The organism is Pseudomonas sp. Pso3 (assembly GCF_055393275.1).
Genome location: NZ_AP043687.1, coordinates 891,899 through 1,116,207 on the forward strand (window position 1 = coordinate 891,899; position 224,309 = coordinate 1,116,207).

Here is a 224,309-nt window from a genome sequence, read left to right on the forward strand (position 1 = left end):
CAGATGGGTATCCAGTCGCTGGGCGTCGGTACGTTCCACGTTGCCATCACCCAGGGCGATGGCCAGGGTGCCGTCGCCGAGCAAGGCCATCCGCGCCCCGAAGTGCTGGCCGAAGGCCTTGGCCGGCTGACTGGTGAACAACGGCTGGACGTCCTGCAGGCGTTCGCCCTCCAACCGCGCGCGTACCACCCTCAAGTGATTGGCCTGGCGCGTGCCTGTCGCATAGGAGAGATAGATCAGCTGGTTGCGCGCGAAGTCCGGATCCGGCAGCACCTCGAACAGACCGGCCTGGCCTTCGGAGTAGAGGTCCGGCAGTCCGGTGATGGCTTGCGCCTGCAGCCCGAGGCGACCTGCGCCGTCCGGGACCAGCAGCCGCAAGCGCCCGGCGCCCTCGGTCAGGAGCGCCCGGCCATCGGGCAGGAAGGCCAGCGACCAGGGCCGGTCCAGTCCGGTCGCCACCGTCTCGATCCGATAGGCTGGCGTCGCCAGCGCCAGCGGAACCGCCAGCAGGGCCAGCCAAGCCAGCCAGGCCCAGCGGCCGGAAGCTTTAGGTAACGCTTGAGGTCTACTCCGGGTACCCGCTTTCGCTAGCATCTGCCTCTCTCCAAGGGATCTTCCGACCATGCCTCAACCGCTCTGGCGCGCCCTGTTGCAAGCGCGCACCCTGCTGGCGTTCGCCGGGGCCCTGCTGCTGGCCACCGCCTGGGGCAGCCTGGTGCAGACCCAGTACAACCTGGCCGCCCTCCAGGGGCTCGGCCAGCCGATCGACCTGCCCACGCGCTGGCGGACCTCGCTGGAGGATCTGCTGGGCTTCGGACCCGTCTATGCCGCGATCGTGCTCGCCGCTTGGTTACCAGCCTTTGCCGCGGCCCTCTGGCTCGGTCGTCACGGCGGTGCCTATCGCGCCTGCCTGCTGCCGCTGGCCAGCAGCCTCAGCCTGGTCGCTGCCATCCGCCTGATCGACGCCTTCGCGCCCATGCCCGTGCTCATCTATGCGACGCGCACCCTGGAGGGGCTGCTGGCGATGGCCGTGGGTGGATTGCTTGGCGGGCTGCTGTTCATCTGGCTGGCGCGCTCGGTGGTCCCGCGCTAGGGGAGGGCGCTTAGGACGAGGTCAGCTTCATCAGCACCAGTCCGCTGACGATCAGCGCGGCGGCCAGGATGCGCAGCGGACTCGCCGCCTCGCCCAGCACCAGAATGCCCACCGTGAAGGCGCCGACCGCGCCAATGCCGGTCCAGATCGTATAGGCGGTGCCCAGCGGCAGGCTGCGCATGGAGATCGACAGCAGCGCCACGCTGGCCACCATGGCGACCCCGGTGATCAGCGTGGGCGTGAGACGGGTGAAGCCCGCGGACTGCTTCATATAGAACGCCCAGACCACCTCGAGCAGTCCCGCGCACAGCAGATAGAACCAAGCCAACGACGGCCTCCTGTAAAACCGGGCCGTCCCGGAACGCTGCCCACCGATCGCCGGGGTCGTCCCCGGGGGCCAAGAGAGAAGGGCGGCAGGCTGCTCCACCGCCTGATCGGCTCTACTATCCTAGCCGTTCATGGCCGCGCCGTTCGACCCGGCCTGGCAGTCGCTACCCATCACCCGCTAGCGCGGCTGGCAGATCTGCATGGCGATCCCGTCGAATTCCCGGTCGAAGTTGGCGCGTTCGGCCGCGCTGAGAAAGCCTTGCTGCCCGACCAGGGCATCGGTCTGGCTGCGCACCGCGGCAATGCGCTCGCTGAAGGCGGTCGCCTGTTCCTGACTGATCCGCTGCGCCTTGCGCGCCGTGCTCACATCCGCCAGCAGCACATTGGCGCGCATGGATACATGCGCCTGCCGCGGATCGGTGATGGCGCCGCCCAGCTCACCCGGGAGTTCACGCTGCTGCTGCAGATTGCAGCTGGGCAAGCCAAGATCGTCGCGCGGTCGTTGTTCCTTGGTACAGGCGCCCAGGGCGAGCGGCAGCAGCAACAGGGGAATCAGGGATTTCATCCAGGTCTCCTCGGAGTGGCCGTGGTGGAGACCTTGAGAGCCCGGGACGGGCGCTTCGTTCAAGAATGGCTCTGCGCCGGGCCTTGGCAAACGCCTTGAAGCCCTAGTCGTCCCGCCGCGCCTGCCGTTCCAGCGCCGCCAGCTGCAGCCGCGCGCCGTCGGCCACCGGCCCCCTGCCAACCGCGCTGCTCTGCAGCAGCGACAGGTTGAGGGCGTGCGCCGCTGCCTCTATCCCCGGACGCAGGGCATGGCCGGCCTGGGCCAGGGCGGTGTCTTCGGTCAGGAGCGGAGCGGCGAGAAAGAGGGTGACCGAGCTGGTCAGGAGGTATCTCATAAGGCGTCCTTGCAGGGTGATCACCAGGGTATCGGCATCCGGCCGGCCTGTTGGAGCGGGTCTAGAGGTCAGAGCTTAGAGCAGAATCGCGTTAGCACCAGGGATAATGGTCAGATAATTCACGCCGGTGATCTGGCGATCGCCTTTTACAGAACGTTTTGAGCGTCTCGGAACGGCTTGAGCGACAGCCATAAACAACAAAGCCCGCGCGATGGCGGGCTTTGCTGAGGTTCACGCGACGGTGAACGGGAGATGGCGCACTCGGCGGGATTCGAACCCACGACCCCTGCCTTCGGAGGGCAGTACTCTATCCAGCTGAGCTACGAGTGCAGCGATTCGGTGACGCTGAATCGGTCGCCATCATACTCACCTTGCCTCCGACCGTCCATGCCCGCATGCACGATGTTGTTGATTTTGAACGACTGTTTCGCGGGGCTTGGCAAGGGCTGCATAAACAAGGAGGAAGTCCGCGCGAAAACCGCTCCGGCGCTCTTGCGCGGGGGTTCAATATTCTCCTAGGATGCGTTCAATATTTCGAACGCCCAGGGTGGTTCGGACGTTGCTCGAGCGGGCACTGAACGGTGGCGATGCCAGCGTTTCCAGGCCTGACCCTATCGCAGGCGCAGGGGTGTCATGCCCTTGCTTCCGGCCCTTTCAGCCAAGGAGACCGTAATGCAGCTCAAAGACGCTTCCCTGTTTCGCCAGCAAGCCTATGTCGACGGCGCCTGGATCGACGCCGACAGCGGTGCCACCGTCAAGGTGGACAACCCGGCCACCGGCGAGACCCTGGGCACCATTCCCAAGCTCGGTCGCGCCGAGACCAAGCGTGCCATCGATGCCGCCAACCGCGCCCTGCCGGCCTGGCGGGCGCTGACCGCCAAGGAGCGTTCGGCCAAGCTGCGTCGCTGGTACGAGCTGATGATCGAGAACCAGGACGACCTGGGCCGGCTGATGACCCTGGAGCAGGGCAAGCCGCTGGCCGAGGCCAAGGGCGAGATCGCCTACGCCGCCTCCTTCATCGAGTGGTTCGCCGAAGAAGCCAAGCGCATCTATGGCGACACCATCCCCGGCCACCAGGCCGACAAGCGCATCCTGGTGATCAAGCAGCCCATCGGCGTCACCGCCGCCATCACGCCGTGGAACTTCCCCACCGCGATGATCACCCGCAAGGCCGGTCCGGCCCTGGCCGCCGGTTGCACCATGGTGATCAAGCCCGCCAGCCAGACCCCCTATTCGGCGCTGGCCCTGGTCGAGCTGGCCGAGCGCGCCGGCATTCCCAAGGGCGTGCTGAGCGTGGTCACCGGCTCCGCCGCCGAGATCGGCGCCGAGCTGACCGAAAGCCCCATCGTGCGCAAGATCTCCTTTACCGGCTCCACCGAGATCGGTGCCAAGCTGATGGAGCAGAGCGCGCCCACCATCAAGAAGCTGTCGCTGGAGCTGGGCGGCAACGCGCCCTTCATCGTCTTCGACGACGCCGACCTGGACAAGGCCGTGGAAGGCGCCATCGCCTCCAAGTACCGCAACGCCGGCCAGACCTGCGTCTGCGTCAACCGCCTCTACATCCAGGACGGCGTCTACGACGCCTTTGCTGAGAAGTTCAAGGCCGCCGTGGCCAAGCTCAAGGTCGGCAACGGCCTGGAAGAGGGCGTGACCATCGGCCCGCTGATCGACGCCAAGGCCGCGGCCAAGGTCAAGGAGCACATCGACGACGCCGTGAGCCAGGGCGCCAAGGTCATCGCCGGGGGCAAGGCCCACGCCAACGGTGGCAGCTATTTCGAACCGACCATCCTCGCCGACGTGCCCAAGAGCGCCAAGGTGTCCAAGGAAGAGACCTTCGGCCCGCTGGCGCCGCTGTTCCGCTTCAAGGACGAGGCCGAGGTCATCGAACTGGCCAACGACACCGAATTCGGCCTGGCCTCCTACTTCTATGCCCGCGACCTGTCCCGCGTGTTCCGCGTGGCCGAGGCGCTGGAGTACGGCATGGTCGGCATCAACACCGGCCTGATCTCCAACGAAGTCGCCCCCTTCGGCGGCGTTAAGGCCTCGGGCCTGGGCCGCGAAGGCTCCAAGTACGGCATCGAGGAATACCTGGAGATCAAGTACCTCTGCCTGGGCGTCTGATCGCCCTCGTTGGGCTTCGCTGCGCTCAACCCAACCCAACCTACCAGCACCCGTAGGTTGGACGAGACGGCGCCATGGTCGAAGCCCGACAGACCCTCAGCCTGACCCAAAGCTTTCCCCCGGCGCGGACGCCGGGCCGTTGGCAGTCGATCATCGTATGCTGCCCGGAATCCGGTCCGCGCCTTTCCCGTAGCCGGCCGCCACGATGAGCGGCCATCGAGGACTGCAATGAGCCACACCAATGATTCCCTGATGCACCGCCGCAGCGCCGCCGTCGCCCGTGGCGTCGGCCAGACCCACCCGATCTTCGTCGCCCGTGCGGAGAACGCCAAGGTCTGGGACGTCGAGGGCAACGAGTTCCTGGACTTCGCCGGCGGCATCGCCGTGCTCAACACCGGCCACCTGCATCCGCGCGTAGTGGCGGCCGTGCAGGAACAGCTGACCAAGGTCTCCCACACCTGCTTCCAGGTGCTGGCCTACGAGCCCTATGTCGAGGTCTGCGAAAAGCTCAACGAACTGGTGCCGGGCAACTTCCCGAAAAAGACCGCGCTGTTCAACTCCGGCTCCGAAGCCGTGGAGAACGCGGTCAAGATCGCCCGCGCCGCCACCCAGCGTGCCGGCGTCATCGCCTTCTCCAGCGCCTACCACGGTCGCACCATGATGACCCTGTCGCTGACCGGCAAGGTCGCGCCCTATTCGGCCGGCATGGGCCTGATGCCCGGCGGCGTCTATCGCGCGCTTTACCCCTGCGAACTGCATGGCATCAGCGTCGATGACGCCATCGCCAGCGTCGAGCGCATCTTCAAGAACGATGCCGCCCCCGGCGACATCGCCGCCATCATCCTCGAGCCGGTGCAGGGCGAGGGCGGCTTCTATGCCGCGCCCAAGGAATTCATGCAGCGCCTGCGCACCCTGTGCGACACCCACGGCATCCTGCTGATCGCCGATGAAGTCCAGTCCGGCGCTGGCCGGACCGGCACCTTCTTCGCCATGGAGCAGATGGGCGTCGACGCCGACCTGGTGACCTTCGCCAAGTCCATCGCCGGCGGCTTCCCGCTGTCGGGCGTGACCGGTCGCGCCACGGTGATGGATGCCGTCACCCCCGGCGGCCTGGGTGGCACCTACGCCGGCAGCCCCATCGCCTGCGCCGCAGCCCTGGCGGTGATCGAGACCTTCAAGGAAGAGAACCTGCTGGATCGCTCCAAGGCCGTGGGCGAGCGCCTCACCGCCGGTCTGCGCGAACTGGCCGCCCAGCACGCGCAGATCTGCGACGTCCGTGGCCTGGGCGCCATGATCGCCATGGAGCTGGGCAAGGGCGGCGACATTGAGCAGCCCGATGCCGAGCTGACCAGTCAGATCGTGGTCCGGGCGCGTCAGAAGGGCCTGATCCTGCTCAGCTGCGGCAGCTACGGCAACGTGCTGCGCATCCTGGTGCCCCTGACCGCCAGCGACGAAGAGCTGGATCGCGGCTTGGCCATTATCGGCGAGTGTTTTGCCGAATTGGCCTGAGTCCTGCCTAAACCGCCCTCCTGGAGGGCGGTTTTTTTGTGACACGCTTGGCACAAACCTCGCTTTGCCGCATCATCCGCCGCTTCGCTTTCCTCAAGCAGGAGTGGGTTGGGATGCCGCCCCTGATACTCATCGTAGACGCCAATCCCTGGACCCGTGACCTGCTCAAGTCGCTGGTGCTGGCCGTGCGTGCCGATGCCCTGGTGCATGAATACGGCCATGGCTATCAGGCCCTCGCCGAACTGGATCAGCGCAAGAGATGCGCCCTGATCATCGTCGAGCGACCGGCCGACTGCGACGGCCTCGACCTGTTGCGGCGCATTCGCCAGCGCGGCGCCCAGCCGCTGCAGCCGGTGATCCTGCTGTCCGACCATTCCGATGCCGCCTATGTGCGCGCCGCCCTGCGTCTGGCACCAACGGCCTATCTGGTCAAACCCTATGCGGCGGAAGAGGTGTTGCGCCGCCTGCACAGTCTGTTGCCGCCCGCGGGAGACGCCTCTCAAACAGCCAGTGCCCCGGCCCTGGGCTCCCTGGACGATCATCTGCAGCGCATGGCCGCCGAAATCGACGCCGTGCCGCTGTTCGCCGACCTGCCCGCCATCATCCAGCGCTGCCGCGAGAGCGAGAGCTGCAGCCTGGGCGAACTGGAAACCGAATTCGGCCAGGATCCGCTGGTCACGGCGACCCTGATCGCCGCGGCCAACAGTGCCTCCCAGCGCGTCGGCCAGTCCTGCCAGACACTCAGCCAGGCCCTGCCGCGGCTGGGCGTCGGCTTCACCCTCAATCTGGTCCTGGGCCTGAGCCTGCGGCGGGCAACCCGCCTGGCCGAGCCGCTGTTGGCCGGACGCGCCGAGGGCTATCTGCACCTCGCCCAGCGCGCCGCCGATTGCGCCCGGCTGCTGGCGCTGCGCTATGTGCGCGAAGATGCCGAACGCTGCTATACCGCCGGCCTGCTGCACCGCCTGGGTGAGCTGGCCGTGCTGCAGGGCGTGCAGCGCTGGTGCGACGGGGGTGGTGCCATCGACGAAGCCGCGCTGGAACGCGCGCTGCTGAGCTACAGCCTGGAATTCTCCGCGGAACTGCAGCGGCACTGGCGACTGCCCCTGGAGTTGCGCGAGCTGGTGGCCGCGGTGCACAGCCTGCAGGGCGTGTTGCCCAAGCCGTCGCTCATCCTGCACTTGGCGGCGCAGGCGGCGAATCCCGCCCCGGGCGAGTCCCTCGAAGCCCTGCTGGAGCACAAGGCCGGGCGCATGCTGGGGCTGGAGGCGGCGGTCTGGCAGCTGGCCGTCACCCAGCTCAAGCTAGGCTAGCGCGCGGTATCGGGGCGATAGCCCAGGCGCAGTCCACCCCAGTGGCGGCCATTCACCAGGATCGGCACCGAAAGGTCGTGCATCACCTCGCCGGTGTCTCTCATGTAGGTCTGCAACAGCAGGCGGCGCTGATGGCTGCCGCAGCGCTTGCCGGTGCGGTCGCTGAACAGGCGCTTGCTGCGACTGCGCGCGGTATCCACCGCCACGTCGCCGGTGGGCGCATGGGCGAAGGCGCGGTTGTGGGTGGGCACATAGCCTTCCGGGGTACAGGCGATGGCGAAGACCAGGCCGGGATGCTGGTCCAGCAGCGGCTCCTGGATCGCCGGTAGCACGCCATCGGTATAGCTGTCGAAACGGGTGCGGTACTTGGCCGGCTGACTGCCGGGCACCGGCTGGTACTGGCGGTCGAAGAGGGCGTCCTGGGTGATGCGCCCGGCGGCCAGGTCTTCCTCGAAGCGCCGGCCGATGGCATCCGCGCCCTGGCGCGCCAGTTCGAAGATGCGCTGGTGATAGCTGTCCAGGCCGACCTCGGCCAGACGTTCGCTGCTGGCTTCGGCCATGTCCACCAGTTCGTCGGCGGCGCTGCTGAGCCGGCTGGTCTGGCGCTCGCTGTCGGCCAGATCGCTGTGCACCTGCTCCACCGCCTGGGCCAGGCTTTCCAGCTGGGCGAGATTGGCCGAGGTGCCCTGGGCGATGTCCGCGGCCTGGCGCTCGGCGGTCTGCGCCAGCTCGGCGATCTCCTGCAGGCCTTCGCCGGTACGTTCGACCTGGCGCACGCCGTCTTCCAGCGCCTGGGCCAGTTGCTGGATCTGCGCCACCACGGCGTCGGTCTGCTGGCTGATGTCGGCGACGATCAGCCCCACCTCGCCGGTCGCGCTGGAGGTCCGCGCCGCCAGGCCCCGGACCTCGTCGGCGACCACGGCAAAGCCGCGCCCGTGCTCGCCGGCCCGGGCGGCCTCGATGGCGGCATTGAGCGCCAGCAGGTTGGTCTGGCTGGCGATGCCCTGGATGACCTCGGTGACCTGCTGGATCTTGTCGGTGCGGGCACTCAGGCCGGCGATCAGTTCGCGGCTCTGGCGGGCGTGCTCGCTGAGGGCACGGATGGCGGCGATCGCCGTACTCAGGGCGTCCTGACCGGCCTCGCTGCGCTGGTGCACCTGCTGCGCCACCGCCAGGGCCTGGCGGGCGCTGGCGGCGCTGTCGTGCTCGGTCTGGGTGAGGGCTGAGGCACTGCTGGAAATCTGCGCGGCCGTGCTGGCCTGGGACTGGACCCGAGCCGCTAGCTGCTGGGCGGCAAAGGCCACGCCGGCGATGGCCACGGCGTTGCGCGCCGTGCTGCGCGAGAGATCGCCGGTCAGTTCATCGAAAGACTGGGTGGAAGCGGGTGGTGCCTCGGGCTTGCGCAGCAGCAACCAGGGCCAGAGGGCGGCCATCAGGACCAGCCCCATGCCAGCAACGGTGGATAGCGCCAGCCCCTGCCAGAGCAGCAAGGCCGCCACGAGGCTGGCCAGGTGAAGCGACAACACGACGGGCCAGCGCCTGGGCATGCGACCTCCTTGTAATTTTGCTCGATCGAGGACGAAGTGTGACGGCTGTCAGCTTCGTCGATCATGGAGCCGGCTTTCCGGAGGTTGCAACCGCTGTCTGGTCCCGGCGGCTACGACTTTCGTCTTAGCCGCCTGCGGCGGGTCAGGGCGTACGCGGCAGGAAATGCAGCGGCGCACCCCGTTGCAGCCCGGCCAGCACCGGGTGGTCCTTGACCAGTTCCACCTCGATCACCTCGCTCTGCTCCGGCACCCTCAGGGTGACCCGGGTGGTGGCGCCCAGCGGCCGGATGTCGCGCACTTCGGCGGCGTGGTAACCCGGTCGCGGCTCACGCTCCAGCTCCACCTCGTGCGGACGGAACAGCACTTCCTGCTCGCCCAAGGCCAAGCGGTTGGAGTCGCCGAGGAAGTGATAGACGAAGTCGCTCGCCGGCTGCTCGTAGACCTCGCCGGGCGAGCCGACCTGTTCGATCTGGCCCTTGTTCATCACCACGATGCGGTCGGCCACCTCCATGGCTTCTTCCTGGTCGTGGGTGACGAACACGGAGGTCAGGTGGATCTCCTCATGCAGCCGTGCCAGCCAGCGCCGCAGCTCCTTGCGCACCTTGGCATCCAGGGCACCGAAGGGTTCGTCGAGCAGCAGGATCTTGGGCTCCACCGCCAGGGCGCGGGCCAGGGCGATGCGCTGGCGCTGACCGCCGGAAAGTTGCTCCGGGTAGCGATCGGCCAGCCAGTCGAGTTGCACCATGTTCAGCAGTTCATGCACCTTGCTAGCGATCTGCGCCTCGCTCGGCCGCTCGCGGCGCGGCTTCATGCGCAGCCCGAAGGCCACGTTGTCGAACACCGTCATGTGGCGGAACAGCGCGTAGTGCTGGAAGACGAAGCCGACGTTGCGATCGCGCACGTCACGCCCGGAGACGTCTTCGCCATGGAAGCCGATGTTGCCGGTGTCCGGCGCTTCCAGGCCGGCGATGATGCGCAGCAGGGTGGTCTTGCCGCAGCCAGAGGGGCCGAGCAGGGCGACCAGCTCGCCACTCTCGATGTGCAGGTTGATGTCCTTGAGCGCCTGGAAGGCGCCAAACCTCTTGTTGATGCCCTGGATCTCGATACTCATGGCGCCTTATTCCTCGTCACGGTGCTGCAGTTGGCGGCTCAGGCGACTCTCGCTCCACTGCCGCAGCAGCAGGATCACCAGGGCCATCATCAGCAGCAGGATCGCCACGCTGAAGGCGGCGACGATGTTGTATTCGTTGTAGAGAATCTCGATGTGCAACGGCAGGGTGTTGGTCAGGCCGCGGATATGGCCGGAGACCACCGACACCGCGCCGAACTCGCCCATGGCCCGGGCGGTACAGAGCACCACGCCATAGATCAGCGCCCATTTCACGTTGGGCAGGGTCACGTGCCAGAACAGTTGCCAGCCACTGGCGCCCAGCAGGCGCGCCGCCTCTTCCTCCTGGGTGCCCTGTTCCTGCATCAGCGGGATCAATTCGCGGGCCACATAGGGAAAGGTGACGAAGATGGTCGCCAGCACGATGCCCGGGACGGCAAAGACGATCTGCACATCGACGCTCTGCAGATAGGGGCCCAGCAGCCCCTGGGCGCCGAACAGCAGCACATAGATGAGACCGGCGATCACCGGCGAGACCGAGAAGGGCAGGTCGATCAGGGTGATCAGCAGACTCTTGCCGGTGAATTCGAACTTGGTGACGCACCAGGCCGCGGCCAGGCCGAAGGCCAGGTTCAGAGGTACCGAGATGGCGGTGGCGAACAGCGTCAGCTTGAGCGCCGAGATCGCATCCGGTTCGCTGATGGCGTCCCAGAAGGCACCGATGCCGTTGGCCAGGCCCTGGCTCAGCACCATGTACAGCGGCAGCACTAGGACCAGCAGGAAGATCAGCCAGGCGCTGGCGATCAGCGCGATGGCCACCGGGGTGCGCTGCTTGTTGGCGCGCGCATCGGCCTTGGTGGAAGTCATGAGGCTCATGCGGACGTCCTTAGATGTTGGGCTGGATGCGGCGCTGCAGGATGTTGATCAGCAGCAGCATGACAAAGGACACCAGCAGCATGAACACGCCGATGCCGGTGGCGCCGGTGTAGTCGTACTGGTCCAGCTTGGAGACGATGAGCAGCGGCAGGATCTCGGTCTTGAACGGGATGTTGCCGGCGATGAACACCACCGAACCGTACTCGCCCACGCCGCGGGCGAAGGCCAGGGCGAAGCCGGTCAGCCAGGCCGGCAGCAGGGTCGGCACCAGCACGTAGCGGAACACCTGCCAGGGGCGGGCGCCCAGGCAGGTGGCGGCTTCCTCGATCTCCTTGGGGATGTCCGCCAGCACCGGCTGCAGGGTGCGCACCACGAAGGGCAGGGTGACGAAGATCAGCGCCAGGGTGATGCCGATCGGGGTATAGGCGATCTTGAAGGGAAACAGCGAACCGATCAGGCCGTTGGGCGCATAGAGGGCCGTCAGGGCGATGCCGGCCACCGCGGTGGGCAGAGCGAAGGGCAGATCGACCATGGCATCGATCAACTTGCGCCCGGGAAACTCGTAGCGCACCAGCACCCAGGCCAGCAGGGTGCCGAGGATGCCATTGACGAAGGCGGCGAGCAGGGCCGTGCCAAAGGACAGCTGCAAGGCGGCCAGCACCTGGCGCCCGGTGATCAGCGACCAGAACTGCCCGAGGGTCAGCTGGCTGGCGTGGAGGAACATGGCGCCCAGCGGGATCAGCACGATCAGCGCGAGGTAGGTCAGGGAAAATCCCAGGGTCAACCCGAAGCCGGGTATGACCGGGGAGAGACGGCGAGACATGAGACGTCCTTCTGCAAGGCGCCCCGGCGATGCATTCGCCAGGGCGCAGAGGGGTGGAACGATACCTGTTCCGGGCCGGTCAGCGTGAGCCGTCCCGGCCGGGGCGCTATTTGTTGATGTCGGCGAAGATCTTGTCGAACACCCCGCCGTCGGCGAAGTACTTGGGCTGCGCCTCTTTCCAGCCGCCGAATTCCTGGTCGATGGTCACCAGCTTGACCGGCTTGAACTGATCCTTGAATTCCGCCGCCACCTTGGCATTGCGGGGACGATAGAAGTTCTGCGCGGCGATGCGCTGGCCCTCGGGGCTGTAGAGATACTGCAAATAGGCCTCGGCCTGCTTGCGGGTGCCCTTCTTGTCGACCACCTTGTCCACCACCGCCACCGGGGGCTCGGCCAGGATCGACAGCGACGGGGTGACGATCTCCAACTGGTCGCCGCCTTCTTCCTTGAGCGACAGATAGGCTTCGTTCTCCCAGGCGATCAGCACGTCGCCCAGCTGACGCTGCACGAAGCTGATGGTGGCGCCGCGTGCGCCGGTATCCAGCACCGGGGCGTGGCGATAGAGCTCGGTGACGAACTTGAGCGCCTCGGCATCGCTGCCGTACTTGGCCTTGGCATAGGCCCAGGCGGCGAGGAAGTTCCAGCGGGCGCCGCCGGAGGTCTTGGGATTGGGGGTGATGACCTGGACGTCCTTCTTCACCAGGTCGTCCCAGTCCTTGATGCCCTTGGGATTACCCTTGCGCACCAGGAAGACGATGGTCGAGGTGTAGGGGGTGCTGTTGTCCGCCAGCCGCTTCTGCCAGTTGGGGTCGACCAGCTGCTGGCGCAGGTTGAGGGCATCGATATCGCCGGATAGCGCCAGGGTCACCACATCCGCCTGCAGGCCATCGATCACCGAGCGCGCCTGCTTGCCGGAGCCGCCATGGGAATTCTTGATGGTCACGTCTTCGCCGGTCTCGGCCTTCCAGTGCTTGGCGAAGGCGGCGTTGTACTGCTGGTAGAGCTCGCGGGTCGGATCGTAGGACACGTTGAGCAATTCAACGGCGTGGACCTGGGTGGCGAACAGGGCACCGGCCAGCGCGGCCAGGGCGAAACGGCGAATCGACATGAAAAGGCTCCTTGACGTGAGAATGCCGGACACCGTCTGGCGGGCACCTTGCCCGCTCGTCCGCTGACCTCGAGAACTCAGTGCTTGTTGGTGTGGCCGCTCTGGGGCCGGAATTTTTCCTTGCGCTCGATCTGTACCACCTGCCCGTTGTGCACGGTGATCTCGATGGCGCCGAACCTGAGTCCGCGCAAAGCCTGCTGGATATCGCGGAGCAGTGCGGTTTCGTCCTGGTTTTCCAGGCTGCGGAACGGAACGGAGCTCATGGGATGGCGTCCTCGGAGGCAGAGATGGGCGAAGAGGTGGGCCATCTTAGAATGCCGATCTTTATTTCTTAAAATTGCTAATAATGCTTTGTTTATTCACTTTTAGAATTAGCAGTCTGTGAAGGACACGTTGTGTAGCAAAAGGGAGGGCTGGATTTATCGCCCGCCCCGGCAATAATGCGCGAACGCCTGTTCACTGAACTTTCCGTGACAGTTGCACTACACAACTCGCGCGAGGTCCTCTGCGTCCATGAGCTACAACGGCCTGCTCGACCTGTCGGTCTGGCAACTGGTGGTGGTCACCCTGCTGCTGACCCACCTGACCATTGTCAGTGTCACCGTCTACCTGCATCGCTACTCCGCCCACCGCTCGCTGGAGCTGCATCCCGCGCTCAAGCACGCCTTCCGCTTCTGGCTGTGGCTGACCACGGCAATGAACACCCGCGAGTGGACCGCCATCCACCGCAAGCACCACGCCAAGTGCGAAACCGAAGAGGACCCGCACAGTCCGGTGCACAAGGGCCTGGCCACCGTGGTCCGCCGCGGCGCCGAGCTGTACAAGGCCGAGGCCAACAACGCCGATACCCTGCGCATCTATGGCAAGAACTGTCCGGACGACTGGATCGAGCGCAAGCTCTATTCCAATCCGCGCACCCGCAATATGGGCGTGGTGCTGATGCTGCTGATCGACATCGCCCTGTTCGGCGCCCTGGGTCTCACCGTCTGGGCGGTGCAGATGGTCTGGATTCCCTTCTGGGCCGCGGGCGTGGTCAATGGCCTCGGCCATGCCGTGGGCTATCGCAACTTCGAATGCCGCGACGCTGCCACCAACCTCATCCCCTGGGGCATCGTGATCGGTGGCGAAGAGCTGCACAACAATCACCACACCTATCCCAACTCGGCCAAGCTGTCGGTCAAGCGCTGGGAATTCGACATGGGCTGGGCCTGGATCAAGCTGTTCACCTGGCTGCGCCTGGCCAAGGTCAATCGCGTCGCCCCCATCGCCCATCGCATCGAAGGCAAGGGGCAGCTGGACATGGACACCGCCATGGCCATCCTCAACAACCGCTTCCAGATCATGGCCCAGTATCGCAAGCAGGTGATCGGCCCGCTGCTGCGGCAGGAGCGGGTCAGCGCCACGCCCTCCCAGCGTCCGCTGTTCCGCCGTGCCAGGGGGCTGCTGGCCCGCGAGACCAGCCTGCTCAAGGCCCGCCATCAGGTGCGCATCGACGAGCTGCTCGAACACAGCCAGGCGCTGAAGCTGATCTACGAAAAGCGCCTGGCGCTGCAGCAGATCTGGGCCCGGACGAGTGCCAATGGCCATGACATGCTGGCGGCGACCCGGCAGTGGATCGGCGAGGCCGAAGCCAGCGGTATCCAGTCCCTGCGAGAATTCGCCGAACAGCTGAAAACCTATTCCCTGCGGCCGGCCGGAACCGCCTGAGAAAGGCTTCACAAAAGCCCACCGAAGCGGTGGGCTGCCCTATGCGGGGATTGAACCAGGCTGGTTTCAGCTGTCTCTAACTCCCTCAGGACCCCGCGTAGGCGCATTTGTATATGGATGAACAACCCCCACTGTCTGCTCTTCCCACCCCGGAAGAGAATCTTCTGGCTCTCCTGCACTCGCGGGCCGAGGCAGATCGCCTGCGTGATCGTGAGCAGCTCTTCAGCGCCCTGCTGGAAAGCGTCAACGCCGTACTCTGGGCGCTGGATTGGCGCAACCGCCAGATCATCTATGTCAGCCCCGCCTACGCACAGATCTTTGGTCGCTCCCAATCGCTGGTCCTGAGCGACTACAGCACCTGGCTCAACAACATCTATCCCGATGACCTGGAATACGCTCAGCGCACCCTGGAACAGGTGATCGAGCAGGGCGCCGTGGAGTCGCGCGAGTACCGCATCATCCGCGCCGACGGCGAGATCCGCTGGCTCAGCGACAAGTGCTTTGTCAGCCAGCGCAGCGAAGCCGGCATGCCCCTGCTGGTGGTGGGCATCGCCGAAGACATCACCGACAAGAAGCGCATGGAGGAAGAGCTGCAGCGGCTCGCCACTACCGATGTGCTGACGCGCAGCAGCAATCGCAGGCATTTCTTCGAAAGTGCCCAGCGCGCCTTCGAATTCGCCCAGAACGAAGGCGAGCCCCTGGCCTTCCTGCTGCTCGACATAGACGACTTCAAGAAGATCAACGATCGCTTCGGTCACCAGATGGGTGATCAAGTGTTACAGCGTGTTGCCGAATGCGGTGCCCAGACCACGCGCCGGGGCGATCTGTTCGGCCGTATCGGGGGCGAGGAATTCGCCCTGCTGCTGCCGGGTTGCGACAGCGACCTGGCACTGCAGATCGGCGGACGCCTGCAACGGGCCGTGCGGCAACTGGCGGTGCCCACTGCCGAGGGGCCGCTGAAGGTCACCATCAGTCAGGGCGTCACCGTCCTGCGCGAGGGCGATGAGTCCCTCGACACCCTTTATGTCCGGGCTGACGAAGCCATGTACCGGGCCAAGCGCCAGGGCAAGGATCAGATCGTCCAGGGCTGAAGTCCCTCTGCCAGGCGGCCCGGCGACATCCCGGATGGCCTGGCCGCCGATTCAGCCGGCTGCGCGCGTCGCGTCCCCGCTGTCCTACCAGCCGGGCGGCTGCCCGGCCTCTCCAAAGTTCACGCCATCGTCTCCTTCATTCGCCGATCTTTCGCTTCAGTGTGCCGCCATCGCCTGGCCTGCAGCCTGAAAAGGGTCACCGCGCCGATTGGAAAGACTTTTGTTGCAAGGCAGGTGGCGCCCAGTTAGCAACGAAAGCGCTCGACTGCTGCGGAAATCGGCTGGCAGGTCAGTCGCAAAAAATTACAAGTCCTTGAAGAAGAACGGAAATTCATTTGAATTCAGGGCTCGCGGGGCAAAAGTAGCTGGCTGGAAGGTTGCCGAATATCCCTCGAAACGCCCGCTCTAGAGCGTCACGGCGCTGGGTTGGGAGGGCTGGTTTCCCAGCAAAAGGCAAACCTTTCCCAGGGGGTGGGCAGCGCAGGTTCCCTCGGGTCATGACCGAACAGTCAGAGCGGAAGACCACAGGGCGGGTTTTCAACCAGGTATCGCTAGACGAAATGCTTTTTTGCAATTAGCTTTCGCAACGTGGAAGACGGTGGCAGGGACCCTGTGCTGGAGGTCGCAACTTAAAAGTCGACCAGGCCCGGGATAATTCTCCAAATTGAAACAAAAGCCCTCTAGCTTTCCCTTCCGCACGGCCCGTCGGGCATACCACCAGCAGGCGCTGACACCTCTGGTGGCCGCATAACAACGATTCACCCCTGGAGCACACATGGTCAAGAAGCCACTGGTGGTCGCGGTCTCCGCGGCCTGTCTGAACCTGTCCGTCATCGCCGCTGCCCACGCTGCCGGCTTCGTCGAAGACAGCAAAGCCACCCTCAGTCTGCGTAACTTCTACATCAACACAGACAACCGCAACGGTACTGCCAATCCTTCCCGCGTGATGGATTGGGGTCAGGGGTTCCTGCTTAACTATCAGTCCGGCTTCACCCAGGGCACCGTCGGTTTCGGTGTTGATGCAATCGGCATGCTGGGTCTGCGTCTGGACAGCGGTGGCAAGGCCAACGGCGCCAGCGGTGGCAGCGTGCAGAACGGCACCATGTTCCCGCGTGATACCGATAACAGCGCCGTTGACGAGTTCTCCAATGTCGGCGCTACTGCCAAGATGAAGATCTCCGAAACCGAGTTCCGCTACGGCACCCTGATGCCGAAGCTGCCGGTCGTGGTCTCCAACGACGGTCGCCTGCTGCCGCAGACCTTCCAAGGTGCTCAAGTCACGTCCAAGGACATCAAGAACGTGACCCTGACCGCCGGCCAGCTCGAGCGTGCCAAGAACCGTAACTCCACCGACGAAGACGATCTGTCCATCGCCGGTTCCAACGGTGCCGCGAATGCCGCCCTGCGTCGCAACAGCGATCATTTCCGCTTCGTCGGTGCCGACTACAAGGTCACCAAAGACCTGACCCTGCAGTACTACTTCGGTCAGCTGGAAGACTTCTACAACCAGCACTTCCTGGGTCTGGTGCACAGCGTCAAGCTGGGCGACGGTACCTTCAAGACCGACTTGCGCTATTTCGATAGCAACAGCCAGGGCGAAAACCGCAAGGCCGACAGCACCGGCCTCTACGTGTCCAGCGGCTACTACGGTGGTACCCGTACCACTGGCGAGATCGACAACCGCCTCTACAGCGGCCTGTTCACCTACTCGATCTACGGCCACACCTTTGGTCTGGGTTATCAGGGCAGCAACGGCAACAGCGCCTTCCCCTACCTGAACGAGAACGGTGGCGCTTCGACCTATGCCATCACCGATATTCAGATCAACAACTTCACCCGTTCCGGCGAAGACACCTGGCAGGCTCGCTACTCTTATGACTTCGCTCAGCTGGGCGTCAAGGGTCTGACCGCTGGCGTCATCTATCAGCGCGGTGACAACATCCGTACCCGTACTGGCGACGCCATGGAATGGGAACGCGACCTGACCGTCAGCTACGTCATCCCAGAAGGCCAGCTGAAAGGTCTGGGCTTCACCTGGCGTAACGCCATGCTGCGTTCCGACCTGCCGGCCGTTTCTCAAGCCGGTGTACCGGGCCAGCGTGACGTTGACGAAAACCGTCTGATCGTCAGCTACACCCTGCCGCTGCTCTAAGCCGCGCTCAGGTCAAGAAAAAGCCCGTCGCGAGACGGGCTTTTTCGTTTCCGCCGGAAATCAGCGACCGGTCGGCTGCTGCTGGGTGATGCAGTGGATGTTGCCACCGCCGAGCAGGATCTCGCGGCCGGGAACCTGCACCACCTCGTGCTCCGGGAAGCAGGCCTGCAGGGTGCGAAGGGCCTCGGCATCCTCGGGGACGCCAAAGGTCGGGGCGATGATGCCGCCGTTGACGATCAGGAAGTTGACGTAGGACGCGGCCAGCCGCTCGCCGGCCCGGCGTGGCTGGGTGCCAAGGCAGGCATCCACGTCCCGGCATTCCTCTTCGCTGGCGAACAGCGGGCCCGGGGTAACGATCCGATGCACCTTGAAGGTGCGGCCGCGGGCATCGGTTTCGCGTTCCAGTACGGCCAGGGCCTCGCGGCAGCGGCTGTAGTTGGGATCGGCCTGGTCGTCGCACCAGCTCAGCAGCACCTCGCCCGGGCGCACGTAGCAGCAGAAATTGTCCACGTGGCCGTTGGTCTCGTCGTTGTAGAGACCATGGGGCAGCCAGATGACCTTGTCCACCGCCAGGTAGTCGCTCAGGTAGCGCTCGATCGTCTCGCGATCCAGGTGCGGATTGCGATTGGCGTTGAGCAGGCATTCCTCGGTGGTGATCAGGGTGCCTTCGCCATCGACATGGATGGAGCCGCCTTCGAGGACGAAGTCCGGGGTGCGGTAGCCCGGTAGGTTCTCGATCGCCAGGATTTTGCCCGCCACCTGGTCATCGCGCTGCCAGGGGAAATAGAGGCCGCCATCCAGGCCACCCCAGGCGTTGAAGCTCCAGTCCACCCCGCGCACGCCGCCCTGGCCATCGCTGACGAAGGTCGGGCCGGTGTCACGACACCAGGCGTCGTCATTGCTGATTTCCACCACGCGGATATGCGGATGTTGCAGGCGAGCACGGGCATTCTCGTATTGCTGCGCCGAGGCGCCGACGGTGACCGGCTCGAAACGGGCGATGGCCTGGGCGACGGCAGTGAAGGCGGCCTGGGCGGGTTTGCCGCCCAGGCGCCAGTTGTCCGGGCGCTCGGGCCAGACCATCCAGATCTGGCGCTGGTCGGCCCATTCGGCGGGCATGTGGAAGCCGTCGGCACGCGGCGTGGTGAGGGTGGTCATGGCGAGGCTCTCCGTCCAGAGTCGTCGTGGGCTGATAAGGGAAAGGATCGAAAGGGCGCCGCGGGCGCGAACACGCGCAGGGCGCCAGAGGTCATGCAGAACAGCTGCCGACCGGTGCGGGACCGGTCGGCAGGCTGGCGCTTACACGGTGTGCAGGTACCAGTTGTACTCGAGGTCGGAGATGGAGTGCTCGAACTCCTCCAACTCGTGTTCCTTGCAGGCGACGAAGATGTCGATGTACTTCGGATCGATGTACTCCGCCATCACCGAGCTGTCGTCCAAGTAGCGCAGGGCATCGCGCAGGTTGTTCGGCAGGCTCTGCTCGTGCTGCTCGTAGGAGTTGCCCTCGGTGACCGGACCGGGCTCGATCTGCCGGGTCAGGCCATGGTGCACGCCAGCCAGGACGCCGGCCAGCAGCAGGTAGGGGTTGGCGTCGGCGCCGGCCACCCGATGCTCGATGCGGTGCGCCTCGGGCGTGCCGGTGGGGACGCGCAGGGCGGTGGTACGGTTGTCCAGGCCCCAGCTCGGCGCATTGGGCACGAAGAACTGCGAGCCGAAGCGGCGATAGCTGTTCACGTTGGGGCAGAGGAAGGCCATGCAGGCGGGTAGGGTCTCGAGCACACCGCCGATGGCATGACGCAATGCGGCGTTCTGCTCGGGATCCTCGCCGGCAAAGATGTTGCGGCCTTCCTTGTCCAGCAGGGAGATATGCACGTGCAGGCCGTTGCCCGCCTGGCCCGGGTAGGGCTTGGCCATGAAGGTGGTATCCATCTCATGGTCGTAGGCGACGTTCTTGATCAGGCGCTTGAGCAGCACGGCGTAGTCGCAGGCCTTGATCGGATCGGCGACGTGGTTGAGGTTGACCTCGAATTGCGCCGGAGCCGATTCGGCGACGATGGCGTCGGCCGGAATGCCCTGGGCGCGGGCGCCGTCGATGATGTCCTGCAGGCAGTCCGCGTATTCGTCCAGATCGTCCATGGAGTAGACCTGGACCGACTGGGGGCGCTTGCCGGAAATGGGCGAACGCGGCGGTTGCGGGCGGCCGTTGATGTTCTCCTGATCGATCAGATAGAACTCCAGCTCGAAGGCGGCGCAGACCGTGAGGCCGAGCTCGTCGAAACGCTGGACGACCTGGCGCAGGACCTCGCGGGGGTCGGCGAAGAAGGGCTCGCCTTCCATCTCGTGCATGGTCATCAGCAGCTGCGCGGTGGGGCGCTTCTGCCAGGGCTCCATGGAGAGGGTGTCGGTGATGGGGAAGCAGACGCGGTCGGCGTCGCCGATGTCGAGGCCGAGACCGGTGCTTTCGACGGTGGAGCCGGTGATGTCGAGGGCGAACAGCGAAGCGGGGAGGTTGATTCCTTTCTCGAAGACTTTGGGCAGATTGTTGCGCTCGATGCGTTTGCCACGCACCACGCCATTCATATCCGCAATCAGAAGATCGACGAACTGGACCTCAGGGTGCTCCCTGAGGAAGTCGGTCGCTTCATCCAAACGAACGGCACGCGGGGGTACCGACATGATGAAACACCTTTGCTTTTGGCTGCGCTCGACAAAACGGTTAGCGCCTGATGCGCCTGTTTGCCCAGTGGGCCAACCGCAGTGAGGGCACGAGTGCCCGCTGTCGATCCGACAGCGACCTGAGAGTACGGTCTCGCCTGCGCTCCGACGCTTTGTCAGCGCCCCTGTTAAAAATATCAATCAGCGGAGTTACCACCCTGGAGTCAATCCGAAAGGCGGACCAAAGTCAACTGGAGGCAACCCTGCTCGGAGGTGGTGCGCAGGCGCCTGTTTTTGGCGCATTTAGTCGGGCTGAAACGCCTCTGTTTAGCCGCTTCTGTGCAGAATCTCGAAACTTTTTGCCGGTGGTTGTGAAAAATAACGAACAAGACTAGGCTCGGATGATTCCTGTTCAACCCGGTGCCCCATGTCCGCGCTGCCCCTCATAGGTGTCACAGCCTGTACCAGGCAACTAGGCCTGCATCCCTTTCACATCGCTGGCGACAAGTATCTGCGCGCGGTGGTGGAGGGGGCCGCGGGCATGCCGCTGGTGATCCCGGCCCTGGCCGACCTCATCGCCACCGACGCCCTGCTCGAGCGCCTGGACGGTCTGCTGTTCACCGGTTCGCCCTCCAATGTCGAGCCCCATCACTACCAGGGTGCGCCCAGCGAGCCCGGCACCCCGCATGACGCGGCCCGCGATGCCGTGACCCTGCCGCTGTTGCGCGCCGCCGTGGCGGCAGGCGTGCCGGTGCTGGGCATCTGCCGTGGCTTCCAGGAAATGAACGTGGCCTTTGGCGGCAGCCTGCACCAGAAGGTGCACGAGGTCGGTTCCCTCATGGACCACCGCGAACGCGGCGAGACCCTGGAGGAGCACTATGGCCTGCACCATCCGGTCGAGGTCCAGCCGGGCGGCCTGTTCGAGGCCCTCGGCCTGCCGGCGCGCTTCGAGGTGAATTCCATCCATGGCCAGGGCATCGACCGCCTGGCGCCAGGATTGCGCGCCGAGGCGCTGGCCCCCGACGGCCTGATCGAAGCCGTCTCGGTCCGCGAGGCCCGCGCCTTCGCCTGCGGCGTGCAGTGGCACCCGGAATGGAAGGTGCGCAGTCACCCGGTCTATCTCGCCTTATTCGAGGCGTTCGGCAAGGCCTGCAAGGCGCGCGCTGCCGAGCGCTGATGCTGTTCACCCCGCTCGAACCTTCGAGGTCTTTATGAGCACCCCGCTTGACCGGCTCACCGCCTGGTTGAAAGAACGCAAGATCACCGAAGTGGAATGCCTGGTCGCCGACCTGACCGGCATCGCCCGCGGCAAGATTTCCCCCACTGCCAAGTTTCTCAACGAAAAGGGCATGCGCCTGCCGGAGAGCGTGCTCCTGCAGAGCGTGACCGGGGACTATGTCGACGACGACATCTACTACGAACTGCTCGACCCGGCCGACATCGATATGCACTGTCGCCCGGACGATCGCGCGGTGTTCCTGGTGCCCTGGGCACTGGAGCCCACCGCCCTGGTGATCCACGACACCTACGACAAGCGCGGCATCCCCATCGAGCTGTCGCCGCGCAACCTGCTCAAGAAGGTGCTCAAGCTCTATGCCGAGCATGGCTGGCAGCCCATCGTCGCACCGGAAATGGAGTTCTACCTGACCAAGCGCAGCGACGACCCCGACTATCCGCTGCAGCCGCCGGTAGGCCGCTCCGGGCGCCAGGAAACCGGGCGCCAGTCCTTTTCCATCGATGCCGCCAACGAATTCGATCCGCTGTTCGAAGACATGTACGACTGGTGCGAGGCCCAGGAACTGGATCTGGATACCCTGATCCACGAGGAAGGCACCGCACAGATGGAGATCAACTTCCGCCATGGCGATCCGCTGCACCTGGCCGACCAGATCTTCGTCTTCAAGCGCACCCTGCGCGAGGCGGCGCTCAAGCATAACGTCACCGCCACCTTCATGGCCAAGCCCATGACCGGCGAGCCCGGCAGTGCCATGCACCTGCACCAGAGCGTGGTGGATCTCAAGACCGGCAAGACGGTGTTTTCCAACCCCGATGGCAGCATGAGCGAACTCTTCCTGCACCACATCGGTGGTCTGCAGAAGTACATTCCCGAGGCGCTGCCGCTGTTCGCCCCAAACGTGAATTCCTTCCGCCGCTTCCTGCCCGACACCTCGGCGCCGGTCAACGTGGAGTGGGGCGAGGAGAACCGTACCGTGGGCCTGCGGGTGCCGGATTCCGATCCGCAGAATCGCCGGGTGGAGAATCGCCTGGCGGGCGCCGATGCCAACCCCTACCTGGCCCTGGCGGCCAGCCTGCTGTGCGGCTATCTGGGCATGATCGAGAACGTCTCGCCCAGCGCGCCGGTGCAGGGGCGTGGCTACGAACGTCGCAACCTGCGCCTGCCGCTGACCCTGGAAGCCGCCCTGGAGCGCATGGAGCAGTCGGCCACCCTGGAACGCTATCTGGGGAGTCGCTTCACCCGCGGCTATGTCGCGGTGAAGCGCGCCGAACACGAGAACTACAAGCGCGTGATCAGTTCCTGGGAGCGGGAGTTCCTGCTGCTCAGCGTCTGACCGCGATCCGAGGAGAGGCTTCGTGAACACCTTTACCACCGCCCATTGGCAGGACCTGAGTCGCCGGCATCTGCTGGCGCCCTTCACCGACTATCGCCAGCTCAACGAAAAGGGCGCGCGCATCATCACTCGCGCCGAGGGCGTGCACCTCTGGGACAGCGAGGGTCAGCGCATCCTCGACGGCATGGCCGGACTCTGGTGCGTCAACGTCGGCTACGGCCGGGAAGAGCTGGTCGAGGCGGCTAGCCGCCAGATGCGCGAACTGCCCTACTACAACCTGTTCTTCCAGACCGCCCACCCGCCGGCGCTGGAGCTGGCCAAGACCATCGCCGAGCTGGCGCCGGAGGGCATGAACCATGTGTTCTTCACCGGTTCCGGCTCGGAGGCCAACGACACCGTGCTGCGCCTGGTGCGCCATTACTGGGCGACCAAGGGCCAGCCGGAGAAGCGCGTGGTCATCGGGCGCTGGAACGGTTACCACGGCTCGACCCTGGCCGGGGCCAGCCTGGGCGGCATGGCGGCGATGCACGAGCAGGGCGGCCTGCTGCCCGACATCGTGCACATCCCGCAGCCCTACTGGTTCGGTGAAGGCGGCGAGATGAGCCCGGAGGAATTCGGCATCTGGGCGGCCGATCAGCTGGAGCGGAAGATCCTCGAGGTCGGGGAAGAGCGCGTCGCCGCCTTTATCGCCGAGCCCATCCAGGGCGCCGGCGGGGTGATCGTGCCGCCGGAAAGCTACTGGCCGCGGGTGCGCCAGATCCTCGCCAAGTACGACATCCTCTTCATCGCCGACGAGGTCATCTGCGGCTTCGGCCGTACCGGCGAATGGTTCGGCAGCCAGTACTACGGCAACGCTCCGGACCTCATGCCCATCGCCAAGGGGCTCACCTCCGGCTACGTGCCCATGGGCGGCGTGGTGGTGCGCGACGAGGTGGTCAGGGTGCTCGACGAGGGCGGCGAGTTCTATCACGGCTTCACCTATTCCGGGCATCCGGTGGCGGCCGCCGTGGCCCTGGAAAACATCCGCATCCTGCGCGACGAAGGCATCGTCGACCGGGTTCGCAGCACCACGGCACCCTATTTGCAGAAACGCTGGGCGGAGCTGGCCGACCACCCGCTGGTGGGTGAGACCCGTGGCGTTGGCATGGTGGCGGCGCTGGAGCTGGTGCGCGACAAGAAGACGCGGTCGCGGTACGAGGGTGGGGCGGGCATGCTCTGTCGCGAGCACTGCTTCCACAATGGCCTGGTGATGCGCGCGGTGGGCGATACCATGATCATCGCGCCGCCGCTGGTGATCACGCCCGAGTCCATCGACGAGCTGGTTACCCTGGCGCGCCTGAGCCTCGATCAGACCCATGAGCTGCTGCGCCAGCGTGGCTAATGGCCGGCAAGGCTTGAGCGCGGCGGCGGACCTTGCCAGACTGCGCGCGGGCGCTGGCCGCGCACCGAATCAAAAGACCAACGATGACTTGAGGAGCACCACCGCATGAATGTTTTTGGCAAGACTCTTCTAGCGCTGAGCCTGGCCGGCCTCTTTGCCGGTAACGCCTCGGCGGACCCCAAGGTCCTGCACGTCTACAACTGGAACGACTACATTGCCGAAGACACCATCGCCAACTTCGAGAAGGAGTCTGGGATCAAGGTGGTCTATGACGTTTACGACAGCAACGAGACCCTCGAGGCCAAGCTGCTGGCCGGCCGTTCCGGCTACGACGTGGTGGTGCCGTCCAACTCCTTCCTGGCCAAGCAGATCAAGGCCGGCGTCTACCAGCCGCTGGACAAGTCCAAGTTGCCCAACTACAGCAACCTGGACCCGCAGCTGATGAAGACCCTGGAAGTCAGCGATCCGGGCAACCAGTACGCCATCCCCTACCTGTGGGGCACCATCGGCATCGGCTACAACCCGGCCAAGGTCAAGGCTGCCCTGGGCGACAATGCCCCGGTGGATTCCTGGGACTTGATCTTCAAGCCCGAGAACCTCTCCAAGCTCAAGGGCTGTGGCGTGGCGGTGCTGGATTCGCCCACCGAGATCATTCCCGCCGGTCTGCACTACCTCGGCTACAAGCCGGATAGCCAGGATCCCAAGGAGATCAAGGCGGCCGAGGACCTGTTCCTCAAGGTGCGTCCCTACATCACCTATTTCCACAGCTCCAAGTACATCTCGGACCTGGCCAACGGCAACGTCTGCGTGGCGGTCGGCTATTCCGGCGACATCGCCCAGGCCAAGGCCCGCGCGGCCGATGCCAAGAACGGCGTGACCGTGGCCTACAACATTCCCAAGGAAGGCGCTGGCACCTTCTTCGACACCATGGCCATTCCCAAGGATGCCGAGAACCCCGAGGGGGCGCTCAAGTTCCTCAACTACATCATGGAGCCCAAGGTGATCGCGGCGGTCAGCGACTACGTGCAGTATCCCAACGGCAACAAGGCGGCGACCCCGCTGGTGGCCGAAGAGATCCGCACCAACCCGGGGATCTATCCGACCCAGGAAACCATGGCCAAGCTGTACGCCTTCCCGGATCTTCCGGCCAAGACCCAGCGTCTGATGACTCGTACCTGGACCACCATCAAGTCCGGCAAGTGAGTTCTGCCGCCGCGTGCGGCTGACAGGACGGCACGCCGGAGTCACTCCGGCGTGCCGTACGTCTGTATGGACCGCTGAAAGGGTGTCGTCGCCGATGCCCACCATGAAAGGAGCCGCCCGTGCTTTCGTTGCGTAAAACCCTGCTGGCCATGACCACCCTGACCGTCATGGGAACCGCCGTCGCCGAGCCGACGGTACGCGTCTACAACTGGAGCGATTACGTCGGCGAGACCACGCTCGAGGATTTCCAGGAGGCCACCGGCATCACCCCGGTCTATGACGTCTTCGATTCCAACGAAACCCTCGAAGGCAAGCTCCTGGCCGGCCACACCGGCTATGACGTGGTGGTGCCCTCGAGCAACTTCCTGGCCAAGCAGATCAAGGCGGGCGCCTTCCAGAAACTGGACAAGAGCCAGCTGCCGAACTGGCAGAATCTCGATCCGGCATTGCTCAAGCAGCTGGAAAAGAGCGATCCGGGTAACCAATACGGCGTTCCCTACCTGTGGGGCACCAATGGCATCGGGTACAATGTCGACAAGGTCAAGGCCGCGCTGGGCACCGACAAGCTCGATTCCTGGGCCATCCTGTTCGAACCCGAGAACCTCAAGAAGCTGAGCAAGTGCGGCGTCTCCTTCATGGATTCGCCCGATGAGGTCTATCCGGCAGTACTGCAATACCTGGGACTCGATCCCAACAGCACCAACCCCGACGACTACAAGAAGGCCGAGGCGCAGCTGCTCAAGGTGCGGCCGTACATCACCTATTTCCATTCCTCCAAGTACATCTCGGATCTGGCCAACGGCAACATCTGCGTGGCCTTCGGCTATTCCGGCGATGTCTTTCAGGCACGTTCGCGTGCCGAGGAAGCGAAGAAGGGCGTCAACATCGGCTACGCGATTCCCAAGGAGGGTGCGAACCTCTGGTTCGACCTCCTGGCCATCCCCAAGGATGCCAAGAACGTGAAGGAGGCCCATGCCTTCATCAACTATCTGCTGCAGCCCGAGGTCATCGCCAAGGTCAGTGACTATGTCGGCTACGCCAACCCCAATCCCAAGGCGGGCGAGCTGATGAATGCCGAGCTGCGGCAGGACGAGACCGTCTATCCGCCACAGGCGGTGATGGACAAGCTGTACGTCATGAAGGAGCTGCCCCCGCAACTCCTGCGCCTGGAAACCCGCAGCTGGACGCGGGTCAAGTCCGGCAAATAACCAACGCTAAGCGGACCGGCCCGGCCGGTCCCCGATTTTCCTGGGGAGATGTACATGGCGACCGCCACCAGTGCCTTCAAGAAAGCCGCCACCGGCGACAAGAAAGCCAAGGAAGTCCTGGTCAAGATCGACCGGGTCACCAAGAAGTTCGACGAAACCGTCGCTGTCGACGACGTCTCCCTGACCATCAACAAGGGCGAGATCTTTGCCCTGCTCGGCGGCTCGGGTTCGGGCAAGTCGACCCTGCTGCGCATGCTGGCCGGTTTCGAACGGCCGAGCGAAGGGCGCATCTTCCTCGATGGCGTGGACATCACCGACATGCCGCCCTACGAGCGGCCGATCAACATGATGTTCCAGTCCTATGCGCTGTTCCCGCACATGAGCGTGGAGCAGAACATCGCCTTCGGGCTCAAGCAGGACAAGCTGCCCAGGGCCGAGATCGAGGCCCGCGTGGCCGAGATGCTCAAGCTGGTGCACATGACCCAGTACGCCAAGCGCAAGCCGCACCAGCTCTCCGGTGGCCAGCGCCAGCGGGTGGCCCTGGCGCGCTCCCTGGCCAAGCGACCCAAGCTGCTGCTGCTCGACGAGCCCATGGGCGCGCTGGACAAGAAGCTGCGCTCGCAGATGCAGCTGGAGCTGGTGGAGATCATCGAGCGCGTGGGCGTGACCTGCGTGATGGTGACCCACGACCAGGAAGAGGCCATGACCATGGCCGAGCGCATCGCCATCATGCACCTGGGCTGGATCGCCCAGGTGGGCAGCCCGATGGACATCTACGAGACCCCGGCGAGCCGGCTGGTCTGCGAGTTCATCGGCAGCGTCAACGTCTTCGACGGCGAGCTGACCGACGACGGTGCCGACCACGCCATCATCCAGAGTCCGCAACTGGAGCGACCGATCTACATCGGTCACGGCATCAGTACCCGGGCTCAGGAAAAGCAGGTCACCTTCGCCCTGCGTCCCGAAAAGCTGCTGATGGGCACCAGCCTGCCGGCGGATCACGAGCATCCCGACTACAACTGGTGCAGCGGCACCGTGCAGGACATCGCCTACCTGGGCGGTCACTCGGTGTACTACGTGCGCCTGGCCTCCGGCCATCTGGTCCAGTGCTTCATCGCCAACGCCGAGCGCCTCGGCAAGCGACCCACCTGGGATGACGCCGTGGTGGTGTACTGGGAAGACGACAGCGGCGTGGTACTGCAAGCATGACCAGACCTCCCTTGCTCAAGCGCCTGCTCGATGGCCGCCGCCTGACCATTGGCGTGCCCTTCGTCTGGCTGTTCCTGTTCTTCCTGCTGCCGTTCCTGATCGTGCTCAAGATCAGCTTCTCGCTGGCGGACGTGGCCATCCCGCCCTACACCGAGCTGTTCAGCTACGCCGATCAGCAACTGGATATCGCGCTCAACTTCGGCAACTACCTGATGTTCGCCGACGATCCGCTGTATCTGGATGCCTATCTCGGTTCGCTGAAGATGGCCGGCATCAGCACCCTGATCTGCCTGCTGATCGGCTATCCCATGGCCTATGCCATCGCCCGGGCCAGTCGCGAGAAGCAGACGGTCCTGCTGCTGCTGATCATGATGCCGACCTGGACCGCCATTCTCATCCGTGTCTATGCCTGGATGGGGCTGCTGTCCACCAACGGCCTGATCAACAGCTTCCTGATGAATCTGGGGATCATCAGCAGTCCGCTGCAGATGCTCAACACCAACTTCGCGGTGTACCTGGGGATCGTCTATTCCTATCTGCCGTTCATGATCCTGCCGCTGTTCGCCAACCTGGTGAAGCATGACCTGACCCTGCTGGAAGCGGCTGGCGACCTGGGCGCCAGCCGCTTCACCAGCTTCTGGAAGATCACCGTGCCGCTGTCCAAGAACGGCATCATCGCCGGCTGCATGCTGGTGTTCATTCCGGCGGTGGGCGAGTTCGTCATTCCCGAGCTGCTGGGTGGCCCGGAGACCCTGATGATCGGCCGCGTGCTCTGGCAGGAATTCTTCAACAACCGTGACTGGCCGGTGGCGTCCGCCCTGGCGGTGGTGATGCTGCTGATCCTCATCGTGCCCATCGTGCTGTTCAACAGAAACCAAGCCAAGGAACTGGAGGGCAAGCTGTGAGCCAGAAAGCCGCTCTGTGCCCATCGTGCTGTTCAACCGGCTCTCCAATCTGGAGCCGAGCCAAGGAACTGGAGGGCAAGCTATGAGAGGCCTCAAGTTCACCAACCTGATGCTGGTGCTCGGACTGCTGTTCATCTACCTGCCGATGGTCATCCTGGTCATCTACTCCTTCAACGAGTCCCGCCTGGTGACCGTCTGGGGTGGCTGGTCGGTGAAGTGGTACGTCGGGCTGCTGGACAACAGCCAGCTGATGAGCGCGGTGTTTCGCTCCCTGGAGATCGCCTTCTACACGGCCATCTCCTCGGTGATCCTCGGAACGCTGGCGGCCTTCGTGCTGACCCGCATCCCGCGCTTCCGCGGCCGCACCGTCTTCGGCGGCATGGTCACGGCGCCGCTGGTGATGCCCGAGGTGATCACCGGTCTGTCATTGCTGCTGCTGTTCGTCTCCATGGCCCAGCTGATCGGCTGGCCGCAGGATCGCGGCGTGACCACCATCTGGATCGCCCACACCAGCTTCTGCTCGTCCTATGTGGCGGTAGTGGTATCGGCGCGGCTGCGCGAGCTGGACCTGTCCATCGAAGAGGCGGCCATGGACCTGGGCGCCCGGCCGTGGAAGGTGTTCCTGCTGATCACCATTCCCATGATCGCGCCGTCGCTGGCGGCGGGCGGCATGATGTCCTTCGCCCTGTCGCTGGACGACCTGGTGCTGGCGAGCTTCGTGTCGGGCCCCGGCTCGACCACCCTGCCGATGGAGGTGTTCTCCGCGGTGCGCCTGGGCGTGAAGCCGGAGATCAACGCCATCGCCAGCTTGATCCTGCTGGCGGTCTCGCTGTTCACCTTCTTCGCCTGGTACTTCACCCGCCGCGCCGAGAAGAAGCGTCTGCAGGGGCTGCAGGAAGCCATGGATGCCACGGCCTCGGAGATCACCCAGCGCGAGCGCGAAACGGCGACCCTCACGGCGCCGCCAGCCAGCAGCTGAGGACGGGAAGAAAAGGGCGGCCTCAGGGCCGCTTTTTTATGTCCGATGAGCAAGCCTGCGACAAGCGCGACCGCTGCAACAGGGCACGATTTGATACCATTTGCCTTTTGCCAGGTAGCGCTCCCGCCATGAAACAGTACCTCGACCTGATGCGCCACGTGCGCGAACACGGCACCTTCAAGAGCGACCGCACCGGCACCGGGACCTACAGCGTCTTCGGCTACCAGATGAGATTCGACCTGGCCGCGGGCTTTCCCCTGGTCACCACCAAGAAGTGCCATCTGAGATCCATCATCCATGAACTGCTGTGGTTCCTGCAGGGCGAGACCAATATCCGCTACCTGAAGGACAATGGCGTGTCCATCTGGGACGAATGGGCCGACGAGAACGGTGAGCTGGGACCGGTCTACGGCTACCAGTGGCGCAGCTGGCCGGCACCCGATGGTCGCCATATCGACCAGATCGCCGGGGTGGTGGACATGATCCGCGCCAAGCCCGACTCGCGCCGCCTGATCGTCTCGGCCTGGAATCCGGCCCTGGTGGACGAGATGGCGCTACCGCCGTGCCATGCACTGTTCCAGTTCTATGTCGCCGATGGCCGCCTGAGCTGCCAGCTGTATCAGCGCTCCGCCGACATCTTCCTCGGCGTGCCCTTCAACATCGCCAGCTATGCGCTGCTGACCCTGATGGTGGCCCAGGTCACCGGGCTGCAGCCGGGCGAATTCATCTGGACCGGCGGTGATTGCCATCTCTATGCCAATCACCTGGAGCAGACCGATCTGCAGCTGACCCGCGAGCCACTGCCGCTGCCGACCATGAGGCTCAATCCGGCGGTCACCGACCTGTTCGCCTTCCGCTTCGAGGATTTCGAGCTGGAAGGCTACCAGGCCCACCCGCACATCAAGGCGCCCGTCGCGGTCTGAAGCGCTGGCCGCAGCGCTCAGGCGCCGTGGCCAGACGCCAGCACCTCGTCCACCAGCTGCTCCGGCGACTTGCGCACGTCCAGCACCTGGGCTTCCAGGTGATCGGGCGCCTCCAGGGTATCGAGCTGGCTCTGCAGGAGCTTGGGATCGAAGAAGTGTCCGCGGCGACTGCCGATGCGCTCGGCCAGGAGCTCCGGCGAGCCCTTGAGAAACAGCAGGCGGACCCCTTCGAGGCCGCTCAGCAGGCGGTCGCGATAGATCTTTTTCAGCGCCGAGCAGGCGAACACCCGGGTGGTGCCCTCGGCCTGCGCCTGCTGCATGGCATCGTGGATGGCGTCCAGCCAGGGCCAGCGATCCTCGTCGGTGAGGGCGATACCCTTGGCCATCTTGTCCTTGTTGGCCTGGCTGTGAAAGGTGTCGGCATCGTCGAAACGACAGCCAAGCCGGCTGGCCAGGAGTTCGCCCAGGGTGGTCTTGCCACTGCCCGAGACGCCCATTATCAGATAGATCATCGTCGGTACTCCGCGTGAGGATTCGCCTCGCTATAGAGTGCCTAGAGCGGCGTTTGCTCCGGGGTCAGGCGGCTGCTCCAGGTGGCGCCGATGGACGCGACGATGATGCAGGCGAGGGCGAACCACTGGGCGATGCCCAGGATTTCGCCGAGGAACACCCAGCCGGAGAGGGCGCCCAGCGCGGGCTCCAGACTCATCAGGGTGCCGAAGGTGGACGCCGGCAGGCGGGTCAGCACCACCATCTCCAGGGCGTAGGGAATGGCCGTGGACATCAGCGCCAGGGCCAGTGCCAGCGGCCAGATTTCCGGTTGCAAGAGATTGCTGCCGCTGTGGGCGATGCCGATGGGCAGGATCACCAGGGCGCCGATGGTCGCGCCAAAGGCTACGGTGCCGGTGCCGTGCACCGCCCCCGCGCGCTTGCCCAGCACGATGTACAGCGCCCAGCAGGCACCGGCGCCCAGGGCCAGGGCGGTGCCCAGTGGATCCAGCGCCGAGGCGTTGTGGCCGAACGGCAGGAGTACCGCCAGGCCGGCCACCACCAGCACGATCCACAGCAGGTCCAGCCAGCGGCGCAGGGCGCATAGTGCCACCACCAGGGGGCCGACGAATTCCAGGCCGACGGCGATGCCGATCGGGAGCCGCTGCATGGCCAGGTAGATGGTCAGGTTCATCACGCCCATGGCGATGCCATAGCCCAGCAGACTGCCCAGCGCCTCGCGGCGAAAGTTGCGCCAGGGGCGCAGCACGAGCAGCAGGACCAGCGCGGCGAAGATCAATCGCAGGGTGGTGACGCCCACCGGGTCGAGACGCAGGAACAGGGTCTTGGCCAGGCTGGCGCTGGTCTGGATCGAGGTCATGGCGACCAGCAGCAGGGCAACGGCGAACAGCGGCGAACGGGCAGACATCGGCAGGGCTCGACAAGCGGGCCCGCCAGCATAGGTCATCCTATCCGCGCCGCAAGGTTGGCTACGACCTCAACGTGTTTTGGAACGCAGGTGCAGTTGTTCGGCGCCTTCGCGATTTTCCCGGACCTGGTCCAGGAACCGCTGCTGCTCCTCGCGCTGGGCCACCTGCACGCATTGCGCATAGCCCGCGTCCCAGCCCTGCTGATAGGGCTTTTCCGCGGCGAAGCGACGGACGTCCTTGTGCTCGTAACCTATGCCGTTGACCGCCTGCTTGCCGGTCTGGCAGCCGTCGCTGAAGCCGTCGGCATAGGCCGGCGGATAGCCCTTGGCGATCAACTGGTCGTGATAGCTGGTGCAGGCCGCAAGCGCGGACAGCAGGAACAACAGCGGAATGAAACGACGAGAGCCAGCCATGGGGCCTCCTCACGGGATCCTACGCCTGATCCCCATGTAGAGAGCTTAGTAGGCGTCTGGTGAGAATTTCGTCAAAAAACGCGGGCGCCGGAAAATACCGACAGACGTTGCGCTAACCCCGCGCACCGCTGCGCTTAAATGCGCAGGGGTGCGCCGCTTGCCTTGCTTCGGCTGTCATCCCGGTCGCAGAATGCGGACACTGCTTGCATGCCTGACAAGGACTTACGATGCACGATCCCGTCGCGGCCGGTCTCCGGCTCGCTCCCGATGAGCTGACCCGCCCCTTCGCTCCCGAACAATTCTCCTTTGCCGATACCGATCAGCTCGAACCCTTCCGCGGCATCCTCGGTCAGGAACGCGCGGTGGAAGCCCTGCAGTTCGGGGTGGCCATGCCGCGGCCCGGCTACAACGTCTTTGTCATGGGCGAGCCGGGCACCGGTCGTTTCTCCTTCGTCCAGCGCTATCTCAAGGCCGAGGCCAAGCGCCAACCGACGCCCAACGACTGGGTCTACCTGAATCATTTCGAAGAACCCCGCGCCCCGGGCGCCCTGGAGTTGCCGCCTGGTGAAGGCGAGGCCTTCGTGGCCGACATGGCGCATTTCATCGACAACCTGCTGGCGACCTTTCCGGCGGTGTTCGAGCACCCGGCCTTCCAGCAGAAGAAGAGCGCCATCGAGCGCGCCTTCAACCAGCGCTACGACCAGGCGCTGGACGTGGTGGAAAAGCTCGCCTTGGAAAAGGAGATCGCCCTCTATCGCGATGCCAACAATGTCGCCTTCACCCCGATGAAGGAGGGCAAGGCGCTGGACGAGGCCGACTTCGCCCAGCTGCCCGAGGCCGAGCGCGAGCGTTTCCACGCCGACATCTCCAGCCTGGAAGAGCGCCTCAACGAAGAGCTGGCCAGCCTGCCGCAGTGGCGGCGCGAATCGAGCAACCAGCTACGTGCCCTGAATGAAGACACCATCATCCAGGCCCTGCAGCCGCTGCTGGCGCCGCTGTCGGAGAAGTACAACGACAATCCCGGGGTCTGCGCCTACCTGCAGGCCATGCAGGTGGATCTGCTCAAGACGGTGGTCGAGCAGCTGGCCGACGACGCCAAGCCCGACATGCAGCGGCGCAAGGAATTGCGCGAGCAGTACGAACCCAATCTGATCATCGGTCACCACGTCACCGGCGGTGCACCGGTGGTGTTCGAGTCCCACCCGACCTACGACAACCTCTTCGGGCGCATCGAGTACCAGTCCGATCAGGGCGCGCTCTACACCAACTATCGCCAGCTGCGCCCGGGGGCGCTGCACCGCGCCAATGGCGGCTTCCTCATCGTCGAGGCGGACAAGCTGCTGACCGAGCCCTTCGTCTGGGACGCGCTCAAGCGCGCCCTGCATTCGCGTCAGCTGAAGATGGAATCGCCACTGGCCGAGCTGGGGCGGCTCACCGCCATGAGCCTGGCGCCGCAGCAGATCCCGCTGCAGCTCAAGGTCATCATCATCGGCTCGCGCAACATCTACTACACCCTGCAGGAGCTGGATTCGGACTTCCAGGAGATGTTCCGGGTGCTGGTGGACTTCGACGAAGAACTGCCGCTGCGCGACGAGAGCCTGGAGCAGTTCGCCCAGCTGCTCAAGACGCGTACCTCGGAGGAGGGCATGGCGCCCCTGACCTCGGCGGCCGTAGCCCGCCTGGCCACCTACAGCGCCCGCCTGGCCGAACACCAGGGGCGGCTGTCGGCGCGTATCGGCGATCTGTTCCAGCTGGTCAGCGAAGCCGACTTCATCCGCCACCTGGCGGGCGACGAGCGGACCGACAAGGGCCATGTGGAGCGTGCGCTCAAGGCCAAGGAGACCCGCACCGGTCGAGTCTGCGCCCGGGTGCTGGACGACATGCTCACCGGCCTCATCCTCATCGACACCCAGGGCGCGGCGGTGGGCAAGTGCAACGGCCTCACCGTACTGGAGGTCGCCGATTCTGCCTTTGGCATGCCGGCGCGCATCTCCGCCACCGTCTACCCGGGCGCCAGCGGCATCCTCGACATCGAGCGCGAAGTCAGCCTGGGTCAGCCGATCCACTCCAAGGGGGTGATGATCCTGACCGGCTACCTGGGCAGTCGCTATGCCCAGGAATTCCCACTGTCGATCTCGGCCAGCATCGCCCTGGAGCAGTCCTATGGCTATGTCGATGGCGACAGCGCCTCCCTCGGCGAGGCCTGCACCCTGATCTCGGCGCTGTCGCGCACCCCGCTCAAGCAGTGCTTCGCCATCACCGGCTCCATCAACCAGTTCGGCGAGGTGCAGCCGGTCGGGGGCGTGAACGAGAAGATCGAAGGCTTCTTCCGCCTCTGCCAGGCCCGCGGCCTGACCGGCGAGCAGGGGGTGATCATTCCGCGCGCCAACGTCACCAACCTGATGCTCGACGAGACCGTGCTGGAAGCGGTCCGCGCGGGGCTGTTCCATGTCTATGCCGTACGTCAGGCGGACGAGGCCCTGTCGCTGCTGGTGGGCGAGCCCGCCGGGGCGCCGGATGCCAAGGGTCGCTTCCCCGACGGCAGCGTCAATGCGCGCGTGGTACAGCGTCTCAAGGAAATCGCCGAGCTCGAGCTGGAAGATGAACTGGCCGACAAACTCAGTGATAACTCCAAGGCAAAAGGGAAAAACAACCAAGCGGCGGAGAACTGAGGTCCAGGGGGCAGGTCGGATTTTGTACAAGGTGCCGCAGCCCAAGTAGCACGGCGCCCAGACCCGCTTGCCCCCTGTTGACCAACAGGGTTGTCCACAGCCTTTGTGGATACCTCTGGCCTAGGACCGGCGAGCATTGAGCGCTTCGAGAGGATGACGCCATGTCCCGCACCATTACCCTGATCCGTCCCTGCCTGGGCCTCGTCACCCGTATCGAATGCGAAATCAAGCCGCTCGGTCAGGAGCAGGGCCTCTGGACCCTGTTGTGCGCCGCCGGCCTGAACGGTCAGCAGCCCACCGCCATCAAGGCCCAGGGACCTTTCCATGGTCCCAAGGCGGCCGAAGGCGTCATGACCGCCATCGCCGAGAACCTGGTCGAGCAGGGCTATATCCAGGTCGAAGAGACCCAGATCTGGCGCCTGCACATGCAGAGCGAACTGCGCAAGATGAATGGCGAGCGTGCCCATCAGCAGGTGCGTTTCCAAGTCGGCCCCGACGCCTGAGTCAGGTACAACCTGCCGCATTGGTCCGCCTGCACCGCCCCGGTATACTCGCCCGGCCCTGGTAATCCGAGCGAGTCTGCATGGAACGTCTGATCGAAAAAGCCCTTTACGCCTCCCGCTGGCTGCTGGCACCCATCTATCTGGGTCTGGCCCTGGCCCTGGTCCTGCTGGCGCTCAAGTTCTTTCAGGAAGTCTTCCACGTCCTGCCGCACATCTTCGAATCCACCGAGGCCGAGCTGATCCTCCTGGTGCTGTCGCTGATCGACATGGCGCTGGTGGGTGGCCTGCTGGTGATGGTGATGATTTCCGGCTACGAGAATTTCGTCTCCCAGCTGGACATCGACGAGGGCTCGGAAAAGCTCAGCTGGCTGGGCAAGATGGATTCGGGCTCGCTGAAGAACAAGGTGGCCGCGTCCATCGTCGCCATTTCTTCGATTCACCTCTTGCGCATCTTCATGGATGCCCAGAACACCAATCCCGAGTACCTCAAGTGGTACGTGATCATCCATCTGGTGTTCGTGGTCTCGGCCTTTGCCATGGGCTATCTGGATCGCCTGACCAAGCACTGATGGGCCGGGCGGCCACTCGTCTGCCGCCGGCAGCTTTCGCTTACGCTTTGTGGATTGCACCGCTGCGCTTGCTTGTCCTAGGTTGTCGAAGGCTCACAGCTGCCTATCGACGCCATCCCCGGCGTCGATCTCGACCCGGAGGTTTCCATGCAATTGCCGGAATTGACCCAGCGCGCCCAGGCCGGTGAGGTTCGTGAACTCAATCTGCTTTCCATCGAGGGTGGTTTCTATGTGCTCGAGGTGCTCACCCAGAACGGTCGCACGCGCCTGACCGGACGGGACGGACACTTCTACCGCCTGGGCTCGGCCGCCCAGGCCCGCCGCCTGCTGGCCGATCTGCCGGCACTGCCGTGCTTTCTCATCCAGCACAGTGCCTACGACGAGATGGTCGGCATGGCGCCACGCTCGGCCGAACCCCTGAAGATCCCGCTGAACTACCGGAACGCCTCTTGAGCGAGGGCGCCGTTCGGCGCCTGCTGCCGGTCTTCGGCGATCAGCTTTCGCCTCGCCTGGCCTCCCTGCGCGACGCCGATCCCGCGCAGGACGTGCTGCTGCTCGCCGAAGTGATGAGCGAAGCCAGCTATGTCCCTCATCATCCGCGCAAGATCGCCCTGATCTTCAGCGCCATGCGCCACTTCGCCAGCGAGATGCGCGCGCGCGGCTTCCGGGTTCTCTATCGCACCCTGGACGACCCCGACAACCAGGGCTCGCTGCCGGCCGAGATCACGTTCTGGGCAAAGACGACGGGCGCGCGTGAGATTCGGCTGACCGAGACCGGCGAGTGGCGACTGGAGCAGGCGCTGCGGGCGCTGGACCTGGCGATACCGGTACGCTGGCATGGCGATGACAGATTCCTCTGCAGTCGCGCTGCCTTTGCCCGCTGGGCCGGGTCGCGCACCGAGCTGCGCATGGAGCCCTTCTACCGCGGCATGCGCAGACGACACGGCTGGCTGATGAAGGGGCCAGACGAGCCGTGCGGTGGCGTCTGGAATCTGGACAAGGACAATCGCAAGGCGCTGCCTAAAGACCATCCTGTTCCCGAGCCCTTCAGCTGTCCGCCCGATGCCTGTACCCGGGACGTGCTCGAGCTGGTCGGGCAGCGCTTCGCCCATCACTATGGCCGGCTGGAGGGCTTCGACTATCCGGTGACCCGGGCGGATGCCGAGCGCCTCTGGCAGCACTTCCTGGGCACGGGCTTGCGCGACTTCGGCAGCTATCAGGACGCCATGGCCCGTGGCGAGCCCTATCTGCATCACGCCCGGATCAGTGCGGCGCTCAATATCGGGCTGCTGGACCTGCGTCAGCTCTGCGCCGACGTGGATGCCGCCTATCGCGAGGGCAGGGTGCCGCTCAACAGTGCCGAGGGCTTCCTGCGTCAGCTGATCGGCTGGCGAGAGTACGTGCATGGCGTCTATTGGCTGCGCATGCCCGAATACCGTGAGCTCAATGCGCTGGGCAATACCCGGGCGCTACCGGAGTTCTACTGGACCGGGTCGACCCGCATGGCTTGTATGCGCGAGGCCATCGGCCAGACCCTGGCGCTGGGCTATGCGCACCATATCCAGCGGCTGATGGTCACCGGCAACTTCGCCCTGCTGGCCGGCATCGCGCCCCAGGCCATCGGCGAGTGGTATCTGGCGGTCTACCTGGATGCCTTCGAGTGGGTCGAGCTGCCCAATACCCAGGCCATGGTGATGCATGCCGACGGCGGCTATCTGGCGAGCAAGCCCTATTGCGCCAGCGGCCAGTACATCCGTCGCCAGTCCGACTACTGCAAGGGCTGCCACTATCAGGTAACGGAAGCGCTGGGCGACAGGGCCTGTCCCTTCAATGCCCTCTACTGGCACTTCCTGATCCGCCATCGCGAGCGTTTCGCCCACTATCCGCGCATGCTCAATCTCTATCGCAATCTCGATCGCCAGGCCCCGGAGCGCCAGCAGGCCCTCTGGCAGCGTGGCGAAGCCCTGCTGGCGCGTCTCGACGCAGGAGAATCCCTATGAAGAAGGGCGATCTGCCCACCAAGGTCTGTCCGGTCTGCCAGCGGCCCTTCGCCTGGCGCAAGAAGTGGGAGCGCAACTGGGACGAGGTGCGCTACTGCTCCGAGCGCTGTCGCCGGCAGCGCGGCAGCCTCGGCGGCGAGTCGAGTCCCTGATGTGCTAGGCTCGGCTCCTTTTTTCACGATGGAAAGGCTGCTATGAACGACATCCTGCTCGACACCGACGAAGCCCGCGTCAGCTACGGCATCGGCCGCCAGCTGGGCGATCAGCTGCGCCAGAATCCGGTCCCCGGCATGCAGCTGGCGGCCGTGCTCGCCGGCCTGACCGAGGCCTTCGACGGCCAGGATTCCCGGGTGGACGTCGAGTCGCTGAACGCCAGCTTCCGCGTCATCCGCGAGCGCATGCAGGCGGAGGCCCAGGCCAAGGCCGCTGCGGCGGCCCAGGAAGGCGTCGACTACCTCAAGGCCAATGCCGAGCGCCCTGGCGTCGTGGTGCTGCCGTCCGGTCTGCAATACGAGGTGCTCACCCAGGGGGAGGGCGCCACGCCGACCCGTGAAGACCAGGTGCGCACCCACTACCACGGCACCCTCATCGACGGCAGCGTGTTCGACAGCTCCTACCAGCGCGGCCAGCCGGCCGAGTTTCCGGTGGGCGGCGTGATCGCCGGCTGGACCGAAGCCCTGCAACTGATGCCTGCCGGCAGCAAGTGGCGCTTGCACGTGCCCAGCGAACTGGCCTATGGCGCCCAGGGCGTCGGTGGCATCCCGCCGCACAGCGTGCTGGTGTTCGACGTCGAGCTCCTCGACGTCCTCTAACGCTAGCAGTCCAGGCGCAGCGCCTCGTTGTCCGGGCGCAGCGCCAGGGCGTAGCTGAACAGGAAGACCTGGCGGATCTGCTCCTTCACCACCCGCGGCTCGCTGGAGGTGAGGCTGTGCAGATCCAGCTCGCCCAGGTCCTTGAGCTCTTCCAGGGCCGTCTCGTCCAGCTCCGCGCAGACCTTGCCGGTTTCCCGGTTGAGGATGCGCAGATAGGGGTGCGGCCGGTCCAGCCAGGCGTCGATCAGATAAGTCATGGCAAGGGCTCCTGCTGTGCTATTTATGAGAATAATTCTTATTCAATAAATAGCAAGGGATTACCTGACTTTTTTGGTCGGACATGAAAAAGCCCGCGGTCTGGCGACGGCGGGCTTGATCAGGCGGCGCAGGCGTTAGTGGGTACGGGCCACCGAGAAGCGACCCAGGTCGGCCAGGGCGTCGCGATATTCGCTGGCGGGCAGGGCGTCCAGGCAGGCGATCGCCCGCTCGGCGAATTCCTGGGCCTTGCGTGCGGTGTAGTCGAGGGCGCCAGCGGCTTCGACGGCGGCGCGCACGCCTTCCAGGTCCTGGCTGCCGCCCTGGCGGATCGCCTGGCGTACCAGGGCGGCCTGTTCGGCAGTGCCTTCGCGCATGGTCACGATCAGCGGCAGAGTCGGCTTGCCCTCGGCCAGATCGTCACCGACGTTCTTGCCCAACGCGACGGCGTCGCCCTGGTAGTCGAGCAGGTCGTCGACCAGCTGGAAGGCCACGCCCAGATGATCGCCATAGCGGCGCAGGGCGTCGGCCTGTTCGGCGCTGGCGCCGGCCAGGATCGCCGCGCTGTGGGTGGAGGCTTCGAAGAGCATGGCGGTCTTGCCGCGGATGACTTCCATGTAGATCTCTTCGGTGGTGCTGGCGTCGCGGATCTTCGACAGCTGCAGCACCTCGCCCTCGGCGATGACGCGGGTGGCCTGGGAGATGATGCGCATCACTTCCATGGAGCCGAGCGCCACCATCATCTCGAAGGAGCGGGCATAGAGGAAATCGCCCACCAGGACGCTGGGGGCGTTGCCCCAGAGGGCGTTGGCGGTGGAGCGGCCACGGCGCATTCCCGAGGCATCGACGACATCGTCGTGCAGCAGGGTAGAGGTGTGCAGGAATTCGATGGTCGCCGCCAGCAGCTGCAGATCGTGATCGGCGCGCCCGAGCGCCTTGCCGGCCAGCAGGACCAGCAGCGGACGCAGGCGCTTGCCACCCGCGGAGACGATGTAGTCGCCAATCTTCTCGACCAGCGGCACGCGCGAGGTCAGCTGCTGGCGGATGATGCCGTCTACGGCGGCGAAATCGTCCGTCACCACGCGATAGAAGGACTGGGATTGCTGCGTCATTGAGAGGTGTCCACTGGAGGTCCGGGCAATATTCAAGCGGCCGGATGGCGCATGACCGCCAGACTATGCCCTAGGGACCGGCACAAGTGCCATGCCCAGGGATTGCCATCGCGCTCCCGCGGCTCGCCGCTCATGCCGATTCGGCTGGGCACCGGCCCGGCATGGCCGCTGAACGAGGTTGCGCGGCATGCTAGGGGTGGGGTGGGGGGCTGTCAAGGCGCGGGCGGGCGGCTCTTGCCTCCCGGCCCCGGCTTGCGTAGAATCGCGGGCCCTGAACATTCCTAGGGTTAACCCCCTGTCTTACGCAATTGCGCGGTGGTCCTTCCGGTCCCGTGCAGCCATGCCGGTCGACGATTCTTCCTATAAAGCACCGGGTGAGCAGGTTTAACGGAGATTTACCATGTCCTACGCAGTTATCGTTACCGGTGGCAAGCAATACAAGGTCGCCGAAGGCGAATACCTGAAGGTCGAGAAGCTCGACATCGCCACCGGTGAAACCGTCACCTTCGACCAGGTTCTGCTGGTTGGCAACGGTGACGACGTCAAGATCGGTCTGCCGGTCGTTGATGGTGCCAAAGTGACCGCCGAAGTGACCGCCCAGGGCCGTCACGACAAGGTCACCATCATCAAATTCCGTCGTCGTAAGCATCACATGAAGCGTCAGGGCCACCGTCAGTGGTTCACCGAAATCAAGATCACTGGCATCCAGGCCTGATCTCGCCTCTAACGGAGAATTGACTCATGGCACACAAAAAAGCGGGTGGTTCTACTCGTAACGGTCGCGATTCCGAAAGCAAACGCCTTGGCGTGAAGCTGTACGGCGGCCAGGTCGTCAAGGCCGGCAACATCATCGTGCGTCAGCGCGGCACCCAGTACCATGCCGGTTACGGCGTGGGCCTCGGCAAGGATCACACCCTGTTCGCGAAAGTGGACGGCGTGATCAAGTTCGACGTGAAGGGCGCCTTCGGCCGTCGTTACGTGAGCATCGTCGCCGCCGCCTAAGGCCCGTGACGAAAGAAAAGCCCTGTCTACCCGACGGGGCTTTTTCGTTTGTAGTTAAGCTATTTCCTTGTTTGCAGCGGCCCGCGAGCGCGGGAGGTCCAGATGAAATTCGTCGATGAAGTATCCATACACGTAAAAGCGGGTGACGGCGGCAACGGCATGATGAGTTTCCGCCGGGAGAAATTCATCGAGAAGGGTGGCCCCAATGGCGGTGACGGCGGCGATGGCGGGTCGATCTGGCTCGAAGCCGACATCAACCTGAACACCCTGGTCGATTACCGTTACACCCGACGTTTCACCGCGCAGAACGGTGAGAAGGGCGGGAGCACCGAGTGCACCGGCGCCAAGGGTGAAGACCTGGTGCTGCCGGTCCCCGTGGGCACCACGGTGATCGATGCGGCGACCCAGGAGATCATCGGTGACCTGACCCAGCCCGGTCAGCGTATCCGCGTTGTCCAGGGCGGCTGGCACGGCCTGGGCAACACCCGGTTCAAGTCCAGCACCAACCGCGCACCGCGGCAGACCACCCCGGGCAAGCCCGGCGAAGAGCGCGATCTCAAGCTGGAGCTCAAGGTGCTGGCGGACATCGGTCTGCTCGGCCTGCCCAATGCCGGCAAGAGCACCTTCATCCGCGCGGTCTCGGCTGCCAAGCCCAAGGTTGCGGACTATCCCTTCACCACCCTGGTGCCCAACCTGGGCGTGGTCAGCGTGGGGCGCTTCAAGAGCTTCGTGGTTGCCGATATCCCGGGGCTGATCGAAGGGGCGTCCGAAGGCGCCGGCCTGGGAATCCGCTTCCTCAAGCACCTGGCGCGGACCCGCCTGCTGCTGCACCTCGTCGACATGGCGCCCCTGGATGAAAGCGATCCGGCCGAGGCTGCCGAGACCATCATCAACGAGCTGACCAAGTTCAGCCCGGCGCTGGGCGAGCGTGACCGCTGGCTGGTGCTGAACAAGGCCGACCAGTTGCTCGATGACGAGCGCGAAGAGCGCCTCAAGGCGGTGGTCGAGCGTCTGGACTGGCAGGGTCCGGTCTTCGTCATCTCCGCCCTGGAGCGGGAAGGCACCGAGCAGCTCTGTCAGGCCATCATGCAGTATCTCGACGAGCGGACCCTGCGTCTCGCCGAGGACCCGGCCTATGCCGAGGCGCTGGAAGAACTCGATCAGCGCATCGAGGACGAGGCGCGGGCGCGTCTGCAGGCGCTGGACGACCAGCGGGCCCTGCGCCGTTCGGGCGTCAAGGCGGTGGACGAAGACGGCGACTTCGATGATGACGAAGACGACGGCGACGGTCCGGAAATCTTCTACGTACGGTAAGAAAGGAGCTTGCCCATGCGTGATCAGGTGTCTGGCGCCCAGCGCTGGGTGGTGAAGATCGGTAGTGCCCTGCTGACCGACGACGGGCGTTGTCTGGATGGCGGGGCCATGGCTGGCTGGGTCGAGCAGATGGTGGCCCTGCACCAGGCGGGCATCGAGCTGGTGCTGGTGTCCTCGGGTGCGGTGGCGGCCGGTATGAGTCGGCTCGGCTGGGCGCAGCGTCCGACCGCCATCAACGAGTTGCAGGCGGCAGCGGCGGTAGGGCAGATGGGGCTGGTGCAGGCCTGGGAATCCAGTTTCGCCGAGCATCAGGTGCAGACCGCGCAGATCCTGCTCACCCATGACGACCTGTCCGATCGCAAGCGCTACCTCAATGCCCGCAGCACCCTGCGCACCCTGGTGAGCTTGGGTGTGGTGCCGGTGATCAACGAGAACGATACCGTCGTCACCGACGAGATCCGCTTCGGCGACAACGACACCCTGGCTGCCCTGGTGGCCAACCTGGTCGAAGCCGATCTGCTGGTCATCCTCACCGATCGCGATGGCATGTTCGATGCCGATCCGCGCAACAATCCCGACGCCAGCCTCATCAGCGAGGCGCGCGCCGACGATCCGGCCCTGGATCTGGTCGCCGGTGGTACTGGCGGTGCCCTGGGGCGTGGCGGCATGCAGACCAAGCTGCGTGCTGCGCGTCTGGCGGCGCGCTCCGGTGCCTATACCGTCATCGTCGGCGGGCGGATCCAGCAGGTGCTCAGTCGCCTGCAGCAGGGCGAACAGCTGGGTACCCTGCTGTCACCCGAGCGTGGCCTGGTGGCGGCGCGCAAGCAGTGGCTGGCGGGGCATCTGCAGGTGCGTGGCACCCTGCGCCTGGATGCCGGTGCGGTGGAGGCCCTGGTGGGCGGTCATCGCAGTCTGCTGCCGGTGGGCGTGCGAGCGCTGGAAGGCAGCTTCCGGCGCGGCGAGATGGTTGCCTGCGTCGGTCCGGACGGGCGCGAGGTGGCGCGTGGCCTGGTCAACTACAGTGCGACCGAGGCGCAGCGCATCCTGGGGCGGCCTTCGGATGCCATCGTGGTTGAGCTGGGCTATGTCTACGAGCCCGAGCTGATTCACCGGGACAACCTCGTCCTGGTCTGACGATCGTCGATCCTGGCGCCTCTCCGGAGGCGTTGGATTCCCGAATCCCAGGCAATAAAAAACCGGCCGAAGCCGGTTTTTTACTTGAACGCTTATCAGGCAGCGGCGGGGGTAGCCAGGGCCTTGATGTGCGCGTTCAGGCGGCTCTTGTGACGAGCGGCCTTGTTCTTGTCGATGATGCCCTTGTCGGCCATGCGGTCGATGACCGGAACGGCAGCAACATAAGCGGACTTGGCTTTTTCCAGGTCCTTGGCTTCGATCGCCTTGACGACGTTCTTGATGTAGGTACGCACCATGGAGCGCAGGCTCGCATTGTGGCTGCGACGCTTCTCAGCCTGTTTGGCGCGTTTTTTGGCGGAGGGGGAGTTAGCCACCGTGGAGCTCCTTCGAAAAAGACTGTATTGGGTACAGAGCGAACTCTGTAGCAAGTACAGAGCTAAATTAAGGTCGCGAATCTTGACGTCCCTGGCGGCGCCTGTCAAGGCTGTCTGGATGGATATCCGGCTGGTCGCCGATGAAGGGCCTCGTTACACTCGATCGCTTGTGCCCATCGCGCGACTGCGCTCACGCGCATCCTCTGTCACGTCCCGCTGCGTTCACCGAGTCCTCTCCCTGCCATGAATCTGCTCAAGTCCCTGGCCGCCGTCAGCTCCATGACCATGCTGTCCCGCGTGCTGGGTTTCGTGCGCGACACCATCGTCGCCCGCACCTTTGGCGCCGGCATGGCCACCGACGCCTTTTTCGTCGCCTTCAAGCTGCCCAACCTGCTGCGCCGCATCTTCGCCGAAGGGGCCTTTTCCCAGGCGTTCGTCCCCATCCTCGCCGAATACAAGGCCCAGCAAGGCGAGGAGGCCACCCGCACTTTCCTGGCCTACGTCAGTGGCCTGCTGACCCTGGTGCTGGCGGTGGTCACGCTGCTGGGCATGCTGGCTGCGCCCCTGGTGATCTGGATCACCGCGCCGGGTTTCGCCGATACCCCGGAGAAATTCGCCCTCACCTCCAGCCTGCTGCGGGTGACCTTTCCCTACATCCTGCTGATCTCCCTGGCGTCCCTGGCCGGGGCCGTGCTCAACACCTGGAACAGGTTCAGCGTGCCGGCCTTCGTGCCGACCCTGCTCAACGTCAGCATGATCGTCTTCGCGCTGTTCCTGACCCCCTATTTCGATCCGCCGATCATGGCCATGGCCTGGGCGACCCTGGTGGGTGGCCTGGCGCAATTCCTCTATCAGCTGCCGCATCTCAAGCGCATCGGCATGCTGGTGCTGCCGCGGCTGAATCTGCGTGACAGCGGCGTCTGGCGGGTCATGAAGCAGATGGGGCCGGCGATCCTCGGGGTCTCGGTCAGCCAGATTTCGCTGATCATCAACACCATCTTCGCCTCCTTCCTGGCGGCCGGCTCGGTGTCCTGGATGTACTACGCCGATCGCCTGATGGAGCTGCCCTCGGGGGTGCTCGGCGTGGCGCTGGGGACCATCCTGCTGCCGGCGCTGTCGCGCACCTACGCCAAGGCCGATCGCCAGGAGTATTCGCGGCTGCTCGACTGGGGCCTGCGACTGTGCTTCCTGCTGGTGCTGCCCTGCTCGGCGGCCCTGGCGCTGCTATCCGAGCCCCTGACCGTCTCGCTGTTCCAGTACGGCCGTTTCGATGCCCATGACGCCCTGATGACCCAGCGGGCACTGGTCGCCTATGCCGTGGGGCTGCTCGGCATCATCCTGGTCAAGGTGCTGGCACCGGGCTTCTATGCCCAGCAGAACATCAAGACCCCGGTGAAGATCGCGCTCTTCACCCTGGCGGTGACCCAGGTGCTCAACCTGATCCTGATCGGTCCGCTGCAGCATGTGGGCCTGGCCCTGGCCATAGGCGTCGCGGCCTGTCTCAACGCCGGCCTTTTATTCTGGCAACTGCGCCGCCATAACCTGTTCATCCCCCAGGCGGGCTGGACAAGCTTTCTGCTGCGACTGCTGATCGCCGTGGCGGTGATGACCGCTGTCCTGTTCGGCCTGATGCAGCTGTTGCCCAGCTGGAGCGAAGGACTGATGTGGCAGCGCCTCTTGCGTCTGGGCGGGCTGGTCGCGGCGGGGGTGCTGGCCTATTTCGCCAGTCTCTTCCTGCTCGGCTTCCGCGTGCGCGACTTCAATCGGCGCGCGGTGCTGTGATTGCACAAGGCCGGGTGTGCGCCTGTCCTCGCGGCGGGCATCCGGATATAATCGATTAATTTCTGAGCAATACCTACCCATGCAGCTGTTTCGTGGTCTCCATCATCTCGACGCCTTTCCCAAGGGCTGCGTTGCCACCATTGGCAACTTCGACGGGGTTCACCTGGGGCACCAGGCCATCCTCGCGCGGCTGCGTGAGCGGGCGGCGGAGCTCGGGGTGCCCAGTTGCGTGGTGATCTTCGAGCCGCAGCCGCGGGAATTCTTCCTGCCCGATATCGCGCCGGTACGTCTGACCCGCCTGCGCGAGAAGCTGGAATGCTTCGCACGCCTGGGCGTCGACAACGTGCTCTGCCTGAACTTCAATCGGCGACTGCGCGAGTTGTCCGCCGAGGCCTTCGTCCAGCAGGTGCTGGTGGAAGGCCTGGGGGTGAAGCACCTGGAGATCGGTGACGACTTCCGTTTCGGCTGCGACCGCGCCGGCGACTTCACCTACCTGAACCTGGCTGCCCGCGACCACGGCTTCACCCTGGAAGCCGCCACCACCGTCGAGCTGGACGGCCTGCGGGTGAGCAGTACCCTGATCCGCCAGGCCCTGGCCGACGGCGATCTGGCCCTGGCCGCGCGCATGCTGGGCCGGCCCTACAGCCTCTCGGGACGGGTCTTGCACGGCCAGAAGCTGGCGCGTCAGCTGGGCTGGCCCACGGCCAACGTCCAGCTCAAGCGGCGTCGACCGCCGCTGCGCGGCGTCTATCTGGTCAGCAGCCTGATCGATGGGCGGGTGGTGCCGGGCGTGGCCAATATCGGCCAGCGGCCGACGGTGCAGGGCGATGGTCGTCCGCATCTGGAGATCCATCTGCTGGACTTTGCCGGCGACCTCTATGGCCGCCACCTCAGCGTGACCTTCGTGCAGAAGGTCCGCGACGAACAGAAATTCGCCTCTCTGGAGGCCCTCAAGGCGGCGATCGAAGCGGACGTCGCCACGGCCCGCGCCTACTGGCAGGGGCAACCGTCAACGAGCCTGGACTGACATGACCGATTACAAAGCGACGCTCAACCTGCCGGAAACGGCATTCCCGATGAAAGCCGGCCTGCCGCAGCGCGAGCCGGAAGCGCTCAAGCGCTGGCAGGACATCGACCTGTACGGGAAGCTGCGCGCCATCGGCAAGGGCCGTCCGACCTTCATCCTGCATGACGGTCCGCCCTATGCCAACGGCAGCATCCACATCGGTCATGCGCTGAACAAGATCCTCAAGGACATCATCACCCGGTCCAAGACCCTGGCCGGCTTCGATGCCCCCTATGTGCCGGGTTGGGACTGCCATGGCCTGCCCATCGAGCACAAGGTGGAGACCACCTTCGGCAAGAATCAGCCGGCGGACCTGACCCGCGAGCGCTGCCGCGCCTATGCCAGCGAGCAGATCGAAGAGCAGAAGGCCGGCTTCGTCCGCCTGGGCGTGCTGGGTGACTGGAGCAACCCCTACCTGACCATGAACTTCGCCAACGAGGCCGGCGAGATCCGCGCCCTGGGCGAACTGGTCAAGAAGGGCTTCGTCTTCAAGGGCCTCAAGCCGGTCAACTTCTGCTTCGACTGCGGCTCGGCCCTGGCCGAGGCCGAGGTGGAGTACCAGGACAAGCGTTCCGACGCCATCGACGTGGCCTTCCCGGTCGCCGATGCCGACAAGCTGGCAGCCGCCTTCGGCCTCGAAGCGCTGGCCAAGCCCACCGCCATCGTCATCTGGACTACCACCCCCTGGACCATCCCGGCCAACCAGGCGCTCAACGTGCATCCCGAGTTCACCTATGCGCTGGTGGACGTCGGTGATCGCCTGCTGCTGCTGGCCGAAGAGCTGGTGGAAAGCTGCCTGGCGCGCTACGGCCTGCAGGGCGAGGTGATCGCCACTGCCCCGGGAACCGCCCTGGAGCTGATCAACTTCCGTCATCCATTGTACGAGCGCCTGTCGCCCATCTATCTGGCCGAATACGTCGAGCTGGGCGCCGGTACGGGTATCGTGCACTGCTCGCCTGCCTACGGTGAGGACGACTTCCGCATCTGCAAGCAATACGGCCTGAGCAACGACGACATCCTCAATCCGGTGCAGAGCAACGGTGTCTACGCCGAGTCGCTGCCGCTGTTTGGCGGCCAGTTCATCTGGAAGGCCAACCCGGTCATCGTCGGCGCCCTGGAAGAGGCGGGCGCCCTGCTCAAGCACGAGGCGATCAACCACAGCTACATGCACTGCTGGCGCCACAAGACCCCGCTGATCTATCGCGCCACCGCCCAGTGGTTCGTCGGCATGGACAAGCAGCCCAACGAGGGCGCCACCCTGCGCGAGCGTTCCCTGGCCGCCATCGAGCAGACCCAGTTCGTCCCGGCCTGGGGCCAGGCTCGGCTGCACGGCATGATCGCTGGCCGTCCCGACTGGTGCATCTCGCGCCAGCGCAACTGGGGCGTACCGATTCCCTTCTTCACCCACAAGGAAAGCGGCGAGCTGCATCCGCGTACTGTCGAGCTGATGGAAGCCGTCGCCCAGCGCGTCGAGCGCGAGGGCATCGAAGCCTGGTTCAAGCTCGATCCCGCTGAACTGCTCGGCGAAGAAGCCGATCAGTACGACAAGAGTCGCGACACCCTCGACGTCTGGTTCGATTCCGGCACCACCCACTGGCACGTGCTGCGCGGCTCCCATGCCGAGCTGGCCCATGACCAGGGCCCGGCGGCCGATCTCTACCTGGAAGGCTCCGACCAGCACCGTGGCTGGTTCCACTCCTCGCTGCTGACCGGTTGCGCCATCGACGGCCATGCGCCCTACAAGGAACTGCTGACCCACGGCTTCACCGTGGACGAGCAGGGCCGCAAGCAATCCAAGTCGCTGGGCAACGTGGTCGCCCCACAAAAGGTCATCGACAGCCTGGGCGCCGACATCCTGCGCCTCTGGGTCGCCTCCACCGACTACACCGGCGAGATGGCGGTTTCCGACCAGATCCTGCAGCGCAGCGCCGACTCCTATCGGCGCATCCGCAATACCGCGCGCTTCCTGCTCTCCAACCTCTCCGGCTTCGATCCGGCGGTCAACCGGGTCGCTCCCGAGGATATGATCGACCTGGATCGCTGGGCTGTGGATCGTGCGCTGCTGCTGCAACAGGAAATCGAGCAGGCCTACGCTGAGTACCGCTTCCTCAACGTCTACCAGAAGGTGCACAACTTCTGCGTGCAGGAGCTGGGCGGCTTCTACCTCGATATCATCAAGGACCGCCAGTACACCACTGGCGCCGACAGCCTGCCACGGCGTTCCTGCCAGACCGCGCTGTATCTGATCGCCGAGGCCCTGGTGCGCTGGATCGCGCCTATCCTGTCCTTTACCGCCGACGAGATCTGGCAGTACCTGCCGGGCGAGCGGGAAGAGTCGGTGATGCTGACCACCTGGTACGACGGCCTTTTCGCCCTGCCCGAGGGCGCGACCCTGGATCGTGCCTACTGGGATCAGGTGATGGCGGTCAAGGCCGCGGTCAACAAGGAGCTGGAGAACCAGCGCGCCGCCAAGACCCTGGGTGGCAGCCTGCAGGCAGAGATCACCCTCTACGCCGACAGCGCCCTGCAGACCGTGCTGGAAGCCCTGGGCAACGAACTCAGATTCGTGCTGATCTCGTCCCAGGCCGCTGTCCAGCCGCTGGAAAAGGCTCCGGAAGGCGCCGTGGCCAGCGAACTGAGCGGCCTCAAGCTGGTGGTCCGCAAGTCCGAGGCACCCAAGTGCGCCCGCTGCTGGCACCACAGCCACAGCGTCGGCCAGGATGCCGCGCATCCGGAGATCTGCGAGCGCTGCGTCACCAACGTCTACGGTGCCGGCGAGGTGCGCGAGCATGCGTGACGCCTCGCGTTTCGGTGCCTTGCCCTGGTTGGCCCTGAGTGTGCTGGTGATCCTGCTGGATCAGCTGACCAAGCTCTACTTCCAGGCCAACCTGTCGCTCTACCAGAAGGTGCCGGTGATTCCGGACATCCTCAGCTGGACCCTGGCCTACAACCCGGGCGCCGCCTTCAGCTTCCTGGCCGATCACTCCGGTTGGCAGCGTTGGTTCTTCGCCGGCATCGCCGCCGTAGTGAGCGTGGTCCTGGTGGTCTGGCTCAAGCGCCTGCGCAACGACACCTGGACCGCCATCGCCCTGGCGCTGATCCTCGGTGGTGCGCTGGGCAATCTCTATGACCGCCTGGTCCTGGGCCACGTCATCGACTTCATCCTGGTGCACTGGCGCCAGGAGTGGTACTACCCGGCCTTCAACCTGGCCGACAGCGCCATCACCGTCGGTGCCGTGATGCTGGCCCTGGACATGTTCCGCAAGAAGAAGCCCGAGGAAGCTCATGGCTGAGATCACCATCGGCCCGGATACCCGGGTCACCCTGCATTTCGCCATCAAGCTGCAGAATGGCGACGTGGTGGACAGTACCTTCGACAAGGCGCCGGCCACCTTCACTGTTGGCGACGGCAATCTGCTGCCCGGCTTCGAGCAGGCGCTGTTCGGCCTCGAAGCCGGTACCAAGACCAGCCTGACCATTCCGCCGGAACGCGGCTTCGGTCAGCCCAACGACGGCAACCTGCAAACCATGGCGCGGGACGACTTCAGTGACATGGAGCTGTCGCCCGGCCTGCTGATCATCTTCAGCGACGCCGCCGGTGGCGAGATGCCTGGCGTGGTCAAGAGCTACGACGACGAGCAGGTGATCATCGACTTCAACCACCCGCTGGCCGGTCGTGTACTGACCTTCGACGTGGAAATCCTGGCCATCGAGCCTGCCGTCTCCCATTGATCCAACGCCGCCCGTGAAGCGGGCAGAGGAGCCTATGCAGATCAAGCTCGCCAATCCCCGCGGCTTCTGCGCCGGCGTGGACCGCGCCATCGACATCGTCGACCGGGCGCTGGACGTTTTCGGTCCGCCAATCTATGTGCGTCACGAAGTGGTGCACAACAAGTTCGTGGTCGACAACCTGCGCGCCCGTGGCGCCGTCTTCGTCGAAGACGTGGCCGACGTACCGGACGACGTCATCCTCATCTTCAGCGCCCATGGCGTCTCCCAGGCGGTGCGCCGCGAGGCCGCCGAGCGTGGTCTGAAGGTGTTCGACGCCACCTGTCCGCTGGTGACCAAGGTGCACATGGAGGTCGCGCGCTACAGCCGCGATGGCCAGGAGTGCATCCTCATCGGCCACGCCGGGCATCCGGAGGTGGAGGGCACCATGGGCCAGTACGATGATCGTGCCGGCGGTGCCATCTACCTGGTGGAAGACGAGGAAGACGTGGAAAAGCTCGAGGTGCGCAACCCCGAAGCCCTGTTCTATGTCTCCCAGACCACCCTGTCGATGGATGACACCCGCAAGGTGATCGATGCCCTGCGCGCCAAGTTTCCCCGCATCAATGGCCCGCGCAAGAACGACATCTGCTACGCCACCACCAACCGCCAGGACGCCGTGAAGACCCTGGCGCTGGAAAGCGACGTGGTGCTGGTGGTGGGCAGCCCCAGCAGTTCCAACTCCAACCGCTTGCGCGAACTCGCCGAACGCCTGGGCACCCCGGCCTATCTCATCGACGGCGCCGAAGACCTGCAGCAGAGCTGGTTCGAAGGCGTGCAGCGCATCGGCGTCACCGCCGGCGCCTCGGCCCCCGAGGTCCTGGTACGCGGCGTCATCGACCAGCTGCAGAGCTGGGGCGCCACTGGCGAGGTCGAGCTGGAAGGCGAGCCGGAACACATCACCTTCACCCTGCCGCGAGAGTTGAGGGTGAAGGCGGTATAGGGCGTCGCTGGCGCCCTAGCGGCGCCAGCAGTCGGCGGTGGTGACGTTTTGGCCGGTTTGGCCCTTCAAGCCGGTGTTGGTGAGTGTCAGATTCCCGCACCTGTCGCCGGCCATGGGGCCGCCTGCACGAGGAGTCGCCTGAAGGGTGTAGTCAGTAGCCGTCACCGCACTCAGGCTCAAATCATAGACGGGCCGCCCTCCATCCTTAGGAGCGGTAGTGAACGGCAGGGCGGGTGCCGTACCAGCCGCATCCGTGGTGTAGCGTCCCAGACGGGTGTAGCTTCGCTCCATGAACTGTGCCAACTCCATGAGCGAAGCCTGGGCATCGGCTCTGTTAGCCCTGCGTATGTGCTCCTGATACGACGGATACGCGATGGCGGCCAGGATGCCCACGATCGCCACCACGGTCATCAGTTCAATGAGCGTGAAGCCAGTCTGTCTGGGTCGATGTGGCCACTTGTTGGATGAAGGCATGATCAATTCCTAATTTCTCGCCAGGAGACTCGCCCTGATGTCCTCGTTCCCTTGGGAATGACAAGGCGATTGCCCTGGCTGTCATAAAGCACGTCCGTAGGCGAAGGACTACCATCGGCCAGGGTATCCCTATTCAATATGGTAGGTGTTTTGAGAATACCGCCATTGATATCTATCATGCCGGAGTCCGGTATGTTTCCGCCGAGCAAGGTGTCGTTGTCGCTATCGTTCAGTTGATTGTCTTGATTCAGGTCGAAATAGGTGTATTTCAGCGAACCACCATTCAACGGATTGATCGCCATGGTCCAGCTGGTACCGCCGCCGGTGCAGGGGTCGCTCGAAGGCGTCAGGGTCGTGAATACCAGTGCACCACCGTTCAGCCTGCTTGACGAAACCACTCTTTCTCCCGTCAGGGTGCCCGGACCGCCATTTGCGCTCTTCCAGACCAGGTCTAGGAACCAGCCGGCTTGGGTTGAGGTAAGGTCGATGGTGCTAACACGACGTCCTTTTCTTGTGCCAACCGTCCGCTCATTGAGGATTTTCTGCTCGAGCAGCTGGCTTCTAGTAACCGTCTGACCGCGATCAATGATTCCGTAGAAGGTTTCCATGCGGGGCGTGCCCGTCAGGTTGTTGTCGCCTACTTGAAAGTAGCTACCTGTTCCAAACAGGATGATGGCTTTGCCATCGGTATTCAGGGCGGCGCTGAGTGGCGCGGTGATGGGTTGTCTAACAGCGTTGCTGGCGTTGCCGGCAGTCGCGATGAACATGGGCGCAGTAGGCGTTTGCCAGGCCGAGCTATCAGAGCCGGAAACATCGAAACGCCATAGGTTCCCCGCCGTGTCTCCCACATAAAAATAATCGGTGACGCGATCATTGTTCAGATCTATCGCCAGGGGCTCGCCTAGGCCGCCCGTGGTGGTCAGGGTAAAGGTCTTGAGTACCTCGCCATTGCTGGCATCAAGAATCCAGACCTTGCCTGAAGTCACAGCGTTATCGCTAAAGCCGCTGGTGACGATGACGCCGAATTTGCCATTGGGTAGAGCGACGATGGCGGGCTTCTGGATGGGATAGCGCATGTCTGGAGAGGAAAACTCCCAGAGTGCTGCCTGATTCGTCATGGCTCCGGGATTCGTGACATCCAGGGCGAAGACTCCATTGCCACCGGCCCCCGTGGTGCCTACGACCAGGGTATGCCAGCTATCGCCGAAGTAGACGTCAGACGTCGCCGGAGAGCCATCCACGAAGTATCTATGACTGTAGTTGCTTTGGGTTAGCCGGTAGAGATTGCCCATCACGGCCTGAGGCACATAGGCAAAGAGTTCGGTTCCGCCCGTGGCGGTAAGGCTGGCATCAAAACCATGCAGCATGCCATCGTTGGCGCCGACGACGATCAAGGGTGTGCGGCTCTTGTAGGCCGTGCTCTGGCGGAAAGCGAGATACTGGTCGCCGCCCAGGGCGCTAGGCAGCAGGTTATAGCCGTAGTCTGGCTGACCCACGAACAGTGGGTCGGAATTGACGATATCACCCAGGCGGCTGGCACGCTTACGCAAGGGACTGGAGGCGGCGGTTTCCTCACTGCGGTTGCCCTGCAGATAGGCCAATCGCCGTCTACCCTCGTTCTCACTGGCTTGACTGCCATCGGTATTACGACGCAGCGCAGCCTGCCCTTGCGCTTTGATGCCGTCCCAGTCGAAGTTCTGGCGGTCCGTCGACACCAGGTTGGTACCCGTGAAAGGCCCCATGGTGAATATCTTGCGCGTGGACCAGGATTGGGCATCCAGCTTGGCCGCAGCGCTCCAGAAACTGGTGGCGGATAGGGTGCCGTCGGTATTGAAGGTCTTTGCAATCAGATCCCCGCTCCAGTAACGAGCACTGAAGTTCGCTTGGTAGAACGCGGTGCCGGTTTCCAAAGAGCCACTGTTGGCGCCCAGAGAGGTAGTGGTGCTACTGGTTTCGCTGACGATCTTGGCGAAGGCGTTCTTCAGACTGGTGGTCATGGCTTGAGCGTCGCTGGCCACGAAAAAGTTGTCCGGACGTTTGTCTCCCGTAGACAAGGTTTCGCCGTTGGTGGTCCAAAGGTTTTCGGTGATGCTGGCCTGGGTGGTCGTGGTTGCATAGGGATCGAAGTTGCTGGGTACTACGAAGCCACCATATTTGGCTGCAAGCCAGTATTGGTTCTGGCGTTTCCCCGCGAGCGTTTGGTTTTCCCGAACGTCCATCCAATAGGTGGATATCGTTTGGTTCCCGCCAAGATCCGGCCGTTGATCTCGGGTATGGGCATCGTAGGCAAGGCCGGCGATATAGGCCGAGTTCCCACGCCCGGTAAAGGGGGTGTTGATGTTGATGCTTTCCAGCGAGGCAACTTTCTGGGTGGCGGTTTGTACATTCACCGTGGTGTCCGCTGTCACCTCGGCGGGCTTCGCGGGTTCGCCACCTGAGGAGGTGTCGCCTCCTGGGAGATTCTTGTCTTGCCAGGTATTGGTATCGCCGATACCCAAAATCACGTTCTTCTGGCAGGAATAGGTGATGGGGTCTCGCCAGCTGGTAACAACTGGAAAGCCATCGGCCTGGGCATATCGATTGGTCGCGTCCCCGGTGAGATTGCTATAGGAGGCCACGTTGCCCTGATTCTTGAAGTAGCGGATGGCTGTGTAATAGAGCTCGCTGACCGGGTCTATACTCTTCAAATTTCGATAGTTTTTCTGGGCGTCATAGGGCATTGAGCCGAATTTGTTCAGGTAATTGATAACGCCACTGTTGGTGATGCCGGTGGTACCCAGTGTATCGCTGGCTTCTGTAGGTGAAGGATTAATACTTTGAACGCCAGTGGTCGCGTCCCACTCCGCCCTGGAGTTGCTGCTCTGGTCGGGATTTACCGGGCCGATGAATGCTTGGTTGGCCCTAAGTACGCCGCCATCGCGAAGCTGATCGGAATCGTTGAGATAGCTGAATACCGAGTAGCGCAGTCGATCCGAATACTGTTGTAGCAAGCCTTCGGGCTTGTAGTTGGTATTTGAATAACGCTTGCAGTTGGCTTCAATGCCCACCGCCGGATTGCAAACCCGTACCTGAACGCGTACGCGATAGACGCTGTTGGTATAGGCAGCTCTGCCTCCAGGATCGTAGTCTCTGCGAAGATTGTTGCCATCCCATTGACGCGTATTGCTGGGATCCAGATCGACCCAGACCTCAGGCCAGTTGTTGCCAAAGCCATAGTTCGCGGAGCCGCCGCCACCAATGCGGTCGTTCCAATTGGAAAACAGCAGGTCGAAACCCTGACCTTCCAGCCGGACATAGAGATTGTCCCAGGTGGCTGCGAAAGGCGTTGCGCCGGCGATTTCGGCGAAGGGAATGATCCCCTGGTTGGTGTTCAGGCGATTGCCTGCACTGTTCTGCCCATCGTGCCGGGCTTTTTGAAGCACCGTAAGGGTTGCGGTATCCCTGACGCGAGCGCCTCCCGTCAGGGCACTGCGAAACGGATCGATGGTAGGTGTCGCGGCCCAATTGAGAAAGTTACCACTCCACTGCCTGGCCCCAGTGCACTTATGGCCGTTGGCCGCGCTTTGGGGCTCAAACCAGCTGTTATCCAAGTTGGTGCCGCCTTGACTGGACGCATTGGCGTAACTGTAGACATAGCACTTGTCAGAGTCGAAATAGCCACTGTAGGTACTGGCAGAGCTATAGCTGCCAAGGTTGGCTACTGAAAGGACCGTAGGCCACTCTACCGAAGGGACCAGTGCCAGGCTACCGGGTATGTCACCACCGGTTACCAGAGGCGATTGCGAGACGATCGCCTGGGCCAGTGGCGCTATGGCAAGACAGGCCAACAGGCCGGAAATGCGAAGGCGGCTGAAAGATGCAGTAGATCGGCGCATGGAAATCTCCGGGCCTAACGCCTGATGTAAAGAGTGCTGATTTCTACGCTGGAACTGGCTGCAGTGCTGGCGGACTGACCGTTGCCAGAGGAGGACAAGTCTTGAGCTGCACCCTGACCCTTGCTGAGGATACGGACGACGCTGGTAGTAATGGGCTTGCTGCTACCTACATCTCCTCCCGCGCTTCGCAGCGTGACCCCGGGCAGCGGCACGATGCTGTAGGTGGTCGACTGCAGCTCTGGCGGAGTGATGGTTACGGATCGAGGCGCCGTCATGTTCTGCAGTGCCGCGATACTGGTGTTCGTTACCCATGCCTCGGCGACTCGTTGGCCCATCTCCGCGGCCTGGAAGGCTTGGCTTTCGTCACGCAGATTGCCGGCCATGCGCTCCTCCAGAGTGGTGCCGCGCATGCTGCCAAGGGCTAGCAGGGTCAAGAGCAGTAACATCACCAGGGTGACGATCAGGACCGCGCCGCGTTGTGTCGCAGGAAGCTGATTCATGGCAGATGATTTCGGATGCTGACGGTAAGGGTGAAGACCTGACCAATGCGGCCATCGGCGATGGTTAGCGGGTCGACACCCTGGACCGGAGGATCATTGAAGACCAGTTGCTGATTAGGCGAGACGGCATTGCGCTCGCGACTCACCGCCAATAGACGGATGCGGGCCGAGACGACGCTTTGCCAATCGGTGATATCGCTGGCGTCTTTATAGATACCGGTACCCGAGGTGCTAAGGCTGCCACTAGTGGTCGCCGTGGCATAACGGATCTGGAGCCGCTGGATACCAGTGACCAATTCTTCGGCTGGTTGATTGCGGCCGTCGTAGACCCTGCGCCACAGTGAGGGAACACCGGTATCGGCATTGTCCTGCAGGTAATACACCACGCTTTGATAGAGCAACAGCTGCGCCATGTCCCTGCTGGTACTGGGGTTGGTGCTGCTGCTGGTGTTCTTGGCTATGGTGGTGCCGTAATCGTGTGGGGCGAAGGTCTTGCCATTGGGCAGGGATACGCGATTGTCGTTGGCGGTGCTCTGATTGGCGAACAGATGGCAGCTCAATGGATCACTGATGACCAACAGACGATTCTGGGGCAGGCCGGCGGAGGTCGAGATCCGATCTGCCGTGGCGCCAGTCAGCAAGACCCCGGCAGGGGTCACCGCATGGGCAAGAAAGACCACATCCGAGTCAGGCGTGCGCGCATCGAAGGTCGGCTTGAACCAAGGGGGCGTCTTGTTCGGGGCCTGGTTATTGGTATCACTCGTGGTGCTCCAGCCCTGAATACCTGTAGTCAGGACATAGCGGATATCGTCTGTGCCGTCTGCTTGTTGGGTGAGGGTGTTCGGCAGCAGACTGGTGAGAGCTGTCAGGCATCCCCCACGATAACCGGCGTTACGCAGATCGAAGGAGAGAAACTCCAGAGCGAACCGTCCCGACTCCTGCACCTGTGACAATGCCGAATTGGTCTGGTAGGTACGTTTGGAGGATAGGAACAACTGCAGTACGCCGCCCATCAAGAGTAACCCGAGTAGCAGGGCTATCATCAGTTCGATGATGGAAAGGCCGCCTTGCCGCTTGGCTAAGATGGGCCTCATAGCTGCGTCCTGTAGGTAAAGAGCTCGAAACTGCTGTTGCTGCTGGCGGGGCTGCTGCAACTGTCGCTTGTCGGTGCCACCGCTTGAGCTGATTTGATCGCGGCCCGGCGATCATTCCAGCAGATGGTGACGACGACTGCGTTGCTGTTGTCCAGGCTCAGACTGCCTGTGCCTTGGGGGAGACTCAAAGCCAGGGCGTTCAGCCAGCCATTGACGTCTTGCTGGGCGGCTGAGCCCGAAAGCGCGTTATCGCTTTTTGAGGTCGGAAAGCTCACTGAATAGCTACTCCGATTGGCCAGCGCTGCAACTCGGTTCGCGCGCATGCGATCAACGATGTCATTGGCCAGAATAGTGGCCTGGGAGCGATAGTAGGCGCCCTGGTTGCTCTGTACGCTCACTGTCTGCAAGCCGGCCAGACCCAGTAAGCCGATCGCCAGGATGAGCATGGCGACCAGTACCTCAATCAGGGTGGCACCCTTTTGCCGTTCGCGCCCGCTCATGGGCAGCCACCCGCGTTGACCGTGGCATTGCCGGTTGCGCTGACCTGGATGGTACGGCTGCATGTGGATGCCGTGGTGATCGTGAACGTTGCTTGAGCACCGCTGAGACCATTGCTTTGATAGGTCATGCCCGTACTCGGGCCCGTGAGAGTGCCACCACTGATAGGTTCCCAGGTTCGTAACACGATGGTGCCTTGCATCAGGCGCCAGCCAGATGACCAGTCCGCGCCGTCCACGCAAACGCTGCTACCTGCAGTGCTGCGACAAAGCACTACATTGGTCCGCCGCTTGAGCGCTTCGGACCGAGCGAGTTGCAGGGTGCCCAGCAACTCATTACTCAAAACAGCTGCACGATTACTTTGCAGCATGCGGGTAAAGGACGGCGCAGCAATGCTGATCACGATCGCCAGAATGGCGATCGCTACCAGGGTTTCGATCAGGGTAAAGCCGTACTGGGTCCGCATCGTCGGTTTCGCCGGGCTGGAAGGCCAAGCATGGGGGATCATGCCTGGCTGGACCAGCGTACGGCGGATATCCGGTCGAAACGGGAAGGTGTTTGGTCAGGGCGTTCAGGCGCAGCGATCGCTGGTGCGAAGATTCGCTACCTCGATCCGCCCTGCCTTGTTCAGGACCAGTCGTGCGCGCGGCTCGGCGCCTTGGCAGAGGATGAAGCTGCCGTTCAGGGCGTCGGTCACGCCGCTGTTTAAAAATGTCAGATGAGGTAGCGTACGGAAATTGTTCCACCGCCAGTGCAGTCCCTCGGGGAGCTGACTGATCAGCAGGGTGGGCTCTTCGACTGATTGAAGGCCATCGCGATCCCAGTCGCGGAAGACGCGGGTGGTAGCCGACCAGAGGTTCGAGCTGTCGCACTCGCCGGTCGGTGCATGACAGATGGACACAGTGCCGTGGCCACTGATCGCAGCCGCCCGTGCGAAGTTGACTGTCTCCCTGAGTTGCTGAATGGCCAGCTGCTGGCGATTGCGCTGCAGCATTCCCCCAAACGCGGGGACGGCCAGGGAGGCCACGATACTCAGTATGCTGAGGCAGATCAGGGATTCGAAAAGGCTGAAGCCTCGCGCGATGCGATAGGTCATGTTGACGTCCTTGTGGGTAGGCGGCCTTCCTGGCCGAACTAGCCGTTTTGCGCCAGGACGGCGGAACAGTCAATTCCAGGATGTAGAGGTGTGACGTGATCTTTGATGTAGCAGTGGTCGGGGCAGGTGCGATCGGGCTGATGTCGGCCTATTGCCTGTCCTTGAGCGGTCGGCGGGTGGTGGTGGTCGAGCGCGGTGAGCCGGGGCGAGAGGCGTCCTGGGCCGGCGGCGGGATCGTGTCGCCGCTGTATCCGTGGCGCTATCAGCCTGCGGTGACGGCGCTGGCGCACTGGTCGCAGGATTTCTATCCGGTGCTGGGGGAGCGGCTCCGGCAGGAGACGGGGGTGGACCCCGAGGTGGAAGTGACTGGGCTGTACTGGCTCGATCTGGAGGACGAAGCCGCGGCGCTGGACTGGGCGCGGCGCAATGTGCGGCCGCTGGCGTCGGTGTCGGTCGCGGCGGTGCGGCAGCGGGTACCGGTGCTGGGGCCGGGCTATGAGCGGGCGGTCTTCATGGCAGGGGTGGCCAATGTGCGTAATCCCCGGCTGGTGCGCTCCCTGCGCGAAGCCCTGCTAGGCATGCCGAATGTGACGCTGGTGAGCGAGTCGCCGGTGACCGGTTTCCTGCGCCAGGGCGAGCGGGTAGTGGGGGTGCAGACCGCGCGCGAGGCCATCCATGCCGAGTCCGTGGTGGTCTGTGCCGGGGCCTGGAGTGGTGATTTGCTGCAGAGCCTGGGGCTGGCCGTGCCGGTGCGGCCGGTGAAGGGGCAGATGCTGCTGTATCGCCAGCCGGTGGGTTATCTGACCAGTATCGTGCTGGCCAAGGGGCGCTACGCCATTCCGCGCCGCGATGGGCATATCCTCATCGGCAGTACCCTGGAGCACGCCGAATTCGACAAGACGCCGACCGCCGAGGCGCTGGCCAGCCTGCAGGCCTCCGCCGCCGAGTTGCTGCCGGCGCTGGCCGGCCAGGCGCCGGTGGCACACTGGGCGGGACTGCGGCCGGGCTCGCCGGATGGCGTGCCCTTCATCGGGCCGGTACCGGAGCTGCCCGGGCTGTGGCTCAACTGCGGGCACTATCGCAACGGCCTGGTGCTGGCGCCGGCGTCCTGCCAGTTGCTGACCGATCTGCTGACCGAACGCACGCCGATCATCGATCCGGCGCCCTATGCGCCAGGCGCGCGGTTGGCGGCCGGCTGATCAGTCGATGCCGAGCTTCTTCAGTCGGTAGCGCATCGAGCGGAAGGAGAGACCCAGGCGTTCCGCGGCGGCGGTGCGATTCCAGCGGGTCTCTTCGAGCGCCTGCATGATCAGCTGGCGTTCGATGGACTCCAGGTGGTCTTCCAGATTGGCGATGTTGGCCAGGCTGGCTTCGCCGGTGGCGGTGACTGCCGGGGCATCGGCCAGGCGCAGATCGGCCGGGCGGATGACGTCGCCCTCGCAGAGGGTGTAGGCCCGCTCCAGCATGTTTTCCAGTTCCCGCACGTTGCCGGGGAAACGGTAGCTTTTGAGCTTGGCCAGGGCATCCTCGCCCAGCGTGGCCGCGGCCAGGCCGGAGTCGCGTGCCAGGCGTTCGAGCATATGGTTGGCCAGGATGCCGATGTCTTCGCGGCGCTCGCGCAGGGCCGGCACCTGCAATTCGATGACATTGAGGCGATAGTAGAGGTCCTGGCGGAAGGTCCCGGCGGCGACCTCAGCGGCCAGATCCCGGTGGGTGGCGCTGAGGATGCGTACGTCCAGGCTGATCTCCTGCTGGCTGCCTACCGGGCGCACGGCCTTTTCCTGGATGGCGCGCAAGAGCTTGACCTGCATCGGCAGCGGCAGATCGGCCACCTCGTCGAGAAACAGGGTGCCGCCCTGGGCGGCCTGGAACAGGCCCTGCTTGTCCTCGATGGCGCCGGTGAAGCTGCCCTTGCGGTGGCCGAAGAATTCGCTTTCCACCAACTCCGAGGGGATGGCGCCGCAGTTGACCGGCACGAAGGGCCGACCGGCCCGCGGACCCTGCTCATGGATCAGTCGTGCCACCCGCTCCTTGCCGCTGCCCGATTCGCCGCTGATGTAGACCGGCGCCTGGCTGCGCGCCAGTTTGGCGATCTGGTTGCGCAGGGCGCGCATGGGCGGCGATTCGCCGAGAAGTTGGGTTTCGCTGTCGCCGGCCGCTGCCGGGGCAGGCCCGGACAGCCGCAGGGCCGTGCCTACCAGTTCACGCAGGCGCGGCAGGTCCACCGGCTTGGTGAGGTAGTCGAACGCACCGGCCTTGAGGGCCTGGACCGCGGTTTCCAGACTGCCGAAGGCGGTGATCATGGCCACCGGCAATTGCGGAAAGCGTTGCTGGATGAACTGGATCAGGTCCAGTCCCGAGCCGTCGGGCAGACGCATGTCGGTCAGGCAGAGGTCGAAGCTTTCCCGTTCGAGGATGGCCCGGGCATCGGCGATGTTCTTGGCGCTAGCGGTGTCGAGCTTCATCCGCCCCAAGGTGATCTCCAGGAGTTCGCGGATATCGGGTTCATCGTCGACGATCAGGACTTTCTGTCGGGCCATGCTCAGCTCATTGTGCGGGGATGGGCGAAGGTGATGCGAAAACAGCTGCCGTTCGCCAAGGGATGATAGCCAAGTCTGGCCTGGTTGCCCTCGCAAAGCTCACGGGAGATGTACAGGCCCAGCCCGGTCCCCTTGTTCTCGGTGGTGAAGAAGGGCTCGAACAGGTGGTCGAGTTGCTCGGCGGCGACGCCCGGTCCGTCATCGACCACTTCGAGGATGGGCAGGTCGCTTTCCGGATCGCGGTAGGTGCTGAGCCAGACCTGGCCGATGCCGTGCTTCTGGCAGCTGTAGCGCAGGCCGTTCTGCACCAGGTTGGTCAGGATCTGGCCCAGTTGGTGGGGATCCATGTGCGTCTGCAGGGTGCCCGGCTCGGTCTTGACGTGCAGCGTCTGGCCGGCGGGCAGGGTAGGGCGCAACTCCCCGGCGAAGCGGTGCGCCCAGTAGCGCAGGTCGATCAGCTGAGGGGCGGCCTGCTGGCGGCGAGACAGCTGCAGTACGTTTTCCACCACCCGGTTCATCCGCCGCGACTGGTCCTGGATGATCTGCGCCAGGCGCCGGTCCGGCGTGGCCAACTCTTCGGATTCCTGCAGCAATTGCGCAGCGTGACTGATGGCGCCCAGCGGATTGCGGATCTCGTGGGCGATGCCAGCGGTGAGACGGCCCAGGGAAGCGAGCTTGAGTTGCTGGGCCTGCTGGGCGATGCGCGAGACGTCTTCGAGAAAGGTCAGCACCCGCTCGCCTTCGCCCTGTTGCAGGCGGGCGAAGCTGGGTTGCAGCAGCGGGCCGTTGGCATAGGCGCGCCAGGGCGCCGGCCGGATACTGGGATTGCGCTCCCACTCTTCGAGGCGTTGGGCGAGACCCAGGGCCAGGGGGGCGATGGTGTCCTCGTCGTCCACCCCCAGCAGGCGCCGGGCTGCCGGATTCACCAGCAGCACCTGGTATTCGGCGTCGAACACCAGGATGCCGGTCCGCATGCGTTCGAGGATCAGGGCGTTGAGGGCCTCCAGTTCGGCCACGGCCGTGGCGCGGGTTTCGGCCAGGGCCTGGCTGTCCAGCAGCCGCCGGACTAGGCCCTGCACCAGCAGCGCCGTGGCGAAGCAGAGGGTGCCCAGGCCCGCTGCCTGCACATAGCCACTGCCGCTGTCGCCGCGGCGCAGGTCGAGATAGCCGGTCGCCAGCAACAGGGCGATGGCCGCCAGGGCGGCGATCAGCAGGCCGCGGCGGCCACGGATCAGGACGTTGGATACCCCGACGGTCACCACCAGCAGACTGCCCATGCCGCTGGCGATGCCGCCGGCCAGGAAGAACAGGCCGCCCAGGGCGAGGATGTCGATCAGCGCCAGGGTGAAGGCGCGACCGCGCAACAGGCGTTGGCCGACCGCCAGCACGGCGTTGATGGCGAGATAGGCCCAACTGGCCTGGCGGAACAGCTGGCCGTCGACTGTGCGCAGCCAGTGCTGGTCCAGGTCGCTGGAAATCAGCACCACCAGCGCCAGGCCGATGACGATGCGATAGAGGTGATAGAGCCGCAGGACCGCGTCGGCTCTCAGGGTGCCTGGATCAGTCGCGCTGCTCATGCTGCAACCGGCGATGTTCGGCGCTGCAGTACCAGCGCTGGCCTTCGCCATCGGCCAGGGCTCTCTCCTGGGGCACGTGCACGCCGCAATGGGCGCAGCGCACCATGGGGTTGGGCGGCAGTGGACGGGCCTTGCCGGACGGCGTCTGCGTCTTGCCGCGCCACCAGCGTCTGATCATCCAGAACAGCGCGCCCAGGAGGACGAGCCACAACAGCAGGCGAAGCAGACCCATGGCGATCTCGCAGCGTGAAGGAGGGTGGAGTTTAGCAGGGCCGCTGCAGGCGGTGAGCCCCGCATGGCATCGATTGTCCCGCTTCGCTGCATGCGGGAAAATGGGCCGATCAATCGGGCAAGGAAGAGTGCATGAGTCAGTTGCTGAACGTCGTGATGGCGCAGGTGAACCTTAAGGTCGGCGACATCCATGGCAATGTGGAGCGCATCATCGCCGCCGCCCGGCAGGCCCGGGATGAGCTGCAGGGCGATCTCATCGTCTTTCCGGAGCTGTCGCTGTGCGGCTATCCCCCGGAGGACCTGCTGCTGCGCTCGAGCATGCAGCGCCGGATCGAGCAGGGGCTGCAGCGGATCCGCCAGGAGATCGCCGGCATCCATGTGCTGGTGGGCTTTCCTTGGCTGGAGGAGGGGCGACGCTACAACGCCTGCGCGGTCTATCGCGATGGCGCCGAGCTGGCCTTCTATCGCAAGCAGCAATTGCCCAACTACCGGGTGTTCGACGAGAAGCGCTATTTCGAGCCGGGCGACAGCGCGGCCGTGTTCGACTACCAGGGCGTGTCCATCGGCGTGACCATCTGCGAGGACATCTGGTTCGCCGAGCCCATGGCCAGGGCGCGAGCGGCCGGGGCACGACTGATGCTCAACCTCAATGCCTCGCCCTTCCACGGCGGCAAGCAGCCGGAGCGCGAGGCCGTGGTGGGCGAGCGTGCCCGCGAGGGCGGCATGCCGGTGGTCTACGTCAACCAGGTGGGTGGCCAGGACGAGCTGGTGTTCGACGGTCATTCCTTCGTGGTCGATGCCCGGGGGCAGGTCAGTCAGCGCGCGCCGGCCTTCGTCGAAGGCCTCTATCCGGTGATCATCGATGAGGCCCTGCAACCGCAGCCGGCCGAACTCGCCCCCGTCGCCTCGCTGGAGGCCAGCGTCTATGACGCCCTGGTGCTCGGGGTGCGCGACTATGTGCGCAAGAACGGCTTCAAGGGCGTGGTGCTGGGCCTGTCCGGTGGCATCGATTCGGCCCTGGTGCTGGCGGTCGCCGTGGATGCGCTGGGTGCGGAGCAGGTGGAGGCGGTGATGATGCCCTACCACTACACCGCCCAGATCAGCCTGGACGACGCCGAAGCCGAGGCGCGGACGCTGGGAGTGCGCTACAGCGTCTTGCCCATCGCACCCATGGTCGAGGCCTTCCAGGCGACCCTGGCCAGCGAATTCGCCGGACTCGGGCGGGATACCACCGAGGAGAATCTGCAGGCGCGTTGCCGCGGGACCCTGCTGATGGCCATCTCCAACAAGAAGGGCTATCTGGTGCTCACCACCGGCAACAAGAGCGAGATGGCCGTCGGTTACGCCACCCTCTATGGCGACATGGCCGGCGGCTTCGACGTGCTCAAGGATGTGCCCAAGACCCTGGTGTTCCGCCTCTGCGAATACCGCAATCGCGCGGGCGAGGTGATTCCCCAGCGCGTGATCGACCGCCCGCCATCGGCCGAACTGTCGCCGGACCAGAAGGACGAGGACTCACTGCCGCCCTATCCGGTGCTCGACGAGATCCTGCGGCTGTATGTCGAGCAGGATCTTTCGGCCGTGGACATCGTCGCCGCCGGCTTCGACGAGGAAACGGTGCGCTGGGTGCTGCGCCTGGTGGATCTCAACGAATACAAGCGGCGCCAGGCGGCGGTAGGCGCCCGGGTCACCCAGCGCGGTTTCGGGCGTGACCGGCGCTATCCGATCACCTCGGGCTGGCGCATCGGCGACTAGCTCGGCGGGCGCCGGACCCCTGCGATCCGGCGCCAGAGGGTAGCGCTGGCCATTGCGGGCAATAAAAAAGGGGAAGCCACTGGCTTCCCCTTTTCACGTCTGCTGCCGGATCAGTCGAACAGACCAAAGGTCAGGCGGCTGAACCAGGAGCGCTTGGCCGGCGCCGGCGTTGCGCCACCGGCCTTCTCGGCCTCGGCCGGGTCGACGATGCGCAGCTCGGGCGCCAGGTTGTCACGCTCTTCCTGGTACTTGCGCTGGATGTCCTGGCTGGCACGGGTCTCGCCGGGCGGCAGCGGATCGCTCGGGCGATCGATCAGGCCCAGGGTCGCACGGGTCAGCCAGGAGCGCTGCTGATCCTTGTCGTCCGGCTCGCGCAGCTGGAATTCGCCATCCTTGAGGCTGACGTTGTCCGGGTAGTTGAGCTTGAGGGTTTCCAGGCTGGTGGCCGCCAGGTCGTTGAGACCCAGGTGCTTGTAGGCTTCGGTCATGATCGCCAGGCCATCGCCCACCGACGGGGTGCCCTGGAAGTTCTCGACCACGTAGCGGCCGCGGTTGGCGGCGGCCACATAGGCCTTGCGGGTCAGGTAGTAGTGGCCGACGTGCACGTCGTAGGCCGCCAGCAGGTTGCGCAGGTAGACCATGCGCGCCTTGGCGTCCGGGGCGTAGCGGCTGTTGGGGAAGCGGCTGGTGAACTGGGCGAAGTCGTTGAAGGAATCGCGCGCCGCGCCCGGGTCACGCTTGGTCATGTCCAGCGGCAGGAAGCGCGCCAACAGGCCGCGGTCCTGTTCGAAGGAGGACACGCCCTTCATGTAGTAGGCGTAGTCGACATTGGGGTGTTGCGGATGCAGACGGATGAAGCGATCCGCCGCCGTGCGCGCCGCCTCGGGCTCGCCATTCTTGTAGTTGGCGTAGATCAGCTCGAGCTGGGCCTGCTCGGCATAGCGACCGAAGGGATACCGCGACTCCAGGGCCTTCAGCTTGCTGATGGCGTCCGTGTAGCTGCTGTTGGAGATATCGCGCTGAGCCTGGGTGTAGAGCTCGCCTTCCGGCAGATTTTCCGGAACCTCGGGTGCTTTCGAGGAGCAGGCGGCGGTGAGGACTAGGCTGGTGACCAGCAGCAGGTGCTTCAATTGCATGGCGGCTTGGATTCCCCGAAACGGTCGGCGGTGCAGGGATGAGCGCGGAGAGCGCTCACCTAGCCTGTGACGGGGCCGGAACCGTCCTGTTATGATGATCGACCCGGAATGCCGGGGCAAAAAAGTCGCCGTATTTAACCACAGGGTCGGGCCGATTCCAAAAGCCCTGCCATTGCCCGCGCAGATCCATGTCCGAATCCATCGTTCTCAATGCCGAAGTCCCCTACGAACTCGGTGGCCAGCGCCTCGATCAGGTCGCTGCCCAGCTGTTCGCCGAACACTCCCGCTCGCGTCTCGCCGCCTGGATCAAGGACGGCAGCCTGACCGTCGACGGCGCCGTGCTGCGTCCGCGTGACACCGTCCATGGCGGCGCCCAGCTGGCGCTGCGCGCCGAGCGCGAGGCCCAGGGCGAGTGGGTGGCCCAGGACATCGAACTGGACATCGTCTACGAAGACGATCACCTGCTGGTGCTCGACAAGCCCGCCGGGCTGGTGGTGCATCCGGCCGCCGGTCATGCCGACGGCACCCTGCTCAATGCCCTGCTGCACCACGTACCCTCGCTGGACAGCGTGCCGCGTGCCGGCATCGTCCATCGCCTGGACAAGGACACCACCGGACTCATGGTGGTGGCCAAGACCCTGGAGGCCCATACCCACCTGGTCGCCCAGTTGCAGGCGCGCTCGGTGAGTCGCATCTATGAGGCCATCGTCGCCGGGGTGATCGTCGCCGGCGGCACCGTCAATGCGCCCATCGGCCGTCATTCTCAGCGCCGCCAGCAGATGGCGGTGATCGCCGGGGGCAAGCCCGCGGTCAGTCACTACCGGGTGCTGGAGCGCTTCCGTGCCTATACCCATACCCGGGTCAAGCTCGAGACCGGGCGCACCCACCAGATCCGCGTGCACATGACCCATGTCGGCTTTCCGCTGGTGGGCGATCCGGTCTATGGCGGTCGCTTCAGGATCCCGCCGGCGACCAATCCGACCCTGGTCAAGACCCTGCGCGAATTCCCGCGTCAGGCACTGCATGCGCGCTTCCTCGAACTGGATCATCCGGTGACCGGCGAACGCCTGCGCTGGGAGTCGCCGCTGCCGGAAGACCTGGTCTGGCTGCTGGATCTGCTGCGCCAGGATCGGGAATCCTTCGAATGATCGGTGCTGACTGGCTGCGGCCGGACTGGCCGGCGCCGGTCGGCGTCCAGGCCTGTGTGACCACCCGCGCCGGTGGCGTCAGCCAGGCGCCCTTCGACAGCTTCAACCTGGGTAACCATGTCGGTGACGATCCGGCTGCGGTCGCCGAGAATCGTCGACGCCTGGGCCAGGCCCTGGGGTGCCGGCCGGCCTGGCTCGAACAGGTCCATGGCACTGCCGTCGTCGAAGCCGATCCGACCCAGGTGCTCCAGGCCGATGCCGCCTGGACGGCCACGCCCGGCATCGCCGTGACCATGATGACCGCCGATTGCCTGCCGGCCCTGTTCTGCCGGCGGGACGGCTCCCGCGTCGCGGCGGCCCACGCCGGCTGGCGCGGTCTGGCGGGTGGCGTGCTGGAAGCGGCTGCCGCCAGTCTGGAGGTCGCTCCCGCCGAGGTGCTGGTCTGGCTGGGCCCCGCCATAGGGCCGGCCAGTTTCGAAGTGGGCGCCGAGGTGCGCGAGGCCTTTGTCACCCAGCACGCCGAGGCCGAGCGGTGTTTCATGGCCAGGGGCGGGGACAAGTACCTGGGCGATCTCTATGCCCTGGCCCGTCTGCGCCTTGCGGCTCGGGGCATCACGGCGGTCCATGGCGGTGGCTTCGACACCTTCGCCGACGAGGAGCGCTTCTTTTCCTATCGGCGCGGCGCGCGGACCGGTCGCTTTGCCAGCCTGATTTGGATCAACGCCTAACTATTTTTTCGGATGTCAAGCCTCGTTGGCTTGAATCGTTAGGCATCGCCCCTATCTAAAGGTCATTCCCGCGGGTAATCGAAAGCGCCCTCTGCCGCGCCGTCCCGCGTCTCAGATAGGACCTTGCCCATGCGTATAGACCGTTTCACCAGCAAATTGCAGCTCGCTCTGGCGGATGCCCAGTCCCTGGCCGTCGGCCATGACCACCCGGCCATCGAGCCGCTTCACCTGTTTTCCGCGCTGCTCGACCAGCAGGGCGGTTCCATTTCTCCGCTGCTGCGCCAGGTCGGCTTCGACCTCGCCAGCCTGCGCAAGACCTTGGCCGAAGAGCTGGACAAGCTGCCCAAAATCCAGAATCCCACCGGCGACGTGAATCTGTCCCAGGATCTGGCGCGCCTGCTCAACCAGGCCGATCGTCTGGCCCAGCAGAAGGGCGACCAGTTCATCTCCAGCGAGCTGGTGCTGCTCGCCGCCATGGACGAGAACACCCGCCTCGGCAAGTTGCTGCTGGGGCAGGGCGTCTCGCGCAAGGCGCTGGAGAACGCCATCAACAACCTGCGCGGCGGCGAGGCGGTCAATGACCCCAATGCCGAAGACAGCCGCAAGGCGCTGGACAAGTTCACCGTCGATCTCACCAAGCGCGCCGAGGACGGCAAGCTCGACCCGGTGATCGGCCGTGACGACGAGATCCGCCGCACCATCCAGGTCCTGCAGCGCCGCACCAAGAACAACCCGGTGCTGATCGGTGAGCCAGGCGTCGGCAAGACCGCCATCGCCGAGGGCCTGGCCCAGCGCATCATCAATGGCGAAGTGCCCGACGGCCTCAAGGACAAGCGCCTGCTGGCCCTGGACATGGGCGCGCTGATCGCCGGCGCCAAATTCCGCGGCGAATTCGAAGAGCGCCTCAAGGGCGTGCTCAACGAACTGGCCAAGCAGGAAGGGCGCATCATCCTCTTCATCGACGAGCTGCACACCATGGTCGGCGCCGGCAAGGCCGAGGGCGCCATGGATGCCGGCAACATGCTCAAGCCGGCCCTGGCCCGTGGCGAGCTGCACTGCGTGGGTGCCACCACCCTCGACGAGTACCGCCAGTACATCGAGAAGGACGCGGCCCTGGAGCGGCGCTTCCAGAAGGTGCTGGTGGACGAGCCGAGCGAGGAAGACACCATCGCCATCCTGCGTGGCCTCAAGGAGCGCTATGAGGTGCACCACAAGGTGGCCATCACTGATGGCGCCATCATCGCCGCGGCCAAGCTGTCTCATCGCTACATCACCGATCGTCAGTTGCCGGACAAGGCCATCGACCTGATCGACGAGGCTGCCAGCCGCATCCGCATGGAGATCGACTCCAAGCCGGAGGCCTTGGATCGCCTGGATCGCCGGCTGATCCAGCTCAAGGTGGAGCGTCAGGCGCTGAAGAAGGAAGAGGACGAGGCCGCGCGCAAGCGACTGGAAAAACTCGACGAGGACATCGCCCGCCTCGAGCAGGAATACGCCGATCTGGAAGAGGTCTGGAAGGCAGAAAAAGCCGAGGTCCAGGATTCCGCCCAGTTGCAGCAGCGCATCGAACAGGCGCGCACCGAGCTGGAGGCCGCTCGCCGCAAGGGCGACCTCAATCGCATGGCCGAGCTGCAGTACGGCACCATCCCCGATCTGGAGCGCAGCCTGCAGATGGTCGACCAGCACGAGAAGCCGGCCAACCAGCTCTTGCGCAACAAGGTCACCGAGGACGAGATCGCCGAAGTGGTCTCCAAGTGGACCGGCATTCCGGTCAGCAAGATGCTCGAAGGCGAGCGTGACAAGCTCTTGCGCATGGAAGAGGCCCTGCACAACCGGGTGATCGGCCAGGACGAGGCGGTCACCGCCGTGGCCAATGCCGTGCGCCGGTCGCGGGCGGGGCTGTCCGATCCGAATCGCCCCAGTGGTTCCTTCCTCTTCCTCGGCCCGACCGGGGTGGGCAAGACCGAGCTGTGCAAGTCGCTGGCGGAGTTTCTCTTCGATACCGAAGACGCCATGGTACGCATCGACATGTCCGAATTCATGGAGAAGCACTCCGTGGCTCGCCTGATCGGGGCACCGCCCGGCTATGTCGGCTATGAAGAGGGTGGTTACCTGACCGAGGCCGTGCGGCGCAAGCCTTACTCGGTGGTCCTGCTGGATGAGGTGGAAAAGGCTCATCCGGATGTCTTCAACATCCTTCTGCAGGTGCTCGACGACGGGCGTCTGACCGATAGCCAGGGCCGAACCGTGGATTTCCGCAATGCGGTGATCGTCATGACCTCGAACCTGGGCTCGGCGCAGATCCAGGAGCTGGTCGGCGATCCCGATGCCCAGCGCGCCGCGGTGATGGATGCGGTGGCCAGTCACTTCCGCCCCGAGTTCATCAACCGGATCGACGAGGTGGTGGTGTTCGAGCCCCTGGGCCGCGAACAGATCGCCGGCATCGCCGAGATCCAGTTGCAGCACCTGCGGCAGCGCCTGGCCGAGCGGGATCTGCAGCTGGAGCTGTCGCCCGAGGCCTTGGACAAGCTGGTGGCGGTAGGTTACGACCCGGTCTACGGCGCCCGTCCGCTCAAGCGGGCGATCCAGCGCTGGATCGAGAATCCGCTGGCCCAGCGCATTCTCTCGGGCGCCTTCGCGCCGAACAGCCGCATCGAGGGCAGGGTAGAGGGCGACGAGATCGTCTTCGCCTAGGAAATGACCGGGCGATCCCAGGGTCGCCCGGCCTTTCGCATAAATTTGTGAAAAAACAGCAGGCTAGGTGTTGACGTCTGTTTCCACTTCCGTAAAATGGCGCACCTCACTTACGGCAAAGACCGAAAGGCACTGACGTAAGAGGGGTTGGAAGATCGAAATTCCGCGATAGCTCAGTCGGTAGAGCAAATGACTGTTAATCATTGGGTCCCTGGTTCGAGTCCAGGTCGCGGAGCCACTTCCATTCTCGGGGTATAGCGCAGCCCGGTAGCGCGCCTGCTTTGGGAGCAGGATGTCGGGAGTTCGAATCCCCCTACCCCGACCATATTTGGGTCGTTAGCTCAGTCGGTAGAGCAGTTGGCTTTTAACCAATTGGTCGTAGGTTCGAATCCTACACGACCCACCATTTTTACCAGAAACCCTCCGCAAGGAGGGTTTTTGCGTTTCTAGGACGCTGTTTTCTCTGTCCGAGATCTGGGCTCTCTGCTTACGAGGCGCCGATCCCACCAGGGCTCAGGGCTAAGTTGCTCTCGCAAATCCCCCTGCCTCGAGAAGACTCTGGAACGGGCAGTGTTCTGGTCTGCTACCCTCAATTCTCCCCGCCGCGCTCTATTTCGCCCATCTCCGGCGAACGCCTCGATCCAGGTGGTTACCCGCGCCCATCGAGGCGATAGCCGGTCATAGCGGCTGCCCGAGCCCTTACTACTATCAGGTGAAGTCACGGGTTTTCAGGCGGTGGGGATGCAGTCGAAGCGCCTCTCGGGTTTCACGCTCATCGAGGTCCTGGTCGTCATAGCGCTGCTGGGCATCGTCACGGCGCTGGCAGCACCTGGCTTCGCGAGCCTGGTGCAAAGCAACCGTGTCCAGGCGGCAGCGGGGGAGTTGCAGCGCGCCCTCTATTACGCGCGCAGCGAAGCCATGAGTCGCGGTGTGAACGTCGTGGTCACCACGGATCCGGAGGATGCCAACGGCTGGATGGGCGCGCTGAGGATCACCACGGCCAAGACGATGGTGCTGCCCACTGCCGAAGTCTTGCGGCAGTACAGCGGGGGACTGGGTAACGGCGTCAACGGAACCGGATCCATGGGAGGTACCCCCCTGACCAGTCTGACCTTCCAACCCAATGGCAGCCTGAAACTCAGCGGTGAAGCCACCATTCGCGTCTGCGCTACCAATGCGCTCACCCAGGGCAAGCAATTCACTCTCAGTCAGGGCGGGGTGCTGACTGTGACCAACTATGCGCCTAACCGTGCCAGCACCGTGGGGTGCAGCTAGATGAAGCGCTGGCAAGGTGGGTTCAGCATGATCGAGGTGCTGGTCAGTCTGGTGATCATCTGCATCGGCGTGTTGGGCATGGTGGCTTTGCAGACCCGCAGTGTGGCGCTGTCCCAGGATTCGGTGCAGCGCAGCAATGCCATGGTGCTGGCCAACGACCTGCTCGAGTTGATGCGCAGCAACCGCGATCAGGTGGTGGCGAGCGACAAGGTCAAGATCGACGGGGCCTACATCAAGCAGCCTGGTACCAACTTTCGCACCAAGGCGCTTGATGCGGGCAAGACCTGCCTGGCCCGGGATCGCTCTGCAGGCGGGGAAACGGTCGCCGGGCAGGATCTGGGGTGTTGGCTGAATCAGGTAAAGGCGCTGCTACCCGTGACGGACGCCTTGATCGCCAGCAGCTTCGCGGTCTGTCCAGCGTCCGGCGTACCGAAACTGCCGTCCAGCGATCCTGCGGGCAACACGACGCCGCTGGGTGCCTGCGAGACCAATGCGGTGGCACCGGTGATGGTGGTGGTGGCCTGGCAGGACGTCAGCAACGATTCGCTGAATTGCCCCAAGGGCGTCTGCTACTACGCCTTGCGCTCGGAGCTGTAGGCCATGCTCATCATGTCGCGTAGCCAGAAGGGTTTTTCACTCATCGAGATGATGATCGCCCTGACCGTGGGTACCTTTCTGGTGTTGGGCGTCTCGCAGATCTATATCAACAACAAGCGCAGTTTTCTCTTCCAGCAAGGCCAGACCGGCAATCGCAACAACGCTCAGCTGACCTTGCAGGTGCTCGACCGGCAACTGGCACGGACCGGCTTCCGCGCGGAAATCCGTTATCAGGGTAGCCTCCAAGCAGCCTTTCCGGCGGTCGGTGAGGTAAAGGATACCGATGACATCAGCTGTCCAGCTTTTGCCGCTGGCGCCACCTTCGCGGCGACCACGGACAGCGCCAATGCGCCCACCGGCGTCTGCATTCGCTATCAGGGCGCATTGGACAGCAAGGACCAGGACTGTCTGGGCAACCCCATCCCGCGGGTGAACCTCAATGCCGGCGGCAACGTGCTGCTCAAGCTGCGCTACACCGCGGGCAATACCCCGGGCGGGGGCACCCTGAGCTGCACCGTCTGGAGCGAGCGTGGGGGCGCGCTGACGCGCAAGGGCAGTGCGGTGCTGGTGCAGGGGCTGCAGGATTTTCGCTGGTCCATTCCGCCCAAGGCGGATGCACCGGCCTTGCGCTACGCGGCGTTGCTCAGCACCACGGAGGCATTAACCAGCGATGTGGCCAGTAATACGGCTGCCAATTGGCAGACCCTGACCGGCCTGCAGATCGCGGACGCCAGTCGACCCATGCAGATACTGCAGAGCACCGTTACCCTGAGGAATCTGGCGCTATGAGTCCAGTCATTGGCAGGCAGCGCGGCGCGACCTTGCTGATCGCCCTGGTGATGTTGCTGCTGCTGTCGCTACTGGCCGCCTCCAGCATGCGTCAGACCTTGCTGCAGGCCCGCAGCGGCGGCGCCGCCTTGGAAAACACCCAGGCCTTCAATGCCGCAGAGGCGGCGCTACGCGAAGGTGAGCGGCGATTGGTGGCCCTCAGTCAGCAACCGTCCTTTACCGCCTTCAGTGCCGGCTTTGCCAGCTGTTCGGAAAGTGTCCCAGCGGTACGCAGTGCCTTCGCCAAGCCACCAACCGGTGACCTGTGCATCCTGACCAAGGCCAGCGATCTCAATACCGGTGCCCTGACCCAGACCTGGGCAGCGGCAGCGCTCCAGGCGAGCGGGACCGATCCTACGACGCGGACGGTTGCCTACCGCGGCTCCGATGGCAGCGCTTCCTTCGCCCAGACACCCCGCTGGGTCGTGACAGCCATCGGTAGCAGTTCGGTCGATGTCTCGGCGCCCGCCACCAACCTGTTCCGGATCACCGCCGTGGCCCAGGATCGCGGCAAGCGCTTTCCGGTGATTCTGCAGAGCGTCGTCGCCCTGGAGGTGCCATGAGTCGGGCTGCATTAGGCATTGGAACTCTGGCCCTCCTATTAACCTTGGCCGCACCTGCGACGCAGGCCGCGGCCTTGAATCTCAGTCAGCAGCCATTGTTCCTGACCAATAGTGTCGGTCCCAATCTGTTCGTCACGCTGGATAACTCCACCAGCATGCAGATGGCGGTTGTGCCGGATGCGTCGAATACCGATGCCATCCGACCAACCCGTCGCGCTAAATCGGCGGCTTTCAATAGCCTCTACTACAATCCGGCGATTACTTATCCGGCGCCCTATGCGGTGAGCTACAGCACTACGGGCGGACTGACCCGTACGCGACTGGCGACCAGCTTTACCAGTGCCTACGTAAACGGCTATCGACCGAGCTTGGGTAGTGTCAATCTCGCCACCGACTACCGCGTGAGCTGGAGCTATAACCCTAATTTGGTGACTACAGATCCCAATGTGGCGCGGGGTAATGCCTACGGAAACCCGGGGCTGCAGAACAATAGCCCGAGCATGCTGGCGGAGAACCCGTCTCAGGATTTTTTCAGTAGTGGTACTTACCGTGGAACAAGCGCGACCTATGGCAGCCTCACGCTGCTCAATATCTTGTTGGGTGCCGGCTTCACCGAGAACATCAACGGTGCCCAAGTCAGTATCAGTGACGCCTCCCTGCTTGAGCGCCTGCTGACGGGAGCTGCGCTCAACGGTGGCTGTACCGCGAGCATTGCCAATACGGCGGCGGTCACCTACAGCAATGTTACCTGTACCCGAAACGTGGACTATGGACTGCTTGGGGTGGTTTCCTCGGTCAACTACACGGTCACCGCCAATACCAACATTTCTGCTGCCATCACTGGCGTACAGGCCTACTACTATCTCTACGATACGACGCTCAGCACCTGTCTTCCCGTCGCCTTGCAGACCGAGGGCTGTTACCGGCGGGTACTGGTCGGCAGCTCTTCCGGTCCCAACGGGACGGACGAAAGGCAAAACTTCGCCAACTGGTATTCCTTCTATCGCAGTCGCGCCCTGGCGGCTCAAACTTCGGCCAACCTGGCCTTGGCGGATGCGTCGGAAAATCTCCGGCTTGGCTGGCAGGCACTGGGAACCAGCGACAGTTGCATCCTGGTAGCGGCCAATGCCAACTGTCGCGGTATCAGCAACTCCGGTTCAACTGCCTACGATAATCGGCTCAGACCCTTTACCGGTGCGCACCGAGCCGCTTTCTTCACCTGGCTCGGAGAAGTCTATTACAACCAGAGCACGCCGCTGCTCCAGGCGGTTGCTCGCGTTGGCGAACTGCTCAAGACCAGCGGTAGCAACAGTCCATATGCGTACGATCCGGGTAATAGCGAGTCGCCTGTCTACGGCTGTCGCGCCAGCTACAGTCTGGTGGTGACCGATGGTATCTGGAACTCTGCGCTGAATTCCGGCAACGTCGATGGTACAGCCGCAACCCTTCCAGACGGGCAGCAGTACTCACCACAGGCACCGTTCCAGGACACTACGGCCAGCACTCTCGCAGACCTGGCCTTTCTCTACTGGCGCACCGATGCCCAGCCCGGTCTCGACAACAAGGTGCCGCCCTACAATACCGTGACCAGCAATGAGGCCCGGGGGACCAATACGCTTTCGCCCTACTGGAATCCGCGTAACGACCCAGCCACCTGGCAGCACCTCACGGGGTTCTACGTGGGTATCGGCTTGAGCAGTGCGCTGGTCAATCCTGATTGGGATGGCGATACCTTTGCCGGCGGCTACGCTGGCTTGGCCGCAGGTACTACGCCCTGGCCGGTGGCGGGTGCGGACAACTCGGTCAATCAGAACAATGTCTATGACCTCTGGCACGCGGCGATCAATTCGCGCGGCGAGTTCTTCAGCGCGGAAAATGCCAGTGATCTGATCAACTCCCTTGGCAAGGTCGTCACGCGCATCACCCAGTCCACCAGCGTCGGGGCCAGCCAGACCGTTTCCCCCACCCGGGTAGGGGATACCACCGCGCTCTTTACCTATTCCCCGTCCTTTTCCAGCGCCGACTGGAGTGGGGATGTCATCAAGTACCAGCGTACGGGTACCACCCAGACGCGGATCTGGAGCGCCGCTCAACAACTCGATGGCAGGTTCGCTCCGGGTAATACCGTCTTCGGCACCCGCAAGATCTACATGGCCAAGGGAGGCGCCTTGACCGATTTCGCCTGGGCGAATCTGAATACCGACCAACAACTCAGGCTCAACAAGACCGCCGGTGGTGCCACCGACACCTATGGCAGTCGCCGGGTGGATTATCTGCGCGGGGATCGCAGTCTGGAAGCGCCGGGAGCTACGCCGTCGTTCCGTCCGCGTAGCCATATCCTTGGTGATATCGTGAATTCCTCTCCGGTGGTGGTGGACGGTCCCAACAGCCCCATCGCCCTGATGAATGCGACCGTTGGCGACAATTCCTACGCCACGTTCCGCACCACCAATGCGGCTCGTGAGCGACGTATCTATGTCGGTGCCAACGACGGCATGCTGCATGCCTTCAACGATCAGGGGCAGGAGGTCTTTGCTTTCGTTCCCAGCGCGGTCATCGGCAATCTCAACCGACTGACCGAGCGCAGCTATAACGGTGGGGGCCATCAGTCCTATGTCGACAACACGCCAGTGGTAGGCGACGTCTATTTCAACGGGGCCTGGCGCACGGTACTGATCGGCACGCTGCGCGGGGGAGGGCGGGGCATCTTCGCGCTGGATATCACCAATCCCAATGCCCCAGCGCTGCTCTGGGAAAAGTCGGACGCGGATGCCAGCTACAAGGACCTGGGCTTCACCTACGCGCAGCCGATCATCACCCGGCTGCATACCGGTGGTTGGGCAGTGGTGGTCAGCAACGGTTACAACAGTGCGCAGGACAACGCCGTGCTCTATATGATGAACGTAGCCGACGGCAGTCTGATCAAGGCGCTACCCGCCAGCGATAACATCGCCACACCCAACGGCCTGAGTTCGCCCTTCGTGGCCGATGTCGATGGCGACCTGATCGCCGATTACGCCTATGCCGGTGACCTCCACGGCAATCTCTGGCGCTTCGACCTGATCGGCACCTCCCTGACCGCAACGGCTGCAGCAGACAACTTCCGTGTTGCCTTCGGGGGGCGACCCCTCTATACCGCCCAGGCCACTAGCCTGGCACCCGGCGCCACCAACGCGGTCCAGCCGATTAGCGCCAGTCCTTCGGTCGTGGCTCATCCCAGTGGAACGGGGCATCTGGTGCTCTTTGGTACCGGTAAATACCTTGAGGCCAGCGATGCCCTCGCCAATACCAGCAAGGCCATGACGCTCTATGGCATCTGGGATCGCCAGACCGATGGGTCGGCGGCCAGCAGTACTCCGGTACTGACGATCGCCAACCTCCAGCAGCAGACCCTGGGCACCGACCAGCGCATCAGCTACACCAGTTCTGCCGGTTCCAGTGTCAGCAGTACGGCGAACACCCTCTCCACGACGTCGGTGAACTACGACGCTATTACGGCGACCAACGGCAAACAGGGCTGGTATCTGAATCTTCCCTTGAATGGCGAACTAGTAATCAACAAGCCCCAGCTCTTCAGCGGCACCCTGCTGATGAGTTCGCTAATTCCCAGCACCGACGCCTGTACCGCTGGGGTCACCACCTACCTCTATGCCCTGGATCCCTACACCGGCGGCAACAACAGCGGCCTGTTCAACCTGGGGACGGATACAGTCTATGGGCGTATCCAGCTCGATGGTCTGCTCGGTGGAATCGTGCCCTTCGTCTACGGTGACGGCACTTTCAGCATGGAAGGGACCCTGGCGGATGCGGCGATCTATGGCAGCGACGGCAAGTCGCCGAATGGCTTGCGGGGTGACCTGCCCGCCAGTCGCCGCCAGACCTGGCGCGTCATCACCAACCAGGACTAGCAGCAGCTTTCACGCAGGCATGAAAAAGCCCGGCACTGGGCCGGGCTTTTTCATGGAACGGTGCGTCTCAGCGTGCGTAGGTCAGCAGCACGTCGCCCGGGATTTGGAAGTCCACCGACATCATGACGCTCAGGGCGGTGATGGCGATGATGGAGAACCCGAACAGCTTGCGTGCCCACTGGACATCGTTCTCGGCCTGATAACCCATGAAGGCCAGGCGTAGCCACCAGGCCCCGATCACGGCGGCCACTGCCAGATAGACGTAGCCGGCGTAGCCGAGCACGGTCAGCAGCAGGGTGGCGGCCATGAAGGCCACGGTGTACCAGACGATGTGACGCTTGGTCACCGAGATCCCCTTGGCCACCGGCAGGACCGGAATCGAGGCCGCGGTGTAGTCCTTGAGACGAAAGATGGCGATGGCGTAGGAATGCGGCATCTGCCAGAGGCAGAAGATCAGCAGCAGCACCGCAGCGCCACTGTCGAACTGGCCGCTGGCAGCGCAGTAGCCGATCACCGGCGGTGCGGCACCGGACAGACTGCCGACCAGGGTGCCGTACACCGAGGTGCGCTTCAGCCAGAGGCTGTAGAACCCTACGTACACCACGAAACCCATCACCGCGAAGGCGGTGGCGACCGCATTGGTCGCCACGTACAGCAGACCCACCCCGGCCAGGCCGAGGAGGGTGGCATAGGCCAGCGCCACCTTCGAGGAGATCGTGCCCTGGACCAGCGCACGATTGCGGGTTCTTTCCATCTTCTGATCGATGTCCATATCGATCACGTTGTTGAACACACAGCCGGAAGCAATGACCAACGACACCCCGATAGCCGTCGCCAGCAGCAACAGCGGGTCGATGCTCCCTTTGGAAGCCAGGAAGAACCCGCCGGCAACCGAGATCAGGTTGCCGAAGATGATGCCCGGCTTCGTCACGAGAAGGTACTTCTTGATCATCACGTCGGCCCGGTTCAGTGGATCATCATGTTCTGGTGCATGTGGTACATGATCCACAGGGATCCCACGACCAGGATACCGACGATGACCACGGTGAAACCAAAGGAGATCACGTTCCAACGCTGCTCTTCGGAGGTGTTCAGGTGCAGGAAGAAGTACAGGTGCACCAGCAGCTGTACCACCGCCATGATCACCACGATCGCCAGGGTCGCGCCCTTGGAGAAGGTGGGGAACATCACCAGGCCGAAGGGAATGACCGTCAGGATGACCGACAGGATGAAGCCGACCATGTAGCTCTTGAAAGTGCCATGGCTCTCGGCGGTATGCCCGTGGGCGTTATGGTCGTGCGCCATTACAGCACCCCCATCAGATAGACGATGGTGAAGACGAAGATCCAGATGATGTCCAGGAAGTGCCAGAACAGGCTCAGGCACGACAGGCGGGTCACGTTGGTGGTGGTCAGACCCTTGGAGGAGATCTGCAGCATCAACACGATCATCCAGATCAGACCCGAGCTCACGTGCAGACCGTGGGTACCGACCAGTGCGAAGAACGCGGACAGGAAGGCACTGCGATCCGGACCATAGCCCTCATGGATCAGATGGTTGAACTCATAGAGTTCCATGCCGATGAAGCCGGCACCGAACAGCCAGGTAACCGCCAGCCAACCCAGGACGCCACCCTTGCTGCCATGATGCTGGGCGATCATGGCGAAGCCGTAGGTGATACTGGAGAACAGCAGCAGGAAGGTTTCGACCAGGACGAACGACAGTTCGAAGATGTCCTTCTGGGAGGGGCCATCGGCATGGGCCCCGCTCAGGACTGCATAGGTCGCGAACAGCGTCCCGAACAGAATGCAGTCGGTCATCAGGTAGGACCAGAAGCCGAATGTCTTCATCGATCCGGCGTCGTGGTGCCCATGCTCCTCGGCATGGGCGACTTCGTTATGCATAACTTGATTCGCCATTGGGTTAGGCCTGCTTCAATTTCGCCAGGGACTGAATGCGCGCGGTTTCGATGCGTGCCACTTCTTCCGCTGGTACGTAATAGTCGACGTCGTCGTCGTAGCTGCGGACAACCGCAGTGACGATGCAGCCCACGAAGCTGGCGATGGCCAGCCACCAGATGTGCCAGATCAGGGCGAAGCCAAGGATCAGGGCGAAGAGGCTGATCACGATACCGGCGCCAGTGTTGCGCGGCATGTGGATCTGCTTGTAGTCCGCATCCTTCTTCTCGGTGATGCCTTTCTCTTTCATGCCCCAGTAGGCGTCGATGTCGTGCACTTCCGGCACTTCAGCGAAGTTGTAGAAGGGCGGCGGCGAAGAGGTCGACCATTCCAGGGTACGGCCATCCCACGGATCGCCCGTCACGTCCACGTTCTCCGGCAGATTACGGTCGCGGATACTGACGTAGAACATCCACAGCTGGCTCAGGATGCCCAGGGCAATGATGCCGGCGCCGATGGCGGCGGTCACCAGGAAGGGATGCCAGTCGGGGTTGTCGTAGTGGTTCAGACGACGGGTCATGCCCATGAAGCCCAGCATGTACAGCGGCATGAAGGCGACATAGAAGCCGATCAGCCAGCACCAGAAGGCCTGCTTGTTCAGCTTCTCGTTCAGCTTGAAGCCGAAGACCTTCGGGAACCAGTAGATCATGCCGGCGAAGTAGCCGAACACGGCGCCGCCGATGATCACGTTGTGGAAGTGGGCGATCAGGAACAGGCTGTTGTGCAGCACGAAGTCGGCACCCGGTACCGCCAGCAGGACGCCGGTCATGCCGCCGATGCTGAAGGTCACGATGAAGCCCAGGGTCCAGAGCATCGGCGAGGTGAACTGGATGCGGCCCTGATACATGGTGAACAGCCAGGTGAAGATCTTCACCCCTGTCGGGATCGCAATGATCATGGTCGCGATGCCGAAGAAGGCGTTGACGTTAGCGCCCGAGCCCATGGTGAAGAAGTGGTGCAGCCAGACGATGAAGGACAGCACGGTAATGGCTACCGTTGCCCAGACCATCGAGACGTAGCCGAACAGACGCTTCTTGCTGAAGGTGGAGGTCACTTCCGAGAACACGCCGAAGGCCGGCAGGATCAGGATGTATACCTCGGGGTGGCCCCAGGCCCAGATCAGGTTGGTGTACATCATCTGGTTGCCGCCGGCTTCCGCGGTAAAGAAGTGGAAGCCCAGGTAACGGTCCAGGGTCAGCAGCGCCAGGGTCACGGTCAGGATCGGGAAGGCTGCCATGATCAGGATGGCAGTACACCAGGAGGTCCAGGTGAAGATCGGCATGCGCATCAGGGTCATGCCCTTGGTACGCATCTTCAGCACGGTCACGAAGAAGTTGACGCCGGTCAGGGTCGTCCCGATACCGGAGAGCTGAAGGGCCCAGATGTAGTAGTCCATCCCTACGCCTGGACTGTACTGGATGCCTGACAGCGGCGGATAGGCCACCCAGCCGGTCGCGGCGAATTCGCCCACGAACAGCGACATCATGATCAGCACGGCACCGGCCACGAACAGCCAGAAGCTCAGCGAGTTCAGGAAGGGGAAGGCCACGTCGCGGGCACCGATCTGCAGCGGGGTCACCACGTTCATCAGGCCGGCCACGAACGGCATCGCCACGAAGAAGATCATGATCACGCCGTGGGCGGTGAAGATCTGGTCGTAGTGATGGGGTGGCAGGTAGCCCTCGGCCCCGCCGGAGGCGATGGCCTGCTGGCTACGCATCAGGATGGCGTCGGAGAAGCCACGGAGCAGCATGATCAGGGCGACGATGAAGTACATCACGCCGATCTTCTTGTGGTCGACGGTGGTCAGCCACTCTTTCCAGAGGTAGCCCCACTTGCCGAAGTAGCTGATCGCTCCCACCAGTCCCAGGCCGCCCAGGGCGACCACGATGAACGTTACGAGAATGATCGGCTCGTGATACGGAATATCCGCGAGAGTTAATTTACCGAACATGACTTATTCCTCGGTACCGTGTTGACCGCCGTGCTGGCTCATGTCCATCACGTGATCGGTCTGCTTGCTGAAGTCGGACTTCATGAACTTCTTGATGACCGTTCTGAACAGATCCGGCTCGACCGTCGAGTAGTAGGCGACCGGCTGCTTCTCGCTGGGCTTGGCCAGCTCGGTGTAGCTCGCCTGGTCCAGGGTCTTGCCACCCGACTGCTTGACCTTGTTGACCCAGGCGTCGAAGTCACCGGCGGTGGGTACCGCGTGCACGGCAAAGATCATGTCGGAGAAGCCGGCGCCGCTGTAGTTGGCCGAGCGACCTTCGAATTCGCCGGGATGATCGGCGATCAGGTGCAGCTGGCTCTGCATGCCGGACATGGCATAGATCATGCCGCCCAGGGCCGGGATCGACAGGGTGTTCATGACCGACTCGGAGGTGATCTTGAACTGCACCGGACGATTCACCGGGATGGCGATCTCGTTCACCGAGGCAATGCCTTGCTCGGGATAGATGAACAGCCATTTCCAGTCCATCGAGACCGCTTCGATCACCAGCGGCTGCTCGGAATGATCGAGCGGCTTGAAGGGATCCAGCTCGTGGGAAGTCTTCCAGTTCAGGATGCTCAGGAACACCACGATGGCCAGGGGGACCAGCCAGACCACGGCTTCGATCTTGTAGGAGTGAGCCCAGTTCGGGGTGTACTTGGCTTCCTTGTTGGTAGCGCGGTACTTCCAGGCGAACAGGAAGGTCATCACGATGACCGGGATCACCACGATCAGCATGAGGCCGAACGCTGTGTAGATGAGGTTGCGTTCTTGCACGCCGATGGAGCCTTTCGGGTCCAGCAGCACGGCGTCGCACCCGCTGAGCAGCAGCGCGGCGGCACCGGCCAGAAGCCAACCGGTTGGTTTTAGATACTTCGTTAGTTTCATCTCACGACCTCAGTAGAGCGGCTCATCGTGGTTATTCTCTCAACGTGCCTGTCGCCAGCCTCATGCTCCGCAACGGACAGGCATCCGTGCGGCAGGCTGATGGATTGCAGAAATTGCGGGATTTCGCAGCGCGGTATGGTGCCACAGAGGGGCTGGATATTCGACCCTTTGGTCAGCCGCCGTTCAGGTGTTGCCGCCCGTCAAGCAAGCCGAAATCAAGCGGTGTAAGGCACTGTCATGCGCTGGGTAAGAGTAGCCGGGCGGCAGGGAGTCGCCAGTTTGCTCCGGCGTTTGCGGTCGGCTCGCACGCAAGGCGCAGATCGGAAAGGGGCGCAGAAAGGCGCGATCCAAGGCGGCTAAGGCCTTGAAGGCTTTGAAAAGAGCGAGGAGAGATGAGGCGGAGGGATGGTGCCGGAGATAGGAGTCGAACCTACGACCTTCGCATTACGAATGCGCCGCTCTACCAACTGAGCTACACCGGCACGAAGCTTTCAATGATAAGTCTTCGCTCATCTGCTGTGCAAGCCTGGTCATCGTGCCTGTGCCAAGCCCTGTGGCGATGTGTCGCACTGCTGGCCGCCCCTGATTTCGCGATTCATCAATGCTTCTCGGCCTGACGTGATTGTTGCGCGCGAAGGTCAGCGGTCAGGGCGGCATGCATTCGGGAAACCTTTACGGGAGTCGTCATACCTAAACCTTCGCGGATCCAGCCTTGCCGCAGCTTCGACCCCATGATCCTGCCACTAGATAGCTGCCCATGCGGAGAGCCTCGATGACCGATTACTCCCTCACCCGTCGTAACGTGCTCGTCGGCTCCGCCGTGGGACTCGCCGCCGCTGCTTCGGGCGCTGCCGTCGCCCAGGAAGGCAGCAGTGCGACTCGTCCCGCCAAGCCCCTGCAGGACCCGCGCACCAAGTACACGCGCGAGCCTTTCAAGGAGCAGCGCCAGGAATGGCCGGCGCTCACCAGCAAGATGGAGCCGCGTCCTGACCATGGCGAGACCAGTTATCACGGCTCGGGTCGCCTGGCCGGGCGCAAGGCCCTCATCACCGGCGGGGACAGCGGTATCGGCCGCGCCGTGGCCATCGCCTTTGCCCGGGAAGGGGCTGATGTGGCCATCAACTACCATCCTTCCGAAGAATCCGACGCTCAGGAGGTGGTCAAGCTGATCCAGGAGGCTGGCCGCAAGGCCATCACCTTGCCGGCCGACATCCGTACCCAGGAGGCGTGCGAAGAGGTGGTGAACAAGGCCATCCAGCAACTCGGTGGCCTGGACCTGTTGGTGAACAATGCCGCCTATCAGCAGAGCAAGGCCGACATCCTCGAGATCACCGACGAGCAATTCGACCGGACCTTCAAGACCAACATCTATCACGTCTTCCGCTTCAGCAAGGCCGCCATCCCACACCTGCCGCCGGGCGCCAGCATCATCAATACCGTCTCGGTGAATTCCTACGATCCCGGCGAAGAACTGATCGACTACGCCGCGACCAAGGCCGCCATTCTTAATCTCACCAAGGGCATGGCCAAGCAACTGGCCAAGAAGGGCATTCGCGTCAACGCCGTGGCGCCGGGTCCGGTGTGGACGCCGCTGCAGGTGGCTGGCGGGCAATTGGAAGGGCAGATGAAGGAGTTTGGGCAGGACACCCCGCTAGGAAGGGCAGGACAGCCAGCGGAGTTGGCGGGGCTCTATGTGGCGCTTGCGGAGGAGGATGCGAGTTTTAGTACGGGGACAGTGGTGGGGGCGTTTGGGGGGAAGGGGATGCCGTGAAGAATTTAAAGGGTGTAAGTCGAGGAAAACTCCTGGGATTCTTCATATTGGCTGGTTTTTCTAGTTTATATATTGCAGTTTTTTGTAGGGCTGGAGTTTGGTTTGGTGGAGAGTAATAGGTGAGCAGCTTTGGTTGCTGCTATCGTTGCGCTAGAGGGTGATTGTAAAGGTGTTGTCTAGAGTGGTGTCGTTTTTGTACTTAACATTAATGTAGAAAAGGAGCCATGATTTCATGGGCTCCTTTTTATATAAGACGGTTAGTTGCGAACGTAGCCTTTGGTTACGCAAGCGCCACTGTAAGCCCAAATCAGTCTGCGGTCAGCAGCGCCTGCAGTACCTTCAGCAGTAGGGGTCAGAGTGCAGGTGTCGGTCGTCAGAATGTTTTTGTAAGCGTTTGGAGTAGCTGTAATGGCAGTGGTGGTTGCGTCAAAAGCCAAGCTATTAAATGCACGGCTAGTAGAGGCTGCGGGTACAGCAGGAACGCCATTGGTTCCCGGTTGGCAATTGACTAGTGCTGTGCCGCCTGAGAAGCATTCGTCAACTGCTGTTTTATAGGGGATCATTGCACTGGTGACTTCGGTATACGCAGCCTTCGCTGTGTATGTCTGATAGGCCGGCAGAGCAACAGCTGCAAGAATACCGATGATCGCGATTACAATCATCAGTTCGATCAAGGTAAAACCTTTTTGAGTTCTCATTCCAAATCTCCGAGGTTGGATCAGGCCAACGTGCCTGTCAGAGCTTAAGCATAGGCCGTGCCAAGGAAAAGTGGCGACTGCGGCACGTTTGCTTCGAGATGGGCGTCAACAAAGGGGCAGGTCATGACAAAAAATGTCAGCTGTCTGGCGCCATTTTGCGGGCGGTCTGGGGGGTGCTATAACGCCTGTTGTAGCCAAAGGTGGGAATGACGATGAACGAGACGGTGATGCTGTCGGGGCTGGCGCGCCAGTTGGTGGATGCTCAGCTGCTGGCGGAGGCGGCAGCGCAGCAGGCGGTGGTCAAGGCGAAGCAGGCCAAGGTGCCACTAGTGACCTATCTCGTTCAGCAGCGGCTGGTGCAGAGCCGGCCTCTGGCGGAATTGGCGGCTCAGGAGTTCGGTGTGCCCTTTCTCGATCTTGCGGCTATCGACAAGGAGCAGTTGCCCAAGGACATCGTCAACGAGAAGTTGATGCAGCAGCATCACTTCCTGCCTTTAAGCAAGAGAGGCAACAAGCTTTTCATCGCTCTTTCCGATCCTACCAACCAGCAGGCCATCAATGATGTGTCCTTTGGCAGCAAGCTGGCGGTCGAAGTCGTGCTGGTTGAAGACGACAAGCTGCACCAGGCGATTGAAAGGTATCTCGATGGCGGTACGGGTGGACTGGATCTTGGCGATATCGACCTTGATCTGGAGACTGAGGGTGGCGAACGGCCTCAGGAAGCCGTTGCGGGTACCGACGCCGACGATGCGCCCGTGGTTAAGTTCGTCAACAAGATGCTGCTCGATGCCATCAAGAAGGGCTCGTCTGATCTGCACTTCGAGCCCTATGAAAAGATGTACCGGGTGCGCTTTCGTACCGATGGCGTCCTGCACGAGGCGGCGCGACCGCCGGTGCAGCTGGTCTCGCGGATCTCGGCGCGGCTCAAGGTGATGTCCAACATGGATATCTCCGAGCGGCGCAAACCCCAGGATGGCCGGGTCAAGCTCAAGGTATCCAAGACCAAGTCCATCGACTTCCGGGTGAACACCCTGCCCACTCTCTGGGGCGAAAAGATCGTGATGCGGATTCTGGATTCATCCAGCGCCCAGATGGGGATCGATGCCCTGGGCTACGAGGATGTGCAGAAGGAGCTCTACCTGCAGGCACTCAAGCAGCCACAGGGCATGATCCTGGTGACCGGACCGACCGGTTCGGGCAAGACGGTATCCCTCTATACCGGCCTCAATATCCTCAATACCGAAGACATCAATATTTCCACGGCGGAGGATCCGGTGGAGATCAACCTGGAAGGCATCAACCAGGTCAACGTCAATCCGCGTCAGGGACTCGACTTCTCCCAGGCGCTGCGGGCCTTCCTGCGTCAGGATCCCGACGTAATCATGGTCGGTGAAATCCGGGACTTGGAAACGGCGGAGATCGCCATCAAGGCAGCCCAGACCGGTCACATGGTGATGTCGACCCTGCACACCAACAGCGCAGCGGAAACCCTGACGCGCCTGCGGAACATGGGCGTGCCTGCCTTTAACCTCGCAACCTCGGTCAACCTGATCATCGCTCAGCGCTTGGCGCGCAAGCTGTGCAACAAGTGCAAGCGAGTCCATGAGGTACCTCGTGAGGCGCTGCTGGCCGAAGGCTTTCGCGAGGAAGAAGTCGGCAGTTTCACCCTTTATCAGCCTATTGGCTGCGAGGACTGCAATGCGGGCTATCGCGGGCGTGTGGGGATCTACGAGGTGGTGAAGATCACCCCGGCGCTGCAACAGATGATCATGGAGGAGGGCAACTCCATCGAGATCGCGGCGCGGATGCGCAAAGAGGGCTTCAATGATCTGCGGCGGTCGGGGCTGGTGAAGGCGATGCAGGGGATTACCAGTCTGGAAGAGATCAACCGGGTCACTAAGGATTAACGACTTCCCTCACCCTAGCCCTCTCCCGGAGGGAGAGGGGACTGGAACGGTGCATCGGATGATTGCTGTCCACGCGTCTTGATTGCCGCAGAACGCTAAAGCCGTCGATGTTTGGCGCGATGCTTGCCTTTAAAGCGGCAACCAGCTCTGAACAGAGCATTCTTTTGACGGGCTCGCCACCGCGGGCCGAGCCTTTGACGAGTCGAGGCCATGGCCGATAAAGCTATCAAGATGGGCAGCTTCACTTGGGAAGGGACCGATCGCAAAGGGACCAAGGTGAAGGGCGAGATGACGGGACTGAATCCTGCGCTGATCAAGGCGCAGTTGCGCAAGCAGGGGATCAATCCGACCCGGGTGCGCAAGAAGTCGGTGTCGCTGTTCGGCAAGGGCAAGAAGATCAAGCCCATGGATATCGCCCTGTTCACCCGACAGCTGGCGACCATGATGAGCGCAGGAGTGCCCCTGCTGCAGGCCTTCGACATCATCGGCGAGGGCTTCGACAATCCCAACATGCGCAAGATGGTCGACGACATCAAGCAGGATGTTGCCGCGGGTAATAGCCTGGCCAACTCCTTGCGCAAGCAGCCGCAGTATTTCGACGACCTCTATTGCAACCTGGTGGATGCGGGTGAGCAATCGGGTGCCTTGGAGACCTTGCTGGATAGGGTAGCCACCTACAAGGAAAAGACCGAGGCGTTGAAGAAGAAGATCAAGAAGGCCATGACCTATCCTGCGGCGGTAATCGTCGTCGCGGTGATCGTGTCGGCCATTCTATTGATCAAAGTAGTGCCTCAATTCCAATCGGTGTTCGAGGGCTTCGGTGCTCAGTTGCCGGCCTTTACCCTTATGGTCATCGCGATTTCCGAGGTCTTGCAGGAGTGGTGGTTGCTGGTACTGGGCGGGCTCTTTGTGATGGCTTTCGTCCTTCGCCACTTCTACAAGAAATCGGAAAAATTCCGCGATGCGGTCGACCGGGGATTGCTCAAGATCCCGTTGATCGGCTCCATTCTCTACAAGTCGGCCATTGCCCGTTATGCCCGAACTCTGGCCACCACCTTCGCGGCGGGTGTCCCCCTGGTGGATGCTCTCGATTCGGTGGCCGGCGCGACCGGCAACGTGGTATTCCGCAACGCCGTGGAGAAGATCAAAGGCGATGTGTCCACCGGTATGCAGCTCAACTTCTCCATGCGTACCACCGGGGTGTTCTCTTCGATGGCCATCCAGATGACGGCCATCGGTGAGGAGTCGGGCTCCCTGGACGAGATGCTGTCCAAGGTCGCGACCTTCTATGAAGACGAGGTCGACAACATGGTCGACAACCTTACCACTCTGATGGAACCGATGATCATGGCGGTCCTGGGGGTTCTGGTGGGTGGTCTGATCATTGCCATGTACCTGCCCATCTTCCAGCTTGGCTCGGTGGTCTGATGGCGCTGCTGGAGTTTTTGGCCGGCGCGCCGCTGGCCGCGGTGTTGTGCGCGCTGGTCCTGGGCCTGCTGGTGGGCAGCTTTCTCAATGTGGTGGTCTATCGCCTGCCGGTGATGCTGAGGCGGGCTTGGCAGGCGGAGGCGCGTGAAGTACTGGAGCTGCCGGCCGAGCCGGCAGGCGCCCCCTTCAACCTGGCGCGGCCTGCTTCCCGCTGCCCCCACTGCCAGCGCGCCGTGCGGCCCTGGGAAAATGTGCCGGTGCTGAGTTATCTGCTCCTGCGCGGTCGCTGCAAGGGGTGTCAGGCCTCTATCAGCCTGCGTTATCCGCTGGTGGAGCTAGCCTGTGGGCTGCTGTCGGCCTGGGTCATCTGGCATCTGGGCGTGACCTGGCAGGGCGGGGCCTTCCTGTTGCTGACCTGGGGCTTGCTGGCGGCCAGTCTGATCGATGCCGATCACCAACTGTTGCCGGATGTGATCGTGCTGCCGCTGCTGTGGCTGGGGCTGATCGCCAATCAATTCGGCCTGTTCACCAATCTGGGTGATGCCGTCTGGGGCGCGGTGGCGGGGTATCTGAGTCTGTGGCTGGTATTCCAGCTGTTCCGTCTGGTGACCGGCAAGGAAGGCATGGGCTATGGCGACTTCAAGCTGCTGGCGCTGCTCGGCGCCTGGGGTGGTTGGCAGATCCTGCCTCTGACCATCCTGCTGTCGTCGCTGGTAGGCGCCATTCTGGGCGTCATCACTCTGCGGCTGCGGCGGGCGGAAACCAGCACGCCCTTGCCCTTCGGTCCCTATCTCGCCGTGGCGGGGTGGATTGCCTTGCTCTGGGGTGATCAAATAACCGGCCTGTACCTGAACTTCGCCGGATTCCGATGACTTCTGCCTGGACCCTCGGCCTGACCGGGGGCATTGGCAGTGGCAAGAGCGCCGCTGCCGAGCATTTTGCCCAACTGGGCATCACCTGTGTCGATGCCGACCAGGCCGCCCGCTGGGTGGTGGAGCCGGGACGACCGGCGCTGGCCGAGATCGCCGGGCATTTTTCGCCCGCTGTCTTGCACCCGGATGGCAGCCTGGATCGAGCGGCGCTGCGAGCCGCGATCTTTGCCGATCCGGCCGAGCGGCGCTGGCTGGAAGCCCTGCTGCATCCCCTCATTCGCCAGGAAATCCTGGCGGCCCTGGCTGGTGCCGAATCGCCCTATGCCATCCTGGTGTCGCCGCTGCTGTTCGAGTCCGGGCAGCGGGCGCTGGTGCGGCGGGGGCTGGTGATAGACGCGCCGGAAGCGCTGCAGCTCGAACGGGCCATGCGCCGTGACGGGGTGGACGAAGCCCAGGTGCGGGCCATCCTGGCGGCGCAGTTGCCGCGCGCCGAGCGGCTGGCCAAGGCGGATGACGTCATCTGTAACGACGGCGATCTCGCTGCGCTCCACGCCGAGGTGGAGCGCCTGCATTCCTTTTATCTGACCTTTGACGGAGGCCAAGCATGAGCACTCTTAGCGTGGACTGCCCCACCTGCGGCGCACCCGTGGAATGGAGCGAGAAGAGCGCCAACCGGCCCTTCTGTTCCGACCGTTGCAAACTGATCGACCTGGGTGCCTGGGCAGCGGAAGAGCACACCATCCCCGGCAATGAGCTGGAAGACGATCTCTACTCCGAAGACCTCAATCGGCGCGGCCACTAGGACGCGCCTTCCCCTATAGCCGCTGTGCCCAGGCCTGGGCGGTCGCCTGAGCCGCCTGGCGCAGCTTGGTCGCCAGCTCGGGTTTCTCGTATTCCAGCGGGCTGGACGCCGTCACCGTGTGGATGCGGTCGCGCTTGATGAAGAAGACCTGGGTGCCCAGCAGCGGCTTGCTGCAGGCACTGGCGCCTTCGCCCAGCCCATCGATGGCCTTGCACTCCAGTTGCCCGCTGAGCGATTGCACCTGCCGGCGCAGCTTGGGCAGCGCCCGGCCGCCATTCTCGTAGCCCGCCGACAGCCCAAGCAGGTAGTTGGCCGGCTGGCCGGTGTCGCGATCGGTGAAGGCGCAGCCGCCGGCGATCTGCCGGGCATAGGCCAGGGGCAGGCCGGAGGTCTGCTGGAGCAGGGGCAAGGGCAACTGAGCCTGCAGGCTGGCGCAGTCGACGGGCTCGCCGTTGTCGGCATGGGCGAGGGCGGCGCCCAGGAGCAGGGGAAGGGCAACGAGGAAACGCATGAAAACATCCTGTCGAAGGCCGGCGGCCGATATCGGCTGAGTCTACCGGCTCGAGTCCCGCGATAGGCGGGTGGACGGAGCGGCTGTGCACTGCGTCATGCGTCGGTCAACACATTGCGGGCTGGTGTCTGGCGCGGGTGATCCTTACCCTGGCCGCAGATAGCGAACAGCGAGGCGTAGGATGTCCGAGGCGCTCACTCCCGGATTCATGGTGGTACATGGCAATCGGCTCGAGGAGCTGCGTGGCCTGGCGGTCGGCTGGATGCGGCGGTATCCCCTGGCGCCGCTGGAAAACGAACAGGTGCTGGTGCAGAGCAATGGCATCGCCCAGTGGCTCAAGCTGGCGCTGGCCGAGGATCCGCGCGGTGATGATGAGGGTGGCTGCGGGGTCGCTGCGGCTCTCGAGGTGCAGTTGCCGGCGGCCTTCCTCTGGCGGACCTATCGCCAGGTATTGGGGCGTGACCAGGTCCCGCCATCCTCGCCGCTGGACCGCGCGCCCCTGACCTGGCGCCTGATGCGGCTCCTGCCGACCCTGCTCCTGCAACCGGACTTCGCCGCCCTGCGGCGCTTTCTCGACGATGACGGCGATCTGCGCAAGCGCTATCAGCTGGCCGAGCGCCTGGCCGATCTCTATGACGGCTACCAGGTCTATCGCGCCGACTGGCTCAACGACTGGGCGGCGGGGCGCGATCTGCTGGCCAGCCTGCGCGACGGCCGGCGTCCCTTGCCGGAAAGTTGCCGCTGGCAGGCGCAGCTGTGGCGGGCGCTGCTGGACGATGTGGGCGACGGCGGTCTGGCCCGCAGTCGCGCCGGCGTGCACCGGCGCTTCCTGGAGATCATGCAGGCGGCGACCGAGCCGCCAGCCGGGCTGCCGCGGCGGGTGGTGATCTTTGGCTTGTCGGCGATTCCGGCGCAGACCCTCGAAGCCCTGGCCGCGCTGGCGCGCTTCAGCCAGGTGCTGCTCTGCGTGCACAATCCCTGTCGCCATCACTGGTCCGACATCGTTGCCGACCAGGATCTGCTGCGGCAGAACTATCGCCGCCAGCAGCGCAAGCCGGGCATGCCACAGACCTTGGATGCCGAGGCGCTGCACCAGCACGGCCAGCCGCTGCTAGCGAGCTGGGGCAAGCAGGGCCGCGACTACATCCATCTGCTGGACGAATTCGACGAACCCGATGGCTATCGCCGCCTGTTCGAGGACCTCAATGGCGGGCGCATCGACCTCTTCGCCGAGGCCGAACTCCAGCACCTGCTCGGCCAGTTGCAGGACGACATCCTCGAATTGCGTCCGCTGAGCGAGACCCGCGAGCGCTGGCCGGCGGTCGATCCGGCGCGGGACAGGTCCATGCGCTTCCATGTGGCCCACAGTCCCCAGCGCGAGGTGGAGATTCTTCACGACCAGCTGCTGGCGCGCTTCAACAGCGATAGCAGCCTCCGGCCGCGCGACGTCATCGTCATGGTGCCGGACATCGATGCCTATGCGCCGCATATCCGCGCGGTATTCGGCCAGCTTGAGCGTGGCGATCCGCGCTTCATCCCCTTCAGCCTGGCCGACCAGCACCAGCGCGGTTTCCAACCCTTGCTGATCGCCCTGGAGCACCTGCTGCAGCTGCCCGACAGCCGCTTCGCCCTGAGCGAGATCCTCGATCTGCTGGACGTGCCGGCGCTGCGCGCCCGCTTCGGCCTGCGCGAGGGCGATCTGCCAACCCTGCACCTCTGGCTGGAAGGCGCTGGCGTGCGCTGGGGACTGGATGCCGAGCAGCGCAGTCGCCTTGATCTGCCGGAAGGGCTGATGCAGAACACCTGGCGCTTCGGCCTGAGGCGCATGCTGTTGGGCTACGCCGTCGGCAGCGGCGCGGCCCTGGGCGATATCGAGCCCTTCGACGAGGTGGGCGGCCTGGATGCGGCTCTGGTCGGGCCGCTGGTGGACCTGCTCGATGCTCTGGACGCGGCCCAGGCGGCGCTGGCCCAGCCGGCGCGACCGGCGGAGTGGGGCGCCCGCCTGCAGGCGCTGCTGGCGCTGTTCTTCAGCCCTCAGGACGAGCTCGACGAATACCTGCTGGAGCAGCTGGAGAATCTGCGCGAGCGCTGGCTGGAATTGTGCGAAGACGTGGCGCTGGACGAGGAGCTGCCGCTCACCGTGGTGCGCGAGGCCTGGCTGGCGGGGCTGGACAGCGGGGGCCTGGCCCAGCGCTTTCTCGCTGGCGCGGTCAATTTCTGCACCCTGATGCCCATGCGCGCCATTCCCTTCCGGGTGGTCTGCCTGCTGGGTATGCACGATGGCGCCTATCCGCGCATCCAGTCGCCACTGGATTTCGATCTCATGGCTCAGGACTACCGTCCCGGTGATCGCTCGCGACGGGAGGACGACCGCTATCTGCTGCTGGAAGCGCTGCTCTCGGCGCGCGATCAGTTCTATGTCAGCTGGGTGGGGCGCAGCATCCGCGACAACAGCGAGCGCCCGCCGTCGGTGCTGGTCGCCCAGTTGCGCGACCATCTCCAGGCCGGTTGGCGGCTGGCCGGCCATGAAGAGGAGCCGGAGCGTCTGCTCACGGCCCTGACCCAGGAGCATCCCCTGCAACCCTTCAGTGCCCGCTACTTCCGCGGCGAGCGCGGCTATTTCAGCTTCGCGGCCGAGTGGCTGGGCGTGCATGACAGCACCACGCGCGACGAGGATGAGTTGTTGCCGCCGCTGGTGCCCGAAGAACCCCTGGGCCTCGATGATCTCGCGCGGTTTCTGCGCGGACCGGTGGACCTGTTCTTCGCCAATCGCCTCAAGGTGCATTTCGCGCCGCCCGATGCGCCGGCGGAAGACGAAGAGCCTTTCGGCCTGGACGCCCTGACCCGCTACCAGTTGGGCGAAGACCTGCTGGCGGCGGCTTTGGCCGCGCCGGCCGAGGCGGATCAGGCGCTTATGGCCGCCGCGGAGCGCCTGCGCGGCAGTGGTCGGCTGCCGCTGGCGGGTTTTGGCGAGCGGGCCGGGCGGGCCTTGCGCGAGCCGCTGCCCGCCGTGGTGGCCCAGGTCGAGGCCCTGATTCTGCGCTGGCCCGAACCCCTGGAAGAGGCCCTGACCCTGGATATCGAACATCGCGAGCTGCAACTGGTGGCCAACCTCGAACGGCTGCGCCGCGGTCCCGAGGGCCTGCTGGCCCTGACCGCCCAGGCCAATGGCCTGGGCAATACGCGCACCCGCAAGTGGCACCGGCTGCTGCGCCCCTGGGTACAGCATCTGGTCGCCGCGGCCGGCGGGCTGCAGCTGACCACCGCGGTGGTGGCGACCGATCTGACCCTGTTGCTGGCGCCACTGGACGCCGAGCTGGCCCGCCGTCAGCTGAACGAATTACTGGACGCCTGGGCCCTGGGGCAGCGGCGGCCGCTTCCCGTCGCGCCCCGCACCGCCTTCGCCTGGCTGGCCAATGACCCGGACAAGGCCCTGGCCGCGGCCGAGCAGGTCTATCAGGGCGAGGCGGCAACCCATCCGGCGCTGCGTCGGCAGTATCCGGACTTCGCCGCCTTGCTGGCCGACGAGGAATTCGACGGCTGGTGCCAGACCCTCTATGCACCGGTGCACACCGCCGGCTGGCAGGTGGTGGGCGGGGAGGGGCAGGCATGAGTCAGCGTCCGCTCGCCCTGCGCTTTCCGTTGCAGGGCAATCAGCTGATCGAGGCCAGTGCCGGAACGGGCAAGACCTTCACCATCTCCGCACTCTATGTACGTCTGGTGCTGGGCCACGGTACGCCCGAGACGGCCTTCGGCCGCGAACTGCTGCCGCCCCAGATCCTGGTGGTGACCTTTACCGAGGCCGCCACCCAGGAATTGCGCGATCGTATTCGCCATCGCCTGGCCGAGGCGGCGCGCTTCTTTCGCGACGAGATCGCCGCGCCCGATCCGCTGCTCGCCGAGTTGCGCGAGGACTTTCCGGTCGAGGCCTGGGCCGATTGCGCCCGGCGCCTGGACATCGCCGCCCAGTGGATGGACGAGGCGGCCGTCTCCACCATCCACAGCTGGTGCCAGCGCATGCTGCGCGAGCACGCCTTCGACAGCGGCAGTCTGTTCGTGCAGAACCTGGAGCAGGACCAGAGCGAATTACTCGCCCAGGTGGTGCGCGACTACTGGCGACGCTTTTGCTATCCGCTGGAGGGCGAGGCGCTGGACTGGGTGATTGAGCACTGGGGCGAGCCCCGCGCCCTGGCCGCGCGCCTGCGACCCTTGCTGAGCGAGGCCCTGGGCGCGCCCCAGGGTGAACCGGCCGCCTTGTTGGCCACCGCCCTGACGGAGCGTCGCGAGCGGTTGGCACGACTCAAGGCGCCCTGGGCCCGGTGGGCGGAAGAGGTGCGCGACCTCTGCCAGGCCGGCTGCGACGCCAAGGTGGTCGACGGTCGCAAGTTGCAGAAGCGATTCTTCGGGCCCTGGTGCGACAAGCTGGTTGCCTGGGCGGACAACCCCGCCAGCGAGGACCTGGATATCGGCACCGGCTTTACCCGGCTGACCGAGGAGGGCTTCGCCGAGGTCTGGACCAAGGCCAGTCCGCCGGATCATCCGGCCCTGGCGGCCATGGCGCGCTTGCCCGGGCAACTGGCCGAGTTGCCCAGCCCGGAGGTCCCGCTGCTGGAGCACGCGGCGGCCTGGGTCCAGCAGAAATTCGAGCGCGAGAAGCTGCGCCGCGCCGAGCTGGGGTTCGACGACATCCTCACCCGTCTGGATCGGGCGCTGCAGGCCGATGGCGCCGGCGCGCGGCTGGCGGCGCTGATCCGCGAGCAATTCCCGGTGGCACTGATCGACGAATTCCAGGACACCGACCCGGTACAGTACCGCATCTTCAGCAGCGTCTATGGCGCGGGGGAGGGCACCGGGCTGTTCCTGATCGGCGATCCCAAGCAGGCCATCTATGCCTTCCGTGGCGCCGATATCCATACCTATCTGCAGGCGCGGCGTGCCAATGCCGGCCACCTGCACTCGCTGGACACCAACTTCCGTTCCACCGCCGCCATGGTCGCGGCGGTCAACCAGGTGTTCGCCCATGGCGAGGCCACGGCCCCGCGGGCGGCCTTCCTCTTCCGCCAGGGCGAGGACAATCCGGTGCCCTTCGAGCCGGTCCGCGCCCAGGGGCGGCGTGAAGCGCTGGAGATCGACGGCACGCCGGGTGCGGCCCTGACCTTCTGGCAGCTGGCCGGCGACGAGCCCCTGGCCGGCACCGCCTATCGCGCCGCCCTGGCCGAGAGCACCGCCAGTGAGATCGTCCGGTTGCTGACCCTGGCCGCCGAGGCCAAGGCCGGCTTTCGGCGCGAAGACGGCGAGTTCACGCCACTGCGGCCCGCCGACATCGCCATCCTGGTGCGCGCCGGCAGCGAGGCCCAGGCGGTACGCCAGGCGCTGGTGCGGCGCGGGGTGCGCAGCGTCTATCTGTCGGACAAGGATTCGGTGTTCACCGCCCAGGAGGCCCGCTGTCTGCTGGACTGGCTCAAGGCCTGCGCCGAGCCCGATGTGGATCGCCGGCTGCGTGCGGCCCTGGGCAGCCTGACCCTCGACCTGCCCTTGGCCGAACTGGATGCCCTCAACCACGACGAGCAGGCCTGGGAGGCGCGGGTGTTGCAATTCCGCGGCTATCGCCAGCTATGGCGCGGCCAGGGCGTGCTGCCCATGCTGCGCCGCCTGCTGCAGGACTTCCGCCTGCCGCAGCGGCTGATGGCCCGCGCCGATGGCGAGCGGGTGCTGACCAATCTGCTGCACCTCGCCGAACTGCTGCAGCGTGCCGCCGGCGAGCTTGACGGCGAGCAGGCGCTGATCCGCCACCTGGCCGAGCAACTGGCCGCCCAGGGCGCCGCCGACGAGCAGATCCTGCGCCTGGAAAGCGACGCCGAGCTGGTCAAGGTGGTGACGGTGCACAAGTCCAAGGGCCTGGAATATCCCCTGGTGTTCCTACCCTTCGCCTGCGCCTATCGCGCCGAAGAAGGCACGACCCTGCCGCTGCGCTATCACGACGATCAGGGCCAGCTGCGCCGCACCTTCAAGCCCTCCGCCGAGGAACTGGCCCGCGCCGACGACGAGCGCCTGGCCGAAGACCTGCGCCTGCTCTATGTCGCCCTGACCCGGGCCCGCCATGCCTGCTGGGTCGGGGTGGCCGATCTCAAGCGCGGGCGCAGCAAGGAATCCGGCTTCGCCCGCAGTGCCCTCGGCTACCTGGCCACCGGCGGCGAGCCCCTGGCGAGTTCGGCGGCCCTGGGCACTGCCCTGACCACCCTGATCGGCGCCCAGCCCGATACCCTTATCCTGCCGCTCCCCGAAGCCAGTCCGGCACGCCTGCCCGAAGCCCGCGAAGCGCCGGTGACCTTCAAGGCGCTGACGGCGCGTCGGGCGGCCCGCGAGGACTGGTGGATCGCCTCCTACAGCGCCCTGCGGATCGGTACGCGCCTGGGCGAGGCGCGGGAAGAGGGCCCGTTCAATCTGGAGCTGGACCTGGATACCCCGGCGGCCCAGAAGCTGTTCGACGACGACCGCCTCGCTCCCGACGAGGCCCGCCAGCCCGCAGCCGGTGAAGACCTGCATCGCTTTCCCCGCGGCCCCGGCCCGGGCACCTTCCTGCACAGCCTGCTGGAGTGGGTCGGCGAGGAAGGCTTCACCGCCATCCAGGCGGCGCCCGAGCGGCTGGACGACCTGATCGCCCGGCGTTGTCAGCGGCGCGGCTGGAATCACTGGATTCCCATCCTGCAGGGCTGGCTGCGCCAGTTGCTGGCGCTGCCGCTGCCCCTGCCGGGGGGCAGCCAGCGCCTGGGCGAACTGGCGCGCTACCAGGTGGAGATGGAATTCTGGTTCGCCACCCATGGCGTCGATCTGGAGCGGCTGGATGACCTGGTGAGTCGTGGTACCCACCGCGGCCAGGTGCGGCCGATGCTGGAGCCGGGGCAGCTCAACGGCCTGTTCAAGGGCTTCATCGATCTGGTCTTCGAACACGAGGGGCGCTATTTCGTGGTGGACTACAAGTCCAACTGGCTGGGCGCCGAAGCCGGCGCCTATACCCGCGCGGCCATGGAGGAGGCCGTCCTGACCAAGCGCTATGACCTGCAGTACGTGCTCTACAGCCTGGCCGTTCACCGGCTGCTCAAGGCGCGGCTGCCCGACTACAGCTACGAGCGCCACTTCGGCGGCGCCGTCTACCTCTTCCTGCGCGGCTGCGATCCGGCCGGCCACGGCGTCTTCGTCGAGCGGCCCGCCCAGGCGCTGATCGAGACCCTGGATCTGTTGTTCAGCGGTGCGGAGAATGCCCATGTCTGATTTCAGCCCCGCCACCGAACGGCTGCTGCGCCTGGCGTCCCTGGCCCAGGAGCGCCCGCTTGCCCCGCTCGAACAGCGGGACGACCTCTTTCGCCTGCTGGAGCTCTGGGTGCAGCGCGGCTGGTTGCGCCAGGTGGACCGGGCCTTCACCGGCTTTCTCGGCGAACTCGAACCCCAGGGCGACTCGGCGGTGCTGCTGGCCGCGGCCCTGGCCAGCCATCAGCTCGGCCATGGCCATGTCTGCCTGGATCTCGCCGCCACCCTGCGCAATCCCGATGCCGCCCTGTCACTGCCGCCCGAGGGCGACGAGGCGCGCGCCTCGCTCTTGCCGTCGCAACTGCTGCATGGCCAGACCCTCGAGGCCTGGCAGCAGGCGCTGCTGGCCAGCGACCTGGTCGATGGCGACGGCAGCTGTCCGGAACGACCGCTGGTGCTGGGTGGCGAGCGCCTCTACCTGCGTCGCTACTGGAATTACGAACGCGCGGTGGCGGCCAGCCTGCGCCAGCGCCTGGCCACCCCCGAGCCGCTGCCGGCGGATCTCGCCGAGCGTCTCGACCGGCTGTTTCCGCCGGACCCCGACGCGGGTGGCGAACCCGACTGGCAGAAACTGGCCTGCGCCCTGGCGGTGCGCGGTGCCTTCAGCATCGTCACCGGCGGACCCGGTACCGGCAAGACCACCACCGTGGTGCGCCTGCTGGCGCTGCTCCAGGCGCCCGCGGTGGCGGCCGGTCGTCCCTTGCGCATCCGCCTGGCCGCACCGACCGGCAAGGCGGCCGCGCGCCTCACCGAATCCATCGGCGGCCAGGTCAGTCGCCTGCCGGTGGACGAGGAGCTGCGCCGGCACATCCCCACCGGGGTGACCACGGTGCACCGGCTGCTGGGCAGTCGGCCCAATACCCGCCATTTCCGCCATCACCGCGGGCATCCCCTGCCGCTGGACGTGCTGGTGGTGGACGAAGCCTCGATGATCGACCTGGAAATGATGGCCAGCCTGCTGGCGGCCTTGCCGCCGCGGGCGCGCCTGGTGCTGCTGGGTGACAAGGATCAGCTGGCTTCGGTGGAGGCGGGCGCGGTGCTGGGTGATCTCTGCCGTGATGCCGAAGCCGGACGCTACAGCCCCGCCACCCGCGCCTGGCTGGAAGCCGTGAGTGGCCAGTCGCTGGCCCAGACGGCCCTGGCGGTCGGCGACGATCAGGCTGACGCCCTGGCGCAGCAGGTGGTGATGCTCAGGCGCTCACGGCGTTTCGGCGCCGGCAGCGGGATCGGCCAGCTGGCCCGCCGGGTCAATGCCCAGGACGGCCAGGGTGCTCAGCAGGTGCTTGTCGACGGCGGCTATGCCGATCTCCATCGGGTGCTGCTCAAGGGGCCGGAGGATCGCGCCCTGGAACGCCTGGTGCTGGAGGGACGCGGGCGCGCCCGGGGCTATCGTCATTATCTCGAGGTCCTGCAGGATGCGCGGCCCCAACTGGATACCGTCCTGGAGGATCCCGCCTGGACGCTCTGGGCCGGCCAGGTATTGGCCGCCTTCGACGACTTCCAGCTGCTCTGCGCCGTGCGCAAGGGCCCCTGGGGCGTGGAAGGCCTCAACCTGCGCATCGCCAGCGCCCTGCTGGCGGCGGGCCTGCTCGCGGGCGAGCACGGCTGGTACGAGGGCCGTCCGGTGCTGGTGACGCGCAACGACTACAGCCTGGGGCTGATGAACGGCGACATCGGCATCACCCTCTGCCTGCCCGATGCCAACCAGCCGGGTCGCAAGGTCCTGCGGGTCGCCTTTCCCCGCGGCGATGGCAGCGGCGGTCTGAGATTCGTCCTGCCCAGCCGGTTGGCGGCGGTGGAGACGGTGTTCGCCATGACCGTGCATAAGTCCCAGGGCTCGGAATTCGCCCACACGGCACTCCTGCTGCCTGAGCAGCTCAGTCCGGTGCTGACCAAGGAGCTGGTCTATACCGGCATCACCCGGGCGCGCGATGATTTCACCCTGATCGAGGCCCGGAGCGGCATCTTCGCCGAGGCGGTGGCCCGTCGGGTCCGCCGCGTCAGCGGCCTGGACCTGGATTTGCGAAACACTGTGTAAATGTACAGATAAACGCTGGACGCTCCCCTCGCGCCTGCCTAAGGTGAGGGGAGCCGTCCGCGATGAGAGCGCCATGACTTCCCTGCCTTTCGTTTCCCTTGTGCTTCCCCTGTTGCTGCTGGCCGGCTGGGCGGGTTCGGCCGTCTGGCTGACCGGGCGCCAGCGCTATCTGCAACAGCAACTCGACAGCGCCGCCGAGCGCTACGACATGCTGCGCGACGATCTGCAACGCGCCGAGCTGGCCAATGGTCGCCAGGTGGTGGAGCTGGGCGCCGAGCGCGAACGCACCGCCGCCCTGCAGCGCCAGCTGGAGGCCAATCGCGAGCTGGAAGCCGAGTTGCGCCAGCAGACCCGCCAGGCCCAGCTGCAGGCCGCCGAACAGCACGCCCTGGCCGAGGCCACCCGCGCCCAGCTGCAGGGCATCCAGGAGCAGCTCGCCGAGGTGCGCGAGCGCCAGCACCGCGAGCAGCAGCTGCATGCCGAGGTGCAGGAACGCCATGCGCGCCTGACCGAAGAACACGCGACGCTCCGGACCACCCTGGAGCAGAAGGAAGAGCACTTCCAGGCGCAGCAACAGCTGCTGCGCGAGAGTCGCGAGCAACTCAAGCTGGAATTCGAGCAACTGGCCGGACGCATCTTCGACGCCAAGGGCCAGGCCTTCGCCCAGCACAGCCAGCAATCCCTGGATGCGCTGCTACGGCCCTTCCGCGAGCAGATCGAGGGTTTTCGCGCCAAGGTCGAGGACATCCACCACAAGGATGTGCAGCAGCAGGCGGCCCTCGGCCAGCAACTGCTCGACCTCAAGGAGCTCAACCGCCAGATCACCCAGGAGGCCCACGACCTGGCCACCGCCCTGCGCGGCCAGAAGAAGGCCCAGGGCAACTGGGGCGAACTCATCCTGGAAAACGTGTTGGAACGCTCGGGCCTGCGCGAGGGGCGCGACTTCGTCCGCGAACGCAGCTTCACCACCGAGACCGGCCGCCGGCGGCCGGACGTGCTGGTCCATCTGCCACAGAAGAAGCACCTGGTGGTGGACGCCAAGGTGTCGCTCAACGCCTATACCCGCTACGTCAACAGCGAAGACGAGGGCGAGCGGCGCCTGGCCCTGGGCGAGCACGTGCGCGCCGTGGGCGAGCGTATCCGCGAACTGGCCGATCGCGAATACTTCAGCCTGCCGGGGCTGAATTCGCCGGAGATGGTCTTCCTGTTCATCCCCATCGAATCGGCCTTCGTCGAGGCGCTCAAGGCCGACGAGAGTCTGTTCCAGCGCGCCATCGAGCAGAATGTCCTGGTGGCGACGCCGACCACCCTCCTGACCAGCCTCAACATCGTCCGCCAGCTCTGGCGCTTCGAAGACCAGAATCGCCACACCGCCGAACTGGCCGAGCGCGCGGGCAAGGTCTACGACAAGCTGCGCACTTTTCTCGGCAGCATGGACGGCATCGGCAAGAGTCTGGACAAGGCCGGCGAAGCCTATCGCAAGGCCTGCGGCCAACTGGTGGGCGGGCCGGGCAACCTGGTCAAGCAGGTGGCCGACTTCAAGGAACTGGGCGTGGCGGTACGCACCGAGCTGGACGGCCAGTGGACCGAGCGGGCGGAACTGGAGCTGACGATGGTCGAGCTGGAAGCCGCGGCCGAGTCTTCCGACCGGGACTGATTCGCGCAGACCTGACAGGAGAGCCGGAGCTCCGCCTGGACTATTCGGGAGGAGGGCGGTACGCCTGACCGGCGCCAGGCGCACCGGTCAGGACAGTAGGGCTTAGTGGTGCTCGCGGGTGGCGCGGAATTTGATCTCCGGCCAGCGCTCTTCCATCAGCGCCAGGTTGACCCGGGTCGGCGCCAGGTAGGTGAGGTGCCCGCCGCCGTCCACCGCCAGGTTCTCGAAGGCCTTGTTCTTGAAGTCTTCGAGCTTCTTCTTGTCGTCGCATTCGATCCAGCGCGCCGACCAAACGTTGATGGCCTCGTAGGCGCACTCCACCTTGTATTCTTCCTTCAGGCGGCTGGCGACTACGTCGAACTGCAGCACACCCACCGCGCCAAGCACGATGTCGTTGTTGCGCTCGGGGAAGAACACTTGGGTGGCGCCTTCCTCGGCCAGTTCCTGCAGACCCTGGCGCAGCTGCTTGGATTTCAGCGGATCCTTCAGGCGCACGCGGCGGAACAGTTCCGGGGCGAAGTGCGGGATACCGGTGAAGCCCAGGGCTTCGCCTTCGGTGAAGGTGTCGCCGATCTGGATGGTGCCATGGTTGTGCAGGCCGATGATGTCGCCGGCGAAGGCCTCGTCCAGGTGCTCGCGCTCGCTGGAGAAGAAGGTCAGGGCGTCGGCGATCTTCAGATCCTTCTTGATGCGCACATGGCGCAGTTTCATACCCTTCTCGTACTTGCCCGAGCAGATGCGCATGAAGGCGATGCGGTCGCGGTGCTTGGGATCCATGTTTGCCTGGATCTTGAACACGAAGCCGGAGAACTTCTCTTCCACCGGCTCCACCACCCGCTCGTGAGCGGCGCGCGACAGCGGGCGCGGAGCCCAGTCGACCACGGCGTCGAGCACCTGGTCGACGCCGAAGTTGCCCAGCGCGGTACCAAAGAATACCGGGGTCATCTCGCCGCGCAGGAAGGCCTCGCCATCGAATTCGTGGCAGGCGCCCTGGACCAGCTCCAGCTCCTCGACGAAGCGCTCGTAGAGATCGCCCAGGTGCGCGCGGGCCTCGTCGGAGTCCAGCTTGTCGATGGTCTTGGTGGCGATGCGCTCGTGGCCATGACCGGGGGTATAGACGTAGATGCGGTCGTCCGAGAGGTGATAGACGCCCTTGAAGTCGCGATAGCTGCCGATCGGCCAGGTGATGGGCGCGGCCTTGATCTTGAGCACCGCCTCGATCTCGTCGAGCAGTTCGATGGGATCGCGGATGTCGCGGTCGAGCTTGTTTATGAAGCTGACGATGGGCGTGTCGCGCAGGCGGCAGACGTCCATCAGAGCGATGGTGCGGGGTTCGACGCCCTTGCCGCCGTCGAGCACCATCAGCGCCGAGTCCACCGCGGTCAGGGTGCGGTAGGTGTCTTCGGAGAAGTCTTCGTGGCCGGGGGTGTCGAGCAGGTTGATCATGTGCTCGCGATAGGGGAACTGCATCACCGAGGTGGTGATGGAGATGCCGCGCTGCTTTTCCATCTCCATCCAGTCGGAGGTCGCGTGCCGGTCGGATTTGCGCGACTTCACCGTACCCGCGACGGCGATGGCCTGGCCCATCAGCAGCAGCTTTTCGGTGATGGTGGTCTTGCCCGCGTCGGGGTGGGAAATGATGGCGAAGGTACGGCGCTTGGCGACTTCGGCGGCCTGGGTGGTCATGGATGAACCTGGGCGAGAGCGAAAAAAGAGGGGGCGGAGTATAGCAGAGGGCGGCCCCACCGGCTTGAGGTCGGTAGGGCTGCACCAGGCGCCGCTCAGCGCTGCGGCTGGATGTTGCCGTCGCAGCAGGGTGGGGTGCGTTTGCGGCGCACCAGACGCTTGCCCAGCGCCATGCCCGGGACCTCGATGTATCTGTGGGTCAGGCAGGCGAAGGCGAAGACCACCGCCAGTTCCACCACCACCACCAGGTTGTCCAGCAAGACGCTGCCGGTGGCGATGTAGCGGATCATGAAGGGCAGCGGGGCGTCATGGGAGGGCGCCACCACCGTGAGGTCCTGGTGCAGCAACTTGCCCAACACGATGAAGGCGCTCTTGACCACGAAGATCACCGCGGCGTGGCACAGGTAGATCGAATAGGACAGTACCCCCAGGCGCACGAAGAGGCCGTGATGCAGCACGCTGGAGACCAGGCCGCGCTCGAAGGCGAAGGTGAGGATGGTGACGCAGAACACCAGGGTCGCCAGCACGCCTTTCTTGGGCACCGGCAGATCAGAGGTCATCACCGCGGCGCCGGCGATCAGGCAGGCCAGTTCCAGCAGGGTGCCACCGAATTGTCCGCTGTTGTGCTGCTTGATCCAGACATAGAGGCGATAGGTGCAGGCGCCGGCGAAAAAGCACGACAGACCGCGAAAGATTTCGGTCTTCAGCGGCAGGAAGGGAAACAGCAGCTGCACGAAGGCCAGCAGGGCGATCGCCAGGAACCACTGGCGCTGATGACCCTGGCCCTTGAGCACCAGCAGGCCGAAGATCAGATAGAGGTAGAACTCGATGCTGATGCTCCAGGATGGGTAGTTGAAGGAGCCGGTGATGGCCTGGCCCAGCCAGGATTGCAGCAGCAACAGATTGGGCAGGAATTGCTCGGGCGCGGTGGCGCCGCTGAACGCCGGATCGTTGAAGCCGACTCCCAGTTTTTCCGCCAGCAGGCGACCGCACTCCAGCAGCACATAGAGACCCAGCATGGCCAGATGCAGCGGCAGGATCCGCGTCGCGCGACTGATGGCGAAGTCGCGATAATCGTCCAGGGTGCGCAGCCGGCTCTCATAGGTGTGCATGAGCACGAAGCCGCTGAGCACGAAGAAGAACTCGACAAACAGGTAGGCGTTGGCGATCAGCGGATTTTCCGAGGCGGCCTGAGCGACATAGGTGTGAAACAGCACGACGGCGACGGCCAACAGACCGCGAAAGCTATCCAAAGCGACAAATCTTTCCATGGGATATCCCTGAGGGTGCGGCAAGAAGAGGCGAACGGATGCAGCGCTGCCGTTAGGGGGAAAGAGCGGAGGGGTAGTGCGGGAACGTGAAAGCTGACATGGCATCCTGGCTCTTGTGCGTCGCAAGCTTCTTAATAGTCGAACTATTACTTGCTGTTACATTTTGATCGCCAAAATCCAGCAAGTTCTTGCTAGGCCGTCCCTGACCCGGCGTTTTGTGATTGCAGTCACCGATTTCCAGACAAGTTGTCACCTGACTGCAAGAAGGCGCCGCCCGTGCTGCCTGGCGGCGCTTCGCTCAGCGGGGACCCAGGGTCTGGCAATCGGCCGGCTTCACGTACTTTTGCAGCACCTTCCATTGTGGGCGGGGCTTGCCCTTGACCGGTTCGATCGCCAGCGGATAGTCGCCCCAGTTGGGGCCGGCTGCCCAGTACATGGCCGGGATGCATTCCTGGCGCAGCCGCGCCAGCAAGCGGTCCATGGCGGCCAGCCAGCGGGGGTCGTTGTCCGGCACGCCGAACTCGCCGATGTGGCCGCGCTTGCCGTGCTGCTTAAGCCAGGTGATGAAGGGCTCGACCCGGCGGATGCCGACGTCGGGATCGAAGTCGGTCATGTCCTTCTTGAGGTACTTACCGCCACCGTCATTGTCGAAATAGACGTGCGCCGAATAGATCAGGTTGTCGGCCGGATCCTTGAGACCGAGCAGCTTGGCGTTGTAGCGCGGCCAGAGATAGCTGCTGGACCAGCCATTGCCTTCGATCAGGAGCGGACGCGCCCGATCCACCTCGCGCACCGCGTCGATACCGTGCTGGGCGGCCACCGGCCATTGCTCCACGGCATCGTGGGGCTCGTTCATGATGTCGTAGGCGGCGAGGGCGGGGTGCTCGTGCCAGCGCTGGGCGATCCGGCGCAGGACATCGGCGTAGGCCGGATAGGGCACCGCCGCGCTGCCGATGACCTGGCCGCGGTATCTCATGTAGTTGTGCAGATCCAGGATCACGCTCATGCGATAGCGCTTGGCGTTGTCCAGGGTCTGGTCGATCAGCTTGGCGTAGGCGGGATCCAGGGGTTGTCCCAGCGTGGGCTGGAGGCGCTCCCAGATGACCGGGAAGCGGATCACCCGGATGCCCTTGGCCGCCCAGCGTCGGTAATGGCCGGCGTCGGGAAAGAAGTAGTTGGTTCCCGGTTTGCCCGGCAGTACGTGGGGCGCGAACCCGGCGCCGGAAAAATTCAGGCCCACGAGATCGGTGGGGAAGTCCCGTGTGGCGGCCTGGGCGACCGGCATGGCAGCCAGACTGCAAAGCAGGGTGAACAACAGGGTGAGCTTGGATTTCAGGCGTAGCGTCATCGGCAAGGTCCCGGACAGTGACGGAAGACGTAGGAACGTCGGGCGGTCGTGGCCCGATCCGCCATGAGGCCTGAAGAGGCGCCGGGAAGTTGCAGTGCAAGGCTCAGAAGGTGCGCCAGACAACGTTAATGCCGGGCGAAAACCGCGGAAATGCGAGCTGGGTAGACTGGCGGGCAGCTTGGAGCGGGACGCCGCGGCGGCTGGATTCGGGCAGCGCGGCCCCTGGGCAGGGCAGGAAGAAGGGTAGCGCGGGTAATGAACTGCCTGTGACTGCTTTCCATCTTTATATGGCGCAGGCAGGTCATTCGAAAGCGGTCTTTAGCGACGCAGGCAGATCCCGGCCCACTGCTCGGCTTCGCGGCGGGCCGAGGCCTCGTCGCTGAATTCGGCGATCAGGCCGCCGTGCGCATACACCACCACCCAATTTTCCACCTTGGGTTGCAGCAGCATTACGGGGGCAGAGGAGAGAACAGCGGAGTCCAACGATGCACAAGCCGTCATGTCATTCATAACGTTCCCTTTGAAGTTAGCTCGGTGAATAGTCTGTTTTTATAGCGGTTCCAGAAATGGCGCTTGGTGCTATCACTGGGCCACCTATTGACCTTGGTATGGCTGAATGATCCCTCAAAGCGTCAGCCATTCGTCGGCATGATAAAGGGGTGCCAAAACCCCGTCACCGCACTGGCTCACAGAAAGATGTTTCAGTTATGACCGTACGTCAGCTGAGCTGTGTGCCGCTCCACGAAACCGCCGTGGCTTGCCTCGGCATCCGTGACAGGCGTCGCGCTGGTACTGCAAAGCAGCTAACAGTAAGCGTATTAAATTTATCGTCACACATTCGCCGAGGGCTCTAGCGCGCGACTCTCGCTTTTTGCCGGCTGTCCGGGCCTCTCGGCCGGGCCTTTCACCCTGTCAAGACGTTCCGCTTTGCATGATCGGGTTGGCATTGAGCGAGTCTATTGGGTTAGCCTGAAAAGGAGCTGGCGAACTATCGACTGCGATGGACGTCAATCTCTTCGGTCGAGACAAGGCGCCATGTCGTTCCCCCGGAGCGACACCCAAGGGCTAGGCAGATCAGAGATCCGCAGTGCCCCGTTGGTCCAGCCGGCATACCCGCCATGCCCTGCTGTGTCTCGACCCTGAACCCGGACAGCCGTCCTGCGCCTCGCCCCCGTGCGAGGTCCGCACTCGGAAGGCATGCGGCCTGTCCGCCCGTTGAAGGAGCCTGACATGGCGAAGTTCAAGACCCTCCTGCTCGGCACGGCCGTGGGAGGGGTGATCCTGGCACTGCTGGTGCACTGGATCGGTATGGATACGCTGCGTACCTATCGCGCAGACCTCTGGTTCTATCTCCAGGCTCATCTCTATCTGGTAGCCGTCTCCATGGTCCTGGCCCTGCTGGTAGGCATCCCCGCCGGGGTGCTGCTGAGTCGGCCAGCCTTCGCCCGCAGCGCCGAGCGCTTCATGCAGGTGTTCAACATCGGCAATACCGTGCCGCCGCTGGCGGTGCTGGCCATCGCCCTGGGCATCGTCGGCATCGGCGATGGCCCGGCGATCCTGGCGCTGTTCCTGGCCTCGCTGCTGCCCATCGTACGCAACACCTACGAGGGGCTGAAGAACGTGCCGGCCTCGCTCAAGGAGGCTGCCACCGGCATCGGCATGACCCCCACCCAGGTGCTGACCAAGGTGGAGCTGCCCAATGCCGTGCCCATCATCATCGGCGGGGTGCGGGTCGCCCTGGCGATCAACGTCGGCACCACGCCGCTGGTGTTTCTCATCGGCGCCAACAGCCTGGGCAGCCTGATCTTTCCCGCCATCGCCCTGGAGAACCAGTCGCAGCTGCTGCTGGGCGCCGCCGCCACGGCGCTGCTGGCGCTGCTGCTGGACGGCCTGGTGCTGCTCGCCAGTCGCCTCTGGCTGGAACGCGGCCTGGCCCGCTAAGGAGACGAGATGAAGAAGTTGCTTATCGCCCTGGGCGCCGCCTGGTTCGGGCTGACGCTGGCCAGCGCTGCCCAGGCCGATCCGATCCGCATCGGCGCCAAGGTCTTTACCGAGCAGGCCATCCTCGCCGAACTCACCGGGCAGTATCTGTCCCGCCACGGCTATCAGCCGGAGATCGTCGGCGGCCTGGGCAGCACCATCGCCTGGAACGGCGTGAAGAACGCCCAGCTCGACCTCACCTGGGAATACACCGGCACCTCCCTGGTGGCCTACAACCATGTCACCGAACGACTGGACAAGGAGGCCTCCTACCAGCGGGTCAAGCAGCTGGACGCCAAGGTCGGTCTGGCCTGGCTGGCGCCCACCCGCTTCAACAACACCTATGCCCTGGCGTTGCCGGAGAAGATCGCTCGACAGCATCCCGAGCTGAACAGCATCAGCGACCTGGCCGGACTGCTCAAGGCCGAGGCCGGCAAGCAGCACCTCACCGCGCTGGACATCGAATTTGCCAACCGCTCCGATGGCCTCGCCGGCCTGGTCAAGGCCTATGGCCTGAGCTACACCCGGGACGACATCCGCCAGATGGACCCGGGCCTGGTCTACACCGCCCTGCGTAACGGCCAGGTCTTCACCGGCCTGGTCTACACCACCGACGGCCGCCTGGACGCCTTCAGGCTCAAGGTGCTGGAAGACGACAAGGGCTATTTCCCCGACTACACCGCTGCCCCCGTGGTCAACGCCAAGTATCTGGAAAAGCACCCGGATCTCGCCGAGCTGCTGAGGCCCCTGGCGGAAAGCCTGGACCAGGCCACCATGCGCCAGCTCAACGCCAAGGTGGACATCGAGCGGCAGACGCCGGCCCAGGTGGCCCGCGACTTCCTCGCCCAGCACCCCCTAGACGGAGGGCAATGACCCATGGATTTCGTCACCTCCTTCAATCACATCGACTGGCTGCAGGTCCTCGAACTGACTCGCCAGCACATCACCCTGGTGGGGATCGCCGTAACCCTGGCGATCCTGGTGGGCGTGCCCCTGGGCATCCTCATGACCCGCTATCCCTGGCTGGCCGGACCGCTGCAGGCGGTGGCCACGGTGGTCATGACGCTGCCCTCCATCGCCCTGTTCGGGCTGCTGCTGCCGTTCTATTCCAAGTTCGGCCAGGGCCTCGGTCCGCTGCCGGCCATCACCGCGGTGTTCCTCTATTCGCTGCTGCCGATCCTGAGAAACACCTACCTGGCGCTGACCAGCGTCGAGCCGGGCATCCGCGAGGCGGGTGCCGGTATCGGCATGACCTTCTGGCAGCGCCTGCGCATGGTCGAACTGCCCATCGCCCTGCCGGTGATCCTGGCCGGGGTGCGCACCGCCGTGGTTATGAACATCGGCGTCATGACCATCGCCGCCACCATCGGCGCCGGCGGCCTGGGCGTGCTCATCCTCACCTCCATCAGTCGCAGCGACATGGCCACCCTCATCGTCGGCGCGGTGCTGGTCAGCCTGCTGGCCATCGTCGCCGACCTCGTCCTGCAGTGGCTGCAACGCCGCCTCACCCCGCGCGGCCTGCGCAGCGCCCCTTAAGGAGTCCCAGATGATCGAACTCGACCGCCTGACCAAGACCTTCAAGCAGCACGGCAAGGACGTGACCGCGGTGGACGCCGTGAGCCTCACCGTGGAGGAGGGCCAGATCTGCGTCTTCCTCGGCCCCTCCGGCTGCGGCAAGACCACCACCCTGAAGATGATCAACCGCCTGATCGAGCCCACCTCGGGCCGGGTGCTGATCAATGGCGAGGACACCACCGGCATCGACGAGGTGACCCTCAGACGCCATATCGGCTACGTGATCCAGCAGATCGGTCTGTTCCCCAATATGACCATCGAGGAAAACATCACCGTGGTGCCCAAGCTCTTGGGCTGGGACAAGAAGAAGTGCCGCGAGCGCGCCACCGAGTTGATGAGCATGGTGCAGCTCGATCCCAAGCAGTACCTGTCGCGCTATCCGCGCGAGCTGTCCGGAGGCCAGCAACAGCGTATCGGGGTGATCCGCGCCCTGGCGGCCGAGGCGCCGCTGCTGCTGATGGACGAACCCTTCGGCGCGGTGGATCCGATCAACCGCGATGCCATCCAGAACGAGTTCTTCCAGATGCAGCGGGCACTGAACAAGACGGTGATCATGGTCAGCCACGACATCGACGAGGCCATCCGCCTGGGCGACAAGATCGCCGTGTTCCGCGGCGGCCGCCTGGTGCAGTTCGACCACCCTGACACCCTGCTGGCCCATCCCAAGGACGACTTCGTCAGCAACTTCGTCGGCCAGGACAGCACCTTGAAGCGTCTCCTGCTGATCCGCGCCGAGGATGCGGCCGACAACGCGCCCTCGATCCAGGCCGAGACCCTGATCGGCGATGCCGTGGAACTGATGGAAGAGCACGATCGCCGCTACCTGGTGGTGACGGATGCCGCCAACAAGGGCCTGGGCTACGTGCGCCGGCGTGACCTGCGCGGGCAGAGCGGCCCGGTGGCGCCCTTCGTCACCCCGTTCAAGGCCACCGCGGCCTTCGACGAGCACCTGCGCATCCTGCTGTCGCGCATGTACCAGTTCAACAGCTCCTGGCTGCCGGTGCTCAGCGCCGACAACGACTTCCTCGGCGAGGTCACCCAGGAGTCCATCGCCGACTACCTCAGCAGTGGTCGGTCGCGCGGCAAGACCACCATCGTCTCGCCGGCGGAGCAGGTGGCGGGGTAGGGCAGGGACTCAGGCGGCGGTTGCAGGGCTACCGCCTGACGGCCTGACGGCCTGAGGCTCAGGGGCGGATCTCGATCAGGGTGCCATCCTTGACCAGGCCCCAGACCTCGCGCATGTCGTGGTTGGTCATGGCGATGCAGCCCTCGGTCCAGTTCAGCGAGTTGAAGTACCACTCCGGGTACTCCTCGTCGATGGGGGTGCCGTGCAGCATGATCATGCTGCCGGGACGCACGCCGGCCTGGCTGGCGCGGGCCAGGTCCTCACGATTGGGATAGGAGATGTGCATGGCCAGGTTGAACTTGTCGCTGGTCTTGCGCCAGTCGATCCAGTAGAAGCCTTCCGGGGTGCGCTTGTCGCCCTCGCGCACCTTGGGGCCGCGGGGATTCTTGCCCAGCGAGATGCGATAGGACTTCATCACGGTATCGCCGCTGAGCAGTTGCAGCTGATTGCGCGACTTGATGACCAGCACCTTGTCGATCAGCGGCGCAGCCGGCTGGCGGATCACCGTGACGCTGGTACTGGCCTGGGCCAGCTGGGGAAGCAACGAACCGCACAGCACATAGCAGAGCGCCAACAACAGGTGCAACGGACGCATGTCGGGTAGATCCTCGGAAGAGCTCAGGGCCTGTTCAAGGTCTCGCGAGCTAGAGACAAACAAGGCGAAAATGGCTGAAGAAGCGGAGTTTACAGATAGTAAATGAGCATTCCGAAGGCATTTTCAACGACGTTGGGCCGACGCGCAGCAGACTTTGAACAGGCCCTTAGGCAGGCTTGGGTGCGACCACCATAGGCGCCATGCCTTCATGGCGCAGGGAAAACTCGCCGCGACGGCGGTCGGCGAAAAAGCATTCTAGTGTCCGCTTGATGGTCGGAAAAGCCAGAGACGACCAGGGGATGTCGGCTTCGTCCAGAAGGCGCACGTCGAGGCTTTCCTCGCCGACGCCAAAGCGGCCGTCGACCAGTTCGCCGCGGAACAGCATGTAGATCTGGTCGATGTGCGGCAGGTCGAAGAGAGTATAGAGCTCCAGGCCCTGCACGGTCGCGCCGGCTTCCTCGAAGGTCTCGCGGGCGGCGGCCTCGGTGGTGGTCTCGCCGTTTTCCATGAAGCCCGCCGGCAGCGTCCAGTAACCCTTGCGCGGTTCGATGGCGCGCTGGCAGAGCAGCACCTTGCCCTCCCAGGTCGCCAGGCAGCCGGCCACCACCCGCGGATTCTGATAATGCACTGCGCCGCACTGGCTGCAGACCAGGCGCATCCGGTTGTCACCCGCGGGAAGGCGTTCTTCCAGCAGTCCGCCACAGTGATTGCAATGCTTCATGGTTCATCCTCGTTTTGCTGCAGTGTGCCGGGGCGATCCCGGGCCTCGCAAGCGATGGCTGGGCTTGGGATTGCCCGACGGGCGTGCCATGATCCAGGGGATACGATGAGCAAGGGAGAATTCCGGCGTGGATGAGTTGCTCCAGCGCCTGCGTCACTATCAGCCGCGCACCCTGAGCGGCACCGAGAGCTACCAGGAAGCGGCGGTGCTGGTGCCCATCATCCGTGGCGAGCATCCCGAGTTGCTGCTCACCCTGAGGGCCAGCAACCTGTCCACCCACGGCGGCGAGGTGGCCTTGCCGGGCGGCCGGCGCGATCCCGAGGACGCCGATCTGGTCGCCACTGCCCTGCGCGAGGCCGAGGAAGAGGTCGGACTGCCACCGGGCCTGGTGGAGGTGATCGCCCCCCTGAGTCCGCTGGTGTCGCGCTACGGCCTGGCGGTGACCCCCATCGTCGCGCTGATCCCCGATCAGCTCGAATACGTACCCAGCGAAGCCGAGATCGCCGCGATCTTCAGCGTGCCCCTGCAGTTCTTCTGCGAGGTGCCACCGGATTACACCCTCAGGGTCGATCACGACGGCCTGCGCTGGCAGGTGCCCAGCTATCAGTATGGCGAGCACCGCATCTGGGGGCTGACGGCGGTGATCATCGTCGAACTGGTCAATCTGCTGTACGACGCCGGTATCGTGCTCAAGGCACCGCCCAGGCGGGATTGAGCGGTATCGGCAAGGTAAAGGCACATGCCAAGTCGGGCATTAACGGGCACAATGCGCGGCCATTCGAGGGAAGCCGCATGACCACCGCCGATTCACCCGTGCGTTCGCCCTGCGTCCATGTCTGTGCCCTGGACGAACAGGACATCTGCATCGGTTGCCAGCGCAGCGCCGCCGAGATCACCCGCTGGATGTCCATGAGCGACAGCGAGCGCCGCGAGGTGCTGCTGCGCTGCAGCGAGCGGGCGCGGGCGGGCGGTGCGGCCTTCCTGACCTGACATCAGCCGGAGAGATCTGTCATGCCCCGTATCGGTACCCCCCTGTCCCCCAGCGCCACCCGCGTGCTGCTCTGCGGCTCCGGCGAACTGGGCAAGGAAGTCGTCATCGAACTGCAGCGCCTGGGCGTCGAGGTCATCGCCGTGGATCGCTACGCCGATGCCCCGGCCATGCAGGTCGCTCATCGCAGCCACGTCATCGACATGCTCGACGGGGCCGCCCTGCGCGCGGTGATCGAGCGCGAGCAGCCGCACTTCATCGTGCCGGAAATCGAAGCCATCGCCACCGCCACCCTGGTGGAGCTGGAAGGCGAGGGCTACACCGTGGTGCCCACCGCCCGCGCCGCCCAGCTCACCATGAATCGCGAAGGCATCCGTCGCCTCGCCGCCGAGGAACTGGGCCTGCCCACCTCGCCCTATCACTTCGCCGACACCTACGAAGACTATGCCGCCGCCGCCGAGGCGCTGGGCTATCCCTGCGTGGTCAAGCCGATCATGAGTTCCTCGGGCAAGGGCCAGAGCCTGCTGCGCAGCGCCGACGAGCTGCAGGCCGCCTGGCAATACGCCCAGGAAGGCGGTCGCGCCGGCAAGGGCCGGGTGATCGTCGAGGGCTTCGTCGACTTCGACTACGAGATCACCCTGCTGACCGTGCGCCACGTCGGCGGTACCTCCTTCTGCGCGCCGGTCGGGCATCGCCAGGTCAAGGGCGACTACCACGAGTCCTGGCAGCCCCAGGCCATGAGCGAGAAGGCCCTGGCCGAGTCCGAGCGGGTCGCCCGCGCGGTCACCGAGGCCCTGGGCGGTCGCGGCCTGTTCGGCGTGGAACTGTTCGTCAAGGGCGACCAGGTCTGGTTCAGCGAGGTCTCCCCGCGGCCCCACGACACCGGCCTGGTTACCCTGATCTCCCAGGATCTCTCCGAATTCGCCCTGCATGCCCGGGCCATCCTCGGCCTGCCGATCCCCACCATCCGCCAGTTCGGTCCCTCGGCCTCGGCGGTGATCCTGGTGGACGGCGATTCGCGGCAGACCGCCTTCGCCAACCTCGGCGCGGCCCTGGCCGAACCCGACACCGCGCTGCGCCTGTTCGGCAAGCCGGAGGTGAAGGGGCAGCGGCGCATGGGCGTCGCCCTGGCCCGCGACGAAAGCATCGAAGCCGCCCGGGCCAAGGCCGTGCGTGCGTCCCAGGCGGTGAAGGTCGAGCTGTAAGGCCGGCTGCGCACCACGAAAAAGGGCCCCGCGGGGCCCTTTTTCATTGGCTGGAGAGATCTACAGCGACTGGTCGCGCGTCTCGCGCATACAGAGCACCGCCACCAGGCTGATGGCCGCTGCTGCCGAGACATAGCCGCCCACCCAGCTCAGGCCACCGGCCTCCACCAGTTGCTGCGCGGCGTAGGGCGCCAGGGAGGCGCCGAGGATGCCGCCCAGGTTGTAGGCCGCCGAGGCACCGGTGTAGCGCACCCGGGTGGGGAAGATTTCCGGTAGCAGGGCGCCCATGGGACCGAAGGTCATGCCCATGAGAAACAGCTCCAAGGCCAGGAACAGGCCGACCGCCTGACTGGAGCCGTGGGTCAGCAGCGGCTCCATGGCGAAGCCCGACAGCAGGGCGGCGATGGCGCTGGCCGCCAGTACCGGCTTGCGGCCGAAGCGATCGGCCAGCCAGGCCGACAGCGGCGTGGCCAGGGCCATGAACAGCACGGCCACACAGAGCAGGCCGAGGAATTCCTGGCGGCTGTAGCCGAGATTCTTCACCCCGTAGCTCAGCGAGAACACCGTGGAGATATAGAAGAGGGCGTAGCACACCACCATGCTCAGGGCGCCCAGCAGCACCGCCTTGCCGTGCTTGCCGAAGGTCTCGACCATGGGCAGGCGCAGCTTCTCACGCCGCGCCATGGCCTCGGCGAACACCGGCGTCTCGTGCAGCGACAGCCGCACATAGAGGCCGACCACCACCAGCAGGGCGCTGAGCAGGAAGGGGATGCGCCAGCCCCAGGCGCGGAATTGCTCGTCGTCCAGCAGCAGCGCCAGGGCCAGGAACAGACCGTTGGCCATGAGAAAGCCGATGGAAGGACCGAGCTGGGGAAACATGCCGAACCAGGCGCGCTTGCCGGGCGGGGCGTTCTCGGTGGCCAGCAGCGCCGCGCCGCCCCATTCGCCACCCAAGCCCAGGCCCTGGCCGAACCTCAGCAGGCAGAGCAGGATCGGTGCCCAGACGCCGATGCTGGCGTAGCCGGGCAGGAGGCCGATCAGGGTGGTGGAGATGCCCATCAGCAGCAGCGAGGCCACCAGGGTGGACTTGCGCCCGATGCGATCGCCGAAGTGGCCGAACAGCAGCGAACCCAGCGGCCGCGCCAGGAAGGCGATGCCAAAGGTGATGAAGGCGCTGAGGGTCTGGGCCATGCCCGCGCCCTGGGGAAAGAACACCGGGCCGATCACCAGGGCCGCGGCCGTGGCATAGACGTAGAAGTCGTAGAACTCGATGGCGGTGCCGATGAAGCTGGCGGTGGCCACGCGAGTGGGGGAGTTGCGCGGCACGGAGGTGGGCGCGTCGAAGGCGGCAGCGGTCGTGGACATGCAGGGGTACCGGGCAGTCGTTCTTGTAGGAGGCGTCTGCCGGAGCGGCCCGGTGGGGCAGCGGCTGTCCGAGGATGGGGACGGGCGGGACGACCTGTTATGACGTGCCGGGCGCGAAGCGGCTGTTGGCCGGATCGCGCCGAACGTGGTTCGGTCGCCTGATTATGCAGGTAGTGGAACGACGACTGTCAACGATGCAGGATGAATTCCCGCACCAGCTTGCTGCCGAAATAGGCCAGCATCAGCAGGATGAAGCCCAGCAGCGTCCAACGGATCGCCCGGTGGCCGCGCCAGCCCAGGCGATTGCGCCCCCACAGCAGAATGCCGAACACCACCCAGGCGATGCAGGAGAGAACCGTCTTGTGCACCAGGTGCTGGGCGAACATGTCCTCGACAAAGAACCAGCCGGAGATCAGCGACAGCGACAGCACCACCCAGCCGGCCCAGAGAAAGCCGAATAGCAGGCTTTCCATGGTCTGCAGCGGGGGAAAGCTGCGGATCAGCCCGGACGGGTGCTTGTTCTTGAGCTGGCGATCCTGGATCAGCAGCAGCAGCGACTGCAGCACCGCCAGGGTGAAGAGCCCGTAGGCGATGATCGACAGCAGCACATGCACGACGATCTTGGGCGACACGTCCAGCGGCGTCACGGTGCCCGGTGGCACGAATTCGGCCAGCAGCGCGGTGATGGCACCGAGGGGATAGACCAGCACCAGCAGCGGTTGCAGCGGCATGCGCAGGCAGCCGATCAGCATCAGCGCGATGGCGGTCGCCGAGATCAGGCTGGAGGCGTCGAAGAAGTCCAGGCTCAGGGTCGGTTCGAGGATCAGCTGCAGATAGACGGCCAGGGCGTGGGGCAGCAGGGCCAGGATGCCGGCGCCCAGGACCAGGGGCTTGCTCGACGGCTGTTTGCGCAGCAGGCAACTGCCCTGGTAGAGGGTCGCGAGCAGATAGAGGGCGGCGGCCAGGAGGGTGGGCAGCAGGGCGTGCATGGTCCGGTTTCAGCAGAGCGGAAAGCAGGCGAGTGTGGCACAGACAGGGCGGTACAGAAAGTCTGAGCCGCGCCTTGGCGCCGGCTGGCCAGGCTGGGCGAACCCTGGCCGCCAGCGGGTGGTCCCAAGAGGTACATATCTTGAAGAGGTCGCGACCATGCTTAAATTTCTCGGCGGTACCATGGGCATCATCTTTCTGATCGGCCTGGTGGTGGTCATCGGCATCTTCTCGCTGATCTTCTGATCCCCTCCCCGCAGGCACCGGCCCTGGCGTCGGTGCCTCGCTCTCCTGCCTTAGCGGCTCGCCGATCCAGGCCCTGCTGACGGTTTCACGCGGTAGCGGCCCTGGCGGCTATCCCTGCTCAGGCGCTCTTTCGTTATACTTGCCGGTCAGCCGCCGTTTCTGCCCTGGATGTCCGCATGTTCGAGAATCTCACAGACCGCCTGTCCCAAAGCCTGCGCCACATTACCGGCAAGGCCAAGCTCACCGAAGACAACATCAAGGACACCCTGCGCGAGGTGCGCATGGCGCTGCTCGAGGCGGACGTCGCCCTGCCGGTGGTCAAGGAGTTCGTCAATCGGGTCAAGGAGCGGGCGGTCGGCACCGAGGTGTCCAAGAGTCTGACCCCGGGCCAGGCCTTCGTGAAGATCGTGCGCGCCGAGCTCGAAGCCATCATGGGCGCGGCCAACGAAGACCTGGCGCTCAACGTCGCGCCGCCGGCGGTCATCCTCATGGCCGGCCTGCAGGGCGCGGGCAAGACCACCACCGCGGGCAAGCTGGCGCGCTTCCTCAAGGAGCGCAAGAAGAAGACCGTCATGGTCGTCTCCGCCGACGTCTATCGTCCGGCCGCCATCAAGCAGCTGGAAACCCTGGCCGGGGAGGTGGGCGTAACCTTCTTCCCCTCCGACATCAGCCAGAAGCCGGTGGAGATCGCCCAGGCCGCCATCCGCGAAGCCAAGCTCAAGTTCATCGACGTGGTCATCGTCGACACCGCCGGTCGCCTGCACATCGATAGCGAGATGATGGCGGAGATCCAGCAGGTCCATGCCGCCACCAAGCCGGCCGAGACCCTGTTCGTGGTCGACGCCATGACTGGTCAGGACGCCGCCAACACCGCCAAGGCCTTCAACGACGCCTTGCCGCTCACCGGCGTGATCCTGACCAAGGTCGACGGCGATGCCCGGGGCGGTGCCGCCCTGTCGGTCCGCCACATCACCGGCAAGCCGATCAAGTTCATCGGCATGGGCGAGAAGAGCGAAGCCCTCGATCCCTTCCACCCGGATCGCGTCGCCTCGCGCATCCTCGGCATGGGCGACGTCCTCTCGCTGATCGAGCAGGCCGAACAGACCCTGGATCGCGAAAAGGCCGACAAGCTGGCCAAGAAGCTCAAGAAGGGCAAGGGCTTCGATCTCGAAGACTTCCGCGACCAGTTGCGCCAGATGAAGAACATGGGCGGCCTGGGTTCGCTGATGGACAAGCTGCCGACCATGATGGGTGGCATGAACATCCAGCAGATGGGCAGCGCCCAGGGCGCCGCAGAAAAGCATTTCAAGCAGATGGAAGCCATCATCGACTCCATGACCCCGGCCGAGCGCCGCGATCCGGAGCTGATCAGCGGCTCGCGCAAGAAGCGCATCGCCCTGGGTTCCGGCACCCAGGTGCAGGACGTCGGCCGCCTCATCAAGCAGCACAAGCAGATGCAGAAGATGATGAAGAAGGTCACCGCCAAGGGCGGCATGGCCAAGATGATGCGCGGCATGGGCAGCATGTTCCCCGGCGGCGGCATGCCGAAGATGTGATTTCCGGGTGCCGCCCGTCGCCAGATGGCCGGCATCGGAAAGGGCTCTGCGAGGGGCGTCGGCACCAGTGCTGATGCACCTTCGCGAGCGACGGGGCTCCACCGCTGGAGTCTCCAGGCTGCCGCTATGCCGAGGGTGCCGTTGAAAGCCATTGGCAAACCGGGTAACAGCCCTTAGAATATGCGGCCTTTCGGGCCATGTGGCCCAGTGTGCCCACAGCTACAAGCACCGACTACAGGAACGAAGTTCAATGGTAACCATCCGTCTAGCCCGTGGCGGCTCCAAGAAGCGCCCCTTCTACCACCTGACCGTGACCAACAGCCGCAATGCGCGCGATGGTCGTTTCGTCGAGCGCATCGGTTTCTTCAACCCGGTGGCTAGCGGCGCCGAAATCCGTCTGTCGGTGGACCAAGAGCGCGCCAACTACTGGCTGTCGCAGGGCGCCCAGCCGTCCGAGCGCGTCGCTCAGCTGCTGAAGAGCGCTCAGGCTACCGCCTGAAGACCATGAGTACGCCGACCTCCGCCCCCGACCTAGTGGTCCTGGGCAAGATAGTTTCGGTCTTTGGCGTACGTGGTGAGCTCAAGATCTACTCCTTTACCGATCCGCTCGACAATCTGCTGGACTATCGGACCTGGACGCTGCGGCGCGAAGGCGAGACCCGGCAGGTCAAGGTGCTCGGCGGTCGGATGCACGGCAAGGTCCTGACGGTACGTCTGCAGGGCCTGGACGATCGCGAAGAAGCCCGCCTGATGGCCGGTTTCGAGATCTGCGTGCCGCGCAGTGAATTGCCCCAGCTGGGCGCCGGTGACTACTACTGGCATCAGCTGGAAGGTCTCAAGGTGATCAATCGCGAAGGCCAGTGGCTGGGCGTGGTGGATCATCTGCTGGAGACCGGGGCCAACGATGTCATGGTGGTCAAGCCCTGTGCTGGCAGCCTCGACGATCGTGAGCGTCTGTTGCCCTATCTGCCCGACCAGTACGTGCTGGCGGTGGATCTGGCCAAGGGCGAGATGCAGGTCGACTGGGACGCGGATTTCTGATCCATGCGTATCGATGTCATCAGCCTCTTTCCCGAGATGTTCGAGGCCGTCAGCGCCTATGGCGTGAGCGGTCGCGCGATGAAGCAGGGGCTCCTGGAGCTGACCTGCTACAACCCGCGCAGCTATACCGAGGATCGTCACCAGACCGTGGACGACCGGCCCTTTGGCGGCGGTCCTGGCATGGTCATGAAGATCCAGCCGCTGGAGCGTGCTCTGGCCGATGCCAAGGGTGATTCGGCGGCGAAGGTGATCTACCTGTCCCCCCAGGGTCGCAAACTCGACCAGGCGGCGGTACGGGAACTGGCGCAGGAGGAGCATCTGATCCTCATCGCCGGGCGTTACGAAGGCATCGACGAGCGTTTCATCGAGACGCACGTGGATGAAGAATGGTCGATTGGCGACTATGTGCTGTCCGGCGGTGAATTGCCGGCCATGGTGCTGATCGATGGGGTCACGCGACTGCTGCCTGGAGCCTTGGGGCATGCGGATTCCGCCGAGCAGGACTCGTTTACCGACGGCCTGCTCGATTGCCCGCACTACACCCGACCCGAGGTGTACGAGGGCCGTCGCGTACCCGACGTGTTGCTCAGTGGTAACCACGAGCATATCCGGCGCTGGCGCCTGCAGCAGTCCCTGGGACGCACTGCGGAGCGACGCGCCGATCTTCTGGATGGCCGCTCGCTTTCTGGAGAAGAGCAGAACCTGTTGGCGGAATACCTCCGTCAGTGGAACGATAGTTAGGTATCGATGGCGGGCCGCGGCCTGTCTTAGGAGCAGAGTGACATGACCAACAAAATCATTGCCCAGATCGAAGCTGAGCAGATGAACAAAGAAATCCCGGCGTTCGCCCCCGGCGACACCGTGATTGTCCAGGTTAAGGTGAAGGAAGGCGATCGTCAGCGTCTGCAGGCCTTCGAAGGCGTGGTGATCGGCAAGCGTAACCGCGGCCTGAACAGCGCCTTCACCGTACGCAAGATCTCCAACGGCGTTGGCGTCGAGCGTACCTTCCAGACCTACAGCCCGCTGGTCGACAGCCTGAGCGTCAAGCGTCGCGGTGACGTGCGCAAGGCCAAGCTGTACTACCTGCGCGAATTGTCCGGCAAGGCTGCCCGCATCAAGGAAAAGCTTTCCTGATCGCGGCGTGACCAGAAAAAAGCAGCTTCGGCTGCTTTTTTCGTTTCTGAGGTTCGAGGTAAGACATGACGACCCGCGAAGCGGAAATCCAGCGGCGCACCGCGCTGTCGGAAACCCGGGTGGCCAAGGCGGTCTTCCCGCCCACCACCAATCATCACGACACCCTGTTCGGCGGCACCGCCCTGGCCTGGATGGACGAGGTGTCCTTCATCACCGCGACGCGCTTCTGTCGCAAGCCGCTGGTCACGGTCTCCACCGACCGCATCGATTTCAACCATCCCATTCCCGCGGGCTCCATCGTCGAGCTGATCGGCCGGGTGGTGAAGGTCGGCAACACCAGCATCAAGGTGCAGGTGGAGGTCTTCGTCGAAGGCATGCTGGCGGAAGGCCGCGAACGCGCCATCAACGGCGCCTTCAGCTTTGTCGCCGTCGATGACGAGGGCAAGCCGACCCCGGTGCTGCCCGGATTCGCCGCGTGAACGCCGAGCGGCTGATCGAGGAATTCCTCGACGCCCTGTGGCTGGAGAAGGGGCTATCGCCCCATACCCGCAGCGCCTACCGCACCGACCTGCTGGCCTTCGCCCGGTGGCTGGAGGGCAGGGGTCTGACCCTGGAGTCCGTCGGCCGCGACGCGGTGCTCGATCACCTCGGCTGGCGCCTGAGCGAGGGTTACCAGGCGCGCTCCACGGCGCGTTTCCTTTCCGGGCTGCGCAGCTTCTACAAGTACGCGGTGCGCGAGGGGCGGCTGGCCGAGGACCCGACGCTGCTGGTGAGCATGCCGCAGCTGGGTGCGCCGCTGCCCAAGAGCCTGTCCGAGGCGGATGTGGAAGCCCTGTTGGCCGCGCCGGATACTGAGGACACCCTGGGCCTGCGCGATCGCACCATGCTCGAGGTGCTCTATGCCACCGGCCTGCGGGTGACCGAGCTGATCAGCCTGACCCTGGACGAGATCAACCTGCGCGAGGGTTCGCTGCGGGTCTTCGGCAAGGGCAGCAAGGAGCGGCTGATCCCCCTGGGCGAAGAGGCCATCGCCTGGCTGGAAAGCTATCTGAAGACCGCACGTCCATTGCTGCTGGGCGGCCAGCCCGGCGACATCCTCTTTCCCAGCCAGCGCGGCACGCCCATGACTCGGCAGACCTTCTGGCACCGCATCAAGCTGCATGCCCAGGTGGCCGGCATCCGCACCTCGCTGTCGCCGCATACCCTGAGGCACGCCTTCGCCACCCATCTGCTCAATCACGGCGCCGACCTGCGCACGGTGCAGATGCTGCTCGGCCATACCAGCCTGTCCACCACCCAGATCTACACCCACGTCGCCCGCGTGCGGCTGCAGCAACTGCACGCCCAGCACCATCCGCGGGGGTAGGGCGGGACCGCCGTAGCCGGCAGGTCTGTGGTAGGCTTGCCGGCGTCTCAACAGGAGTCAAACATGCGTATTTCCCAACTGTTGCTCGCCGCTTGCCTGGGGCTCGGCGTGCAACTGGCTCAGGCCGAACCTGAGCAGGCCATTCGCCAGAGCCTGACCGCGCTGCAACCCAATCTCGCCATCGAGTCCATCGCCAAGAGTCCGCTGGAGGGCCTCTACCAGGTCCAGCTCAAGGGCGGGCGCGTGCTCTATGCCAGCGGCGATGGCCAGTTCGTCATGCAGGGCTATCTGTATCAGGTCAAGGACGGCAAGGCCTCCAACCTGACCGAGAAGGCGGAGAACGTCGCCGTGGCGCGGCAGATCAATGGCCTCGATCGCAACCAGATGATCGTCTATCCCGCCCAGGGCGAGACCAAGGCGCACATCACCGTCTTCACCGACACCACCTGCCCCTATTGCCAGAAGCTGCACGCCGAGGTGCCCGAGCTGAACAAGCGCGGCATCGAGGTGCGCTACCTGGCCTTCCCGCGCCAGGGCATGGGCTCGCCGGGCTCCAAGCAACTGGAGGCGGTGTGGTGCGCCAAGGACAAGCCGGCGGCGCTGAACCAGATGTTCACCGGTCGTGAGGTCAAGTCCGAGAGCTGCCAGAATCCGGTCGCCCAGCAATTCGCGCTGGGGCAGAACATGGGTATCCAGGGCACGCCGGCGATCATTCTCGCCGATGGCCAGATGATCCCGGGCTACCAGCCGGCCGACCAGCTGGCGGAAGCGGCAATCGGCGCCCGCTAGGCGCCTCAATCAGAGTTATGAACGGGGCCGCGGAGCGGTCCCACACGACATGGGGATAAGGGTGTGAAGCCGGTCAAAGTAGGCATCTGTGGTCTGGGTACCGTGGGCAGCGGGACCTTCAACGTACTCAAGCGCAACGCCGAGGAAATCGCCCGGCGCGCCGGTCGGGGTATCGAGGTGGCGCAGATCGCCCAGCGCCGGCCCAATCCCCAATGCGACACCGGTAGCACGCCGATCACCGCCGAGGTCCTGGCGGTGGCCGACAATCCCGAGATCGACGTGGTGGTGGAGCTGATCGGTGGCTACACCCTGGCCCGCGAACTGGTGCTGCGAGCCATCGCCAACGGCAAGCACGTGGTCACCGCCAACAAGGCGCTGATCGCCGTGCACGGCAACGAGATCTTCGCCAAGGCGCGCGAGCAGGGCGTGATCGTCGCCTTCGAAGCCTCGGTGGCCGGGGGCATCCCGGTGATCAAGGCGCTGCGCGAAGGCCTGGCCGCCAACCGCATCAACTGGGTGGCCGGCATCATCAACGGTACCGGCAACTTCATGCTCTCCGAGATGCGCGAGAAGGGTCGCACCTTTCCCGATGTCCTGGCCGAAGCCCAGGCGCTGGGCTATGCCGAGGCCGATCCGACCTTTGACGTGGAAGGCATCGATGCCGCCCACAAGCTGACCATCCTGGCCTCCATCGCCTTCGGCATCCCGCTGCAATTCGACAAGGCCTACACCGAGGGCATCACCCGCCTGACCACCGCCGACGTCGGCTACGCCGAGGCACTGGGCTATCGCATCAAGCATCTGGGCGTGGCGCGCAGCACCGACCAGGGCATCGAGCTGCGGGTACACCCGACGCTGATCCCGGCCGATCGCCTGATCGCCAACGTCAACGGCGTGATGAACGCGGTGATGGTCAATGGCGACGCCGTCGGCTCGACGCTGTTCTATGGCGCAGGTGCCGGCCAGGAGCCGACCGCCTCGGCGGTGGTGGCCGACCTGGTGGACGTGGTGCGCGCCATGACCTCGGATCCGGAGAATCGCGTGCCGCACCTGGCCTTCCAGCCCGATGCGCTGTCCGACCATCCGGTGCTGTCGATCGAGGCCTGCGAGAGCGCCTATTATCTGCGCATCCAGGCCAAGGACCACCCGGGCGTGCTGGCCCAGGTGGCGAGCATCCTCTCGGCGCGCGGCATCAACATCGAGTCCATCATGCAGAAGGAAGCCGAGGAACATGACGGCCTGGTGCCCATGATCCTGCTGACCCATCGCGTGACCGAGCGCCACATGGTCGAGGCCATCACCGCGCTGGAAGCCCTGGACGATGTCGTCGGCGATGTCGTCCGCATCCGCGTCGAGCACCTGAACTGAGCAGCCTGGCGGCGCCCGGCGCCGCCGTCTTTCCCGAGGTCGAGTCATGCGTTACATCAGTACCCGCGGCCAGGCGCCCGCGCTGAATTTCGAAGAAGTGCTGCTGGCGGGTCTCGCCAGCGATGGCGGTCTCTATGTGCCGGAGAACCTGCCACGCTTTTCCCTGGAGGAGATCGCCTCCTGGGCCGGTCTGCCCTACCACGAGCTGGCCTTCCGGGTGATGAAGCCCTTCGTCGCCGGCTCCATCGCCGATGCCGAATTCAAGGCCATCCTGGAAGAGACCTACGCCGGTTTCGCCCATAGCTCGATCGCGCCGCTGCGCCAGCTGGACGCCAACGAATGGGTGCTGGAGCTGTTCCACGGCCCGACCCTGGCCTTCAAGGACTTCGCCCTGCAACTGCTGGGGCGGCTGCTCGACCATGTGCTGGCCAAGCGCGGCGAGCGCGTGGTGATCATGGGCGCCACCTCCGGCGACACCGGCTCGGCGGCCATCGAAGGCTGCAAGCGCTGCGAGAACGTGGACATCTTCATCCTCCATCCGCACCAGCGGGTGTCGGAAGTGCAGCGCCGGCAGATGACCACGCTGCTGGGCGACAACATCCACAACATCGCCATCGAAGGCAACTTCGACGACTGCCAGGAGATGGTCAAGGCCAGCTTCGCCGACCAGGGTTTCCTCAAGGGCACCCCGCTGGTGGCGGTCAACTCGATCAACTGGGCGCGGATCATGGCCCAGATCGTCTACTACTTCCACGCGGCCCTGCAGCTGGGCGCCCCGGCGCGCTCCATCGCCTTCTCGGTACCCACCGGCAACTTCGGCGACATCTTCGCCGGCTACCTGGCCCGCAACATGGGTCTGCCGGTGAGCCAGCTGTTGGTGGCCACCAACCGCAACGACATCCTGCACCGCTTCATGTCGGGCAACCGCTACGACAAGCAGCAGCTGGAAGCCACGCTGTCGCCGTCCATGGACATCATGGTCTCGTCCAATTTCGAGCGCCTGCTGTTCGACCTGCACGGTCGCGACGGCCTGGCCCTGGCCGAGCTGATGGCGAATTTCCGCAGCAGCGGCACCCTGACGGTGGCCGACGATCGCTGGACCGAAGCGCGCAAGCTGTTCGATTCCCTCGCCGTGAGCGATGAAGAGACCTGCGCCACCATCGCCGAGGTGTATGCCGCCACCGGCGAGGTGCTGGATCCGCACACCGCCATCGGCGTGCGCGCCGCTCGCGAATGCCGGCGCAGCCTGGCCACGCCCATGGTGGTGCTGGGCACCGCCCACCCGGTCAAATTCCCCGAGGCGGTGGAAAAGGCCGGCATCGGCGCGACCCTCAGCCTGCCGACCCACCTGGCCGACCTGCTGCAGAGGGAAGAGCGCTGCACCGTGCTGCCCAACGACCTGGCCGCCGTCCAGGCCTTCGTCAGCCGCCACGGCAAGCGTGGTCAGCCGCTGTAGATTTTTAGCCCTTTAGATCGTGGTTATCGCGGCCATGGGCCGCTCCTACGGGAAGTCTGAGCACCTGTAGGAGCGGTCGCTACGGCGCACCGGCATGGCCGCGATACATCCTACCTCCGCTCCACCGATCCCCTGACGCTCCTCTGATCCCGAGCCTCCTGCCTTTTCCGGTACAATGCCCGGCTTTCCCTGCCGGTGACCCGCCATGGCTCTGCAAGCCACGCCCTACAAAGTCGAACTCAACCTCACCGACCTGGATCGCGGGGTCTACGAGAATCTGCGCCTGACCGTGGCGCGGCATCCCTCCGAGACCGAGGAGCGCATGGCGGTGCGGTTGCTGGCCTATGTGCTCTGGTACAACGAGCAGCTGGCCTTCGGCCGCGGCCTGTCCGACGTCGACGAGCCGGCGCTGTGGGAAAAGAGCCTGGACGGTCGGGTGCTGCACTGGATCGAAGTCGGCCAGCCCGATGCCGAGCGCCTGACCTGGTGCAGCCGCCGCACCGAGCGCACCAGTCTGCTGGCCTATGGCAACCTGCGCGTCTGGCAGACCAAGGTGGTAGACGCGGTCAGGACGCTGAAGAATCTGCACATCGCCGCGGTGCCCGCCGAGTCCCTGGCCGAGCTGGCCCGCGATCTGCCGCGCAGCATTTGCTGGCAGGTGATGATCAGCGAAGGCACCTTGTTCGTCACCGACGACCGCGGTCAGCACGAATTGCAGCTGGAATGGCTGCTGGGCGAACGTTGATGCGCCTGGAGCCCCGTCCGCTGCCGGCGGTGTTGCCCGACCTGGGCGATCTACCGCCGCTGCTCACCCGGCTCTATGCCGCTCGCGGCGTGACCCAGCCGGAAGAACTCGACAAGGGTCTGGCGCGGCTGGTGCCCTATCACCAGCTCAAGGGCATCGAGGCCGCGGTGGAGCTGCTGGCGCGGGCCCTGGAAGAGCGTCGGCGCATCCTCATCGTCGGCGACTTCGACGCCGATGGCGCCACCGCCAGTGCCGTGGGCGTGCTGGCGCTGCGGCGTCTGGGTGCGGCCTGGGTCGACTACCTGGTGCCCAATCGCTTCGAATACGGCTACGGCCTGACGCCCGAGATCGTCGCCGTGGCCCTGCAGCGCGAACCCGAGGTGCTGCTCACCGTCGACAACGGCATCTCCAGCCTGGACGGCGTCGCTGCGGCCAAAGCCGCCGGGCTGCAGGTGGTCATCACCGATCACCACCTGCCGGGCGCCGAATTGCCCGCCGCCGATGCCATCGTCAATCCCAACCAGCCGGCCTGCGCCTTTCCCAGCAAGTGCATTGCCGGGGTCGGGGTGATCTTCTATGTGATGCTCGCCCTGCGCAGTCGCCTGCGCGAGAACGGCTGGTTCGCGCGTCAGGGCCTGGCCGAGCCCAATCTGGCCGAGTTGCTGGATCTGGTCGCCCTCGGCAGCGTCGCCGACGTGGTGCCGCTGGACGCCAACAACCGCATCCTGGTGCACCAGGGGCTGATGCGCATCCGCGCCGGTCGGGCGCGACCGGGGCTCAAGGCGCTGCTGGAAGTGGCCGGACGCCAGCCGGGCAAGGTGGCCTCCAGCGATCTCGGTTTCATCCTCGGCCCGCGGCTCAATGCCGCCGGCCGCCTGGACGACATGTCCATCGGCATCGAATTGCTGCTCTGCGAAGACCCGCAACTGGCGCAGGAGTACGCCCAGCAGCTGGACGACTTCAACAAGGATCGCAAGAGCATCGAGCAGGGCATGCAGCGCGAGGCGCTCAAGCAGCTCAAGGAGCTGCCGGAAGACAATCTGCCCTTCGGTCTCTGCCTGTTCGATCCGGAGTGGCACCAGGGCGTGATCGGTATCCTGGCCTCGCGCCTAAAGGAGAAGTATCACCGCCCGGCGCTGGCCTTTGCCGACGACGGCAGTGGCAACGGCATGCTCAAGGGCTCGGCGCGCTCGGTCCCCGGGCTACACATCCGCGATGCCCTGGACGCCGTGGCGACCCGGCATCCGGGACTGATCACCAAGTTCGGCGGTCACGCCATGGCCGCCGGCCTCAGCCTGCCCCAGGCGCACTACGAGACCTTTGCCGCGGCCTTCGATGCCGAGGTGCGCCGCCATCTGCAGGCCGACGACCTCAGTGGTCGCCTGCAGACCGATGGCTGCCTGGCCCCGACCGAGTTCCAGCTCGGCCTGGCCCAGGCACTGCGCCAGGCCGGTCCCTGGGGTCAGCAGTTTCCCGAACCGCTGTTCCACGGCACCTTCGAGATCCTCTCCCAGCGCCTGCTCAAGGAGCGGCACCTCAAGCTGACCCTGCGCAGCGAGCAGGGCGGACCGGAGCTGGACGGCATCGCCTTCAACATCGACCGCGACACCTGGCCCGATCCCAACATCCGCTGGGCTGAGCTGGCCTATCGGCTGGACGTGAACGAATTCCGCGGCAACGAGAGCGTACAGTTGCTGGTGGTGCACCTGGCACCGCGTTAGTCGGAATAGCGACCTATTCTGTTCGGGAACACTCCAATGCCGTGAATCCCGAGAAGACGAGGTCCGCCATGAGTCTCCTGTTCCAGCCCCTGACCCTGCGTCAGCTGACCCTGCCCAATCGCGTGGTGGTCTCCCCGATGTGCCAGTACTCCAGCGAAGACGGTTTCGCCAACGACTGGCACCTGGTCCACCTGGGCAGTCGCGCCACCGGTGGTGCCGGCCTGGTGATCTTCGAGGCCACCGCGGTCACCCCCGACGGGCGTATCACGCCCCAGGACCTGGGATTGTGGAAGGACGAGCAGATCGAGCCCCTGCGGCGCATCACCCAGTTCATCGAGGGGCAGGGCAGTGTCGCCGGTATCCAGCTGGCCCACGCCGGGCGCAAGGCCAGCACCTGGCAACCCTGGCTCGGCAAGCACGGCAGCGTGCCCATCGCCGAAGGCGGCTGGGTGCCGGTGGCGCCCTCGGCCATCGCCTTCGATCCCCAGCACACCCGGCCCACGGCGGTGGATCGCGACGACATCGCCAGCATCCGCCGGGCCTTCGTGGACACCGCCGAGCGCGCCCTGGCGGCCGGCTTCAAGGTGGCCGAGATCCACGCCGCCCATGGCTATCTGCTGCACCAGTTCCTCTCGCCGCTCTCCAACCGCCGCGAAGACGACTACGGCGGCAATTTCGAGAATCGCATCCGCCTGCTGCTGGAGGTGACCGCCGACGTGCGCGCGGTCTGGCCGGAGGAGTTGCCGCTGTTCGTGCGGGTCTCGGCCACCGACTGGGTGGAAGACGGCTGGGACGTCGACGAGACGGTGGAACTGGCGCGCCGGCTCAAGACCCTGGGCGTCGACCTGATCGATGTCTCTTCCGGCGGCACCGCGGCCCAGGCCGACATTCCCACCGGCCCCGGCTACCAGACCCAGTTCGCCGAGCGGGTGCTCAAGGAAGCCGAGATTCCCAGTGGCGCGGTGGGCATGATCACCGATGCGGTCCAGGCCGAGCACGTGCTGCGCACCGGTCAGGCCGATCTGGTGCTGTTGGCCCGTGAGCTGCTGCGCGATCCCTACTGGCCGCTGAATGCCGCCGAAGCCTTGCGCGAGAAGGTCTCCTGGCCGCCGCAGTACGTCCGCGCCGCGCACCGGGATACGCCGCTGCGCAAGCCGTTCGGGGTGGAATAGGGGAGCAACGGAGCCATCCGCCCGGATGGCTCCCGGGTCAGGGCTTTACCGGTCGCAGCATCGCCTCCAAGGCGTCGCTGTCGTAGTAGTCGCCCAGATACCAGATGCGACCGTCGCGGATCTTCATGATGCTGGCGCCGCGGATCTTCACCGGTTGCTTGCCGGTGGCGGTGGTGCGGTTGCCGGTCAGTTCCCATTCGAAGGCGATGCTGCGCGGGCCGATGACCGGCTTGTGCACCATCTTCACCTGCAGATCCGGTACCGCCTTGAGGGTGACCTTGACGATCCTGTCGCGGGCCTGGGTGCGGCTGGTCTCGGTGGTGGCGGCGCCACTGTCGAAATACTGCACCTTGGGATCGAGCAGGGCGCTGGCGGCCTCGGCGTCGTGATCGTTCCAGGCATCGAGATAGCGATTGGCGATGAGGCGGGCATCCTCGGCGGCGGCCTGGACCTGGCCGGCGGTAAGGGCGACCGAAAGCGCGAACAGCACAGCCAGACGCGAGCGCATGGGGTGTCTCCGGCAACTGCAGGGGGGAGGCGCAAGAGTAGCGCCGTGGGCGGTCCGTGGTCAGCAATATTTTGTAGCGGCTGGCCGTTGGCGACGGTGTTCCCGGCAACATCCGGTAAGCAGGTGCCGGGAGCCGGACGGTGCGGACGGCGGTCCCAAGAAGCTGAATCCCGACTCTGTGGAGGTCATCCATGAACACCCGCGGTTTGCTCGATCAATTGCTCAAGGCGGGCCAGCAGGCCCTGGCCAAGAAGACCGGCCACGCGGCCCCACGACCCGGTACCCCGTCTTCCGGCAAGGATCCCCTCGGCGGTCTGCTCTCCGGACTGGGCAACAGCGGCCTGGCCGCCGGTGCCCTGACCGCCCTGCTGGGCAGCAAGCGCGGGCGTGCCATGGGGGGCAAGGCGGTCGGCTATGGCGGCTTGGCGGCGCTCGGCATGGTGGCCTACAAGGCCTATCAGTCCTGGCAGGCCAACCAGGCCCAGGGCGCGGCGGCCGCCGAGCCCCGCACCGTGGATCGGGTACCGGAGCACGAAGCCGAGGCCCACGGCCGGGCGGTGCTGATCGCCCTGATCGCGGCGGCCAAGGCCGATGGCCATGTCGATGACCAGGAACGCCAGGCCATCGAAGCCGAGATGGCCAAGCTGGACAACGATCCCGAACTGCGCAGCTGGCTGCAGCGCGAACTGGAACAGCCGCTCGACCCGGCCAAGGTCGCCGCCGCGGCGGAAACCCCCGAAATGGCGGCCGAGATGTACCTGGCCAGCCTGATGCTGATCGACGATCAGCAATACATGGAAAAGGCCTATCTGGACGAGCTGGCGCGCCAGTTGCGCCTGGAGCCCGGCCTGCGCGCCGAACTGGAGCGCGAGGCCGCGGCGGTCTGACGGCTAGGCGAGGGCACGTTCCTCGCCCAGCAGGACGCTCCGCTCCGCTGCGCAGAGGTGCAGCAGGAAATCCCAGACCACGCGCAGGCGCGCGGAGCGGTGCAGTTCGCGGTGGGTGGAGATCCAGTACTCCCGGGTAAAGGAGCGCTCCGGGAGCACGCCTTCCAGGGGCGTGCCTTGACCCACCAGGTAGCAGGGCAACACCGCGATGCCGATGCCGGCACAGGCGGCTTCGCGCTGGGCGATGACGCTGGTGCTGCGAAAGACGATGCGCGGCTCGGGGCAGAGTCCCTGGATGAATTGCAGTTCGCGGGTATACAGCAGGTCGTCGACGTAGCCGATGAAGGTCTGCTCGCCGAGGCCGGCTTCGGCGCCCAGGGGCGGCGCCCGATCCAGGTAGGCGCGACTGGCGTAGAACCTCAGGCGATAGGGCGTCAGCCGCCGGCCGATCAGGCCTTCGGCGGTGGGCCTTTCCAGGGTGATGGCGATGTCCGCCTCGCGGTTGGTGACGCTGACGAAGCGCGGCACCGAGACCAGTTCCACTTCCAGCCCCGCATAGTCGCGCAGCAGCGCTCCCAGACGCTGGGCGAGAAAGCCGGTGCCCAGACCTTCGGTCACCCCGACCCGCACCTGGCCCAGCGGATTGAGTCTCTGGGTCACCGCCTCCTGGGCCAGCAACGCGGCTTCTTCCATCGCCTGGGCGTGCGCCAACAGGGCCTGACCAGCCGGGGTGAGTTGATAACCGCTGGCCTGTTGCACCAGCAGCTGACTGCCCAGGGCGCGCTCCAGGGCCTCCAGGTGGCGGGCGACGGTGGCATGACTGACGCCCAGGCTACGGGCGGCGGTCAGCAGGCGGCCATGGCGCTGGATCTCCAGAAAAACCCGCAGATCGTTCCAGTCGAACATCCCGTCTCCCTCGTCTAGGTCTGTCTGCGCGGTCGCTTGTGGGGCGCTGTTCAGAAATGCACAGCCGGTGCCCGTTTTCTGCGACTGTTGTTCGCGGATGACGACACTAGGATAGGGACCACAACAACAAAAAAGCGAGGGAACGTCATGCCCGGTCCTGCTGCGGAATATGACTTCATCATCGTCGGCGCCGGTCCGGCCGGCTGCCTGCTGGCCAATCGACTGTCCGCCGATCCGGCCCATCGCGTGCTGCTGCTGGAAGCCGGCGGGCGTGACAACCATCCCTGGATCCACATTCCCGTCGGCTATCTGTTCTGCATCGGCAATCCGCGCACCGACTGGTGCTACAAGACCGAGGTGGAAGCGGGCCTGGGGGGCCGGGCGCTCAACTATCCGCGCGGGCGGGTGCTGGGTGGCTGCTCGTCCATCAATGGCATGATCTACATGCGTGGCCAGGCCCGCGACTACGACGGCTGGGCCGCCGCCGGCAATCCCGGCTGGGGCTGGCAGGACGTGCTGCCGCTGTTCAAGCGCATGGAGGATCACTGCGACGGCAATTCAGAGTTTCATGGCGCCGGGGGCGAATGGCGGGTCGAGCGGCAGCGCCTGCACTGGACGCTGCTCGAGGCCTTTCGCGCGGCCGCCGGCGAAACCGGCATCGCGCCGGTGGAGGACTTCAACACCGGTGACAACGAAGGCTGCTGCTACTTCCAGGTCAATCAGCGCAATGGCGTGCGCTGGAATGCCGCCAAGGCCTTTCTCAAGCCCATCCGCCAGCGCGCCAATCTCGAGGTGCTGACCGGCGTCCAGGTCGAGCGGGTGCTGCTGGAGGAGGGCAGGGCACGGGCGGTGCTGGCGCGCCTGCCGGGCCAGGCCGAGCCCCAGCGCCTGGTGGCACGGCGGGAGATCGTGCTCTGCGCCGGCGCCATCGGCTCGCCGACCCTGTTGCAGCGCTCCGGCATAGGGCCGCGCGGTCTGCTCGAAGGCCTGGGCATCGGCGTCCGGCACCGCCTGGAAGGGGTGGGCGGCAATCTGCAGGATCACCTGCAACTGCGGCTGATCTACCGGGTGCACGGCGTGCCGACCCTCAACGCCCTGGCCGGCAGCCTCTGGGGCAAGCTGGGCATGGGCCTGGAATACCTCTGGAAACGCAGTGGTCCCCTGGCCATGGCGCCAAGTCAGCTGGGCGCCTTCGCCCGCTCCGATCCCGGGCAGCCCTCGGCCAATCTGCAGTATCACGTGCAGCCGCTGTCGCTGGAGCGCTTCGGCGAGCCGCTGCACGGCTTTCCCGCCTTTACCGCCTCGGTGTGCAACCTGCGTCCGGCCAGTCGTGGCCAGGTGGCCATCCGCAGCGCCGACCCGCTGGCCGCGCCGCTGATCCAGCCGCGGTATCTCAGCGCACCGGAGGATCTCAAGGTGGCCGCCGACGCCATCCGCCTGACCCGGCGCATCGTCGCCGCCCCGGCCCTGGCCGCCTATCGACCCGAGGAATACCTGCCGGGCCCGGCCTACCAGAGCGAGGAGGAATTGCAGCAGGCGGCCGGCGCCATAGGCACCACCATCTTCCATCCATCCGGCACCTGCCGCATGGGCCAGGACGCCGACGCCGTGGTCGATGCGCGCCTGCGGGTGCATGGCATTCCCGGGCTGCGGGTGGCCGACGCCTCCATCATGCCGACCCTGGTCTCGGGCAACAGCTGCTCGCCAACGCTGATGATCGCCGAGCAGGCGGCCACCTTCATGCTGGCCGAGGCGCGCGAGCAGGGCAGTCACGAGCTGCCCGCCGTGGTGGCCCGGGCCAGCGCGGTCTCGGCGGCCTAGCGGCGTCCCTCCGCTTTCACCGACGGCGGGGCCTCCCGCCGTTTCCACCGTAGTAGCTGTCGCCCATAACAACAATCAGCCCGGCGATCCCGGGTCAGGAGAACGTGCGATGTCCGACTATGCCCAACCCCGGGTCCAACCCAGCGCGGCCAGCAGTCGCCGCGAAGAACGCAAGGTGATCTTCGCCTCGTCCCTGGGAACCGTCTTCGAGTGGTACGACTTCTTTCTCTATGGCGCCCTGGCGGCGGTGATCAGCAAGCAGTTCTTCGCCGGCGTCAACGACACCACCGCCTTTATCTTCGCCCTGCTGGCCTTTGCCGCCGGCTTCGTGGTGCGGCCCTTCGGCGCCTTGGTGTTCGGCCGCCTGGGCGACATGGTCGGCCGCAAGTACACCTTTCTCGCCACCATCATCCTCATGGGCATCGCCACCTTCGGCGTCGGCCTGCTGCCCACCTACGCCAGCATCGGCGTGGCCGCACCCATCATCCTGGTGGTGCTGCGCCTGCTGCAGGGCCTGGCCCTGGGCGGCGAATACGGCGGCGCCGCTACCTACATCGCCGAGCACGCGCCGCCCGGCAAGCGCGGCGCCCATACCAGCTGGCTGCAATCCACCGCGACCCTGGGGCTGTTGCTGTCGCTGGTGGTGATCCTGGTCTGCCGCTACCTGACCGGCGACCAGTTCGAGGTCTGGGGCTGGCGCCTGCCGTTCCTGCTGTCGATCTTCCTGCTGGCCATCTCCACCTGGATCCGCATGTCGATGCACGAATCGCCCGCCTTCGTGCGCATGAAGGCCGAAGGCAAGCAGAGCAAGGCGCCGATCCGCGATTCCTTCACCAACTGGAGCAATCTCAAGGTGGTGCTGATCGCGCTGTTCAGCATCAACGGCGGCCAGGCGGTGACCTTCTACCTGTCGCAGTTCTATGTGATGTTCTTTCTCACTCAGACCCTCAAGCTGGATCCGGTGCTGGCGAACAACCTGCTGATCATCAGCGTCATCCTCGGGGCCCCCTTCTTCGTCATCGCCGGTTGGCTGTCGGACAAGGTCGGGCGCAAGCCGATCCTGATGCTCGGCCTGCTGCTGGCCACGGTGCTCTACTTCCCGCTGTTCAAGGCCCTGACCCACTACGCCAATCCGCAGATCTACCAGGCCAGCCAGCAGGCGCCCATCGTGGTGACCGCCGACCCGGCCACCTGCACCTTCCAGTTCGATCCGGTGGGCAAGGCGCGTTTCGACAGTCCCTGCGATCGGGTCAAGACACTGCTGGCCAAGAGCGGTCTGCCCTACCGCAGCGTGGCCGCGGCGCCCGGCGATGCGGTGCAGGTCAGCGTCGGCGACAAGCTCATCGTCGGCTTCGACGAACCGGCCCTGCGCGCCGCGGTGCAGGCCGCCGGCTATCCGGCCAAGGCCGACTCGGCCCAGGTCAACAAGCCGATGGTGGTGGCGGTGATCTTCGCCCTGATCCTGATCGCCACCCTCTGCTACGGACCGCTGGCGGCGCTGATGGTGGAGCTGTTCCCCACGCGCATCCGCTACACCTCCATGTCGCTGCCGTACCACATCGGCAACGGCTGGTTCGGCGGCTTCCTGCCCACGGTGTCCTTCGCCCTGGTGGTCTATACCGGCGACATCTTCTACGGTCTCTGGTACCCGGTGCTGATCACCGGCGTCAGCCTGGTGGTGGGGCTGCTGTGCCTGCCGGAAACCCGCCATCGCGATCTCGACGCCGATTGAGGCGCGTGCGGGCGGCGCTGCCCGCCGCCCGCTGAGTTTCGCCGCCGATTGGGTTATACTCGCGAGCTTTTCCACAGCTTTTCTCGCGAGTGTTTCCCCCATGGAAATCAACCCGATCGTCACCAGCATCAAGGACCTCACCAGCCGTACCCAGACCATTCGGGGGTATCTTTGACTACGATCTGAAAAAGGATCGTCTGGTCGAAGTCGAGCGCGAGCTCGAAGATCCCGCTGTCTGGAACAAGCCCGAATACGCCCAGAATCTCGGTCGCGAGCGCGCCCAGCTGGCCCAGGTGGTCGGGACCCTGGACGAGCTGACCGGTGGCCTGGCCGATGCCAGCGACCTGCTGGAGATGGCCGCCGAAGAGGAAGACCAGGGCGCGGTCGATGACGTGGCGACCGAGGTGGAGCGCCTGCGCGGCATCCTCGAGAAGCTGGAATTCCGCCGCATGTTCAGCGGCGAGATGGACCCCAACAACTGCTACCTGGACATCCAGGCCGGCTCCGGCGGCACCGAGGCCCAGGACTGGGCCAACATGCTGCTGCGCATGTACCTGCGCTGGGCCGACCAGCACGGCTTCAGCGCCGAGATCGTCGAGTTGTCGGAAGGCGAGGTCGCCGGCATCAAGGGCGCCACGGTGCACATCAAGGGCGAATACGCCTTCGGCTGGCTGCGCACCGAGATCGGCGTGCACCGCCTGGTGCGCAAGAGTCCCTTCGACTCGGGCAACCGGCGCCACACCTCCTTTACCGCGGTGTTCGTCTCCCCCGAGATCGACGACAACATCGACATCGAGATCAACCCGTCCGATCTGCGCATCGACACCTACCGCTCCTCGGGTGCGGGTGGTCAGCACGTGAACACCACCGACTCCGCGGTGCGGATCACCCACGTGCCCACCAACACCGTGGTGGCCTGCCAGAACGAGCGTTCCCAGCACGCCAACAAGGACACCGCCATGAAGATGCTGCGGGCCAAGTTGTACGAGCTGGAGATGCAGAAGCGCACCGCCGCCTCCCAGGCGCTGGAGGACTCCAAGTCCGATATCGGCTGGGGCCACCAGATTCGCTCCTACGTCCTCGACGCCTCGCGGATCAAGGATCTGCGCACCGGCGTGGAACGCAGCGACTGCGACAAGGTGCTCGACGGCGATCTGGACGAATACCTCGAAGCCAGCCTCAAGCAGGGCATCTAACCAATCTATCTCTGTAGGAGCGGCCCATGGCCGCGATGGCCGCGACTCCCCCAGGCTGCGATGCCAGGATCGCGGTCATGGACCGCTCCTACAACCAGCACTCCCCAGGTAAACAGCAGACATGAGCGAACAACCCCTAGACCCCCAAGCCCAGGAACAGGAAGACAACAAGCTGATCGCCCAGCGCAAGGAAAAGCTCTCCGCGCTGCGTGCCCAGCAGGCCATTCCCTTCCCCAACGACTTCCGCCGCGACAGCCTGGCCGGTGATCTGCAGCAGCAGTACGCCGACAAGACCAAGGAAGAGCTGGAAGCCGCGGGCATCAAGGTCAAGGTGGCCGGCCGCATCATGCTCAACCGCGGCGCCTTCATGGTGCTGCAGGACACCAGCGGGCGCATCCAGGTCTATGTCGACCGCAAGACCCTGCCGGCCGAGACCCTGGAAGCGGTCAAGACCTGGGACCTGGGCGACATCATCGCCACCGAAGGCACCCTGGCCCGCTCCGGCAAGGGCGATCTCTACGTCAACATGAGCGACGTGCGACTGCTGACCAAGTCGCTGCGCCCGCTGCCCGACAAGCACCACGGCCTGACCGACACCGAGCTGCGCTATCGCCAGCGCTATGTCGACCTGATCGTCAACGAAGAGGTGCGCCAGACCTTCCGCGTACGCTCCCAGGTCATCGCCCACATCCGCCGCTTCCTCATGGAGCGGGGCTTCCTCGAAGTGGAAACCCCCATGCTGCAGACCATTCCCGGCGGTGCGGCGGCCAAGCCCTTCGAGACCCACCACAACGCCCTGGACATGGCCATGTTCCTGCGCATCGCGCCGGAGCTGTACCTCAAGCGCCTAGTGGTCGGTGGCTTCGAGAAGGTCTTCGAGATCAACCGCAACTTCCGTAACGAAGGCGTCTCGACCCGGCACAACCCCGAGTTCACCATGCTCGAGTTCTACCAGGCCTACGCCGACTACCGCGACAACATGGACCTCACCGAGGAACTGTTCCGCGAACTGGCCATGGCCGTGCTCGGCACCACCGACGTGCCCTATGGCGACAAGGTCTTCCAGTTCGGCGAGCCCTTCGTGCGCCTGTCGGTGTACGACTCCATCCTCAAGTACAATCCGGACATCACCGCGGAAGACCTGCAGGACGTCGAGAAGGCCCGCGCCATCGCCAAGAAGGCCGGCGCCAAGGTGCTCGGCCACGAAGGCCTGGGCAAGCTGCAGGTGATGATTTTCGAGGAGCTGGTGGAGAGCAAGCTGGAGCAGCCGCACTTCATCACCGAGTACCCCTTCGAGGTCTCGCCGCTGGCGCGCCGCAACGACGAGAATCCCAGCGTCACCGACCGCTTCGAGCTGTTCATCGGCGGCCGCGAGATCGCCAACGCCTACTCCGAGCTCAATGACGCCGAAGATCAGGCCGAGCGCTTCATGCTGCAGGTCCAGGAAAAGGACGCCGGTGACGACGAGGCCATGCACTACGACGCCGACTTCATCAACGCCCTGGAATACGGCATGCCGCCCACCGCCGGCGAAGGCATCGGTATCGACCGCCTGGTGATGCTGCTGACCAATTCGCCGTCGATCCGCGACGTCATCCTCTTCCCGCACATGCGTCCGCAATAAGAGCAGCGCCTCGTCCGGGGCGTCGCTCCGGCGCCTGCCGACCGGGGCTCTGTCATCAAAGGTTCATTCGGACCTGCTAACAGAGCCCTGATGTCGCGTTCCCTCCGCAGGTAGCCATGACCAATACGCTGATCCCTCTGCATCCGGCCGCCGAACGGCTGGGGCTGCTCTACGCCTATCATTTCACCTCCGGCCAGCCGGGCCGGGCCCTGACCATGGCGCCGGAAGATCCCTGGGAGGCGGAAGAGGGCGGATTTCGCTGGCTGCACTTCAACCTGGCCCACGCCGCTGCCGAACGCTGGATGCGCGAGCACCTGGGGCTGCCCGAGGAATTCTTCGAATCCCTGCATGCCGGTTCCCACTCGACCCGCCTGGAACCGGCCGACGACACCCTGCTCGGGGTGGTGAACGACGTGACCCTCGCCTACGGCCAGGTCTCGGTGGACGTCGCCACCCTCTGGGCCTGCGCCCGCCCGGGGCTGCTGGTGACCGCCCGGGCCCAGCCATTGCGTTCGGTGGATCGCCTGCGCCACGCGGTACGCCGCGGCGAGGGCTTCGGCTCGACCCTGGAGCTGCTGGTGCACCTCCTGCGCGACCAGGCCGACGTACTGACCGGCATCATCCGCGACACCACGGTCAAGGTGGATGCCATCGAGGATCGCCTGCTGTCCCAGCGGCTGTCCGCCAGTCGCGCCGAACTGGGCAGCCTGAGACGCGCCCTGGTCCGGCTGCAACGGCTGCTGGCCCTGGAGCCGGGTTCCCTGCTGCGGCTGCTCAACCGGCCGCCGGCCTGGCTGCGCCGCGACGACATCCAGACCCTGCGCGAGGCCACCGAGGAATTCGACCGGGTGCTGGACGACCTTGCCGCCTTGGTGGAGCGGCTCAAGCTGTTGCAGGAAGAGATCGCCGCCGCCTCCGCCGAGCAGACCAACCGCACCCTGTTCACCCTGACCCTGGTCACGGTGCTGGCCCTGCCGATCAACATCATCGCCGGCTTCTTCGGCATGAACGTCGGCGGTATCCCGCTGGCCGATTCGCCCCATGGTTTCTGGATCCTGGTGGCGCTGGTGGCGACCTTCACGGTGCTGGCCGGCACCCTGGCCTTTCGCAAGCGAGGCGACTGACCGGCTGCGTGCAACCCCTGGGGGCGCTCCGCGGTCTCTAGGAGAACCGTTACTGGAGACCGCAATGGACTTCAAGGACTACTACGAGGTGCTCGGCGTCGCTCCCGACGTCGACGACAAGACCCTCAAGACCGCCTATCGCAAGCTGGCGCGCAGGTACCACCCCGATGTGAGCAAGGAGGCCGATGCCGAGGCCCGCTTCAAGGAGGTGGCCGAGGCCTATGACGTCCTGCGCGATCCGCACAAGCGCGCCGAGTACGACCAGGTACGCCTCTACCAGCAGCAGGGCGAGCGCTTCCAAGTGCCGCCGGACTGGCAGCCGGGTTCAGGCGATGACTACAGCGATCCCCATGCCGGCTTCGGCGCGGACTACTCCGACTTCTTCGAATCCCTGTTCGGTGCTGCCGGGCGTTCCCAGCACGGTGGCTTCGCCCGCCGTGGCCGCGATGTCGAGCTGGAGCTGCCGCTGTTTCTCGAAGAGAGCCAGGCGGGCAGCACCAAGCCACTGAGCTTTACGCTGCCGCAGCGCGACGAGCTGGGCCGCCGCGTCGGCGAGACCACCAAGACCCTCAACGTCAAGATTCCCGCCGGCAGCACCGACGGCGAACGTATCCGCCTGAAAGGCCAGGGCGAGCCGGGCGTCGGCGGCGCGGAGGCGGGGGATCTCTATCTGGTCATCCGCCTGGTGCCCCATCCGCTGTTCGACGTGGACGGCCAGGATCTGGTGGTCAGCGTACCGCTCGCCCCCTGGGAAGCTGCGTTGGGCGCCAAGGTGCAGGTGCCGACGCTTGATGGACAGATCATGCTCAGTATCCCGCCCGGCAGCCAGAACGGTGCGCGGCTGCGGGTGCGCGGCAAGGGCCTGGTCGGCAAGGCGGGGCAGGGCGATCTGCATGCCCTGCTCAAGGTGGTGATGCCGCCCAGGGGCGATGAAGAGACCCAGGCGCTGTGGCGCCAACTGGCCGAGCGGGCGGCCTTCGATCCCCGCCGCGACTGGAGGAAAGTCTGATGAGCAGTCTGATCGTCCTGCAGGAATTCTGCGTGCTCTGTGAGGTGAGCGAGCCGGTGGTGGTGGAGATCGTCGAGCACGGCATCCTGGCACCCCAGCGGGGCAAGCGCCCGGCCGAGTGGCACTTCGATACCAGCGCCCTGCATCGCGCCCGCCGCGCCGTGCGCCTGAGGCACGAGCTGGAACTGGACTGGTCCGCCACCGCCCTGGCCCTGCACCTGCTGGATGAGGTGGAAGAACTACGCCGCGAAAACCAGCGTCTGCGCCAGCGCCTGGCGCGCTTCGCCGGTGAAATGCGAGACGTGGGAGCCGATTCGTAGGGTGGAAAACCGCGCAGCGTTTTCCACGCGCGTCGCCTATTCGCAGGGCACTGGAAAAGGCTGCGCCGTTTTCCACGCTACGGGCTGCAATATGTTGGGCTTCGCTGTGCTCAACCCAATCCACGGGACTTGCATCCGCACCGGATATCCCCCCTCTCCCTCCGGGAGAGGGCTGGGGTGAGGGAATCCAGATGGCGCTGGTAACGGCAGGGATTCCATCGCGGCCATGGCGGTGCGCCGATGCGACCGCTCCTGCCGCCGCGGATGAGCCCTGTAGGAGCGGCCCATGGCCGCGATGTTGTAGGGTGGAAAACCGCGCAGCGTTTTCCACGCGCCTTGCCCAAACGCAGGATAGTGGAAAAGGCTGCGCCGTTTTCCACGCCACGGGCTGCAATAGGTTGGGCTTCGCTGCGCTCAACCCAACCTACGGAATGTCCATCTGCATCGGATATCCCCCTCTCCCTCCGGGAGAGGGCTGGGGTGAGGGAAGCCAGGTAGCGCCGGTAATGGCCGCGATGTTGTAGGGTGGAAAACCGCGCAGCGTTTTCCACGCGCCTTGCCCATACGCAGGACAGTGGAAAAGGCTGTGCCGTTTTCCACGCTACACCAGGAGTCCCACAGCCATGCCCAGCCATATCCTCGATCATCGCATTCTCGGTGAATCCCTGCAGGCGGTGGAAATCGGCCTTGATCCGGGCGAGACGGTGATCGCCGAGGCCGGCGCCATGACCTACATGGAGGCCGACATCGATTTCACCGCACGCATGGGCGACGGCTCCGCCGGCCTGCTCGGCAAGCTGTGGGGCGCCGGCAAGCGGATGCTCGGCGGCGAGTCGCTGTTCATGACCCATTTCACCAACGAAGGCCGCGAGAAGCGCCACGTCGCCTTTGCCGCGCCCTATCCGGGGCAGGTGGTACCCCTGGACCTCGCCGCCCTGGGCGGCACCCTGTTCTGCCAGCGCGATTCCTTTCTCTGCGCGGCCAAGGGCACCCGCATCGGCGTGGCCTTCACCCGCCGTCTGGGCGCCGGTTTCTTCGGCGGCGAAGGCTTCATCCTGCAGCGGCTGGAGGGCGATGGCATGGCCTTCGTGCATGCCGGCGGCACGGTGATCCGCAAGGAACTCAAGGGCGAGACCCTGCGCCTGGACACCGGTTGTCTGGTGGGTTTCACCAGCGGCATCGACTACAACATCAAGCTGGCAGGTGGCCTGCGCAGCATGCTGTTCGGCGGTGAAGGCCTGGTGCTGGCAACCCTGAGCGGCCACGGCACGGTGTGGATTCAGACCTTGCCCTTTTCCCGGCTAGCGGGCCGGGTCCAGGCCGCGGCCGGCGGCGGCGTCGGTGAACGCCGCGCCGGTGGCGACTGATCTCCCGCCGACCCTAGGCCCGCTGCAGGGCGCTCTGGGGCGCCATGCGCTCCAGCCAGTCACGCCAGCGTACCCGGCTGTCGTGGACCAGCCAGCCGTCCTGGCGGGCGAAGCTTTCCGACAGCCAGAGGCCGCGGGTCGATACCGGCAGGCGCTGGCCGGCGGACAGGGTATAGAGCTCGCCGGTGGGTTTGCCGTCGTCCAGGGCGACCAGATAGAGATCCGGGCGTTGCCGGGCCAGACGCGCCAGCAACTGGCCGTTCTCGATCTTCTCGTCGACGTGGAACAGACTCGGCGCCTTGCACTCCTTGGGCAGCTCCAGCAGCAGGTCATAGACCAGTTGCAGCGAGGCGGTGGGGGTGTGCACATAGGCGCGTGGGCGTTCCAGCAGCGCCAGACTGCCGCAGCGTACCGGCCGCGCCGCGCCTGAACGCGGGGTCAGGCGAAAGGCCACGTCCTCGCGATAGGGCAGGGCCGGGGCATAGGGCGTCGGCAGCCAGGTGTCGGCGAAGCGTCCCGCCAGCCAGCCGCGCGGCGTCTCGATCAGGCACTCCTCGGCCACCTCCTGGACGGCGGTGAGCAGCGGCAGCGCCAGTTCGTGGGTCGGGATGTAACCGGAGATCAGCTTGAGCACCACGTCGCCCCGATCGGGCCGGCGCTGGCGCACCAGCAGCCAGTGATCCTGGCCCTGCCAGTTCAGCGTCAGGCGTACCGAGACCCCCAGATTGGCGAGCCTGGCGCTGAAGTGCTGGGCATCGTCGATCTCGATGGGCTTGCGCCGCTCCAGCATCTCGCTGAAATTCAGGGGTTGGCCGAGGGCCTGGTAGGTGAGGCCGTCATGGTTGGCCTCGACCGAAAGGGGCAGGGTCTTGAACGCCTTGGGATTGTGGCGGGCGATGAGCTGGGGCATGGCCGACTCCTGTTTGTTGTATGCCGCGGACGCGCCGTCCCGGGCAAGCCGGGCGGGGCGTCCAGCGGACGAAGGCAAGGGTTCAGCGAAACGCTCTGGATCAGGGCCGAGCGGTGATCACTTCGGCCAGGGTACGGACATTATGTGACAGGTGCAGGGGATCGATAGTGCCGACTATCGCACTGCTCACCCCGGGCTCGCCGAACACCCGGGCGAAGCTGGCCCGCACCGGATCCTGGCCGGCGCCGAGCACGGCGTGACCGCTGGCCAGGGCCTTCTTGATCAGGATGCCCTTGCCCTGGGCGGCGGCGGCCTGGATCACCGGGATCTCGGCGTCTTCGTTGAGGTTGAAGGTGACCATGGCGCAATCGCCGGCTTCCAGGGCTTTCAGGCCGCCGGCGACGGTCTTGCCGGAAAAGCCGAAGGCGCGGATCAGCCCCTCGCGCTTGAGCTCGGCCAGGGTCTCGTAGCAGCCGCTGTCCTGGAGGATGGCCAGGTCGTTGCCATCGGAGTGCACCAGCACCAGGTCCAGCCAGTCGGTTTCCAGGCGTTGCAGGCTGCGTTCCACCGAGCGGCGGGTATGGGCCGGGCTGAAGTCGAAGCTGGACAGGCCATCGGTGAATTCCTCCCCGACCTTGCTGGCGATCACCCAGTGCTGGCGCTGGCCACGCAAGAGCGGACCCAGGCGTTCCTCGCTGCGGCCATAGGCCGGAGCGGTGTCCAGCAGATTGATCCCCAGTTCGCGGGCAAGACTCAGCAGGTCCGCGGCGCTGCGGTCGTCGGGGATGGTGAAGCCATTGGGATACTTCACGCCCTGGTCACGCCCGAACTTGACCGTGCCCAGACCCAGCGGGGAGATCTCCAGACCGGTGCTGCCCAGCGGACGCTGCAGACCGTGTAGGGTGCGCAGACTCATGGCAACAGCTCCTCCCAGAAGGGCGCGGCCACCGGCGGTTGCGGATGGGCGGGCAGGGCGGGGTGCTGTCCCGGCGCGATGCCGTCGCGGTCGAGATTGGCCAGGACGCGGTCGGCCAGGTCGGGCGACAGGGCGAGCTTGGTCGGCCAGCCCACCAGCAGACGACCTTCCTCGGCGAGAAAGGCATTGTCCGGGCGCACCAGTCCGGATTGCGCCGGCTCGGCGCGATCCACGCGCAGGGTCGCCCAGCGCGCGCCGGCGAAGTCGATCCAGGGCAACAGGCGCTGCAACTCCTCGCGCGCCGCGGCGATCTGCGCCTGGGGTTCGCGCGCCACGCCCTCGGCTTCGGCCAGGTCGCCACCCAGGTACCACAGCCACTGGCCATCGGCGGTGGGGTGGCTGGTGATGGTCACCCGCGGCTTGGGGCCGCCACCCAGGCAGTGGGCATAGAGGGGTTTGAGCATGGGGCCCTTGACCACCACCATGTGCAGCGGGCGGCGCTGCATGGCCGGTTGTTCGAGACCGAGGTCCTGGAGCAGATCGGCCATGCCGGCACCGGCGGTCAGCACGATGCGGCGGGCGCGGATGGGCTGGCCGTCCACCACCAGGCCGGTCAGTTCGCCGGCTTCGCGCAGCGGTTGCAGCTCATGCCCGGCCAGCAGGCTGTCGCCGGCCAGCTCGGCCAGGCGCGCGACCAGGCTGGGCACGTCCAGCACCAGTTCGGCCAGGCGATAGACCTTGCCCTTGAAGGCGCGGTCGCGCAGGGCCGGGGGCAGCTCGTCGCCCTTGACGGCGTCCACCCGGCCGCGCACCGCCTTGCTGGCGAAGAAGCTGGTGAGATTGCCGGCCAGGCTGCCCGGCGACCAGAGGTAGTGGGCTTCGGAGAGCAGGCGCACGCCGGAGAGATCCAGCTCGCCGCTGCCGGCCAAGCTCTCGCGCCAGCGCCGCGGCATGTCGGCGATGGCTTCGGAAGCACCGGTGAGCATCCCGGTCAGGGCGTACTTGGTGCCGCCATGGATGATGCCCTGGGACTTGCCGCTCTGGCCGCCGCCCAGGGCGCCGGTCTCCACCAGCACGGTGGCGTAGCCGGCGCGTCGGAGGCGGGCGTTGAGCCAGAGGCCGGCGACGCCGCCGCCGACGATGAGGATATCGGTGGACCAGGGTTGGGACATGAACGGCCTGCTCGGGTGATCGGCAAAGAGGCGATCTTACACGCTCCTCGCCGCCACTGGTCTCAATGCCCGGTACTGCCGGAAAACAGCTGGATCACCACCACCCCGGCGACGATCAGCCCCATGCCCAGCAGGGCCGGCAGGTCCAGCTTCTGGTCGTAGAGAAAGGCCGCGGCGATGCTCACCAGCACGATGCCGAGGCCGGCCCAGATGGCGTAGGCGATGCCCACCGGGATGCTGCGCACCACCAGGGTCAGCATCCAGAAGGCCAGCCCGTAGCCACAAACGACCAGGATCAGCGGCAGCGGCTTGCTGAAGCCACTGATGGCCTTCATGGAGGTGGTGGCGACGACTTCGGCGGCGATGGCGATGGCCAGGTAGATGTATCCGCTCATGGGCTTCCTCCTGTAGAAGGCCCCATTGTGCCTTTCCAGGCGATGGGTGAAAGTTGATACCTATCTATCGGGGAGATGGGTCGTGCCGTGGAATCTTGAGCAGCTGGAGATCTTCGTCGGCATCGCCGAGGGCGCGAGTTTCTCGGCGATGGCGCGGCGTCTGGGCCGGGCGCAATCGGCGATTAGCTCGGCCATTGCCCTGCTGGAGACCGACCTGGGCGTGGCACTGTTCGTGCGCAGCAACGGGCGCACGCCGGTCATCACTGCGGCCGGTCTGGCCCTGCTGGAGGAGGCGCGCGAGGTGCTTCGCCAGTGCCAGCGGCTGGACAGCCGGGCCCAGGCCCTCTGCGCTGGACAGGAACCGCTGTTGCGCCTGGCCCTGGACGAGGCCATGCCCTACCAGCCGGTACTCGATGCGCTGGACGCCCTGGCCGCGGCCTTCCCGCACCTGGAGGTCCAGCTCACCAGCGGCGCCCAGGGCGATGTGGCGCGCAAGCTGCTGACCGACCAGGCCGACCTCGGCCTGCTGTTCCGCCATGAGCACATGCCCGAGGCCCTGGAGCGCCAGGCCCTGGGCGATGTCGCCCAGGTCACCGCCTGCGGCGCCCAGCATCCGCTGGCGCGCCAGCAGGGTGTGGGCCGGCGCGAACTGGCCCGCCACCGCCAGTTGCTGATCGCGCCGCTGGAGAATCCCTATCCCGGCGGCGAGCAGATCGCCCCCCAGGTCTGGCGCGCCGACAGCTTCTACCTGCTCGCCGAATTGCTGATGCGCGGCCTGGGCTGGGGCTGGCTGCCGCGACACGTGGCGCGCTATCCCACCTACCAGGGCTTGCTGGCCGAACTGGCCTGCGACTGGGTACCGCCGGCCCTGGTGGTGGAGTTGGCCTGGCGCCGCAACGCCGCACCGGGACCGGCGGCGCGCTGGCTGGCGCAGCGCCTGGCGGAAGAGTTGCGGGCGATCGGTTGAATCGACGTGTTGGGCTTCCAGCACTCGCCCACAACTCTTTCCAACGAACACCCATTCTGGCCAGATCCGTGGGCCAGCTTGACCAGCGCCAGGTCGCCCGGGCTGCAATACTCGACTCATCCCTTTCCCGCCGGTGAAGATCGCCATGACCACACCTCCCGCCCTCGGCCAGCGCTTTGTCTTCGTCGTCCTGGCGCTGATCTTTCTCGCCCTGCTGGTTTCGGCGGGCGTCAGGTCCACCCCCGGCGTCTTGCTCTTGCCGCTGCAGGACACCTTTGGCTGGAGTCGCGAGACGGTCTCGCTTGCCGCCGCCATCGGCATCTTTCTCTATGGCCTGGTGGGCCCCTTCGCCGCGGCCCTGATGCAGACCCTCGGCATCCGCCGCACCCTGCTCGGCGGCCTCACCCTGATCAGCCTGGCCACCGCCCTGAGCACCCTGATGCGCGAACCCTGGCATCTGGTCGCCACCTGGGGCGTGCTCAGCGGCCTGGGCACCGGTTGCGTGGCCATGGTGCTGGGCGCCGCCATCGTCAATCGCTGGTTCGTCGCCCGGCGGGGGCTGATGATGGGCCTGCTGGCGGCCAGCACCGCCACCGGCAATCTGGTCTTTCTGCCGCTGCTGGCCCATCTCGCCAGCCACGAAGGCTGGCAGACCGTGGTGCTGACCGTGGCCGTGGCCAGCGCCGCGCTGATCCCGCTGGTGGCCTGGCTGCTGCCGGAGCGGCCGGCGGACATCGGCCTGCGGCCCCATGGCGCCCCGGCGGACTACCAGGCGCCGGCTGCTACCGCACCGGGCAACCTGTTTCGCGTGACCCTCGGCACCCTGGCCATGGCCAGTCGGCGGCGCGATTTCTGGTTGCTGTTCCTGACCTTCTTCGTCTGCGGCTTCACCACCAATGGGCTGATCGGCACCCACTTCATCGCCATGGGCCATGACCACGGGCTGTCCCAGGTGCAGGCCGCCGGGATCCTCGCGCTGATGGGCATCTTCGATCTGGTAGGCACCACCGCTTCCGGCTGGCTGACCGACAGGTACGATCCGCGCCGCCTGCTGTTCGTCTACTACAGCCTGCGCGGCCTCTCGCTGATCTACCTGCCGTTCTCCGGTTTCGCCCCCGAGCAGCTGCTGCTGTTCGGCATCTTCTACGGGCTGGACTGGATCGCCACCGTGCCGCCCACGGTCAAGCTGACCAACCAGAGCTTTGGCGAAAAGAGCGCGCCGGTGGTGTTCGGCTGGGTGTTCTGCGGCCACATGCTCGGCGCCGCCTGTGCGGCCTTTCTCGCCGGGGCCCTGCGCGAGCACTTCGGCTCCTACCAGGAGGCCCTGGTGCTGGCCGGCCTGACCGGCATCCTGGCGGCGCTGATGGCCCTGTGGATCGGCCGGCCGAGCGCCGCGGGAGCCGGGCGCTCGGCCGTGCCCGAGGTGGGCTAGGCGGGCTTCAGGTCCAGCGGCACGGCGGTCGGCGCGCGGTGCAGCATCGAGGCCGGGATCGCCAGGATCAGCAGGCCGCTGACGAACAGGCAGGCGCCGAGCACATAGGTGCCGTTGTTGATGTCGCCGGTGAGGGTTTCCATGGTCGCGGTGATCATGGAGCCGGTGAAGCCGGAGAGGTTGCCGATGGCGTTGATCATGCCGATGCCCGCCGCGGCGGCGACGCCGGAAAGCAGGGTGCCGGGCAGCGACCAGAAGATCGGCATCAGCGCCAGCAGCCCCGAGGCGGCCACGGTGAGGAAGAAGATCGACAGCACGATGTTGTGGATGAACCAGGCGCTCAGCACCAGGCCCAGGGCGCCGACGAAGGCCGGCACCGCCGCGTGCAGCCGCTGCTCGCCGGTGCGGGCCGAGTGGCGGGCGTTGAGCAGCATGACCACCAGGGCGACGCTGTAGGGGATGGCGGTGAGCAGGCCGATCTGCAGGCTGCCGCTGACACCGGCGTTCTTGATGATCGAGGGCATCCAGAAGGCCAGGCCATAGAAGCCGGTGTTGAAGGTCAGCAGGATGAACACCAGCAGCCAGACCCGCGGATTGAAGAACACCTCGCCGAGTCGCGAGGCCTTGCCGGCGTTCTGCTGCTCCAGGTTGCGCTTGAGCAGGGCCTTTTCCCGGGCGTCCAGCCAGGGCGCCTTGTCGATGTTGTCGCTCAGGCAGCAGAACACCACCACCGCCATGATGATCGAGGGCACCCCTTCCACCAGCAGCATCCACTGCCAGCCGGCCAGGCCGTGCCAGTTGTGCAGACTGCTCATCAGCCAGCCGGAGAGCACGCCGCCAAAGCTCAGGCTGAAGGGCAGGGCGATGAGGAAGCCCGACATCACCCGACTCTGTCGGCGGGTCGGAAACCAGTAGTTGAGATAGAGGATCACCCCGGGAAAGAAGCCCGCCTCGCAGACGCCCAGCAGGAAGCGCAGCACATAGAAGAGGGTGCTCGACTGCATGCCGAAGAACTGCGCCAGCGGCTGGGTGAAGGCCACCGCCATGGAGATGATCGCCCAGGTCAGCATGATGCGGGCGATCCAGAAGCGCGCGCCGTAGCGATGCAGCAGCAGGTTGCTGGGGACCTCGAAGAGGAAATAGCCCCAGAAGAACATGCTGGCGCCAAGGGCATAGACGGTGTTGCTGAAGCCGAGGTCGTCGAGCATGTCCAGCTTGGCGAAGCCGACGTTGACCCGATCCAGGTAGGCGGCGATGTAGCACAGCAGCAGGATCGGCAGGATGCGCAGCACCACCTTGCGATAGGTGCGTTCTTCGAAGGCGTCGCCAGCGGCGCCCTGGGGAGCGGTGGTCTCGAACATGGGAATGACCTTCGGGGCCTTGGGGCCCATTGTTGTTATTGAAGAGGTCGAAGGCGGCCGGGGATGCAGGGTGGCCGTCTGAATCGCCAGGCCACTCTAGGAGCGAGAGCGATTCTTTCCCAATGGCATTTGCGGATCATTCGATAACGGCGCGTTATCGAAGCCTCTAGGCCGAGGCCTCTCCGCGACCGGCATGGCTCAGCAGGATGGCGGCGAATTCCCGGGCCGCCTCGCCCAGGGGTTCGCCCTTGCGGGTGAGGATGCCGTAGTCCTGCGCCGGCAGGAGCAAGGGCAGCTCCAGGGCACTGAGCGCGCCGCTGGCGAGATAGGGCTCGACCATGGCCTCGGGCAGCATGCCGATCATGGGGCCGGCGCGTAGCACCTGGAGAAAGGTCTGCATGGAGATGGTGTCGATGGTGTTGCTCGGCACCGGCAGGCCGGCGGCGGCGAAGGCCCGCTCCATGCGCCCGCGGATGGGCGTGCCCTTGGGATAGAGGATCCAGGGCCAGGCCAGTACCTGGTCGAGGCCCACGGGGCCGCTGCCCACCAGCGGGTGATCGGCGTTGACCACGAAGCGGAAGGGCTCCGGCGCCAGCGGCTGGAAGTCGAAGCGCTGGGCCTGGGCTTCGTCGGTGAAACGCGCCACCGCCAGATGCAGCAGCTTGTCGTCGAGCATCTCCATCAGGTGGTCGCTGGTCTGCTCCATCACCTCGATGGCCAGCAGCGGCCAGCGCTGCTTGATCGCGACGATGGCCTGCGGCAGGGCCACCGCGGTGGCGGCGAAGATGCCGCCGACCTTGAGCTGGCCGTGACCACCGCGCCTCAGGCTGTCGATCTGCTCGGCGAAGTCGCGGGCATCGTTGAGCGCCACCCGCGCATAGCGCAGCACGTGCTCACCCAGGGCGGTGGGTGGCATGCTGCGCGGCTGGCGCTCGAACAGGGCGAAGCCCAGCAGGTGCTCGATCTCCTTGAGCATCTTGCTGATGGCCGGCTGGCTGAGATTCATCTGCTGCGCGGCCAGGTGCATGTTGCGGGTGCGCCCCAGGGTGTCGATCAGCAGCAGGTGGCGAAACTTGAGCCAGTGGCAGATCTGGCTGAACGACGGCTCGGACACGCGTGCCTCCCAGGCGATAAGCGCAGGTTATCGAATGATGAAATAAGCCCATTTGAGTTTATCAGTCCGGCTGCCTAGCGTGGACCCATCAGCCCTGGAGTCCTGCCCATGTCCCTTCGTCTCTCGCCTGCCAATACCCTTCCCACCGATGGCTTGGCCGGCACCCTGGTGGGCCGCGCCTGGGTGCCCGGCCCGCTGGCCGGTCCCTCGCCCGTGGTGCTGCGCGAAGACGGCGTCTTCGATATCTCCCAGCGGTTCGCCACCCTCAGCGCCCTGTTCGAGGAAGACGCGCCGCTGCAGGTCCTGCGCGACACTCCCGGACGTTACCTCGGCAGTGTGGAGGAACTGCTGGCCAACAGCGGCGAGCAGGCCGCTGCGGACCGCCTGCACCTGCTGCCGCCAGCCGATCTGCAGGTGATCAAGGCCGCCGGGGTGACCTTTGCCGCCAGCATGCTGGAGCGGGTGATCGAGGAACAGGCCGGTGGCGATGCCGGGCGCGCCGTGGCCATCCGCGAGCAGGTGCAGGCGGTGATCGGCGCGGACCTGCAGGGCCTGGAGCCGGGCAGTCCGCGGGCCCAGGCGCTCAAGGCGCTGCTGATCGAGAAGGGCATGTGGTCGCAGTACCTGGAGGTGGGCATCGGCCCGGACGCCGAGATCTTCACCAAGGCGCCGGTGCTGGCCGCGGTCGGCAGTGGCAGTGCGATCGGCATCCACCCCGTGTCCCAGTGGAACAATCCCGAACCCGAAGTGGTGCTGGTGGCCGATAGCCGCGGCCGCCTGCATGGCGCCACCCTGGGCAATGATGTCAACCTGCGCGACATCGAGGGCCGCAGCGCCCTGTTGCTGAGCAAGGCCAAGGACAACAACGCCTCCTGCGCCCTGGGGCCCTTCATCCGCCTGTTCGACGAGACCTTCGATCTCGACCAGGTACGCCAGTGCGTGGTGACCCTGGAGGTCCAGGGCGAAGACGGCTTCCGGCTCCAGGGCAGCAGCTCCATGGCGCAGATCAGTCGCGATCCCACCGATCTCGCCGCCCAGACCCTCAATGCCAACCACCAGTATCCCGACGGCTTCGTGCTGTTTCTCGGCACCCTGTTCGCCCCGACCCAGGACCGTGACGCCCCGGGCGGTGGCTTCACCCACAAGGTGGGTGACCGGGTGAGCATCGCCAGCCCGCTGCTGGGCACCCTGCACAACCGGGTGACCACCAGCGACCAGGCCCCGGCCTGGCGCTTCGGCCTCGGCGCCCTGATGCACAACCTGGCCGCCCGTGGCCTGCTGGGCCGCTGATCCTTTCTTTCCTAATAACAACTAGAGACCATCATGACTTCCGCCAAACGCCCGCTGCGCAGCCAGCTCTGGTTCGATGATCCTGCCCACGCCGACATGACCGCGCTCTATGTCGAGCGCTACATGAACTACGGCCTGACCCGCGACGAACTCCAGTCCGGTCGCCCCATCATCGGCATCGCCCAGACCGGCAGCGATCTCACCCCCTGCAATCGCCACCACCTGGAACTGGCCCAGCGGGTCAAGGCCGGCATCCGCGATGCGGGCGGCATCCCCATGGAATTCCCGGTGCACCCCATTGCCGAGCAGAGTCGCCGGCCCACCGCGGCCCTGGATCGCAACCTGGCCTACCTCGGCCTGGTGGAGATCCTGCATGGCTTCCCGCTGGATGGCGTGGTGCTCACCACCGGCTGCGACAAGACCACCCCGGCCTGCCTGATGGCCGCGGCCACCACCGACCTGCCAGCCATTGTGCTGTCCGGCGGACCCATGCTCGACGGGCATTTCAAGGGCGAGCTGATCGGCTCCGGCACCGTGCTCTGGCACGCACGCAACCTGCTGGCGACCGGCGAGATCGACTACGAGGGCTTCATGGCCCTGACCACTGCCGCCTCGCCCTCGGTGGGCCACTGCAACACCATGGGCACGGCCCTGTCGATGAATGCCCTGGCCGAGACCCTGGGCATGTCGCTGCCCGGCTGCGCCAGCATCCCCGCGCCTTACCGTGAGCGCGGCCAGATGGCCTATGCCACCGGCAAGCGCATCTGCCAGCTGGTGCTGGACGACGTCCGCCCCTCGCAGATCATGACCCGCGAGGCCTTCGAGAACGCCATCGTGGTGGCCTCGGCCCTTGGCGCCTCCAGCAATTGTCCGCCGCACCTGATCGCCATCGCCCGGCACATGGGCATCGAATTGTCGCTGGACGACTGGCAGCGCCTGGGCGAGGACATCCCGCTGCTGGCCAACTGCATGCCGGCCGGCAAGTATTTGGGCGAAGGCTTCCACCGCGCCGGCGGGGTGCCAGCGGTGCTCCACGAACTGCTCAAGGCCGGCCGGCTGCACGGCGAGTGCCTGACCGTCTCCGGCAAGACCATCGGCACCATCGCCGAGGGCGCCGCCAGCTCGGATCCCGCGGTGATCCAGCCCTATGAGGCGCCGCTCAAGCACCGCGCCGGCTTCATCGTGCTCAGCGGAAACTTCTTCGATAGCGCCATCATGAAGATGTCGGTGGTGGGCGAGGCCTTCCGTCAGACCTACCTGGCCGAGCCGGGCAAGGAAAACAGCTTCGAGGCGCGGGCCATCGTCTTCGAAGGCCCGGAGGACTACCACGCGCGCATCGACGATCCGGCGCTGGACATCGACGAGCGCTGCATCCTGGTGATCCGCGGCGCCGGTCCGGTGGGTTATCCGGGCAGCGCCGAGGTGGTCAACATGGCGCCCCCGGCGGCGCTGATCAAGAAGGGCATCGATTCCCTGCCGTGCCTGGGCGACGGTCGCCAGAGCGGCACCTCGGCCAGTCCTTCGATCCTCAACATGTCGCCGGAAGCGGCGGTGGGCGGCGGCCTGGCGCTGCTCAAGACCAACGACCGGCTGCGCGTGGATCTCAATGCCCGCAGCGTCGACGTGCTGCTCGACGATGGCGAACTGGAGCGCCGCCGCGCCGAATGGACGCCCAACCTGCCGCCGGCCCAGACCCCCTGGCAGGAACTCTACCGGCAGCTGGTGGGCCAGCTCTCCACCGGTGGCTGCCTGGAGCCGGCCACCCTGCACCTCAAGGTGATCGCGCGCGTGGGTGGGGTGCCGCGGCATTCGCACTGAGAGTCTGTTCAAAGGCTCGCGAGCTAGAGCCAAACAAGGCGAAAATGTTTGAGGACGCGGAGTTTACGAATAGTAAATGAGCATTCCGAAAGCATTTTCAACGCCGTTTGGCCGACGCGCAGCAGCCTTCTGGACAGGCTCGGAGGTATCGGGCTCGCACTAGCGGCCCTGCTTCATTAAGCTCTGCCGCCATGAATCGTACCCTCTATAGCCTGATCTTCACCCTGGCCTTGCCCTTCATCCTGCTGCGCTTGCTTTGGCGCGGCCGCAAGGCCCCCGCCTATCGGCAGCGCATCGGCGAACGCCTGGCGCTGGGCTTGCCTGAGGTGCCGCCCGGCGGCATCTGGGTACACGCGGTGTCGGTGGGGGAGAGCATCGCCGCCGCGCCGGTGATCCGCGCCCTGCGCCAGCGTCATCCCGACCTGCCGATCACCGTGACCTGCATGACGCCCACTGGCTCGGAGCGCATCCGCGCCCTGTTCGGTGATGACGTCCAGCATTGCTATCTGCCCTACGACCTGCCCTGGCTGACCGGGCGTTTCCTCGACCGGCTCGGGCCCAGTCTGGGGGTGGTGATGGAGACTGAGCTCTGGCCCAACCTCATCCACCAGGCGGCGCGCCGCGATATTCCCATCGCCCTGGCCAATGGCCGGCTGTCCGAACGCTCCGCCCGGGGCTACGGAAAACTGGGTGGGGTGACCGGGCCGATGCTGGCGGAGCTGGCCTGGCTGGCGGTGCAGACGCCGGTGGAAGCCGAGCGCTTCCGGGCCCTCGGCGCCCGTGCCGAGCGGGTCACGGTGACCGGCTCCATCAAGTTCGACCTGCGCATCGATCCCGAACTGCCGGTCCGCGCCGCTGCGCTGCGCCAGGGCTGGGGCCAGCGCCCGGTGTGGATCGCCGCCAGCACCCATGCCGGCGAAGATGGCATCCTGCTCCAGGCCCATCGCCAGCTGCTGGCCGCACACCCCGATGCGCTACTGATCCTGGTGCCGCGCCATCCCGAGCGCTTTCCCGAGGTATTGGCCGAGGTGCGTCGTGAAGGTTTCGGCGTGGTGCAGCGCTCGACGGGAGAGGCGGTGCAGCCGCCGACCCAGGTGCTGCTGGGCGACACCATGGGCGAATTGCTGTTTCTCTACGCCCTGGCCGATGTGGCCTTCGTTGGCGGCAGCCTGATCGAGCGCGGCGGTCACAATCCGCTGGAGCCGGCCGCCCTCGGCCTGCCGGTGCTCAGCGGTCCCCACGTGTTCAACTTCCTCGACATCGTCGCCCAGCTGCGCGACGCCGGCGCCCTGGAAACCGTGGCGGAAGCACCCGCGATCGCCGCCGCCGTGGCCCGGCTCTGGGCCGAGCCGGCGGAAGCCGCGCGACGCCAGCAGGCGGGCCTGGCGGTACTGGCCGCCAATCAGGGCGCGCTGGAGCGACTGCTCTCCGGACTGGACAGGTTGCTCACCCCCTGAACCGAGCGCGCCGGCAGGACGTCGGCGCGGGTCTTGGCCAGATCCGGCGGCAGGAAGTCGCGATCCGGGTCGTAGTGGGGATCGAGATAGCCGGACAGCGCCAGCAGGTCGTTGGGCGCCAGGGTGCCGGCCGCCTGCTTGAGCCTCAGAGTGTCCAGGATGTAGTTGTAGCGGGCGTCGTTGTACTGGCGCACGGCGTTGTACAGCAACCGCTGGGCGTCGAGCACGTCGACGATGGTGCGGCTGCCCACCTGGTAGGCGATCTCGGTGGCTCTCAAGGCGCGCTGGCTGGAGGCGATGGACAGCCGGCGGGCGCGCACCTGCTCGATGTCGGTATTGATCGCCCGGTGGGCGTTACGGGTGTTCTGCACCACCTGGCGGCGCAGACTCTCCTGGCGCTGTTCGCTCTGGTCCAGCTGCTGATAGGCCTGGCGCGCCTGGGAGCTGGTGGCCCCACCGCTGTACAGCGGTACTTCCACCTGGATGCCGATGCTGCGGCTGTTGACCGGGCTGCCGAACAGGGACAGCTGCTCGGCGTTGGGCAGATTCACCGCGTCGTTGTCGCTGTGGCTGTAGCGCGCCACCGCATCCACCGTCGGCAGGTGTCCGGCGCGGCGCTGGCGCAGGGTCTCCTGGGCGGCATTGACGCCCTGGCCGGCGGCCAGCAGCTGCAGATTCTGGCGCATGGCGGTGTCCACCCACAGCCGCGCATCGTTGGGCTGCGGCGGCAGGATCGGCAGGTCATGGCGGATGCCGGCGATGCTGCCGTAGTCGCGATCGGTCAGCCGGGTCAGGGCCTGGAAGGCGTCGGCCACCTGCTGCTCGCTCTGGGAGCGGTTGGCCTGGGCGTTGTCGAAGCTGGCCTGGGCCTGGAGCACGTCGGTGTCGTCGGTCAGGCCGACCTTGTAGCGCTCGCGGGACTGGTCCAGCTGGCGGTACAGCGCCTTTTCCTCGGCGCGGGCGGTGGCCAGGGCGTCCTGGGCGCGCAGGGCGCTGAAATAGCCCTCGGCGGTCTGCAGGATGAGTTGCTGCTGGGCGGCGGAGAATTGCAGCTCGGCCTGCTCGGTGGCGGCCTGGGCGGCCTTGAGCTGGAACCAGCGATCGGCACGGAACAGCGGCTGGCTGAGAGTCGCCTGGATCAACTGGCTGCTGCGATCGCTGCTGTAGCGACCACCCTGGACGCCCAGCACCGCATTGTCCTTGAGTTGCAGACTGGTATGGGTGTCGTTGAACTGGGCGCCGAGCCCGATCTGCGGCAGCAGGCCGGCGCGCGCCTGGGGCACCGCCTCGCGCTGGGCGCCGAGGCCGGCGCGTTCGGCGGCGAGATCCGCGTTGTTGTCCAGCGCCTCGCGGTAGACGTCGAGCAGGCCATTGCCGGTGACCTGGGCCTGGGCCAGGCCGGCCGAGCTGCAGAGCGCCGCGAGCAGCAGGAATCTTCGCATTCTGGGAGCCTTCCTTGAGGGACCGCGCCAGTGTAGTGGCTTCGTCCGAATCCGGCATAGGAGAGGAAATAGCGGTCGAAGTTTCTGCCGCTCTGGGTTTACACTGGCCGCGTTCTTGTCGGGGTGCGCTACGAGGCGCTGAGATCGGGTAGTCCCGGATCCCGTTGAACCTGATCAGGCTAGGCGCGCCGCATGGCGGTGCGTCAACCTGCGTAGGGAACAAGAGGGCGTCCGCAGCCTTATTCCGTGGTCGCCATCCGTCCGGGCTTGCCTCTTCTCGCGTGCCCACCCTTCGTCCAGGTTCTTCCCTCGGCAACGCGCCCACCAGGAGAGCCTCGATGAACAAGCAGAACAACGTCACCGATTTCACCCGCGTCGACCGCCAGTCCACCCAGCCGTTGCCCAATTCGCGCAAGGTCTACCTGACCGGCTCGCGCCCCGACATCCGCGTGCCGGTGCGGGAAATTTCCCTCGCCGACACCCCTACCGCCTTTGGCGGTGAGCGCAACGCCCCGGTATTCGTCTACGACACCTCCGGTCCCTACACCGACCCGGCGGCGCGCATCGACCTGCGCAAGGGCCTGCCGGACGTGCGTTCGCGCTGGATCGAAGAACGCGGCGACACCGAACTGCTGGCCGGGCTCTCTTCCGAATTCGGCCAGGCGCGCCTGGCCGATCCGAGTCTCGCCGCCCTGAGATTCGACCTGGTGCGCCAGCCGCGGCGAGCCAAGGCCGGGCGCAACGTCTCCCAGATGCACTATGCCCGCCAGGGCATCGTCACCCCGGAGATGGAATACATCGCCATCCGCGAGAACATGAAGCTGCAGGAAGCCCGCGCCGCCGGTCTGCTCGGCAACCAGCACCGTGGCCAGAGTTTCGGCGCCAGCATTCCCCAGGAGATCACCCCGGAGTTCGTCCGCGACGAGGTGGCCCGTGGTCGCGCCATCATCCCGGCCAACATCAACCACCTGGAGCTGGAGCCGATGATCATCGGCCGCAACTTCCTGGTGAAGATCAACGGCAACATCGGCAACAGCGCCCTGGGCTCTTCCATCGAGGAAGAGGTGGAAAAGCTGACCTGGGGCATCCGCTGGGGCGCCGACACCGTGATGGACCTGTCCACCGGCAAGCACATCCACGAGACCCGCGAGTGGATCATCCGCAACTCGCCGGTCCCCATTGGCACCGTGCCCATCTACCAGGCCCTGGAAAAGGTCGGCGGCGTCGCCGAGGAACTGACCTGGGAGCTGTTCCGCGACACCCTCATCGAACAGGCGGAGCAGGGCGTGGACTACTTCACCATCCACGCCGGGGTGCGCCTGCACTACGTGCCCCTGACCGCCAAGCGTGTCACCGGCATCGTCTCCCGCGGCGGTTCCATCATGGCCAAGTGGTGCCTGGCGCACCACAAGGAGAACTTCCTCTACACCCACTTCGAAGACATCTGCGAAATCATGCAGGCCTACGACGTGAGCTTCTCCCTGGGTGACGGCCTGCGCCCGGGCTCCATCGCCGACGCCAACGACGCCGCCCAGTTCGGCGAACTGGAAACCCTCGGCGAGCTGACCAAGATCGCCTGGAAGCACGACGTCCAGACCATGATCGAAGGCCCCGGCCACGTGCCCATGCAGCTGATCAAGGAAAACATGGACAAGCAGCTGGAGTGCTGCGACGAGGCGCCGTTCTATACCCTCGGCCCGCTGACCACCGACATCGCCCCCGGCTACGACCACATCACCAGCGGCATCGGCGCCGCCATGATCGGCTGGTTCGGTTGCGCCATGCTCTGCTACGTGACGCCCAAGGAGCACCTCGGCCTGCCCAACAAGGACGACGTCAAGACCGGCATCATCACCTACAAGATCGCCGCCCATGCCGCCGACCTGGCCAAGGGGCACCCCGGCGCCCAGATCCGCGACAACGCCCTGTCCAAGGCGCGTTTCGAATTCCGCTGGGAAGACCAGTTCAACCTGGGCCTGGACCCGGACACGGCGCGCGCCTTCCACGACGAGACCCTGCCCAAGGACTCGGCCAAGGTGGCGCACTTCTGCTCAATGTGCGGACCCAAGTTCTGCTCCATGAAGATCACCCAGGAGGTCCGCGACTACGCCAAGGAAAACGGCCTGACCGACGAGCAGAAGGCCATCGAGGCCGGCTTCCAGGAGCAGGCGGCGCGCTTCAAGGACGAAGGCGGCGTGATCTACAAGCAGGTCTGAAAATCGTAGGTTGGGCTGAGCGCAGCGAAGCCCAACAATGCCCAGATCGATCCCGCACTGTTGGGCTTAGACGGTAGAGCCGTCTCAGCCCAACCTACGTCTGCTAGGCCAGCACCCTGTTTCCGTAGGTTGGCGCTGAGCCCAGCGAAGCCCAACAATGCCCAACGCCAACCAACGACGTTGGGCGCCCTCAACCCCTTATCCACGAGACCCATCATGGCCCAGGCCCCCGGCCTCTATACCCCTACCGTCCCCGTTCCGGCGGACCGCCGCATCCTTGGCGGGCGCGACCTCTTCACCCTCTGGTTCTCCCTCGGCATCGGCCTGATGGTCGCCCAGGCCGGCGCGCTGCTGGCACCCGGACTGGGCCTGGCCGATGGCCTGCTGGTGCTGGTGCTCGGCACCGCGGTCGGGGTGCTGCTGCTGGCCGCCGCTGGCCTGGTGGGCAGCGACACGGGCCTCGCCGGCATGACCGCCCTGGGCCAGAGTCTCGGCCAGCGCGGCGCGCTGTTGCCGGCGGTGCTCAACATCACCCAGCTGATCGGCTGGGGCGCCTTCGAACTGGTGGTGATGCGCGAGGCGGCCAGCGTGCTGCTGGGCAGCTGGGGTCTGCAGGGTTGGGCCTCGCCGGTGCTCTGGACCCTGGTCTTCGGCGCCCTGGCCACGGCCCTGGCGGTGGCCGGTCCGCTGACCTTCGTCCGCCGCTTTCTCAGTCGCTGGGGCATCTGGCTGCTGCTCGGCGCCTGCACCTGGCTGACCCTGGATCTGTTCCTGCGCGCCGACCTGGCCGCGCTCTGGCAGCGCCCGGGCGACGGCTCCCTGAGCCAGGCCCTGGGCTTCGACCTGGTGGTGGCCATGCCGCTGTCCTGGTTGCCGGTGATCGCCGACTACACCCGCTTCGCCCGCACCGGCCGCAGCGCCGGGCGCGGCGTCATGCTGGGCTATTTCTGCGGCAACCTCTGGCTCATGGGCTTGGGCTTCGCCTATACCCTGGCCTTTGCCAGCGGCGGTGAAGCCGACGCCCTGCTGCGCGCCCTGGCCGTGGCCGGCCTCGGCCTGCCGCTGTTGCTGATCCTGCTGGACGAGTCGGAAAACGCCTTCGCCGCCTATCACTCGGCGGCGGTGGCCACGGGTTTCCTGGCCCAGGTGAAGATCTGGCAGCTGACCCTGGCCATCGGCATCCTCTGCACCCTGCTGGCGCTGCTGGTGCCTCTGGCCCAGTACGAACACTTCCTGCTGCTGATCGGTTCGGTGTTCGCCCCGCTATTCGGCGTGGTGCTGGTGGATCACTTCCTGCTGCGCCGCCGCAAGGCCCCGCAGCGGACACAGGCGCTGCGCCTGGAGTCCCTGATCGCCTGGGCCCTGGGCGTGGCCGTCTACCATCTGTTGCCGACCCTGCTCCCGGCCTGGGGCGCGACCCTGCCGGCCATCGTGGTGGCGGGGACTGCGCAGGCGCTGTTGGGATTGAAACGAGTTTAGCGTCCGGCCGTTGGGCTTCGCTGCGCTCAAACCAACCTACGCCTAACTGCCCCCTCTCCCGCTTGCGGGGGAGGGTTGGGGTGGGGGCAAGCCGGCACGCGTGGATGAGGCTGCGCTGTCATCCACCCTACGGCTGAGTCGGATCTGTCGGGCTTCGCTGCGCTCAACCCAGCCTACGCCTAACTGCCCCCTCTCCCGCTTGCGGGGGAGGGTTGGGGTGGGGGCAAGTCGGCACGCGTGGATAAGGCTGCGCCGTCATCCACCCTACGACTGAGCTGGATCTATCGGGCTTCGCTGCGCTCAACCCAACCTACGGCTAACTGCCCCCTCTCCCGCTTGCGGGGGAGGGTTGGGGTGGGGGTATCGCGGCCATGGGCCGCTCCTACAGAAGATTGAGTCCGCTGTAGGAGCGGCCCATGGCCGCGATCAAACCCAATTACGGCAGATGATTTCTGTTGACCAGGTCCTACGGCTGCCGCGCCTTGCCCCGGCCCGGGAAGTACTCGCCCTTGAGGATGCCATTGAGCTTGGGATAGGGGATCTTCAGTTCCGGATGGCCCATGGCGTAGGGGGCGATGCTGCCGATGTCGTACTTGAGCGTCAGGGCGCCGAAATCCAGGGCCACGTTGTTGGTCTTGAGGAAGGGCCACTGCTGGCGGAATTCGGCATCGCCGACGTTGTTGCTGAGCATCCAGGCCTCACGGGAGAGCTGCGCCAGGCGCCAGAATTCGGCTTCCTGCCCCGGCACCAACATGTCGCCCAGGGTGATCTGCCGGTCGAGATGGCGATCCCAGGTGACGAAGTCGCGGCCGGCCAGGCCATGGGCACCGCCGTTGGCCAGGTAGCTGGAGAATTCGATGATCACCAGGCCGTCATGCTGCTCACGCACCTTGGCCTGCAGATAGCTGCTCCAGCGCGGCTGGGCCTTGGCGAGGAAATCCCGCTCGTAGCTCTCCAGCGAAGCGGGGATGGGCGCGCCCGGCTCGGCGCGGGCCAGGCCCAGCAGGTGCCGCTGCACCAGGGTGTCCAGCGCCGGGTCGCCGAATTCCACGTAGTCGATGTTGATCAGCGGGCAGCCTTCGCCCTGGCAACCGGCCGGGCGGTGCTCCCAGGCCTGGTGGCGAGGCGTGAGGGGTTTGTCGAGGTTGGGGCCGAAGACGCTTTGGCAACCACCGAGCAACAGGCCGGCGAGCAGGAGGAGCGAGCGGATACGCATGGGATTCCTTGTCATGGAAACGGAGAACGACGGCTTTCGAACCCGTCTGGCCCCATAAGTTTGCCAGGGGCGGGCGGAGGTTTCCCGGCTTGTTGTCCTTTTCGCGACTTGGCGCGTCAGGGGCTGCACGCACGCAGGCGGCACGCTAGGATGATCTGATTACCTGCAATCAGCGCTGGAGCGCCCATGACCGAAGCCAACGAATCCCAGGCGCCCGCCGTTGAAATCCTGAGCCGTGAGATCTGCTTCCAGGGCTTCTACCGCATGGCCCGCTTCCGGCTGCGCCATCGCCAGTTCTCCGGTGCCCTGGGCCCGGAACTGGAACGCGAGGTCTTCGTGCGTCCCGATGCCGTCTGCGTGCTGCCCTACGACGCCGTGCGCGACGAGGTGGTGCTGATCGAGCAGTTTCGCGTCGGCGTCATGGAAAAGACCGCTCATCCCTGGCTGCTTGAGCCGGTGGCGGGCTTGGTGGACAAGCAGGGCGAGGCCGTCGAGGCGGTCGCTCATCGGGAAGCCGAGGAAGAAGCCGGGCTGACCTTGCAATCGCTCTGGCCCATCTCCACCTACTTCCCCTCGCCCGGCGGCAGTGACGAACAGGTCTATCTCTACCTGGGTCGCTGCAGCACCGTGGACGCCGGTGGCGTCCATGGCCTGGAAGAGGAGGGCGAGGACATTCGCGTCCATGTCTGGTCGCTGGACGAGGCACTGGCAGGGGTTCGTGACGGTCGCATCAATAACGCAGCGGCAATCATCGCCCTGCAATGGTTGGCGCTCAATCGCGCCGAGGTACGGGGGTTATGGGGCTGAAACTGCGAGATCGCTATCGGGTTGACCTGCCGGGCCTGCAGGCCACGTGCGAGGCCAACTACGTGCGGCTGATGCGGCTTCTGCCCAAGATGCGCGAAGCCGTGGTATCGCGCCGCGTCATGTTGTCGCAAGGCGAGCGCCCGCTGGGGGTGCTCGCGCTGGAAGTCACCGAGGCCTGTCCCTATACGACGGCCTTGCGGGTGCGCCAGGAACTGGGACTGCCCTGGTTGCCGGTGCCCGAACTGGAAGTGCGCGTCTATCACGATGCGCGGATGGCGGAAGTGGTGTCGGCCGGGGCCTCTCGGCACCTGCTCGGGCGCTATCCCTATCCCAATCAGGCGATGCATCAGCCTGACGAAAAGAGCCAGCTCAATCTGTTCCTCGGTGAGTGGCTGAGTCACTGCCTGGCCTGTGGCCACGAAGCTGAACCTATCCTGCAGCGATGAGCACTAGGGCGCAACGCTGACAGCCGCGGCTTCCCTCACGCGGTGCAAGCTGCGAAAATGTGAAGCATGCACGCAAGTTCCCGGGAACTTTTCTGCACCCTGCCTGCGCTCGTTGTCCCCTTATGCCTAGGAGGCTTTGGTGAGTTTGCCGGATAGTGTCAACGCTCCCCTCGTCATCCAATTGACCGACAGTCATCTGTTTGCACGTGCCAACGGTCGGTTGTTGGGTATCGATACGGCCGCCAGCCTGCAACAGGTGGTCGCCCAGGTGGTGCGGGAGCAGCCACGCATCGATCTGCTGCTGGCCAGCGGTGACCTCTCCCAGGACGGCTCCGTGGCCTCCTACCAGCGCTTTTGCGAGCTGACCGAGCCCCTGGCCGCGCCGATGCGCTGGCTGGCCGGCAACCACGACGAGAACGCGCCCATGGCCAAGGCCTGTGGTGATCGCGATTTCCTCGAGACGGTCACCGACCTGGGCGCCTGGCGCCTCATCCTGCTCGACAGCACCGTGCGCGGTTGCGTGTTCGGCGAACTGGAGCAGGCGCAGCTGGTCGCCCTGGACGAGGCCCTGAGCGCCGCGCCCGAGCGTCCGGCGCTGATCTGCCTGCACCATCATCCGGTCCCGGTTGGCTGTGGCTGGATGGAGCCCCTGGGCCTGCACCGGGCGGACGAGCTGTTTGCCGTGCTGGATCGCCATCCCCAGGTCAAGGTGGTGCTCTGGGGGCATATCCACCAGGAGTTCGACCAGCTGCGCAACGGCGTGCGCCTGCTGGCCTCGCCTTCCACCGGTCTGCAATTCGAGCCGGGCAGCGAGGACTTCAAGGCCGGCGATCAGGCCCCGGGCTATCGCTGGTTACGCCTGCTGCCCGACGGCAACCTGGAAACCGGTGTCTCGCGCCTGCAACAGCATGCCTTCACTGTGGATCACAGCGCCGCGGGCTACTAGGGCTGTCGGGGCTGACGCCGGTCGGCTGCCTTGGTCGCGAGGGTCGAAACGGGTTATTCTTTACCTGTTTATTTATCCAGTAGGAGCGGCCCGATGCCGTCGATCCTCTATATCCATGGCTTCAACAGCTCACCCGCGTCCCTGAAGGCGCGGCAGCTGACCGCCTGCATGACCCGCCTGGGCCTGGCGGACCGCCTGCGCGCCCCGGCGCTGCCCAACGATGCCGACGCCGCCTTCGCCCTCCTGGAGCGCGAACTGGCCGAGCTGGACGCCCCCTTGCTGGTCGGCAGCTCCCTGGGCGGCTACTATGCCACCGTCCTGGCCGAGCGCCACGGGCTCAAGGCCGTGCTGATCAATCCGGCGGTCCGGCCCTGGCGCTTCATGGAGCATTACCTGGGCCCCCAGCGCAATCACCATACCGGCGAGAGCTGGATCCTCACCGAGGCCCACGTCGAGGCCATGCGGGCGCAGGAAGTCGCGGCGCCGGCGGATCCCGAGCGCTTCCACGTCTGGCTGCAGACCGGCGACGAGACCCTCGACTACCGGGACGCCGAGCGCTACTACGGCGCCTGCACCCTGCGCATCGAGCAGGGCGGCGACCACGGCTTCCAGGGCTTCCATCGCCAGCTGCCCCTGTTGCTGGAGCTGGCCGGCTTCGACCCGGCGCTCTGGCGCGAGCTGGATTTCAACACCTTCGAATAGAGACCCCATGGCCACGCAGAACGCCTATAACGCCGACGCCATCGAAGTCCTCTCCGGACTCGATCCGGTGCGCAAGCGCCCTGGCATGTACACCGACACCTCCCGGCCCAACCACCTGGCCCAGGAAGTCATCGACAACAGCGTGGACGAGGCCCTGGCCGGTCATGCGCGCCAGGTGCAGGTGATCCTGCACGCCGACAACTCCCTCGAGGTGATCGACGACGGTCGCGGCATGCCGGTGGACATCCATCCGGAAGAGGGCGTCTCCGGCGTCGAGCTGATCCTGACCAAGCTGCACGCCGGCGGCAAGTTCTCCAACAAGAACTACCAGTTCTCCGGCGGCCTGCACGGCGTGGGCATCTCGGTGGTGAACGCCCTGTCGACCCGCGTCGAGGTGCGCGTCAAGCGCGAGGGCAACGAATACGCCATGGCCTTCGCCGACGGCTTCAAGGCCAGCGAACTGGCCGTGGTCGGCAGCGTCGGCAAGCGCAATACCGGCACCAGCGTGCACTTCTGGCCGGACCCCAAGTACTTCGATTCGCCCAAGTTCTCCGTCAGCCGCCTCAAGCACGTGCTCAAGGCCAAGGCGGTGCTCTGCCCGGGCCTGGCGGTGAGCTTCTTCGACGAAGCGAGCGGCGAGCGCAGCGAATGGCATTACGAAGACGGGCTGAGATCCTATCTGATCGACACCGTGGGCGACGCCCTGCGGCTGCCCGAGGCGCCCTTCCACGGCAGCCTGGCTTCGGCCCGGGAAGCGGTGGACTGGGCGCTGTTCTGGCTGCCCGAGGGCGGCGAGTCGGTGCAGGAAAGCTACGTCAACCTGATTCCCACCGCCCAGGGCGGCACCCATGTGAACGGCCTGCGCCAGGGCCTGCTGGACGCCATCCGTGAATTCTGCGAATTCCGCAACCTCTTGCCGCGCGGCCTCAAGCTGGCCCCGGAAGACGTCTGGGAGCGCATCGCCTTCGTCCTCTCGATGAAGATGCAGGAGCCGCAGTTCTCCGGCCAGACCAAGGAGAGACTGTCCTCCCGCGAGGCCGCGGCCTTTGTCGCCGGGGTGGTCAAGGACGCCTTCAGCCTCTGGCTCAATGCCCATCCGGAACTGGGTCAGCAGATCGCCGAGCTGGCCATCAACAACGCCGGCCGCCGCCTCAAGGCGGGCAAGAAGGTCGAGCGCAAGAAGATCACCCAAGGCCCGGCGCTGCCTGGCAAGCTGGCCGATTGCGCCGGCCAGGACCCGATGCGCTCCGAGCTGTTCCTGGTGGAGGGCGACTCCGCCGGCGGCAGCGCCAAGCAGGCGCGCAGCAAGGAATTCCAGGCCATCATGCCGCTGCGCGGCAAGATCCTGAACACCTGGGAAGTGGACGGCAGCGAGGTGCTGGGCAGCCAGGAGGTGCACGACATCGCCGTGGCCATCGGCATCGATCCGGGCAGCGCCGACCTGAGCGGCCTGAGATACGGCAAGATCTGCATCCTCGCCGATGCCGACTCCGACGGCCTGCACATCGCCACCCTGCTGTGCGCCCTGTTCGTGCAGCACTTCCGGCCCCTGGTGGATGCCGGTCACGTCTATGTGGCCATGCCGCCGCTGTACCGCATCGACCTCGGCAAGGAGGTGCACTACGCCCTCGACGAAGCCGAGCGCGACGGCATCCTCGATCGCCTGGCCGCGGAGAAGAAGCGCGGCAAGCCCCAGGTGACCCGCTTCAAGGGCCTTGGCGAGATGAATCCGCTGCAGCTGCGCGAGACCACCATGGATCCCAATACCCGCCGCCTGGTACAGCTGACCCTCGAAGACGTGCCCGGCACCCTCGAGATGATGGACATGCTGCTGGCCAAGAAGCGATCCGGCGACCGCAAGAGCTGGCTGGAATCCAAGGGCGACCGCGCCGAAGTGCTGATCTAAATATGTTGGCTGTGCTTATCGCGGCCATGGCGGTTAGCCGCAGCGACCGCTCCTACGGTCTCCATCGCCCCTGTAGGAGCGGCCGCTTCGGCGGACCGCCACGGCCGCGATGGACACGACAACCCGATTACCGACGTAACACCAAAGGATTCCCATGAGTGCACCCCTCGACCTGAGCCTGGATGGCGTCGAACGCCGTTCGCTGGCCGACTTCACCGAGCAGGCGTACCTGAACTACTCCATGTACGTCATCATGGACCGCGCCCTGCCGCACATCGGCGACGGCCTCAAGCCGGTCCAGCGCCGCATCGTCTATGCCATGAGCGAACTGGGCCTGGACGCCGACGCCAAGCACAAGAAGTCCGCCCGTACCGTGGGCGACGTCCTCGGTAAATACCACCCCCACGGCGACTCGGCCTGCTACGAAGCCATGGTGCTCATGGCCCAGCCGTTTTCCTATCGCTATCCGCTGGTGGATGGCCAGGGCAACTGGGGCGCGCCGGACGATCCCAAGTCCTTTGCCGCCATGCGCTATACCGAGGCGCGGCTGTCGCGCTATTCCGAGGTGCTGCTCAGCGAACTGGGGCAGGGCACCGTGGACTGGGTACCCAACTTCGACGGCACCCTGAACGAGCCGGCGGTGCTGCCGGCACGCCTGCCCAATCTGCTGCTCAACGGCACCACAGGCATCGCCGTGGGCATGGCCACCGACATCCCGCCGCACAACCTGCGCGAGGTGGCCGCCGCCTGCGTGCGCCTGCTGGACGACCCCATCGCCGGGATTCCCGAGCTGCTCGAACACGTGCCCGGTCCGGACTTCCCCACCGAGGCCGAGATCGTCACGCCGCGGGCCGACCTGCGCAAGATCTACGAGACCGGTCGCGGCTCGGTGCGCATGCGCGCCGTCTACCGCCGCGAGGACGGCGACGTGGTCATCACCGCGCTGCCGCACCAGGTCTCCGGTTCCAAGGTGCTGGAGCAGATCGCCGCCCAGATGCAGGCCAAGAAGCTGCCCATGGTGGCCGACCTGCGCGACGAGTCGGACCACGAGAATCCGACCCGCATCGTCATCGTGCCGCGCTCCAATCGCATCGATGCCGACGAGCTGATGCAGCACCTGTTCGCCACCACCGATCTGGAGTCCAGCTACCGGGTCAACCTCAACGTCATCGGTCTGGACGGCAAGCCCCAGGTCAAGGACCTCCGGCAGATCCTCCAGGAGTGGCTGATCTATCGCATCGGCACCGTGCGCCGTCGCCTGCAGTTCCGCCTGGACAAGGTCAATCGCCGCCTGCACCTGCTGGATGGCCTGCTGGTCGCCTTCCTCAACCTGGACGAGGTGATCCACATCATCCGCACCGAGGAGCATCCCAAGCAGGCGCTGATGGCCCGCTTCGAGCTCTCCGAGGAACAGGCCGACTACATCCTGGAAACCCGGCTGCGCCAACTGGCGCGGCTGGAAGAGATGAAGATCCGTGGCGAACAGGCCGAGCTGCTCAAGGAGCAGAAGCGCCTGCAGACCCTGCTGGGCAGCGACAAGAAGCTGCGCAACCTGGTCCGCGACGAACTGATCAAGGACGCCGAGACCTATGGCGACGCGCGCCGCTCGCCCATCGTCGAGCGTGCCGAAGCCAAGGCCCTGTCCGAAACCGAACTCATGCCCACCGAGCCGGTGACCGTGGTGCTGTCCGAGAAGGGCTGGGTGCGCCAGGCCAAGGGGCACGACGTCGATCCGACCGGGCTGTCCTACAAGGCCGGCGACGGCTTCAAGGCGGCGGCCCTGGGCCGCTCCAACCAGTTCGCCGTGTTCATTGATTCCACCGGGCGCAGCTATTCGGTGGCTGCCCATTCGCTGCCGTCGGCGCGTGGCCAGGGCGAGCCCCTGACCGGCCGCCTGACCCCGCCGCCGGGCGCCAGCTTCGAATGCCTGCTGCTGCCGGACGACAGCGGTCTCTATGTCATGGCCTCGGACGCCGGCTACGGCTTCGTGGTCAAGGGCGAGGACCTGCAAGCCAAGAACAAGGCCGGCAAGGCGCTGATCAGCCTGCCCAACGGTGCCAAGGTGCTGCCGCCCAAGCCGGTGGCGTCCCTGGAGGACACCTCTCTCGCGGTGGTCACCAACGAGGGTCGCCTGCTGGTGTTCGCCATCAGCGAACTGCCGCAACTGGCCAAGGGCAAGGGCAACAAGCTGATTTCCATCCCTGGCGAGCGGGTCGCCAAGCGCGAGGAATACGTGGTCGATCTGGCCGTGGTGCCGGCCGGCGCCTCCCTCACGCTGCAGGCCGGCAAGCGGCCCTATACCCTCAAGGGCAGCGATCTGGAGCATTACCGGGCCGAGCGCGGTCGGCGCGGCAACAAGTTGCCGCGGGGCTTCCAGCGGGTGGACTCGCTGCAGGTGGAAACTTGAGCCGCCCGCGGTCAGCCGCTAGCATAGCCCGGATTTTTTCGACCAGGACTCGCCGGGCCGTGGCGCCCGTTGAGAGAGAGCCTCGATGAAACGGATGTGTCTCGCCAAGCTGGCGCTCGTTGGCCTGCTGGCCGGCCTGGGTGGCTGTGCCAGCCTCGGCCCCAGCCACTACTATCAGCTCGATGGCGGCAATGCGCGCACGCCCGCGAGCAGCGAGCGTGGTCTTGCCGTGTGGATCGAAAACCTGCAGCTGGCCGACTACCTGCAGCGCGATGTCCTGCTGGAACGCCAGCCCGACGGCAGTCTCAAGACCACGCGCGATCACTGGGCCGGGCCGCTCGACGCCAACGTGCGCCAGTTGCTGCAGCGCCAGCTCGCCGGTCGCCTCAACAGTGGTCGGGTGGTGGTGGGTGAACAACCCGCTGGCTTCGATCCGCAGTACCGGGTGGAACTGGTGGTGACCCGCCTCGATGCGGGTGACCAGGCGCCTGCCGCCCTCGACGCCAGCTGGCAACTGCGCGACGGCCAGGGTCGTCTGCTGGACACCGAGGTGGTCCACCTGCAGGCTCGTCATGCAGGTGATCGCGCGGCCCAGGTGCGCGCCCAGAGCGAATTGCTGCAACAGCTGTCGGCGCGGCTGGCCACCGATCTCACCAAGGTCGCCCAGCGCGGCCGGCGTGACAGCGAAGTGGCGCGCAAGGAACCGAAGAAACTCGTGGAAGAGGCCCAGGCCCGGCCGACGCTGCCGGCCGTGGTGCCCATCCGCACCGGCGCCGAGGTCTATCGCTTCTGATCCGCAAGGCTCCCGCGCGTCGCCGCGCGGGAGCCTTCGGCGGCGCGCGACGCTCTATCCAGCAGGACCCTCAAGCCCTGGAGGTTTCATGACGCTGCCCCTGTTTCCGCTCAACACCACCCTGTTTCCCGGGTGCCGCCTCGACCTGCAGCTGTTCGAAGCCCGCTACCTGGACATGCTCGGCCGCTGCCTCAAGCAGGGCAGCAGCTTTGGCGTGGTGACCATCCTCGAAGGCCGCGAGACCGGTGCCGCGCCGAATCGCCTGGGCGCCTACGGCTGCGAGGCGCTGATCCGCGACTGGCAGCAGCAGAGCAATGGCCTGCTGGGTATCCGCATCGAAGGCGGACGGCGCTTTCGCCTGCTGAGCCAGGAAGAGCAACCCGACCATCTGGTGGTGGGGGAGGTGGAGTGGCTTCCGGAGACCGAGCCCCAGCCGCTGCGCGATGGCGACGCCGATCTGATGGCGCTGCTGGTGGCCCTGGCCCAGCACCCCATGGTCGCCAGCCTGGACATGGGGGGCGAAGTCGCCGACCGCCAGGCCCTGGGTTGCCAGCTGGCCTATCTGCTGCCGTTCGAGGCGCACCTCAAGCTCGAATGGCTGGGCCTGAGCGACCAGGGTCAGCGCCTGGCCGACATCGAGCGCCATCTGGTGGATTTGCAGGGTGATTTCCAGGCCTAAGAGCCTGTTCATAATCTGCTGCGTGTCGGCCAAACCGCGTTGAGAACACCCTGGATCGCCAGCCCCGCCTGGGCGGCCCCGTCGCAATGCTCATTTACCCTATGTAAACCCGGGCGCGGGTCCGATCCGCTTCCTCAGGCGTTTTTGCGGGGCCGCCTAGGCCTTGTTTGGCTCTAGCTCGCAAGATTCTGAACAGGCTCCGGGCCAAACGCCGGGCAAAAGAAAGCCCGCCGGGCAGGGCGGGCTAAAAGTGCTTTGGGGGCACTGGATAAGACCCTGGCACTTTGCCATAAGTTCAGTCTTATGAGATCAAAGTGCCAGTCTCGATGGCTCAGCCTGCCAGCAGCTTGATGAACTCGCGATTGAAGGCCGGGATGTCGTCCGGCTTGCGGCTGCTCACCAGTTGGCCATCGACGATGACCTCCTGGTCCTGCCAGGTGGCGCCGGCATTCTTGAGGTCGTCGGTCAGCGACGGCCAACTGGTCATGGTCTTGCCCTGCACCAGGCCGGCGGAGATCAGTAGCCAGGCACCGTGGCAGATGACGGCGACCGGCTTGCCGGCGTCGGCGATCTGCTTGGTCAGCTGCTGGGCCTGTTCGTCGATGCGGATGGTGTCGGCGTTGACCACGCCGCCGGGCAGCAGCACGGCATCATAGTCACCGGCATTGGCCGCGGCGAAGGTGAGGTCTACCGGAAAGCTGTCGGCCGGCTCGGTGCCGTCCCAGCCGCGCACCTCGCCGCTCTCGGCGGAGATGATGTGGGTCTGGGCGCCGGCCTGCTCCAGCGCCTGCTTGGGGCCGGTGAGTTCGGCCTGCTCGAAGCCGTCGGTGACCAGGATGGCGATTTTCTTGCCGTTCAGGGATGTAGCCATGGTTGCGCATACCTCGATGGACATTCGGTCGGGCTAGCCTTTTGCCAGCGCTCTCTATTCCGTCCCGCTTTGCCTCCCCGAAGTTCCTTCGTCGCGCCCGATGGCATCGCCGGGCGGTGCGGAGTAAATTTGCGACATCCATCGCAGAGTAGTCCCCATGTCCCAAGCGTCCCCTCAGCTGACCGAGGAGCAGATCCGTCAGGCCCTGCAAGGCATCAGCATTCCCCCGCAGCCGCAGATCATGGTGGATCTGCAACTCGAACAGCTCATGCCCAGCCCCGATCTCAAGGTCATCTCGCGCCTGATCGGCCAGGACCCGGGGCTCTCGGGTGCCCTGCTCAAGCTGGTGAACTCGCCGTATTTCGGCCTCAGCAATCGCATCACCTCGATCCAGCGGGCGGTCAATCTGCTGGGCAGCCAGTCGGTCATCAACCTGATCAACGCCCAGTCGATCAAGGGCGAGCTCACCGACGAGACCATCGTCATCCTCAATCGCTTCTGGGACACCGCCCAGGACGTGGCCGAGACCTGCCTGAGCCTGGCCAAGAAGACCGGCTATCCGACCCCGGACGAGGCCTACGCCCTGGGTCTATTCCACAACTGCGGCATCCCGCTGATGCTCAAGCGCTTCCCCAACTACATGGCGGTGCTGGAAGAGGCCTATGCCAGCGTCAACGAGCAGGTACGGGTGGTGGACGTGGAGAATCGCATCTTCAGCACCAACCACGCCGTGGTGGGCTATTTCATCTCGCGCTCCTGGCGCCTGCCGGAGCACGTCGGCCAGGCCATCGCCAACCACCACAACGCCCAGTCGGTCTTTGACGAGGAGTCGACCACCGACATCCAGATCAAGAATCTGCTGGCCCTGCTGAAGATGGCCGAACACATCTGCGGCTGCTATCGCGCCCTCGGTGGCCAGGACGAGGATCACGAGTGGCAGGCCATCGCCCCGCGGGTGCTGGATCACGTCGGCCTGTCCGAGTACGACTTCGAGTCGCTCAAGGAGACCATCCTTGAAATGGGCAGCGGTCGGATCAATTACTAAGGCACCCGCAAGCCTCCTGGATCCTCATGCCCGAATTACCTGAAGTCGAAACCACCCGCCGGGGCATCGCGCCCCATGTCGTCGGTCAGCGCGTGCGCCGGGTCATCGTCCGCGACGGCCGGCTGCGCTGGCCGGTGCCCGAGGACCTGGATGTACGCCTTTCCGGGCAGCGCATCGAGGCCGTCGAGCGGCGGGCCAAGTACCTGCTGATCCGCGCCGAGAGCGGCACCCTGATCGGCCACCTGGGCATGTCCGGCAGCCTGCGCCTGGTGCCGGCCGACCAGCCGCCGGCCAAGCACGAGCACGTCGACATCGAGCTGGAATCCGGGTTGTCGCTGCGCTACACCGATCCCCGGCGTTTCGGCGCGCTGCTCTGGACCCAAGATCCCCATGCCCATGTGCTGCTTAGCAAGCTGGGCCCCGAGCCCCTGACCGAGGCCTTCGACGGCGGTCGGCTGTACGAGCTGTCGCGCGGACGCAGCATGGCGGTCAAGCCCTTCATCATGGACAACGCCGTGGTGGTGGGGGTGGGCAACATCTACGCCGCCGAGGCGCTGTTCGCCGCCGGTATCGATCCCCGCCGCGCCGCCGGCAGTGTTTCCCGGGCGCGCTACGACCGCCTGGCCGAAGAGATCAAGAAGGTGCTGGCGCGCTCCATCGAGAGTGGCGGCACCACCCTGCGCGATTTCATCGGCGGAGACGGGGCGCCGGGCTATTTCAAGCAGGAATTGTTCGTCTACGGCCGCAAGGGCGAATTCTGCAAGGTCTGCGGGACGGGATTGCAGGAGATCCGCCTCGGCCAGCGCGCCAGCGTCTATTGCCGCAAGTGCCAGCGATGAAGACCCTGGCCGCGGTGGTCCTGCTGACGCTGCTGGGCGGGGAGGCGGCCTGGGCGGATGCCGACAACGGCCGCAACCTCTTCCTGCGCCGCTGCCACAACTGCCATTCGGTGGGGCCGGGCGCCCAGTCCGGCTTTGGCCCCCAGCTCAATGACCTCTTTGGTCGTCAGGCCGGGAGCCTGGCCGGCTACAACTACTCCGACGCCATGCGCAATGCCGGCTTCGCCTGGGATCGCGAGGCCCTGGCGGCCTTCCTGCGCGATCCCGAACAGAAGGTGCCGGGTACCAAGATGAGATTCTGGGGCATCGGCGATGCCGAGGATCTGGGCGACATCGCCGACTACCTGCAGACCCAGCACAGCATTCCTTAGAACCTGTTCACGATCTCGCGAGCTAGAGATAAACAAGGCGAAAACGGCTGAGGAAGCGGAGTTTACGAGTGGTAAATGAGCATTCCGAAGCCGTTTTCAACGCCGTTTAGCCGACGCGCAGCAGATCGTGAACAGGTTCTTAGTGGTCGCCGCCTCCGGCGCCCGGCTTGGCCGCAAAGGGCGGCTTGGCCAGCCAGATGATCAGGAACAGCCCCATGAAGATCCAGCCGAGCAGGGTGAAGTAGTCCACCGTGGAGAGCATGTACGCCTGGCCTTCCACCACCTTGTCCAGCTGGGCATAGGCTTGCTGCGACGGCCCGCCGAGGGCGTCCAGGTAGTGCTGGGTGGCCGGGCTGTAGGGGGTCACGTCCTCGGTCAGCTGGGCATGGTGGTGGATGGCGCGCCGCTGCCATAGCCAGGTGGTCAGGGACGAGGCGAAGCTGCCACCCAGGACCCGCAAGAAGGTCGCCAGACCGCCGCCATCCGCCAGTTCCGAGGGCTTGAGGCTGGACAGCAGGATGCTGGTGGTGGGCATGAAGAACAGCGCCACGCCCAGGCCCATTAAGGTCTGCACCTCGGCGATGTGGCGATAGTCCACCTCGTTGTTGAAGGTGGCACGCATGAAGCAGGAGGCGCCGATCACCAGGAAGGAGCCGCCGGCCAGCAGCCGCAGATCGGTCTTGTGCGCGAACTTGCCCACCAGCGGTGAGAGGATCACCGGCAGGATGCCGATGGGCGCCGCGGCGAGGCCCGCCCATACCGGAGTGTAGCCGAGTTGCGTCTGCAGCCACTGGGGCAGCAGCAGGTTGATGCCGAAGAAGCCCGAATAGCCCAGTACCAGCGCCAGGGTGCCGCAGCTGAAGTTGCGATAGCGGAACAGCCGCAGATTGACGATGGGGTGCTTGTCGGTCAGTTCCCAGATCACCAGGGCGGTCAGGGCCACGGCGGAAAAGGCGGCGCCCAGGCAGATCAGGTTGGATTCGAACCAGTCCAGGTCGTTGCCCTTGTCCAGCACCACCTGCAGCACGCCCACGCCCAGCACCAGAAGGATCAGCCCGACATAGTCGATGGGCTGGTGCACCAGCTTTTCCGGCTTCTTGCCCAGCTGGCTCCAGACCACCAGGGTGGCGAAGATGCCGATGGGGATGTTGATGAAGAAGATCCACGGCCAGCTGTAGTTGTCAGTGATCCAGCCGCCGGCGATGGGGCCGATGATGGGCGCCACCACCGTCACCATGGCCAACAGCGCCAGGGCCATGCCGCGCTTGGCCGCCGGAAAGATCGCCAGCAGCAGGGTCTGGGCCATGGGATAGAGCGGGCCGGCGACGAAGCCCTGCATGGCGCGGAAGATCACCAGCTCCGGCATGGAGGTGGCGATGCCGCAGAGAAAGGAGGTGATGACGAAGAGCACCACGGCGGCCATGAACAGCTTGACCTCGCCGAAGCGGCGCGCCATCCAGCCGGTCAGCGGCAGGGCGATGGCGTTGCTCACGGCAAAGGCGGTGATGACCCAGGTGCCCTGTTCCGAACTCACCCCGAGGTTGCCGGAAATGGTGGTCAGGGCGACGTTGGCGATGGTGGTGTCGAGCACCTGCATGAAGGTGGCCAGGGACAGGCCCACCGTGGCGAGCACCAGGCTCGCCGGGCGAAAGGCGTTATCGCTCATGACGGATTACCAGAAGGGTGGACGGGGAGGCTCGCCAGGGAGCCTCCTTGGCTGTCAGCGCTTGGCGACGCCCGCGGCACGCGCCGCTGGACCGTTGTTGTGGACGATCTGCTGGATCAGCTGATCGGCCTCGGCCAGCTGATGGTCGTAGACGTCGGTGCTGTAGCGCGGCTGCTGCGGGGTGGTGGTGGGCAGGCGGGCGCCGTCCTGGTCGTGCAGGTCGACGTCGACCACGGTCGACAGGCCGATGCGCAGCGGGTGCTTGTCCAGGTTGTCGCCTTCCAGGCGGATCCGCACGGGCAGGCGCTGGACGATCTTGATCCAGTTGCCGGTGGCGTTCTGCGCCGGCAGCAGCGAGAAGGCGCTGCCGGTACCCACGCCCAGGCTTTCCACCACGCCGCGATAGCGCACGTCGTCGCCATAGAGGTCGGAATGGATTTCCACCGGTTGGCCGATGCGCATCTCGGCCAGCTGGGTTTCCTTGAAGTTGGCGTCGATCCAGATCTGGTCCAGGGGCACCACGGCCATCAGCGCCGCGCCGGGCTGCACGCGGCTGCCGACCTGTACCGAACGCTTGGCGACATAGCCGCTGACCGGCGCCACCAGGGTGCTGCGGGCGTGGTTCAGGTAGGCCTGGCGCAGCTGGGCGGCGGCGGCCTTGACGTCCGGGTGCGAGGCGATCTCGGTGTCGTCCACCAGCGCCTGGTTGGTATCCAGCTGCTGCTGGGCGGAGGTCAGGGAGCTCTGCGCCGCCACCAGGGTGTCCCGGGCATGGGCCAGTTCTTCCTTGGAGATGGCGCCGCCCTTGGCCAGTTGCTGGCGGCGGGCGTAGTCGGCACGGGCACGCTCGACCTCGACGCGCCGCGCGGCCACCTGGGCCTTGTAGCTGTCGACGTTGCTGAACAGGCCGCGCACCTGGCGTACGGTCTTGGCCAGGTTGGCCTCGGCGCTCTGCTGGGCCACGGCGGTGTCGCTGGGATCGAACTCCACCAGCGGCTGGCCCTGGCGGACGAAGTCGCCATCGTCCACGGCGATGCGGGTCACGGTGCCGGTGACCTGGGGCGTGATCTGCACCAGGTTGCCGTTGACGTAGGCGTCGTCGGTGCTGGCATGGAAGCGGCCATAGAACAGGTGGTAGCAGTAGACGCCCACGCCGGCCAGGATCACCACCAGCAGCAGGAGCAGCAGGAAGAGTTTGCGTTTGCCGGAGCGCTGCGGCTTCTGCTCCTGGGCATTGTCGTTGGGGGTTGCGGCGGAATCGGCCATGGTCGGGCTCTCGGTATCAGTGTGTGGCCGCGGCGGCGGGTGCCGGCGGCAGGTTGGACGGTTGGAAGCCGCCACCCAGGGCCTGCATCAGCAGCACGCCGCTGTCGATGCGATCGGCCCGGAGGCTGGCCAGCTGGCGCTCGGCCTGCAGCAGTTGCTGCTCGACGGTCAGGGCGTCGAGATAGTTGCCGATGCCGGCGCCATAGCGCTGCATGGCGATGTCGAAGGAGCTCTTGGCGATGTCGCGGGCCCGTTGCTGCTCGACGATCTGCTGGTCCAGCGAGCGCTGGCGGGTGATGGCGTCGGCGATGTCGCCCAGCGCCTGCACCAGGGTCTGGTTGTACTGGGCCACGGCCAGGTCGTAGTCGGCGTCCCGGCTGGCGAGATCGGCGCGGCGGCGACCGCCGTCGAAGATCGGCAGCGACAGTGCCGGACCGACGTTGAAGAAGCGCGCCGGTGCGCCGAACAGGGCATCGCCGAGGATGGCCTTGCTGCCGGCCGCCACCGTCAGGTTGAGATTGGGATAGAAGTTGGTCTTGCTTGCGGTGATGTCCTTGCTCGCGGCCTCCACGCGCCAGCGGGCGGCGATCAGGTCTGGACGGCGCCCGGCCAGCTCGGCGGGCAGCTGGGCCGGCAGATTCACCGCGGCGGGGGCGATCAGCTTGGGTCGCGGGATCTCGGCGCCCCGGTCGGGCCCCTTGCCCAGCAGCACGGCGAGACGGATCTGCGCGCTGCGCACCTGCTGCTCGGCGGCGGTATGAGAGGCTGCCGCGCTGGCTTCCAGACTCTGGGTCTGCTGCAGCTGGTAGTCGCTGTCGAGACCGGCGTCGACCCGGCGCTGGGCCAGGTCGAGCATGCCGCGGGTACGCTCCAGGTCCTGCTGGGCCACGTCCAGGCTGGTGTAGGCCAGACCGAGCTGGTTATAGGCACGGCTGACGTTGGCTGCCAGGGTCAGGCGTGCGGCCTGGCGATCCACCTCGCCGGCGCGGGCACGACCGAGGGCGGCTTCCCAGGCGGCGCGCTGGCCACCCCAGAGGTCGAAGCTGTAGCTGCCGCTCACATCGAACTGGCGCAGGGTGCTGTAGCGGTCGCCCTGACCGAGAGGATCGTCCGGTCGCGCCAGGCGCGAACGGGTCACACCGCCATTGGCGTCGATCTGCGGATAGCGATCGGCGTCGGCGGCGAGCACCGCGGCATCGGCCTGGCGACTGCGCGCATCGGCTTCCTGCAGCGAGGGGCTGTCACGCAGCGCCTCGCGGATCAGGCTGTCGAGTTGCGGATCGCCTAGCCGGGTCCACCAGTCGGCGCTCGGCCACTGGGCGGGGGAGAGGCGGTCGCTGGCAAAGGTGGCTTCGCCCTTGAGCGTCGCCGGATCCACGGCGCGCCCCTGGGTGTGCAGCCCTTCGGACGACACGCAGCCGGCCAGCAGCAGGGCGGCGCAGAGGGCGGTCAATGGCAGGCGAAAGGTCATGGGTCAGAGGTCTCCAGAGGTCTCCGGCAGCAGGCCGGAGGGGCTGAGCAGGCGGCGCAGCAGGCGTTCGAGGTCATCCAGTTCCTGGCGGTCCAGGCAGTGGGTCAGGTCGTTGAGCGCGTCCACGCCGATCTGCATGAGTTCGCTGCTCAGGGCCTGACCCTGTTCGGTCAGTTCCAGGCGTACCTGGCGGCGGTCGCTGAGGCTGCGTACGCGGCGCAGCAAGCCCTTGGCTTCCAGGCGATCGAGCATGCGGGTCATGGCGCCGCTGTCGAGGGACAGGCAGCGGCTGAGTTCGGCCGGGGTGTCGGTCTGGTCGCGGGCGAGCAGCAACAGCACCTTGAACTGGGCAGCGGTGATGTCGTAGGGCGCGAGGTGACTGTCCAGCACGCGATCCTTGTACTGGTTCGCGAGGTGGATCAAATGGCCTACGGAATTGCGCAGCGGAAAATTGCTACGGTCGAAATGTGACATTGCAGTATCTGCCCAGGCAATCAAGCGTATCCAGAATACTGCCTAGGCAGTGAAATATTCAGACACCTTTGCGCAGGGGAGAGTTGCGCATTTTGAAACAATTGGAAAAGTCTGCTGGCAGACGCTTGTCCCACGGCTGTCCGGACGCTGATCATGGTGGCTACTTCAGACTGAACCGAACCATGACCCCTCTCTTCGATCTAGACCGACTGCGCCAGGCCTTGGTGCCCCTGCGCCACGACCTGCCGCCGGATCTCGACCACCAGGGCTATCGCGCCCATTACCGCCTCGCGGACAGCCACGCGCGGCCGGAGCTGACCGTGGCCTTGGGCGCGCTGGCCGCCGGTGCCTACCGGCTCGCCGTGCAGGGTTGGTGGCCGCGCGAGCCGCGGGGCAGCCTGCTGCTGCTGCACGGCTACTACGATCACATGGGCCTCTATGGCCACGTGGTGGACTGGGCGCTGTCGCGGCAGCTGGCGGTGCTGGCCTGCGACCTGCCCGGGCATGGCCTGTCGAGCGGGGCCCGCGCCAGCATCAACGACTTCGCCGAATACCAGGCCACCCTGACGGCCCTGATCGCCGAGGCGCGGCGCCTGGACCTGCCGCGGCCCTGGCACCTGCTCGGCCAGAGCACCGGCGGCGCTATCCTGCTGGACTATCTGCTGCGCGGTGAGCCCGCTCCCGAACTGGGCGAGACGATCCTGCTGGCGCCCCTGGTCAGGCCCCATGCCTGGCGCCAGGGGTTGTGGACCTATCGGCTGGTGAAGCCCTTCGTGCGCGCCCTGCCGCGGCGCTTCTCGGTGAATTCCGGGGATCCGGCCTTTCTCGAATTCCTGCAGCAGGATGGCCTGCAGCCACGCGAGCTACCCGCGCAATGGGTCGGCGCTCTGGCGCGCTGGATTCCGCAACTGGAGGGGGCACCGGCCAGCTCCCGCCGCCCGCTGGTGATCCAGGGCGAGCAGGATTTCACCGTCGACTGGCGGCACAACCTGGGAGTGCTGGAGGCCAAGTTCGCGCGGCCCGAGGTGCTGCGCCTGCCGGAAGCGCGGCACCATCTGGTCAATGAGACCGCAGCCCTGCGCCAGCGCTATTTCCGCTGGCTGGACGACCGTCTCGCCTGAGCCGTCCTACTGGCCGCCGCCGCCCAGGCCGGCGCGCAGGGCCGCCACGGCGGCGCGGTAGTAGGCGCTGCCATTGGCCGAACTGGCGAAGTCGGCGAACTGGCCGAGTTCGCTGTCGTTCAGGGTGCGATAGACATAGAGCAGGGTGTTCTCCAGGTCGCCGGCATTCATCTGCTGGATGAATCTCTGACGCTGCTGCTCGATCATGCCGCCCGACTGCTGCTGACCCATCAGACCCGGCAGCATCGAACTCAGGCTGTCGGCGGCGAGGCCTGCCAGGGCCACGCTGACCTCGGCCCCGGCTTCACGCACGGGCAGGGCGGTGGCCAGGCGCTTGGCCTGGGCGCGGCGGGCCGGGCTGGCCTGCATCTGGGGCACGCCATTGGCGTTCTTGGCCAGCTGGTCGCTGCGGGTGGCGGCGATCTCCGCGGCGACCACCTTGCGGCCCACCGGCGACTGGAAGAACTGCAGGGCCGGGCCGTCTGCCGGCAAGCTCTGGCGCAGCGCGGCCAGGGCACGCTGGTCGATGGCCGCGGCGGTGTAGCGCTTGTTGCTGTTGTCGACCAGGCTCTGATAGAGCGCCGGCGGCAGGCTGTTCTGGTAGCGCTGCTGGGCGGCCTGCAGGGCGTCGCGGAAGTGTCCGCGCTGCTCGGGCCAACCTGCGGCCTGATAGAGGCTGACCGTGTCGTCGGCCAGAGCGGGCAGGCTGATGGCGAAAAGCAGGGAAGCGAACAGAACGCGCATGGACACCTCGGGCAGCGGCTTGGAGCCGGAAAGTCCGCCATTGTCGGCAACCCCAGGCTGGCTGTCGAGGCGCTCATCCCGGGCATTCGTCGCCTGGTCAAGGCAGGCGCGCAGCCGTGGCCGACTTCTCTTACACTCGGCATCCCGCCGGCCTGGCCCGGTCCGCTACGGTTTTCCCGATGGCTCTGCATCCCGAGCATCCCCTGCTGCAACGTATCGTCGACGATCTCGCCGAGCACGGCTGGTCGCGGCAGAGCATCTTCCTGCCCCTGGACCTCACCGCCGAACTGGCCGCCGAATGCCGCTTGCGCCATGCCCGCGGCGAGCTGGAGCGCGCCGGTATCGGCCGTGGCGAAAGCCCGCTGATCCGCGAGGGCGTCCGCGGCGATCACATCGCCTGGCTGGAGCCGGACGACGAGCATCCCGGCGTGCAGCGCTACCTGCAGCTCATGGACACCCTGCGCGAGGCCTTCAACCGCACCCTGTTCCTGGGGCTGGAAGACTACGAAAGCCACTTCGCCCTCTATCCGCCGGGGGCCTTCTATGCCCGCCACCTGGATCGCTTCCGCGACGACGACCGCCGCATGGTCTCCCTGGTGCTCTATCTCAACGACGCCTGGTTGCCGGAGCAGGGCGGCGAGCTGCGGCTCTATCTGGACGAGCAGCGCCACCAGGATGTCCTGCCGCTGGGCGGCAGCCTGGTGTGCTTCCTGTCCGGCCAATTGCCCCACGAGGTGCTGCCGGCCACCCGCGAGCGGCTGTCGCTGACCGGCTGGTTCCGCCGCCGTGGCGACAATCCGCTGCAGGGCTAGGCGGTAGATTGGCGACGGACGCGGAGGGCGTATGGAAAAGATACTGGTGAGTCGCTGCCTGCTGGGGCATCGGGTGCGCTATGACGGCGGCGCCCATGGCCCCTTCGATCTGCTGGGCGTCTGGCAGTCGGAAGGGCGCATCGTGCCCCTCTGTCCGGAGGTGGCCGGGGGTCTGCCCACGCCACGTCCGCCGGCCGAGATCCCCAGTGGCCAGGGCGGCGCCGTGCTGGACGGCCGGGTAGCGGTGGTAACCGTGGGCGGCGAAGACGTGACCGCCGCCTTCGTCGCCGGTGCCGAGGCCGCTCTCGAACTGATCGCGCGGCATGGCATCCGCCTGGCGGTGCTCAAGGCGCGCAGTCCGTCCTGCGGCAATCTGGAAAACTACGATGGCAGCTTCAGCGGCACCCGCGTGGCGGGCGAGGGGGTCACGGCGGCGGCGCTGAAACGCGCCGGCGTCGCCGTCTTCAACGAGACCGAACTGGTCGCGGCGCAGCGCCTGCTCGCGGCGCTGGAAGGCAACGCCTAGAGGATCTCCGGCTGGCGGCCCAGCAGGCTCTGGAAATGCGCCTTCTGCACGAAGCAGCCCTTGGGAAAGCGCCAGCCGACCAGCTCGCCCGGCTGCTTTTCGAGATTCTGGGCAAAGACGGTGGCGCCCATGGCACGCGCCAGGACGGCATATTCGCGCAGCGGGACCTTAACGACAGGAACATCCGGGCTGATCATGGGCGCTCTGCTGGGTGGGTCGCCCACGCTCGAAACGACGATCGCGGCAAGCCCACAGGTGACTTGCCAGGCTTATCGGCACCCCTGCGCGGAACTTCAGCCCGCGGATGAAAAAGCCTGGTCTAGCCAGCGGCTTTTGGCGTCTCCGGCAGGAACCAGTTCATCAGCAGGGCGCACAGGCCGCCGGTGGCGACGCCGGATTCCAGCACCGCCCTCAGGCCGGCCGGCATATGGGCGAGAAATTCCGGCACCTGGGAGATGCCCAGGCCCAGGGCCAGGGACACGGCGATGATCAGCAGCGCGCGTCGATCCAGCTCGACGCCGGCGAGGATGTTGATCCCCGAGGCGGCGACCGCGCCGAACATCACCATGGCCGCGCCGCCGAGCACCGGCTCGGGCACCGCCTGGATCACCCCGGCCACCGCCGGGAACAGCCCCAGCAGGACCAGGATGGCGGCGATCCACAGGCCGACATGGCGACTGGCGATGCCGGTCAGCTGGATCACCCCGTTGTTCTGGGCGAACACCGAGCTGGGAAAGGTGTTGAACAGCCCGGCCAGCAGCGAGTTGGCGCCGTTGACCAGCACCCCGCCCTTGATCCGCTGCATCCACAGCGGGCCTTCCACGGGTTCGCGGGAGACCTTGCTGGTGGCGGTGATGTCGCCGATGGCCTCCAGCGAGGTCACCAGGTAGATCACCAGCAGGGGCACGAACAGCGACCAGGAAAAGCCCAGGCCGAAGTGCAGCGGCAGGGGGATCTGCACCCAGGTAGCCTCGTGCATGCCGGTGAAGTTCAACCGGCCGAGCCAGGCCGCCAGGGCATAGCCCAGCAGCAGGGCGACGACGATGGCGCTGCTGCGCAGGGCGCGCAGCGGAATGCGATTGAGCACCACGATGGTGGCCAGTACGGTGCCCGACAGCAGCAGGTTCTCGCCATTGGCGAAGGTGCCGTTGCCCAGGGCCGCGAAGCCGCCGCCCATGCTGATCAGGCCGACCTTGATCAGCGTCAGGCCGATCATCAGCACCACGATGCCGGTCACCAGCGGAGTGATGAGGCGCTTGACGAAGGGCAGCACCCGCGATACCCCCATCTCGACGAAGGAGCCGGCCATCACCACGCCGAAGATGGCCGCCATCACGGCTTCCACCGGGGTGCCGTTCTTGACCATCAGGGCGCCACCGGCGATCAGCGGACCGACGAAGTTGAAGCTGGTGCCCTGGACGATCAGCAGCCCGGCGCCAAAGGGCCCGAAGCGGCGACACTGGACGAAGGTGGCGATGCCGGAGATCACCAGCGACATGGATACGATCAGGTTGGTGTCGCGCGGCGAGACGCCCAGGGCCTGACAGATCAGCAGACCGGGGGTGACGATGGGCACGATGATCGCCAACAGGTGCTGGATGGCGGCCAGCAGGGCGATCAGCGGGCGCGGTCGGTCCTGGGGACCATAGAGCAGTTCGGAGCGGGAAGGCTGGGACATGGGCGGAGTCGTCGCGGAAAAAGCGCCGATCTTACCGGATGCCCGCCCCGGGGCGCAGGGTCTTCGACCGGGACACAGCCGTCGGCCTGGCGGCCGGCGGCTGTCCCTTATGGCTTAGAGGATGAAGCGGGCCACGTCGCGATTGAGGTCGGCGGCGTGATGCTGCAGCGAGCGCGACTGGCGCTCCGAGTCCTCGGCGCCGCTGGCCAGGGTGTCGCCGAGGCCCTTGATGGTGATGACGTTGCGGGTGATCTCCTCGGTGACCGAGGTCTGCTCCTCGGCCGCGGTGGCGATCTGCAGGGACATCTCGGAGATGACGCCGGCACTCTGGGCGATCTCTTCCAGGGCGCTGGAGGCGCGTTCCACGTCGGCGACGCTGCGCTCGGCGATGGCCATGCTGCTGTCCATGCGCTGCACCGCCTGGCGGGTCATCTGCTGCAGGGTGCCGATGGTCTCGTTGATCTCCCGGGTCGAGGCCTGGGTCCGTTGCGACAGTGTCCGCACCTCGTCGGCGACCACCGCGAAGCCCCGGCCATGCTCGCCGGCGCGGGCCGCCTCGATGGCCGCGTTGAGCGCCAGCAGGTTGGTCTGCTCGGCGATGCTCTGGATGCTGTCCAGCACCTTGGCGATGGCCTGGGAGTGGTGGTCCAGCTCGCCGATCACCCGGGTGGCATCATCCACTTCCCGCGCCAGGCTGTTGATGGATTCCTTGCTGGTCTGCACCAGGGTCAGCCCCTGGGCGGTGCTGTCGGAAGACTGGCGGATGGCCTCGGCGGTCTGCTCGGCATTGCGGGCGATCTCCTGGGTGGCGGAAGACATCTCCGTCACCGCCGTGGCCACCAGGGTGATCTCCTGCTGCAGGCGCCCCAGTTCCCGGGTGGCCGCGGCGCTGCGCTGCAGGACCTTCTGCGATTCGGCGTCCACGCTCTGGGCATGCTGGCGCACGCCGCCGATCAGGCCGTGCAGACTGGCCACGAATTGGTTGAAATGGCCGGCCAATCCGCCGACCTCATCGGTGCTCTGCACGGCGATACGGCGGGTCAGATCGCCCTGGCCGTCGGCGATCACCTGCAGACCGGTCGAGACCACGCCCAGCGGCCGGAGCAGATAGCTGCACAGCAGGTTGATGAGCAGCAGCGAGCCCCCCAGCACCACGGCCAGGATGGCGAGGCTGATCCACAGCTGGCGTTGCAGCGGCGCCATGAGCACGCCACTGTCGACGATCATCACCAGGGTTTCGCCATGGTGATTCATGGGCGCGGCATAGAGCCGCTGGCCGGCCGGGGTTTCCACATAGCGCTCGCCGGGTGCCTGGGCCAGGCGTTGGAGGGTGTCCGCGTCGAGCTGGGGAAAGAGCTCGGTGATCGGCTTGGCCAGCAGGGCGGCGTCTTCGTGGCCCAGGACGATGTTCTGGCCGTTGACCAGCACGGCACTGCCGGCGCCCGGCAGTTGCACGCGCTTGAGCTGGTCGAGGATGTCGCTGATGCTGACGTCCGCGCCAAGGATCGCGGTGGTCTTGCCCGCCGACTGCAGGGCCCAGCCCAGCGACAGCACGTTCTGCTTGGTCGCCGCCGCCACGGTGGGAATGGAAAAGAACACCTTGCCGGGATTCTGCTGCGCCTGCTGGTACCAGAGCCACTGGCGCGGATCGTTGTTGTCCGGCGGCAACTGGACGCCATTGGCATTGACCTGGCTGCCATCGCCGCGGGCATAGAAGACGTTGTCGAAGGCGCCGGAGTTCTTGACCTGATTGAGGCTGGCCGGAAGCTGGGCGTCCGGGGTGTCGGCAGCCAGGGCGCCCAGCGCCGCGGCCTTGCCGTCCAGCCACTGGCGAACTCCGCCGTTGAAGACGAAACTGACGGTCTTCAGCTGCTCGACCGTAGAGGCTTCCAGCGCCGTGCGGGTATTGAAGAAGTTGATGGCGGTGAGACCCACCCCCACGACCAGGACGGCCGCGGTGGCAGACAACGAGAGTTTCTGTTTCAACGACAAGGCAGGCACGGCGGGATGACTCCGACAATTAATTGTCCGACTTTATCGGTGCCTGCCGGAGATAACTTGAGCGGCCAGTCAGGTTTTTCCTGTGGAGCCGGATCAGCGGAGCTCGGGCCGGCCGCGGGTCTCCCAGTCGGCCGTGGCCGGGGAGACCCGGGGTCAGGCCTGCCTAGGCGGCGACCGTCTGGGCGCCGGTCATCAGCGCCACGGCGTCGGCCATGGAGTGCTGACGCGGATCGATCACCGTCAGGCGGCGACCCAGGCGATGGATGTGGATGCGATCGGCGATCTCGAACACATGGGGCATGTTGTGGGAGATCAGCACGATGGCGATGCCGCGGGCGCGCACGTCGAGGATCAGCTCCAGCACCTTGCGCGATTCCTTCACCCCCAGCGCCGCCGTGGGTTCGTCGAGGATGATCACCTTGGAACCGAAGGCCGCCGCCCGCGCCACGGCCACGCCCTGGCGCTGACCACCGGACAGGGTCTCCACCGCCTGGTTGATGTTCTGGATGGTCATCAATCCCAGTTCGGACAGCTTTTCCCGGGCGATGCGCTCCATTTCCTTGCGGTCCAGGGTGCGGCAGAGGGTGCCCAGCAGCCCCGGCTTGCGCAATTCGCGACCCAGGAAGAGGTTGTCGGCGATGGACAGCGCCGGCGACAGCGCCAGGTTCTGGTAGACCGTCTCGATGCCGGCCCGCCGCGCCGCGATGGGCGAGGCGAACTGCACCGGCTGGCCCTCGAAGCGGATCTCGCCTTCATCGGGCCGCAGGGCACCGGAGATGGCCTTGATCAGCGAGGACTTGCCGGCGCCGTTGTCGCCGATCACGGCGAGGATCTCGCCGGGCAGCAGGTCGAAGTCGGCGTGGTCGAGGGCGGTGACGCGGCCATAGCGCTTCACCAGGCCACGGGCCATGAGCAGGGGTTCGGTAGTCATCAGCTGGCCGCCTTTCTGATCCATTGGTCGATAGCCACGGCCGCGATGATGAGCGTGCCGATCAGCAGATAGGTCCACTGTACGTCGGTGCCCAGCAGCCGCAGGCCGAGGGCGAAGACGCCGACGATCAGAGCGCCGAACAGCATGCCGAGGATGGAGCCGCGGCCGCCGAACAGCGAGATGCCGCCGATCACCACGGCGGTGATGGACTCGATGTTGGCGAACTGCCCGGCGGTGGGCGAGACCGAGCCGATGCGGCCTATCAGCACCCAGCCGGCGAAGGCGCAGATGAGTCCGGACAGCCCGTACACGGTGATCAGCATGCGGCGGACGTTGACCCCGGCCAGCGCCGCGGCCTCGGGATCGTCGCCCACCGCATAGAGATGGCGCCCCCAGGCGGTGTGGTTGAGCACGTACCAGAGCAGGGCGACCAGCACCACCAGGGCGATCACGCCATAGGTGAAGACCGCGCCGCCCAGGCGGAAATTGTCGCCGAACACCTGCAGCAGCGGCGCGGTCGCGCCGATTTCCTGGGCGCGGATGGTCTCGTTGCGCGAATAGAGGAAGTTGGCCGCCAGCACGATCTGCCACATGCCCAGGGTGACGATGAAGGGTGGCAGCTTGATGCGGGCGATCAGCCAGCCGTTGGCCATGCCGCACAGGGTGCCCACCGCCAGGCCGCAGAGGATCGACAGCTCCACCGGCAGGCCGTAGCGGAAGGTGAACTGGCCCATGACCACCGAGGACAGCACCATGATGGCGCCCACCGAGAGATCGATGCCGGCGGTGACCACCACCAGGGTCTGGGCCGCGCCGACGATGCCGGTGATGGCGACCTGCTGCAGGATCAGGGTGAGGGCGAAGGCGGAAAAGAACTTGCCGCCCAGGAGGGCGCCAAAGATGCCCAGCGACAGCAGCAGCACCAGCAGCGAGACCGCCGAGGGGCGTGAATGCAGGAAGTGACGGAATTTGACCAGCGGGCTGCGCTCGTCACGGGCGAAGGAGGCGACCTCCGTGGCGCTGTGCTTGAGCACCTGTTCGAAGGGCTGGCCGGACGGAGAGGGTGAGGTCGGATCGCTCATGGCAATCTCCTGAAAGCGGGAAAGCGGCCGAGAGTCGATCGCCCGCACCCGGACCCGGAGGGCTCAGGCGGGGCGATCGGTCTCCTCTAGCGTAGACGAGGGGCCATCAGCCCCAGCATTTCTGCAGGGCGGTCTTGCTGTCGATGGACTGGATGCCGGGGACCGGCTTGTCCGTCACCAGCTTCACGCCGGTGTCGACGAAGCTCTTGCCCTCGGTCGGGGTCGGCTTCTTGCCGGTGTCGGCAAAGGTCTTGATCGCCTCGATGCCCAGGGCCGCCATCTGCAGCGGGTACTGCTGGGAGGTGGCGCCGATGACGCCGTCGGCGACGTTGTGCACGCCCGGGCAACCGCCGTCGATGGACACGATCAGCACGTCCTTCTCGCGACCCACGGCCTTGAGCGCCTCGTAGGCGCCGGCGGCGGCCGGCTCATTGATGGTGTGCACCACGTTGATGGTCGGATCCTTCTGCAGCAGATTCTCCATCGCGGCGCGGCCGCCTTCTTCGTTGCCGTTGGTCACGTCGTGGCCGACGATGCGCGGATCGGTCTCGTCGCCGATGCGGCTCTGATCCTTGGGGTCGATGCCGAAGCCGAGCATGAAGCCCTGGTCGCGCAGGACGTCCACCGACGGCTGCGAGGCGTTCAGGTCGAGAAAGGCCACCCGCGCATCCTTGGCCTTGTCGCCCAGGGTTTCCCGCGCCCATTGGCCGATCAGCTTGCCGGCCAGCAGGTTGTCGGTGGCGAAGGTCATGTCGGCGGCGCTCACCGGATCCAGCGGAGTATCCAGGGCGATCACCAGCAGGCCGGCTTCGCGGGCCTTCTGCAGATTGGGCACGATGCCCTTGGTGTCGGAGGCGGTGATGAGGATGCCCTTGGCGCCATCGGCGATGCAGGTCTCGATGGCGGCCACCTGGCTTTCGCTGTCGCCGTCGATCTTGCCGGCGTAGGCCTTGAGCGTCACCCCCAGCTCCTTGGCCTTGGCGGTGGCACCTTCCTTCATCTTCACGAAGAAGGGATTGGTATCGGTCTTGGTGATGAGGCAGGCGGAGACAGGGGCTGCCTGGGCGGTGCCACTGGCCAGGGCGGCGGCCAACAGGCAACCGGCGAAGGACGCGAGGGAGACGGTTCTTTTCATTGTTGTGCGCTCGGGTTCAGAGACGGGAAGGCGACCGACAGCGCGTCGGTCGCCGTGGAGCTGTTACCACCACTGCTCGATCTGGAAGCCGACGTTGGAGCCGTGCAGATCGTTGCCGAAGGTACCGGTGCTCGACAGCGCGGAGCCGGCGTCGAATTCATCGGCCGCCTGCTGGGCTGCCCGGTTCCAGGCGGCATAGGTGTAGAACAGGCGGAATTCGGGACGCGACTTGAATTCCGGACCCTTGGGCGACCAGGTGGGTGCCAGCGTCAGCTTGGTCAGCTTGCGGGTACCACCCGGGGCCTGCACCTGGTCATGACCCAGTTCGGTGGAGAACTTGAACTGGTCGCTGATGCCGTAGACCAGACGGCCACCCAGCGAGGTCCAGCGCAGGTCGTTGCCATTGGGACGCTCGTCCTTCTGGTAGACCGCGGCGATCTGGCCACCCCAGTAACGGCTGATCTGCCAGTCGAAGTAGTCGACGACGCGATAGGAGACGTCGGCGCTGCTCAGGGTGGGATCGCCGGTGCTGCCCAGGGCGGTGCCCGGACCCTGGCCGCGCTGCACGGCAAAGGTGTTCACGCCACCCCAGCCCATGAAGTTGGCCTGCTTGTGCTGCAGCGTCACCGCGACACCACTGTTGGCATTGGGCTGGTTGCTGGGCTTGTCCAGGTAGCTGACGCCGATTTCCAGCGAGCCATTGGGGTTGGTGTTGAAGCCGGCGACGTTGAAGTCGATGCGGTTCTGGAAGTCCTTCTGGTTCTGGTTGTCCTTGCGCGAGAAGGCCAGGCTGTACTTGAGGCCGCCGATGTTGACGTCCTCGATACCACCGCCGGTGGCGCTCTGGTTCCAGTAAAAGAAGTCGGAGATGTGGATATCGTTACGCTTGTAGTAACGGCGACCGGCCCAGAGGTTGCCGCCGTTCAGCGCGGCGATGTTGTTCCAGTAGGCATAGGCCTGGACCGCGCGGATCTCGCCGTTGTCGCCATTGAAGGTCGGGGTGCGATCGTACCTGTTGAAGAAGCTGCCCATGCCATAGACGCCGATTGCCGAGCCGTCGTCCAGATTGAAGACATTCTGCTTCAGCGCCAGCTCGCCGTACTGCTCGCACTCGTTGCCCAGACGGTACTTGGACTGGGCACCCTGCAGCTTGAAGCAGCGCATGGAGTCGGAACCGGAGGAATCACCGAGGCCGGTACGGAAGTAACCGGTGGTTTCCAGGGCGTTAGCCGCAGGAATCAGCAGAAGAGTGCTCATCAAGGACGCGACCGAAACCCTGGCCAAGGGCATAGCCTTTTTCTTATTCATTTATGTTCCCTATTTATTGTTGTTGTGTAACTCAGTGCCTGGCCTGCACCTGACCCGCCGTGCTCCAGCGGAAGATCGACATAGGTGTGACCATTGGAACCCAACCTGACTACAAACTTATCGCTGAATCAATTCAGCGGCAGACGGAGGGTAGCCTTTGATCACTCAACGGCCTAGCGGCTCGATTACAGCGATGTGTGAGCTGAATCACAAGCTGTGCTTCTACAAAAATAGCAAGCCAAGCAACTGTGAAACCCCTCTGGAATGGGGTCATGGCGAGGACTGCTCCTGCTGAAGAAGCCATAGGCGAAGCGCAGAGAAAGGAGCGCAAGCGGAAGGGCGGAATAGAGCGGGAGAGCAGGAGGGAAGGTGGGGCGGAGCGTCCGGGCGACGACGGATGCCGTCGCCCGGAGGGCGCGAATCAGCCCAGCAGGGCCTTGTCGCGCACGCCGCCCTTGTCGGCGCTGGTGGCCAGCAGGGCGTAGGCCTTGAGTGCGGTGGTCACGCGGCGGGCACGGGGTTGTGCCGGCTTCCAGCCCAGCTTGTCCTGCTCGATGCGGCGGTGGGACAGCTCTTCGTCGCTCACCAACAGGTTGATGCTGCGCTGGGGGATGTCGATGAGCACCTTGTCGCCGTCGCGCACCAGGCCGATGGCGCCACCCGCTGCCGCTTCCGGCGAGGCATGGCCGATCGACAGGCCCGAGGTGCCGCCGGAGAAGCGGCCGTCGGTGAGCAGGGCGCACTGCTTGCCCAGGCCCTTGGACTTCAGGTAGCTGGTGGGGTAGAGCATCTCCTGCATGCCCGGGCCGCCCTTGGGCCCTTCGTAGCGGATGATGACGATGTCGCCGGCCTTGACCTCGTCGGCGAGGATGCCACGCACGGCGGCGTCCTGGCTCTCGAACACCTTGGCATTGCCTTCGAACACATGGATGGATTCATCCACGCCGGCGGTCTTCACCACGCAGCCGTCCAGGGCTATGTTGCCGTAGAGCACCGCCAGGCCGCCTTCCTGGGAATAGGCATGGGCGACCGAGCGGATGCAGCCCTCGGCGCGATCGTCGTCCAGGCTGTCATAGCGGGTCGCCTGGCTGAAGGCTTCCTGGGTCGGGATGCCGGCCGGACCGGCGCGGAAGAAGGTCTTCACCGCCTCGTCCTGGGTCAGGGTGATGTCCCAGTGCTCGATGGCTTCGCCCAGGGTCCGGCTGTGCACGGTGGGCAGGTCGGTATGCAGCAGTCCGCCACGGGCCAGTTCGCCCAGGATGCTGAAGATGCCCCCGGCGCGGTGCACGTCTTCCATGTGGTATTTCTGGATGTTCGGCGCCACCTTGCACAGCTGCGGCACCTTGCGCGACAGGGCATCGATGTTGCGCAGGTCGAAGTCCACCTCGGCTTCCTGGGCGGCGGCCAGCAGGTGCAGGATGGTGTTGGTCGAGCCGCCCATGGCGATGTCCAGGGTCATGGCGTTCTCGAAGGCCGCATAGGAGGCGATGTTGCGCGGCAGCGCCGACTCGTCGTTTTCCTGGTAGTAGCGGCGGCACAGCTCGACGATGGTGCGGCCGGCCTGCAGGAACAGCTCCTTGCGGTCGGCGTGGGTGGCCAGGGTCGAGCCGTTGCCGGGCAGGGCCAGGCCGAGGGCCTCGACCAGGCAGTTCATGGAGTTGGCGGTGAACATGCCCGAGCAGCTGCCACAGGTGGGGCAGGCGCTGCGTTCGTATTCGGCGACCTTCTCGTCGCTGGCCGAACTGTCGGCGGCGATGACCATGGCGTCCACCAGGTCCAGGCCGTGACTGGCCAGCTTGGTCTTGCCGGCTTCCATGGGACCGCCGGAAACGAATACCACCGGGATGTTCAGGCGCAGGGCGGCCATCAGCATGCCGGGGGTGATCTTGTCGCAGTTGGAGATGCACACCAGGGCATCGGCGCAGTGGGCATTGACCATGTATTCCACGGCGTCGGCGATGATCTCGCGACTGGGCAGCGAATAGAGCATGCCGTCGTGGCCCATGGCGATGCCGTCGTCCACGGCGATGGTGTTGAATTCCTTGGCCACGCCGCCGGCCTTCTCGATCTCGCGGGCGACCAGCTGGCCGAGATCCTTGAGGTGGACGTGGCCCGGCACGAACTGGGTAAAGGAGTTGGCGATGGCGATGATGGGCTTCTTGAAGTCTTCGTCCTTCATCCCGGTGGCGCGCCAGAGCGCCCGGGCGCCAGCCATGTTGCGGCCCTGGGTGGAGGTTTTCGAGCGATAGTCAGGCATGAAGCGTCTCTCCGAGGCGGCTTTCTAGATCACGGTTCTGGTCATCGTGAGCGCAGACGAGGCACGGTGCAAACGCGGAGTGACGGTTGCCGGGCCGGAGGGCGGCAACGCCATGCGGGATCTCCACAGGGGGTGCCAGGGCTCACGAACCCGCCGGAGGATGCTGGCGGAGGGGAGTCTGGATCATACACCCGGGCGCCAGCACTGCACAGCAGGCCGGCGCCGGACGGATCAGGGCGCTTCCTGTTCGCCGTCGGGGGCGTCTTCCAGGTATTCGTCCATGGGCTCCTGGCCGGCCAGGGTCTTGAGACTCAGGTCCACGGCTTCGGGCAGGGTGATGTCGACGCGCTGCTGGTCGCTGCCTTCCAGCGAGGATTCGTAGCTCAGCGCATGGCGCAGGTGACCGTTCTCGAGGATGGCGCCGACGCTGGCCAGCTGGGCGGCGGCTGGCGCCAGGCGTTCGAGGGCGGCCTTGGGCCAGGTGGCCTCGACGGTCGCGTTGCAGGTATAGAAGCCCGCTTCGCCGCTGTCCGAGGGTTCTTCCTGGGTCTTGATGTCGACCAGCGAGACCTGGCCGGCTTCCAGCGCGGGCTGGCCGGCGGCGATGTCGTCCGCATAGATCTCGTTGATGGTCTGGGCGTATTGCTGACGGACCAGCTCGGCGGTCTTGGCCGCATCGCAACTGTAGTCATAGCCACCGCAGCCAGTCAGGGAAAGCACCGCAGCTGTGAGTATGAGGTGACGTCTGGACATGCCTGAATTCCTTGGAACGATGGGTAGAGCCTGGCGGCGCTGGCCGCGCCTGCGTCGATCCACAGTGCAGGAGGTTGGCGCAGCGGTCGGGGATGGCGAGGGCCCATGGTGCTGCCGCTCGCCCATCCTGTCCATCAGACGCCGCCAGCGTCCTTCAGGACACCCGGCCTGGCTGGCCGGTCAGTGCCCGGCTCAGGCGCGGTCGGCGCTTTCGCAGGTTTCGAAGTCCTTGCTGTCGACGCGGTTCATGCTGTCGAAGCCGATCGAATAGACCTGCTCCTTGCCGTCCTTGTTGAGCACATAGTTGTTGCAGGTGCCGGGGCGGTACTTGCGGGTATAGGTGCTCGACGGGGTACCGCCGATGCGCAGCACGTCAGCCTTGCTCATGCCCTTGTCCACCTGCTTCACCAGGGGTTGCTCGCGAAATTCGACGCGGCCCACGGTGTAGTCGGCGGTGTTCTTTACCGAGGCGCAGCCCGCCAGCACGGTGCCAGCCAGCAGGGCGGTCGCGACTGCAATCTTCTTGTTCATGGTGTGATCCCTTCAAAGGCGGAAGTGCCTGACACTTCGACGATGGCGGCGCCGATAAATTCGCTCTCCGTCGCACTTCTCGCCGTTTGCCGCTTTGACGGATCACCCACTGGCGACGGCAAGTGACTGTATCTAAAGCTGATTCTGCAAACGAACGCTATGCCCCCGTTTTTTAAGGATTATTTTGTCCGAACGGCAGTTGACAGGGGCCAGGCGGCAGGCGATCTTTAGCGTTATGTTGTAACTTCCCAGCCGTTTCTCGTTTCTCGCGAGGACCTCATGAATCGCCGTCGTCTGCTCAATCTGATCCTGGCTGGCATGACCTTGCCCGTCGGGTTGCCGGCGTTCGCCGCCCGGCAGCAACTCAAGGGTGCCCGGGCCTGGCAGGATGCCGACAAGCTCCGCCTGGTGTTCGATCTCACCGGGCCGGTCCGCTACAAGACCTTCACCCTGGTCGCGCCGGACCGCATCATTCTCGATCTCGCCGATACCCAGGCGCCGGCGGTACTCAATCATCTCGCCCTGCAGGGGTCGCCGGTGCGCGCCGTGCGCAGCGCCCACTACGGCGCCCAGGACACCCGGGTGGTGCTGGAACTGGCCCATCCGGTGGAGGTGGAGAGCTTCATCCTCGGTCCGGGCGAAGGCGCGGCCAATCGCCTGGTGCTGGATCTCAAGCGGGCCGGGGCGCCGGCGGTGGCTGCGCGCAAGCCGGTCGACGCCGAGCCGCCGCTGGAGGTCAAGCGCGGCAAGGGCCTGGCCACGGGTCGCGACATCATGGTGGTGGTCGATGCCGGTCACGGCGGCAAGGACCCGGGAGCGCTGAGCGCGCGCGGTGATCGGGAAAAGGACATCGCCCTGATCGTGGCGCAGAATCTGGCGCGGCGGATCAATCTGCAGAAGGGCTTCAAGGCCAAGCTGGTGCGCAACGACGACTTCTTCGTGCCGCTGCGCAAGCGCGTCGAGGTTGCCCGCAGCTACAACGCCGACATGTTCGTCTCGGTGCATGCCGATGCCGCGCCACGCCGCACCGCCTACGGTGCCTCGGTCTATGCCCTGTCGGAGCGGGGCGCGACCTCCACCACGGCGCGCTTCCTGGCCGACAGCGAGAACAACGTCGACCTGATCGGCGCCAACGAGATTCTCAAGGGCCGCGACCCCATGCTCGCCGGCGTGCTGCTGGACATGTCGATGAACGCCACCATCTCGTCGAGCCTGGACCTGGGCCACAAGGTGCTGGGGCAATTGTCGAGCATCACCAACCTGCACCAGAAACGAGTGGAGCAGGCGGGCTTCGCTGTGCTCAAATCGCCCGACATCCCCTCGATCCTGGTCGAGACGGGCTTCATTTCCAATGATCGCGATTGCCGACGCCTACTCGACAGTCGCCACCAGAAGCAGCTGGCCGATTCCATCTTTGCCGGACTGCATGGCTATTTCCAGGAGCGCCCCCCGCTGGGCACCTACCTGGCCAGCCTCAAGAACACCCAAGGAGTGACATGAGTTTGCAAGACAAGGCGCGTCGTTACTGGCGCGTGGTGGTGCTGGTGATAGGTGCGCTCTGTGTCGTGGCCGGGTTGATCGGCTACGGTCAGGGCGGTGGCGACAAGCAGGGCAGTGCCCAGGAAGGCTTCGTCAACAAGGTCTGGCAGATCAAGACCAGCAACAGCATCGAGCCGGGAATGCTCTACGTCTTTCTCAGCGATGGCACCCTGGTGATGGCCTCGCCGAGCAGCCAGCCCTCCCTGGGCCGCTGGACGCGCACCGAGAAGGGCCTGAACCTGATCGAGGAAGGCATCACCTATCCCACGGAAATCCTCAGCCTCTCGCGCGACGAATTCCGTATCCGCAGCCTCAATCCCGGCGATCCGGTGGAGCTGCAGCTGGCTCCGGCGGCGCGTTGAGACGCCCTCAGGCGTCGTCGGCGTAGCGCTGTTCCTGCCAGGGGTCGCCGCGGTCGTGATAGCCGCGCATTTCCCAGAAGCCCGGCGTGTCGCCGACCCGGAAGTCGATGCGCCTGAGCCACTTGGCGCTCTTCCACAGATAGAGGTGCGGGATCATTGCCCGCACCGGCCCGCCGTGCTCGGCGGTCAGCGGCTGGCCCTCCCAGCTGTGGACCAGCATGGCACCGGGTGCGGCGAAATCCGCCAGCGGCAGGTTGGTGATGTAGCCGTCGTAGCTGTGCAGGAGCACATGGGTCGCCTCGTCCTGCGGCTGCACCTCGTCGAGCAATTCGCTTACCGGCAGGCCGATCCAGTGATTGTCATAGCGTGACCAGGTGGTGACGCAGTGCATGTCGCTGACGGCATGGGTGGTCGCCCGCGCCGCGAAGGTCTCCCAGTTCCAGCGCAGCGTCCTGCGCACTGCGCCGGTTACCGCCAGTTGCCAGCGCTCCCGGCTGACCTCCGGCCGCACCCCCAGATCCAGGACCGGCCAGTTGCTGACGCGATGCTGGCCGGGCGGCAGCCGCTCGCTTTCCGGACGGGCACTCTGGCCGGTGAGGAAACGGCCCTCCTGGGCCCAGCGTTCCTTGGAACGGATCAGCTTGCTTGGCTCATCGCTCATCGAGGGATCCTCTTCACGGGTCGTGGGTTTTTGACCGCCATGATGGCCTTTCGTCGGCACAGGCCGAACCCAGACGGCTTCTTGCGCCTCCTATCCTGCAGGCACTCAGAGAGGCGCCTCCTTTTTCTTAACCTGCCGGAGAACGACCATGGTAGATGCAACCCAGATCAAAGAGCATGCGGAAGTCGTCGGTTCGGACGGCCAGCACGTAGGCACCGTCGACCATATGGAAGGCGCCGATCGCATCAAGCTGACCAAGCGCGACCAGGACGCCCAGGGCAAGCACCACTACATCCCGCTGAGCTGGGTCCAGTCCGTGGAAGGCAGCCAGGTGCGCCTGGTCAAGACCCGTGACGAAGCCGAGCGCGAGTGGCAGGCCGCCTGAGGCACTTGGCACAGCAACAAAAAGCCCCGCACTGGCGGGGCTTTTTGTTGGCCGGCGAATAGCGATCAGTTGATGTATTCGAACAGCTTGACGATGCGCTGCACGCCCGAGACGCTCTGGATCAGCTGCACGGCGTGGGCGGCTTCCTGCTGGGTCACCAGGCCCAGGAGGTAGACGATGCCGTTTTCGGTGACCACCTTGATGCGCGAACCGGGGATGTCCTCGTCGGCGAACATCTGGGTCTTGATGCGGGTGGTCAGCCAGGAATCGTTGCTGCGCGCCAGCAGCGAGGAGTTGCCGGTCACCTGCAATTCGTTGTGCACGGTCTTGACCCGCTGCACGCTGCGCACGGCCTGTTCGGCCTGCGCCTTGAGATCGGCCCGCGGCGTCTGGCCAGCGATCAGCACCACGCCGTTGTAGCTCACCACCACGATGTGCGAGCTGGCGAGATCGGCATTGGCCTTGGAGATGTTGACCGACGCCTTGGTCTCGATCAGGGCATCGTCCACGGTGCTGCCCAGGGTACGGGTACCGCGGTTGTCGTCGATGGGCTTGTCGCGGCTGGCGGTGACCACGTTGCTGCAGCCGGCGACCGCAAAGGACAGCGCCAGGATGGCGAGCAGAGGAGCCTTCTTCATTCTTCGCTTCCAAACAGTTGCTGATCGATCTGGTCGCACAGGCAGTGGATCACCAGCAGGTGCACTTCCTGGATGCGGGCGGTGACCTTGGCCGGCACGCGGATCTCGACGTCTTCGGGCAGCAGCAGGGAGGCCATGCCACCGCCGTCGCGGCCGGTGAGGGCGACCACGGTCATCTCGCGGTCGTGGGCGGCCTGGATCGCCTGGATCACGTTGGCCGAGTTGCCGCTGGTGGAGATGGCCAGGAGGATGTCGCCCGGCTGACCCAGGGCCCGGATCTGCTTGGAGAACACCTCGTTGTAGCTGTAGTCGTTGGCGATGGAGGTCAGCGTCGAGGTGTCGGTGGTCAGGGCCAGGGCCGGCAGGCTGGGACGCTCGCGCTCGAAGCGATTCAGCAGTTCCGAGGAGAAGTGCTGGGCATCGCCGGCGGAACCGCCGTTGCCACAGGTGAGAATCTTGCCTTCGTTGAGCAGGGCCGCAACCATGACCTGGCTGGCCAGATCGATATGCGGAATCAGGACTTCCATGGCCTGACGCTTGGTTTCGATGCTGTCCCGGAAGAGTTTCTGGATGCGGGCGTGGGTGTCCATCGCGATATCTTTGACCTGTGCTGTAGAGGGCCTCAGGCGTCGAAGGCCTGTTTGATCCATTCGAGTGCCTGAGGGGATGCGTCGGCCCCGGGGCCGATCGCGATCACGTCGAAACGACAGGGCCGCTTGGCCCAGCGCGCTTCGGATTGCAGAAAGAGGGCGGCGCTGTTGACCAGTCGCTGCCGCTTGCGGGCATCTATGCTTTCCGCGGCGCCGCCCCAGGCGGTATGCCTGCGGGCGCGTACCTCGACGAATACTACTGTATCGCCGTCGAGCATGACCAGATCGAGCTCGCCACCCTGCCAGCGCCAGTTGCGGTCTAGCAGGCGCAGACCGCGCGTCTGCAGGAACTGCAGCGCGCGATCCTCGGCCTGCCGGCCGCGCTGGAGGTGCGGCGCCTGCTTCACGGGGTGCTGAGCGAGGCCGGCACGCTGGTGGTGGGCAGCGGCGCATTGCTGGCCGGCAGCGGCTGGGCCACGCCGTTGCGGAATTCCGCCCAGGGCAGGTGACGCACCACGCGCTGATCGGGCGCCACGCTCAGGTTGCCGGACAGGCCGGGCAGCTCGGAGTTGGGCAGGGCCTTGAGCTGCTGCAGATGCAGCGCCAGCAGGTAGGCGTCGGCGCCCATGGCGTAGAGGCGACCGATGCTGGTGCCGGCCTGGGGCCACTGGGCGGTGATCTTGGCGCGCAGCGGATTGCTCGGGTCGAGCAGCCAGGGCGTTTCGCAGAACAGGATGCCGTTGAGATCCTGGTTCACGCCGGGTTCATTGACCCCGCTGTTGAGGTTGGAGGTGGCGTACACCGGCAGATCGCGGGCGTTCTGGTAGACCAGGATCGGCTTGATCTGACGGGCCTGGGCCGGCGTCGAGGCGAGGAAGATGAAGTCCATGCCCTGGCGCATCTGCAGCAGGCTGCTGATGCGATTGGCGATCTCGACCGGCTGGCCGATGCGCTCGGCGGCGACCAGGCGACCGCCCAGTTGCTGCCACTCGTTCTGGAAGGCAGCCAGCACGCGGGCACCCCAGTCACCCTGGGGCACCATGGCGCCGGCACTGCGCTTGCCATCGGCCCAGGCACGGCGCGCGGCTTCGCGGGCCTCGTCCTCGGCGGCCAGGCCGAACTGGAAGAGTTGCGGCGGCTGAGCGCCCTGGCTGTCACCATAGTTCAGCGCCAGGGTGTTGATCGGCAGCTGCGGGCGATCGCCGAGCTGCTTGACGAAGTTCTTCTCCAGCGGACCCACCACCAACTGGATACCGGCGGCCTGGGCCTGGCGGTAGAAAGCGTCCAGCGAGCCCATCTGGGTGCTGTCGTAGACGGTCACGGTCGGCGCACTCTGGCCGGCGGCCAGGGCTTCGTAGCGGGCGGCCATGAAGCCGTCCTGCAGCGCGCGGGAGACGCCGGCGAGCTGACCCTGCAGGGGCAGCAGCAGGGCGACGCGATTGAGCGGTTCCCGGGCCAGGGTCTTCAGGCGCTCCAGATCATCGGGCAGGTTGCGCGCGGCGGGATGGCCGGGGTGCTGCTTCTGCCAGTCCTCGATGGCGGCCAGCTGCTGATCCAGCGCCAGGTTACCACGGGTGATGGCGGCCAGCGCCAGCCAGCCATTGAGATCGGCGTCCTTCACGCTCTGGCGCAGTTGCGCATCCGGCAGGCTGGTGATCAGTTGCCAGATCTGCTCGCGATTGTCGTGGGCGGCATCGCCGTCCAGCAGCGGACCGAGAAAGATCCGCTCCTGGGCGGCGGCGAGCGGCTGGCCGTTGGCGGCCTGGGCATCGGCCTTGGTCAGGCCGCTGCGGATCTGCTGCTGGGCCGGCAATTCGCCCAGCTGGGCGAAACTCGGATGGTCGAAGCGCTTGACGGCTTGCGCCGGCTGCTTGTCGAGCAGGTCGAGCTGGGCCAGCAGGGTCTGGGCGAACATCTGCTGGGCCGGCTTGAGGCCTTCGAGATTGATGGAGCCCAGGATCTGCCGCGCTTCGCGGGCGTTCTGCTGGGCATAGGCCTTGTCGGCGGCGGTCAGGCGCAGCAGATTGGCCTGCTCGGACTGACTGGAGCCGGCCTGGTTCAGCAGTTGCTCGATGCTGGCCTGGCTGGGCTGGGGCAGGTCGCCGAGGGAGTTGTTGACGGGCGAGCTGCTGCAGGCGGCGAGCAGGGCGAAGGCGGTGGCGCAGAGCAGCGGACGCAGGCGGAACTTCATGCTGTGGTTCCTGAGCAAATGTCTGGAAAGGGGGCGATTGTCTCACAGCACCCAAGCGCTGCGAACGCCGAGGGCGAGAGCGGCGTACACTGTTGGGCTATTTCCAGTCCGTCAGGTTTCATCATGATTTCGCCGGGTACTCTTTATGTGGTTGCCACGCCCATCGGCAACCTGGACGACATCACCTCCCGCGCGCTCAAGGTGCTGCGCGACGTGGCCCTGATCGCCGCCGAAGACACCCGTCATTCGGCGCGCCTGCTACGCCATTTCGGCATCGAGACGCCCCTCGCGGCCTGCCACGACCACAACGAGCGCGATGCCGGTGGCCGCTTCATCACCCGGCTGCTGGCGGGGGACGATGTCGCCCTGATCTCCGATGCGGGCACGCCGCTGATTTCCGATCCGGGTTTCCATCTGGTGCGGGCAGCGCGCGCCCAGGCCATCAAGGTCTCGCCGATACCGGGCGCCTGCGCGCTGATCGCGGCGCTGTCGGCAGCCGGGCTGCCCTCGGATCGCTTCAGCTTCGAAGGCTTCCTGCCCGCCAAGGCGGTGGGCCGGCAGGGGCGACTGGCGGCCCTGCGCGAAGACCCGCGCACCCTGATCTTCTACGAGGCGCCTCATCGGCTTGAGGATTGCGTGGCCGACATGGTGAGCACCTTCGGGCCTGAACGGCACATCGTGCTGGGTCGCGAATTGACCAAGACCTTCGAGACCCTGCGCGGCCTGCCCGCCGGCGAGCTGCTGGCCTGGATCCGCGCGGATCTGGATCAGCAGCGCGGCGAGTGCGTGCTGCTGGTGGCCGGTTGGGCGGCGCCCGAGGACGCCGAGGTCGATGCCGAGACCCTGCGCATCCTCGATCTGCTGCTGGCCGAGCTGCCGATCAAGCGCGCCGCCGCCCTGGCCGCCCAGATCACCGGCGCGCGCAAGAATCTGCTCTATCAGCTGGCGCTGGAGCGCAAGGGCGAGTAGGGCGAATTAGTGGGCATCTTTCCTTGTTATCCGCCCCCAGTTTCTATACCCTTGCGCCGCGAGAGCCGACCGGGCAGTCGCTGTCGTGATCCGCAAGGGTTGCGAGGGAGGAAAGTCCGGGCTCCATAGGGCGAGGTGCCAGGTAACGCCTGGGAGGCGTGAGCCTACGGAAAGTGCCACAGAAAATAACCGCCTAAGCGCGCAAGCGCCGGTAAGGGTGAAAAGGTGCGGTAAGAGCGCACCGCACGGCTGGCAACAGTTCGTGGCTAGGTAAACCCCACCTGGAGCAAGACCAAATAGGAATCCATAGGCGTGGCCCGCGCTGGATTCGGGTAGGTCGCTAGAGGCAATCAGCGATGGTTGTCCCAGAGGAATGACTGTCCTCGACAGAACCCGGCTTACAGGTCGGCTCTCGCACCCCCTCCCTCCTGGGCCCCTGCGCCCGGGCTTGTGACCTCTTCTTCAGACATCACTTTAATCAATTGAGCCAATCAATTGACTTCATTTCCGTTTGTCGGAAATCGATGTCGTTCGTCCTGGTCGTGAACTCGTGCAATTTGCTCGAAATCCCCGTCCCACGCGGCCTGGGAACCCCTCGCTTACCTTGACTGAAAGCGGCCCTCCTCAATATAGTGGCGGCCGGTGGTACGAAGTGGGGCGAAGTGGGATTTAATGGCAAGGACAGCCTATTAGAGGACGCGAAATTGTTCCGGGGAGCGAACGCCATCAGTCTCGACGCCAAGGGGCGCGCCGCGATGCCGAGCCGGTATCGTGACGAGCTGCTGGAGCGTTGTGCCGGCCAGCTCATCGTGACGATCGATGCCGTCGACCCCTGCCTTTGCGTCTATCCACTCCCGGAATGGGAAATCATCGAAAGCAAGCTGCGGCAGTTGCCCTCGCTACGCGAGGAGACTCGCCGCTTGCAGCGCTTGCTGATCGGCAATGCGGTGGATCTGGAGCTCGACGGCAGTGGCCGCTTCCTGGTTCCGCCGCGCCTGCGTGAATACGCCAAGCTGGACCGGCGCGTGATGCTGGTCGGGCAGCTCAACAAGTTCCAGTTATGGGATGAGGATGCCTGGAGTGCCGTGTGCGACGCGGATCTCCTGGCGATTAAGGAACCCGGCGGTATGCCGGATGAAATGCGCGATTTGATCCTGTGACCATGAACCCAGTCTTCCACCACGTCTCCGTTCTCCTGGACGAGGCCGTACAGGCATTGGCGATCCAGCCTGCCGGCCGTTATCTGGACGGCACCTTCGGCCGCGGCGGACACAGCCGGGCCGTGCTGCGCCTGCTGGGTGGAGAAGGGCGGCTGCTGGGTTTCGACAAGGATCCCCAGGCGATCGCCGCCGGCCAGGCCCTGGCCACGGAAGACCCGCGATTCGAGATCGTCCAGCGCAGCTTCGCCGAGCTGGGCGATGAACTCGTCGGCCGGGGCTGGTCCGGTCAGGTCGATGGCGTGCTGCTGGATCTGGGCGTGTCCTCGCCCCAGCTCGACGATCCCGAGCGCGGTTTCAGCTTCATGCAGGACGGCCCCCTGGACATGCGCATGGATCCGAGTCGGGGGCAGAGCGCCGCCGCCTGGATCGCCACCGCGCCCGAGGCCGACATCGCCCAGGTATTCAAGGAATTCGGCGAAGAGCGTTTCGCCAAGCGCATGGCGCGTGCCGTGGTGCAGCGCCGCGAGGTCCAGCCCTTCGAGCGCACCGGCGACCTGGCCAAGGTGCTCACCGAGGCCAATCCGGCCTGGGAAAAGGGCAAGCATCCCGCGACGCGCGCCTTCCAGGGTCTGCGCATCTACATCAACCGCGAGCTGAGCGATCTGGAGCAGGGCCTGCAGGCCGCTTACGAGCAGCTGGCCGTGGGTGGCCGGCTGGTGGTGATCAGCTTCCACTCGCTGGAAGATCGCATCGTCAAACAGTTCATGCGCCGGCTGGCCAAGGGCGAGGCCGATCAGTTGCCGCGCGACCTGCCGATCCGCGCCACGGTCTTCGAGCCCTCGCTGCGCCTGCTGGGCAAGCCGGTCTATGCCGGCGAAGCCGAACTGGCCGCCAATCCCCGCGCGCGCAGCGCCGTGATGCGCGTTGCCGAGAAGCTGAAATGAGCCGGCTCTTCGTCAAGAAACTGCCCCTGGGCAGCAGCGTCATGCTGGTGCTGTTCGCCGGTGTGCTGCTGTCGGCGGTGGCCGTGGCCTATAGCGCCCACTGGAATCGCCAGCTGCTCAACACCCTCTATGGCGAAATGGCCATCCGCGACAAGGCCCAGGCCGAATACGGCCGGCTGCTGCTGGAGCAGAGCACCTGGACCGCCCACAGCCGCGTCGAGGCCCTGGCCAGCGGCCAGCTGCAGATGCGCATCCCCGATCCGGCCGAAATTCGGATGGTCAATCCGTGAAAGGCCTGATCGCGCGCCTGCCATGGCGCTTCAGCCTCATCATCGGGCTGTTGCTGGTCATGGTCGGCACCATCATCTGGCGCATCGTCGATCTGCACGTGATCGACCGGGCCTTTCTGAAGGGGCAGGGCGATGCGCGCAGCGTGCGCACCATCCCCATTCCCGCGCACCGCGGCCTGATCACCGACCGCAACGGCGAACCCCTGGCCGTGAGTACGCCGGTCACCACCCTGTGGATCAATCCCAAGGAGCTGCTTGGCGCCGAGGATCGCTGGGCGACCCTGGCCGATGCCGTCGGCCAGCCACGGGCGGAACTGGCCAAGCGCATCGAGCAGAACGCCAGCAAGGAATTCCTCTACCTGGCCCGCGGCCTCACGCCCGAGCAGGGCGATGCGGTGATGACCCAGGTCAAGGCGCACAAGATTCCCGGTGTCTACGACATCGAGGAATTTCGGCGTTTCTATCCGGCGGGTGAAGTGGCGGCCCATGTGGTCGGCTTCACCGACATCGACGACCACGGGCGCGAGGGCATCGAACTGGCGTTCAACGAGTGGCTGTCCGGCGTGCCGGGTCGTCGCCAAGTGGTCAAGGATCGCCGCGGTCGGTTGATCCGCGATGTCCAGGTCGCCAAGAACGCCAAGCCGGGCAATACCCTGGCGCTGTCCATCGACCTGCGCCTGCAGTATCTCGCGGCGCGCGAACTGCGCAACGCCCTGACCCAGTTCGAAGCCGAGGCCGGCAGCCTGACCATCGTCGACGTCAAGACCGGCGAGGTCCTGGCGATGGTCAACATGCCCACCTACAACCCCAACAATCGCCGCAGTCTGGAACCGGCCGCCATGCGCAACCGGGCGATGATCGACGTGATGGAGCCCGGTTCGGTGATGAAGCCGATCTCCATGACCGCCGCGCTCGCCAGCGGCCGCTGGAAGCCCACCGACAAGGTCAACGTCTATCCCGGTTCGCTGCAGATCGGTCGCTACACCATCAAGGACGTCTCCCACAGCGACGGCGCCCTGGACCTGACCGGCATCCTCATCAAGTCCAGCAACGTCGGCATGAGCAAGATCGCCTTCGACGTCGGTGGCGAGAACATCTACAACGCCATGCGCGCCGTCGGCCTCGGCCAGGACACCGGTCTGGGCTTTCCCGGCGAGCGGGTCGGCAATCTGCCCAACCATCGCAACTGGCGTCCGGCCGAGACCGCGACCCTGTCCTATGGCTATGGCCTGGCGGTGACCGCCGTGCAACTGGCCCACGCCTATTCGGTGCTGGCCAACGACGGTCGCTCGGTGCCGCTGTCCATGGTGCGCCTGGACAAGGCCCCGCCCAGCGATCAGGCAGTGGAAGAACGCGTTGCCAAGACTCTGCAGGGCATGTTGCAACAGGTCGTGGAAGCCCCCGGTGGCGCCTTCCGCGCCCAGGTGCCGGGCTACCACGTCGCCGGCAAGAGTGGTACCGCGCGCAAGACCAGCACCGGTACCCGTGGCTATGCCGAGAATTCCTATCGCTCGCTGTTCGCCGGCTTCGGCCCCACCAGCAATCCGCGCCTGGCCGCGGTGGTGGTGATCGATCGTCCCAGCAAGGGCGGCTACTACGGCGGCGTGGTCTCGGCGCCGGTGTTCAGCCGCGTGATGTCCGGTGCCCTGCGCCTGATGAACATCCAGCCGGACAACCTGCAGCCGCTGCCCGTGCAGCAGGCCCAGGCCCAGGCTGCCGCCAAACCGCTGCTGGTCGGGGAGCGTGATCGATGAGCCGTCTGCTGACCGACCTCCTGCCTGAAGCCACCGCCGCCGTCGATATCGGCGGTCTGGCGCTGGACAGCCGCGAAGTCCGCCCGGGCTCGCTGTTCCTCGCCATTCCCGGTCTGCACAGCGACGGCCGCGCCCATATCGCCGCTGCCGCCGAGCGCGGAGCCGCGGCCATCGCCTACGAAGCGAAGGACGCCCCTGCGCTGCCGACCCTGGACATTCCCCTGATTGCCGTCGAGGGTCTGGCCGCCCAGCTTTCCGCCATCGCCGGGCGTTTTCACAACGAGCCCAGCCGGCGCCTGGCGCTAGTCGGCGTCACCGGTACCAATGGCAAGACCAGTGTCAGCCAGCTGATCGCCCAGGCCTGCGACCTGCTCGGTCAGCGTTGCGGCATCGTCGGCACCCTGGGTAGCGGCTTTTATGGCGCCCTGGCCGAAGGCCGCCATACCACGCCGGATGCCCTCAAGCTGCAGGCGACCCTGGCCGAACTGGCCGAGGGTGGCGCCGCCACCGTGGCCATGGAAGTCTCTTCCCATGGCCTGGCCCAGGGCCGGGTGGCGGCGCTGGCCTTCAAGGTCGCGGTCTTCACCAATCTCTCCCGCGACCACCTCGATTATCACGGGACCATGGTCGCCTATGGCGAAGCCAAGGCCCAGCTGTTCGCCTGGCCCGGGCTCGGCACCCGCGTCCTCAATCTGGATGACGCCTTTGGCCGCGAGCTGGCGGCTCGCCCCAGCCCGGCCGCGACCCTGACCTACAGCCTGAGCGATCCGGCCGCCAGCCTCCATTGCCAGGCCGTCCAGTTCGACGACCACGGCGTGCGCGCCCAGCTGGTCACCGCCCAGGGCACCGGCGAGCTGCGCAGCCAGCTGATCGGGCGCTTCAACCTGAGCAATTTGCTGGCCGCCATCGGTGCCCTGCTGGGTCTCGGTCATGCACTGGCCGACATCCTCGCCATCCTCCCGCAGCTGCAGGGCCCGGCCGGACGCATGCAGCGCCTGGGCGGCGCTGGGCGGCCGCTGGTGGTGGTGGACTACGCCCACACCCCCGACGCCCTGGACAAGGTGCTCACCGCCCTGCGGCCCCATGTGGGTGCCGAGGGTCGTCTGGTCTGCGTGTTCGGCTGTGGCGGCGATCGCGATCGCGGCAAGCGACCGGAGATGGCCGCGGTGGCCGAGCGCCTGGCCGATCAGGTGGTGGTGACCGACGACAACCCCCGTACCGAGGATCCGGCCGCCATCGTCGCCGACATCCGCGCCGGCTTCGCACAGCCCGAGCAGGTGAGCTTCGCCGGCCGGCGCGAGGTGGCGATCGCCCAGGCCGTGGCCGCGGCGACCGCCCAGGACATCGTGGTGCTGGCTGGCAAGGGCCACGAGCCCTACCAGGAGATCGCCGGTGTCCGCCATCCCTTTTCCGATCTCGACCAGGCCGAGCGGGCCCTGACCGCCTGGGAGCGACAGCATGCTTAGATCCTACACCCTCACCGAAGTGGCCGAGGCCCTGACCGGCAACCTGCTGGGCGCCGATGCCCTGTTCGACGGCGTCGGCACCGACAGCCGCAAGGCCGTGGCCGGACAGCTCTTCGTCGCCCTGACCGGGCCGCGCTTCGATGGTCATGCCTATCTGGCCGACGTGGCCACCCAGGGCGCCGCAGCGGCTCTGGTCGAGCGTGCCGTCCTCGAGGTGCACCTGCCCCAACTGGTGGTGGCCGATACCCGCCTGGCGCTGGGTCGCCTGGGCGCCTTCAATCGTGACCTATTCCAGGGCCGGCTCGCCGCCGTGACCGGCTCCAGTGGCAAGACCACGGTCAAGGAGCTGCTCGCCGCCATCCTGCGTCAGCAGGGCGCCACCCTGGCCACCCAGGGCAATCTGAACAACGACCTGGGCGCGCCCCTGACCCTGCTGCAACTGGCCGCCGAGCACGCCTATGGCGTCATCGAGCTGGGTGCTTCCCATGTTGGTGACATTGCCTACACCGTGAGCCTGACACGCCCGGATGTCGTTATCATTACCAACGCCGGCCAGGCCCATGTGGGCGAATTCGGCGGCGTCGATCGTATCGTCGAGGCCAAGGGCGAGATCATCGAAGGCGTGGGCGAGGGTGGCACCGTGGTGCTCAATCGCGACGACGCGGCCTTCGAGACCTGGCAGCGCCGCGCGGCCGGTCGCAAGGTCGTCGCCTTCGGCCTGGATGCCCGCGCCGATGTCCGCGCCAGCGCGGTCACCCTGGACGCCCAGGGCCGCCCGAGCTTTCTCTTGCACACCGCCCAGGGCGAGGCGCCGGTCACCCTGCAACTGCTGGGTGCCCACAACGTCGGCAACGCCCTGGCCGCGGCCGCCGCCGCCCTCAGCCTGGGCCTGGAGCTGGCAACCGTCGCCCGTGGCCTCGCCACCGCGGCACCGGTCCAGGGCCGCACCCTGACCCGCACCAGCCAGCGCGGTGCCCAGGTCATCGACGACAGCTACAACGCCAACCCTGCGTCGGTGAAAGCCGGGATCGACCTGCTGGCGGCCCTGCCGGGCCGTCGGGTGGTGGTCCTGGGCGACATCGCCGAGCTGGGCGAGTGGACCGAAGAGGGCCATCGCGACGTGGGCGAGCATGCCCGCGGCAAGGTGGACGCCTTCTACAGCGTCGGTCCCGCCATGGCCCATGCGGCCCGCGCCTACGGCGCCGAGGCGCGGCATTTCACCGATCGCGAACAGCTGATCGAGGCCCTGGCGGACGAGGACCGGGCCGGAACCACCCTGCTGATCAAGGGATCCCGCAGCGCCGCGATGGACAAGGTCGTCGCCGCGCTCTGCGCCATTAATACCGAGGAGAAACACTGATGCTGCTGCTGTTGGCGGAGTTCCTGCAACAGTTCTACAAGGGCTTCGCCGTCTTCCAATACCTCAGCCTGCGCGGCATTCTGGGCGTCCTGACCGCCCTGTTGCTGTCGTTGTGGCTCGGCCCCTGGATGATCCGCACCCTGCAGATCCGCCAGATCGGCCAGGCCGTGCGCAACGATGGCCCCCAGTCGCACCTGTCCAAGTCCGGCACCCCCACCATGGGCGGCGCCCTGATCCTGACCACCATCGGCATCAGCACCCTGCTGTGGGCCGATCTGCACAATCGTTACGTCTGGACCGTGCTGGCGGTGACCTTCCTGTTCGGCGCCATCGGCTGGGTCGACGACTATCGCAAGGTGATCGAGAAGAACTCCCGGGGCCTGCCCAGTCGCTGGAAGTACTTCTGGCAATCGGTATTCGGCCTGGGGGCGGCGATCTTCCTCTATGTCACGGCCAAGGCGCCCATCGAAACCACGCTGATCCTGCCGCTGCTGAAGAACATCGAAATCCCGCTGGGGATTTTCTTCGTTGTGTTGACCTACTTCGTCATCGTCGGCTCCAGCAACGCGGTCAACCTCACCGACGGCCTCGACGGCCTGGCGATCATGCCCACCGTGATGGTCGGCGGCGCCCTGGGCATCTTCTGCTACCTGTCGGGCAACGTGAAATTCGCCGACTACCTGCTGATTCCCTATGTGGAGGGTTCCGGCGAGCTGATCGTCTTCTGCGGCGCCCTGATCGGCGCGGGCCTGGGGTTCCTCTGGTTCAACACCTATCCGGCCATGGTCTTCATGGGTGACGTCGGCGCCCTGGCGCTGGGCGCCGCCCTGGGCACCATCGCCGTGATCGTCCGTCAGGAAGTGGTGCTGTTCATCATGGGTGGCGTCTTCGTCATGGAGACCCTCTCGGTGGTCATCCAGGTCGCCTCCTTCAAGCTGACCGGCAAGCGCGTCTTCCGCATGGCGCCGATCCACCACCATTTCGAATTGAAGGGCTGGCCCGAACCGCGGGTCATCGTGCGCTTCTGGATCATCACCGTGATCCTGGTGCTGTTCGGTCTCGCCACCCTGAAGCTGAGGTAATCGCAGTGCTCATCGCTTCCGACCAGTTCCGTATCGTCGTCGGCCTCGGCAAGAGTGGCATGTCGCTGGTGCGCTTTCTCGCGCGCCGGGGCGTGCCCTTTGCCGTGGCCGACACGCGGGAACAGCCGCCGGAACTCGCGACCCTGAGAACCCAGTATCCCCAGGTCGAGGTGCGCTGCGGCGAGCTGGATGCCGACTTCCTGGCCCGCGCCGCCGAACTCTACGTGAGTCCCGGCCTGGCCCTGGAAACGCCGGCGCTGCAGGAGGCCGCCGCCCGCGGCGTGCGGCTGTCCGGCGACATCGACCTTTTCGCGCGCCATGCCCAGGCACCCATCGTCGCCATCACCGGTTCCAACGCCAAGAGCACCGTCACCACCCTGGTGGGCGACATGGCGCGGCGCGCCGGCAAGCGCGTGGCCGTGGGGGGCAACCTGGGCACCCCGGCACTGGATCTGCTGGCCGATGACGTCGAGCTCTATGTGCTGGAGCTGTCGAGCTTCCAGCTGGAAACCTGCGAGCGGCTCAACGCCGAGGTCGCCACGGTGCTGAACCTCAGCGAAGACCACATGGATCGCTACACCGGCATGCCGGCCTATCACCAGGCCAAGCACCGCATCTTCCGCGGCGCCCGCCAGGTGGTGGTCAATCGCGACGATGCGCTGTCGCGGCCGCTGATCGGCGAGGGCGTGCCCTGCCTGACCTTTGGCCTGGGGCGTCCGGATTTCCGTGCCTTCGGCATTCGCGAGGAGGAGGGCCGCCGCTATCTGGCGCTGGCCTTCGACAACCTGCTGGATGTCGAGGAACTCAGGATCCGCGGTACCCACAACCACAGCAATGCCCTGGCTGCGCTGGCACTCGGCCAGGCCGCCGGTCTGCCCATAGCGCCCATGCTGGAGGCCCTGCGCGCCTTCCCGGGGCTGGAGCACCGCTGCCAGTGGGTGGGCGAGGTCGCGGGCGTCAACTACTACAACGATTCCAAGGCGACCAATGTCGGTGCGGCGCTGGCCGCCGTGGAAGGCCTGGGCGACGACATCGCCGGCCAACTGGTGCTGATCGCCGGCGGCGACGGCAAGGGTGCCGATTTCAGCGCCCTGCGCGAACCCATCGCCCGTCACTGCCGCGCCGTGGTGCTGCTGGGGCGTGATGCCGCGCGGATCGCCGAGATCCTGCCGGCCACCGTGCAGCAGCTGCGCGTCGCCACCCTGGAAGAGGCCGTGGCCGAGAGCCGTCGGCTGGCCCAGCCGGGCGACGCCGTGCTGCTGTCGCCGGCTTGCGCCAGTCTCGACATGTTCCGCAATTTCGAAGAACGCGGACGGCTGTTCGCCCAGGCCGTGGAGGCATTGGCATGATCCTCAGCCTGCTGCGTCCCTATCCCTCGCCGCTGGCGAGCCGCCATGGCATCGACCTGGACTTCCCGCTGCTGGCCGGCTGCCTGTTGCTGCTCGGCCTCGGTCTGGTGATGGTGACCTCGGCGTCTTCCGAGGTGGCCGCCGCCCAGTCCGGCAATCCGCTGTACTTCATGTACCGCCACCTGATCTATCTGGCGATCGGCTTCGTCTCCTGCGGCGTGGTGATGCTGATCCCCATGGCCACCTGGCAGCGCTTCGGCTTTCCGCTGCTGATCATCGCCTTCCTGCTGCTGGTAGCGGTGCTGGTGCCCGGCATCGGTCGCGAGGTGAACGGCTCTCTGCGCTGGATCGGCTTCGGCATCTTCAACGTGCAGCCTTCGGAGATCGCCAAGGTCTTCGTGGTGCTCTATCTGGCCGGCTACCTGGTCCGTCGCCAGCATGAGGTACGCCACACCTGGGCCGGCTTCTTCAAGCCCTTCATCGTGCTCCTGCCGATGGCCATGCTGCTGCTGCGCGAACCCGACTTCGGCGCCACCGTGGTGATGATGGGCGCTGCCGGCGCCATGCTGTTCCTCGGCGGCGTCGGCCTGTTCCGCTTCCTGCTGATGGTCGCCCTGGCGGTGCTGGCGGTGTTCGTGCTGGTGCAGACCCAGTCCTACCGGATGCAGCGCCTGATCACCTTCACCGATCCCTGGGCCGATCAGTTCGGTTCCGGCTACCAGCTGACCCAGGCGCTGATCGCCTTCGGTCGCGGCGGCTGGACCGGCCTCGGACTGGGCAACAGCATCCAGAAGCAGTTCTATCTGCCCGAAGCCCATACCGACTTCCTCTTTGCCGTACTGGCCGAAGAGCTGGGGCTGATCGGCGCCATGGCCACCGTCGGCCTGTTCCTCTTCGTCTGCGTGCGCGGCCTGTTCATCGGTCACTGGGCCGAGCAGTCCAAGCAGTTCTTCTCGGCCTACGTGGCCTATGGCCTGTCGATGCTGTGGATCGGCCAGTTCCTGATCAACATCGGCGTGAACGTCGGCCTGCTGCCGACCAAGGGCCTGACCCTGCCGTTCCTCAGCTACGGCGGCAGCTCCCTGGTGATCTGCTGCGTGAGCATGGGCCTGCTGCTGCGCATCGAATGGGAGAGACGCACCTTGGTGGATACCGAGGATGTGGAATTCACCGAAGAGGATTTCGCCGATGTCCGCTAACGTCCTCATCATGGCCGGCGGTACCGGCGGGCACGTCTTCCCGGCCCTGGCCTGCGCCCGTGAATTCGAAGCCCGCGGCTATACCGTGCACTGGCTGGGTACCCCACGCGGCATCGAGAACGACGTGGTGCCCAAGGCCGGCATCACCCTGCACCACATTCCGGTCACCGGGTTGCGGGGCAAGGGCGTGCGCTCCCTGGTGAAGGCGCCGTTGCAGCTCAGTGGCGCGCTCATGCAGGCCATCGGCCTCATGCGCCGGCTCAAGCCGGTCTGCGTGCTGGGTCTGGGTGGCTTCGTCACCGGTCCGGGTGGCCTGGCCGCCAAGCTGTGCAACATCCCGCTGGTGATCCACGAACAGAACGCCCACGCCGGCACCGCCAATCGCCTGCTGGTGCCCATGGCCGCGCGCGTCTGCGAGGGGTTCGCCGATACCTTCCCGGCGTCCGCCAAGCGCCTGTCCACCGGCAATCCGGTGCGCGCCGAACTCTTCGCCCCGGTGACCCGTGCACCGCTGGAAGAGCGCGCCGCCAACCTGCTGGTGCTGGGCGGCAGCCTGGGCGCCGAGCCGCTCAACAAGCTCTTGCCCGAGGCCCTGGCGCAACTGCCGGCCGGACTTCGCCCGCAGGTCCGCCACCAGGCCGGTCGCCAGCACGCCGAGGTCACCGCCGAGCGCTATGCCAACGTCGCCGTGGAGGCCGATGTCCAGCCCTTCATCGCCGACATGGCCGCTGCCTATGCCTGGGCCGACCTGGTGATCTGCCGGGCCGGTGCCCTGACCGTCGCCGAGCTGACCGCCACCGGTCTGCCGGCGCTGCTGATTCCCCTGCCGCACGCCATCGACGACCACCAGACCAGCAATGCGCGCTTCCTGGAGCGCGCCGGTGCCGGTGTGGTGCTGCCGCAACATTCCACCCGCCCGGCGGATCTCGCCGCGCAGCTTACCGAGGTCCTGATGCATCCCGAACGTCTTGCCGGCATGGCCGCTCGCAGCCGAGCCCTGGCCAAACCCGATGCCACCCGTGCAGTCGTCGACGCCTGTCTGGAGGTTGCCCGTGGTTAAGTCGCAAAGTGCCATTCAGGCCGAAGTTCGGCGCATGCGCAGCATCCGGCGCATCCACTTCGTCGGGATCGGCGGCGTCGGTATGTGCGGCATCGCCGAGGTGCTGCTGAACCTGGGTTACGAAGTCTCGGGTTCGGACCTCAAGGAGTCCGCGGTGACCGCGCGCCTGCAGCAATTCGGCGCGCGCATCTACATCGGCCATCGCGCCGAGAACCTGGATCAGGTCGATGTGCTGGTGGTGTCCAGCGCTATCAACAGATCCAACCCGGAGGTCTCCGCCGCCCTCGAGCAGCGCATTCCCGTGGTGCCCCGCGCCGAGATGCTCTCCGAGCTGATGCGCTATCGCCACGGCATCGCCGTCGCCGGTACCCATGGCAAGACCACCACCACCAGCCTGATCGCCTCGGTGTTCGCGGCCGAAGGCCTGGACCCGACCTTCGTCATCGGTGGCCGCCTCAATGCCGCCGGCACCAATGCCCAGCTCGGCACCAGCCGCTACCTGATCGCCGAGGCCGACGAGAGCGACGCCAGCTTCCTGCACCTGCAGCCCATGGTCGCCGTGGTCACCAACATCGACGCCGACCACATGAGCACCTACGAGGGTGACTTCAACCGGCTCAAGCGCACCTTCGTCGACTTCCTGCACAACCTGCCGTTCTATGGCCTGGCCGTGCTCTGCGTCGACGATCCGGTGGTGCGCGAGATCATTCCCCAGGTCGCCCGGCCCACCGTCACCTACGGCACCGCCGAAGACGCCGACGTGCGCGCCGTGGACATCCGCCAGGAAGGCATGCGTACCCATTTCACCGTGCTGCGCGAAGGTCGCGCGCCCCTGGCGGTCTCGGTCAACATGCCGGGCGTGCACAATGTGCTCAACGCCCTGGCCACCATCGCCATCGCTACCGACGAAGGCGTCAGCGACGAGGCCATCCTCAATGGCCTGTCCGGCTTCCAGGGGGTAGGGCGGCGCTTCCAGGTGTACGGCGAACTGCCAGTCGCCGGTGGCAGCGTCATGCTGGTGGACGACTACGGCCACCATCCGCGCGAGGTCGCCGCGGTAATCAAGGCCGTGCGCGGCGGCTGGCCCGAGCGCCGGCTGGTGATGGTCTATCAGCCGCACCGTTTCAGCCGTACCCGCGATCTCTACGAAGACTTCGTCCAGGTGCTGGCCGATGCCAACGTCCTGCTGCTGATGGAAGTCTATCCGGCCGGCGAAGAACCCATTCCCGGAGCCGACAGCCGTCAGCTCTGCCACAGCATCCGCCAGCGCGGCCAGCTCGATCCCATCTACGTGGAGCGCGGCAGCAACATCGCCCCGCTGGTCAAGCCGCTGCTGCGCCCGGGCGACATCCTGCTCTGCCAGGGCGCGGGCGACATCGGCGCGCTGGCGCCGCAACTGCTCAAGCACCCACTGTTCGCCACTGCCGCGACCGCCGGGAGTTCGGCATGAGCCTTCATCCGTACAACCCCTTGCCGGCAACCGCTGTTGCCGGCGCGCACGTGGAGGGCTGAACCTTGGTCGCCACCCTACGTCACAACCAGCCCGGCTTCGGCCGGTCGCGCAACGCCGAGCAGCGGGGCGCCAGTCGCCTGGTCGCCGAAGAGCCGCTGTCGACACGCCTGCCACGCCCGAGCCTGGGGCTGCTCAAGCGCATCCTCTGGCCGTTCCTGCTGCTGGGGCTGGGCTTCGGTACCTACGAAGGTGCCCAGCGCCTGCTGCCCTATGCCGACCGGCCGATCGCCAAGGTCAGCGTCAAGGGCGACCTGTCCTACATCAGCCAGGGGGCGGTGCAGCAGCGCATCGCGCCCTTCGTCGGCACCACCTTCTTCCAGGTCGACCTGGCCGACATGCGCCACGAACTGGAAACCATGCCGTGGATCGCCCACGCCGAGGTGCGCCGCGTCTGGCCGGACGAGATCAGCATCCGCCTGGAAGAGCAGATGCCCATCGCTCGCTGGGGCGACGAGGCGCTGCTGAATAACCAGGGTGAGGCTTTTGCCCCGCAGGATCTGGCCAACTATGACAATCTACCGCGGCTGTACGGCCCCAAGCGGGCCCAGCAGCAGGTAATGCAGCAGTACCAGATGTTCAGCCAGATGCTCCGGCCGCTCGGTTACACCGTGTCGCGCCTGGAAATGCACGAGCGCGGCAGCTGGTACCTCACCACCGGTCAGGGCCTGGAACTGGTGTTCGGCCGCGACCAGCTGGTGGAAAAGATGCGGCGCTTCATGCGCCTGTACGATCAGGTGCTCAAGGCACAGATGGACAATATCGCGCGGATCGATCTGCGTTATCCGAACGGTCTGGCCGTGGCCTGGCGTGATCCCGCTGTCGCCGCCACCCCCGTGACCGAACCGGCCAAGCATTGAGGAGAAGTTTTTTACTATGGCAAGCGTGCAAAGCGGCAAGATGATCGTCGGCCTCGACATCGGCACTTCCAAGGTCGTGGCTCTGGTCGGCGAGGTGTCTTCCGATGGTCAGATCGAGATCGTCGGGATCGGCACCCATCCGTCGCGCGGGCTCAAGAAGGGCGTGGTGGTCAACATCGAATCCACCGTCGCCTCCATCCAGCGGGCCATCGAAGAAGCCCAGCTGATGGCCGGTTGCCGGATCCATTCGGCCTTCGTCGGCATTGCCGGCAATCACATTCGCAGCCTGAATTCCCACGGCATCGTGGCGATCCGCGATCGTGAAGTGAGCCCTGCGGACATCGAGCGGGTGCTCGATGCCGCCCAGGCGGTGGCCATCCCCGCCGACCAGCGCGTGCTGCACACCCTGGCCCAGGACTATGTGATCGACAACCAGGAAGGGGTGCGCGAACCCCTGGGCATGTCCGGCGTCCGCCTGGAAGCCAAGGTCCACGTCGTGACCTGCGCCGTCAACGCCGCGCAGAACATCGAGAAATGTGTTCGTCGTTGCGGCCTGGAAGTCGACGACATCATCCTCGAACAACTGGCGTCGGCCTATTCGGTGCTGACCGACGATGAAAAGGAACTGGGCGTCTGCCTGGTCGACATCGGCGGCGGCACCACCGATATAGCCATCTTTACCGAAGGCGCCATCCGCCATACGGCGGTGATACCTATTGCTGGCGACCAAGTCACAAATGACATTGCCATGGCCTTGAGAACCCCAACGCAATATGCCGAAGAAATCAAGATTCGGTATGCTTGTGCCTTGGCGAAACTGGCTGGACCGGGCGAAACCATCAAGGTGCCCAGCGTGGGTGACCGTCCGCCGCGAGAATTGTCGCGTCAGGCCCTCGCGGAAGTGGTCGAGCCCCGTTACGATGAGCTATTCACACTGGTGCAAGCGGAACTGCGCCGCAGTGGTTACGAGGATCTGATCCCCGCTGGGATCGTACTCACCGGTGGTACCGCGAAGATGGAAGGCGCGGTCGAGCTGGCGGAAGAGATTTTCCATATGCCGGTACGCCTGGGGGTGCCCCAGACGGTCAAGGGTCTGACTGACGTGATCAGCAACCCGATCTATTCCACAGGCGTCGGCCTGTTGCTCTATGGCCTGCAAAAGCAGACCGATCCCTTGCCGGTTGTTTCTGGCGGATATAGCAGCGAAACCAAATCCACAGTCCTGGAACGCATGAAGCGTTGGGTCCAGGGCAACTTGTAATTCACAATTAAACCGCGGCAGTAGGCGAAGATCCGAAAGGAAGAGAGGGGACCATGTTCGAACTCGTAGACAACATTCCACAAAGCGCCGTGATCAAAGTCATCGGCGTGGGCGGTGGCGGTGGCAACGCCGTCAACCACATGGTCAAAAGCGGTGTTGAAGGCGTCGAATTCATCTGTGCAAATACCGACGCCCAGGCCCTGAAGAACGTCACATCCCGTACCGTGCTGCAACTCGGCCCGGGCGTCACCAAGGGTCTTGGTGCCGGCACCAACCCGGAAATCGGCCGCCAGGCGGCCATGGAAGATCGTGAGCGCATCGCCGAAGTCCTCGAAGGCGCCGACATGGTCTTCATCACCACCGGCATGGGCGGTGGCACCGGTACCGGTGCGGCGCCGATCATCGCTGAAGTGGCCAAGGAAATGGGTATCCTGACCGTTGCCGTGGTCACCCGTCCGTTCCCCTTCGAAGGCCGCAAGCGCATGCAGGTCGCCGACGAAGGTATTCGCTCTCTGTCCGAATGCGTCGACTCGCTGATCACCATCCCCAACGAGAAGCTGCTGACCATTCTGGGCAAGGACGCCAGCCTGCTGGCCGCCTTCGCCAAGGCTGACGACGTCCTCGCCGGCGCCGTCCGTGGTATCTCCGACATCATGCAGCGTCCCGGCCTGATGAACGTCGACTTCGCCGACGTCAAGACCGTGATGGGCGAGATGGGCATGGCCATGATGGGTACCGGCCACGCCAGCGGTCCGAACCGTGCGCGCGAAGCCACCGAAGCCGCCATCCGCAACCCGCTGCTGGAAGACGTCAACCTGCACGGCGCCCGCGGCATCCTGGTCAACATCACCGCCGGCCTGGATCTGTCCCTGGGTGAATACGCCGCCGTCGGCGAGATCATCGAGGACTTCGCGTCCGAGCACGCCACCGTCAAGGTCGGCGCCGTGATCGATCCGGAAATGCGCGACGAGCTGCACGTCACCGTGGTCGCCACCGGCCTGGGTGCGCGCATCGAGAAGCCGGTCAAGGTGGTGGACAACACTGCCCAGACCCTGGCCGCGGCCCGTCAGGAAACCGCTCCGGTCAACTACGACGACCTCAAGTACCCGACCTCGATGCGCTCCGGTCGTGGCAGCCAGAGTCATGGCGGCTCGGCAGCGGCGACCAAGGTCAATCCCAACGACGACCTGGATTACCTGGACATCCCGGCCTTCCTGCGTCGTCAGGCTGATTGATCGGGTATATCACAAGCCAGGGTGTGATTAGTGGGCATCGATTTTCGCTTCTGCTATCATCGCGACTTCGTTGAACACCATTCGCACCCTGCGACCGAGCGGCCCTGGCATGATTAGACAACGCACCCTCAAGAACACCATTCGCGCCACTGGCGTTGGCCTGCATTCCGGGGAAAAGGTTTACCTGACCCTGAAGCCGGCGCCGGTCGACACGGGAATCGTGTTCCGTCGCACCGATCTCGATCCGGTCGTGGAAATCCCGGCCTGGGCCGAGAACGTGGGTGAAACCACCATGTCGACCAACCTGTTCAGCGACACCGGCGTCAAGGTCGGTACCGTTGAACACCTGCTGTCGGCCATGGCCGGTCTGGGTATCGACAATGCCTACGTCGAGCTGTCCGCGGTCGAAGTGCCGATCATGGACGGCAGTGCCGGTCCCTTCGTGTTCCTGATCCAGTCCGCCGGTCTGCAGGAACAGGAAGCGGCCAAGCAGTTCATCCGTATCAAGCGTGAAGTGACCGTCGTCGACGGTGACAAGCGCGCCACCTTCGTGCCCTTCGACGGCTTCAAGGTGACCTTCGAAATAGATTTCGATCACCCGGTGGTCAACAACCGTACCCAGAAGGCCTCGGTGGACTTCTCGAGCACCTCCTTCCTCAAGGAAGTCAGCCGTGCCCGTACCTTCGGCTTCATGCGCGACCTGGAATTCCTGCGTTCGCACAACCTGGCCCTGGGCGGCAGCGTCGACAACGCCATCGTGGTGGACGAGAAGGGTGTGATCAACGAAGACGGTCTTCGTTACGAAGACGAATTCGTCAAGCACAAGATCCTCGACGCCATCGGCGACCTTTACCTGCTCGGCAAGAGCCTCATCGGCGAATTCCGCGGCTACAAGTCCGGTCATGCCATGAACAATCGCCTGCTGCGTGCGCTGCTGGCCGATCGTGATGCCTGGGAAGTGGTGACCTTCGAAGATTCCGGTCTGGCACCGATTTCCTACATGAGACCTGCGGCTGCCGTCTGAGCCCGGTCCAAGAAAAAGCCCTGCATCCGCAGGGCTTTTTTTATGGCCGCTGAAAAGGCCTAGCGACGCGCCAGGGGCTCGCCCTGGAAGCTCACTCCGGCCAGGCCGTGGGCGATAAGGGCACGGATGTTGGCGTGGTCGCTGCCCTCGGGGGTCTGCAGCACGCTGCGATAGTGCTCGCCAAAGGCCAGCAGGGCTTCCTGATCGCTCAGACCTTCGAGCTTGGCCAGGCCCAGGGTCTTGCAGGAGCCTTCGTTCTGGCCCGCTGCATTGTCCACCGCGCCATTGCGAAAGGCGGTGGGCTGGTAGTGGTAGTGCTCGGCGACAAAGGCCAGGGTGTCGGCGAAGGCATGGTCGCCCTGGGCCAGGCGGGCGCGGAAGCTGGCGAGATCGCTCATTTGTTCTGCTGCTCCTGGAAGGCCGCGGCCTGGGCCGGCGAGGCCTCGGTCTGGTACTGGGCTTTCCAGTCGGCGTAGGGCATGCCGTAGACGGCCTCGCGGGCATCGTCCAGGCTCAACGCCAGGCCCTTGTCGTCGGCCGCGGCCTTGTACCACTTGGACAGGCAGTTGCGGCAGAAGCCGGACAGGTTCATCAGGTCGATGTTCTGCACGTCGGTGCGCTTGCGCAGGTGCTCGACCAGGGTGCGGAAGGCGGCGGCCTCCAGTTCCAGGCGGTCTTGTTCGGTCATGGCTGATTCCTCTTGCTAGCGGCGGCCGTGGCGCAGGTGGCGCCCGCCGTTGACGGTAAAGGTGCTGCCGGTGGCGTACTGGGTCGACAGCAGATAGAGCACGGTATCGACGATGGGATCGGCGCCGGGTTCGAAATCCAGCAGCGCCTTGTCCAGGGTCGCCTGGCGATAGGCCTCGTCGGCGCCTTCCTTGAAGATCAGCAGGCCCGGCGCGATGGTGTTGACCCGGACGGTGGGCGCCAGGGCCTCGGCAAAGGACAGGGTCAGGTTGTGCAGGGCGGCCTTGGTGGCGGCGTAGCCGATGTGGTTGCGGCTGCCGCGGGTGGCGCTGTCGTCGCCGATATGGATGATGTCGGCCCGGGGCGCGGCCAGCAGCAGGTCCTGCAGGCCCAGGTTGAGGTGGTAGGGCGCTTCCAGGTGCAGGCGATAGAGCAGCCGCAGATTGTCCAGGCCGTCTTCGGCCCAGACCGAGGCGTTGTGCACGATGCCGCGTAGCGCCGGATGGCGTTCATGCAGCTGTTGCAGCAGGATGTCGCGCTGCGCCTCTTCCGCCAGATCGACCTGATAGGCCTCGATCTCCAGGTCACGCAAGGGACCGGGATCGTCGCGATAGACGGCGATGACGGGTTGGCCCTCCGCCAGCAGCCGGCGGGTCAAGGCGAGACCGACACGGCGATTGGCGCCGGTGACCAGAAGGGGAAGGGTTGCGGACATGAGGGTACCCGATCCTGATGAACGAGGCGGCCAGAGGGCTGGCCGCCGCTATTGTACGCATTCGACGCGTCAGGATGCAGGCCGATCCGTGCGGGCCTAGCGGGCGCTGCCTCGCCAGTCGTTGGCCCGCGAGGCGTTGTGCAGCCAGCCCTTCAGCACCCGGGTGATCAGCGGGATGAAGACGCAGACCATCACCGGGGTAAGGATCAGGGTGCTCAGCAGGATGCGTGGCAGCAACGGCAGATGGGCCAGGTAATCGCCGAAGGCGGCATTGAACAGCAGCGAAATGGGAAAGAACGCCAGCCAGACCGCGATGCTCTGCTTCCAGCGCGGTGGCGGCTGCAGGCCGGCGCCGAACCAGTCGTCCATGCCTTGGGCGCGCCGTGCCAGGGGCGCTTCGAACAGGCCCTGGCCACGCTCCAGCCAGAGGCGCCGCGTGTCAGAGTGTTCCCAGGCGTCGAGGGTCTGGGGGCAGGCGAAGCGAAAGACGATCTGCACCAGGTTGTCGCCTGGAGGCGGGGTCAGAACCCCCGAACCGAGATAGCCGGGATGCCCGGTGGCCAGGGCTTCGCCTTCGCGCAGCCAGACCAGAAAGGCGTCGTATTGGCCAGCCGCGACGCGCCGCGCGACCATGAGGGTAACAGGCTGATTCATGCTCTAACTCCGGGCGATCGGGCCGGATAGGCCGGATGCCGTCACGCCGCCGGGTAGGCGGACAGGTGGCGAAGACGCCTGGGGTAGCAGGCGGCGCTAGCATAACAAGCCTTGAGACCCTTGGCTGCAGCCGGGGTTGCCAGCGGAGTCGTCTTGCTGACGGAGCGCCAAGCCGGGCCGCGCCAGGCATACTGGGCGGGATTCCACGCAAGAGGTCCGTATGAAAGTCGCACTGTTGAATGGCTCGGTCTATGGCACTGCCGAAGATATCGCCCGTCAGGTGAAGGCGCGCCTGAGCGCGGCAGGCCATGAGGTCTGGCACCAGCCCAATGCCGATCTCGCCAGCCTGGAGGCCTTCGCGCCCGAGGCTCTGCTGGCCGTCACCTCCACCACCGGCATGGGCGAATTGCCGGCCAACCTGGAATCCCTGTATTTCCAGCTGCGCGATCGGCTGCCGCCCTGGTCCGGACGACCCGGCGCCGTGCTGGCCCTGGGTGATTCCAGCTATGGCGACACCTATTGCGGCGGCGGCGAGCTGATGCAGGAATTGTTCGCCGAACTGGGGCTGCGCGAAGTGCTGCCCATGCTGCGCATCGATGCCAGTGAGACGGTCACGCCGGACGAAGACGCCGAGCGCTGGGTCGCCGAGGTCATCGCCGCCCTGGGCTGATCTTGCCCCGGCAGCAAAGCTGCTTTACCCGCGCGGAGCGCGCCGCCGGGCCCGGTTCGCTGTCCTCGTCCCCTCAGCCTCGGTATCCTTGGCGCCTGTCGAGGATTTGAGAAGGAGCCCTGGGTGAATAGATATCTGCGCCTGGCTCTGGAGCTGTGCGGATTGGGCGCGCTGTGGGGTGTGGGTACCTGGCTGGCCACCTATTTCGCCTTGCCGGTACCAGGCGGGGTGGTGGGGCTGGCCATGCTGCTGGTGCTGCTGGCCGCGCGCATCGTCGAGCCCGAGTGGTTGCAGGGCGGCGTGCGCCTGCTGCTGGGGGAAATGCTGCTGTTCTTCATTCCCGCGCTGCTGAGTCTGCTCGACTACGGCCCGTTGCTGCGGCAAGAGGGTGTGCGCATCCTGCTGGCCATCCTGCTCAGCACCGTGCTGACCATGGTCGCGACCGCCTTGACCGTGGACTGGATGTTTCGCCGGCGAGGGCGTCGCGATGCTTGATCTGCCCGGACTCTTCTGGCTGCTGCTGACGGTGGCGGGCTATGGGGTGAGTCGGCTGCTCTATGCCCGGCTGCGCTGGTATGTGGTCAGTCCGATCATCTTCGTCACGGTGCTGCTCTATGCCGCCACCCTCTGGCAGCAGGTGAGCTATGCCGAGTACGCCCACTACAGCCACTGGCTGATCACCCTGCTGGGGCCGGCGACGGTGGCCTTCGCCGTGCCGATCTGGCAGCAGAGACGCCTGCTGGCGCGCTACTGGCAGGCGTTGCTGGCCGGCCTCTGCGTCGGCAGTGGCGTGGCCATTGGCAGTTCCTGGTTGCTGGCCCGGCTGCTGCTGCTCGATGACCGGGTGCTGCTGTCCATGCTGCCGCGCTCCATCAGTACTCCCTTTGCCATGCCGATGTCCGCCACCGTGGGGGGCATCCCCGAGCTGACCGCGGCTTTCGTGATGATCACCGGCCTGGGGGGCGCCATCCTCGGCAGCCTGCTGATCAGGCTGCTGCCGCTCAAGTCTGCCCTGGCCCGCGGTGCCCTGTTCGGCATGGGCGCCCATGGCGTGGGGACCAGCAAGGCCTACGAGGTCGGCCTGGAGGAGGGCACCGTGGCCGGCCTGGTCATGGTGCTGGCCGGCCTGAGCAATCTGCTCGGCGCCCAGCTGGTGCTCTGGCTGCTGCACCGCTAGTGCAGGGTGGCGGACGGCGCGCCCAGTTGCGCCAGCCGCCGCCGCACCTGCTCGCGTTCGGCATCGTCTTCGCTGATCAGCAGGGCGTGCTGCAGGTCGTAGCGCTCGGCCTGGGGGCAGTCGAGCTGGCGGTACAGATCGGCGCGCGCCAGGTGATCGATGACCCCGACCGTGCCCAGCTCGATGACCCGCTGGGCATCCTTGAGCGCGGCCAGCGGCTGGTCGCCCTGGCGATGCAATTCCCGCAGATTGCGCGAGAGTCGCTGCATCATCTGCCGCGGACCGAGGGGCGCCAGATAGCTGGCCTGCAGTTGCGCGTTGGGCCCGAACTGATCCACCAGCAGTTGGCGGCAGTCGTTCATGTACAGGCGACGACCGCCGAAGGGTTCGAGCAGATGATCCGCGCCTGGCACGCGCAAGAGGAAATGTCCGGGAAAGCCGATGCCCTGCAGGTCGATCTCCAGGCGCCGGGCCAGTTCCAGAGCCACCAGGGCGATCGACAGCGGCTGGCCGCGTCGCCGCGCCAGGACCTCGTCGAGCAGGGCAGCCGTAGGGTTCAGGGGCCACTCGGCCGCGCGAAAACCGGCATCGCACAGCTGCCGCAACAAGGCCTGGGCCCGCTCGGCGTGACTGGCATCGCCATCCAGGCTGGCGACCAGGCGCAGTGCCAGGTCGTCCAGCGAGTGCAACAGGGCTGGGGGATCGATCTGTTCGTGGTGTTCGGCCGCGATCCACAGGGCGGCTTCCAGCAGCCGGGGATCGGGCCGGTCCAGGCAGGCGAGACAGGAAAGACGCGCGTCCACGGTAGACTCCGGAGCCCTCGCGGGCTTTTCCTCAGGTTTTAGCCTGCCAGCGCCGGGCCGTCCAGTCTGCGACAGTTGCGCACTGGCCGACGGTCCGGCTTCTCGCTATAAGAGCGACTGACGCCAGGGCAACCTCGAGAACGGGATTCCGGCATGGATCTATCTTCGAGTGGAGGTCTTCACTCTTGCGGAGGGAGCAGCACGCCATGAAATGGGCAGACAACGGTCGCAAACGCATGCACGACGGGGCGAACTCCCTCGGCAACCTGCTGGTGGAAGGCTTCCACTACTTCGGGCTGTTCGCCATAGGCGCGGCCACGGCCTGGGCCTCGGTGCTGGCCTTCCTCGGCATGCTCGACAAGGGCCAGGCGAGCATCGATGACATCCTGCTGCTCTTCATCTACCTGGAGCTGGGTGCCATGGTTGGCATCTACTTCAAGACCAACCACCTGCCGATCCGCTTCCTGCTCTATATCGCCATCACCGCCCTGACCCGCTACCTGATCGGTGACGTCTCTCATCATCGGCCACCGGATGTCGGGCTGCTGTATCTCTGCGGCGGGATCTTTCTGCTGTCGCTTGCGGTGCTGGCGGTCCGCGTCGCCTCGAACAGGTTTCCTTCCAGCAGGGCGCTGGATGCGGCGGGTGATGTGGTGGGCGAGGGCGCGGGCGACAAGTAGCCCGCGGCACCGCTATCCGCTGCGTTCCCGGCACCGCAGCTGGCCAGGCCAGACGCTGCCGGGATGAGCCGTTGGCGGGTGCCTAGCGGTCCAGCGGCGCCAACAACTGGGCCAGGTCGCTTTCGGTCAGGCGCCAGTCGCCGCTGTTCTCGCTGAGAATGCCGGCGCTCAGGCGCGCCTTTTCCTGCTGCAGCTGCTGGATGCGTTCTTCCAGGGTGCCGCGGGCGATCAGCTTGTAGACGAACACCGGGCGATCCTGGCCGATGCGGTAGGCGCGATCGCTGGCCTGCTGCTCGGCGGCCGGATTCCACCAGGGATCGAAGTGGATCACGGTGTCGGCCGCCGTCAGGTTGAGACCGCTGCCGCCGGCCTTGAGGCTGAGCAGGAACACCGGCACCTCGCCATTCTGGAAGCGCTGCACCGGGGTGCGCCGATCCCGGGTTTCGCCGGTCAGGGTGACGTACGGGATGCCGCGCTGGTCGAGATCGGCGGCGATGAGGTCGAGCATGCTGGTGAACTGGGAGAACACCAGGACCCGGCTGCCACCGGGGAGCAGGGCGTCGAGGCGCTCGTTCAGCGCCGCCAGTTTCGCCGAGGGCTTGGCCACGCTGGCGTCTTCGTTGGGCACCAGGCGCAGGTCGCAGCAGACCTGGCGCAGACGCAGCAGGGCATCGAGGATCAACAGCTGGCTGCGACCGATGCCCTGTCGGGCGATCTCGGCGCGGACGCGCTCGTCCAGCAATAGGCGCAGGTCTTCGTAGCGCTCGCGTTGCGCCGCGCTGAGTTCGACCAGCTGGACGATCTCGGTCTTGGGCGGCAATTCGCTGGCGACCCGCTGCTTGGTGCGGCGCAGCATGAAGGGTCGGACCCGTGCCTTGAGCGCCGCCAGGCGCTGCACATCGCCTTCGCGCTCCACGGGGATGCGATAGGCCTGCTTGAAGCCTTTCTCGTCGCCCAGCCAGCCGGGCATCAGGAAGTGGAATTGCGACCAGAGTTCGCCCAGGTGATTTTCCAGCGGCGTGCCGGTCAGGCAGAGGCGATGGCGGGCGCGCAGGTGGCGCGCCGCCTGGGCGGCCTTGGTGGCAGCATTCTTGATCGACTGGGCTTCGTCGAGCACCTGCAGGTGGAAGTCGTAGCCGGCCAGGCGCTCGGCGTCA

Annotated in this window: 207 protein-coding genes, 5 tRNA genes, 1 other RNA gene, 2 pseudogenes and 1 riboswitch (2 of these 216 running past the window's edge); of the genes and pseudogenes, 131 read left to right on the plus strand and 84 right to left on the minus strand. The window is 65.5% G+C overall.

Annotation, left to right across the window (positions count from 1 at the left end; translation table 11 throughout):
• A protein-coding gene (locus ACZ5R1_RS04175; RefSeq protein WP_288504813.1) for a PQQ-dependent sugar dehydrogenase crosses the window boundary here: on the minus strand, positions 1–594 show its 5' portion. The gene continues 567 nt to the left of window position 1, outside the view; only the first 594 of its 1,161 coding nucleotides appear in the window; its start codon is at positions 592–594; its stop codon lies beyond the left edge, outside the window.
• Positions 595–622: 28 nt separating this feature from the next.
• Here ACZ5R1_RS04175 and ACZ5R1_RS04180 point away from each other — a divergent pair, with 28 nt between their 5' ends.
• Positions 623–1,093 carry a hypothetical protein gene (locus ACZ5R1_RS04180; protein ID WP_288471626.1) on the plus strand — a complete coding sequence of 157 codons (471 nt, stop codon included), beginning with the start codon at positions 623–625 and terminating at the stop codon, positions 1,091–1,093.
• Between the two features lie 10 nt (positions 1,094–1,103).
• Here ACZ5R1_RS04180 and ACZ5R1_RS04185 read toward each other — a convergent pair whose 3' ends face one another.
• The 4 genes from ACZ5R1_RS04185 to ACZ5R1_RS04200 form a co-directional block, all read right to left on the minus strand.
• A complete protein-coding gene (locus ACZ5R1_RS04185) occupies positions 1,104–1,421 on the minus strand; it encodes a DMT family transporter (RefSeq protein WP_115945297.1) in 318 nt (105 codons plus the stop codon).
• A 177-nt stretch (positions 1,422–1,598) separates the two neighbouring features.
• Positions 1,599–1,985: a hypothetical protein gene (locus ACZ5R1_RS04190; RefSeq protein ID WP_115945298.1), complete on the minus strand. Its 387-nt coding sequence runs from the start codon at positions 1,983–1,985 to the stop codon at positions 1,599–1,601.
• 103 nt (positions 1,986–2,088) lie between these two features.
• Positions 2,089–2,319: a hypothetical protein gene (locus ACZ5R1_RS04195; RefSeq protein WP_077171562.1), complete on the minus strand. Its 231-nt coding sequence runs from the start codon at positions 2,317–2,319 to the stop codon at positions 2,089–2,091.
• 253 nt (positions 2,320–2,572) lie between these two features.
• Positions 2,573–2,649: transfer RNA gene (locus ACZ5R1_RS04200), tRNA-Arg, on the minus strand.
• Positions 2,650–2,991: 342 nt separating this feature from the next.
• On the opposite strand from ACZ5R1_RS04200, the gene gabD reads away from it, so the two are divergent.
• The 3 genes from gabD to ACZ5R1_RS04215 all read left to right on the plus strand — a co-directional run bounded on the left by gabD (position 2,992) and on the right by ACZ5R1_RS04215 (position 7,259).
• Positions 2,992–4,440 (plus strand): NADP-dependent succinate-semialdehyde dehydrogenase, encoded by a 1,449-nt coding sequence (gene gabD, locus ACZ5R1_RS04205; RefSeq protein WP_027600146.1) that lies wholly within the window; start codon positions 2,992–2,994, stop codon positions 4,438–4,440.
• A gap of 228 nt (positions 4,441–4,668) precedes the next feature.
• The gene (gene gabT / locus ACZ5R1_RS04210; protein WP_027600147.1) at positions 4,669–5,949 is read left to right on the plus strand and encodes a 4-aminobutyrate--2-oxoglutarate transaminase; all 1,281 of its coding nucleotides are present in this window, start codon (positions 4,669–4,671) and stop codon (positions 5,947–5,949) included.
• Positions 5,950–6,062: 113 nt separating this feature from the next.
• Positions 6,063–7,259, plus strand: coding sequence for an HDOD domain-containing protein (locus tag ACZ5R1_RS04215; protein ID WP_288472516.1), 1,197 nt, complete (start codon positions 6,063–6,065; stop codon positions 7,257–7,259).
• Here ACZ5R1_RS04215 and ACZ5R1_RS04220 read toward each other — a convergent pair.
• The 6 genes from ACZ5R1_RS04220 to oscA all read right to left on the minus strand — a co-directional run bounded on the left by ACZ5R1_RS04220 (position 7,256) and on the right by oscA (position 12,984).
• Complete coding sequence (locus tag ACZ5R1_RS04220; RefSeq protein ID WP_169854801.1) at positions 7,256–8,806, minus strand: methyl-accepting chemotaxis protein; 1,551 nt, start codon at positions 8,804–8,806, stop codon at positions 7,256–7,258. The two genes, ACZ5R1_RS04215 and ACZ5R1_RS04220, sit on opposite strands and share 4 nt — an antisense overlap.
• A 142-nt stretch (positions 8,807–8,948) precedes the next feature.
• Positions 8,949–9,917 carry a sulfate/molybdate ABC transporter ATP-binding protein gene (locus ACZ5R1_RS04225; protein WP_027600150.1) on the minus strand — a complete coding sequence of 323 codons (969 nt, stop codon included), beginning with the start codon at positions 9,915–9,917 and terminating at the stop codon, positions 8,949–8,951.
• Between the two features lie 6 nt (positions 9,918–9,923).
• Positions 9,924–10,790 carry a sulfate ABC transporter permease subunit CysW gene (gene cysW / locus ACZ5R1_RS04230; RefSeq protein ID WP_027600151.1) on the minus strand — a complete coding sequence of 289 codons (867 nt, stop codon included), beginning with the start codon at positions 10,788–10,790 and terminating at the stop codon, positions 9,924–9,926.
• Positions 10,791–10,800: 10 nt separating this feature from the next.
• Entirely contained in the window at positions 10,801–11,613 is an 813-nt protein-coding gene (gene cysT, locus ACZ5R1_RS04235) for a sulfate ABC transporter permease subunit CysT (RefSeq protein WP_027600152.1), read from the minus strand.
• A gap of 106 nt (positions 11,614–11,719) precedes the next feature.
• The gene (locus ACZ5R1_RS04240) at positions 11,720–12,721 is read right to left on the minus strand and encodes a sulfate ABC transporter substrate-binding protein (protein WP_288434952.1); all 1,002 of its coding nucleotides are present in this window, start codon (positions 12,719–12,721) and stop codon (positions 11,720–11,722) included.
• A 77-nt stretch (positions 12,722–12,798) separates the two neighbouring features.
• Positions 12,799–12,984 (minus strand): sulfur starvation response protein OscA, encoded by a 186-nt coding sequence (gene oscA / locus ACZ5R1_RS04245; RefSeq protein ID WP_027600154.1) that lies wholly within the window; start codon positions 12,982–12,984, stop codon positions 12,799–12,801.
• Positions 12,985–13,234: 250 nt separating this feature from the next.
• Between oscA and desA the strand changes: the two genes are divergently transcribed.
• The 3 genes from desA (at position 13,235) to ACZ5R1_RS04260 (ending at position 17,671) form a co-directional block, all read left to right on the plus strand.
• Positions 13,235–14,428: a delta-9 fatty acid desaturase DesA gene (gene desA / locus ACZ5R1_RS04250; RefSeq protein ID WP_027600155.1), complete on the plus strand. Its 1,194-nt coding sequence runs from the start codon at positions 13,235–13,237 to the stop codon at positions 14,426–14,428.
• Positions 14,429–14,541: 113 nt separating this feature from the next.
• The gene (locus ACZ5R1_RS04255; RefSeq protein ID WP_027600156.1) at positions 14,542–15,519 is read left to right on the plus strand and encodes a GGDEF domain-containing protein; all 978 of its coding nucleotides are present in this window, start codon (positions 14,542–14,544) and stop codon (positions 15,517–15,519) included.
• A gap of 775 nt (positions 15,520–16,294) precedes the next feature.
• A complete protein-coding gene (locus ACZ5R1_RS04260; RefSeq protein WP_027600872.1) occupies positions 16,295–17,671 on the plus strand; it encodes an OprD family porin in 1,377 nt (458 codons plus the stop codon).
• A gap of 60 nt (positions 17,672–17,731) precedes the next feature.
• Here ACZ5R1_RS04260 and aguA read toward each other — a convergent pair whose 3' ends face one another.
• Both aguA and ACZ5R1_RS04270 read right to left on the minus strand, forming a co-directional pair.
• Positions 17,732–18,829, minus strand: a complete 1,098-nt coding sequence (aguA, locus tag ACZ5R1_RS04265; RefSeq protein ID WP_144947887.1) for an agmatine deiminase — start codon at positions 18,827–18,829, stop codon at positions 17,732–17,734.
• Between the two features lie 141 nt (positions 18,830–18,970).
• The gene (locus ACZ5R1_RS04270) at positions 18,971–20,347 is read right to left on the minus strand and encodes a glutamine synthetase family protein (protein ID WP_007160769.1); all 1,377 of its coding nucleotides are present in this window, start codon (positions 20,345–20,347) and stop codon (positions 18,971–18,973) included.
• Between the two features lie 406 nt (positions 20,348–20,753).
• Between ACZ5R1_RS04270 and ACZ5R1_RS04275 the strand changes: the two genes are divergently transcribed.
• From ACZ5R1_RS04275 to ACZ5R1_RS04315, 9 genes are all read left to right on the plus strand, one after another.
• On the plus strand, positions 20,754–21,503 hold the full coding sequence (locus tag ACZ5R1_RS04275; protein WP_288504707.1) for a gamma-glutamyl-gamma-aminobutyrate hydrolase family protein: 750 nt from the start codon (positions 20,754–20,756) through the stop codon (positions 21,501–21,503).
• Between the two features lie 34 nt (positions 21,504–21,537).
• Positions 21,538–22,896 carry a glutamine synthetase family protein gene (locus ACZ5R1_RS04280; RefSeq protein WP_027600160.1) on the plus strand — a complete coding sequence of 453 codons (1,359 nt, stop codon included), beginning with the start codon at positions 21,538–21,540 and terminating at the stop codon, positions 22,894–22,896.
• Between the two features lie 22 nt (positions 22,897–22,918).
• Complete coding sequence (locus ACZ5R1_RS04285; protein WP_288504709.1) at positions 22,919–24,277, plus strand: aspartate aminotransferase family protein; 1,359 nt, start codon at positions 22,919–22,921, stop codon at positions 24,275–24,277.
• A gap of 105 nt (positions 24,278–24,382) precedes the next feature.
• Positions 24,383–25,480: a polyamine ABC transporter substrate-binding protein gene (locus ACZ5R1_RS04290; protein WP_044341587.1), complete on the plus strand. Its 1,098-nt coding sequence runs from the start codon at positions 24,383–24,385 to the stop codon at positions 25,478–25,480.
• A 149-nt stretch (positions 25,481–25,629) separates the two neighbouring features.
• The gene (locus tag ACZ5R1_RS04295) at positions 25,630–26,688 is read left to right on the plus strand and encodes a polyamine ABC transporter substrate-binding protein (RefSeq protein ID WP_288448901.1); all 1,059 of its coding nucleotides are present in this window, start codon (positions 25,630–25,632) and stop codon (positions 26,686–26,688) included.
• Positions 26,689–26,742: 54 nt separating this feature from the next.
• A complete protein-coding gene (gene potA, locus ACZ5R1_RS04300) occupies positions 26,743–27,897 on the plus strand; it encodes a polyamine ABC transporter ATP-binding protein (protein WP_027600163.1) in 1,155 nt (384 codons plus the stop codon).
• Positions 27,894–28,802 carry an ABC transporter permease subunit gene (locus ACZ5R1_RS04305; protein ID WP_037006730.1) on the plus strand — a complete coding sequence of 303 codons (909 nt, stop codon included), beginning with the start codon at positions 27,894–27,896 and terminating at the stop codon, positions 28,800–28,802. Before potA ends, ACZ5R1_RS04305 begins: the two co-directional genes overlap by 4 nt.
• A gap of 82 nt (positions 28,803–28,884) precedes the next feature.
• A complete protein-coding gene (locus ACZ5R1_RS04310; RefSeq protein ID WP_027600164.1) occupies positions 28,885–29,781 on the plus strand; it encodes an ABC transporter permease subunit in 897 nt (298 codons plus the stop codon).
• Positions 29,782–29,909: 128 nt separating this feature from the next.
• Positions 29,910–30,704 carry a thymidylate synthase gene (locus tag ACZ5R1_RS04315; RefSeq protein WP_288472070.1) on the plus strand — a complete coding sequence of 265 codons (795 nt, stop codon included), beginning with the start codon at positions 29,910–29,912 and terminating at the stop codon, positions 30,702–30,704.
• A 17-nt stretch (positions 30,705–30,721) separates the two neighbouring features.
• Here ACZ5R1_RS04315 and ACZ5R1_RS04320 read toward each other — a convergent pair whose 3' ends face one another.
• From ACZ5R1_RS04320 to ACZ5R1_RS04330, 3 genes are all read right to left on the minus strand, one after another.
• Positions 30,722–31,216, minus strand: coding sequence for a gluconokinase (locus ACZ5R1_RS04320; protein ID WP_108582514.1), 495 nt, complete (start codon positions 31,214–31,216; stop codon positions 30,722–30,724).
• Positions 31,217–31,257: 41 nt separating this feature from the next.
• On the minus strand, positions 31,258–32,121 hold the full coding sequence (locus ACZ5R1_RS04325) for an EamA family transporter (protein WP_144956964.1): 864 nt from the start codon (positions 32,119–32,121) through the stop codon (positions 31,258–31,260).
• Positions 32,122–32,190: 69 nt separating this feature from the next.
• A complete protein-coding gene (locus ACZ5R1_RS04330) occupies positions 32,191–32,535 on the minus strand; it encodes a hypothetical protein (RefSeq protein ID WP_288472071.1) in 345 nt (114 codons plus the stop codon).
• Between the two features lie 227 nt (positions 32,536–32,762).
• On the opposite strand from ACZ5R1_RS04330, the gene ACZ5R1_RS04335 reads away from it, so the two are divergent.
• The 7 genes from ACZ5R1_RS04335 to ACZ5R1_RS04365 all read left to right on the plus strand — a co-directional run bounded on the left by ACZ5R1_RS04335 (position 32,763) and on the right by ACZ5R1_RS04365 (position 39,091).
• Positions 32,763–35,207: a Lon protease family protein gene (locus tag ACZ5R1_RS04335; protein ID WP_027600169.1), complete on the plus strand. Its 2,445-nt coding sequence runs from the start codon at positions 32,763–32,765 to the stop codon at positions 35,205–35,207.
• 161 nt (positions 35,208–35,368) lie between these two features.
• Complete coding sequence (locus ACZ5R1_RS04340; RefSeq protein ID WP_007160783.1) at positions 35,369–35,710, plus strand: PA4575 family protein; 342 nt, start codon at positions 35,369–35,371, stop codon at positions 35,708–35,710.
• An 80-nt stretch (positions 35,711–35,790) separates the two neighbouring features.
• Positions 35,791–36,279 carry a TIGR00645 family protein gene (locus ACZ5R1_RS04345; RefSeq protein WP_288472073.1) on the plus strand — a complete coding sequence of 163 codons (489 nt, stop codon included), beginning with the start codon at positions 35,791–35,793 and terminating at the stop codon, positions 36,277–36,279.
• Positions 36,280–36,426: 147 nt separating this feature from the next.
• Positions 36,427–36,732 carry a DUF6482 family protein gene (locus ACZ5R1_RS04350; RefSeq protein WP_027600170.1) on the plus strand — a complete coding sequence of 102 codons (306 nt, stop codon included), beginning with the start codon at positions 36,427–36,429 and terminating at the stop codon, positions 36,730–36,732.
• Positions 36,729–38,279, plus strand: a complete 1,551-nt coding sequence (locus ACZ5R1_RS04355) for a cryptochrome/photolyase family protein (RefSeq protein ID WP_288472075.1) — start codon at positions 36,729–36,731, stop codon at positions 38,277–38,279. The genes ACZ5R1_RS04350 and ACZ5R1_RS04355 overlap by 4 nt, the downstream gene beginning before the upstream one ends.
• Positions 38,276–38,431 (plus strand): DUF2256 domain-containing protein, encoded by a 156-nt coding sequence (locus ACZ5R1_RS04360; protein ID WP_074583973.1) that lies wholly within the window; start codon positions 38,276–38,278, stop codon positions 38,429–38,431. Before ACZ5R1_RS04355 ends, ACZ5R1_RS04360 begins: the two co-directional genes overlap by 4 nt.
• Before the next feature lie 42 nt (positions 38,432–38,473).
• Positions 38,474–39,091, plus strand: coding sequence for an FKBP-type peptidyl-prolyl cis-trans isomerase (locus ACZ5R1_RS04365; RefSeq protein ID WP_017640861.1), 618 nt, complete (start codon positions 38,474–38,476; stop codon positions 39,089–39,091).
• 2 nt (positions 39,092–39,093) lie between these two features.
• On the opposite strand, the gene ACZ5R1_RS04370 is transcribed toward ACZ5R1_RS04365, so the two are convergent.
• Together ACZ5R1_RS04370 and ACZ5R1_RS04375 are read right to left on the minus strand one after the other, a co-directional pair.
• Positions 39,094–39,348 (minus strand): PA4570 family protein, encoded by a 255-nt coding sequence (locus tag ACZ5R1_RS04370; protein WP_007160789.1) that lies wholly within the window; start codon positions 39,346–39,348, stop codon positions 39,094–39,096.
• Between the two features lie 135 nt (positions 39,349–39,483).
• Complete coding sequence (locus ACZ5R1_RS04375) at positions 39,484–40,458, minus strand: polyprenyl synthetase family protein (RefSeq protein ID WP_027600172.1); 975 nt, start codon at positions 40,456–40,458, stop codon at positions 39,484–39,486.
• A gap of 400 nt (positions 40,459–40,858) precedes the next feature.
• Here ACZ5R1_RS04375 and rplU point away from each other — a divergent pair, with 400 nt between their 5' ends.
• From rplU to proB, 4 genes are all read left to right on the plus strand, one after another.
• Positions 40,859–41,173, plus strand: a complete 315-nt coding sequence (gene rplU / locus ACZ5R1_RS04380) for a 50S ribosomal protein L21 (RefSeq protein WP_007160791.1) — start codon at positions 40,859–40,861, stop codon at positions 41,171–41,173.
• 26 nt (positions 41,174–41,199) lie between these two features.
• Complete coding sequence (gene rpmA, locus ACZ5R1_RS04385; RefSeq protein WP_007160792.1) at positions 41,200–41,460, plus strand: 50S ribosomal protein L27; 261 nt, start codon at positions 41,200–41,202, stop codon at positions 41,458–41,460.
• A 102-nt stretch (positions 41,461–41,562) separates the two neighbouring features.
• Positions 41,563–42,774: an Obg family GTPase CgtA gene (gene cgtA, locus ACZ5R1_RS04390; protein ID WP_027600173.1), complete on the plus strand. Its 1,212-nt coding sequence runs from the start codon at positions 41,563–41,565 to the stop codon at positions 42,772–42,774.
• 15 nt (positions 42,775–42,789) lie between these two features.
• The gene (gene proB, locus ACZ5R1_RS04395; protein ID WP_007160794.1) at positions 42,790–43,908 is read left to right on the plus strand and encodes a glutamate 5-kinase; all 1,119 of its coding nucleotides are present in this window, start codon (positions 42,790–42,792) and stop codon (positions 43,906–43,908) included.
• Positions 43,909–44,003: 95 nt separating this feature from the next.
• On the opposite strand, the gene rpsT is transcribed toward proB, so the two are convergent.
• Positions 44,004–44,282 (minus strand): 30S ribosomal protein S20, encoded by a 279-nt coding sequence (rpsT, locus tag ACZ5R1_RS04400; protein WP_007160795.1) that lies wholly within the window; start codon positions 44,280–44,282, stop codon positions 44,004–44,006.
• A 243-nt stretch (positions 44,283–44,525) separates the two neighbouring features.
• Between rpsT and murJ the strand changes: the two genes are divergently transcribed.
• From murJ to ispH, 6 genes are all read left to right on the plus strand, one after another.
• Entirely contained in the window at positions 44,526–46,064 is a 1,539-nt protein-coding gene (gene murJ, locus ACZ5R1_RS04405; RefSeq protein ID WP_044341580.1) for a murein biosynthesis integral membrane protein MurJ, read from the plus strand.
• Positions 46,065–46,143: 79 nt separating this feature from the next.
• Positions 46,144–47,091, plus strand: a complete 948-nt coding sequence (ribF, locus tag ACZ5R1_RS04410; RefSeq protein WP_007160797.1) for a bifunctional riboflavin kinase/FAD synthetase — start codon at positions 46,144–46,146, stop codon at positions 47,089–47,091.
• Position 47,092: 1 nt separating this feature from the next.
• Positions 47,093–49,927, plus strand: coding sequence for an isoleucine--tRNA ligase (gene ileS, locus ACZ5R1_RS04415; protein ID WP_058791928.1), 2,835 nt, complete (start codon positions 47,093–47,095; stop codon positions 49,925–49,927).
• A complete protein-coding gene (lspA, locus tag ACZ5R1_RS04420; RefSeq protein ID WP_027600177.1) occupies positions 49,920–50,423 on the plus strand; it encodes a signal peptidase II in 504 nt (167 codons plus the stop codon). Before ileS ends, lspA begins: the two co-directional genes overlap by 8 nt.
• Positions 50,416–50,862, plus strand: a complete 447-nt coding sequence (locus ACZ5R1_RS04425) for an FKBP-type peptidyl-prolyl cis-trans isomerase (protein WP_007160800.1) — start codon at positions 50,416–50,418, stop codon at positions 50,860–50,862. Before lspA ends, ACZ5R1_RS04425 begins: the two co-directional genes overlap by 8 nt.
• A gap of 34 nt (positions 50,863–50,896) precedes the next feature.
• Positions 50,897–51,841 (plus strand): 4-hydroxy-3-methylbut-2-enyl diphosphate reductase, encoded by a 945-nt coding sequence (gene ispH / locus ACZ5R1_RS04430; protein WP_042137075.1) that lies wholly within the window; start codon positions 50,897–50,899, stop codon positions 51,839–51,841.
• A 15-nt stretch (positions 51,842–51,856) separates the two neighbouring features.
• On the opposite strand, the gene ACZ5R1_RS04435 is transcribed toward ispH, so the two are convergent.
• The 7 genes from ACZ5R1_RS04435 to ACZ5R1_RS04465 form a co-directional block, all read right to left on the minus strand.
• Positions 51,857–52,315, minus strand: coding sequence for a type IV pilin protein (locus tag ACZ5R1_RS04435; RefSeq protein WP_027600857.1), 459 nt, complete (start codon positions 52,313–52,315; stop codon positions 51,857–51,859).
• A gap of 2 nt (positions 52,316–52,317) precedes the next feature.
• Complete coding sequence (locus ACZ5R1_RS04440) at positions 52,318–56,190, minus strand: pilus assembly protein (RefSeq protein ID WP_288504714.1); 3,873 nt, start codon at positions 56,188–56,190, stop codon at positions 52,318–52,320.
• A 14-nt stretch (positions 56,191–56,204) separates the two neighbouring features.
• A complete protein-coding gene (locus tag ACZ5R1_RS04445) occupies positions 56,205–56,690 on the minus strand; it encodes a pilus assembly PilX family protein (RefSeq protein WP_150339534.1) in 486 nt (161 codons plus the stop codon).
• On the minus strand, positions 56,687–57,784 hold the full coding sequence (locus ACZ5R1_RS04450; RefSeq protein WP_288504715.1) for a PilW family protein: 1,098 nt from the start codon (positions 57,782–57,784) through the stop codon (positions 56,687–56,689). The genes ACZ5R1_RS04445 and ACZ5R1_RS04450 overlap by 4 nt, the downstream gene beginning before the upstream one ends.
• Entirely contained in the window at positions 57,781–58,284 is a 504-nt protein-coding gene (pilV, locus tag ACZ5R1_RS04455; RefSeq protein WP_028700280.1) for a type IV pilus modification protein PilV, read from the minus strand. The genes ACZ5R1_RS04450 and pilV (ACZ5R1_RS04455) overlap by 4 nt, the downstream gene beginning before the upstream one ends.
• Positions 58,281–58,790, minus strand: a complete 510-nt coding sequence (locus ACZ5R1_RS04460; protein WP_288407332.1) for a GspH/FimT family pseudopilin — start codon at positions 58,788–58,790, stop codon at positions 58,281–58,283. The genes pilV (ACZ5R1_RS04455) and ACZ5R1_RS04460 overlap by 4 nt, the downstream gene beginning before the upstream one ends.
• Positions 58,791–58,853: 63 nt before the next feature.
• Positions 58,854–59,378, minus strand: a complete 525-nt coding sequence (locus ACZ5R1_RS04465) for a GspH/FimT family pseudopilin (RefSeq protein WP_027600855.1) — start codon at positions 59,376–59,378, stop codon at positions 58,854–58,856.
• A gap of 140 nt (positions 59,379–59,518) precedes the next feature.
• Between ACZ5R1_RS04465 and ACZ5R1_RS04470 the strand changes: the two genes are divergently transcribed.
• On the plus strand, positions 59,519–60,577 hold the full coding sequence (locus tag ACZ5R1_RS04470; protein WP_464713263.1) for an NAD(P)/FAD-dependent oxidoreductase: 1,059 nt from the start codon (positions 59,519–59,521) through the stop codon (positions 60,575–60,577).
• On the opposite strand, the gene ACZ5R1_RS04475 is transcribed toward ACZ5R1_RS04470, so the two are convergent.
• From ACZ5R1_RS04475 to ACZ5R1_RS04485, 3 genes are read right to left on the minus strand one after another with little or no spacing between them, the layout of a single operon-like run.
• A complete protein-coding gene (locus ACZ5R1_RS04475) occupies positions 60,578–61,918 on the minus strand; it encodes a sigma-54-dependent transcriptional regulator (protein ID WP_464712824.1) in 1,341 nt (446 codons plus the stop codon).
• Positions 61,919–61,920: 2 nt separating this feature from the next.
• Positions 61,921–63,495 (minus strand): sensor histidine kinase, encoded by a 1,575-nt coding sequence (locus tag ACZ5R1_RS04480; RefSeq protein ID WP_464712825.1) that lies wholly within the window; start codon positions 63,493–63,495, stop codon positions 61,921–61,923.
• Positions 63,479–63,727, minus strand: coding sequence for a PP0621 family protein (locus ACZ5R1_RS04485; protein ID WP_007160810.1), 249 nt, complete (start codon positions 63,725–63,727; stop codon positions 63,479–63,481). Before ACZ5R1_RS04485 ends, ACZ5R1_RS04480 begins: the two co-directional genes overlap by 17 nt.
• A 131-nt stretch (positions 63,728–63,858) precedes the next feature.
• Here ACZ5R1_RS04485 and ACZ5R1_RS04490 point away from each other — a divergent pair, with 131 nt between their 5' ends.
• Positions 63,859–65,481, plus strand: coding sequence for an NAD+ synthase (locus ACZ5R1_RS04490; protein WP_288504720.1), 1,623 nt, complete (start codon positions 63,859–63,861; stop codon positions 65,479–65,481).
• A gap of 110 nt (positions 65,482–65,591) precedes the next feature.
• On the opposite strand, the gene ACZ5R1_RS04495 is transcribed toward ACZ5R1_RS04490, so the two are convergent.
• Positions 65,592–66,617 carry an outer membrane protein assembly factor BamD gene (locus tag ACZ5R1_RS04495; RefSeq protein ID WP_007160812.1) on the minus strand — a complete coding sequence of 342 codons (1,026 nt, stop codon included), beginning with the start codon at positions 66,615–66,617 and terminating at the stop codon, positions 65,592–65,594.
• A gap of 188 nt (positions 66,618–66,805) precedes the next feature.
• On the opposite strand from ACZ5R1_RS04495, the gene rluD reads away from it, so the two are divergent.
• From rluD to ACZ5R1_RS04550, 11 genes are all read left to right on the plus strand, one after another.
• The gene (gene rluD / locus ACZ5R1_RS04500; protein WP_074583960.1) at positions 66,806–67,765 is read left to right on the plus strand and encodes a 23S rRNA pseudouridine(1911/1915/1917) synthase RluD; all 960 of its coding nucleotides are present in this window, start codon (positions 66,806–66,808) and stop codon (positions 67,763–67,765) included.
• Positions 67,762–68,493, plus strand: a complete 732-nt coding sequence (gene pgeF, locus ACZ5R1_RS04505; protein ID WP_288504722.1) for a peptidoglycan editing factor PgeF — start codon at positions 67,762–67,764, stop codon at positions 68,491–68,493. The genes rluD and pgeF overlap by 4 nt, the downstream gene beginning before the upstream one ends.
• A 129-nt stretch (positions 68,494–68,622) precedes the next feature.
• A complete protein-coding gene (gene clpB / locus ACZ5R1_RS04510; RefSeq protein WP_027600191.1) occupies positions 68,623–71,187 on the plus strand; it encodes an ATP-dependent chaperone ClpB in 2,565 nt (854 codons plus the stop codon).
• Between the two features lie 162 nt (positions 71,188–71,349).
• A tRNA-Asn gene (locus ACZ5R1_RS04515) sits at positions 71,350–71,425 on the plus strand.
• Between the two features lie 10 nt (positions 71,426–71,435).
• Positions 71,436–71,512: transfer RNA gene (locus tag ACZ5R1_RS04520), tRNA-Pro, on the plus strand.
• Between the two features lie 5 nt (positions 71,513–71,517).
• Positions 71,518–71,593: transfer RNA gene (locus tag ACZ5R1_RS04525), tRNA-Lys, on the plus strand.
• A 335-nt stretch (positions 71,594–71,928) separates the two neighbouring features.
• Positions 71,929–72,462 (plus strand): GspH/FimT family pseudopilin, encoded by a 534-nt coding sequence (locus tag ACZ5R1_RS04530; RefSeq protein ID WP_288491912.1) that lies wholly within the window; start codon positions 71,929–71,931, stop codon positions 72,460–72,462.
• Positions 72,463–73,059 carry a type IV pilus modification protein PilV gene (pilV, locus tag ACZ5R1_RS04535; protein WP_042137093.1) on the plus strand — a complete coding sequence of 199 codons (597 nt, stop codon included), beginning with the start codon at positions 72,463–72,465 and terminating at the stop codon, positions 73,057–73,059.
• A 3-nt stretch (positions 73,060–73,062) separates the two neighbouring features.
• Entirely contained in the window at positions 73,063–73,848 is a 786-nt protein-coding gene (locus ACZ5R1_RS04540) for a PilW family protein (protein WP_288504724.1), read from the plus strand.
• The gene (locus tag ACZ5R1_RS04545; RefSeq protein WP_042137095.1) at positions 73,845–74,450 is read left to right on the plus strand and encodes a pilus assembly PilX family protein; all 606 of its coding nucleotides are present in this window, start codon (positions 73,845–73,847) and stop codon (positions 74,448–74,450) included. The genes ACZ5R1_RS04540 and ACZ5R1_RS04545 overlap by 4 nt, the downstream gene beginning before the upstream one ends.
• Positions 74,447–78,358, plus strand: a complete 3,912-nt coding sequence (locus ACZ5R1_RS04550; RefSeq protein ID WP_464712826.1) for a pilus assembly protein — start codon at positions 74,447–74,449, stop codon at positions 78,356–78,358. The genes ACZ5R1_RS04545 and ACZ5R1_RS04550 overlap by 4 nt, the downstream gene beginning before the upstream one ends.
• Before the next feature lie 67 nt (positions 78,359–78,425).
• Here the strand turns inward: ACZ5R1_RS04550 and cyoE are convergent, their stop codons facing one another.
• The 6 genes from cyoE to ACZ5R1_RS04580 form a co-directional block, all read right to left on the minus strand.
• Positions 78,426–79,313 (minus strand): heme o synthase, encoded by an 888-nt coding sequence (gene cyoE / locus ACZ5R1_RS04555; protein WP_260982922.1) that lies wholly within the window; start codon positions 79,311–79,313, stop codon positions 78,426–78,428.
• Positions 79,314–79,324: 11 nt separating this feature from the next.
• Positions 79,325–79,663, minus strand: coding sequence for a cytochrome o ubiquinol oxidase subunit IV (cyoD, locus tag ACZ5R1_RS04560; protein ID WP_007160921.1), 339 nt, complete (start codon positions 79,661–79,663; stop codon positions 79,325–79,327).
• Positions 79,663–80,277, minus strand: coding sequence for a cytochrome o ubiquinol oxidase subunit III (locus tag ACZ5R1_RS04565; RefSeq protein ID WP_027600197.1), 615 nt, complete (start codon positions 80,275–80,277; stop codon positions 79,663–79,665). Before ACZ5R1_RS04565 ends, cyoD begins: the two co-directional genes overlap by 1 nt.
• A gap of 4 nt (positions 80,278–80,281) precedes the next feature.
• Positions 80,282–82,270 (minus strand): cytochrome o ubiquinol oxidase subunit I, encoded by a 1,989-nt coding sequence (gene cyoB, locus ACZ5R1_RS04570; protein ID WP_007160923.1) that lies wholly within the window; start codon positions 82,268–82,270, stop codon positions 80,282–80,284.
• Between the two features lie 3 nt (positions 82,271–82,273).
• Positions 82,274–83,197, minus strand: coding sequence for a ubiquinol oxidase subunit II (gene cyoA / locus ACZ5R1_RS04575; protein ID WP_007160924.1), 924 nt, complete (start codon positions 83,195–83,197; stop codon positions 82,274–82,276).
• A 406-nt stretch (positions 83,198–83,603) separates the two neighbouring features.
• Positions 83,604–83,679: transfer RNA gene (locus tag ACZ5R1_RS04580), tRNA-Thr, on the minus strand.
• A 290-nt stretch (positions 83,680–83,969) separates the two neighbouring features.
• Here ACZ5R1_RS04580 and ACZ5R1_RS04585 point away from each other — a divergent pair.
• On the plus strand, positions 83,970–84,968 hold the full coding sequence (locus ACZ5R1_RS04585; RefSeq protein WP_288504727.1) for an SDR family oxidoreductase: 999 nt from the start codon (positions 83,970–83,972) through the stop codon (positions 84,966–84,968).
• Positions 84,969–85,225: 257 nt separating this feature from the next.
• Here ACZ5R1_RS04585 and ACZ5R1_RS04590 read toward each other — a convergent pair whose 3' ends face one another.
• Positions 85,226–85,666 carry a pilin gene (locus ACZ5R1_RS04590; RefSeq protein ID WP_288504729.1) on the minus strand — a complete coding sequence of 147 codons (441 nt, stop codon included), beginning with the start codon at positions 85,664–85,666 and terminating at the stop codon, positions 85,226–85,228.
• A gap of 212 nt (positions 85,667–85,878) precedes the next feature.
• Here ACZ5R1_RS04590 and pilB point away from each other — a divergent pair, with 212 nt between their 5' ends.
• From pilB to yacG, 5 genes are all read left to right on the plus strand, one after another.
• Positions 85,879–87,573, plus strand: coding sequence for a type IV-A pilus assembly ATPase PilB (pilB, locus tag ACZ5R1_RS04595; protein ID WP_288504730.1), 1,695 nt, complete (start codon positions 85,879–85,881; stop codon positions 87,571–87,573).
• 210 nt (positions 87,574–87,783) lie between these two features.
• Entirely contained in the window at positions 87,784–89,001 is a 1,218-nt protein-coding gene (locus ACZ5R1_RS04600) for a type II secretion system F family protein (protein WP_288504732.1), read from the plus strand.
• On the plus strand, positions 89,001–89,873 hold the full coding sequence (locus tag ACZ5R1_RS04605) for a prepilin peptidase (protein ID WP_288504734.1): 873 nt from the start codon (positions 89,001–89,003) through the stop codon (positions 89,871–89,873). Before ACZ5R1_RS04600 ends, ACZ5R1_RS04605 begins: the two co-directional genes overlap by 1 nt.
• Positions 89,870–90,481: a dephospho-CoA kinase gene (gene coaE / locus ACZ5R1_RS04610; RefSeq protein WP_288504736.1), complete on the plus strand. Its 612-nt coding sequence runs from the start codon at positions 89,870–89,872 to the stop codon at positions 90,479–90,481. The genes ACZ5R1_RS04605 and coaE overlap by 4 nt, the downstream gene beginning before the upstream one ends.
• Positions 90,478–90,675, plus strand: coding sequence for a DNA gyrase inhibitor YacG (yacG, locus tag ACZ5R1_RS04615; protein WP_169854824.1), 198 nt, complete (start codon positions 90,478–90,480; stop codon positions 90,673–90,675). Before coaE ends, yacG begins: the two co-directional genes overlap by 4 nt.
• A gap of 13 nt (positions 90,676–90,688) precedes the next feature.
• Here yacG and ACZ5R1_RS04620 read toward each other — a convergent pair whose 3' ends face one another.
• Positions 90,689–91,186 (minus strand): hypothetical protein, encoded by a 498-nt coding sequence (locus ACZ5R1_RS04620; protein WP_074583948.1) that lies wholly within the window; start codon positions 91,184–91,186, stop codon positions 90,689–90,691.
• A gap of 181 nt (positions 91,187–91,367) precedes the next feature.
• Between ACZ5R1_RS04620 and recC the strand changes: the two genes are divergently transcribed.
• The 4 genes from recC to ACZ5R1_RS04640 all read left to right on the plus strand — a co-directional run bounded on the left by recC (position 91,368) and on the right by ACZ5R1_RS04640 (position 102,189).
• Entirely contained in the window at positions 91,368–94,799 is a 3,432-nt protein-coding gene (gene recC / locus ACZ5R1_RS04625) for an exodeoxyribonuclease V subunit gamma (RefSeq protein WP_464712827.1), read from the plus strand.
• A complete protein-coding gene (recB, locus tag ACZ5R1_RS04630; RefSeq protein WP_288504740.1) occupies positions 94,796–98,458 on the plus strand; it encodes an exodeoxyribonuclease V subunit beta in 3,663 nt (1,220 codons plus the stop codon). Before recC ends, recB begins: the two co-directional genes overlap by 4 nt.
• Entirely contained in the window at positions 98,451–100,532 is a 2,082-nt protein-coding gene (recD, locus tag ACZ5R1_RS04635) for an exodeoxyribonuclease V subunit alpha (RefSeq protein ID WP_288504743.1), read from the plus strand. The genes recB and recD overlap by 8 nt, the downstream gene beginning before the upstream one ends.
• Positions 100,533–100,605: 73 nt before the next feature.
• Entirely contained in the window at positions 100,606–102,189 is a 1,584-nt protein-coding gene (locus tag ACZ5R1_RS04640; protein ID WP_007160936.1) for a DNA recombination protein RmuC, read from the plus strand.
• A 102-nt stretch (positions 102,190–102,291) separates the two neighbouring features.
• On the opposite strand, the gene ACZ5R1_RS04645 is transcribed toward ACZ5R1_RS04640, so the two are convergent.
• The 4 genes from ACZ5R1_RS04645 to ACZ5R1_RS04660 form a co-directional block, all read right to left on the minus strand.
• Positions 102,292–103,875, minus strand: a complete 1,584-nt coding sequence (locus ACZ5R1_RS04645) for a peptide chain release factor 3 (protein ID WP_007160937.1) — start codon at positions 103,873–103,875, stop codon at positions 102,292–102,294.
• 95 nt (positions 103,876–103,970) lie between these two features.
• Positions 103,971–105,146 (minus strand): acyltransferase family protein, encoded by a 1,176-nt coding sequence (locus ACZ5R1_RS04650; protein WP_027600831.1) that lies wholly within the window; start codon positions 105,144–105,146, stop codon positions 103,971–103,973.
• A gap of 298 nt (positions 105,147–105,444) precedes the next feature.
• Positions 105,445–106,494 (minus strand): glycoside hydrolase family 5 protein, encoded by a 1,050-nt coding sequence (locus ACZ5R1_RS04655; RefSeq protein ID WP_074583942.1) that lies wholly within the window; start codon positions 106,492–106,494, stop codon positions 105,445–105,447.
• A 318-nt stretch (positions 106,495–106,812) separates the two neighbouring features.
• Positions 106,813–106,944: a hypothetical protein gene (locus tag ACZ5R1_RS04660; protein ID WP_007160940.1), complete on the minus strand. Its 132-nt coding sequence runs from the start codon at positions 106,942–106,944 to the stop codon at positions 106,813–106,815.
• A gap of 780 nt (positions 106,945–107,724) precedes the next feature.
• On the opposite strand from ACZ5R1_RS04660, the gene ACZ5R1_RS04665 reads away from it, so the two are divergent.
• From ACZ5R1_RS04665 to ACZ5R1_RS04680, 4 genes are read left to right on the plus strand one after another with little or no spacing between them, the layout of a single operon-like run.
• Complete coding sequence (locus tag ACZ5R1_RS04665) at positions 107,725–108,435, plus strand: ABC transporter permease (RefSeq protein ID WP_042137126.1); 711 nt, start codon at positions 107,725–107,727, stop codon at positions 108,433–108,435.
• 9 nt (positions 108,436–108,444) lie between these two features.
• A complete protein-coding gene (locus ACZ5R1_RS04670; RefSeq protein WP_042137128.1) occupies positions 108,445–109,347 on the plus strand; it encodes a glycine betaine ABC transporter substrate-binding protein in 903 nt (300 codons plus the stop codon).
• Positions 109,348–109,350: 3 nt separating this feature from the next.
• Positions 109,351–110,010, plus strand: a complete 660-nt coding sequence (locus tag ACZ5R1_RS04675) for an ABC transporter permease (RefSeq protein ID WP_007160943.1) — start codon at positions 109,351–109,353, stop codon at positions 110,008–110,010.
• Between the two features lie 10 nt (positions 110,011–110,020).
• A complete protein-coding gene (locus tag ACZ5R1_RS04680; protein ID WP_027600828.1) occupies positions 110,021–111,175 on the plus strand; it encodes an ABC transporter ATP-binding protein in 1,155 nt (384 codons plus the stop codon).
• A 58-nt stretch (positions 111,176–111,233) separates the two neighbouring features.
• Here ACZ5R1_RS04680 and ACZ5R1_RS04685 read toward each other — a convergent pair.
• Positions 111,234–111,656, minus strand: a pseudogene (locus ACZ5R1_RS04685) (L,D-transpeptidase family protein); the annotation flags it as partial.
• Positions 111,657–111,936: 280 nt separating this feature from the next.
• Positions 111,937–112,491 carry an NUDIX hydrolase gene (locus ACZ5R1_RS04690; RefSeq protein ID WP_027600215.1) on the minus strand — a complete coding sequence of 185 codons (555 nt, stop codon included), beginning with the start codon at positions 112,489–112,491 and terminating at the stop codon, positions 111,937–111,939.
• A gap of 127 nt (positions 112,492–112,618) precedes the next feature.
• Between ACZ5R1_RS04690 and ACZ5R1_RS04695 the strand changes: the two genes are divergently transcribed.
• The 3 genes from ACZ5R1_RS04695 to purT all read left to right on the plus strand — a co-directional run bounded on the left by ACZ5R1_RS04695 (position 112,619) and on the right by purT (position 114,684).
• Positions 112,619–113,206 carry a CoA pyrophosphatase gene (locus ACZ5R1_RS04695; RefSeq protein WP_007160947.1) on the plus strand — a complete coding sequence of 196 codons (588 nt, stop codon included), beginning with the start codon at positions 112,619–112,621 and terminating at the stop codon, positions 113,204–113,206.
• A 77-nt stretch (positions 113,207–113,283) separates the two neighbouring features.
• Complete coding sequence (locus ACZ5R1_RS04700) at positions 113,284–113,481, plus strand: DUF1289 domain-containing protein (protein WP_007160948.1); 198 nt, start codon at positions 113,284–113,286, stop codon at positions 113,479–113,481.
• Between the two features lie 21 nt (positions 113,482–113,502).
• The gene (gene purT / locus ACZ5R1_RS04705; protein WP_027600216.1) at positions 113,503–114,684 is read left to right on the plus strand and encodes a formate-dependent phosphoribosylglycinamide formyltransferase; all 1,182 of its coding nucleotides are present in this window, start codon (positions 113,503–113,505) and stop codon (positions 114,682–114,684) included.
• Positions 114,685–114,744: 60 nt separating this feature from the next.
• Here the strand turns inward: purT and ACZ5R1_RS04710 are convergent, their stop codons facing one another.
• Together ACZ5R1_RS04710 and ACZ5R1_RS04715 are read right to left on the minus strand one after the other, a co-directional pair.
• The gene (locus tag ACZ5R1_RS04710) at positions 114,745–116,049 is read right to left on the minus strand and encodes an MFS transporter (protein WP_027600217.1); all 1,305 of its coding nucleotides are present in this window, start codon (positions 116,047–116,049) and stop codon (positions 114,745–114,747) included.
• 188 nt (positions 116,050–116,237) lie between these two features.
• Complete coding sequence (locus ACZ5R1_RS04715; RefSeq protein WP_007160952.1) at positions 116,238–117,038, minus strand: cytochrome C assembly family protein; 801 nt, start codon at positions 117,036–117,038, stop codon at positions 116,238–116,240.
• Here ACZ5R1_RS04715 and ACZ5R1_RS04720 point away from each other — a divergent pair.
• The 14 genes from ACZ5R1_RS04720 (at position 117,037) to ACZ5R1_RS04785 (ending at position 129,630) form a co-directional block, all read left to right on the plus strand.
• Positions 117,037–117,282, plus strand: coding sequence for a small membrane protein YohP (locus tag ACZ5R1_RS04720; protein ID WP_169854828.1), 246 nt, complete (start codon positions 117,037–117,039; stop codon positions 117,280–117,282). The genes ACZ5R1_RS04715 and ACZ5R1_RS04720 overlap by 2 nt on opposite strands.
• 176 nt (positions 117,283–117,458) lie before the next feature.
• Positions 117,459–118,838 carry a signal recognition particle protein gene (gene ffh / locus ACZ5R1_RS04725; protein ID WP_464712828.1) on the plus strand — a complete coding sequence of 460 codons (1,380 nt, stop codon included), beginning with the start codon at positions 117,459–117,461 and terminating at the stop codon, positions 118,836–118,838.
• A 250-nt stretch (positions 118,839–119,088) separates the two neighbouring features.
• Positions 119,089–119,337: a 30S ribosomal protein S16 gene (gene rpsP / locus ACZ5R1_RS04730; RefSeq protein ID WP_007160954.1), complete on the plus strand. Its 249-nt coding sequence runs from the start codon at positions 119,089–119,091 to the stop codon at positions 119,335–119,337.
• Positions 119,338–119,342: 5 nt separating this feature from the next.
• The gene (gene rimM / locus ACZ5R1_RS04735; protein ID WP_007160955.1) at positions 119,343–119,879 is read left to right on the plus strand and encodes a ribosome maturation factor RimM; all 537 of its coding nucleotides are present in this window, start codon (positions 119,343–119,345) and stop codon (positions 119,877–119,879) included.
• A gap of 3 nt (positions 119,880–119,882) precedes the next feature.
• Positions 119,883–120,620 (plus strand): tRNA (guanosine(37)-N1)-methyltransferase TrmD, encoded by a 738-nt coding sequence (gene trmD / locus ACZ5R1_RS04740; protein WP_288504749.1) that lies wholly within the window; start codon positions 119,883–119,885, stop codon positions 120,618–120,620.
• A 42-nt stretch (positions 120,621–120,662) separates the two neighbouring features.
• Positions 120,663–121,013, plus strand: coding sequence for a 50S ribosomal protein L19 (gene rplS / locus ACZ5R1_RS04745; RefSeq protein ID WP_007160957.1), 351 nt, complete (start codon positions 120,663–120,665; stop codon positions 121,011–121,013).
• Positions 121,014–121,078: 65 nt separating this feature from the next.
• Complete coding sequence (locus ACZ5R1_RS04750; RefSeq protein WP_007160958.1) at positions 121,079–121,492, plus strand: acyl-CoA thioesterase; 414 nt, start codon at positions 121,079–121,081, stop codon at positions 121,490–121,492.
• The gene (gene xerD, locus ACZ5R1_RS04755; RefSeq protein WP_007160959.1) at positions 121,489–122,379 is read left to right on the plus strand and encodes a site-specific tyrosine recombinase XerD; all 891 of its coding nucleotides are present in this window, start codon (positions 121,489–121,491) and stop codon (positions 122,377–122,379) included. The genes ACZ5R1_RS04750 and xerD overlap by 4 nt, the downstream gene beginning before the upstream one ends.
• 63 nt (positions 122,380–122,442) lie before the next feature.
• On the plus strand, positions 122,443–123,168 hold the full coding sequence (locus ACZ5R1_RS04760) for a thioredoxin fold domain-containing protein (protein WP_007160960.1): 726 nt from the start codon (positions 122,443–122,445) through the stop codon (positions 123,166–123,168).
• 63 nt (positions 123,169–123,231) lie between these two features.
• The gene (locus ACZ5R1_RS04765; RefSeq protein ID WP_288402787.1) at positions 123,232–124,536 is read left to right on the plus strand and encodes a homoserine dehydrogenase; all 1,305 of its coding nucleotides are present in this window, start codon (positions 123,232–123,234) and stop codon (positions 124,534–124,536) included.
• Between the two features lie 46 nt (positions 124,537–124,582).
• Positions 124,583–125,992, plus strand: a complete 1,410-nt coding sequence (thrC, locus tag ACZ5R1_RS04770; protein ID WP_288402784.1) for a threonine synthase — start codon at positions 124,583–124,585, stop codon at positions 125,990–125,992.
• A gap of 205 nt (positions 125,993–126,197) precedes the next feature.
• Positions 126,198–126,737, plus strand: a complete 540-nt coding sequence (locus ACZ5R1_RS04775) for a YaeQ family protein (RefSeq protein WP_288402781.1) — start codon at positions 126,198–126,200, stop codon at positions 126,735–126,737.
• Complete coding sequence (gene recJ / locus ACZ5R1_RS04780) at positions 126,737–128,458, plus strand: single-stranded-DNA-specific exonuclease RecJ (protein WP_145250086.1); 1,722 nt, start codon at positions 126,737–126,739, stop codon at positions 128,456–128,458. Before ACZ5R1_RS04775 ends, recJ begins: the two co-directional genes overlap by 1 nt.
• A gap of 68 nt (positions 128,459–128,526) precedes the next feature.
• Positions 128,527–129,630, plus strand: coding sequence for an NADH:flavin oxidoreductase/NADH oxidase (locus tag ACZ5R1_RS04785; RefSeq protein WP_464712829.1), 1,104 nt, complete (start codon positions 128,527–128,529; stop codon positions 129,628–129,630).
• Positions 129,631–129,667: 37 nt separating this feature from the next.
• Here the strand turns inward: ACZ5R1_RS04785 and ACZ5R1_RS04790 are convergent, their stop codons facing one another.
• Positions 129,668–130,138, minus strand: a complete 471-nt coding sequence (locus tag ACZ5R1_RS04790; protein WP_007160966.1) for a nuclear transport factor 2 family protein — start codon at positions 130,136–130,138, stop codon at positions 129,668–129,670.
• A gap of 191 nt (positions 130,139–130,329) precedes the next feature.
• Here ACZ5R1_RS04790 and ACZ5R1_RS04795 point away from each other — a divergent pair, with 191 nt between their 5' ends.
• Positions 130,330–131,025: a tellurite resistance TerB family protein gene (locus tag ACZ5R1_RS04795; protein WP_007160967.1), complete on the plus strand. Its 696-nt coding sequence runs from the start codon at positions 130,330–130,332 to the stop codon at positions 131,023–131,025.
• Positions 131,026–131,028: 3 nt separating this feature from the next.
• Here ACZ5R1_RS04795 and ACZ5R1_RS04800 read toward each other — a convergent pair whose 3' ends face one another.
• Complete coding sequence (locus tag ACZ5R1_RS04800) at positions 131,029–131,931, minus strand: LysR family transcriptional regulator (RefSeq protein ID WP_464712830.1); 903 nt, start codon at positions 131,929–131,931, stop codon at positions 131,029–131,031.
• 147 nt (positions 131,932–132,078) lie between these two features.
• Between ACZ5R1_RS04800 and ACZ5R1_RS04805 the strand changes: the two genes are divergently transcribed.
• The 8 genes from ACZ5R1_RS04805 to ACZ5R1_RS04840 all read left to right on the plus strand — a co-directional run bounded on the left by ACZ5R1_RS04805 (position 132,079) and on the right by ACZ5R1_RS04840 (position 142,124).
• On the plus strand, positions 132,079–133,752 hold the full coding sequence (locus ACZ5R1_RS04805; RefSeq protein WP_288402770.1) for a GMC family oxidoreductase: 1,674 nt from the start codon (positions 132,079–132,081) through the stop codon (positions 133,750–133,752).
• Positions 133,753–133,861: 109 nt separating this feature from the next.
• Entirely contained in the window at positions 133,862–135,484 is a 1,623-nt protein-coding gene (locus tag ACZ5R1_RS04810) for an MFS transporter (protein WP_007160970.1), read from the plus strand.
• 100 nt (positions 135,485–135,584) lie between these two features.
• A protein-coding gene (gene prfB / locus ACZ5R1_RS04815; RefSeq protein ID WP_100168977.1) for a peptide chain release factor 2 occupies positions 135,585–136,680 on the plus strand; the annotation gives its coding sequence in 2 pieces (ribosomal slippage) (positions 135,585–135,656 and positions 135,658–136,680; 1,095 coding nt in all).
• A 121-nt stretch (positions 136,681–136,801) separates the two neighbouring features.
• Complete coding sequence (gene lysS / locus ACZ5R1_RS04820; RefSeq protein ID WP_464712831.1) at positions 136,802–138,304, plus strand: lysine--tRNA ligase; 1,503 nt, start codon at positions 136,802–136,804, stop codon at positions 138,302–138,304.
• Positions 138,305–138,420: 116 nt separating this feature from the next.
• Positions 138,421–139,428: a transporter gene (locus ACZ5R1_RS04825; protein ID WP_007160974.1), complete on the plus strand. Its 1,008-nt coding sequence runs from the start codon at positions 138,421–138,423 to the stop codon at positions 139,426–139,428.
• Positions 139,429–139,492: 64 nt separating this feature from the next.
• Positions 139,493–140,437 carry a curved DNA-binding protein gene (gene cbpA / locus ACZ5R1_RS04830; RefSeq protein ID WP_288402761.1) on the plus strand — a complete coding sequence of 315 codons (945 nt, stop codon included), beginning with the start codon at positions 139,493–139,495 and terminating at the stop codon, positions 140,435–140,437.
• Positions 140,437–140,757, plus strand: coding sequence for a chaperone modulator CbpM (locus ACZ5R1_RS04835; protein WP_077171602.1), 321 nt, complete (start codon positions 140,437–140,439; stop codon positions 140,755–140,757). Before cbpA ends, ACZ5R1_RS04835 begins: the two co-directional genes overlap by 1 nt.
• A gap of 623 nt (positions 140,758–141,380) precedes the next feature.
• Complete coding sequence (locus ACZ5R1_RS04840) at positions 141,381–142,124, plus strand: TIGR00266 family protein (RefSeq protein ID WP_044341542.1); 744 nt, start codon at positions 141,381–141,383, stop codon at positions 142,122–142,124.
• 13 nt (positions 142,125–142,137) lie between these two features.
• Here the strand turns inward: ACZ5R1_RS04840 and ACZ5R1_RS04845 are convergent, their stop codons facing one another.
• The 4 genes from ACZ5R1_RS04845 to ACZ5R1_RS04860 form a co-directional block, all read right to left on the minus strand.
• Complete coding sequence (locus ACZ5R1_RS04845; protein ID WP_007162117.1) at positions 142,138–143,034, minus strand: hypothetical protein; 897 nt, start codon at positions 143,032–143,034, stop codon at positions 142,138–142,140.
• Positions 143,035–143,134: 100 nt separating this feature from the next.
• Complete coding sequence (locus tag ACZ5R1_RS04850; protein WP_027600816.1) at positions 143,135–143,950, minus strand: aldo/keto reductase; 816 nt, start codon at positions 143,948–143,950, stop codon at positions 143,135–143,137.
• Positions 143,947–145,122 (minus strand): NAD(P)/FAD-dependent oxidoreductase, encoded by a 1,176-nt coding sequence (locus ACZ5R1_RS04855; protein ID WP_288402754.1) that lies wholly within the window; start codon positions 145,120–145,122, stop codon positions 143,947–143,949. The genes ACZ5R1_RS04850 and ACZ5R1_RS04855 overlap by 4 nt, the downstream gene beginning before the upstream one ends.
• A gap of 62 nt (positions 145,123–145,184) precedes the next feature.
• Positions 145,185–145,517 carry a DMT family transporter gene (locus ACZ5R1_RS04860; RefSeq protein WP_027600233.1) on the minus strand — a complete coding sequence of 111 codons (333 nt, stop codon included), beginning with the start codon at positions 145,515–145,517 and terminating at the stop codon, positions 145,185–145,187.
• A gap of 82 nt (positions 145,518–145,599) precedes the next feature.
• On the opposite strand from ACZ5R1_RS04860, the gene ACZ5R1_RS04865 reads away from it, so the two are divergent.
• Both ACZ5R1_RS04865 and ACZ5R1_RS04870 read left to right on the plus strand, forming a co-directional pair.
• Entirely contained in the window at positions 145,600–146,484 is an 885-nt protein-coding gene (locus tag ACZ5R1_RS04865) for a LysR family transcriptional regulator (protein WP_464712832.1), read from the plus strand.
• Positions 146,485–146,629: 145 nt separating this feature from the next.
• Positions 146,630–147,916 carry an MFS transporter gene (locus ACZ5R1_RS04870; protein WP_027600813.1) on the plus strand — a complete coding sequence of 429 codons (1,287 nt, stop codon included), beginning with the start codon at positions 146,630–146,632 and terminating at the stop codon, positions 147,914–147,916.
• Here ACZ5R1_RS04870 and ACZ5R1_RS04875 read toward each other — a convergent pair.
• Together ACZ5R1_RS04875 and ACZ5R1_RS04880 are read right to left on the minus strand one after the other, a co-directional pair.
• Positions 147,913–149,277, minus strand: a complete 1,365-nt coding sequence (locus tag ACZ5R1_RS04875) for an MFS transporter (protein ID WP_007162111.1) — start codon at positions 149,275–149,277, stop codon at positions 147,913–147,915. The genes ACZ5R1_RS04870 and ACZ5R1_RS04875 overlap by 4 nt on opposite strands.
• Before the next feature lie 166 nt (positions 149,278–149,443).
• Entirely contained in the window at positions 149,444–150,391 is a 948-nt protein-coding gene (locus ACZ5R1_RS04880) for a LysR family transcriptional regulator (RefSeq protein WP_288402743.1), read from the minus strand.
• Between the two features lie 108 nt (positions 150,392–150,499).
• Between ACZ5R1_RS04880 and ACZ5R1_RS04885 the strand changes: the two genes are divergently transcribed.
• From ACZ5R1_RS04885 to waaA, 3 genes are all read left to right on the plus strand, one after another.
• Entirely contained in the window at positions 150,500–151,681 is a 1,182-nt protein-coding gene (locus tag ACZ5R1_RS04885; RefSeq protein ID WP_288402740.1) for a fumarylacetoacetate hydrolase family protein, read from the plus strand.
• 33 nt (positions 151,682–151,714) lie between these two features.
• A complete protein-coding gene (locus ACZ5R1_RS04890; protein WP_288402737.1) occupies positions 151,715–153,499 on the plus strand; it encodes an IlvD/Edd family dehydratase in 1,785 nt (594 codons plus the stop codon).
• A 191-nt stretch (positions 153,500–153,690) separates the two neighbouring features.
• Entirely contained in the window at positions 153,691–154,956 is a 1,266-nt protein-coding gene (gene waaA, locus ACZ5R1_RS04895; RefSeq protein ID WP_288402734.1) for a lipid IV(A) 3-deoxy-D-manno-octulosonic acid transferase, read from the plus strand.
• On the opposite strand, the gene ACZ5R1_RS04900 is transcribed toward waaA, so the two are convergent.
• Positions 154,902–156,398, minus strand: a complete 1,497-nt coding sequence (locus ACZ5R1_RS04900; RefSeq protein ID WP_288402731.1) for a TolC family outer membrane protein — start codon at positions 156,396–156,398, stop codon at positions 154,902–154,904. The genes waaA and ACZ5R1_RS04900 overlap by 55 nt on opposite strands.
• Positions 156,399–156,507: 109 nt before the next feature.
• Positions 156,508–156,634: riboswitch (TPP riboswitch) on the plus strand.
• Between the two features lie 102 nt (positions 156,635–156,736).
• Between ACZ5R1_RS04900 and thiC the strand changes: the two genes are divergently transcribed.
• Both thiC and cytX read left to right on the plus strand, forming a co-directional pair.
• The gene (thiC, locus tag ACZ5R1_RS04905) at positions 156,737–158,614 is read left to right on the plus strand and encodes a phosphomethylpyrimidine synthase ThiC (RefSeq protein ID WP_074583925.1); all 1,878 of its coding nucleotides are present in this window, start codon (positions 156,737–156,739) and stop codon (positions 158,612–158,614) included.
• A 216-nt stretch (positions 158,615–158,830) separates the two neighbouring features.
• Positions 158,831–160,093 carry a putative hydroxymethylpyrimidine transporter CytX gene (cytX, locus tag ACZ5R1_RS04910; RefSeq protein ID WP_058792782.1) on the plus strand — a complete coding sequence of 421 codons (1,263 nt, stop codon included), beginning with the start codon at positions 158,831–158,833 and terminating at the stop codon, positions 160,091–160,093.
• Between the two features lie 466 nt (positions 160,094–160,559).
• On the opposite strand, the gene ACZ5R1_RS04915 is transcribed toward cytX, so the two are convergent.
• Entirely contained in the window at positions 160,560–161,309 is a 750-nt protein-coding gene (locus ACZ5R1_RS04915) for an RsiV family protein (protein WP_464712833.1), read from the minus strand.
• 186 nt (positions 161,310–161,495) lie between these two features.
• Between ACZ5R1_RS04915 and ACZ5R1_RS04920 the strand changes: the two genes are divergently transcribed.
• The 8 genes from ACZ5R1_RS04920 (at position 161,496) to ACZ5R1_RS04955 (ending at position 169,995) form a co-directional block, all read left to right on the plus strand.
• Entirely contained in the window at positions 161,496–162,116 is a 621-nt protein-coding gene (locus tag ACZ5R1_RS04920) for an NUDIX domain-containing protein (protein ID WP_044342438.1), read from the plus strand.
• Positions 162,107–162,562: a DUF1249 domain-containing protein gene (locus ACZ5R1_RS04925; protein WP_007162101.1), complete on the plus strand. Its 456-nt coding sequence runs from the start codon at positions 162,107–162,109 to the stop codon at positions 162,560–162,562. The genes ACZ5R1_RS04920 and ACZ5R1_RS04925 overlap by 10 nt, the downstream gene beginning before the upstream one ends.
• Positions 162,563–162,701: 139 nt before the next feature.
• Entirely contained in the window at positions 162,702–163,508 is an 807-nt protein-coding gene (gene cpdA, locus ACZ5R1_RS04930) for a 3',5'-cyclic-AMP phosphodiesterase (RefSeq protein ID WP_042137165.1), read from the plus strand.
• A 93-nt stretch (positions 163,509–163,601) separates the two neighbouring features.
• The gene (locus ACZ5R1_RS04935; RefSeq protein WP_027600246.1) at positions 163,602–164,210 is read left to right on the plus strand and encodes a YqiA/YcfP family alpha/beta fold hydrolase; all 609 of its coding nucleotides are present in this window, start codon (positions 163,602–163,604) and stop codon (positions 164,208–164,210) included.
• A gap of 7 nt (positions 164,211–164,217) precedes the next feature.
• Complete coding sequence (parE, locus tag ACZ5R1_RS04940; protein ID WP_007162098.1) at positions 164,218–166,116, plus strand: DNA topoisomerase IV subunit B; 1,899 nt, start codon at positions 164,218–164,220, stop codon at positions 166,114–166,116.
• Between the two features lie 154 nt (positions 166,117–166,270).
• On the plus strand, positions 166,271–168,523 hold the full coding sequence (parC, locus tag ACZ5R1_RS04945) for a DNA topoisomerase IV subunit A (RefSeq protein ID WP_044342441.1): 2,253 nt from the start codon (positions 166,271–166,273) through the stop codon (positions 168,521–168,523).
• An 85-nt stretch (positions 168,524–168,608) separates the two neighbouring features.
• The gene (locus ACZ5R1_RS04950; RefSeq protein ID WP_288407644.1) at positions 168,609–169,316 is read left to right on the plus strand and encodes a PqiC family protein; all 708 of its coding nucleotides are present in this window, start codon (positions 168,609–168,611) and stop codon (positions 169,314–169,316) included.
• 88 nt (positions 169,317–169,404) lie between these two features.
• Positions 169,405–169,995: an LON peptidase substrate-binding domain-containing protein gene (locus tag ACZ5R1_RS04955; RefSeq protein ID WP_007162095.1), complete on the plus strand. Its 591-nt coding sequence runs from the start codon at positions 169,405–169,407 to the stop codon at positions 169,993–169,995.
• 331 nt (positions 169,996–170,326) lie between these two features.
• On the opposite strand, the gene ACZ5R1_RS04960 is transcribed toward ACZ5R1_RS04955, so the two are convergent.
• Positions 170,327–170,866, minus strand: a complete 540-nt coding sequence (locus tag ACZ5R1_RS04960) for a type 1 glutamine amidotransferase domain-containing protein (protein WP_027600250.1) — start codon at positions 170,864–170,866, stop codon at positions 170,327–170,329.
• A gap of 220 nt (positions 170,867–171,086) precedes the next feature.
• On the opposite strand from ACZ5R1_RS04960, the gene ACZ5R1_RS04965 reads away from it, so the two are divergent.
• From ACZ5R1_RS04965 to ACZ5R1_RS04975, 3 genes are read left to right on the plus strand one after another with little or no spacing between them, the layout of a single operon-like run.
• The gene (locus tag ACZ5R1_RS04965; RefSeq protein ID WP_161796604.1) at positions 171,087–171,911 is read left to right on the plus strand and encodes an HDOD domain-containing protein; all 825 of its coding nucleotides are present in this window, start codon (positions 171,087–171,089) and stop codon (positions 171,909–171,911) included.
• Between the two features lie 26 nt (positions 171,912–171,937).
• Positions 171,938–172,750 carry a bifunctional DNA-formamidopyrimidine glycosylase/DNA-(apurinic or apyrimidinic site) lyase gene (mutM, locus tag ACZ5R1_RS04970; RefSeq protein ID WP_027600251.1) on the plus strand — a complete coding sequence of 271 codons (813 nt, stop codon included), beginning with the start codon at positions 171,938–171,940 and terminating at the stop codon, positions 172,748–172,750.
• Positions 172,747–173,121: a c-type cytochrome gene (locus tag ACZ5R1_RS04975; protein WP_027600800.1), complete on the plus strand. Its 375-nt coding sequence runs from the start codon at positions 172,747–172,749 to the stop codon at positions 173,119–173,121. The genes mutM and ACZ5R1_RS04975 overlap by 4 nt, the downstream gene beginning before the upstream one ends.
• Positions 173,122–173,260: 139 nt before the next feature.
• Here ACZ5R1_RS04975 and ACZ5R1_RS04980 read toward each other — a convergent pair whose 3' ends face one another.
• Genes ACZ5R1_RS04980 through ACZ5R1_RS04995 form a run of 4 tightly spaced genes read right to left on the minus strand, consistent with a single transcriptional unit; the run spans position 173,261 to position 177,998 of the window.
• Complete coding sequence (locus ACZ5R1_RS04980) at positions 173,261–174,787, minus strand: DHA2 family efflux MFS transporter permease subunit (protein WP_464712834.1); 1,527 nt, start codon at positions 174,785–174,787, stop codon at positions 173,261–173,263.
• Positions 174,788–174,841: 54 nt separating this feature from the next.
• The gene (locus ACZ5R1_RS04985; RefSeq protein ID WP_007162089.1) at positions 174,842–176,053 is read right to left on the minus strand and encodes an HlyD/EmrA/EmrK family protein; all 1,212 of its coding nucleotides are present in this window, start codon (positions 176,051–176,053) and stop codon (positions 174,842–174,844) included.
• A 16-nt stretch (positions 176,054–176,069) separates the two neighbouring features.
• A complete protein-coding gene (locus ACZ5R1_RS04990; protein ID WP_044342445.1) occupies positions 176,070–177,524 on the minus strand; it encodes an efflux transporter outer membrane subunit in 1,455 nt (484 codons plus the stop codon).
• 3 nt (positions 177,525–177,527) lie between these two features.
• Positions 177,528–177,998 carry a MarR family transcriptional regulator gene (locus ACZ5R1_RS04995; RefSeq protein WP_007162087.1) on the minus strand — a complete coding sequence of 157 codons (471 nt, stop codon included), beginning with the start codon at positions 177,996–177,998 and terminating at the stop codon, positions 177,528–177,530.
• 182 nt (positions 177,999–178,180) lie between these two features.
• Between ACZ5R1_RS04995 and bipL the strand changes: the two genes are divergently transcribed.
• The gene (gene bipL / locus ACZ5R1_RS05000; protein WP_284671624.1) at positions 178,181–179,119 is read left to right on the plus strand and encodes a phospholipase BipL; all 939 of its coding nucleotides are present in this window, start codon (positions 178,181–178,183) and stop codon (positions 179,117–179,119) included.
• Between the two features lie 6 nt (positions 179,120–179,125).
• Here the strand turns inward: bipL and ACZ5R1_RS05005 are convergent, their stop codons facing one another.
• The gene (locus tag ACZ5R1_RS05005) at positions 179,126–179,863 is read right to left on the minus strand and encodes a DUF2059 domain-containing protein (protein WP_144957080.1); all 738 of its coding nucleotides are present in this window, start codon (positions 179,861–179,863) and stop codon (positions 179,126–179,128) included.
• Positions 179,864–180,042: 179 nt separating this feature from the next.
• On the opposite strand from ACZ5R1_RS05005, the gene ACZ5R1_RS05010 reads away from it, so the two are divergent.
• Positions 180,043–180,675, plus strand: coding sequence for a 2OG-Fe(II) oxygenase (locus ACZ5R1_RS05010; protein WP_027600255.1), 633 nt, complete (start codon positions 180,043–180,045; stop codon positions 180,673–180,675).
• A gap of 31 nt (positions 180,676–180,706) precedes the next feature.
• Complete coding sequence (locus tag ACZ5R1_RS05015; RefSeq protein ID WP_197851815.1) at positions 180,707–181,201, plus strand: 2-thiouracil desulfurase family protein; 495 nt, start codon at positions 180,707–180,709, stop codon at positions 181,199–181,201.
• Here the strand turns inward: ACZ5R1_RS05015 and ACZ5R1_RS05020 are convergent.
• The 11 genes and pseudogenes from ACZ5R1_RS05020 to osmE all read right to left on the minus strand — a co-directional run bounded on the left by ACZ5R1_RS05020 (position 181,198) and on the right by osmE (position 192,877).
• Positions 181,198–181,398 (minus strand): hypothetical protein, encoded by a 201-nt coding sequence (locus tag ACZ5R1_RS05020; RefSeq protein WP_288407462.1) that lies wholly within the window; start codon positions 181,396–181,398, stop codon positions 181,198–181,200. The two genes, ACZ5R1_RS05015 and ACZ5R1_RS05020, sit on opposite strands and share 4 nt — an antisense overlap.
• Before the next feature lie 122 nt (positions 181,399–181,520).
• Positions 181,521–182,879 carry a nucleobase:cation symporter-2 family protein gene (locus ACZ5R1_RS05025; RefSeq protein WP_027600795.1) on the minus strand — a complete coding sequence of 453 codons (1,359 nt, stop codon included), beginning with the start codon at positions 182,877–182,879 and terminating at the stop codon, positions 181,521–181,523.
• 114 nt (positions 182,880–182,993) lie between these two features.
• Entirely contained in the window at positions 182,994–183,698 is a 705-nt protein-coding gene (locus tag ACZ5R1_RS05030; RefSeq protein ID WP_372237665.1) for a methyl-accepting chemotaxis protein, read from the minus strand.
• Positions 183,699–183,899: 201 nt separating this feature from the next.
• Positions 183,900–184,880 (minus strand): annotated as a pseudogene (locus ACZ5R1_RS05035) (cache domain-containing protein); the annotation flags it as partial.
• Between the two features lie 163 nt (positions 184,881–185,043).
• Positions 185,044–185,811, minus strand: a complete 768-nt coding sequence (locus tag ACZ5R1_RS05040) for an ATP-binding cassette domain-containing protein (RefSeq protein WP_042137188.1) — start codon at positions 185,809–185,811, stop codon at positions 185,044–185,046.
• Positions 185,811–186,893, minus strand: coding sequence for an ABC transporter permease (locus ACZ5R1_RS05045; RefSeq protein ID WP_007162078.1), 1,083 nt, complete (start codon positions 186,891–186,893; stop codon positions 185,811–185,813). The genes ACZ5R1_RS05040 and ACZ5R1_RS05045 overlap by 1 nt, the downstream gene beginning before the upstream one ends.
• 106 nt (positions 186,894–186,999) lie before the next feature.
• A complete protein-coding gene (locus tag ACZ5R1_RS05050; protein ID WP_007162077.1) occupies positions 187,000–188,028 on the minus strand; it encodes a sugar ABC transporter substrate-binding protein in 1,029 nt (342 codons plus the stop codon).
• Positions 188,029–188,091: 63 nt separating this feature from the next.
• Positions 188,092–189,285 (minus strand): maltoporin, encoded by a 1,194-nt coding sequence (locus tag ACZ5R1_RS05055; protein ID WP_037008057.1) that lies wholly within the window; start codon positions 189,283–189,285, stop codon positions 188,092–188,094.
• Positions 189,286–189,757: 472 nt separating this feature from the next.
• A complete protein-coding gene (gene ilvD / locus ACZ5R1_RS05060) occupies positions 189,758–191,593 on the minus strand; it encodes a dihydroxy-acid dehydratase (RefSeq protein WP_027600792.1) in 1,836 nt (611 codons plus the stop codon).
• A 231-nt stretch (positions 191,594–191,824) separates the two neighbouring features.
• Positions 191,825–192,346: a hypothetical protein gene (locus ACZ5R1_RS05065; protein ID WP_007162074.1), complete on the minus strand. Its 522-nt coding sequence runs from the start codon at positions 192,344–192,346 to the stop codon at positions 191,825–191,827.
• 192 nt (positions 192,347–192,538) lie between these two features.
• Entirely contained in the window at positions 192,539–192,877 is a 339-nt protein-coding gene (gene osmE, locus ACZ5R1_RS05070; protein WP_007162073.1) for an osmotically-inducible lipoprotein OsmE, read from the minus strand.
• 279 nt (positions 192,878–193,156) lie between these two features.
• On the opposite strand from osmE, the gene ACZ5R1_RS05075 reads away from it, so the two are divergent.
• Together ACZ5R1_RS05075 and ACZ5R1_RS05080 are read left to right on the plus strand one after the other, a co-directional pair.
• Positions 193,157–194,377 carry an N-acetylmuramoyl-L-alanine amidase gene (locus ACZ5R1_RS05075; RefSeq protein ID WP_007162072.1) on the plus strand — a complete coding sequence of 407 codons (1,221 nt, stop codon included), beginning with the start codon at positions 193,157–193,159 and terminating at the stop codon, positions 194,375–194,377.
• On the plus strand, positions 194,374–194,778 hold the full coding sequence (locus tag ACZ5R1_RS05080; protein ID WP_007162071.1) for a hypothetical protein: 405 nt from the start codon (positions 194,374–194,376) through the stop codon (positions 194,776–194,778). Before ACZ5R1_RS05075 ends, ACZ5R1_RS05080 begins: the two co-directional genes overlap by 4 nt.
• 7 nt (positions 194,779–194,785) lie before the next feature.
• Here ACZ5R1_RS05080 and ACZ5R1_RS05085 read toward each other — a convergent pair whose 3' ends face one another.
• Positions 194,786–195,439: a sulfite oxidase-like oxidoreductase gene (locus tag ACZ5R1_RS05085; RefSeq protein ID WP_288407458.1), complete on the minus strand. Its 654-nt coding sequence runs from the start codon at positions 195,437–195,439 to the stop codon at positions 194,786–194,788.
• Between the two features lie 148 nt (positions 195,440–195,587).
• Between ACZ5R1_RS05085 and ACZ5R1_RS05090 the strand changes: the two genes are divergently transcribed.
• Complete coding sequence (locus ACZ5R1_RS05090) at positions 195,588–195,824, plus strand: DUF2171 domain-containing protein (protein ID WP_027600263.1); 237 nt, start codon at positions 195,588–195,590, stop codon at positions 195,822–195,824.
• A 65-nt stretch (positions 195,825–195,889) separates the two neighbouring features.
• On the opposite strand, the gene ACZ5R1_RS05095 is transcribed toward ACZ5R1_RS05090, so the two are convergent.
• The 4 genes from ACZ5R1_RS05095 to ACZ5R1_RS05110 are packed head-to-tail and all read right to left on the minus strand — an operon-like array spanning position 195,890 to position 199,243.
• Complete coding sequence (locus ACZ5R1_RS05095; protein ID WP_007162068.1) at positions 195,890–196,462, minus strand: BON domain-containing protein; 573 nt, start codon at positions 196,460–196,462, stop codon at positions 195,890–195,892.
• Complete coding sequence (locus ACZ5R1_RS05100) at positions 196,459–197,052, minus strand: phosphoheptose isomerase (RefSeq protein ID WP_007162067.1); 594 nt, start codon at positions 197,050–197,052, stop codon at positions 196,459–196,461. Before ACZ5R1_RS05100 ends, ACZ5R1_RS05095 begins: the two co-directional genes overlap by 4 nt.
• 32 nt (positions 197,053–197,084) lie before the next feature.
• On the minus strand, positions 197,085–197,459 hold the full coding sequence (locus ACZ5R1_RS05105) for a YraN family protein (RefSeq protein ID WP_007162066.1): 375 nt from the start codon (positions 197,457–197,459) through the stop codon (positions 197,085–197,087).
• The gene (locus ACZ5R1_RS05110; protein ID WP_144957093.1) at positions 197,456–199,243 is read right to left on the minus strand and encodes a penicillin-binding protein activator; all 1,788 of its coding nucleotides are present in this window, start codon (positions 199,241–199,243) and stop codon (positions 197,456–197,458) included. The genes ACZ5R1_RS05105 and ACZ5R1_RS05110 overlap by 4 nt, the downstream gene beginning before the upstream one ends.
• A gap of 123 nt (positions 199,244–199,366) precedes the next feature.
• On the opposite strand from ACZ5R1_RS05110, the gene rsmI reads away from it, so the two are divergent.
• The 17 genes from rsmI (at position 199,367) to lpxC (ending at position 217,766) form a co-directional block, all read left to right on the plus strand.
• Positions 199,367–200,212: a 16S rRNA (cytidine(1402)-2'-O)-methyltransferase gene (gene rsmI / locus ACZ5R1_RS05115; protein ID WP_288407455.1), complete on the plus strand. Its 846-nt coding sequence runs from the start codon at positions 199,367–199,369 to the stop codon at positions 200,210–200,212.
• Between the two features lie 61 nt (positions 200,213–200,273).
• Positions 200,274–200,629, plus strand: an RNA gene (gene rnpB / locus ACZ5R1_RS05120) — RNase P RNA component class A.
• A 287-nt stretch (positions 200,630–200,916) separates the two neighbouring features.
• Positions 200,917–201,372, plus strand: coding sequence for a division/cell wall cluster transcriptional repressor MraZ (gene mraZ, locus ACZ5R1_RS05125; protein ID WP_007162063.1), 456 nt, complete (start codon positions 200,917–200,919; stop codon positions 201,370–201,372).
• A 2-nt stretch (positions 201,373–201,374) separates the two neighbouring features.
• Entirely contained in the window at positions 201,375–202,316 is a 942-nt protein-coding gene (rsmH, locus tag ACZ5R1_RS05130; protein WP_027600267.1) for a 16S rRNA (cytosine(1402)-N(4))-methyltransferase RsmH, read from the plus strand.
• The gene (gene ftsL / locus ACZ5R1_RS05135; RefSeq protein ID WP_007162061.1) at positions 202,313–202,606 is read left to right on the plus strand and encodes a cell division protein FtsL; all 294 of its coding nucleotides are present in this window, start codon (positions 202,313–202,315) and stop codon (positions 202,604–202,606) included. The genes rsmH and ftsL overlap by 4 nt, the downstream gene beginning before the upstream one ends.
• Positions 202,607–202,665: 59 nt before the next feature.
• Positions 202,666–204,360 carry a peptidoglycan D,D-transpeptidase FtsI family protein gene (locus ACZ5R1_RS05140; protein ID WP_371099671.1) on the plus strand — a complete coding sequence of 565 codons (1,695 nt, stop codon included), beginning with the start codon at positions 202,666–202,668 and terminating at the stop codon, positions 204,358–204,360.
• The gene (locus ACZ5R1_RS05145; protein WP_288407453.1) at positions 204,357–205,826 is read left to right on the plus strand and encodes a UDP-N-acetylmuramoyl-L-alanyl-D-glutamate--2,6-diaminopimelate ligase; all 1,470 of its coding nucleotides are present in this window, start codon (positions 204,357–204,359) and stop codon (positions 205,824–205,826) included. Before ACZ5R1_RS05140 ends, ACZ5R1_RS05145 begins: the two co-directional genes overlap by 4 nt.
• A complete protein-coding gene (locus ACZ5R1_RS05150; protein ID WP_288407451.1) occupies positions 205,819–207,186 on the plus strand; it encodes a UDP-N-acetylmuramoyl-tripeptide--D-alanyl-D-alanine ligase in 1,368 nt (455 codons plus the stop codon). Before ACZ5R1_RS05145 ends, ACZ5R1_RS05150 begins: the two co-directional genes overlap by 8 nt.
• The gene (gene mraY, locus ACZ5R1_RS05155) at positions 207,186–208,268 is read left to right on the plus strand and encodes a phospho-N-acetylmuramoyl-pentapeptide-transferase (RefSeq protein WP_007162057.1); all 1,083 of its coding nucleotides are present in this window, start codon (positions 207,186–207,188) and stop codon (positions 208,266–208,268) included. The genes ACZ5R1_RS05150 and mraY overlap by 1 nt, the downstream gene beginning before the upstream one ends.
• Before the next feature lie 59 nt (positions 208,269–208,327).
• Entirely contained in the window at positions 208,328–209,617 is a 1,290-nt protein-coding gene (murD, locus tag ACZ5R1_RS05160) for a UDP-N-acetylmuramoyl-L-alanine--D-glutamate ligase (protein ID WP_464713264.1), read from the plus strand.
• Positions 209,617–210,816, plus strand: a complete 1,200-nt coding sequence (gene ftsW, locus ACZ5R1_RS05165) for a putative lipid II flippase FtsW (protein WP_027600273.1) — start codon at positions 209,617–209,619, stop codon at positions 210,814–210,816. The genes murD and ftsW overlap by 1 nt, the downstream gene beginning before the upstream one ends.
• On the plus strand, positions 210,806–211,876 hold the full coding sequence (gene murG, locus ACZ5R1_RS05170) for an undecaprenyldiphospho-muramoylpentapeptide beta-N-acetylglucosaminyltransferase (protein ID WP_007162054.1): 1,071 nt from the start codon (positions 210,806–210,808) through the stop codon (positions 211,874–211,876). The genes ftsW and murG overlap by 11 nt, the downstream gene beginning before the upstream one ends.
• Before the next feature lie 34 nt (positions 211,877–211,910).
• On the plus strand, positions 211,911–213,326 hold the full coding sequence (gene murC / locus ACZ5R1_RS05175) for a UDP-N-acetylmuramate--L-alanine ligase (RefSeq protein ID WP_007162053.1): 1,416 nt from the start codon (positions 211,911–211,913) through the stop codon (positions 213,324–213,326).
• A gap of 65 nt (positions 213,327–213,391) precedes the next feature.
• Complete coding sequence (locus ACZ5R1_RS05180) at positions 213,392–214,246, plus strand: cell division protein FtsQ/DivIB (protein ID WP_007162052.1); 855 nt, start codon at positions 213,392–213,394, stop codon at positions 214,244–214,246.
• Positions 214,247–214,262: 16 nt separating this feature from the next.
• Complete coding sequence (gene ftsA / locus ACZ5R1_RS05185; protein WP_007162051.1) at positions 214,263–215,507, plus strand: cell division protein FtsA; 1,245 nt, start codon at positions 214,263–214,265, stop codon at positions 215,505–215,507.
• A gap of 53 nt (positions 215,508–215,560) precedes the next feature.
• Positions 215,561–216,742 (plus strand): cell division protein FtsZ, encoded by a 1,182-nt coding sequence (gene ftsZ / locus ACZ5R1_RS05190; RefSeq protein WP_288407445.1) that lies wholly within the window; start codon positions 215,561–215,563, stop codon positions 216,740–216,742.
• Positions 216,743–216,851: 109 nt separating this feature from the next.
• Positions 216,852–217,766, plus strand: coding sequence for a UDP-3-O-acyl-N-acetylglucosamine deacetylase (lpxC, locus tag ACZ5R1_RS05195; RefSeq protein WP_007162049.1), 915 nt, complete (start codon positions 216,852–216,854; stop codon positions 217,764–217,766).
• 59 nt (positions 217,767–217,825) lie between these two features.
• Here the strand turns inward: lpxC and ACZ5R1_RS05200 are convergent, their stop codons facing one another.
• The 4 genes from ACZ5R1_RS05200 to ACZ5R1_RS05215 all read right to left on the minus strand — a co-directional run bounded on the left by ACZ5R1_RS05200 (position 217,826) and on the right by ACZ5R1_RS05215 (position 219,822).
• A complete protein-coding gene (locus tag ACZ5R1_RS05200) occupies positions 217,826–218,164 on the minus strand; it encodes a HopJ type III effector protein (protein WP_027600275.1) in 339 nt (112 codons plus the stop codon).
• Positions 218,161–218,454 carry a DUF1244 domain-containing protein gene (locus ACZ5R1_RS05205; protein ID WP_007162047.1) on the minus strand — a complete coding sequence of 98 codons (294 nt, stop codon included), beginning with the start codon at positions 218,452–218,454 and terminating at the stop codon, positions 218,161–218,163. The genes ACZ5R1_RS05200 and ACZ5R1_RS05205 overlap by 4 nt, the downstream gene beginning before the upstream one ends.
• Before the next feature lie 15 nt (positions 218,455–218,469).
• Positions 218,470–219,168: a dihydromonapterin reductase gene (gene folM / locus ACZ5R1_RS05210; protein WP_044342459.1), complete on the minus strand. Its 699-nt coding sequence runs from the start codon at positions 219,166–219,168 to the stop codon at positions 218,470–218,472.
• 96 nt (positions 219,169–219,264) lie between these two features.
• Positions 219,265–219,822 carry a putative antibiotic biosynthesis monooxygenase gene (locus ACZ5R1_RS05215; RefSeq protein ID WP_007162045.1) on the minus strand — a complete coding sequence of 186 codons (558 nt, stop codon included), beginning with the start codon at positions 219,820–219,822 and terminating at the stop codon, positions 219,265–219,267.
• A 220-nt stretch (positions 219,823–220,042) separates the two neighbouring features.
• Here ACZ5R1_RS05215 and ACZ5R1_RS05220 point away from each other — a divergent pair, with 220 nt between their 5' ends.
• The 3 genes from ACZ5R1_RS05220 (at position 220,043) to ACZ5R1_RS05230 (ending at position 221,669) form a co-directional block, all read left to right on the plus strand.
• On the plus strand, positions 220,043–220,492 hold the full coding sequence (locus tag ACZ5R1_RS05220; protein ID WP_278388177.1) for a flavodoxin: 450 nt from the start codon (positions 220,043–220,045) through the stop codon (positions 220,490–220,492).
• 123 nt (positions 220,493–220,615) lie between these two features.
• Positions 220,616–220,987 carry a CidA/LrgA family protein gene (locus ACZ5R1_RS05225; RefSeq protein ID WP_007162043.1) on the plus strand — a complete coding sequence of 124 codons (372 nt, stop codon included), beginning with the start codon at positions 220,616–220,618 and terminating at the stop codon, positions 220,985–220,987.
• Positions 220,980–221,669, plus strand: coding sequence for an LrgB family protein (locus ACZ5R1_RS05230; RefSeq protein WP_464712835.1), 690 nt, complete (start codon positions 220,980–220,982; stop codon positions 221,667–221,669). Before ACZ5R1_RS05225 ends, ACZ5R1_RS05230 begins: the two co-directional genes overlap by 8 nt.
• Here the strand turns inward: ACZ5R1_RS05230 and ACZ5R1_RS05235 are convergent.
• On the minus strand, positions 221,666–222,472 hold the full coding sequence (locus ACZ5R1_RS05235) for a SirB1 family protein (protein WP_027600280.1): 807 nt from the start codon (positions 222,470–222,472) through the stop codon (positions 221,666–221,668). The two genes, ACZ5R1_RS05230 and ACZ5R1_RS05235, sit on opposite strands and share 4 nt — an antisense overlap.
• 206 nt (positions 222,473–222,678) lie before the next feature.
• Here ACZ5R1_RS05235 and ACZ5R1_RS05240 point away from each other — a divergent pair, with 206 nt between their 5' ends.
• A complete protein-coding gene (locus tag ACZ5R1_RS05240) occupies positions 222,679–223,152 on the plus strand; it encodes a phosphate-starvation-inducible protein PsiE (protein ID WP_007162040.1) in 474 nt (157 codons plus the stop codon).
• Between the two features lie 82 nt (positions 223,153–223,234).
• On the opposite strand, the gene ACZ5R1_RS05245 is transcribed toward ACZ5R1_RS05240, so the two are convergent.
• Positions 223,235–224,309: the end of a DEAD/DEAH box helicase gene (locus tag ACZ5R1_RS05245; protein WP_042137215.1), read on the minus strand. 1,541 nt of this gene lie beyond the right edge of the window; 1,075 of the gene's 2,616 nt are visible here — the last part of the coding sequence; the start codon falls outside the window, past its right edge; it ends in the stop codon at positions 223,235–223,237.

Coding starts and splice junctions, on each gene's coding strand:
- ACZ5R1_RS04180 (WP_288471626.1), top strand. CDS start 623: ATGCCTCAACCGCTCTGGCGCGCCCTGTTGCAAGCGCGCACCCTGCTG.
- ACZ5R1_RS04190 (WP_115945298.1), bottom strand. CDS start 1,985: ATGAAATCCCTGATTCCCCTGTTGCTGCTGCCGCTCGCCCTGGGCGCC.
- ACZ5R1_RS04195 (WP_077171562.1), bottom strand. CDS start 2,319: ATGAGATACCTCCTGACCAGCTCGGTCACCCTCTTTCTCGCCGCTCCG.
- gabD (WP_027600146.1), top strand. CDS start 2,992: ATGCAGCTCAAAGACGCTTCCCTGTTTCGCCAGCAAGCCTATGTCGAC.
- gabT (WP_027600147.1), top strand. CDS start 4,669: ATGAGCCACACCAATGATTCCCTGATGCACCGCCGCAGCGCCGCCGTC.
- ACZ5R1_RS04215 (WP_288472516.1), top strand. CDS start 6,063: ATGCCGCCCCTGATACTCATCGTAGACGCCAATCCCTGGACCCGTGAC.
- ACZ5R1_RS04220 (WP_169854801.1), bottom strand. CDS start 8,806: ATGCCCAGGCGCTGGCCCGTCGTGTTGTCGCTTCACCTGGCCAGCCTC.
- ACZ5R1_RS04225 (WP_027600150.1), bottom strand. CDS start 9,917: ATGAGTATCGAGATCCAGGGCATCAACAAGAGGTTTGGCGCCTTCCAG.
- cysW (WP_027600151.1), bottom strand. CDS start 10,790: ATGAGCCTCATGACTTCCACCAAGGCCGATGCGCGCGCCAACAAGCAG.
- cysT (WP_027600152.1), bottom strand. CDS start 11,613: ATGTCTCGCCGTCTCTCCCCGGTCATACCCGGCTTCGGGTTGACCCTG.
- ACZ5R1_RS04240 (WP_288434952.1), bottom strand. CDS start 12,721: ATGTCGATTCGCCGTTTCGCCCTGGCCGCGCTGGCCGGTGCCCTGTTC.
- oscA (WP_027600154.1), bottom strand. CDS start 12,984: ATGAGCTCCGTTCCGTTCCGCAGCCTGGAAAACCAGGACGAAACCGCA.
- desA (WP_027600155.1), top strand. CDS start 13,235: ATGAGCTACAACGGCCTGCTCGACCTGTCGGTCTGGCAACTGGTGGTG.
- ACZ5R1_RS04255 (WP_027600156.1), top strand. CDS start 14,542: ATGGATGAACAACCCCCACTGTCTGCTCTTCCCACCCCGGAAGAGAAT.
- ACZ5R1_RS04260 (WP_027600872.1), top strand. CDS start 16,295: ATGGTCAAGAAGCCACTGGTGGTCGCGGTCTCCGCGGCCTGTCTGAAC.
- aguA (WP_144947887.1), bottom strand. CDS start 18,829: ATGACCACCCTCACCACGCCGCGTGCCGACGGCTTCCACATGCCCGCC.
- ACZ5R1_RS04270 (WP_007160769.1), bottom strand. CDS start 20,347: ATGTCGGTACCCCCGCGTGCCGTTCGTTTGGATGAAGCGACCGACTTC.
- ACZ5R1_RS04275 (WP_288504707.1), top strand. CDS start 20,754: ATGTCCGCGCTGCCCCTCATAGGTGTCACAGCCTGTACCAGGCAACTA.
- ACZ5R1_RS04280 (WP_027600160.1), top strand. CDS start 21,538: ATGAGCACCCCGCTTGACCGGCTCACCGCCTGGTTGAAAGAACGCAAG.
- ACZ5R1_RS04290 (WP_044341587.1), top strand. CDS start 24,383: ATGAATGTTTTTGGCAAGACTCTTCTAGCGCTGAGCCTGGCCGGCCTC.
- ACZ5R1_RS04295 (WP_288448901.1), top strand. CDS start 25,630: ATGACCACCCTGACCGTCATGGGAACCGCCGTCGCCGAGCCGACGGTA.
- potA (WP_027600163.1), top strand. CDS start 26,743: ATGGCGACCGCCACCAGTGCCTTCAAGAAAGCCGCCACCGGCGACAAG.
- ACZ5R1_RS04305 (WP_037006730.1), top strand. CDS start 27,894: ATGACCAGACCTCCCTTGCTCAAGCGCCTGCTCGATGGCCGCCGCCTG.
- ACZ5R1_RS04310 (WP_027600164.1), top strand. CDS start 28,885: ATGAGAGGCCTCAAGTTCACCAACCTGATGCTGGTGCTCGGACTGCTG.
- ACZ5R1_RS04315 (WP_288472070.1), top strand. CDS start 29,910: ATGAAACAGTACCTCGACCTGATGCGCCACGTGCGCGAACACGGCACC.
- ACZ5R1_RS04320 (WP_108582514.1), bottom strand. CDS start 31,216: ATGATCTATCTGATAATGGGCGTCTCGGGCAGTGGCAAGACCACCCTG.
- ACZ5R1_RS04325 (WP_144956964.1), bottom strand. CDS start 32,121: ATGTCTGCCCGTTCGCCGCTGTTCGCCGTTGCCCTGCTGCTGGTCGCC.
- ACZ5R1_RS04330 (WP_288472071.1), bottom strand. CDS start 32,535: ATGGCTGGCTCTCGTCGTTTCATTCCGCTGTTGTTCCTGCTGTCCGCG.
- ACZ5R1_RS04335 (WP_027600169.1), top strand. CDS start 32,763: ATGCACGATCCCGTCGCGGCCGGTCTCCGGCTCGCTCCCGATGAGCTG.
- ACZ5R1_RS04340 (WP_007160783.1), top strand. CDS start 35,369: ATGTCCCGCACCATTACCCTGATCCGTCCCTGCCTGGGCCTCGTCACC.
- ACZ5R1_RS04345 (WP_288472073.1), top strand. CDS start 35,791: ATGGAACGTCTGATCGAAAAAGCCCTTTACGCCTCCCGCTGGCTGCTG.
- ACZ5R1_RS04350 (WP_027600170.1), top strand. CDS start 36,427: ATGCAATTGCCGGAATTGACCCAGCGCGCCCAGGCCGGTGAGGTTCGT.
- ACZ5R1_RS04360 (WP_074583973.1), top strand. CDS start 38,276: ATGAAGAAGGGCGATCTGCCCACCAAGGTCTGTCCGGTCTGCCAGCGG.
- ACZ5R1_RS04365 (WP_017640861.1), top strand. CDS start 38,474: ATGAACGACATCCTGCTCGACACCGACGAAGCCCGCGTCAGCTACGGC.
- ACZ5R1_RS04370 (WP_007160789.1), bottom strand. CDS start 39,348: ATGACTTATCTGATCGACGCCTGGCTGGACCGGCCGCACCCCTATCTG.
- ACZ5R1_RS04375 (WP_027600172.1), bottom strand. CDS start 40,458: ATGACGCAGCAATCCCAGTCCTTCTATCGCGTGGTGACGGACGATTTC.
- rplU (WP_007160791.1), top strand. CDS start 40,859: ATGTCCTACGCAGTTATCGTTACCGGTGGCAAGCAATACAAGGTCGCC.
- rpmA (WP_007160792.1), top strand. CDS start 41,200: ATGGCACACAAAAAAGCGGGTGGTTCTACTCGTAACGGTCGCGATTCC.
- cgtA (WP_027600173.1), top strand. CDS start 41,563: ATGAAATTCGTCGATGAAGTATCCATACACGTAAAAGCGGGTGACGGC.
- proB (WP_007160794.1), top strand. CDS start 42,790: ATGCGTGATCAGGTGTCTGGCGCCCAGCGCTGGGTGGTGAAGATCGGT.
- murJ (WP_044341580.1), top strand. CDS start 44,526: ATGAATCTGCTCAAGTCCCTGGCCGCCGTCAGCTCCATGACCATGCTG.
- ribF (WP_007160797.1), top strand. CDS start 46,144: ATGCAGCTGTTTCGTGGTCTCCATCATCTCGACGCCTTTCCCAAGGGC.
- ileS (WP_058791928.1), top strand. CDS start 47,093: ATGACCGATTACAAAGCGACGCTCAACCTGCCGGAAACGGCATTCCCG.
- lspA (WP_027600177.1), top strand. CDS start 49,920: ATGCGTGACGCCTCGCGTTTCGGTGCCTTGCCCTGGTTGGCCCTGAGT.
- ACZ5R1_RS04425 (WP_007160800.1), top strand. CDS start 50,416: ATGGCTGAGATCACCATCGGCCCGGATACCCGGGTCACCCTGCATTTC.
- ispH (WP_042137075.1), top strand. CDS start 50,897: ATGCAGATCAAGCTCGCCAATCCCCGCGGCTTCTGCGCCGGCGTGGAC.
- ACZ5R1_RS04435 (WP_027600857.1), bottom strand. CDS start 52,315: ATGCCTTCATCCAACAAGTGGCCACATCGACCCAGACAGACTGGCTTC.
- ACZ5R1_RS04440 (WP_288504714.1), bottom strand. CDS start 56,190: ATGCGCCGATCTACTGCATCTTTCAGCCGCCTTCGCATTTCCGGCCTG.
- ACZ5R1_RS04445 (WP_150339534.1), bottom strand. CDS start 56,690: ATGAATCAGCTTCCTGCGACACAACGCGGCGCGGTCCTGATCGTCACC.
- ACZ5R1_RS04450 (WP_288504715.1), bottom strand. CDS start 57,784: ATGAGGCCCATCTTAGCCAAGCGGCAAGGCGGCCTTTCCATCATCGAA.
- pilV (WP_028700280.1), bottom strand. CDS start 58,284: ATGAGCGGGCGCGAACGGCAAAAGGGTGCCACCCTGATTGAGGTACTG.
- ACZ5R1_RS04460 (WP_288407332.1), bottom strand. CDS start 58,790: ATGATCCCCCATGCTTGGCCTTCCAGCCCGGCGAAACCGACGATGCGG.
- ACZ5R1_RS04465 (WP_027600855.1), bottom strand. CDS start 59,378: ATGACCTATCGCATCGCGCGAGGCTTCAGCCTTTTCGAATCCCTGATC.
- ACZ5R1_RS04470 (WP_464713263.1), top strand. CDS start 59,519: ATGTCGGCCTATTGCCTGTCCTTGAGCGGTCGGCGGGTGGTGGTGGTC.
- ACZ5R1_RS04475 (WP_464712824.1), bottom strand. CDS start 61,918: ATGGCCCGACAGAAAGTCCTGATCGTCGACGATGAACCCGATATCCGC.
- ACZ5R1_RS04480 (WP_464712825.1), bottom strand. CDS start 63,495: ATGAGCAGCGCGACTGATCCAGGCACCCTGAGAGCCGACGCGGTCCTG.
- ACZ5R1_RS04485 (WP_007160810.1), bottom strand. CDS start 63,727: ATGGGTCTGCTTCGCCTGCTGTTGTGGCTCGTCCTCCTGGGCGCGCTG.
- ACZ5R1_RS04490 (WP_288504720.1), top strand. CDS start 63,859: ATGAGTCAGTTGCTGAACGTCGTGATGGCGCAGGTGAACCTTAAGGTC.
- ACZ5R1_RS04495 (WP_007160812.1), bottom strand. CDS start 66,617: ATGCAATTGAAGCACCTGCTGCTGGTCACCAGCCTAGTCCTCACCGCC.
- rluD (WP_074583960.1), top strand. CDS start 66,806: ATGTCCGAATCCATCGTTCTCAATGCCGAAGTCCCCTACGAACTCGGT.
- pgeF (WP_288504722.1), top strand. CDS start 67,762: ATGATCGGTGCTGACTGGCTGCGGCCGGACTGGCCGGCGCCGGTCGGC.
- clpB (WP_027600191.1), top strand. CDS start 68,623: ATGCGTATAGACCGTTTCACCAGCAAATTGCAGCTCGCTCTGGCGGAT.
- ACZ5R1_RS04530 (WP_288491912.1), top strand. CDS start 71,929: ATGCAGTCGAAGCGCCTCTCGGGTTTCACGCTCATCGAGGTCCTGGTC.
- pilV (WP_042137093.1), top strand. CDS start 72,463: ATGAAGCGCTGGCAAGGTGGGTTCAGCATGATCGAGGTGCTGGTCAGT.
- ACZ5R1_RS04540 (WP_288504724.1), top strand. CDS start 73,063: ATGCTCATCATGTCGCGTAGCCAGAAGGGTTTTTCACTCATCGAGATG.
- ACZ5R1_RS04545 (WP_042137095.1), top strand. CDS start 73,845: ATGAGTCCAGTCATTGGCAGGCAGCGCGGCGCGACCTTGCTGATCGCC.
- ACZ5R1_RS04550 (WP_464712826.1), top strand. CDS start 74,447: ATGAGTCGGGCTGCATTAGGCATTGGAACTCTGGCCCTCCTATTAACC.
- cyoD (WP_007160921.1), bottom strand. CDS start 79,663: ATGGCGCACGACCATAACGCCCACGGGCATACCGCCGAGAGCCATGGC.
- ACZ5R1_RS04565 (WP_027600197.1), bottom strand. CDS start 80,277: ATGGCGAATCAAGTTATGCATAACGAAGTCGCCCATGCCGAGGAGCAT.
- cyoB (WP_007160923.1), bottom strand. CDS start 82,270: ATGTTCGGTAAATTAACTCTCGCGGATATTCCGTATCACGAGCCGATC.
- cyoA (WP_007160924.1), bottom strand. CDS start 83,197: ATGAAACTAACGAAGTATCTAAAACCAACCGGTTGGCTTCTGGCCGGT.
- ACZ5R1_RS04585 (WP_288504727.1), top strand. CDS start 83,970: ATGACCGATTACTCCCTCACCCGTCGTAACGTGCTCGTCGGCTCCGCC.
- ACZ5R1_RS04590 (WP_288504729.1), bottom strand. CDS start 85,666: ATGAGAACTCAAAAAGGTTTTACCTTGATCGAACTGATGATTGTAATC.
- pilB (WP_288504730.1), top strand. CDS start 85,879: ATGAACGAGACGGTGATGCTGTCGGGGCTGGCGCGCCAGTTGGTGGAT.
- ACZ5R1_RS04600 (WP_288504732.1), top strand. CDS start 87,784: ATGGCCGATAAAGCTATCAAGATGGGCAGCTTCACTTGGGAAGGGACC.
- ACZ5R1_RS04605 (WP_288504734.1), top strand. CDS start 89,001: ATGGCGCTGCTGGAGTTTTTGGCCGGCGCGCCGCTGGCCGCGGTGTTG.
- coaE (WP_288504736.1), top strand. CDS start 89,870: ATGACTTCTGCCTGGACCCTCGGCCTGACCGGGGGCATTGGCAGTGGC.
- yacG (WP_169854824.1), top strand. CDS start 90,478: ATGAGCACTCTTAGCGTGGACTGCCCCACCTGCGGCGCACCCGTGGAA.
- ACZ5R1_RS04620 (WP_074583948.1), bottom strand. CDS start 91,186: ATGCGTTTCCTCGTTGCCCTTCCCCTGCTCCTGGGCGCCGCCCTCGCC.
- recC (WP_464712827.1), top strand. CDS start 91,368: ATGTCCGAGGCGCTCACTCCCGGATTCATGGTGGTACATGGCAATCGG.
- recB (WP_288504740.1), top strand. CDS start 94,796: ATGAGTCAGCGTCCGCTCGCCCTGCGCTTTCCGTTGCAGGGCAATCAG.
- recD (WP_288504743.1), top strand. CDS start 98,451: ATGTCTGATTTCAGCCCCGCCACCGAACGGCTGCTGCGCCTGGCGTCC.
- ACZ5R1_RS04640 (WP_007160936.1), top strand. CDS start 100,606: ATGACTTCCCTGCCTTTCGTTTCCCTTGTGCTTCCCCTGTTGCTGCTG.
- ACZ5R1_RS04645 (WP_007160937.1), bottom strand. CDS start 103,875: ATGACCACCCAGGCCGCCGAAGTCGCCAAGCGCCGTACCTTCGCCATC.
- ACZ5R1_RS04650 (WP_027600831.1), bottom strand. CDS start 105,146: ATGGAAAGATTTGTCGCTTTGGATAGCTTTCGCGGTCTGTTGGCCGTC.
- ACZ5R1_RS04655 (WP_074583942.1), bottom strand. CDS start 106,494: ATGACGCTACGCCTGAAATCCAAGCTCACCCTGTTGTTCACCCTGCTT.
- ACZ5R1_RS04660 (WP_007160940.1), bottom strand. CDS start 106,944: ATGCTGCTGCAACCCAAGGTGGAAAATTGGGTGGTGGTGTATGCGCAC.
- ACZ5R1_RS04665 (WP_042137126.1), top strand. CDS start 107,725: ATGGCGAAGTTCAAGACCCTCCTGCTCGGCACGGCCGTGGGAGGGGTG.
- ACZ5R1_RS04670 (WP_042137128.1), top strand. CDS start 108,445: ATGAAGAAGTTGCTTATCGCCCTGGGCGCCGCCTGGTTCGGGCTGACG.
- ACZ5R1_RS04675 (WP_007160943.1), top strand. CDS start 109,351: ATGGATTTCGTCACCTCCTTCAATCACATCGACTGGCTGCAGGTCCTC.
- ACZ5R1_RS04680 (WP_027600828.1), top strand. CDS start 110,021: ATGATCGAACTCGACCGCCTGACCAAGACCTTCAAGCAGCACGGCAAG.
- ACZ5R1_RS04690 (WP_027600215.1), bottom strand. CDS start 112,491: ATGAAGCATTGCAATCACTGTGGCGGACTGCTGGAAGAACGCCTTCCC.
- ACZ5R1_RS04700 (WP_007160948.1), top strand. CDS start 113,284: ATGACCACCGCCGATTCACCCGTGCGTTCGCCCTGCGTCCATGTCTGT.
- purT (WP_027600216.1), top strand. CDS start 113,503: ATGCCCCGTATCGGTACCCCCCTGTCCCCCAGCGCCACCCGCGTGCTG.
- ACZ5R1_RS04710 (WP_027600217.1), bottom strand. CDS start 116,049: ATGTCCACGACCGCTGCCGCCTTCGACGCGCCCACCTCCGTGCCGCGC.
- ACZ5R1_RS04720 (WP_169854828.1), top strand. CDS start 117,037: ATGGTCCGGTTTCAGCAGAGCGGAAAGCAGGCGAGTGTGGCACAGACA.
- ACZ5R1_RS04715 (WP_007160952.1), bottom strand. CDS start 117,038: ATGCACGCCCTGCTGCCCACCCTCCTGGCCGCCGCCCTCTATCTGCTC.
- ffh (WP_464712828.1), top strand. CDS start 117,459: ATGTTCGAGAATCTCACAGACCGCCTGTCCCAAAGCCTGCGCCACATT.
- rpsP (WP_007160954.1), top strand. CDS start 119,089: ATGGTAACCATCCGTCTAGCCCGTGGCGGCTCCAAGAAGCGCCCCTTC.
- rimM (WP_007160955.1), top strand. CDS start 119,343: ATGAGTACGCCGACCTCCGCCCCCGACCTAGTGGTCCTGGGCAAGATA.
- trmD (WP_288504749.1), top strand. CDS start 119,883: ATGCGTATCGATGTCATCAGCCTCTTTCCCGAGATGTTCGAGGCCGTC.
- rplS (WP_007160957.1), top strand. CDS start 120,663: ATGACCAACAAAATCATTGCCCAGATCGAAGCTGAGCAGATGAACAAA.
- ACZ5R1_RS04750 (WP_007160958.1), top strand. CDS start 121,079: ATGACGACCCGCGAAGCGGAAATCCAGCGGCGCACCGCGCTGTCGGAA.
- ACZ5R1_RS04760 (WP_007160960.1), top strand. CDS start 122,443: ATGCGTATTTCCCAACTGTTGCTCGCCGCTTGCCTGGGGCTCGGCGTG.
- thrC (WP_288402784.1), top strand. CDS start 124,583: ATGCGTTACATCAGTACCCGCGGCCAGGCGCCCGCGCTGAATTTCGAA.
- ACZ5R1_RS04775 (WP_288402781.1), top strand. CDS start 126,198: ATGGCTCTGCAAGCCACGCCCTACAAAGTCGAACTCAACCTCACCGAC.
- recJ (WP_145250086.1), top strand. CDS start 126,737: ATGCGCCTGGAGCCCCGTCCGCTGCCGGCGGTGTTGCCCGACCTGGGC.
- ACZ5R1_RS04785 (WP_464712829.1), top strand. CDS start 128,527: ATGAGTCTCCTGTTCCAGCCCCTGACCCTGCGTCAGCTGACCCTGCCC.
- ACZ5R1_RS04790 (WP_007160966.1), bottom strand. CDS start 130,138: ATGCGCTCGCGTCTGGCTGTGCTGTTCGCGCTTTCGGTCGCCCTTACC.
- ACZ5R1_RS04795 (WP_007160967.1), top strand. CDS start 130,330: ATGAACACCCGCGGTTTGCTCGATCAATTGCTCAAGGCGGGCCAGCAG.
- ACZ5R1_RS04800 (WP_464712830.1), bottom strand. CDS start 131,931: ATGTTCGACTGGAACGATCTGCGGGTTTTTCTGGAGATCCAGCGCCAT.
- ACZ5R1_RS04805 (WP_288402770.1), top strand. CDS start 132,079: ATGCCCGGTCCTGCTGCGGAATATGACTTCATCATCGTCGGCGCCGGT.
- ACZ5R1_RS04810 (WP_007160970.1), top strand. CDS start 133,862: ATGTCCGACTATGCCCAACCCCGGGTCCAACCCAGCGCGGCCAGCAGT.
- lysS (WP_464712831.1), top strand. CDS start 136,802: ATGAGCGAACAACCCCTAGACCCCCAAGCCCAGGAACAGGAAGACAAC.
- ACZ5R1_RS04825 (WP_007160974.1), top strand. CDS start 138,421: ATGACCAATACGCTGATCCCTCTGCATCCGGCCGCCGAACGGCTGGGG.
- cbpA (WP_288402761.1), top strand. CDS start 139,493: ATGGACTTCAAGGACTACTACGAGGTGCTCGGCGTCGCTCCCGACGTC.
- ACZ5R1_RS04835 (WP_077171602.1), top strand. CDS start 140,437: ATGAGCAGTCTGATCGTCCTGCAGGAATTCTGCGTGCTCTGTGAGGTG.
- ACZ5R1_RS04840 (WP_044341542.1), top strand. CDS start 141,381: ATGCCCAGCCATATCCTCGATCATCGCATTCTCGGTGAATCCCTGCAG.
- ACZ5R1_RS04845 (WP_007162117.1), bottom strand. CDS start 143,034: ATGCCCCAGCTCATCGCCCGCCACAATCCCAAGGCGTTCAAGACCCTG.
- ACZ5R1_RS04850 (WP_027600816.1), bottom strand. CDS start 143,950: ATGAGTCTGCGCACCCTACACGGTCTGCAGCGTCCGCTGGGCAGCACC.
- ACZ5R1_RS04855 (WP_288402754.1), bottom strand. CDS start 145,122: ATGTCCCAACCCTGGTCCACCGATATCCTCATCGTCGGCGGCGGCGTC.
- ACZ5R1_RS04860 (WP_027600233.1), bottom strand. CDS start 145,517: ATGAGCGGATACATCTACCTGGCCATCGCCATCGCCGCCGAAGTCGTC.
- ACZ5R1_RS04870 (WP_027600813.1), top strand. CDS start 146,630: ATGACCACACCTCCCGCCCTCGGCCAGCGCTTTGTCTTCGTCGTCCTG.
- ACZ5R1_RS04875 (WP_007162111.1), bottom strand. CDS start 149,277: ATGTTCGAGACCACCGCTCCCCAGGGCGCCGCTGGCGACGCCTTCGAA.
- ACZ5R1_RS04885 (WP_288402740.1), top strand. CDS start 150,500: ATGTCCCTTCGTCTCTCGCCTGCCAATACCCTTCCCACCGATGGCTTG.
- ACZ5R1_RS04890 (WP_288402737.1), top strand. CDS start 151,715: ATGACTTCCGCCAAACGCCCGCTGCGCAGCCAGCTCTGGTTCGATGAT.
- waaA (WP_288402734.1), top strand. CDS start 153,691: ATGAATCGTACCCTCTATAGCCTGATCTTCACCCTGGCCTTGCCCTTC.
- ACZ5R1_RS04900 (WP_288402731.1), bottom strand. CDS start 156,398: ATGCGAAGATTCCTGCTGCTCGCGGCGCTCTGCAGCTCGGCCGGCCTG.
- thiC (WP_074583925.1), top strand. CDS start 156,737: ATGAACAAGCAGAACAACGTCACCGATTTCACCCGCGTCGACCGCCAG.
- cytX (WP_058792782.1), top strand. CDS start 158,831: ATGGCCCAGGCCCCCGGCCTCTATACCCCTACCGTCCCCGTTCCGGCG.
- ACZ5R1_RS04915 (WP_464712833.1), bottom strand. CDS start 161,309: ATGCGTATCCGCTCGCTCCTCCTGCTCGCCGGCCTGTTGCTCGGTGGT.
- ACZ5R1_RS04920 (WP_044342438.1), top strand. CDS start 161,496: ATGACCGAAGCCAACGAATCCCAGGCGCCCGCCGTTGAAATCCTGAGC.
- ACZ5R1_RS04925 (WP_007162101.1), top strand. CDS start 162,107: ATGGGGCTGAAACTGCGAGATCGCTATCGGGTTGACCTGCCGGGCCTG.
- ACZ5R1_RS04935 (WP_027600246.1), top strand. CDS start 163,602: ATGCCGTCGATCCTCTATATCCATGGCTTCAACAGCTCACCCGCGTCC.
- parE (WP_007162098.1), top strand. CDS start 164,218: ATGGCCACGCAGAACGCCTATAACGCCGACGCCATCGAAGTCCTCTCC.
- parC (WP_044342441.1), top strand. CDS start 166,271: ATGAGTGCACCCCTCGACCTGAGCCTGGATGGCGTCGAACGCCGTTCG.
- ACZ5R1_RS04950 (WP_288407644.1), top strand. CDS start 168,609: ATGAAACGGATGTGTCTCGCCAAGCTGGCGCTCGTTGGCCTGCTGGCC.
- ACZ5R1_RS04955 (WP_007162095.1), top strand. CDS start 169,405: ATGACGCTGCCCCTGTTTCCGCTCAACACCACCCTGTTTCCCGGGTGC.
- ACZ5R1_RS04960 (WP_027600250.1), bottom strand. CDS start 170,866: ATGGCTACATCCCTGAACGGCAAGAAAATCGCCATCCTGGTCACCGAC.
- mutM (WP_027600251.1), top strand. CDS start 171,938: ATGCCCGAATTACCTGAAGTCGAAACCACCCGCCGGGGCATCGCGCCC.
- ACZ5R1_RS04975 (WP_027600800.1), top strand. CDS start 172,747: ATGAAGACCCTGGCCGCGGTGGTCCTGCTGACGCTGCTGGGCGGGGAG.
- ACZ5R1_RS04980 (WP_464712834.1), bottom strand. CDS start 174,787: ATGAGCGATAACGCCTTTCGCCCGGCGAGCCTGGTGCTCGCCACGGTG.
- ACZ5R1_RS04985 (WP_007162089.1), bottom strand. CDS start 176,053: ATGGCCGATTCCGCCGCAACCCCCAACGACAATGCCCAGGAGCAGAAG.
- ACZ5R1_RS04990 (WP_044342445.1), bottom strand. CDS start 177,524: ATGACCTTTCGCCTGCCATTGACCGCCCTCTGCGCCGCCCTGCTGCTG.
- ACZ5R1_RS04995 (WP_007162087.1), bottom strand. CDS start 177,998: ATGTCACATTTCGACCGTAGCAATTTTCCGCTGCGCAATTCCGTAGGC.
- bipL (WP_284671624.1), top strand. CDS start 178,181: ATGACCCCTCTCTTCGATCTAGACCGACTGCGCCAGGCCTTGGTGCCC.
- ACZ5R1_RS05005 (WP_144957080.1), bottom strand. CDS start 179,863: ATGCGCGTTCTGTTCGCTTCCCTGCTTTTCGCCATCAGCCTGCCCGCT.
- ACZ5R1_RS05010 (WP_027600255.1), top strand. CDS start 180,043: ATGGCTCTGCATCCCGAGCATCCCCTGCTGCAACGTATCGTCGACGAT.
- ACZ5R1_RS05015 (WP_197851815.1), top strand. CDS start 180,707: ATGGAAAAGATACTGGTGAGTCGCTGCCTGCTGGGGCATCGGGTGCGC.
- ACZ5R1_RS05020 (WP_288407462.1), bottom strand. CDS start 181,398: ATGATCAGCCCGGATGTTCCTGTCGTTAAGGTCCCGCTGCGCGAATAT.
- ACZ5R1_RS05025 (WP_027600795.1), bottom strand. CDS start 182,879: ATGTCCCAGCCTTCCCGCTCCGAACTGCTCTATGGTCCCCAGGACCGA.
- ACZ5R1_RS05030 (WP_372237665.1), bottom strand. CDS start 183,698: ATGTCTTCCGCCACCCAGGAGATCGCCCGCAATGCCGAGCAGACCGCC.
- ACZ5R1_RS05040 (WP_042137188.1), bottom strand. CDS start 185,811: ATGACTACCGAACCCCTGCTCATGGCCCGTGGCCTGGTGAAGCGCTAT.
- ACZ5R1_RS05045 (WP_007162078.1), bottom strand. CDS start 186,893: ATGAGCGATCCGACCTCACCCTCTCCGTCCGGCCAGCCCTTCGAACAG.
- ACZ5R1_RS05050 (WP_007162077.1), bottom strand. CDS start 188,028: ATGAAAAGAACCGTCTCCCTCGCGTCCTTCGCCGGTTGCCTGTTGGCC.
- ACZ5R1_RS05055 (WP_037008057.1), bottom strand. CDS start 189,285: ATGAGCACTCTTCTGCTGATTCCTGCGGCTAACGCCCTGGAAACCACC.
- ilvD (WP_027600792.1), bottom strand. CDS start 191,593: ATGCCTGACTATCGCTCGAAAACCTCCACCCAGGGCCGCAACATGGCT.
- ACZ5R1_RS05065 (WP_007162074.1), bottom strand. CDS start 192,346: ATGTCCAGACGTCACCTCATACTCACAGCTGCGGTGCTTTCCCTGACT.
- osmE (WP_007162073.1), bottom strand. CDS start 192,877: ATGAACAAGAAGATTGCAGTCGCGACCGCCCTGCTGGCTGGCACCGTG.
- ACZ5R1_RS05075 (WP_007162072.1), top strand. CDS start 193,157: ATGAATCGCCGTCGTCTGCTCAATCTGATCCTGGCTGGCATGACCTTG.
- ACZ5R1_RS05080 (WP_007162071.1), top strand. CDS start 194,374: ATGAGTTTGCAAGACAAGGCGCGTCGTTACTGGCGCGTGGTGGTGCTG.
- ACZ5R1_RS05085 (WP_288407458.1), bottom strand. CDS start 195,439: ATGAGCGATGAGCCAAGCAAGCTGATCCGTTCCAAGGAACGCTGGGCC.
- ACZ5R1_RS05090 (WP_027600263.1), top strand. CDS start 195,588: ATGGTAGATGCAACCCAGATCAAAGAGCATGCGGAAGTCGTCGGTTCG.
- ACZ5R1_RS05095 (WP_007162068.1), bottom strand. CDS start 196,462: ATGAAGAAGGCTCCTCTGCTCGCCATCCTGGCGCTGTCCTTTGCGGTC.
- ACZ5R1_RS05100 (WP_007162067.1), bottom strand. CDS start 197,052: ATGGACACCCACGCCCGCATCCAGAAACTCTTCCGGGACAGCATCGAA.
- ACZ5R1_RS05110 (WP_144957093.1), bottom strand. CDS start 199,243: ATGAAGTTCCGCCTGCGTCCGCTGCTCTGCGCCACCGCCTTCGCCCTG.
- rsmI (WP_288407455.1), top strand. CDS start 199,367: ATGATTTCGCCGGGTACTCTTTATGTGGTTGCCACGCCCATCGGCAAC.
- rsmH (WP_027600267.1), top strand. CDS start 201,375: ATGAACCCAGTCTTCCACCACGTCTCCGTTCTCCTGGACGAGGCCGTA.
- ftsL (WP_007162061.1), top strand. CDS start 202,313: ATGAGCCGGCTCTTCGTCAAGAAACTGCCCCTGGGCAGCAGCGTCATG.
- ACZ5R1_RS05140 (WP_371099671.1), top strand. CDS start 202,666: ATGGTCGGCACCATCATCTGGCGCATCGTCGATCTGCACGTGATCGAC.
- ACZ5R1_RS05145 (WP_288407453.1), top strand. CDS start 204,357: ATGAGCCGTCTGCTGACCGACCTCCTGCCTGAAGCCACCGCCGCCGTC.
- ACZ5R1_RS05150 (WP_288407451.1), top strand. CDS start 205,819: ATGCTTAGATCCTACACCCTCACCGAAGTGGCCGAGGCCCTGACCGGC.
- mraY (WP_007162057.1), top strand. CDS start 207,186: ATGCTGCTGCTGTTGGCGGAGTTCCTGCAACAGTTCTACAAGGGCTTC.
- murD (WP_464713264.1), top strand. CDS start 208,328: ATGTCGCTGGTGCGCTTTCTCGCGCGCCGGGGCGTGCCCTTTGCCGTG.
- murG (WP_007162054.1), top strand. CDS start 210,806: ATGTCCGCTAACGTCCTCATCATGGCCGGCGGTACCGGCGGGCACGTC.
- murC (WP_007162053.1), top strand. CDS start 211,911: ATGCGCAGCATCCGGCGCATCCACTTCGTCGGGATCGGCGGCGTCGGT.
- ftsA (WP_007162051.1), top strand. CDS start 214,263: ATGGCAAGCGTGCAAAGCGGCAAGATGATCGTCGGCCTCGACATCGGC.
- ftsZ (WP_288407445.1), top strand. CDS start 215,561: ATGTTCGAACTCGTAGACAACATTCCACAAAGCGCCGTGATCAAAGTC.
- lpxC (WP_007162049.1), top strand. CDS start 216,852: ATGATTAGACAACGCACCCTCAAGAACACCATTCGCGCCACTGGCGTT.
- ACZ5R1_RS05200 (WP_027600275.1), bottom strand. CDS start 218,164: ATGAGCGATCTCGCCAGCTTCCGCGCCCGCCTGGCCCAGGGCGACCAT.
- ACZ5R1_RS05205 (WP_007162047.1), bottom strand. CDS start 218,454: ATGACCGAACAAGACCGCCTGGAACTGGAGGCCGCCGCCTTCCGCACC.
- folM (WP_044342459.1), bottom strand. CDS start 219,168: ATGTCCGCAACCCTTCCCCTTCTGGTCACCGGCGCCAATCGCCGTGTC.
- ACZ5R1_RS05215 (WP_007162045.1), bottom strand. CDS start 219,822: ATGAATCAGCCTGTTACCCTCATGGTCGCGCGGCGCGTCGCGGCTGGC.
- ACZ5R1_RS05220 (WP_278388177.1), top strand. CDS start 220,043: ATGAAAGTCGCACTGTTGAATGGCTCGGTCTATGGCACTGCCGAAGAT.
- ACZ5R1_RS05230 (WP_464712835.1), top strand. CDS start 220,980: ATGCTTGATCTGCCCGGACTCTTCTGGCTGCTGCTGACGGTGGCGGGC.
- ACZ5R1_RS05240 (WP_007162040.1), top strand. CDS start 222,679: ATGAAATGGGCAGACAACGGTCGCAAACGCATGCACGACGGGGCGAAC.